Origin of the sequence: Bifidobacterium sp. B4079 (assembly GCF_026537385.1) — a bacterium.
In the GTDB taxonomy this organism is placed as follows: Bacteria; Actinomycetota; Actinomycetes; order Actinomycetales; family Bifidobacteriaceae; genus Bombiscardovia; species Bombiscardovia asteroides_I.
Genome location: NZ_JAFNMH010000001.1, coordinates 57,672 through 288,357, shown reverse-complemented (window position 1 = coordinate 288,357; position 230,686 = coordinate 57,672). Strand labels below are relative to the sequence as shown.

The window sequence follows — 230,686 nt, the reverse complement described above, 5'->3', positions numbered from 1 at the left end:
ACCCGGTATCTCCACCGGGCCTCGGTGGGCTGGCCCCCGGGGCGCACAGGCCAGGGCCCCTGAACCAGATGATCTGGTCGACAAATTGTTATCAACGAATGGAGAAACATGATTCAAGACATGGTGGCTGCGCCGGACCAGGTGCTTCAGGGATTGGATACCATCAGTGGATCCATTTCGGTGGTCGGGTCCATGAATGCGGACTATACGGTTACCACCGACCGCCTGCCTAAACCTGGTGAAACCATCAACGGAGGCCCCCTGCAAATCCTCCCCGGCGGCAAGTCCGCCAACCAGGCGGCCGCAGCCGCGCGGATCGGGGCCCACGTTCAACTCTTCGGCGCCGTCGGATCCGACCCCAACGCCGATTTCCTTCTGGGTCAACTTGGTAACGCTGGGGTCGACGTCTCCCAGGTGATGACCGTACCCGGCCCGAGCGGAACCACGGTCATCACCGTGGACGCCCATGGGGAGAACACCATCGTTTACTCCCCCGGGTCCAATGCCAGGGTTGACGTGGACTACGCCCGTCGATCCCGGAAGGCGCTGACCTCGGCCAAGGTCTTGGGGCTCTGTCTGGAAAGCCCCATCGAAACCGTGACCGAGACCGCCAGGATGGCCCATGAGTCCGGCATGACCGTCCTCCTCAACGATTCCCCCTTCCGGGCCGACCTTCCTGCTGACCTGATAGCCTACTCCGATCTGATCCTGGTCAACGAACATGAGATGGCTCAGCTTCTGGGAATCGATGAGCCCGAGGATGGGGACTGGATCGGGGCCGACTGGGACCGCATCAACACCACCATGCAGGAATTCGGCTTCCGCAGGGCCATCGTGACCCTGGGCGGTGAGGGTTCCATGGTCCTCGATCAGGACGGGAATTACCGAATCCACGCAGTCAAGGTGGATGCCGTTGACACCACCGGATGCGGTGATGCCTTCATGGGGACCGTCCTCGCCGGACTCTCCTCGGGAATGGCCTTGGTTCATGCAGCCCAGCTGGCCTCCTATGTCTCGGCCTACGCGGCCACTGGACGGGGAGCGCAAGCCTCCTATGGGTCGGCCGAGCAGATCAGGTGCCGTTTCGCCTGATTATCCGCCATCCCACCCCTCCTTGCTACGTCTGGGCTGCATGAGGGTGACAGACGTGTTCAGTCCAGACATCAACCAGGGGCCGCCGGCATCGCAACCGGTGGCCCCTGGTTATGCTCATCGCTTCCCTAGTCTTCAGCGAGCGCCACGACCGGCGGCATTCGATTGGCCCTTCTGGCGGGAAGAACACTGGCCAGGACCGCGGCCAGAAAAGCAACCACAAGTATCACCGCGTCTGCGGACCAGGGAATCGGCAAGGCGACCCTCCCGTCGGAGGCAAAGACCTCATAGGACCCGATCCAACCAAAAAGAAGACCGAGGACCACACCGACCACGGTGGAGCCGAGGGCTATCAGTCCTGATTCAACGGCCAGCGACCACCTGATCTGCTTGCGGGTCATTCCGATGGCCCGCAAGGTGGCGGACTCTCGTCTGCGCTCCAGGACTGAGAGCGACAGGGTGTTGGTCACACCGATCAGTGCAATGACCACGGCTACGGCCAGCAGGGCCACCATGATCATGAGCAGGGTGTCGACTCTCTGGTCCCATTGCTGCTTTTCAGCCAGACCCCCCTGGACGGAAACCGCCGAATACCTAGCGAGGGCATCTTGGATCTCATCCATCAGCACAGAGACAGTCGGGGATCCTTTCGTCCTGGCCCAGATCTGGGTAGCATAAGGATGAAGGCCTTCCAGCGAAGCAGGGTCGGCCAGGCCGTAGAAGCGGCTCGCATCAATCCCTTTGAAGGAGGCATAGGCACCGGTAAAGGAACGTGCCGATGAAGGCTGCCGCTGTCCTTGTGAAGCTGAGCCCTCATCCGTGTCATTCTGAACCGGAGCAAGCATAGCCAGGCCCAGCTGCCCACCGTTGCGGAAACCCTTGCTGGCTTCCATCAGACTGGCCGGAAGCAGCACGGTTCCCTGTCCTTTCAGATCCCTGCCGACCTTGGTGTTCAAAACGCCATCAATCCTCCGGCCGTCCAGGGCGAAGATGGTCATTCCCGCGCCTTGTTCGCCACCGGATTCGATGGTGGCTGCATACTGCGGCACGAGTTCGGCATCAGCAACACCGTCAATATGACGGATGGCATCCAGTGCCTTGGCATCCAATCCATCGGCGCTGATCTGAACATCAACCGAATACTGCTGGTCAAGAATGCCGGCCATGGTTAGCTTGGCGCTGGCCGCACCTGTCGCCAGGGTGGAGACCAGGGTCACCCCTATCAGCAAGGCTGCCCCCGTCGCCGCCACCCGGGAACGATTCCGGGAGATATTAGCCACGGCAATAGCCGATGAAGGTCCAATCCGTGCCACTAGAGACCCTATTCCCCGCAGAAGCAAAGGGATCCAGCGGTTGGCACTGAGCAGAATGCCAATGGATGCCAGTACGATGCCAAGTACCGCTAGCCCTAGGACCGTCTCCGCACCGTCACCGGAAGCTTTGCTCGTATGCCCGGTTGCGTTCAGCCTGACCTGCCAGAGGGACCAGACCGTAATGATCGCACCGGTCAGGATCAGGACCAGGCTGACTATCAGGCGCGCTTTGCCAGCACCGACGTTCTTTAGCAGATCTGACGGTCGCAGAGCCTCTAGGGGGCTTACTTTGGTAGCCGCCCGCGAAGCCCCCAGCGATGCCAGGACCGTGACGATGGCGCCAAAGATCAGGGGCACCAGAATAACGGGAGGGGTCAGGCTCAATTGGAAATGAAGCGAATTCATATGGAACTTGGCTGCCTCCAGGAAAACCATGATTCCTATAGCCGCACCGATGCCAATCAGGGAGGACAGGATGCCGAGAACAGCCGATCGAATCAGCACGCTGCCCTGAATCTGACCCCTTTTGGCACCGACGATTCTCAGGAGGGCCAATTGACGACGTTGCCGGGCGACCATGACCTGGAAGGTGTTGGCGATGACTGTAGCGGCCACGAACATAGCCAGAATCCCAAAGGTCAGGAGGAAGGTGGTCATGAAGTTCTGCTGACCACCAAGAGCGTTCTTGAGGAGACCCTCTTCCAGGGTGCTTCGATCTTTCAGAGCATAGCCGGAGGGCATGGATTTGCGTAGGGAGGCCAGACTGCCGTTGAGTTCATCTCCCTGCCCACTCACGACCAGGTAAATGTTATTGGCAATCAGGTTTCCCATGCCGCCCAGGCCGGCATCGGCCATCAGGGCATCACTGGTCCTGGGCGTCAACACGATGGCACCGCCCCAGTTGTCATACATGCCGCCCTGGTCCGCGCTGATCCCCGACACGGTCATCGATCTCGATACCAGTTTGCCGGACACTCCGCCCGAATTGGAACTTCCATCAGTCTCCGAGCCAGGCAGTTCGTCAAGCATGCTGGCAGACAGATTCAGATTCACCCTGTCGCCGGGCGCGAGTTTGAGCCTTGAGGCGGTCGGCCTCGGCAGAACTACCTGGTCATCGGCCGCTGGCCAGGACCCTTGGGCCAATGCAACCGGCATCAGATCGGCATCGGCCGAAGGGATGGCCACCACCTCGTCGGCCTTGGTCGTAGCGACGCGGACGTCCACAAAGAAATTGGCGTCTGACCGCACGGCACGAACTCCTGGGACCGCTGCCAGTTCATTGGTTTTGAAGTCTTTCACCGTCATCTGACCCATCCGGTCATCGTCCTTGGGGATGATGGCGTAGTTGGCCTGGGCGGCATCGGATGAGACCATGCGCCGCATGGAGATGTCCATGGTGTTGCCGAAGAGGAAGGTCATGGCGATAAACAGCGTGCCGATGACAATGGCGATGCCAGCGGGGACCATCATGCCCAGGTCGCTCCGCATCATCTTTCTGGTGATCTGCCACATATCCGTGCCACCCCCTCAACTGTTAGCCACTGGGGCTGCCAGCTCGGCGGAAGCCCCCGTTGCCTCGGAGAGGAGGGTGTTCATGGCGTCCACAGTGGGCCTGTCCTGGTCGGCAACGATCCGCCCGTCAGCAAAGACCAAAGCCCTGTCGGCGAAGGAGGCGGCAAAGGCATCGTGGGTGACCATGATGACGGTCTGCCCCAGCTCTCGGACCGAGTCACGCAGGAAACTGAGCACCTCGGTCGAGGAAACCGTGTCCAGGTTTCCCGTGGGCTCGTCAGCGAAGACAATGGAAGGCTTGGCGATCAGGGCCCGGGCGATGGCCACCCGCTGCTGCTGGCCGCCCGAAAGCTCGCTGGGCCGGTGGCTCAGCCTCCCCTCCAGACCCAGAGTCCCGACCAGCAGATCCAACCAGGCAGTGTCCGGCTTGGCCCCGTCCAGGATCAGGGGCATAAGAATGTTCTGCCTGGCAGTGAACATAGGCAAAAGATTGAAGCTCTGGAAGATGAAACCCAGGCAGCGGCGCCTCAGGAGGGTCAGCTGATCGTCATCGAGTGCAGCCAGGTCAACCGCTCCCTGCCCCCCATCATGACGACCGGCCCTCCCCTCCTCTACCCCGGCGGCATCGGCACCGTTCAGGTAGACGTGCCCGGAGGTTACGGTATCCAAGCCTGCCAGCGCGTGCATCAGGGTGGATTTGCCCGATCCGGACGGGCCCATGATGGCCGTGAACCTACCCCGTTCGAACCCGACATCAACACCCCGCAAGGCATGCACCAGGCTCTCCCCGCTCCCATAATCCTTAGTCAGACCCAGAGCCTGAACGGCCATCTGGGCAGTCTGTGCTCGATCATTCCTACCGTCTGCCGATGGGGCGAATGCCGCTTGTGTCCGTGTGCCATGCATCATAGTCCAACCTCACCAGGAACAGGGACCATCCCTGTATTCCTGGTGCCAACGCTATCGGCTGCAAGGCGGCACCGTCATCATACGCAGGATTGAATCTCGACATGATCCGGGATTCCGCATCATCCCAAAGAATGAGCGAGCCATATATGCGGGGGGGGGGGGCTGATGGAACGCTGCAAGGTTCCGCCAGGCACCCTATGCCGGTCGAAACCGGCATAGTCCAAGTCCGGCACGGGCTTCACAGCGTAAACCGGCCCGGAACAAAAGCGCGCCGCCTACCCAGCCAGGCCGGATTTTCGCAATGCCTGGAAGGCGCCCTTGAGGTCATCCAGAATGTCCTCGATATTCTCCGTGCCAACGGAAAGCCTGATGGTGCCAGGGTGGATGGCCTGATCCTCCAGCTCCTCCGGCGTCTCCTGGGAGTGGGTGGTCGATGCCGGATGAATGGCCAGCGACTTCACGTCAGCCACGTTGGCCAGGAGGGAGAAGAGATGCAGGTTGTCGATGAAGACCCTGGCCGCATCCTTGCCGCCCTTCAGATCGAAAGTGAAGATGGAGCCAGCCCCATTGGGGAAGTAGCGCTTGTAGAGCTCGTGGTCGGGACGCCCCTCGATGGCCGGATGGCTGACCGACTCCACCTCCGGCACAGTCTGCAGGTAATCCACTACCTTCAAGGCATTCTCAACATGGCGCTCAACCCTCAGCGAGAGCGTCTCGGTCCCCTGCAGGAGCAGGAAAGCTGCAAAGGGGGAGATCACGGCGCCAGTGTCGCGCAGGAGGATGGCGCGAATGCGGGTGACGAAGGCAGAAGTACCCAAATCCTGGTAGAAACGCAGACCATGGTAGCTGGGATCAGGCTCGGTCAAGGTCGGGAACCTGCCAGGCACTGCCGCCCAGTCAAACCGGCCGCCTTCCACGACCACCCCACCCAGAGTGGTGCCATGGCCGCCGATGAACTTGGTGGCCGATTCCACGACGACATCCGCACCGTGCTCCAGCGGACGGAACAGGTAAGGAGTAGCGAAAGTGTTGTCGACGATCACCGGCAGGTTGTGGTCATGGGCGATCTTGGAGATGGCCTCGAAGTCAGGCAGGTCGGCGTTGGGGTTGCCGAATGTCTCAAAGAAGACCAGCTTGGTGTTCTCCTGGATGGCCGACTCGAAGTTGGACGGGTCCGAAGGATCCACGAAGGTGGTTTCGACGCCATCGCGGGGCAGGGTGTGTTTGAGTAGGTTAAAGGTGCCGCCGTAGATGTTTTTGGAGGACACGATATGGTCCCCGGCCTGGGTGATGTTCCTGAAAGCATACTCCACGGCTGCGGCTCCCGAGGCCACGGCCAAACCGGCAGTGCCGTTCTCCAGGGCGGCGATCCTGTCCTCAAAGACCCCCTGGGTGGAGTTGGTTAGACGGCCGTAGATGTTGCCCGGGTCCTTCAGCGCAAACCGGGCCTCGGCGTGGTCGAAGTCGTGGAAGACATAGCTGGTGGTGGCGTAGATCGGCACGGCCCGGGAATCGGTGGCGGGGTCGGCCTGCTCCTGGCCTACATGGAGCTGAAGCGTCTCGAAATGGTACTTGTGCGGGTTCTGGTCGGTCATGTAGATTCCTATCTGTTAGTGACGTACATTCTCGTCCAAGTTCTTGATGCGACCATAAGCGGCACAAGCCCACCTGTTCAAGCCAGAATAGACTTTTCGATATCGCCCTTTTTTATAACAGCTTCCAAAAGGTTGAAAGCGGGCCTTTTGCATCTCGACATTCCACACGCGACGGTACTCGTTCAGCCCGTCCGCTGTAGAGTCAAGTAAGCGACGGAGAAGACTTCGCTGCGAACAGCCTCAGCAGGCATGAAGGAGTTCAAGAGATGGCCGGACAGACAGACGATCAGAACAGACTCTACCAGCGCGAAAACAAGTACATTCCCCGTATCGCCGCCGTGCATGACATGTGCGGGTATGGCAAGTGCTCGCTGACGGCCGCCATTCCCATTCTTTCGGCAGCCGGATGCGATGTCTGCCCGGTGCCCACGGCCTTGTTCAGCGCGCACACCATGTTCAAGGACTACACCTTCCATGACACCACCGAGATGCTGCCGGGATACCTGGATGCCTGGCAGAAGGAAGGCGTCGACCTGGACGGGATCTACAGCGGATTCCTCGGCAGCGCCGAACAGGTTGACATTATTCAGCGTATGTATAGGCAATATCCCAAGGCCCTGCGGCTGGTCGACCCGGTCATGGGCGACGGCGGATCCATGTATCCCACCTACACCGAAGAGATGTGCCGGGCCGTGACCCATCTTGTCGAGGGGGCCGACCTGCTCATGCCCAACCTGACCGAGGTCAGCCTGCTGACCGGCATCGACTACGAAGGCCAGGACCTTGACGACGCCCAGGTTGGTGAGCGTTTGTGCCGTCTGCTGGACATGGGCGCGAAAAACGTCATTATCAAAGGCATCGACCGTAAGGACGGCAAGCTGCGCAACTTCGTGGCCTCTGCAGATCATGGCGGAGTCAGCGAGCGCACCGAGCTGGTCCACGACAAGCTGCCCTTCATGATTCACGGAACCGGCGACGCCTTCGCCTCCAGCCTCTGCGGGGCGCTCTTTGCGGGACAGGGCCTGGCCGATGCCGCCCGAATCGCCGGCGAATTCGTCCGCTCTGCCATGCAGCACACACGCAATCAGCCCGACTATCAGCAGCGCGGGGTCAGCTTTGAGCTGGATCTGGGGCAGATGACCGCTCTGATGCAGAAGCAGTAAGCCCAAGGTCGGTGTAAATGGCCTAAGAGTCTCGGCATTTGTCAAGAGCGGAGGATCAAGGTGGATGAATGGAACCCAAACCGCCTCGATCGCCGCATTCTTGCCCGCCAAACATGTGGTCGACATGGTGACAAATCAGTCATAGGGATAAGTTGAGCACCCCAGACCGGAAGGTATTGCCAGCAAATTCGCCGGCGGTGCCTTCCGGTCTCCGCTATTTCTTTGTCTCTGGTTCATTTAGCTGGCTGCTGTCCTGCCCTCCTTCGCTTATTTGCTTTTCTTCGTGTCATTCGTTTCTGTTTCAGTTCTTCTTACCTCTGCCGCCTCTGCCTGATGCGGAGATGAATGCAGTAGATACAGGGTCAGCATCGTGGGTCCACTCATTCATCCACTTCCGTGCGTGCGCAGGTTCGTTCGACCACATGCCTGGTTCGACTAGTCGCCGACTTCCTCCCAGTGGTCTCCTAGAAACATGGACACACAAGCACTGACTAGACCAAGCAATCTCCGCACAGTTCCCAGCGACAAGGGTGACAGAACTGAAGCCCACGTTATGGTCACAGACCCATTGACCATACAGCCTATAAGCGCTCTGCCCGATTCCATAAGGTCCTCCGACAATCCAGAAAACATACGGCCTGGGAGAACGAGGTTAAGTACGAGCAACGATGAATCCATCGACATAGAGCTGGCAGATATTGAACGACAGATCAGAGTCAGTGGCATAAACAGCCGAGAGCTCGGACGTTTGGGCGAGGACTACGCCTGCCAGTGGCTGTGGCAACGAAACTGGAAAATTCTAGCCCGCAATTGGAGAAGCAGGTTCGGCGAGCTGGACATCATCGCCCTGGATCCCGAGGCGACTCTGGTCTTTGTAGAGGTCAAGACCAGGCGCACCGGTCGGTTCGGATCCCCAGAACAGGCTGTCGGTCCACGCAAGCAGACCCACCTGCGTCGCGCAGCAGTCCAATGGCTGATCAGCCACGACCGAGATCCCAGCGCACGGCATCGCGGCACACGTTTCGATGTCATCAGCCTGTCAGTCAAGTCCGGCACTAGCAGAAGAATGCATTCCGAGGATCCCTATCCCCCGGCTTCCTGTCAGGCATCCGCCGAGGCCACCAGAGGATCAAATCATTCGGGAAGTGGCGGGTGGAATCCAGGATCAGTCTTCCTCAGACACACCAGGGAGGCCTTCTGATGCGACTTGGATCCGCTGAATCCGTGGGACTGATAGGCCTCAAGGCCTTTCTCATCCACGTGCAGTCCTTCATCTCCCCAGGTCTGCCCTATTTCTCCATTATCGGTCTGCCGGATGCCTCCTTGTCAGAGTCACGGGAACGGGTCAAATCCGCTTGCTCGGCCTGCGGATTCCGATGGCCGCAAACCAGGGTCACCGTCAACATGTCCCCTGCTTCAAAGCCCAAACATGGCTCCTCACACGATCTGGCCATCGCGACCAGCGTTCTGGAAGCTGGCGGAGCGCTGCCGATGGAAGGCCTGGACCAAACGGTCATCCTGGGCGAGCTCAACCTGGACGGCACGATTCTGCCCATTAACGGTCTGCTGCCTATTCTGACACAGGCCAGAGCTCAAGGAATCACGCGATTCTTCGTCCCCGCAGACAACCTTGACGAGGCCCGTCTGGTTCCCGATATTGAGGTCGTGGGACTGCGCCACCTGGGCCAGCTCATCCAGGCCCTGGGCGGGCGAAGCAGGATTACCATCCCCGAAGCAGACACTCTCGAGGACTCTGACAAACCAACCGCCATAGCGAGTGCGCATGCCAGTAACTCAGATCATGAAGTCAACTCCCCCGCCAACGCCGACCACTCTCCGCCCAAGCCCGACATGGCTGACGTGATCGGCCAGGAAGAGACCAAATGGGCCATGATGGTGGCCGCAGCCGGCGGTCATCACATGCTCATGGTCGGCCCCCCGGGAACCGGCAAGAGCATGCTTGCAGAACGGCTACCCAGCATCATGCCCGCCCTGGATGCCGTCCAACAGCTGGAGGTGGCCTCCATCCGATCCCTGTGCGGCACGCTGAGCCAGTATGGGATCACCGATGTGCCGCCTTTCGAGGCCCCTCATCATACGATCTCCATGGCAGCCATGGTTGGAGGCGGCGCCGGACTGGCCACCCCAGGCGCCATCACCCGCGCCCATCGCGGAGTCCTCTTCATGGACGAGGCACCGGAGTTCTCTGCAAGGGTGATCCAATCTCTGCGCGAGCCCCTGGAGATTGGGCGAATCTTTCTGTCCCGGGCCAAGGGCAGTACAACCTTCCCGGCTCGGTTCCAGCTGGTCATGGCCGCCAACCCCTGCCCCTGCGGATACGGTTACGGCACGGGCGAGCGCTGCACCTGCACGCCCCGGGAACGCCTCCGCTACTGGAACAGGCTGTCAGGGCCCATCATGGATCGTATCGACATCCAGACCACAGTCCCTCCTGTGACCGACCCGGGTTTCGATGACCACCGTCCACGCCAGCACAGCGCTCAGATTCGCCAGCGTGTGACCCGCGCCCGGCAGGCAGCAAAAGAGCGTTTCCACAAGGAAGGCTGGGCCTGCAACGCCCAAATCAGCGGCGAATGGCTGCGCCAGAACACATCAGCCAAGGCCCGTTCGGTCGTGGATCAAGCCCTGTGCAAGCAGCGGATCAGCCTGCGAGGGGCCGACCGGACCATGCGCCTGGCGTGGACTCTGGCGGACCTGGACGGGCGGTCCAGCCCCGGTGCCGACGATGTGACCACCAGCATCCTGCTCAGGACAAGGGCTGTCTGAGATGCCCCAACCCTTGATGAAGAACATGCCTGACGGCCAACCGCAACCGATGACCATGGTCAAAAGCGACTGGCTTGCCAGAGCTGCGCTGACCCTGGCAACAGATGGCCCCGATGCCTTCATGATCGCCTGTCTGTTGGGCTCGGACCAGGCGGCCGACCTGTGCCGAAACCTGATCGAGTTGGGAGCGCCGAACCAGTCGGACTGCGACGACTCTCATGATGCTGCTCGCGTCAGTCTGGACGAACGGTTTCTGAAGGGGACGGCTCGATGGGGACGACAAACGAGCCCTGAGGACCTCACCCGGTTCCACAAGATCAGCAACTCCTGGCGAAGACGCCTGACCCCCTTGCTGGCCATGGACACCGACCAGGTGCGGACCATGATGACTGGTGGAGGTCAATTCTGGGTGATGACCCCAGGCGACCCCTGCTGGCCTGGCCAGGTGGATGACCTGGCACGCCGCTCCGATTGGGCCCCTCCCCTCTGCCTGTGGGGACGAGGCAATCCTGAAGCATTGATCTGCTGTGACCTTCCCTTGGCCGTGGTCGGGTCCAGAGCCTGCGACGAGTATGGCCGGTCCATCGCCCATCAAATCGCCAGAAAGGCTGCCAGCGAAGGCCACTTGGTTATCTCAGGCGGAGCCATGGGCACGGATGCCGCCGCCCACTGGGGAGCCCTGGCTGCTGCCGGCGGACGCACAGTAGCCGTTTTTGCCGGAGGCTTGCTGCATATGGGACCCAAACGCAACAGCCGTCTGTTCCAGAACATTGAGGCAGATGGCGGCGCGTTGATCAGCGAGCTGCCGCCTGGCACCATTCCCGAAGCGCGTCGGTTCCTGCTGCGCAACCGGATCATCGCCGCGCTGGCCTCCGACATTGTGGTAGCACAGGCCCGTCACCGATCCGGGGCTCTGAACACAGCCAACTGGGGCGTGGAATTAGGCCGTCGCGTACTGGCTGCACCCGGCAGAATCGACCAGCCGGAAAACACTGGCTGCAATCGGCTCATCCATGAGGGCAAGGCGGAGCTGCTCCTGTCGGCATCCGACATCCAAGACATCTGCCATCCCGCCCATGCGCCTATCCTCCCTGACAAGTCTGTCCAACAAGGAACTGGCGTTTCGGTCAGAACCATCGAAAATCATGAGCACCAAGCAGGTAGACAGCCCACACAGCACATACTGCGGCTTGACTCCGATCATCCGATCCAAACCATCCACGGCAGTCAACCGTTCCCGATCACACTCAGACAACCCCGGATAGACAGAGGTGGGCTTTCGGCCCGCTCTCAGCGCAAAGAGCCTTCAACCCCGCCATCAGATCCAGGTAGGGACCGTGAAAGTGAAAAAACCGACGACAATTGTCTAACCAAGGAAGAGGCAACCGTGCTGAAAACTATCCGAACCTGTCAGCGTCGGAAAGGCCCGCCAATGACTGGACAGCTTCTCGCTGAGCTGGCCAATCAAAGACATGAGCTCTCAGTCAGGCATCTGATGCAACTGCTGGGGTCCCTGGAGATTCGTGGTCTGATCAATCTGCAGGGCGGATGCGTCGTAGCAGAAGACCCGAAGAATCAGACCTTCCAGCGACAGCGATCCAGATCAACCACCCAGCCGTCTGCACCAGCCGATTCATCGCTACTGGGAGGAACAAAATGAACACCCTCATCCTCTAGCAGCTGACGCTGACGTTCCGGACCGCCAAAGGCGAATCCCGGGGCCAGAGAACCATCGCGGAAGACCACGCGATGACAGGGAATCACACCAGGTTCGGGATTGTCATGAAGTGCATAACCCACGAACCTGGCATTGCGCGGATGGCCAGTCAGGGAGGCGACCTGGCCATAGGTGGCCACCTTGCCGTAGGGGATCCGCCTAACGACCTGATAAACCTGCTGAGAGAAAGGAAGCTCGGTCATAAGATCTATTCTGCCCGCGCAAGCAGACATGGACTGGAAGGGACGCCACTATCAACGGGTCGTGACAGTATCAATGGTATGAATCCACAGAAGGTAAGAAACCGCTATGATGCCGTCATCGTCGGAGCCGGAGCAGCCGGGTTGTCAACGGCTCTGGGACTGTACAGAGCTCTTGAGAACGACGGAAACAGGAACGACTCGTCTCCAAAGATCCTGGTCGTCTCCAAGCTGCAGCCCCTGCGCTCTCACACTGGCTCAGCAGAGGGCGGCATCGCTGCCAGTCTCGGCAACCAAGAAAAAGACGACTGGCATTGGCACTACTATGACACCATCAAGGGCAGCGACTGGCTGGCTGACCAGGATACTGTGCGGATTCTGGCCGAGCAGGCCCCGGGTATCGTCATCGAGCTGGAGCATGACGGTGTGGCCTTCTCGAGGACTGAAGACGGGCACATCGCCCAGAGGAAGTTCGGCGGCCATACCGCTGATTATGGCGGCCATCCAGTCAGGAGAGCAGCCTATGCAGCCGACCGCATCGGCCACCAGATCCTGCACGCCCTCTGGCAGCAGTGCCTGCGTCAGGGAGTCGAGTTCGCCGAGGAATGGTACGTGACCGATCTGGTTGTTGATCCGTCCACTGATGAGGAACCCGGCGGCCATGCCCAAGGACTGATTGTCCTTGACACCCACGCCGGCAAGCTGCAGGCCATCCAAGCCGATAATATCGTCCTGTGCACGGGCGGGGCCGGCCGACTCTTCCATACGACCTCCAACTCCTGGGATCTGACCGGCGATGGCATGGCGCTGGCTCTTCAGGCCGGTCTGCAACTGGAGGATGTGGAGTTCATCCAATTCCATCCCACCGGCCTGGGACACACTGGCATCCTGCTGTCGGAGGCTTCCCGCGCAGAAGGCGGCGTGCTCAGGAACAGCCAGGGACGGGCCTTCATGCAGCACTACGCGCCGGGACACGGCGACCTGGCCGCCAGAGATGTGGTCAGCCGTTCCATCATGGCCGAGATCGATGCAGGGCGGGGAGTGGCTGATCCATCGGACCCGGACGGGCCTCATGATTGTGTTTGGCTGGATATGACCAGCATTGACAGCCAGCGCATGACCGCCCTGCTCCCCCAGGTAACCGAGACCATTCATCGATACGCCCATCTGGATCCCACTGTGGACTTGGTTCCAGTCAGACCCACAGCCCACTACACCATGGGCGGCATTCCCATCACGGATCGTGGCCGCGTCTATCGCTGGCAAGATGGACACCGTCGAATCATCGGCGGGCTGTTCGCCGCCGGGGAGTGCTCCTGTGTCAGCGTTCACGGGGCCAACCGACTGGGAGGCAACTCCCTGCTGGATGCCTGCCTCTTCGGTACCAGAACAGGACAGACCATCGCTGCCGCCATGTCTAATGCCAACGAGTCAAGCGATATGACCGACACATCTTCGCTCGTACAAGCCCTGCAAAGGCGTCAGGCCTTCATTGACAAGTTGCTGGCTGGCGCAGCCGAGCCCTCGGAACCAGCATTGACCGACAACCAAGGCAAGGAATCCGACCCCGGTGACAAGGCCGGCCTGGACAACCCTTACGCACTGATGGGCCGACTGGGACGGCTGATGGAGGAGGCCGTTGCCGTCCGATGCGATCGGAGCAGCATTGAAAAAGGTTTGCGCGGCCTGGATCAACTGAATGCCGATGCCAAACAGCTGCATGCGCACAGTGGCACAGCAGTGCTCAACCAGGAGGTGACTGCCATCATGGAGGTGGGCAACCTGCTGACCTTGGCTCGGGCCGTCCTGAACGCCAGTCTGCAGCGTCAGGAATCCCGTGGCGCGCTGTACCGGAGCGATTATCCGCAGCGCAACGACGAACACTATCTGGCTCACACTATGATCGATGCCAAGGAAGATGTCTCCTGGCAGCCTGTTCATATCGTCGACATGCCTCCCAGGGGCCGCAGCTACTGATGGACCCTGATTATGGACTCTGGGCCCAATCTGTTCAGACAGACATCGGGCCGACACCTATCCAGGTCAGTCAGCGATTAGGATGGAATTCGCGCATATCAGTGGGCATCGGGCCGTATCCCAAGCAAGGACAGGAGCAACTGTGACATCACAGTCCACGGAATCAGACGGATCCAAGGCATCCGCATTGGACAGCGATCCCCGTCCGGTAACTTTCCGAATAGCCCGGTTTACCCCACGACCTCAATCAGAGCGTCCGGCGCGAATCAATCCCTTTGCCAAAAGCAATCCTTTCGCCGCAGCGGGCAGTCGACGGGCTCGAGGTCGCCGTTGGACGCAGGAGTACACAATTCGCATTGCCCCACAGCGTACCGTTCTGGATGCCCTTCTGCAGATCAAACGAGAGGCGGATCCTACGCTGAACTTCCGGTACTCCTGTGGGCATGGCATGTGCGGGTCGGATGCCGTGCTCATCAACGGACGTCCGGACCTGCTCTGCGCAGCCACCATCGCCGACTGCCTGTCTGCATCCAAGACCATGCTGAACGCATACGCCTCACCCGGCGTGGCTGCTGGAAATCCACAGATCCAACAGCCTCCAGTCTTCCGTCGCACTGGTACGGCAGCCGCCGTAACTGGCGTATCCTCGTCGGCTGCGCATTCGAATTCGGACACAGAACCCAGCGCTACAAATCATTCGGAAGCCTCAGGCCCTACAGACCCCTCAGTCCCTATAGAGGCTACAGGCCTTACAAAAACTCCAGACTATGCAGAAACCTCAGTTGTAGAGATTCGTCCGCTTCCCGGCTTTACCCCACTCAGAGACCTGATAGTGGACACCGATGCCATGTTTGAACAGATTCGACGTTTCAAGCCTTATCTGCTCCATGATGATCCCTCTGCCGATAGCGGCCAGAATCATCAAGAATCTGATCAACGACAAACCCATGATTCTCAGCTAGACCCGTTAGCCAAGGCAAAAGCAGCCAACGCAGAACCAGCGTCTGAATACAAGCAAACTCCGGAAGAGCTGGCCCGGTATGAGCTGCTCAGCACCTGCATCGCCTGCGGACTCTGCCAGGGCGCCTGCCCTATTTATGCGGGCGGTGAGGCCTTCGCCGGCCCGGCGGCCATGATCGCAGCGGCTCGATTCATCAACGATTCCCGCGACGGTCATCGGCAGGAACGTCTTGAGGCCATTGACCAAGTGGACGGGATCCAGGCATGCCAGTCCATACGAGCCTGCACCCGACCTTGCCCCAGAGGCATCGACGTGGGCGAAGAGATGTGGAAGCTGGTCGAAGCTGTCAAGGAGTAGCCAGCCTCATGCCCACAGAAGGCGGCAAGAGCTGGCGACAGGCTTGTGCCCTCTAGTCGTTACCATGGTTAGCATGGACAAAACCTCGTACAACAACATCGCCAGAGGATGGGAATTCGCCGAGGCAAGCGCTCTGAACGTCGAATCCGACAAGTTGCAGACCTTGCGAGACAAGGCTTCGGAGGCCGGATTCGCCCAGTGTTCCCGGTCTCAAGGCGCCTTTCTGCAGTTCTTGGCCGGCCGAAACGCTCCGGCATCCATCATCCTGGTGGGCAACGGCTCCGTGGTTGAAGCCCTGCGCCTGATGACGGGCCTGCACGGGCATGGCCAGTTCACCGCCGTCGACTCCACGGCCCAGGGCACTTCCCTGGTCAAAAAAATATTCTCGGGCATGGAGAAAGCCCACCCAGGCATGAGGCTGCGGGCGGTCAACGCGGCTGCCAGGACCTACTTCCCCAGGCTCAACCCCAGCGACTACGACCTTATCGTCGTCTCAGGCAATGGGGACAATTATCAGCAGGTCATGGACCAGGCTCCGCGCCTGCTCAAGGAACGGGGACAGCTGATTTTCACTGATGCCTTCGACCTGCTGGAGGACCCCGACAAGGGCGGTGTGCTCAACCCGGCCAACAGGTCCGCCAAAACGACCGCCTTACGGACCATCATGGAGGCCATGAGCAAAGACAATGCTTGGGAATCCTGCCTGCTGCCCATCGGCACGGGCATGATCATGGCCACCCGCGCCCGCTGACTACTACCCGACTGCTTATTCAGACACGGTGACGAAGGATGGCCTGGACAGCCTCATCAGGATCATCAGTGCGGATGACCAGATCAGGGTCCAGCTCAGAAATCATCCCCCTCTGCTTCAGAGTGTCCGAGATCCAGTCGAAGAGTCCCCGCCAATAGGCCCTGTCGAAGAGGACGATGGGCATACTGGGCGCCTTATGGGTTTGGACCAGGGTCAGCACCTCGAACATTTCGTCCAGGGTGCCGAACCCGCCAGGACAGACGATGATGCCCGAGGAGTATTTCATGAACATCATCTTGCGTACGAAGAAGTAGCGGAAGGTGATGCCCAGATTCACCCAGCGGTTCAGCCCCTGCTCCATAGGCAATTCGATGCCCAGGCCGACGGACTTGCCGCCAACCTCCGCCGCGCCCTTGTTGGCCGCTTCCATGATGCCAGGCCCTCCCCCGGTAATGACCGCCATACCGGCCTTGGCCAGGTCGCCGCCCATCTTTCGTGCAGCAGCATAAGCGGGATCATCCCTGCCGGTCCGGGCTGATCCAAAGATCGCAGCCGCCGGCCCCAGCTCAGCCAGCGCGCCGAACCCATCGATGAACTCAGCCTGGATGCGCAGCACCCGCCAGGGATCCATATGCAACCAGTCCGTATCACCGCCCGATGAGAGCAAACCAGCGTTGGCGTCCGCCTCAGGAATCATGGGCCCGCGCATGATTACCGGACCGCTGTGGTAAGTCCTGCCCAGGTCCGGGCCCTCATCGTCATTGTGATTGTCAACCATATCCGCCATATACGCATTCCTTCATCGGGCCCCAATACCATGGACCCGTTCAATCCTCTTCCGGCTCTCATGATAGCGTCCCCGCCGTCCAGCCATCGGCCAGGCTAGCATGAATAGGGTGTGCAAAGCGCACACACATGAACAAGGGAGTTGACAATGGCACGACTGGACGGCAAGGTGGCCATCATTACCGGAGGAGCCAAGGGTTTTGGCCTGTCCACTGCACAGCTTTTCGTGCAAGAGGGAGCCAAGGTGGTCATCACCGATCTGGATGAGCAAGGTGGTCAGCTGGCCATAGACACCATAGGCAGGGACAACGCAGCTTTTGTCGCTCAAGACGTTGCCAAGGAGAATAGCTGGGGTCCTGTATTCAGCACTGCACGCAACCAGTTTGGCGAAGCCGATATTCTGGTCAACAATGCAGGCATTCTCTTCTTTGATGATGCAGAGCACATTGAAATGGACGAGTGGCATAAAATTCTATCGGTGGATTTGGACGGGGTCATGCTAGGCGTCAAATATGCCATAGCGTGCATGAAGGAGCACGGCGGCTCCATTATTAATATGTGTTCCATTGCGGGCTTGATCGGCATAGCCAATCTGTACGCTTACAACGCCGCCAAAGGAGCAGTGCGGCTGCTGACCAAGTCGGCTGCTCTCTATTGCGCTCAGCAGGGATACCCAATCCGAATAAACTCGATTCATCCCGGCTACGCCCACACCCCCATGGTTGACGCCTATCCGCAGATGCGCGACGACCTCGAAAAGCTGCACCCCATGGGTCGCTTGGGTTCAGCCAGGGAAATCGCCAACATGGCCCTCTATCTGGCCAGTGATGAGTCCTCCTTCTCTACCGGATCCGAATTCGTCGTTGATGGCGGCTACACAGCACAATGACACGAACACTAGGCTTCAGATCTGAGCCGCGGCCGCCCATGGCATTATGCAGCACTGGGCGGCCGTGGGACCCTCATCATGAAGCACGGTAACTACATCCATTTAGACTTTTAGAGGGAATTCTCTTCGGCCATATGATATTGATTACCTGCCAAGCATGAGCGCCACTGGCAGTCTTGAAACACCATCGACAAGAACTGGGAGCAGCAGGACGCTATTTTTTTCACCGAGTTCTTGCAGCGGAGCTCCCTGTCACTGAGGCATCGAGCAATCCGCCACGCCCAAGGCACCTCGTATTGCTGAGATACTTGCCACCGCCATCGCCAAGGGACGCTGGCGGCCTGCAACGAGCATCACCCTGGCAGATATGCATCAACACTTCTCTTTTCCCTGGACTACTGCGAGAGGAACAGCGCAAAAATTGCACCCTATGCAGCCTGTTGATGTTGCAAACCAGATAGGGTCGTGGCCAATAACCTTGATCAATGGAATTGATCAGACATCCAAAGTCATGCGTTGGAAACCACAAGCCTCTCATCGCAAGGAACAGCTGCTTTACTAACCGAGCTGCGCTTGGCAGGCGAACCGATAGCTCCCAAGGATGCCGGTTGCAATCTGACGGTCTGCGTTATCTACAGCAGAATGAACGGGATGCGCCAAGAGTCGGGGCGTTTCACTCTTGAAAGCTCCGAAGGCCTATCATGTTTCTGCTTCTTCAGTGGCGGCATCGCGTAACCACCTGGGGCAACAAGATGACGGCAGTCCTCTCCATAGCAGCGAAAATGAGCGACAACACCATATGGCAGGGATCCAAGAACGCAAAAACTTACAACCTTCTTCAAGAATCTCTCCACCTTCCCTCAGTCTCACATGGAAAACCAGCCGTGAAGTTCGGCATACGCACGCCCAGCACCAAACGGAGCAACGAGGGGCCGAATGTGGACTGGTACATAGGGCCATAGAGATGTTCACGCACGTGAACAGCAGGCATATCCGAGCCAATCCGAGCGTCTGGCTTTGGTTGGCCTGGCCCGGCAGTGGCCTGGCCTGGGGACTATACACGGCCACTGGAAAGACAGCCTGATTATGGGCTCAAACAGGAGCGCCATCGGCACGCTAGCAGAGTGAAGCACACGGTTCACGATCCTGCTGCACCTGCCCAATGGCCATGACGCGAACCAGATACAGGAATCCACCGTCGCCAAGGTGCGGACCCTGCCCAAACTCCTGCTCAACACCCTGGTCTGGGGCCAAGGGGCCGAGATGGCCCCGAATGGGAAGATCGCCATGGGCAGGCCGGACATGTGGGTCGGCTTCTGCGACTCCCACAGCCCCTGGCAGTACAGCACCAATGAGAACACCAACGGGCTACCAAGCCAGTACCCCCTCCCCCAAAACGAAGCAGCCTGTCCGGCTACGCAAGGCCGACCTGGACACCATGGACGAGGAGCTTGGGCGACAGACCCAGCGAGACAACCCTCGAACTGCTCACCACCAACCAACATGAACCCAGGCAACCACACAAACGTTGCAACCACCAATAGAACCCGAACTTCCAACAATCACTATGCGCAAGGTGGCGATGTTGGGAATATATACGCAGAGAGGACCGAAGCTTAGTTGGCTTCGACCCTCTCTGGATGCATTGTCTCACGGGACTCCTAAGGCCAAGAGCTCAGCGGAAGTGGACTGGCTATTGTAGAAGTCAGCGTAAAAACCGGCCCGCTTGTGCGGTTCGTCGTGGGCACCGCGCTCGATAATCTGACCGTGTTCCATGAACATACTAAGGTCGGTATCGCGAATCGTAAAGAGCCGGTGAACAATCACGACGAAGGTGCAAGTCCTCGCTCAAGCATCCATGACATTCGGAATCAGCTCCCCAGTGCGGGTATCGATGGAAGAAGTAGCCTGGTCTAGAATCAGGACGGGATGCGGCGGTGGGAGCAAATCCCTGGCAGTCAGCGCGATGGACCTAAATCTAAAATCAAATCCGTAGAAGCGCATAAGAAGATTGACCATCGCACTATTGTCAGCACCAATGTCCCCATCAGAGACGCCTTCCGTCTCAACTGAACCCGCGACAGCGAAGTCCTTAATCATTTTGCAAACATCTTACATATAGGAGAAGCTTACATTAGATAAGGCTACCTTTTGTAAAACAGAGGAATCAAGTACAATGAACTAACACAATAAGACTATGTTTCGTTATTCCTACAGCCCTCTTGCATTGCTTGTTCAAGTGGTAAGTATTTAAAAAGATTGGAGCATCGTGAGACACGTGAAATGTAATGTAATTGTATTCGGTACAGCAGTTATTTTTGTAGCTTTAAGTCCTTTTACAGCAAACGCAACCGAACCACCTCCAAATCAAAGCTACGACGAAAAAGCGATAAGTAGTTTGACAACTAAATCGGAATTGCCTGTAGAACCACTGAGATCCACTAGTGGAACGTATGAGGCTGAAGCCGGACTGGTTGCTGTTTCTATACCCAAGGATCCACAAAAGCCTGTTGTCATATCTAAACAAAATGAATCTAGCGCAGCTTTCATCAAGACCTCAACAAGTAGTATAGATATGAAGCAGTATGTTGAAAACAGCACCGTCGTTAATCAAGGCATGAATATGTCTATTGGATCGCAGGCTATAGATGGCGGAATACAACAAATTGCTTATATAAAAAAAAAGATGTTGATTCTCACATACTTTCAGTAAATTACGCTACACAAGGTTCAACACATTTAGCATATGCTAGGGATGCTAAGGGAAGAACTGACGGTAGTGTAGCCCTATTCAAAGACACCGCCGAAAATGAACCATCACTATTTATGCCTTTTCCATCTGTCAAGGATACAAATGGGAAGTCACTAAGTTCTCATTACAAAATTGAAGGGCGTAATCTGGTTCAAGTAATTGACAGGACAGCTGACATTCAATTTCCAATTGTTTCAACATACGCTTCTATAGTAACTTTCTTTAGTTCAAATAACTGGATATACCGGTCTCCGATGTGGTCTTTATCCTCAGTTCCTAATGGATGGTTCCGAGTTGCAGGCGGTTTAAACGGCGTTGCGGAAGAAATCGTCAATCGGCAAGCCTGGAATGCCATTTATGCGCAGCACCATGCCAATAGCCACTGGAGGGACAGAAATGTGAATGGTATGTTCAACCAGTATGAATGCCATTTCCATTGTGCTTTTTGGAAATCAGCTTTCAATCTCGAACCCAATAGGCCTAATCCTGGTTTTAATACTTATTTAACAAAAATGTGTAATCCGTAGCATTTTGCCGGCGTTTGCGCTGGAGGGTTATTTGATGTCCCTCTACCGTACCTATTATCTGGCCTTTGCCACGTTTTACTAGCTGGCTTTAGCTTATGCCCATGGAGGGAGATACCTATGAAAGTGCTTGCGATTAGCATGAATGCTCTAAGCCTGCTTGGCCTAGCTCTCACAGTCTATATGCAAATGAAAGCCGGAATCTATAGCGACGAGCATGCTGACCTTTACACCCAGTTCAATCAATCACAGTCGAGTCTTTTGTGGATTTGTATCTTGCTTTTCTTCATTCTTCTCATACTTTCACTCTCAACGCTGATCTACTTCTCAGGGCAAGCAAAAAGAAAGGCCCTTCGATGAAGAGAAGTCGGCTTTGCCGTATTGCCCTCGGACCAGACTATAAGACAGAAGAATATAAGCTTTTATGTCTGCTCACTAACCGACGAAGAGTCACACTGGAGCCCCCGTCCATCGGCTGCATTTAGCAGGTTCTAGGGATTGTGGCAACACTTGTCTGACTGGGTAAAAAACACACGGGCGAGCCCTGGCGCAACATACGCCCCGGGATCCACAGGCGCGAGAAACCGAATGTGGTTTGGTACCGTAGGGCCCATAGAGATATACCCACGCATGTGGATGGCGGGTATCTGAGCCAGGCCGAGCGCCTGGCTCAGGCTGGCCTGGCAAAAGGTCTGTTCTTGCGGGTTGTACCCGACCACTGGAAAGGCGGCCCGATTATGGGCTCAAACAACAGGAGCGTCATCGACACCACGGCGGAGCACAGCACACGATTCATAATCCTGCTGCACCTGCCCGCAGGCCTTATGCACACCGCGCAGCCCGTCAGTGACGAACACGCCGGCTGCTCGTTATGGAAAAAGAGGGCCATGTAACCCGCTTGCTCTCCGGCGGAACCTCTGCTAGCACATCGGGTTCGGGCCATATGTTTTAGCTACAGTCGATGTTTGTGAAAGGCCCTTGTACCGTGAGCTACGTTCCACTGGACCCTGTTCAATCTGGTCCACGTAACCCGATCAAACAGAGCAGGCAAGCCATAATTACCGATCCGTCCGTTAATAACTCATAGATACAACTACTGTCACAAAGCCAAACCCGCATCATAAACAACAAATTCAGCTTCTATGAGCCAAATAAACGCCATCTGAGTCTTGACACCCTACATATATACAAACTACCTATCGGAATATTCTCACCTCGAAAATCATACAGAACTTGTCAGATTCGGATATTCTGACTGATCACTTCCGCCACTTCGCCGGTGCGGTTAGGCCATAGGTCATAGGTCATAGGTCATAGGTCAGTATGGGTGTCCAGAGTCTCTGCGATCAAGGCGTGGCCCAAAACGGCCTACAGGGTCTTCACGTCCGCACCGGCCTTGATGGCCAGGGAGGCGTAAGTGTGACGCAGAGAGCGGATGACCGCCCTCGATATCCCGATGCCCTCATCCTGCAAGGCCGGGGTCCACACCCGGTTCCTCCAGTTCGCGGTGTTCTGCCTTCATCCCCATGGTCCGCGCAGTAGAAACTCCTTCGGGCTATCTCCTTAAGCAGTGTTTTGACCCTGGGCAGCAACTGACTGGGTATCGGCACGAACATGGTTCCGTTGCCCTTCGACAGGGTCTCACCGTAAGATAGTTGACATCGACCAACTGAGCGCACAGGACACTAATCCGGTTCCGGCTCAGATCCACGTCCCCGCACCGCAGGGCCAGGGCCTCGCCGATGGGCAGCCCGTGTCCGCGAGCAGGTAAACGACTATGGTGTTGGCCACGTCCATCTGCTCCGCGATGGTTTTGATCTCCTGCGGGGCCAAGTATATCCGCCGTTGGACGACTCGGTTGTACAGCACTTTGGCCTTGTCCACGGCCATGGGGTTAATCTCCAGCCATCGGTTCTCCACCGCCGCATCCAGGAGCCCAGAACATTCCTGCCCGCAGAGCGGATCGAGGACGCTGACAGTAGGAAGCCGGAGTCCCATTTGCCGGCATAGGGCGCCGTCCCCTCCGCCAGTTCGACATACCAGTGCCGGATCCTCACGGTGGTGATGTCCTTCAGCGCGTCCTCCCTCCGTTTGGGCAGGACCCAGTAGCGCAGCTCAAGCCGGTACCGTCCTTCGGCCGAGCCCTTGACCGTACCCGTCAGCCCCTGCTGCCACAGGTCAGCCACCCCGCTCAACGGCCTGCAGGAGTCCCTGGGGTCCGTGTACCGGTTCGAGCGTATCCCATCCTCAATCTCGGCCATGAACGCCTCGGCGTCGGCCCGGTAGCGGAAGAGCCTACACCGGCCCGTGCCGTCAATCTTCCAGCGCACCTCCCAGCGCGCTCCTTTGCTGGAGTCCTTCGACCTGAAGTCATCGGGCACCTACGCCTTCCCCAGCTCGCCGGCATACATCGCCAATGATCGCTTCACTTTCCCGCAATGCCCGCCCGCCGTCGTGATCTGGGCGGACTTCAACCACTTGTCCTGTATCCATGCTGCTGGCACCGGCCGAGGCGGCCGAAATCCTGGCGCGATCCGGTCAGCACCCTGAAACGCATGGAGGACGCAGAAAACTAGGCTTCCGTATGTGCATATAGGGCGCCTAGTCAAATACCGGCCCGAGGATATGACAGCCTTATCAGCCACAACACGGTACAGCCGAATTGAGATTGAGAAGGAGACCGTGCACATATGATGCACCCGAAATGTGTCCGATTCCGAAAACAAGAATGGTCCCGAGGCCGTAAAGCCTTGGAACCATTGCCTTCTTGTGCGCCAGACAGGATTCGAACCTGCAACCTGCTGATCCGTAGTCAGCTGCTCTAATCCGTTGGGCTACTGGCGCATGTCATCTTGACGAGGAACTCGTTTTGACAACTCATTTATATTACCGCAATTGTGGATTCTGTCCAGTCTGGTGTGTCGCACGGGAAGCGGGAAGCCACAGGCTTTAGACCGACCGTGACCAAGAGAGCCAGAGCAGATATTCCACGTTGCCATGAGCTCCGGTTATGGGAGATGGCATGGTAGCGCGGACAACGAATCCTTGCTCACGTGCACAGGCCAAGACGCGATCCAACGCCTCTTGTCTGCGGTCCTCGTCCGTCACAATGCCATGATGACCCAGCAGACTACGTCCGACCTCGAACTGGGGCTTGACCAGCAACAAGCAGTTGGCAGCAGGCGCCAGCAACCCAGGCAGGACAGGAACGACGTAGGTCAGCGAAATAAATGACACATCGGAAACAACATATTCAGGGCGATACGGCAGGTCCCCCGGACGGACTTCGCGTATGTTGACACCGCTCATGTCAATCACCCTAGGATCAGCGGCAATCCGTTCCAGCAACTGTCCGTGGCCCACATCAAGGGCGATAACACGTCTCGCACCATGTCTGAGCAGAACGTCAGTGAAACCGCCTGTAGAAGCGCCGATATCGAGACAGAGCCTGTCTCGCGGACCGGGCATCCCCTGCGCCGCAAAAGTCGTCAGGGCACCCTCCAGCTTCAGCGCACCACGGGAAGCATAGTCATCGCCCGGGTCCAGAAGAATCACATCACCTGGCTGGACGCCTTGAGAAGGCCTTGATGCCAGATGATCGTTGACTGTAACCCGGCCCTGGCGAATGAGCGCCTGGGCCCTGGCACGCGAATCCGTGAGTCCCTGTGCAGGTAGGACGCGGTCAAGCCGGTCGCGGGTGCGAACAACGGTTCTACGGCGACCGGCCCCAGGGCTGACGACCGCGTCCTCATCGTTCATTTGCCCTCCTGATTCAGGTCCTGCTGAAGCCCGGCCAGCACCTTGCCGAGCATCTCGACCTGCTGGGCATCGTCCAGATCGTCCAATTTCGCCAAATAGGGGAAACGCTCCAAGAGAGGGGCCATGGCTTGCTTATCCAGCGGCTCTCCGGGTGCTGACGCAGTCGGATTCTCGTCTTCTGTCTGTGAGGACCGTCCAGAATGCTCAGACTCTACAGGCTGCCCGGTCTGGCTGGACTGCTCAGGTAGCACGCAGCGATTGGATCCTTGGGATGATCCACTCGCTCCGCGCTGTCCGGACCCGGCCTCTTCTGACATAGCTGCTATGCCCCTATGACGAAGGCAGGCAGATCCAGCGAATCCATGTCTCCGCCACGATCCTGATACTCCCAGAGTGCGCAGGCGCAGGATCGCACGGCATCCAAGTCAGACAGGGGGTCGCTCCCGTCCTCAAGAGCTCGCAGAGTGACATGCCCGTCATCATCCACCTTTGCGGTTTGGTCGCCGCAGTGCCAGGTCTGGTCAGCCTCCTTTTCAGGCTGCGGTTGCGGCGCGGCCAGGCTGCGCAGGTCTTCAGCCAGATAGGTCGGCCGCCACTGGGCCGGTGCAGTCAGAATGGCGGGTGTCCGGGCCACGCCCGTCAAGACAACCATAGAGTCATATCCGCCCCGGTTGGCTGCCTCAATGTCGGTATCCAAACGATCGCCCACAGGCAGGCATTGATCAACGCCCAAAATTTTTTCCTGGCTGTCGGCCAACAGCTGCCGTGCCTCGTCGTACATGGCCGATTCCGGCTTGCCGGCTGAGTCCTCCGGCTGCTTGCCAGTAGCCAGGATCACGGGTTGAAGCATGGCTCCATTGCCAGGCGCCATGCCTCCTTCGCGGGGCAGAGTCTGATCCTTGTTAGTAGTGAAGTACCGTGCACCGTTTTCGATGGCAAAAGCGGCCTGGGCCAGGTCCTGCCAGCTCAGTTCGGGATACCAAGCCTGGATGACGGCCTCTGGCTGGTCTGTGGCCTTGTCGACGGGCACCATCCCGTTGATGTGGATCTGATCGCGTAGATGATCGGATCCGATGACCAGCACCTTGGCGCCCTTCTGCAGGTGTCGGCGCAGCATTCGTGCGGCGACTACGGCGGAAGTAATCACCTGTCCATCATCCAAGGTCAGACCGAACCCGCGCAGCTGATCGGCCACCACATGAGGGAACCGGGATGCGTTGTTGGTGGTGTAAGCCATGCGCATGCCCAGCAATTGAGCGCGATCGATGCCCTCGGGCGCATGTTCGACAGGGTCAGCGCCCCGGTAGACCACCCCGTCCAGGTCCAGCAGAGCCAGGCGGTAGGTCTTTGCCGGAGCGTCATCAGTTCCTTTGAGGAAGATGGTCACGATTCAGCCCTGTCTTCTTCAGACATACCGGACTCATTGACCTGCTCATCCTTGGCCTGTTCATTTTGATCATTGATAGCGTCTGTCTCGGATCCTGCACTCGGGACAGCCGTCTCACCGTCGTCGGCAGTCGATTCATCGGCAACAGCCATGTCAGCTTCGCTACTGTTCTGGTCGATTTGAGAACCATCATCCGAAGTTTCTGCATCAAGGCGAGAAGACTCCCCCCTGGATTGCTCCACAGCATCCGACGATTCCTGCATTCCGGATTCCTGCATTTCAGATGAACTAGCAGTGTCGGATATATCGGCTGAATCAGTCGAGTCGGTTGAGCCATCTGCGTCACTTATGCCAGCTGAGTCAGCTGAATCGTTCAAAGCTACTGATTCGTGGGATTCCTTAGCCATGCTGTCATCAGCACCCTGATCGGATGCATCAGTGGCATCAGACTCAGCATATTCAGTCTCACCCTCATCCGAGTCATCCTCACCGCCGTCCGGGTCGATGGAGAGATCCTCCATCATGGCCGGATCCAGGTGCTCCAGGTCATAGTCAATCAGGATTTCCTCGGACTGTCCATCCTTTTGCCCATCCTCGCCTTCATCCTCGTCGGCATACTCAGCTTCCAGCCGATCCAGCAAGGGTTCCAGCTCCAAAGCCTCCTGGCCACGACCAGCCTGGTCAAGAAAGTTCTGTTCGGCTTGGACGGCACGCATCCGATAGTCGCCGCTGAGCCCACGGGCCTTGACCAGGGCCTGAACCGTCTCGATGGCCTTGTCCCACAGGCCCAAATCGCCCAGGGCTCCGGCATAGACCAAGAACATCTCCGCCTTGGACTCGCCCTGCAGCTGGCTGCCCTCGTCGGAGGTAGCCTCCTCAATGGCCTTGCGGGGATTGCCCAGACCACGTTCACAGTCGGCGATGAAGGGCAAGTAATCCGGGTAGCCGTTCATACGGTGCGCAGTGCGGAACTCCTTGAGGGCCAGTTTGTAGTCGCCCTGACGGTAGGCCACCAAGGCCAGCGTCTCCCGGGCAAGATCAATCCGCGAGGCCTGCCGAGCAGCCCACTTGGCGTGAGCCAGGGCCCCCTGGGGATCGGTCTCCTCCAGTGCGTAGGCGGCCAGGATGTGCAGACCGATGTTCTCCGCGTGTTCCTTGCTCAGCCCACGCAGGCGCAGGCGATCATCCTTGGAGAGCATGGACCATTCCAGGCCCTTGGGCATCTTGGGCTCGCCAGGCCGACGATCCGTGTAGGGGTTCTGCGAGGGATAGGAGATGGTCCCGTCAGAATTGCGGCGACCGCGGTCATAGCCATTCTGACGGTCACGCTGATAGGCCCCGCGGCGGTCGTCATAGCGATGGTCATCACGAGGGCGATCATCACGACCATGCTGGCCCTGGTACCTGTCGCCATGGGAACGGTCGCTCCGATAACCGCCTTGACGATGATCATCGCGGGAACGGTTACCATAGGCGCGGTTGCCGTAGGGACGGTCCCCATGCGAACGGTCCTGACGCGGGCGGTCATCACGGGAACGGTTCTTCCATGGGCGATCACCGCCAGACCGCTCATCCTGCCGACGGTCAAACCTCCGGTCATCACCCCAATGGCCATCGCCGCGGAAGCCCCGGCCACGATCACGATCGCGACCGTGCCGCTGGTAGCCGCGACCGGAACGGCGATCGCCATACCCCGACCGACCACGGTCGTTATCATGGCCATGATGCCCGTATCCGCCATTCCCGTTGGTATGGAAATCACGACGTGGACGATTACCATCCTGCCGACGGCTGTGGCGGTCATCACGCCTGTCGAAATGGCGATCTTGGTCGGAATCCCTGCGGAAGCCGCCGTGACCATCCTGACGATCATGCCTGTATTCACGATGGTCACGCTCGAACCGGTCGTGCCCGCGCCCACGGAAGGACCGCTGACCATTCCTATTCTCGGAACGACGCTCTTCGCCACCCTCGCTGTCATGGCTGTGGAAGTTGCCGGAACGGTAACCTCCCGAACGATAGCCTCCGGAGCGGTATCCGCCCGAGTGCGACCCGCCCTTGTGGAAACCCGAAGAGCGGCGGCCGCCCGACCGGAAGCCGCCTGGGCGCGAACCGCCCCGACCCCGTCCGCGATCGCCCCGGGAATGATTGTGTTCTTCTGCCATCAGTGTCCTTAATTCCTGCGTTCCTACTTGCCGGCCCGAAGCTCAAGCGCGCCCAGGGCCTTCTTTCCTCTGCGAACCAGGGCGAAGCGCCCATGCAGAAAGTCCTTGTTCTCCAAAACTTGATCCGGATCCTCGACCCGCTGGTTATTCAGGTAGAAGCCGCCCGAGGCCACGGTCTTACGCGCCTCGGAGACCGAGCGGAAGAGCCCGGCCGCAACCCCTGCCTCAACCAGACGCTGGCCCTCGCTGGCTTCGGGCAGGGCACGTCCGCCATGACCATCATCGACCTTGAGACCGTCCAGCGCGGAATCCAGCACATCCTCGTCCAGCTCCTCCAGGGTCTTGCCACGACCGAACAGGGCGCCCGAGGCATCAATGGCCCCTTGGGCGGCATGCTCGCCGTGCACATAGGCGGTCACCTGCCAGGCCAGGACCTTCTGGGCCTCGCGAGCACCCGGATCCTGAACTGTCCGCTCTTCCAGACGTTCGATCTCGGCCTTGGGCAGGAAGGTGAAGGTCTTCAGCAGCTTGACCACCTGGTCGTCAGGCTGGTTGAACCAGAACTGGTAGAAGCGGTAGGGGCTGAACATGGTGGAATCCAGCCAGACCGCGTTGCCCTCGGACTTGCCGAACTTCTTGCCCTGGGAGTCAGTGATCAATGGGCTGGTCATGACATTGACGGATGCATTGCGCACCTTGCGAATCAGGTCCAGACCGCTGGTCAGGTTCCCCCACTGGTCGCTGCCGCCCAGCTGCAGACTGCATCCGTAGCGGTCGAAGAGCTCCAGGAAGTCGTTGCCCTGAAGCACCTGGTAGCTGAACTCGGTAAAGGAGATGCCCTCGTCAGAGTCCAGACGGCGGGCCACTGTGTCCTTGGCCAGCATGGTGCCCATGCGGAAGTTCTTGCCCACGTCACGCAGAAAGTCGATGGTGCTCATGGACCCGGTCCACTCGTAGTTATTGACGAACCGGACCGGATTGTCTCCCTCGGTATCCAGGAAACGCCCGATCTGGCCACGCAGACGCTCGGTCCACTCGGCCACGGTCTGCTTGGGATTCAGAGTGCGCTCACCCGACTGCCGAGGGTCGCCAATAAGCCCGGTGGCCCCGCCCACAACGGCTATGGGATGCAGACCGGCCGCCTGCAGGTGACGCATGTTGAGCAGCTGGACCAGATTGCCCACGTGCAGTGAGGGAGCAGTGGGGTCAAACCCGCAATAATAGGTCACCGAGGGGTCGGCCAGCACCTTCCTGAGCTCGGACTCGTCCGTGCACTGGGCAATGAGACCGCGCCACTTGAGTTCGTCGAAAAGCGAGTCGAAACCCGCCTGCCTGAAATCGGTGACTTGCGACATGAGAGGCTACTCCCTATCGGATATTTAGATGAATGTACGCTAAACCCCACTATTCTTGCAGCAGATACCGACACGGCAGGACCCTGGACCGCCGTAGACAAGACCGTACCAAGATGGAATTCCCCGGGAATGAAGCCGGACTGATTATTCATTTCGAACCAGCCGCTGTTGATTGACTACTGACTGCTAAACCAGCAGAAACCCCTCAGCGTAATCGCTGCGTTCAGGTCAGGAATGCGCAGTCACGGACAACTGATCAATTAAGTCTTGGGGAATGTGGCCGACTACGCAGGCAGCCATGCGTCTGTACCCCTGCACCCCTGGATGAAAGTGATCAATGCCCCAGAAGTCGGATCGGTCGGTGCCGACGTCGTCGCGGGTGGCATCCACGAAGGGTACCGAGGCCTCTTGACAGACCTGACGGCTGATCTGCGTCTGCCGGGCTATCCGACGCTCCACCTCGGCCCTGAGCGCCCGGCCCAGGGCAGGATCCCGATAAAGTTGACCGGAGCTCAGGACCAGCACCTGGCGACCCTTGTTTTTGGCTAGCTCAATGCTGGCAGCCAAGTCATCCCGCCACTGCTCACCGGTGCGGTTGGCCATGATGTCGTTGGAACCTGCACACAGGACCAGCAGATCAGGATGTTCCTGCAGAGCAGGCAGGAACCGGTAGCGCACCCTGCGGATGGTGGCCCCCAGCCGACCCAGAGTCGACCAGGATATCGGACGTCCCAGCCGGGTGGCCAGACAGGCGGCTATGTCAGGGACGAAGCCCTGGCTCTGGTCCTGCACTCCACAGCCAACTGCCATGGAGTCGCCCACCACCAGCATGGACAATGGATCCAAGTCGCGTCCTTGCTCCGGAGGCGAGCACAGCCCCTGGCGGGAACCGGGCGGCTCCTTGGCCAGAGTGATGTGCTGCTTGGCCCACCAAGCCTGGACCAGTGCCACCGGATTCATGATCGCCGCCGCCTTTCGCTCTTTGCCGTCCCCCCCCCCTGAGGAATTGCCGTTGGACATTCTAGCGCAGCCACCGGTCTGGCAGAGACCAGAGAGCTCACCTGGGGGGACGGTAGGCAGGCCCGTCAGACTGCGAGTCAGCGAAGGTCTTCAGCCCCTTCAGCGCACGTGCAGCCTGGTCCATCTGCTCCTTTACCCTCTCTGGTGCGGTGCCTCCCTGTCCCTGGCGAGCACGCACGGCCCCATCAGCGGTCAGGACGGAGCGAACCTCTGGAGCCCGGTCAACGGGCACCCAGTCAGCGAATACCCTGACAAAATCGTCATTTTCCAGGTCAGCCAGCTCGCATCCGCGCCCCTCGGCCAGCTTGACGCAAGCCCCGGAGAGTTCGTGGGCATGCCTGAAAGGCACCCCTTGCCGGACCAGCCACTCGGCCAGGTCGGTGGCCAGGGCGAAGCCTGTAGGGGCCTGCTCCTCTAGGCGATCCCTGTTGAAGGTCAGGGTGGCGACCATGCCGGCAAAGGCGGGCAGCAGGACCTCCAGAGTGTCCACCTGGTCGAAGACCGCCTCCTTGTCCTCTTGCAGGTCGCGTGCATAGGCGGTCGGCAACCCCTTGAGGGTGGTCAACAGGCCAGCCAGATCCCCGACAAGTCGACCGGCCTTGCCACGAGCCAGCTCGGCCACATCAGGATTCTTCTTCTGAGGCATGATGGAGGAACCGGTCGAATAGCCGTCGTCCAAGCGGACGAAGGCGAACTCCTGGGTGTTCCAGATGATGATCTCTTCGGCCAGCCTGGACAGATCCACGCCGATCATGGCTGCGACAAAGGCAAACTCGGCCACCGCATCCCTGGCGGCAGTCCCGTCGATGGAGTTGGCACAGACACGGCTAAAGCCCAGATCCCGGGCAACTGGCAGAGGATCCAACCCCAGGGTGGTGCCGGCGAGCGCGCCAGAACCATATGGACTGGCATCGGCACGTTGGTCCCAGTCCCTCAGGCGTTCCAGGTCACGGATCAGAGGCCAGACATGGGCCATGAGCTGGTGGGCCAGCAGGACGGGCTGGGCGTGCTGCATGTGTGTGCGGCCAGGCATGACCGTGGTCCCCGCCCCCCGAGCCTGCTCCATCAGAGCCTGGGCCGTGCTGAGCAGGTCCTTGGCCAACACCCGGGCATGACGTCGCAGCCAGATCCGAATCAGGGTGGCGATCTGATCGTTGCGCGAGCGCCCGGCCCGCAGCTTGCCGCCCAGCTGGTCCCCTGCTATGTCGATCAGGCCACGCTCCAGAGCCGTGGCCTCGTCCTCATCGCCGGGTTCAGGGACGAAGGCGCCGGAATCCACCTGGTCCTGGAGCTCATCCAGGGCCTGCTCCATGTGTGCCAGCTCGCTATCATCCAGCAGTCCTGCACGGTTGAGGGCCCGGGCGTGGGCCCGGGATCCAGCCAAGTCGTCGTCGGCCAGCCGCCAGTCGAACTGGGTGGAGCGGCTGAGCTCGACCAGGGCTGGCGAGGGCCCACCGCTGAAGCGCCCGCCCCAGAGGGCCATAGGCTTATCGCCGGTGCTCACTGCTCTTGCCTGTCCTGTGCAATGCCGTTGCCGAAACGCATATCGCGTGCAGCTGCCACCTTGTCGGCCAGGCCATAGATGGCAATGAACCCGTTGGAGGCGTTCTGGTCGAAGCTGTCGCCGGACTCGTAGGTGGCCAGGCTGTAGTCGTAGAGGGAGCTGTCGGAGTGCCGACCAGTGACCACGGCCCGTCCCCCGTGCATGACCATGCGGATGCGGCCGGAGACATAGCGCTGAGTCTCCTCGATGAATGCGTTCAGGGAGCGGACGGCCGGCGAGTACCATTGGGCATCGTAAACCAGCTCGCCCCAGCGCTTGTCAATGTCGCGCTTGATCCGGTGCTGTTCGCGCTCCAGGCAGCAATTCTCCAGCTCCTGGTGGGCGGTGATCAAGGCCACGGCCCCCGGAGCCTCATAGAGCTCACGGGACTTGATGCCCACCAGCCTGTCCTCAATCAGATCCACACGTCCGATCCCCTGGGCGCCGGCTCGGCGGTTCATCTCCTCGATGGCCTCCAGAGGGGTGACAGCCCTGCCGTCGATGCGCACGGGAATGCCCTGCTGGAAGTCGATGGTCACCTCATCCTCGACCGGCGGGAAGGCCGGGTCATCGGTGTAGGAGTAGACATCTTTGGTAGGCCCGTTCCAGGGATCCTCCAGGTAGCCGGTCTCGATGGCCCGTCCCCAAACATTCTGGTCGATGGAATAGGGGCTCTCCTCGGTCTGCTCGATGGGCAGGCGATGCTCCTTGGCGTAGGCGATCTCCACATCGCGCATCAATCCCAGGTCGCGGACGGGGCTGATGGCCTTCAGCGAAGGGTCAATGGACATAATGGAAACCTCGAAACGGACCTGGTCGTTGCCCTTGCCGGTGCAGCCGTGGGCTATGGTGTCGGCACCGTACTGGTGGGCCGCCTGGACCAGATGCTTGGTGATCAGCGGCCTGGAGATGGCCGAGACCAGCGGATAGACGCCCTCGTACATGGCATTGGCCTTGAGCGCCAGCATGCAATAGTCCCTGGCAAACTCGTCCCGGGCATCCACCACGACGGACTCAACGGCCCCGCAGTCCAGGGCCCGCTGGCGGATGGTCTGCAGACGCTCACCGCCCTGGCCCACATCCAGGGAGACGGCCACCACATCCTTGCCGGTGCGCTCCTTGAGGTAGGGAATGGACACCGAAGTGTCCAAGCCGCCTGAGTAGGCCAGCACGATGCGATTGTTTTCGGTCATGGCGATCCTCTTTCCTTGTATTTTCACACTTGCAGATAGTCAGTTCGTGCCATCTGCGATCATCGCGCCCTGGCATCTTCCTGGCCAGAGACAATGGTCATAAGCCAGTCGGCCCGGGATGATGCCGCCTCATCGTCCGCGGCGATGATCAGAATCGTGTCGTCCCCGGCTATGGTGCCCAGGATGCCCTTGATGGGCTGGCGGTCCAGGGCGGAAGCCGCATACTGGGCGGCACCGGCCGGGGTTCTGACCACGAGCAGATTCCGGGCCCGGGCCACCGAGGTGATCAGCCCGGTCAGAATCTTGGCCAGGTAGGCATCGGTCTTGTTCTCCCCCTCAACCTCAGGCCCCTCGGCGGCAGCGGCCTCCATGGCCTGCTGATCGGTGGTGGCGGGAATCCAGTAGGCCATGCTCCCGTCTGCATACCGCAGCTTGGTTGCATGCAGGTCGTCCAAGTCACGGCTCAGCGTGGCCTGGGTCACCTCAATGCCCTGTTCAGCCAAGAGGGCCGACAGCTGCTGCTGGGAATTGACCCGATGTCGGTTCAGGGCCTGACGGATGGCATCCAACCGGGCCACCTTGGTCGTCGGACGCATCAGCACACCCCCTGCAGGAGGGATTCGTCGCCCCGGGAGCGGGCCACCAGCCAGGTCATCAGTGCCTTCTGGGCATGCAACCGGTTTTCTGCTTCGTCCCTGACCACGGACTGGAGGCCATCAATGACCTCGGCCGTCACCTCCCGGCCCCTGTAGGCGGGCAGGCAGTGCTGGAAGAGGGCATCCGGGCGGGCATGGGCCATGAGTTGGGCGTTGACCTGATATGGCAGGAAGGGATGGGAGCGAATATCGTACTGGTCCTCCTCGCCCATGGAGACCCAGGTGTCGGTAAAGACGCAGTCAGCATCTTCCACGGCCTGAACCGGATCCGTAGTGATCAGAATTGATCCTCCGTTTTCAGCGGCCAGAGTCCGCGCCTGGTCCACCAGACCCGGATCGGGCAGGAAGCCGTAAGGGCCGGCTATCCGCACGTTCATGCCGGCCACTGCTCCGCCCAGCAGATAGGAGTTCGCCATGTTGTTGGCGGCGTCGCCCAGGTAGGCGATGGTCTTACCAGCCAGGGCGTCGACCCCGCCCCGGTGCTGAGCCAGGGTCAGGAAGTCAGCCAGGACCTGGCAGGGATGGAAGGAATCGGTCAGCGCGTTGATGACGGGCACAGTGGCATGGGCAGCCATGGTCTCCACCCGATCCTGGCCAAAGGTGCGCCAGACTATGGTGGATGTCATTCGCGTCATCACGTCGGCTGTATCCGCAACGGGCTCGCCACGGCCAAGCTGCGAGCTAGAGCTGTCGATGACCATGGGATAGCCCCCCAGCTGGGCCACGCCTACGCAGAAGCTGGTTCTGGTGCGCGTGCTGGGCTTGTCGAAGATGACGGCCACGGCTTGAGGCCCCTGGAAAGGCCTGGACAAATAGGGATTGGCCCTGAAAGCCATGCCCAGTCGAAGCACCTCCAGCTGCTCCTCGTGGTTGAGGTCGTCGTCACGCAACATGTGCCGCAAACCGCTGTTCATCTGTGTCTCCCCTTATGGCGTCATCGCGAATGTCTCTAAATCACCGATCATTTTGCGGCGAATCCATGTCCCCGAGACGGGTCGGGATCTTAGAGAGAATGCCGACAGCCAGGTCGATCTGATCGGCCTGGATGATCAGAGGCGGCGCCAGACGCAGGGCATCAGGGGCTACGGGATTGACTATCAGCCCGTGGTCCAGGCACCAGGCGGCCACCTTGCTGGCGCATGGAGAACTCAGCTGGACGGCATCCAGCAGACCTCTGCCTCTGACCTGGGTGAAGAGGGGGTTGCCGCAGGCGGCTATGCCGTCGCGCAGCCTCTCCCCCATTTGCTCTGCCCGTTCCAGCAGACTCTCCTGCTGGATGGTCTCCAGAGTGGTCAGCGCCAGGGCCGATCCCAAGGGATTGCCACCGAAGGTGGAACCGTGCGTGCCAGGGGTCAGCAGACCAGAAGGCCCAGAGCCGAAGGTAATCATCCCGCCCATGGGGAAGCCGCCGGCCACCCCCTTGGCGAAGGTGAGCACATCGGGGCAGGCGCCGCCGGACAGGCTCTGATCCTGGAAGGCGAACCAGTGGCCGGTTCTGCCCATGCCGGTCTGCACCTCGTCCAGAATCATCAGTGCACCATGCCGACTGCAGAGCTCACGCACTTTTTGCACATAGTCGGGCTCCAGCGGCAACACGCCAGCTTCACCCTGGATGAGCTCCAGAATGACGGCGGCCACTGGCTGGTCGGAGGCCTCCTCTCCAGAGAAGGCCTCTTCCAGGGCTTCGTGGTCGCCGGACGGCAGGAAGGCCATCCCCGGCACCAGGGGCTGGAAGGGCTCACGGATGGCAGGCTTCCAAGTCAGGCTCAGCGAGCCCATGCTGCGACCGTGAAAACTGTGCGTCAGAGCCAGGATCCGCCCGGGATGGCCGCCCATGCGGGTGCCATGCAACCGGGCCAGCTTGATGGCCGCCTCATTGGCCTCGGTTCCAGAGTTGCAGAAGAAGACGCGTGAACCATGCGGAGCCTGGGCCAGCTCCAGCAGCCGCTCGGCCAGCTGAATCTGAGGCCGGGAGGCGAAGAAGTTACTGATGTGGGCCATCCTGCCGGCCTGCTCGGCCAGGGCCTTGTTCCAGGCAGGATGGGCATAGCCCAGGGCGTTGACCGCGATCCCTGCCAGCATGTCCAGATAACGATTGCCGTCTATGTCCCATATCCATGCGCCTTGGCCGTGGTCCATGACCCTGCTGGGCCTTCCAAAGACCTGCATGTGGACATGGTCATAGCGATCGGCCCATTGGCGACTCTGGGGACCCTCAACCGTCTCGGCTGGCTCCGTGATGTTGGCGCAATGTTGATCAGCCTTATTCATGGCTCCTCCTCATGACCATTTCATGGCCCGGCACAACGACGGTGCCGATCCCGTTTTGGGTGAAGATTTCGGTGAGCATGGAGTGCGGCTGTCGCCCATCGATGATGTGGGCCTGGCTGACCCCGGCGCGCACAGCCTGCAGGCAGGCCTCCATTTTGGGACGCATCCCTGCCTTCATATCTCCAAGCAGACCGTCCAAACGATCCACGCCAATGCTGGAGACCAGGGAATCGGTCTGAGGCCAGTTGGCATAGAGTCCCTCTACATCTGTGAGGATGACCAGCTTTCTGGCGCCCAAGGCCGCAGCCAGGGCAGAGGCGGCCGCGTCGGCATTCACGTTGAGCACCTGGGTGGCATCCTGCTCGTCCGGGGCCACCGAAGAGACCACAGGAATCCGCCCGGTATCAATCAAATCCTCGACGGCCGAAGCATCCACAGCCACAACTTCGCCCACCAGGCCCAAGTCCACCGGGTGGCCGTCTACCATACCGGTACGACGGGCAGCGCTGAACAGGCCTGCATCCTCTCCTGACAGACCAACGGCCATGGGACCATGAGCATTGATGGCACCGACCAAATCCCTGCCCACCTGACCAGTCAGGACCATACGGACCACCTTCATGATTTCCGGCGTGGTCACCCGAAGACCACCGCGGAATACCGAGGGGATGCCCAGGGCCTGAAGCATGTCAGAGATCTGGGGGCCTCCCCCATGGACAACCACCGGGTGCATGCCAACCTGCCGCAGGAAGACCATGTCCTGAGCAAAGCACTGGCGCAGGTGGTCATCAACCATGGCATGGCCGCCGTATTTGACCACGATCCGCTGACCTGCGAATTCCTCCAGCCAGGGCAGGGCCTCGATCAGCACTTGGGCTTTGCTGACATCGTCCAAGAACCGTTCCGCTTCTGCCTCCTGCTCGCCGTCTGCCATCCTTTTCCCTTTCCTCATTGCCGCTTCTGCCTCCGGTGCCTCACGCTCGTGCGCACACGCCGGATCAGGTGTGGTAGTCGGCGTTGATGGTCACATATTCGTGGGTCAAATCATCAGTCCAAACCGCGGCCTGGCGATCGCCTTGGCCAAGATCAATATCGATATGGACCTCAGAAACATGCAGGTCGACCAGGGAGGGGTCCTGGCCGGGACGGCCTCCTTGGCAGACTTTGACTCCATTGAAGCTGACATCCACACGGTCCGGGTCATAGGCCGCCGTCGAAGCCGGCACAGTGCCCAGGGATGCCACCACGCGACCCCAGTTGGGATCCTCGCCAGCCACGGCACACTTGAGCAGAGTGGAGCCGGAGACAGCCCGTGCACAGGCCAGGGCCGCGTCCTCGCTCTCGGCGCCGTCCACCTGGATACGGATACGGTGGCGGCTGCCCTCGCCGTCGGCCACAATGCGGCGGGACAGCTCACCGCAGGCTTGGCTGAGCAACTCCTGAAACTGATTGGGATCAGGCCGAACGCCAGAAGCGCCTGAGGCCATGAGCAGGACCGTGTCATTGGTGGACATGCAACCGTCCACATCAATCCGGTTGAAGCTGAGCCGGCAGGCTTCAGACAAAGCGCGGAGGGCCTGTTCAGGCTCCACAATGGCATCTGTGGTGATCAGACAGATCATGGTGGCCAGCTGCGGGGCGATCATCCCTGAGCCCTTGACCATGCCGCCCAGCCGCCAGCCGGACCCGTCCAGGGCCACGGTCTTGGTACAGGTGTCGGTGGTCAATATGGCCTTGGCTGCCGCTTCGCCAGCCTCCTGGCTGGTCGACAGCTCCTGGGCCGCCTGGTCGATGCCGGCCAGTATGGGATCCAGGTGCAGCAGGTGGCCGATAATCCCTGTGGAACAGACGGCAACCTGTTCGGCTGGCAGGCCCAGATTCTCGCCTGTTCGCTCAGCCATGGCCTTGGCCTGGTCCAGGCCCTCGGAACCCGTGCAGGCGTTGGCATTGCCCGAGTTGATGACCACGGCTCCTGCCCGACCCTCTTCCAAAATCTTGCTGGTCCAGATGACCGGAGCGGCCCGGAAACGGTTGGGGGTGAAGACGCCTACAGCAGTGTCCATGGGCCCCTTGTTGACAACCAAGGCCAAGTTGCGGCGGCGTGAGCCTCCCGGACGATGGGCGATGGCGGTGCCTGTCTGGAAGCCCGCAGCGTAGGTGATGCTCATGGTGCCACTCCTATGGTTGTCAGACCGGTTTCCTCGGGCAGCCCCAAGGCCAGGTTGACGGCCTGAAGGGACTGGCCGGCGGTGCCCCGGGTCAGGTTGTCGATGGCTGCGAAAGCATAGAGACGGTCGGCGCGCTCATCTGTGAGAACCTGGATCTGGGCCAGGTTCGAACCGTACACGTCAGCCGTGGAGGGGAGCCTGCCTTGGGGCAGCAGATCAACGAACGGCTCCTTGGCGTAGATCTTTTCCCAGACGGCACGAATGCCCTCCGTGCCTAAGGCACGTCCACGCGCATTCAGCTTGGCCGAAACCACGGCAAGGATCCCGCGTGACATGGGAACCAGGATGGGGGTCAGCCCCAAGCGAATCGGTTGATGATCTCCAACCAGATCCGGATTGGAAGCTTCAGCCTTGCGCAGGTTCTGCAGGATCTCGGGGATGTGCCGGTGGGTGCCGCCGACCGAATAGGGATGGGCTGAGTTGATGGCCTGGGCTGCGAGCAAGTCCATCCTGCTGCTGGAGCGACCGGCACCCGAGTAGGCCACAGCAAGGTCGGCCACCAGGTCATCGGTCTGCACCAATCCGGCGGCCAGGGCCGGCTGGAAAGCCAGGGTGACTGCGGTTACGTTGCAACCCGGACCAGCTATGCGGCGGGCATGCTTGAGCAGTTCACGCTGACGAACGCCTTCAGCCGTCATCAGCTCCGGCATTCCGTAGGTCCAGGGAGAGAAAAAGTGTCCGCCGTAGTAGTCCTGCCAGTCGGCTGGATCGTCCAGCCGATGGTCGGCACCTAAATCGACCAGCATGGATTTCGGATCCAGCTGCTCTGCCAGAGGACCAGAGGCGCCATGGGGCAGAGCCAGCACCACCAGATCATGACCAGCCAGGGTCTTGGGATCCGTGGCCTGGATCTTTAGCGAGGCCAGCGAATTCGGAAGATTGGGCGAGAACTCCCCCAGCAGTCGACCCGCTGAACCGCGCCCAGTGACCGTGCATACCCGGAAGGCGGGGTGAGCGGCCATGAGTCGGATCATTTCCGAACCGGCATACCCGGAGGCTCCCACCACGGCCACTGTATATTGGTGCATGAACGCTCCTTCCACCGGGCACTATCATAAATAGTCATGCGATAAAATGCATAATTATGCAATCCGGCGTGTCGTTATGCTTTCCTCCGCGCAAAGGGGTCGTAACCGGACTCACGGTTGCGGATGTATTCCATCTGGGCGCTGACCTTGTCCGCAGCCTCGGGCCCGCAAGTGTCTTCAACATAGTCCAAGGCCATATCGATGCCAGCCGAGATGCCCGAAGAGGTGCGGAACTTTCCATCGACCACCCAACGGGCCTCTTTGATCCAATCCACTCTCTCACCCGTGCCGACTACCCAGTCAAAAGCCAGATCGTTGGAAGTAGTCCGTCGGCCATCCAGAGCCCCGGCAGCAGCCAGCAGAGCCGAACCCGTGCAGACCGTCAGCACCTGTGAAGACTGCGCAGCCAGCCTCCGCAGACTGCTTAGCCAGCGGCCATCCCCAACCAGGGCGCGCGTACCGGATCCGCCGGGTATAAGCAGAACCCCCCTGGGATCGATCTCCTCTGGCCCCAGGGCCTCGACCCTGGCGCCGCCCTCGCTGACTGTCGCGCCAGGGCCATCCAGGGAAAATATCCGCACGCCGACAGCATCTGTATGGGTGAAAACATCAAAGGGCCCGAAGACATCCAATGGTTCGAATCCATCGAATACAACAACATTGACATCCCGTACCATTCGAATGAATCTCTCCCCACTGGCAGGCATGAATACTCATTGACGCCAATGCTCACTTCCAAGAAGTGGCATCACCGCTTCAACCAATGGTACCGCCAGGCCTATAACCGTCAGGTCCTTCCTGGCGCTCTTTCACAGCTTCTTGCTCATAGCCCGCAGGTCATGAACCTGCACAAGTGCCGAAACATCTGCCGACGCTGGCGACACCCGTACCTTGAGAGTTCAGGCGCTGACGCCGTCTCCGCCAGAGCCGCCGCCACCCGTTGAGGGCGACGGCATCATCTGCTGGTAGAAGTCATTCAGGGAAATGCCGTTGGCCAACAGCCAGATCCAGGCCAGGGTGAAGAGCAGATTGATGATCAGGGCAGCCATGGCCAGCCCATAGCCCTTCATATGCAGGCGACGCGTCCGATACATGGAAATGCCGCCGAGCAGAGCTGGAATCACAGGCATGGGGAGGAACAGCGCCATGAAGAAGGCAATGATGGCGCAGGGATCCCAGTGGCCATAGACCGGATTTTGGGAGGGATCGTTCAAATCGGGCATACCCTGGGCAGGCCATCTTGGCGTGCCGGGACGGGCCTGAGAACTCCCAGGATTCCCGCTGCGTCCGGGGGCCTGCTGCCCCATAGGTCTGTTGGCGGGGTTGCCTCGGAACGAATCTGATTCCTTGGCCTTGGGTTCAGGGTCTGGGCGACCGTATACATACGGATTCCATCCTGGATAACGATCGGCGCGCGCGCCGTACAAGGGCTGGTCGCCCCCTTCATGATCCTGGCGATCAGGTCCACCGGCTGTGCCCTGTCCTTGAGAATCCGTCATATCCCTCGGTCCCCTTGATGCCGGGTCAGGCGCGCAGTACGGCGCCCAGACCCGCAGTCTTGTCAACGATGGCCTGGCGCAGGGATTCGCTGTCCTCGGACGTCAAAGTACGGTCCGGGGCGCGGAAAGTGACTGCGAAGGCCAGCGATTTCGCATGCTCACCGATCTGATCTCCAGTGAAAACGTCGAACAGCTCGATGGATTCAAGACTAGACCCAGCCGCTTCTCTGATGGCGGAAGTCAGGTCGGCGGCCGAGACCGTGTCCGGCACGGTGAAAGCCAGATCCTGACGGACCGGCGGGAAGGTCGAGACCGGCTTGGCCTGCAGGGGAGTGTAATCCAGATGGTCCAGCACCATGTCCAGACTCAGCTCGAAGGCGGCCGAGTGGACAGGGAAGCCCAGAGCCTGATCGACCCGAGGATGCAGCTCACCCACCATGCCAACAAGCGAGCCGTCGTTAAGGACCAGCCTGGCGGTACGTCCCGGATGCCACTGGCCGGGTACCTGCCCGGCCGGGGGCTGATCCAGGCGATAATGTGCCCCCAGCCTGTCCAGGACCCGACGAGCCGATTCGACTGCATCTGTCCAGTCCACATCCCTGCTGTCCTTGAGCCAGCCGTCCTCCTGGGCACGGCCGGTCAGCAGGGCCGCCACATGCAACCGCTGTTCCGGCAGACCCTGGTCCAGGCGGGCCAGATCCTCGTCGCTGGGCCGCACGCCGCCCGGAAGGGTGGGCACCGCAGGAGCCTCGGGGTCGCGGCGGAAGACATAGCCGATCTCGAAGAGGCGCACATCCGTGTTGCCGCGTCGCAGGTTGCGCTCCACGGTGTTGGCCAGCGGCAGCAGTAGGCTCTGCCTTAGATAGGGCCTGTCAGCGGCCATGGGGTTGGCCAGCTCCACGCTGTTGACATGGGCCCCGTCAAGGTCCATGCCGAAGGCCTTGAAATCATTGTCGCCGACGAACGGGTAGTCCAGAACCTCGGTCAGCCCATATTCGGCCAGGGTGTCGGCCACCCAACGGCGACGCTGCTGGCGATCGGTCAGGCCAACCGCCCCGGACACCTTGGGTGATGGCACGGTGACAGGGATGCGGTCGTAGCCCACCAAGCGGGCCACTTCCTCGACCAGATCGCAGCTCTCGCCCAGGTCGGGCCTCCAGGTTGGCGGAGTCACCGACAGCCGGTCTTGAGGATCGCCCTGGACCGTGCAGCCAATGTCGCGCAGAATGGCCACGATGCGTTGGGGCTCCACCTCCAGACCGGTCAGACGGGCCACCTCGCTGACGGCAAAGTCGATGACCGGCATGGGCTTGGTCTGGTCCATATCCAGCGGAGCATCCAGATCCCGGCCACCGGCAAGGCGATGCAACAGGTCGGCAGCCATGGCTGCAGCGGCCGGCTGCATCTGCGGATCAACCCCGCGCTCAAAGCGCTTGGAGGCCTCCGAAGGCAGCTTGTGGCGACGGGCGGTTCGGGCAATGGTCACTTGGTCGAAGTGGGCGGACTCGATCAGGATGTTCCGTGTCTTATCCGTCACCTCCCCATATAGACCGCCCATGACTCCGGCCAATCCCAGGATGCGGGATCCTTCTTGTCCCTCGGGCGAGTCGGTGATGAGCAGATCTTCGATGCTGAGCTCGCGGTCCTTGCCATCCAGAGTGGTCAGGTGCTCACCCTGCCTGGCCCTGCGGACGACGATGGGCCCACTGAGCTTATCCAGGTCGTAGGCGTGCAGAGGCTGGCCCAGATCCAACATGACGTAGTTGGTGATGTCCACCGGCAAGCTGATGGAACGCGTGCCGGCTCGAACCAGCCGACGGCGCATCCAACTGGGAGTCGCCGCCTTGGGGTCGCATCCGGTCAGGGCACGCAGATAATACCGGTCGCAACCGGGCTGACCATGAATGGGGTTGTCATCCTCAATACGCACGGCCAGTGGAGCCTGATCCTCCTGGGCTGCGGGGGCCGGCACGGTCTTGTTAAGCTCGATCACCGGATCCGTGTACTCAGCGCCCGTAGAGTGGTGGTATTCCCGGGCAACTCCCCGATAGGAGAAGGCGTAACCCCGGTCGGGGGTGATATTAATTTCCAGGACAGGCCTGTTCATATGCAACAGGGCCATGGCATCGTCCCCTGGCTTGAGCTGCTCGTACTGCTCGGGGGTGAACCCGTAGTTTCGCAGCAGGATGATGCCCTGATGGTCCGAACCCAGCCCCAGCTCGCGCTCTGAAGCGCACATGCCGTCAGAGATATGGCCATAGGTCTTGCGCGGTTCGATGTGGAAGTCTCCAGGCAGGACAGCCCCCGGCAGGGTCACCACCACCTTCTCGCCCGCAGCCATGTTGGGTGCCCCGCAAACGATGCCCCGGGGCACCTTGCGGCCATGTTCATCCACGGCGTTGTACTGCTCGCCTACATCCACATGGCACCAGTTGATGGTCTTGCCGTTCTTCTGAGGCTCAGGCTCGGCATCCACCACATAGCCGACCACGATGGGGCCGGTCACCGTAGACTGGTGGATGTCCTCTTCCTCCAGACCGACCCGGACCAGGTCCTTGGCCAGCTGTTCATAGGTCAGATCCTCAGGGACCTGCACATGCTCCTTGAGCCAGTCGATATCTACCATTGGCATCTGACGGTCACTCCCCCATCTCGAACTGCTGGCTGAACCGCACGTCGCCTTCGACCAGGTCGTGCATGTCATTGATGTCGTGACGCAGGAGCAGGGTACGCTCCATGCCCACACCGAAGGCGAAGCCTGAGTAGCGCTGCGGGTCCAAGCCGGCCGACCTCAGAACGTTGGGGTTGACCATGCCGCAGCCTCCCCATTCGATCCATCCGGGGCCACCCTTCTTGTCTGGGAACCAGAGGTCCATCTCGGCGCTGGGCTCGGTGAAGGGGAAGTATGAGGGCCGCAGTCTGGTCCGGGCCTCGGGACCGAACATGGCCACAGCGAGCTTGTCCAGGGTCCCCTTGAGGTCGGCCATGGTCAAATGCTCGTCGACGGCGATGGCCTCACACTGGTGGAAAACCGGGGTGTGGGTGGCATCCAGCTCGTCGGTGCGAAAGACCCTGCCCGTGCAGGCCACGTAGAGCGGCACACCACGGGTTATCAAAGAGCGGGCCTGATCGGGTGAGGTATGGGTGCGCATGACCATGTTGGACCCGACGAAACCGGCGGCATCCCTGGCCTGGCTGCCCTGGACGTAGAAGGTGTCCTGCATCTGACGGGCAGGATGGTCCGGGCCGAAGTTGAGGGCATCGAAGTTGTACCACTCGGCTTCCAACTCGGGACCCTGGGCGATGCTCCAACCCATGGAGACGAAGAAATCCTCTACATCCTCCATGAGCTTGGACAGTGGATGCCGAGCGCCCTGGGGACGGCGGTTGACCGGCAGGGTCATATCCACCTGCTCGGCAGCCAGGCGGCGGGACTCCTCCTCCTGGCGCAGCTGCCTCTCCTTGAGCCCGTAGGCACGGCCGAAATCAGCCTTGAGCTTGCCCACCAGGCGGCCAGCGGTTTTCTTCTGACCTGCCGGCAGGGATCCGATGAGCCGGCCGGCCCCGGCCAGGGCTGAACCTGTCCCCGCATACCTGGCCTTAATCGCCTGAAGCCCCTCCAGATCGGAGGCCTCGCGAATCCTGCCGATGCCCTCGTTGACCTCGTCGGTCATCGCCGCGGGGTCGAATTCTACCTGTGCCACCATGGACCTTTCCACTGTTGCCAATGCCGTGTCCGGGCCGCAAATCAGCGGAAATCCCGGTCGTTGACGCCTTCACATTCTTTCAATACGACTCGACATGGCCATGGCATAGAGCAGCACCGCCGCCGAGGTAGCCAGATTGAGCGATTCAGCCCGCCCATATATAGGGATGCGGACGATCTGATCCATGGCCTGCAGCAGCTCATTGGGCAACCCGCGCGCCTCATTTCCGAAGAGCAGGGCCATGGGCTGACCCGCCGAGTCTGACTTGGCCATGGTGCCGCCCGCCATCAATTCAGTGAGGGAGCGGACGGGTTTGTCCGGTGTGCCATAGACATCGGCCGCCACCATGGCCCGGCCCTGCCGTCTGCACAGGGCCAGGAAGTCATCGGTGCCCATGGTCATCAGGGGTATGTGAAAGGCCGATCCGGCTGTGGATCGAATGACCTTGGGATTGGTAGTTTCTACGCACTGGTCCACAAGGATGACCGCCCTGCAACCGGCAGCATCGGCGGTGCGGATGACGGTTCCAGCGTTGCCTGGATCACGAATCTGCCAGAAGGCTGCCACCAGGTCGGGCCCCTCCCCCGTCCGGCTCAGGGAATTGTCAAGGTCCGTCGGCTGGGCCAGGAATCCGTCCGTGCGCGCCTGGGCCAGAATTCCCTGGGTATTGCCGCTGATGGCACGCATGACCCGAGCGGAGACGAAGTGTCCGTAGCAGTCGGGCAGCTCCCTGGCCTGCTCCAGGATGGCGCCTACGGTCTCGTTGAGCGGCCGCGGATGACCGCCCTGAGCTGCAGGAGAGGACTCATCCGCCTGAATATAGAGGTCAGTCAGCAGGTCGGGACGCCAGCGAATCGCCTCGCGCACGCTCTGCGGCCCCTCTATCAGGAAGCGGCTATGACGCTGCCGGGCACGCCGATCCTGCAGTTCAGCCAAGCGGCGAATTCGTTGGGCACGGGGATTGTCAAGAAGGGAGTCATCAAAGGGCATGGGCACAACTCTAGCCCTGGCCAGTGAAAGCACGGCAGTCGGAGCCTGATGGGCCTATGTCTGTGGGAAAGTTCACTGAAAGAAAAGCCCTTACCCCTTGTGCTCGCCGGACAAGGGGCTAGGGTGAAAGAACCGGTCGGGTCGGCCACGTCCGTCGTTGGTATGGCGCAGACCGACCATCGCCCATCTGGCTTGGCCAGAATCATTGTGAGGAGACGATATGCCCGTATACACACTTCCCGATCTGCCCTACGACTACTCGGCGCTGGAGCCGTACGTGTCCGGCAAGATCATGGAGCTGCACCATGACAAGCACCATCAGGCTTATGTGAACGGTGCCAACAAGGCCCTGGAGCAGATCCACGACGCGGCCGAGTCCGGCGACGTTGCTCAGTCCAACCTGCTGGAGAAGAACCTGGCCTTCAACCTGGCCGGACACAAGAACCACTCCATCTTCTGGAAGAACATGGCCCCGGCAGATGGCCAGGAGCCCACTGGCGAGCTCAAGGCCGCCATCGAGGACCAGTTCGGGTCCTTCCAGGGCTTCCAGACCTACTTCGAGTCCATGTGCGCAGGCATCCAGGGCTCCGGCTGGGCCGTCCTGGCCTGGGATACCCTGGGCGAGCGCCTGGTCACCCTGCAGATGTACGACCACCAGGGCAACCTGCCCGTCACCATCTTCCCGTTGGTCCTGCTGGACCTCTGGGAGCACGCCTACTATTTGGAGTACCTGAACGACCGGGCCAGCTATGTCAAGGCTTGGTGGCACATCGTCAATTGGGAGGACGCCTCCAAGCGCTTCGACGAGGTGCGCAACATCAACACAACACTGGCCAGGTAAGAGGCCGGCGCTTCCAACCACAGGCGGACCCCGGTCCTTTCCTCTCTGCGGGAGGTGGAAGGACCCGGGGTCCCTCCATATCTGGGTCTGCTGCGTAAAAACCCTGATGGTCAGTTGCCGAAGAAGGCAATGGAGCCGGTCAGCGCAGCCACGGTCAAGGAAATGGCAGGCACAGCCAAGCAGATAAGCAGGAAGCCCACATCACATGGTCTGACCCGGGAGACCCGGGCATGGGTGCGTGGTGTGCTGCCGCCGAAGCCCCTGGCCTCCATGGCCGTGGCCAAGGTCGTCGAACGCCTGATGGACAGGACCAGCAGTGCGAAGGCTTGTGGCATAAAGGCCTTGAAGCGGTTCTCATCGCCCAGTCCACGGCTGCGGCGCGAGGCGGTCAGAGCCGACCAATCATCTTTGAGAACAGTGAAGAGCCGCATGCCGGCCAGCCCCCCGTAGACGAAGCGATCAGGCAAGTGGAGCACCTGGCTAAAGGCATCTGCCAGGTCGGTGGCGTCTATTCCCAGTACGGTGATGATGGCGGGGATCCCGATGGCCAGGATTCGCAGAGCAGTGGCCAGGGCCAAGTCAAGCGAGCGCTGAGTAATGTGGATCATCCCCCACTGCCAGAAGGTGGCGCCGCCGCTCTTGCCATAGAGGATGATCGCCAGGGCCGAACCTGGCGCCCCCAGGAAGATGGGCCAGGTGGATCTGACCACACGCAGGGGCGTGAAGCCTGCAGTACCCAGCAGCAGGAACTCCAGGATCAGGGCCGTCGTGGCCGAGACCGGGTCCAGGCTGATCAGCAGGGGCAGAGCCGCCAGAAAGGCCCCCATCAGACGGAAGGCAGGATTGATGGAGGCTATGTATGGCGACCGGCTGGCCGGCTTGACCGGTTCGTCCCGATGATCCATGGGCGTGACGGTCAACTTGGCCGCAATGGTCTTCTGATAAGTCTGCGATGATCCCACTGCAGGCCAGACGGCCTTCTGGGCTCCCGGAGGCATCATCTCCACAAGGCGGGCATCCAGGGCCTGAACCAGTTCCCGGTCGTGGGTGACTAGGATGATGCAGGCTCCCTGGTCGCGCATGTCTGCAATCAGCTGAGCCATGCTGACCCAGGTGTTCCTGTCCTGACCGAAGGTGGGCTCGTCAAGAATCAGCACCTGGGGTGCAGCGGCAAGGGCTGAGGCCACAGTGAGCCGCCGCTTTTCGCCGCCCGAGAGCGTGTAAGGGTTGGCACGCGCGTACTGCCTCAGCCTGAATCGGCCCAACAGTTCCTGGGCGCGGGCCTGAGCCCCGTCCTCGCTCATGCCGGTGCGGAGGGGGGCCAGTTTGACCTCATCCAGTACCGTGCCCCGGGCGAACTGATGTTCGGGATTCTGAAAAACATAGGCGATACGCGCCGCCAGCTGGGATGAGGTCCATCGAATGGGCTCGGGCTCAGCAGGCATCTGCCCCTGGGGTCCCCGAAGCAGGCGATCCTGGGCAAGGACCGAACCGGCCACCGGCTTCAGCAGGCCAGCCAGGGTCATGGCCAGCGTGGACTTGCCGGCCCCGTTGGCCCCGACCAGGGCGGTGATCTGTCCGGCCCTGAATTCCAGATCGATATGCTCGGCCACTGCCTTCCCCTGACGGCCCACCGCCAGATCCTGGGCGGTCAGTAGGACGGGATGGCCATCCTGGCCGGGGCCAGATTGCCCTGACCGGGTCCGGACCCGTCCAAGTTCGGGGAGCGAATCCCTGGCGCTCCTGTAGGCTTCGGGAACCCAGATGCCCAGGGAGGCCAGGTCCAGCCCAGGATCAGTGAAGACCTCCTGGGGGCTGCCGTCTGCCATGATCACAGTCTTGCGATAGACCGCAGCACCCGATCCGACGGTATTGTCTTCAACTTCGCCCAGCCCAAGCACGATGATCCGGTCGATCATATCCATCCAAGGCCCTGCCCGGTGCTCGACCAGAACCATGGTGGAGCCTTGCCGGTCCAGGACCCTCCTGACGGCATCGACAATCTGCTCGACACCGACCGGATCCAGGTTGGCCGTGGGCTCGTCCAACAGGAGCAGCCCAGGCTGCATGGCCAGAGCACCCGCCAGGGCCAGACGCTGCATCTGCCCTCCGCTCAGATGCATGGTGGACCGGGTCAGCTGCAGGTCAGCCAAACCCACCTCGGCCATGGCCTTTCGCACCCGTGGCCAAATCTCCTCGCGGGGCAGCCCCATGTTCTCAGGTCCGAAGGCCACATTGTCGCCCAGCCGCTGAAAGATGGCCTGAGCATCCGGATCCTGCAGGACCAGGCCCACACGCCCCCGGCTGGAGACAGCGGGATTGCCGTCAATCAGGACCTGGCCCTGGGTCACTCCGCCCTCATCGTCCTCAACCTGGTCCTGGCCGCTCTGCGGGACATGATCGCCCAGCAACCCGGCCACACCCTCGAGGATGGTCGATTTGCCAATGCCGGAAGCTCCCAGCAGCAGCACGCGCTGACCTGCAGGAATGCTCAGGGACAGATCCCTGACGGCGAAGTGGTTACGGTAGGCATGCCGATAACCCCAGCCGCGCAGTTCCAAAGCTGCTGGTCGGTAGGGATTGTCCTGGATGCTCTGGTCCACGCCCGGACCTCTACTTCCCGGCCGCGCGGATATCGCGGCCGGAGGCGAAGCGGTCCAGGGCCCCGGTTGCGGCGATGGCCTTGTAGAGGTACCAGACCAGCACTCCGGCGATCAGCGCGCCGGAAATCAGGGTGGCTATCAGATAAATCACCCCATAGGGGCCGGTCAGGTTGATGGCCTGCAGGTGCGTGCAGAAGGAGTACAGCCAGCAGCCGAAACCAGCGGCAGCGCCCGACAGTGCCACCGTGGACATGTTCCAACGCCGGTAACGCAGCAGCATGAAGACCAGCTCAGCCATGAAGCCCTGAAGCAGACCGATCAGTATGGTCTCCACAGGCACCCAAAGGCTGCCCAGCAGCGACTCCAGGATGGCGGCGACCAGCTCGGCATAGACGGCTGCACCTGGCTTGCGTACGATGACCGATGCCAAGGGCCCGGCGAATAGGTAGAGGCCGTTGAGAATACCGCCCAGACCAGGCACAACCCCGTCCAGGAAGGACCAGGGAATGGTAGTCACCATGGCGACCACCCAGTAGATGACGGCGGAAGCCACCCCGATGACCGAGGCAACAGCGATATCCACCACCCTCCACCGTCTGGAGGGGATCCGGACTTGGGAGGGAGTCCCGTCAGACTCCGGCTCCGGTCCGGAAACAGTATTGTTCATGAAATGACCATCAGTCATGATCTTGTGCCTTTCCTCGGGGCGCCCCCTATGAGCGCCATCCCGTTCAGGCACGGGTCCAGTGACATCCGTGCGCCGGCATTACCCGGTAAACGTTCGTCCGGTTGAGGCTGAGCCTCCTCTCAGCCGCACGCCCTTGAGCATACGGCCCCCGTGTCACTTGGCATTCTAGAACATACGATGGTCAAGGGAATCCAGCAGGAGGGCCTCGGTGATGATGTTGTCGACCAGCCCCTGCAGGGAAATGGACTCGTTCGGACTGTGCGCGTTGGACTGGGGATCCTCAGGGCCGGTCACCAGGACCTGGGCCTCAGGGAAGAGCCGCTTGAGCTCGGGGATGAAGGGGATGGATCCGCCCTCGCCCTTGTTGACCGGGTCACGCCCGAAGGCCTGCCGCATGGACTCCTCAGCCTGCCGAACCACCGGGCTGTCGGCATCCATGGCCCATCCCATGCCCATGTCGCTGGGGGCGACCTCTACCCTGGCCCCATGAGGGGCATGAGCAATCAAAAAATCGGCCAGGGCCTGCGCGGCCTGCTCAGGCCGCTGGGTGGGCGCGGTACGCAGCGAAATGCGGAAGCGGGTCTTGTCGGCCAACACGTTGAAGGAGCCTTTTACTGGATGGGCATCGAAGCCGATCACCGCCGCCGCCGGCTTGGTCCAGAGCCTGGAGGCCAGGGAGTCGGTTCCGGCCAGTCGGTAGGAGTCCACAACACCGGCATCCGCACGCAGCTGGGCCTGGTCCAGGTCACGCTGCAGACCGCCGATGGGCTGTCCGCCCTCCAGGCCGGGCACCGCCAGCTGACCCTGGTCGTCATACATGGAGGCAATCAGCATGGCAGCCAGGGTATTGGCATCTAGGATAGGCCCGCCGAACTGCCCGGAGTGGACTGGATGCTCCAGAACTGTGACCGTGACATCCAGGTCTGCATTCCCCCGCAGAGATGTGGTCAGGCTTGGAGTGTCTGCCGACCAGTTGCCCGAATCGGCCACGATGATCAGATCCGAGGCGAAGTCATCCCGATGAGCCTGGAGGAACGGAATAAAGCTGCGCGAGCCCATCTCCTCCTCCCCCTCGATGAAGACCTTGACATTGACGCGCAGGTCCTTGTCCAAGGCATGCAGAGCACCCGAGTGGATGGCAATGCCACCGCCGTCGTCGGCTGATCCGCGTCCGTAGAGCCGCCCCTCCTTTTCCACGCCGGTAAAGGGGTCAGTGGACCACTGGGAGGAATCGGGCACCGGCTGCACATCATGATGGGCATAGAGCAGGACGGTCGGGGCCTTATCGTCCACCTGCCGGGATCCGATGACCTCAAAGGCGCCCGGAGTCCCGTCAGGGTTGGTGGCCTGAACTACGCGGGCATCCACACCCACCTGCCTAAGCTGTCCGGCCACATAGTCGGCCGAGCGCCGCATGTGATCCCCGGTGATTCCCTTGGCTGAAACCGAAGCCAAAGCGATCTTGCCCTTGAGCAGATCGACGATCCGGCTCCTATCGTCTTGCACACGGGTACGGATCGTCTCCAGGCCCAGTTCCGCCATCACTACCTCCTATAATTGCTTGTGAATCAGTGCTTGCGAGTCTAGGCGTCACCGTAACCTGTTCGCATGACATGGAACCCCTTCTCACGCAAGGATCGACGGGACAAAGAGGCGGAGGCGGACCAGACGGCCTCCGCTGAAGAGGTACGGGGCAAGGGACGCCCTACACCCAAGCGCAAGCAGGCCGAGGCCAGGAACCTGCGCCCGCTGGTCCCCAAGGACCGCAAGGCCTCGCGCAAGGCTGCCAAGGCCCGGATCCGAGCCCGTGAGGATGCTCAGTACGAGGCCATGAGGACCGGCGATATCAACCACATGCCCAAATCGGAGCGCCTGCCTTGGAGAATCTACATCCGCGACTATGTGGATGCCCGCTTCAATCTGCTGGAATGGATCTTCCCGGCCATCATTCTTATGTTCGTGGCCACCCTGATGGGCATGTTCGTGGGTCCGCAGCATTATGCTGCCTTCACCATGGTGGTGACCGTCCTTCTCTATGGCTACCTGATCGTGGCCCTGATCGACACCTGGCTGATGTGGCGCAAGCTCAAGGGCCTGCTGATCGGCAAGTTCGGCGAACGCTCGGTGGCCAAGGGTTCACGATCGGCCTCCTACGCCTGGCAACGGGCCATGATGGTCCGGCGCTGGCGGGTTCCCAAGCCTAAGCAGAGCAAGCGGGGGCACTGGCCCGACTGACGAGCAATCGTCCTTGCCCGCCGGCCGGCGGGTCGGTTAACCCGCCCGGTGCCCCTAGGGTTCCGGGCGGTCTCCGTATTCACTCCGCATTATGCCAATGGTCTTCATTCTCCCAGCCGGTACGGCTAGCATGTGTTGTTATGCAGCAATCGATCAACCAACCCGCTACAAAGTCTCTTGACCCATGGGATGCCGACAGCCGCCAGTACGACACCATCATCATCGGATCCGGCCCAGGCGGCTATGCCACGGCCCTTCGCACGGCAGAGCTGGGCGGACGTGTGGCCTTGGTTGAGCAGGACCCTGTTGTTGGCGGCGTCTGCCTGAACCGCGGATGCATCCCTACCAAGGCCCTGCTGACAGCCACCCAGGTTCTGGAACAGGCTAGCCTTGGGGCAGCCATGGGGATCAATATCGAGTCGGCCAACATCGATTATCAGAAGCTTCAGGACTATCAGGACCGGATGGTCGATGCCATGACCGGCGGTCTGTCAAACCTGCTCAAGCAGCGTGGCATCACCGTGGTGCACGGCCACGGCACCATTGTCGGTGACGGCCTGGTGGAGGTGGCCGCTGCTGACGGCAATCGAACCCGTCTGACTACCTGCGACACGATCCTGGCCACTGGGTCTCATGCCAGAGCCCTGGAAGAACTCCCTTTCGATGATCTTGTCATCGACACCGACCGGGCTCTAGCACTCAAGCCCTTCCCCCACCGGGCGCTGATTATCGGTTCAGGTGCGGTGGCCCTGGAATTCGCCACTATCTGGAACCAAGCCGGCTGCCAGGTGACCCTGATGATCAGACATGACCGGGTGCTCTCCCACTGGGGTCGGCGAACAGGCCAGATCATGACTCGGGAGCTGGAGCGTCAGGGGATTCAGATCATCACCCATGCCCGCTGCTCGGGAGGGCACCGTCTGCCCGCAGACGGGGGCATTCAGGTCGACTACCAGCCGTCCGACGACAAGGGCCATGCGGGAGCGATCGAGACTGATCTGGTACTGGTGGCCATCGGCAGAGATCCCAATACCAACCCCAAGCATATGAAAGAGCTGGGCATCGACCTGGACGAGCATGGCCAGGTTCTGACTGACTCCCAGGGGCGCACCAGCCGTGACCGTGTCTGGGCCCTGGGTGACATCACCCCAGGTCACCATCTGGCCCACAGGGCCTTCCAGCAGGGCATAACCCTGGCCGATGCCGCCTCTGGCCTGGATCCTGAACCCGTCAACGAGGCCACCATTCCCCGCGTGGTCTTCTCCTCCCCCCAGGCAGCAGCTGTGGGCTTCAGCCGCCAGGAGGCCGAGGAGGATCCATCGCTGAACCAGGTCAAGGAGACCATCTACCCCATGATGGCCAACTCGCGCATGCGCATGAGCGGCCTGCAGGGCACCCTCAGCCTGATCACAGCCTGCCAAGCCACTGATCTGGAGAAGCAGATGGTGGTCGGTCTGGAGGTGGTCTCCCCCCAGGCATCCGAGAACATCGCTGAAGCCCAGCAGCTGGTGGGCAACCAGATCCCCTTGCACCGGGCGGCCGGGCTCATTCACCCACATCCCACGTTCTCCGAAGCCATTGGAGAGGCCCTGCTTAAGGCTGATGGCAGACCTCTGAATATGCGGTAGGCATGCGGTAGACTGGTCAACCAGCGAACGTTTCCAAGTGAGGATGGCATGGCTACAGAGGACACCAAGGGCAAAAAAGCAAAAAAGAAGACCAGCACGATCAGCCAGATCGTCAAGATCTACCGATTCACTTACGAAGAGGACAAGGCCCTTCCCTGGCTGCTGGCCGCGGCCATTCTGGTGCCCACACTGATAGCAGTGGTGATCTGCCTGCTGGTTCACTTTGGCTGGCTGTCCTGGATTCTTACCGTGCTCCTGGGCATCATGGTCGGCCTGCTTCTGGCCACCATGACCCTGACAAGGCGCTCTGACCGGGTAGGCTACGCTAAGATGGAGGGCCGTCCTGGCGCTGCCGCCGCCGTGCTGAGCAGCATCTCCAAGGCAGGCTTCTCCTTCCCCCAGGAACCCGTCTGGATTGATGCCAAGACCAAGGATGCCGTCTGGAGGGGCACCGGCCGCACCGGGGTCTATCTGATAGCCGAGGGCGACTACAACCGCGTCAACAAGGCCATGAACCGCGAGGAGGAGAAGATCCGCCGCATCACCCGCGGGTCCGCCATCCCGATCTACCGGATCAGCGTGGGTCACGGCCCCGACCAGGTTCCGCTGAACAAGCTCCAGCGCACCGTGGTCAAAAAGAAGATCAAGCTGACCGCCACCGAGCTGGAGACCCTGAACGACAGGCTGGTCACCCTGCAAAAGCGGCAGAATGCACTGGGAATGCCCAAGGGCATTGATCCGACCAAGATACGCGTCAGTCGCAAGGCCATGCGTGGGCGCTGACTGTTGCGAAGGTCCCGGCATCTCCTCCAAGGAGGCGCTGGGACCTTCGCATGAAACACCCCTGTAACCTCAACGGCGCATTGCCGAAAAACCGGTCCCCTAGACTGGATGTTACGGTTTTCAGGAAAGGAGCAGTTCAGTGAAAGAACTGAAATCAAAGGCCGATTGCGAAGCTCTGATCAACCAGGAGGGCGTGGAATATGTCTCAGTCAGGTTCACGGACCTGATCGGGGTACAACAGCACTTCACCGTGCCCGCCAGTGAATTCCTGAAAGACGCTTTCACTGACGGCATGGCCTTCGACGGCTCCTCCGTCCAAGGATTCCAAGCCATCAACGAATCCGATATGAAGCTGATTCCAGACCCTGAAACAGCCTATCTGGATCCATTCCGCCGCCACCGCACTTTGAACGTGGCATTCTCCATCGTGGACCCGGTGACCGACGAGCCATACTCGCGCGACCCCCGGCAGATCGCCTCCAAGGCTGAGGCCTATCTTCGCTCCACCGGCATCGCCGACACGGCATCCTTTGCTCCTGAGGCTGAGTTCTTCATCTTCGACAAGGTCCGCTTCGAGAACAGCATGCAGCGCTCCTTCTACGAGGTCGACTCCATCGAGGCCCCTTGGAACTCGGGCGTGGATGTCGAGGAAGACGGCTCCGACAACATCGGTTTCAAGAACCGGGTCAAGAGGGGCTACTTCCCCGTGCCGCCCATCGATCACTACCAGGATCTGCGCGACGACATGGTGGCCAACCTGCAGAAGGTGGGCCTGATCCTGGAACGCTCCCATCACGAGGTGGGCGGCGCCGGCCAGCAGGAGATCAACTATCGCTTCAACACCCTGCTGCACGCTGGCGACGACCTGATGAAGTACAAGTACGTGGTTCACGAAACCGCTGCCCTGGCCGGCAAGGCGGCCACCTTCATGCCCAAGCCCATCGCCGGTGACAACGGGACTGGCATGCACTGCCATCAGTCCCTCTGGAAGGATGGCAAGCCCCTCTTCTATGACGAGAATGGCTATGGCGGACTCTCCGACATCGCCCGCTGGTACGTGGGCGGCCTGATCGAGCATGCCTCGTCCGTTCTGGCCTTCACCAACCCCTCCACCAACTCCTACAAGCGGCTGGTGCCCGGCTACGAGGCCCCGGTCAACCTGGTCTACTCGGCGCGAAACCGTTCGGCGGCCATCCGCATCCCTCTGGCCGGCACCTCGCCGGCTGCCAAGCGGATCGAGTTCCGCGCCCCCGACCCCTCCTGCAACCCCTTCCTGGCCTTCTCGGCCCAGCTGATGGCAGGGCTGGACGGCATCCTCAACCACACCGAGCCTCCGGCCCCGATCGACAAGGACCTCTATGAGCTGCCTCCGGAGGAGCATGCCCAGATCAAGCAGGTACCCGGCTCCCTGGAGGAGGCGCTGAATGCCTTGGAGGAGGACCATGACTTCCTCAGCGAGGGCGATGTCTTCACCGACGACCTGATCCAGACCTGGCTGGACTTGAAGCGCGGCGAGTTGGACCAGACCCGTCTGGCCCCCACCCCTCTGGAGTACGAGCTCTACTTCCACATCTGAGTTCTCATGCCGACTAAGGCTGGCTGACCAGCCAGGTCGCATAGGGCCTGATCCTTCCTGCTGAAAGGTCAGGCCTGTTTGTATTATCACGACCATCGGCATCCGCCAATTGATGGCAACACGCCAGCTCCGGCCCTCCGGCAGCGGTCAGGCCAGAATGAAAGGCAGGTATGAAAAACGGATCCGATGGAGGTGTAGACCGATGCGCTGGCTGCGTGAGTTCATGGAGTTGCCCGTATATCTGCGAGCCATGCTCATCGTGGACCTCATGTGCAACTTCGGCATCGGCCTGGTCATGCCCATCGAGCTGCTCTTTGCCACCCATTCCCTGGGCGCCACCATGAGCGAGGCCGCCCTCCTGGTAACTATCAGCTCGGTGGGATCCCTTATTTCCAATCCCATCATCGGATGGGTCTCTGATCGCCGCTCCTCCTGGCTGGCCATGCATACGGCCATGATCTTTTCGGTCATCGGCCCCCTGATCTTCACCGTGGCCCACGACTACCGGGCAGCAGTGGCGGGAGCCTTCGTCTCGGGCCTGGGGATGGGTATGCAGACCTCCTGGGCAAGCATTCTGACGCAGATCTCCACCCGGGAGCAACACCGGATCGTCTACGGAATAAACCAAGCCGAGCTCAACCTGGGCATCGGCCTTGGAGCGGCCGTGGGCGGACTGCTGGCCGCCGGCGGCCAGGACTTCCTTTACCGCATTGGCTTCGGCGGCAGGGCTCTGGGATTCGTCCTGCTCAGCCTGTCCCTGTTGGTCATCGAACGCCACTGGCAGCTGCGTCGGCTGACGGCTGAACTCAAGGCCAAGGCAGAGCGGGAGGCCGTCCAGGAATCCGCAGGGGCCACGGGCGCTCTGCAGGCTAAGCAGTCGGACAACAAAGAAAGCATGGCCATCAACGGCACCTTCGGAGGGCGAACCAGCTCACTGACCAGGGTGCTGGCCTCCATGGCCCTGCTGACCCTAGGCACCTTCTTCATGGACCTTTTCGGCTACTCTCAGTTTGACGCCGGTCTGGTCACCACCCTGATTTCGGATCCGCACATCCCCCGCTGGTCCCTTTCGGTGGTGGACGTGGTCAACACTTTCTCAGTGGTCATCATGAATATCGTGCTGCTGCCCCGGCTCAAGAACGCCAACCACGTGCGCCTGCTGCGCACCGTGCCGGTCTTCTGGGCTGCGGCCTGGGTGATCATCGTCCTTGGCCTGCGCCTGGATTCCACCCCCGGCGCCCTGAGCATAGCCTCCCTGGGCATCACCATTTTCGGACTGGGCGAGGTCATGATGGGCATCTCCCAGCCGGTGGTGGCCGCCGAGCTGGCCGGGCCATCATTTAGCGGACGCATGTTCGGCCTGCTCAACACAGCTGCCTCCCTGGGCTACATCGTAGGACCCATGTTCGCCTCCTACATCCTGGCCGGACATGAGGTCATCCCCTTCCTGGCCATGTGTGCCATTGGCCTGGTCGTGCTGGCAGTGCCCTGGTTCCTGGCCATCCCATCGCGGCAGATCACCAGCCAGAAGAGCCCGGCCGCCATCTAATCTCAGGCAAGGCACGACGCCGGGCAAAACTTCGGAAGGGGCAGATTCGAAAGGCGTCCAAGAAGGCAGATCCGCAGTTGCCAGTCCTCATTTAAAGTCAGTCTTCGCCGGCAGCCCGACGGGCATCGCCAGGCTCCGAACCCGCCATCAAGGTCTTGGCCAGGTCCACAAACCGTTTGGTCAGCGGAGAGTCATCCAGGGATCCATCCGGTCTGAGTACAGCCGGTCGCCCGGACTCTCCAGACTCGCGCAGGTCGGTCTGCAGGGGCAGCTGCTCCAGCAGGGGCACCTGATATCCCAGGTCACGGGTCAGCTGGTCGGCCACACGCTGGCCGCCTCCCTGACCGAAGATGCGAAGCCGTTCGCCATTGTGCTCGTACCAGGACATGTTTTCGATCACACCCTGGACTTTAGTGGGCAGCTGCAGGGCCACCAGACCTGAGCGAACAGCCACCTGCGAGGCCGATGGCTGGGGGGTGGTGACCACGATCAGCCGGCTGTTGGGCAGGGCCTGGGCCACGGACAGGGCCATGTCTCCGGTGCCTGGGGCCAGATCCAGCAGAAGCACATCGGGGTCGCCCCACCAGACATCAGAGAGGAACTGTTCCAGCGAGCGCTGCAGGCGCGGACCCCTCCAGAGGATGGCCCGGTCCGACCCGGCGAACATGCCGATGGAGATCAGCTTGACCCCCCAGGCGGTGACCGGCATCAACATGCCATGCAGATTGGTAGGCCGATTGCGCACGCCGAAGAGCCCAGGCAGGGAGAATCCGTAGATGTCCGCGTCAATGGCGGCCGTGTCATAGCCCAGGGCAGCCAAGGTGGCAGCAAGATTGACGGTCACCGAGGACTTGCCCACGCCGCCCTTGCCCGAGGCGATGGCAAAGATGCGGGTGCCCACGCCAGGCTTGGAAAAGGGATTGCTGCGCCGGGCCGCCTTGAGGTCGGCTACCAGGTTGTCCAGCTTCTCCCGGCTCATCGAGGAGACATCGATATGCGGGCGCAGCCGGGCTCGCGGATATGAGGTCACGGTTCCATTGATCTGGTTGGTAATAGTGGTCGACAATGGGCATCCCTTGATGGTCAGCTCCACCCGCACGGTCACCTCGTAGTCGGCTTGGGCATCCCTGGCTGGCTCGACAATGATGTCGGTGATCATGCCCAGATCAGTAATGGATCGGCCCAGTTCCGGATCAATGACCCGACTGAGCCGCTCATAGACCTCCCCCTTGATTCTTCGAGGCAGTTCCTCTAGATTCCGGGTCCTTTCCTTGCCATGCTCTGCTTGTTCCATGCCGTCACCATATCGCGCCCAGCCATCCGCTGCCAGGGCGCGGCTGGTCGGATATTGCGAATGTCACAATCAGCCTTGTGCTGGGTTGGGATCGCCGGTATCAAGCAAGCGATGGAAGCCCGCCTCGTCCAGGATCGGCAGGCCCAGACTCTCAGCCTTGTCGGCCTTGGAGCCCGGGTTGGCACCCACAACCACATAGGTGGTCCTTTTACTGACGGATCCGGAGGCCTTGCCGCCGCGCTCCACGATGGCCTCCTTGGCAGAGTCCCTGGAGAAGTCCTCCAGGCTGCCGGTGACCACCACGGTCATGCCTTTCAGGGTCTGCGGCTTGGTGCTGCGTTCGACGTGAGCACCCACCCCGGCGGCCTGCCAGGAATCCAGGATGCGCCCGCGCCAGTCGTTGGGCTGTCGGGCGCCCTGGAACCAGTCGTGGATGGAGTGCGCGATCTCGGGGCCCACGCCGTCCAGCTCGGACAAGTCCTCCACGCTGGCCTCCTCCACCGCCTCGAGAGACGGGAAGCGGGTGGCTATGGCCCGGGCCGAGGTCGGTCCCAGGTGCCGGATGGATAGGGCCACCAGAACCCTCCACAGGTCGGCATGCCTGGCCTTGTCGATCTCTTCGAGCATCTGCAGGGTGTTCCTGGAGGGTTGGGCATCAGCACTGCCCAGTGCAGCCTCCTGAGCCTGGGTCTCATGGCTGTTCATGGCCCGTTCGCCGTGGCCTGCCTGATCGCCCTTGGGCAGGTTGTAGAAGGCAGGCACACGGTACCACAGGCCGCTGCCGCCAGTCCGGCGCTTGATCGCAGCTCGTCCCTGCCGACCTTCGACTTCCGCCTGCTCCATCAGGGGGACCTCGCGCCAGACATAAACCTGGCGCAGATCCTCCGCCTTCAGGTCGAAGAGGCCTGCCTCGCTGGTCAGGACAGAATCCTGCCGAGGCGGAAGCTTCAGATCCGGATCCGGCTGGTAGGGGGCTGCCTGGCCGCCTTGGTCAACCAGAACCTCACGCAGGCCAGGAGCATAGACCTCAACGGAATCGGGCCGGTTCTCATCGGGATTGGTCAAGGCTATGGCGCTCTGCTCCCCCAGATGTTCGATATCCAGGGCTTTGCGCGAAGCCATGTGGATGATCCGCTCGGTCAGCTGGGCCGGGCAGGACTCCACATTGGGGCAGCGGATGTCCACATCGCCCTCCTTGGCCGGAGCCAGACGGGCGCCACAGCTGGGGCAGATCTCGGGCATGACGAAGGGTCTCAGGTCCTTCTCGCGCCCCTTCCTGGCCTCGACGACCGGTCCGACCAGCTCGGGAATCACATCGCCCGCCTTGCGGACCACGACCGTGTCCCCGATCAGAATGCCCTTGCGCTTGACCTCGGAAGCGTTGTGGAGGGTGGTCCTGGAGACCGTGGAACCGGCCACGGTGACCGGGGTGAGAACCGCCACCGGGGTAATCCGCCCGGTTCGGCCCACCTGGACGGTGATGTCCAGAAGCCGGGTATTGACCTCCTCCGGAGGGTACTTGTAGGCCACGGCCCAGCGGGGGGCACGGGAGGTGGCGCCCAGCCTGCGCTGAAGATCCCGGTCCTGCAGCTTGACCACGATGCCGTCCAAGGCGTGCTCGATGTCGTTGCGGTGCTGGCCGTAATAGTCGATCATGTCCAGGATCTGGTCGAAGGACGTGACGACCCGGTTGTGGGGGGAGACCGGAATCCCCCACTGCTTATAGAGGTCGTAGGCCTGGGACTGGTCGATGACCTCGTCATGAGTCCCCTTGGGATGGGCTGGCCCCCACCTCAGAGAGCCAAGGCCATGGGCGTAGAAGCTCAGACGGCGGCTGGCAGTGATGCGCGGATCCTTCTGCCTCAGGGATCCGGCGGCGGCGTTGCGGGGGTTGGCGAAGGGCGCCTTGCCCTCCTGCTCCTGTTGCTCGTTCAAGGCGTTGAAGTCGTCGAACCGCATGAAGACCTCGCCGCGGACCTCCACGAATTCGGGGATGTCGCGGGCCGGCCCGGACAGGTTCTGCGGAATGCTCGAAATGGTCCTGACGTTGAGGGTAATGTCCTCACCGGTCACCCCGTCCCCCCTGGTCAGGCCCTGCTCCAGGACCCCGTTGCGGTAGAGGAGGTTGAGGGCCAGGCCGTCGATCTTGACCTCGCTGGTCATGGGCAGGGCCTCGTCCTGCGGCCAGTCGAGCTCGCTGCGCAGCCCGTCATACCACTGGCGTAGCTCGGCGACGCTGAAGACGTCATCCAGGCTGAGCATCTGGGAGGGGTGGCGGACGGAGGCGAAGTCGTTGGAGAAAGTCCCTCCGACCCGGTGCGTCGGCGACTGGGGAGTGTCCAGGCTGGGGAAGCGGGACTCCAGCTCCTGCAGGCAGCGCATCCTGGCGTCATAGGCCGCGTCGGAGGAGACCGGCGCATTGTCTATATAGTAGGCGACCTGGTCGGACTCCACCCAGGCGGCCAGCCTGGACCAGAGGCGCTGGGCCTGCTGGGCTCCCAAGGATTCAAAGTCCAGCTCCCCCAGTCGCATGGCATCAGCATCGTCTGGTTGAAGAGAGGCTATCCATCGGTCAGTGCCCGGCCTGGGCCTGGAATCGGCATTCCCGCCCTCGTCACTGGATTGCTGGATATCTTCCCGAGCTGTTTTGTCATGCATTGAGCGACCTCATGAACTGTGCCTGTACCACATCAACACCTTCATTATCGTCGTCGTTCATCCTTGCGGCCGCCATTGACAATGTTCGGGCCGGGACGAAGAGCCCGCCGTCCACACAGATGCGTGCTGCCTGGCGAACTATCGAAGCCACCTCGGTGTGAGGCCAGACCGGCAGACCGTGTTCAGCCAGCACCCGGCGTGCCTGCCTGTGATCTTCGGGCAGGACCACGCATTGGGAGCGGGCCCTGGCCTGCAGCTCAGACAGTTCGTTCTTGAGGGCTGGTATCCGGTCGGGACTGATGTGCTCGCTCATCAGGTAGGCCGCTGCAGCTACGTCGAATTCGTCGCGCATCCATGAGGCATAAGCAAGGCGGTAGTAGGCGAAGGAGGCATCGTCCCGGTCCAGGGCCACCCGCAAGGCGTTCAGTGTGGCAGCCCGGGCCGAATCCCAGTCCTCGCGGTTGGCCAGCATGACCGCCAGCTTCAGGTGGGAGAGCGGGTAGGCGGGCGCATAGGCCACCATGGCGTTCAGATGCTTGAGGGCTGCCTGGTCCTCCTTGAGCTGTGCCAGCAAGTCGGCTATTTCCAGGTGGGCGTAGAAGAGGTTGTCAGGGATGAGCAGGGTCCGCTCCCCCGGTGTAGCGAAGAGGCGGTTATAGACCACCCGCTCGGCATAGGAATTGAAGTAGCGGGGCACCTGGCCCTCGGCCGCAAAGACGGCATCCAGATGGGCGATAGCGTCTTGCTCAACCTGTATGCCCTGGGCTGCGCCGCCGGAGAAGAGCAGATCGCGGGCCCTGACGCGCACCTTGTCCAGCTGGGAGGACAAGGAGAAGTCAAAGTCGGGAACAGGGGTGCCGTCGATCATGGCGCTGGCGACCTGTGGGGCCAGCTGTTCCAGCTCCGGGTCGCCAATACTCTGGATGATGCTTGTAGCCTCCTGGGCCTTGGCTGCTGATGTCATGGTCCGGTTTGAAGCCAGCTGGTGGAAGCCGCCTACAGCCCTCTGCAGCAGGTCGGCCCGTTGGATTGAAAGGTCCACGGCCTTATGCGCGCCCAGGGCTTTGGCGGACTTGTCGGCAAAGGTCACCTCGGAAAACTCGGGCTCCTCCTGGCTGCCATGCGGGCTGAAGCGGTCATCGCGCATGTCGAAGACAGCCTCAGTGGGCTTGAGCCCGCCTTGAGAATCCACCTGCATGGCCGCATCGAAGAAGCGGTAGATGGCACATGGATCCTTCAGACCCTGCGAACGGATGCGGGAGAGGAAGAGTTCCCTGCTGAAGACCACCGAGACCAGGTTTCGAATGGTCGGATTGCTCTGCAAGGCGCTGAGCGGATTCTGGGATCCGTCGTCAGTCTGATCAGCAGAGGCGTCTTCGCCCGAGACATCGTCGTTCGTTGTATCATCGGCGGTCGACTCATCCGAATCGGACCCATTGGCTGATGACGGCGCTGCAAAGGCGGCAGAGTCAAGGTCCACGCCCTGCATAAGATCCTTGAACTCTCGGTCCACGGATTCCTTTTCGCCCTGATCCTCGGCCTTGTCCTCTTCACTTCCCTCTTGTTGCTCAGGAGCCATCCGGGAGGCAATGGGCTTGGCGGGATCGCCATGCACATCGCCATCCTTGGGATCAGCCTTGGACCCAGTGGGGGCCACCTCGCCGGAACGCATGCGCTCAAAAGCCTCCAGGGCCTGTCCCATCATGGTCCTGATGGCCGAGTTTTGCTGGTCGACTGCCTCTTCCAGACCGATGGAGTCAATCTGAAGGCTGACCTCGCGCACGGACGGATCCACCCCAAAGGCCAGGGCAGCCATCATCAGCCCGACGCGCAGGTTGTAGTCAGCGCTCATGGCGGAACGCTCACCGTCGTTCAGATCCCGCCAGGCCCTTGACTGGTCCTCATAACGGCTGGAGGGCATCATGGTGCGTCCTGCCGCGGTGAAGGCCAGGGCCACCTGTCCTTGGGCGAGGTTTGACCTGAACTCTACATCGAAACGGAAGGGCAGCCGGAGGGATCGCACCAGCATGGACAGCGTCTGCCGGTAAACCCACTCGGATCGCACCGGCTCCTGGCCCTGGCCGTCCGCTCGCACCGGCAGAGCCTGGGGAGCTTGTTGTCGGACCATGACGGCGGTGGCCGCAGCCTTATCAACCATGGCGTTGATAGCAGTCCGCCCGTCGTCCTCCAGGGGGTCGAAACGAATAGGATAGTCCCCCGGGCGCATCAGGGCGACAATGGCAGGATCATCCAAAAGGGCCTGGTCCAGCCGGGTTGCCTGGACACGGTTGACCGAGTCCTCAGTGGGCAGCGTTCCCAGCCGGGCATTGCGCTCCAGCCAGGCGCTGACAGCGGCAAACCTGTTGAGATTACCCTCGATGCGCAGGGCCGCCAGAGCGGCAGTGAACTCCAGACCGTTGTCCCAGCTCAGGAAGTAAGCCCCTGAATAAGAGGAGGCATACAGATGCAGGGGCTCGGCCCCATGAACGGCCTCAAGACCCGAGACGGGCGAGAGTGCCCCAGCCTCACGCATCAGGTCGGCGAACAGATCCTCCAAGCCGGAGACCCGCTGCCCGTGGGAGCGCGCCTGGATCATGTCGCCCACGCTGCGTCGGATGGCTCCCATGGGCGCCTCCCGGTTGAGCCGGTAGAAGATGTTACCCGAGCCGAACCCAGTGAAGGTTCCCTGGATGCGCGGCAGCAGGCAGGCGGCGAAGAAGGCAATGGCTACGGCATCCCGGTACTCCAGGTCCTGGCGCATCTCAGGAGGCAGGAGTGGACGCAGCTGCTCAAGTGAATAGCGGCCATCGGCTCGCAGCCAGGAGGCCAGCCAACGCATGTGGCCAGCATCGTCTCTGCCTGCTACAGCACCCTGCAGGGCGCGGACCGGCCCCGAATCCTGACCTGGATCACGGCCCAGCCGACGACCGTCGGCCAGGGTCACCTCCTCTTCCCGGCCCAGCAAGAAGGCAGGCTCCATGTTCTGCAAGTCCATCCGGCTCTGCTCGCCGATGAAAACCCGGCCATGATCGTCGGACAGAGCGATCTGAGCAAAGTGACGACGATCGGTGAAGACTCCCAGCGCGAAGCCGCGGCCGGGCGCATCTGGCCACTGGACCCAGCCCAGCGTCAGTCCCTCGGGCACGCCCTGCAAGCGGGGGAAGAGCCGACGCTTGACAGCGACACCTAAAATACGGCTGTGGGAGGCCAGAAAATCGCGCATCTGACGATCATCAGGATGACGCCCCGTCCGGTTGATCAGATTGACCATGTCGGCCGCCGAAGAATTCAGGGGATGATCTCCGCGACCCCCTGTGGTCGGCCGAGAGGAGCCTGCCAGTCCCTCCAGTGCGGAAAGAATGGAACGGCCCAGGCCGGACAGATCCCCGAACCCTCGGGACTTCTTCGCGTTCTTGGACATACTTTCGATTGTCCCAATCCAGCCCGACATGTCGCCGTTAGAATAAAACCGTGATGATTCTGCCAGTCCTGCGACGCCCCACCCCGGCCAAGGGCACGACCATCCGCCTCCTGGCAGCACTTGTCGTTGTGCTTGTCCTCGAACTGGGAGCATTCAACCTGGCTCATTGGCAGTCGCTGGCGGCTTCCTCCTCAAACTCTTCGGCAAGGACTACGGACAGCACTCAGTCCCGACCGGACCGGCTGGGACCAGGGCTGTCCACACTGCCGGGCGGAAGACTAAAGGTCACCGATCCATCCAGGGCCTGGATGGACGTCCCTGTCGCCGATGGACAGGCATCCTTCGTTCAGGCCCATCTGGCAGAAGACATCAAGGGTCCATCCCTGTCGCAGATCCATGTACGTCTTGACCTGCGCCTGGCCGGCGACAGGGGTTGGATCCAGGGCACCCGAGGACTGATCTGCCCCGGTCAGACCCGCAGCCACTATCTGCGCGTCAGAGGGAATCCCAGCGGCGCCCGGATCCAGGCCATGCGCCTATGGATACAGGAGCCCATCGGGTCCAGGCTGCAGCTGAGCGGAATGACCCCGGCAAAGGTGGTCCCCCTGGACCTCAACCCGGCGCGGATACTGATGCTGGCCTGTTTTGCGGCGCTGATCCTGGGCTACCTGCCCGGCTCGGTCCTCTGGCGGACCCGGCTGGATACAAGCTCAGCGAGTCAGCATCTGGCCCTGGCCATGATTCTGGCTCCGCTGGCAGCCTGGTCCTGCTGGAACATCCAGCACGATCTGTCCACCTTCACTCCCATGGCCTATCACCAGCCGAACGCCTACGTATACGACTTCAACCAGTACGACCACGTAGCCCAGGCCCTGCTGCATGGACGCCCCTGGCTGGATCTGGGCCAGGCGCCAGGTCTGGCCCAGGCAGCCAACCCCTTCGACATAGCCACCCGTAACGCGCTGCTGGCCCAGGACCAGCAACCCATATATTGGGACTACGTCTACCGGGGCGGCCACTGGTATTCCTACTTCGGTGTCCTGCCAGTGCTGCTGCTCTTCCTGCCCTACCGAGTGATAACCAGCCTGGTGCATCCAGGCGGCTATGCCCTGCCCACCAGTTCGGCTGCGGCCCTGCTGGTCGCGACGGCCACCGTCATGACGGCCCTAGCTACCATCCGCCTGCTGGCCCGCTGGTTCCCACGGGTCAATCTGGCCGTGGTCGGCATGGCCCTTATAACCATGCTGGGAGGATCCGGCATGGTCTACCTCTGGTGCCGCCGCAACTTCTATACGATCCCTTTCGATGCCTCCCTGCTGGCGGTCATGACCGGGCTCTGGCTCTGGATGGGGGCCAGACGGGTTCAGCGACAGGCTGCAAACGCCGGTGAGCGTTCGGGGCGTGGATCAACACGGATGTGGACCGTGGAGGACGGGGACCAACCCTGGCATCTGTCCAAATCTCGGCTCTTTCTGGGATCGCTGTCAGTGGCCGCCACCCTGGGCTGTCGGCCCACCTTCCTCGCTGCCGGCCTGCTGGCGCTGCCCCTGTTTGTCAAGGAGATAAGGGCAGTCGTCAAGGCCCTGTTCACGCGTGGACGCCATCCGGCTGGCATGTCCCGGAGGCGGGCACTGTCCCTGCTGGCCTGCTGCCTCTTGCCGGTCCTCCTGGTCGCCGCCCCTCTGCTCTGGTACAACCGTTGGCGCTTCGGGTCCCTGCTGGATTTCGGCAACCGGTATCAGATGACCGTCCTGGACCTGACCAACTACCATCCCGGCATCCAGGGCCTGCTTCAGATCTTTGGCTACTACCTGCTGCAGCCTTTGACCACCCTGCCGGTCTTCCCCTACTTGCAATTCTCCCCCGCTCCCATGCGGGTCTGGCACTTCACCGAGCCTGGCCTGGGCGGGCTCCTGGTCACCACCCCGTCACTCGCGCTGGCCCTTGCTCTTCTTGCTCTGCCCCGGGTGCGAAAAGAGCTACAGCGTCGGGGATGGATGCCCGCCTTGGTCTTGGCCCTGGCTCTGGCAGCCCTGGTCATGGCTGCAGACTCCTATCTGGGTGGATTTTCGGTGCGCTACACCATTGATTTCGCCTGGTTGGTCTGCCTGGTCGCTGTTGTGGCCATGGCCGCCGCATCCTCGACATATGAAGACGGCCGCCCCGCAGCGGAAGCGGCCGTCATGAGCCTGCTGACACTGGGGTGCCTGGCTGGTCTGGTCCTGGCCTTGGTCAACGCCATAGTCCTGCTGGAGCACTTCGACCCCAGTCAGGCCATGAACGTAGCCGTCTGGTTCCTAGCACCCTGAGCCCAGCCGACCACGGTATCAGGAGTCCAGACCCTGCTGCTTGAGGGCCTGGTGATACCGGTCGACCATGTCGGCCACGATGCCATTGCCATCACCGCCCGACAGGGTGATCACCGAGGCCAGGGGCATGGTGTCAAAGAGCTGGGCCGTATTGGGATCGTCGGGCAGAGGTATGCCATCCTGCTCGATACGATCGCGCAGGATGGGCCCGCCGATCGAATTCTCGCGCCACTCCGCCATGGTCGATTCAGCATTCAACGGAATAAAGCGGCCGTCGCCATCCACCTGCAGGTCCTGCTCCGCAACCAGATCGCGACTGGAGGTGCCCACTTGGATGCGGTAAGTGCCCGCCTCCACATGCCAGCCATCCATGACCGTTGACCAGTAGGCGAAGTCGCGCTCAGTCAGGTCCATGCTCACTCGGCTGGACTGTCCGGCTTTCAGGAAGACCTTGGTGAAGGCCTTGAGCTCATGGCTGGGCCGATTCACCCGGCTGGAGCAGGGGGCCACATAGACCTGCACGGTCTGAGCGCCATCCGCCTGCGAGGTGTTGGTCACGGTCACCTCCACCCGAGCCGAGTTGGCTCCGGTCTTGGTCACCGCAATCCGTTCCAGTGCAAAGTCGGCATAGGACAGCCCGAATCCGAAGGGGAAGGCCACCGGTCGCTGGAAAGTATCGTAGTAGCGGTACCCCACGTAGACGCCCTCGCCATAGCGGGAGTGACCCTCCTCGCCAGGGAAGGAGGTAATGGTGGGGTTGTCCTCCAGCCGGACCGGAATGGTTTCAGGCAGATGACCCGAGGGGTTAGCGGCACCGGTCAGCACATCCACCACGGCGCGTCCGCCCTCCTGGCCCAGCAACCAGGTTTCCAGCAGACCCTTGGTATTGTCCATCCAATCGGCAACCGTCACCACTGCTCCGTTGGAAAGGACGGCAACCACCCGGTCGTTGACCTCGGACACGGCCCTGAGCAGAGCCACTTGCTTGTCGGGAAGATCCATACTGGTGCGGTCGAAGCCCTCGGACTCGGCGTATTCAGGCAATCCCAGGAAGAGCACCACGGTGTCGGCTCCGCGCGCTACCTCAAGCGCCTGCTGGGTCAGAGCAGGATCCTGTTCCTTCTCGTCCAACGTGAACCCGGGAGCAAAGTCCACATTTATGCCAGCCTCTTTGAAGCCACCCAGGACCGAGGAGACCTCGGTGGGTGTGATGTGCGAGGAGCCTCCGCCCTGGTAGCGCGGAGTCCGGGCGAACTCACCGATGACGGCGATCTTCTCCTTCGGGTCAAGGGGCAGGATCCGGTCCTCGTTGCGCAAGAGGACGATGGACTCCTGGGCCGCTCGACGAGCCATGTTGTTGTGTTCCTGGACGTCGTAGCGATAATCCTGTCGGGACATGGCCGGACGGGCCTTTTCGATCAGGTCCAGGACCCCCTGGGCCATGCGGTCCAGCTGTTCCTTGTCCAGCTTGCCAACCTGTACGGCCTGGACTACCTGGTCGTCAGTGCGGGAAGGCGGCATCTCCAGGTTGAGCCCGGCCTGCAAGGCATTGACCCTGTTGTGGACGGCACCCCAGTCGGACATGACCATGCCCTGGTAGCCCCACTCACCGCGCAGAACGTCCGTCAGCAGCCAGCGGTTCTCTGAGCTGAAGACCCCGTTGAGCTTGTTGTAGGCGCACATGATGGTCCATGGCTTGGCATTCCTGACCACATATTCGAAGGCCGACAGATAGATCTCGCGCAGGGTGCGCATGTCCACGTCAGAGCTGACCCTGAGCCGGTCTGTTTCCTGGTTGTTGGCTGCAAAGTGCTTCAGAGAGGTTCCCACCCCCTTGGACTGGACCCCTTCGACCAAACCTGCGGCTTCATGCCCGGCCAGCACAGGATCCTCCGAGTAAAACTCGAAATTACGACCGCCCAGCGGGCTGCGCTTGATATTGATACCGGGTCCCAGGATTACGGCCACCTTCTCCTGGACGCACTCCTCGCCCATGGCCTGGCCCACCTGGTAGGTCAGATCAGGGTTCCAGGAGGAGGCCAGTCCCGCTGTCGGGGGGAAGCAGGTGGCCGGGACCGATCCGTAGACGTCGGAGCCAGTGGCCTTGCGCAGGCCATAGGGACCGTCGGTGATCATATAGCCTTCATAGCCCTTGTCGGTCAGTCCCTGCAGGTGCCAGGAGTCGGATCCCGAGGTCAGCGAGGCCTCCTCTTGCAGTTCCAAATCCTTGGCTTTGGTACGCGATTCTTCTGTCATGTCTTTTTTCCTTTCGGGTTTGATCGGCCGGGCCGCTGCTCAGCACAGGTCCGGATTACAGGTTTTCAGACTCACTTGACCTTGCGAATCATCATGATGAATACGGTTCCCACCAGCAGGCAGGCGATGGCGACCGGGAAGATCATCCTGTAGCCGTCGAAGAGTCCAATGACCAGCGTGGTGCACCCGGGAGCGATCACCTGACCGATCGTATTGGCCAGGTTGAGGATGCCCAGATCCTTGCCTGCCTCCTTGGCGTTCGGCAGCACATCGACGTTCAGCGCCTGATCGACTGACATGTAGCAGCCATTACCGATTCCAGCCAGGGCGGCATAAATGTACATACCCGTTGCAGTTGGCATCAGGAATGGGAAGAGTATGCCGATAGCGAGAATCAGACAGCTAGTGGCTACAATCACCTTTCTCCTGTGTAGAAAGTCCGAAAGCGGGCCCGAAACCACGGAAGCCAGGATGGTGGTCACCACCGAGATCAGGGCCATGATCTTGAGTGTGGATGCGGCCTGGGCATCGCTCAGGTGACAGTACTTTTGCAGTATGTAGAGCTGGTAGCCCTGGATCATGAAGCATCCGACGACGAAAGTGAACCTGCCCAGAAGCGCCAGGTAGAAGTCGCGGCAATTTTTGGTGGGCGGTATGAAGGACCGGCCGACATCTGCCCAGGTTCGTTCCACGACCGTGTTGGCAGCCGACTTCTCCCGGGGCCAGATCAACACAGTGAGGATACCAGAGAAGAGGAAGATGATCATGGCGACTACAAGGCCTGTATGGATGCTGGCTATGAAGGAGCTGCCGATGATGGTTCCCAGCTGCTGGCCGATGACCTGGCTGGCGCCATAGAGTGCCGAATAGGTTCCCCTGGTCGACTCAGGAATCCTGTCTGAAAGGACTGCCACGGCCGGGGCTATCAGGCAGTTGATGCCCACCTGCACAATGCACCAGCCGAGGATGATCATGGCGAGTGTATGGGACTGGATAACCAGCAGAAAACCAAGGGCGCCGATAATTCCGCCCAACACGATCCAAGGGGTGCGCTTGCCGACTCGGAACCTCGACATGTCTGAGAGAGCACCGAAAACAACGTTGGCCACTAAGGCGAACACGCAGCCGATCGAATTCATTGTCCCCAGAGCCGCTTCAGCGCTGACCCCATGCAGGGAATTGAAAATCTGCGGCAGGAGGACCCCGGATCCCATGGTAAAGGGCGCAGCCCAGAGCAGGGATACCAGGACGAAGCCAATGGCAAAGCGGACCTTCTCCGCATTGTTGAGCCTTCTGCCCGTGTCCGGAGCCAGGCTCGCGTCAATGCCCCGGTCCGCTGCGGCGCCTCCGGTCTCATCTGCGGAGGCCATGGCCTTGATGTCTTCCCCGACTCGAGCGCCAACCCCCTCAGCTGGATTTCTCCTCTGACCCTTATTTCCGTTCCCCATTATCGTCTTTCCTTCCTGTGCAACCCTGCAGTCAGTAGCTCATCATTGAGCCTAACCAATCTCCCCCTTCCATGATGAATGGTCACTTAGAACTTATTATCGGAGCAAACCAGCCAGCAAACGGGCCACAGTCACAGTATTTTTTCAATCGCTGACACGACTGAGTCAGCATTCCGCTGGAATTCCGAGACTTCAGGCAGGAGCGACAGGGCCAGATACCCATTCCCTGGCATGTCGAAAAAGTATCCAGGCTGGCCAGTCAGCCCGTAGGACCCGATCAAGCGAAGGATCAGCTCCTCCTCGTCGATGACCTGAGGGAAGCGAAGAAGAACGTTCCAGCCAGCCTCAGGCCTGAGCAGAGAGAGGCAGGACTCCTTTAGAACCAGTGTCTGTCTCAGGATTTCGAGGTTGCCCCTGACACGTTCACCCACTCGGCTGGTCTGGCCAGAAATATCCGAGAGCATGGCCTCCATATCCCTGGTGATCAGAAGACTCATGGGCAGGTAATCATCCGCAATCAGATCAAGATGGCGCTTGGCCTCGGCAACCTGGTCGGCCGGCCCGGAAACCTGGATCCAGCCCACCTTGGCATGGGGAGCTGCCAGGCTCTTCGAGAATCCGTCCAAGGCGAAGGTCAGCACCCGATCCTCACCAGCCAGCCGGGCACGACCCGGCAAGGGGTCCAGAGGGTAATCGAAGAAGACCTCATCCGCTATGATGGCCACCCCCTGCCGCTGGCAGAGTTCCAGCAGCGACCGGCGTTCTTCCGGATGAATGTAGGAACCCGTGGGATTGTTGGGGTTGATAAGGACCAAAGCGCGGATACAATCGCTCTCAGGTCCTTCCAGAGCCTGTCTGACCGTGGCCAGGTCAAGGACCCATGATCCGTCGTAGGCCAGGCGGTATGGAATTGTCCGGACACATTCCAGACCGGCGATGGATTCGATCAGGGGATATCCAGGCCTGGGCTCCAGAATGGCATCACCCGGATCGCAGAGAAGCTTCATCAGCCAGGAATAAGCCTGGGATGTCGAGGAGAGCAGGTAGAGGTCATCAGGATCGACCGCCGCACCGTCCACGCTCTGATTCGCTTCCTGACGCCTGGTCAGAAACTCAGCCAGGGCCTGGCGGGCCACACGAGGTCCTCTCGGTTCGGCCTCATAGACTTGGGGCAGGAACGACGGGGCCAGTCCGAAGCGGGTGGGGTTGGAATCATTCAGCCTGCCCAGCTTGAGCCCTTGGGAGCGTGCTCCTGACTCGGCCAGAGCAATGCGATTGGGGCGGTCAGACCCTGTACGGTGAGAAAAATGCACGATTCTTCAGCTCCTCATGCGATCCAGCAGTGGCCGGAACGCCCCAAACAGGTTGGTCGCAGAAAAGCCCTGCTTCACCCCAGACGCTTTTGCCGAAGGTCAGCCAGATAGGCGGCGCCGACAATGCCAGCCTGATTGCGCAGCTTGGCAGCCACGATGGGAGTCTTGATGTCAATGTGAGGCAGGAACTTCTCGCTCATCCGACTGACACCGCCGCCGACGACGAAGAAATCGGGATTGAAGTAGTGCTCAAGCAGTCGGTAGTATTTGGTCAGACGGTTGGCCCACTTCTTATAGCTCAGCTTCTTGCGGTCGCGCACCGAAGAGGCCGCGTACTTCTCTGCGTCCTTGCCGTCCAGCGTCAGGTGGCCCAACTCGCTGTTGGGGATCAGAACACCGTTGTAGATCAGAGCCGTGCCGATGCCGGTACCCAGCGTAGTGGCGATGACCAGACCCCTCTGTCCCTTGGCCGCCCCGTACTGTACCTCGGCAAGGCCGGCCGCATCTGCGTCGTTGACAACGCTGACGGGCCTGCCGCAGGCCTTGGAAAGGACCTCCTGAACATTGGTTCCCACCCAGGCTTGATCCAGGTTGGCCATGAAATCAAGCGGCTTGTCAGGCTTAACAGGTGCCGGAAAAGCGATGCCCACAGGTACGTCCGAGGAAACTTCGAAGCGGTCCAGGAGCTCTTTGACCACGACTCCTACAGCCTCCGGCGTCGAGTGCTCCGGGGTCAGAATTTTCTTGCGCGGCTCTGCAAAATCGCCGATCGTCAGGTCAACAGGGGCAGCCTTGATGCCGGATCCACCAATATCCACTCCAAAAGCCTGCGCTGTTTCAATCATTGCTGCTCCTTAGCTGATCAAAGATGAGGGTCCGAACCGGCACGGTAGCGATTGTACCCCAAGCCATGTCTCTGCAACCCTCGGCAGCGGCACAAGCCGGACCAAGCGCAGACCATTCCGCCGGCCTTGTGCAACTACATGCAGTGAAAAGAATTGGGTGGAATAATGAGGTTATGACCGAACATACACAGCTTATTGACGCAGTCAACGTGCGAATCACCACCAGAGAATACGATCCCAAGCCCATCGATCCCGAACTAGCCAGGCAGCTGGGCAGCACTCTGAACGCTCTGAACATGCTGAGCGGCCTGGACATGCAGCTGGTTCTGGGCAAACCCGACGCCTTCGCGGCCGACAACGCTTCCGGCCACCTGGCCAATGTGGCCAACTACCTTGCCCTAGTCGGACCCAAAGATGATCAGAAGAGCCTGGAAAAAGCCGGCTTTTATGGCGAGCGCATAGTTCTTGCCGCCACCTTATACGGACTGGGGACAGGATGGGTGTCGGGCAGCTGGGACCGCCAGGCGGCCGAGCGCCACTGCCGGATCACCCCCGGCCAGTCGCTCTATCTAGTGGTCACCATCGGCTATCCGGCCGACCAGGTCGGCTACGGCAACCAGGACTTCGACAAGCTTTGCCGACGTCAGAGCGAGCATCGAACCTCCAAGAGCTACGAGGAGCTGACTTCATCCATGAGCGCGCAGGATCGCCAAGATGCTCCGGAATGGTTCAAGGCCGGCGTGGCTGCCGCCGCCAAGGCTCCTTCAGCCATGAATGGGCAGCCAGTGCTATTCGCTTGGGACAAGGGCTCAGGCGATGCGATCGCCACATTGGACCCCTCGGTCGCCTATGGTTCCGCCGTTGATCTGGGCATAGCCAAAATGAACTTTCAGATCGGAGCCGGAGGCGGCACATGGACCTGGGGCGACAAAGGCCGCTTTATCAGGTCCTGACCATGGCTGTACCCCGTGATCAGGCAAGGGGGCCGTGTAGGGTGATGACCTATGGACAATGGAGCATCATCACAGTCAGCCACTGAACCGAGCACTGAAGCAGGTTCGACCACCCTTTACCTGACCCGACACGGCAGAACAACGGCCAATGTCATGCACCTGATGCAGGGCTGGTCCGATTTCCCCCTGACCAGGCAAGGCCGCGAGGATGTGCGCCAGTTCGGTCGGGGTCTGCGGCCCATTCGTTTCCGGGCAGCCTGGAGCGGCAATCTGAGCAGACAATATGAAACGGCCCGTCTGGCCCTCGACATATCCGGCAATGGGGACCTGCGCGTGGGCGTTGACCCTGACCTGCGCGAGGATAATTTCGGCAGTTTCGAGGGTCGGGACGAGCGTACCACTCTGGACCAGGTCTGCGCCGCCATGGGTTTCAAGGACTTCGCTACGGCCAAGGCGGCCTACGGCAGGAACATCTCCGTCCATATGCAGGACACCTTCCACCGGCTGGATGCCCAGGACGTCCTGTCTGCAGGACTGGAGGAACAGGATCGAGCTGAGGCCACGGCCCAGGTCCGCAGCAGAATGATCGCGGTGCTGACGCGCATCGCCCAGTCCGCAATCGAAGAGGGCGGCGGACCTGTCCTGGTGGTCTCCTCGGGCATGTGCCTGCAACAGTTCCTGGTGGCCATCGACGACCACTGCCCCATTCCCGGCATGGACAACACGGCAGTCACCAAGGTGATTTATGGGCATGACGGATTCCGCCTGGCGGGCCCGGTCGGCTCCATGGAGTACTTCCAGGCAGGAAGTCAAGAAAAGTAGCAGTCAGAGCTATTCAGTCGCGTTGTATTTCCCCGGTTGGTTGGCTCTTGAGGGATTCCATGGGCCTCCAGTCGGGATCATGCAGTATCTGGCGCGAATCCATCCATCCCTTCAGGATGGCAGGAATACCGGTCATGATGTGGCTGCGATCAACAGCCAGAAGGCGGATGATTTCCTTGAAAGCTGTAGCCAGCGTCCCTAGAGCAAAGGGCAGAGGCCGATAATCTCCATGAACCATGAAATACCTAGCCATGAAACCCCTGTTCCGCATGATGTGGTAACGGTTCATATCCGACGTGGAATTAAGCTGGCGCACTCCGGCGATGTTCCAATTGGCGATGTTGCGAGTCCGACGCATGACCACGTCGGAAACCACCACCGGCTGCGTGACCTTGGAAGCCAGGTATCCGTAAATAGTGTCATCCCAGTAGATGAAGAATCGCGGATCAGGCAGACCAATTTGCTCTACAACCTGCCGGGAGAAGAATCCGCCTTCAAAACACATGGTGTTCATAGGCCGACATCCTGATGGTCCAAAATCCCCTGGGGCGATCGGATCCGGAATGCCCAAGGCAGTCAGAAAATGATACTGCCAATAGAAGGGGCCGCCGTCGTAATCCAAGCGGGAACCCTGCACAACCTGATAACGATCGGTCCATTTAGCCAGCAGGTCGAGTCCTTCAGGTTCCACGGCAACGTCATCATCCATGACCCAAAACCATTTGGCGCCAAGCTCGTACGCCTTCCTTACACCGGCGGAGAAGCCTCCCGCGCCGCCGCCATTGTGGTCCTGCGGCAGATAAACTACACGATCCTGATTGCCGGAGCCGTCGATGATGGTCCTGCCCCAACGTCCTGTCACACGTTCAGAGAACTGCTCAACCATGGTTCGCGTTTCTGCCGAATTCTCGTTATCCACCACCACAATCCGCCATGGGGCCTGGGTGAGTTGGATAATTGAGTCGAACAGGCCTGCCAGTAATTCCTGACGCTTATAAGTTACGACGACCATGGCCGCCTTATTCAAGGTCTTTCCCATGCTCCTCATTCTGACACTGCCCCGCAACTTTGTATCTGGGTCATTATCGCCTTGTTCCTTTTCCCACAAGCTGCAGATGGTCGCCCATCCTTATCATGCTCCAGCGACCTCGCAGCATCGTGAACTATCGACAGCTTCATATTCGTTGTGCAGGCTGCAATAGCTGCATGGACTGCGGTTTTATTTCTTTCTTGGCTTGTCTGGAAATGCACCAGCGGCGAGAGGGAATTGACCATTCCAAAGAGCACAGCTATATTGAAATCATCAGTTTCAGGGAAGGTGAAAGTCCTTACTGGCGGTATCCGGCTGAATACCGGGAGCCCGCGACCCGTGCAAGCGGTGGATATCGGTCGAAGTCCGAAGCCAACGGTTACAGTCCGGATGGAAGAAACGAGGCCCTCTATGAGCATGCCCAATTCTCATACACACACCGTTGCAAACAAGGACACGCGGTTCAATGATATCCACTCCACAGGAGCGGGCGGTTCAGGACGCTGGTCTACCAAGCGGATCGCAGTCTACGCGCTCTTCGTAGCCCTGGCCATGGTTCTGAGCTTCTTCTCCTTCCCGATCTTTCCTGCGGCCCCCTGGCTCAAATACGACCCCTCGGGCATCGTCGTCCTGGTGTGTGGCTTCGCCTTCGGACCAGCGGCTGCCGCCATCATCTCCATCCTGGGATTCGTTCCTCACCTGTTCACCAACCCCTTCGGCGCTCTGATCTCGATGATCGTGGCCCTGGCCCTGAGCGTGCCGGCAGCCTTGATCTACCGCAGGTTGCACAGCCGTAAGGGAGCGGTCATCGGGATCGTCTCCGGCGCTATTCTGGGTGTGATCGCAGCCATCCTGTGCAACGTGGTAATCACACCCTTCTACGCACACATGTCCATGGCCAAGGTGGTCGCCATGATCGTGCCGATCCTCCTGCCCTTCAACCTGATGAAGTTCGCCATCCACGGCGTGGTCACCTTCCTGCTCTACAAGCCCATCTCCACACTGATCAACAAGTAGACCACGGCGGTTCGGAACGTCATGGCGGCATCCATGGACCAATCCCCAGTCCCGGATTCAGCGGATTCGAAGGCGACCGTCGCCCGGCTCAGCCAGGTCTCTTTCTCCTATGACGGAGGCCGGACCTGGGCCTTGGACCACCTGTCCATGGAAGTGCGTGCAGGCGAACATCTGTGCATCCTGGGAGCAAATGGTTCCGGCAAATCCACACTGGGAAGCATCCTCTCGGGTGCGACGGCACCTGACCACGGCCAGGTCGAGCTTATGGGCCGATCCGTCTGCTCCGATACGCCGGGTCAGGGCCGACAGATCGATACTGAGGCCTACCGACAGGCACGGCGGAGCATCGGCATGGTCTTTCAGAACCCCGAAGACCAGATCGTAACCACCGTTGCCCAGGACGATGTGGCTTTTGGACCCGAAAATCTGGGCATGCCCCGCCAAAAGATGCTTTCCTGCGTCCCAGCGGCCCTGAAGCAGGTAGATCTGCAGACGCGGATGAATGATAATCCCATCCGCATGTCTGGCGGGCAGCAGCAACGACTGGCCCTGGCCGGCAGCCTGGCCATGAATCCAGGCATGATGGTGCTGGACGAACCTGGCGCCATGCTCGACGCGGCCGGTCGACAGGAGATCCAATCAATTCTGCGTCGGCTGACGGCCCAGGGCACAGCTGTCGTCCACATCACCCACCTGCTCGAGCAGGCCAGGCATGCTGATCGGGTCCTCGTGCTTGACCATGGGCACATCCTGGCTTCAGGAAACCCGGTCCGGATCCTGGAAGGACAAAACCTGCCTGTCCTTGCCCGCGAAGATGCCCAGCAGGCAGGCAGCGAACCGGATCGGAATACATCAAGCCAGAGCGCGACGATACATGCGGATACGAAATCTATGGTCGGCGATCAGGCTGATACTATGGTCAAACTCTCGGGCGTCTCCTACAGCTTTCCCGATGCCGACGACCAAGCGCTCAGCCATGTGAGTCTGGAGTTGGCGGCAGGACAGACCCTGGCCATCATCGGGCGCAACGGATCCGGCAAGTCCACACTGGCCAGGCTCATCTGCGCCCTGGCCACTCCCGACAGCGGGTCCATCCAGGTGGCCGGCCTGCCCCTGGCCGGACCCGACCGGCCCAAGGCCAGGCATCTGCGGCGCCAGAATCTGAAGCTGCTGCGCCAACGAGTCGGCTATGTCATGCAATACCCCGAACATCAGCTTTTTGCGGATTCTGTTGCCCAGGACATCGCCTATGGTCCACACAACCTGGGCTACGGGCCCGAACAGGTGCAGCATCGGGTGGATGAAGCCATGAAGCTCCTGGGCATCAGTGATCTGGCCGACCGCTCCCCCTTCGACCTCTCGGGGGGCCAGCGGCGCCTGGTGGCCATCGCCGGAGTCGTGGCCTGCAGCCCGCAACTGCTGGTTTTGGACGAGGCCACTGCCAGTCTCGACCCCCAGGCCTGCGCACGCATCATGACACTGCTTCGAGTGCTCCATCGGCGCGGTGTCACCATCGTCATGAGCACGCACGCCGATCGTGAGACCCTGGGCCTGGCCGACCAGACCCTGCTCCTGGAGCATGGAGAAACACTGGCCTATGGGCCTGCTGCTGAAGTCGTGAAGCGCTATCATCAACTGCTGGCAACAGAAGCAGCGGAGAAGGAAACCAATCGCACTCAGACCGACCAGAAACCCCTGTCCTTGCTGGCAAGACTTGACCCGCGAGCCAAGCTGTCAACCTTCCTCCTAGCCATGTTCACCGCCTTCGCTATCTCCACGCCAAGGCAGCTTGTTCTGGCGCTGGTGGTCACTGTGGGTCTCTTTGCCGCCGCCCGGGCCCCACTGCGTTCCATCATGAACTCGGTCAAAGGCTTTCTGGCCCTCATGCTTCTGCTGGCTCTGTTCAATCTTTTGGTCACGCAAACCGGCCGGAAATTGGCTGCCTGGGGCCCATTCGTGCTGACCACTGGCGGCATCTGGGTGGCCGTACTCTATGCCTGCCGCTTTATGCTGATTATCTTTCTGGGAGCGCTCCTAGTGGAGACCACCACGCCGACGCAGATGACCGATGCCTGTGAATCCCTGCTGAGCCCACTGTCAAAGCTGGGCATACACACCAATGAGATTGCTCTGGTCCTTTCATTGGCCCTGCGTTTCATCCCCACCTTGGGACGTGAAGTTCAGGCCATCGTTGAGGCCCAGGCCGCCCGCGGCGGATCCATCGAGTCCGGCTCGCTCTCTCAACGCCTGCATGCAGCCATAGCCATCACAGTCCCCGTCTTCGCCGGAGCCCTGCGCCACGCTGATAACCTGAGCCGGGCATTGGACGCCCGGTGCTATGAGGGCAGCCGTCAAGAACGCACCCACTACCGATTGCTGCGACTGGGCAGGATGGACATCCTGTTCATCGCTCTTATGTCCCTCTACCTTCTGGCCCTGCTGCTGCATCCCCTGTTCTGAGAGTCAGGGCCGCGTCAAGCACTTAGTCCATGCCTGGCTTAAGTGCTCCATCCCGCAACCATCTGAGTCCTCGACTACTTAAGCAAACGAGCCGTTGTGAATGGAAGGCTGACCTGGGAACGCTGGGGTCAGTCGCTGTCAACTTCATCGCTGCCTCGAAGCTGATATAAGAAAACGATCGAGCCCTTCGACGGACTCGTAAGGCAAGGCGAATGCGGAGCTCACTCTGCCAACAGACACTATATATTTCAAGCGATGCTTCAAGAACGATATTGCAGAGATCAGCACCGATCCTCGGCAGCATCAAATAAGTGGGGCTGGAGCACTATCCAAGTGCTCCAGCCCCACTTCAGTCAGCCGCGTCAGGCATTAACCATGTATCTCAGTCACCAGCAGGCGAACTCTGGCCAGACTGCTCAGGACCCTGGCCATCCTGGCTCTGGCCGTCAGCCTCGCCTACTGGCGGAACATCAGCCTCGGAAGAACCGACCGAAGCTCCAACTAGTTCGGGCTTCTGGTCCTGTCCATCAGCGGAGCTGGCCGCATGCCTGGGTCCCTCAAAGGGCTTGCCGGTGAAGGTGAACTCGCCCAGGATGCCCTCGCCTTCGGCGTCAACCTGAACGGACTCATTGTCTGTAAGCTCACCCATGAGGATCTTCTCGGAGACGGCATCCTCAATGTCCCGCTGGATGACGCGGCGCAGAGGCCGGGCACCCAGAAGCGGATCGAAGCCCTTTTCGGCCAACAGGTCCTTGGCCTTGTCGGTCAGGTCCAGGGACATGTGACGCTCGAAGAGACGATCGTTGAGCTGGGTGATGTCCAGATCAACGATCTGACGAACCTGGGGTTCAGTCAGCTGCTGGAAGACGATGATGTCATCCAGGCGGTTCAGGAACTCGGGCCTGAACTGCTGCTTGAGCTCGCTGGTCACCTGGTCCTTCATCCGCTGATAGGAGGTCTCGGTGTTGCCGCTCACGTTGAAGCCGGTGTTGGCCGCCTTGGCGATGTCGCGGGTTCCCAGGTTGGTGGTCAGGATAATGATGGTGTTCTTGAAGTCCACCATACGACCCTGTCCATCAGTCAGATGACCGTCGTCCAGCACCTGCAGAAGGGTGTTGAAGATGTCCGGATGAGCCTTTTCGATCTCATCGAAAAGGACCACGGAGAACGGCTTGCGCCTGACCTTCTCAGTCAGCTCACCGCCCTCTTCGTATCCCACGTACCCTGGAGGTGCGCCGAAGAGACGAGAAGTGGAGTACTTCTCCGAGAACTCGGACATATCCACCCGGATCAGGGCATCCTCATCATCAAAGAGGAACTGGGCCAGTGCCTTGGCCAGCTCGGTCTTGCCCACGCCGGTGGGGCCAGCGAAGATGAAGGAACCTGCGGGACGCTTGGGATCCTTGAGACCCACTCGGGTGCGACGGATGGAGCGGGACAGGGCGGAGACAGCCTCATCCTGGCCGATAATCCGCTTGTGCAGCTCCTTCTCCATACCCAGGAGCTTCTTGGACTCGGCCTGAGTCAGCTTGAAGACCGGGATGCCGGTGGTCGAGGAGACCACCTCGGCGATTACATCCTCGTCGACAACCATCTTGACGTCGGACTCGCCCTCGTGCCAGGCCTGCTCCTTCTCCTTGCGCTCGGCCTCCAGCTTCTCCTGGCTGTCGCGCAGCTGAGCGGCCTTCTCGAAGTCTTGGTCCTTGATGGCCTGGTCCTTCTGAGCGGAGATACGATCCACCTTGGCGTCCAGCTCCTTGAGCTCCGGCGGTGCAGTCAGCCGCTTGATGCGCAGACGAGCGCCGGCCTCATCGATCAGGTCGATAGCCTTGTCAGGTAGGTTCCTGTCCTGAATATAGCGCGCAGAGAGCTCGGCCGCCGACTGCAGAGCCTTGTCAGTGATAGTGACGTGGTGATGATGCTCATAGCGGCCGCGCAGGCCCTTGAGGATCTCGATGGTCTGGGCGATAGTGGGCTCAGAAACCTGGATCGGCTGGAAACGCCGCTCCAGGGCTGCATCCTTTTCGATGTACTTGCGATACTCGTCGGTAGTGGTTGCTCCGATGGTCTGCAGTTCGCCGCGGGCCAGCAGAGGCTTGAGCATGTCAGAGGCTCCCAGAGCACCGTCAGCCGAACCTGCGCCGACGATGGTATGGATCTCATCAATGAAGAGAATGATGTCGCCACGGGTCTTGATCTCCTTGAGCACCTTCTTCAGGCGCTCCTCGAAGTCGCCCCGGTAGCGTGAACCGGCCACCATGGAGCCCAGATCCAGCGAGTAGACCTGCTTGCCCTTGAGGGTCTCGGGCACATCGCCTTCGTGGATCTTCTGCGCCAGACCCTCGACCACGGCGGTCTTACCTACACCGGGCTCTCCAATCAGCACAGGGTTGTTCTTGGTCCTCCTGGACAGAACGACCATGACCCGCTCAATCTCATTGGCTCGGCCGATGACCGGGTCCAGCTTGCCTTCAGCGGCTTCCTGGGTCAGGTTCCTGCCGAACTGGTCCAGGATGGCTGAACCGGTCTGTCCGCTCTTGTTGGAAACGCCACCGGCGTTGGCCAGATCGCCCTTGCCGGCATCGCCCCCCTCGTGGCTGCCGCGAATCATGTCAATAGTGGCGGTCCGCAGATCGCCCAGGTCCACGCCCATCTTGATCAGCACCTGGGTGCCGACACCTTCACCCTCGCGGATGAGTCCTAGCAGAATGTGCTCAGTGCCAATGTAAGAGTGTCCCAGCTGAAGCGCCTCACGCAACGACAGCTCCAGGACCTGACGGGCGTGCGGCGTAAATGGGATGTGCCCATTGGGAACCGCATTGCCCTTACCGATCATCTCCTCTACCTGTTTGCGGGTGGCATCCAGTTCCACGCCCTTGGAGGCCAGGGCCTTGGCGGCGACACCGTCACCTTCCCTGATCAGGCCCAGGAGGAGGTGCTCGGTGCCGATGTAATTGTGCTGCAGAGTGCGGGCCTCTTCCTGCGCCAGCACAATCACCCGCCGCGCACGGTCGGTAAACCGTTCGAACATACTTGTCCTTCCCTTTGATCCGTAATTCACTCTACAGATTTACGGTGACGTTTATTCTCGGCCCACCGGGGATTGCGCTCTGAACGCAACGAGGCCTTGGAATCAGTCCTCTGAGCCGTCTTCCGACTGCATCTGCTCCATGAGCTCCACCTCAGGGCGCTCCTCGCGAGGCTTCTGCCTGACCACATCAATATGAAGATCGTCATAGGCCGGCTGGGACTGGACCCAGAGATGGGACTCCTCCTGGGGCTCGATCTCGGAATGCTCCCCGCAGCCATGATCCAGGGAGACCACACGCCCATCGTCCGGGCTCCAGCGATTGGCACAGACGCCGAACATGGACCCCAGATCACCTGCCAGGGGAATCATGAAGCCGCAGGTCTCGCAGGCCTTGCCCTTGGCCGTTCGGGTCGACAGGGACTTGGGACCGTGCTGCCCCTCGTACCAGCGCTTGGCAGTGGCGGACCTGGCTTCGACGGTCATCAAGTGCCGACGAGTCAGAGCGAAGCGGTCGACGGCCTCGTCCAGGTCGTCGGAAGATGTCTGCGCACCGAAGGAAACCTGACCATCCGGTTCCTGCTCGCGAACGTCTTTTTCGTCACCTGAGCGGTCTGCCAGGCGGAAGACCGCACCGTCAGCATCAACCGGGGCGGATGCTTTCTGACCCTCTTCATTGTCCTCTGGGGTCTGCTGCACTTCAGAATTCTGAGGCTTAGCCTGCGCAGGCTTGTAGCCGGCCGTCAGTCTGGGGTCGTCGGGGTCGGTTCCCATGGCATCGGTCACGCTCAGATCCGAGGGCAGCAGGCGATCCTTCCAGGGAACCCAAGCCGGGGGCTGCAGGGCCGCATCGGTGGGCACCAGAGACGATTCATCCACAGTCCACGTACCGGCATCCTCATCACGGTAAAGGGTGACCGACCACTGCCAGCCCTCGTAGCCCTTGATAGCCGAGGCGAACCGGTAGTCCCAGACTCCATCCCCGATCAGGGTGCGGTCGACCAGCCCACCAACCTCATCGCTGTCGGCAGCCACGCTTAGAGCTACCCGCCTGGCCAGTTCCTCAGGATCCAGGTCCTCTTGAACCATCTATCACACCTTCATCATCAGTGGGACCGGATCAACCGATCCTCGTCGGATTCTTCTCGCCGTCCACTCAGTCCGGCACGTCAAAGTCATCGGCCACAGCCCTCAGGAGGGTAGCCAGCTTGGCGGATTCGGCCCGACCTGGATAGTGGTGCCGACGCAGGCCATTGCCAGCCGAATCCAGCAGCTTGATCAGATCCTCCACGATGGCAGCCATATCGTCCGGATCAGGTCGCTTGGCACGCAGAATGGAGGGGGTCGGCCCCACCAGCTTCAGATCCAGGGCCTGGGGGCCCTTGCGTCCCTCAGCCACCGAGAACTCCACCCGGGATCCTTTGCGTATGGTGGATACCCCAGCAGGCAGGGCTGACGATGGCAGGAAGACATCCCCACCCTGTTCATCCGTGATGAACCCGAACCCCCGCTTGGCGTCATACCACCGTACTCTCCCGCTGGGCATGCTCTGCCACTTCCTTACGTTGCTTCTTGAACAGGTATATACGAAATCAGTCTACCTGACCTGGACAGTCAGGACGACCCATCTTGTCATAGGCGTACGGGACGGTTGGCGGCAGGATTAGCCTGATCCTCAACGCCCCCCTGATCCCGCCTGACGCCCTGGGGTATGACGATGGTGAAGGTCAAGCCGCCCCCCGGGGTCTGCGAGGCGCAGATGAACCCCTGATGGGCCTTGACAATGGATTGCACAATGGCCAGACCCAACCCCGTGCCGCCCTTCTCCCGAGCCCTGGATGGGTCGGCAGTATAGAAGCGCTCGAAGAGCCTGGACCTGGATTCCTCCGGGACGCCCGGCCCGTGGTCGACCACGCGAATGACGGCATAGTCGGTGCCCACATGGCTGTTCTCTGCCACCTGGATCGCCTCAGTCAGTCGTCCCAGAGAGGATTCAGCGGCCTCCAACCTTGTCAGATCCGCTGGAGCGATGGTCGCCTTGACCAGGCCCAATCCCACTCGAACCGGCGAATCAGATGGGGTGTAGCGGTGGATATTGCCCACGATATTGGTAATCACCTGACGCAGACGACTAGGATCGCCAGTCACCTGCACCGGGGGCAAGGGGCCCTCCTGAATGTCCAGGCTGACAGATGGACCCAGGTGCCCGCCCACGGTGATTTTCTCCTTGCTGCGCCCTTTGAGGCCTGGCAGACCCTTGTTGGCTGCGACCGGGGCCTCCTGGGGGGCTGGCTGATCCTCGGTATGCAGGCATACCTTTCCTGTAGCCATTTGCCTGCCGGGGTCCAGTGCATGCAGGTCGTCCACCCCGTCTCGCACCAGTCCAGTCAAATCGACCGCCAGGGTCGGGTCGATTCCCCTGCCCTCATCCAGGCGGGCAAGCGAAAGCAGATCCGTGACCAGGACCGTCATCCTGGTGGAAGAGTCCTCGATGTGCTGAATGGACTTGTCAGCCCGCTCCAAAGCCCCTGGACAGTCGCGCTGCATCCTGTAAAGCTCTGCGTAGCCGTGGATGGCGGCCAGTGGGGTGCGCAGCTCATGGCTGGCATCTGAAACGAACTGTTTCATCTTCTCAGTGGTCTGGCGCTGCTCGTCGAAGGAATGCTCGATTCGCGTCAGCATGGCATTCAGGGATGCTGCCAGGGAACCCACCTCGGTATTCTCCGGGAAGCTGGGAATGCGTTGGGAAAGGTCGCCAGCCGCTATTTTTGCAGCAGTCTTCTCGATGCGTTTGAGGGGAACCAGGGTGGACTGGATCAGCAGGACCGAGATGACGCCGCCCAGAAGGACCACCACGACGGAGATGATCATGCAGAAAGCCGTCAGATCATGCACAGCTTCGTCCTGGTCACTCATGGACAGGCCGATGAAGAGCACGCCGCTGATTTCAGAATCGTCCAGTTCGTTATGCAGCTTCCACTGCATGGCCACCACCCGCCAAGGGGCCCGCGCTCGCTTCATGGTGTCCCGGTCGGGCGAGGCCTGCTGAGGGACGCGCACATAGGCCGGCACCGTGGTCGGCTGGCCCATGGGTATCGAGCCCATGCCGCCGTCGGCTGGCAGCCGTGGGCGGGAGATGACCCCGTTGACCTGCATGGGATTCAGATCGTCCGAAATGATGTGCAGATCGTTGTCTCGTATCTGCAGGAAGTAATCGGTTGGGCCCAGGCCGTTCTTGCTCAGATCCTCCTGGCGGAGAAGGGTGGCGTTGCGAATGCCCAGGTTGGCCTGGCGGATCAATTGCGAGTCTGTGCGTTTCATCAGATAGTCGTCGGCCATCTGGCAGATGGCTACAGAAACGCCCACCGTGCCCACGATGAGCAGGATGAGCATGCTGGCCACAAGTTTGGTGCTTAGGGGGATGGCAGCCAGAGGCGACCTAGGCATGGAGCGACCCCTCGGTTTGCTGGAGCCGGATGCCTTGCCGGAGCCCGAACCCATGAAGACCTTGGACCTGTCAGCCGCCCTCGGGTCGGGAGCGGCCGATGGTTCTGCCTTGAGGGTCGGATCCTGGGGACTAGTCGCCATCGCCGCCATCCGATGCATTCTGCCTGGGTGCCCGAATCATGTAGCCGATGCCCCGCTTGGTCTCGATCAGCGGGGTGACCTTGCGCTCACCACCGTGTCCGTCACTGACGGTGATGCCATCCACCTTCTTGCGCAGGTAGGAGATGTAGGATTCAACAATGGCCGCATCGCCGCCCCAGTCGTACTGCCAGACATGGTCCAGGATCTGGGCCTTGCTGAGCACACGACCCTCGTTGTCCATCAGGTAGCGCAGCAGCTTGTATTCGGTCGGACTCAGGTCGATGGGTCGGCCGGCCCTGGTGACGTCGTGGGAATCCTCGTTGATCTCCAGATCGCCCACGCGAATGATCGGATCGTCCTCCTGGTGCTCGCGGGTCCTGCGCAGTATGGCCTTGATCCTGGCCACAACCTCCTCCAGGCTAAAAGGCTTGGTCACGTAATCGTCGCCGCCCACAGTCAGCCCCATGACCTTGTCCTGAGTGTCATCCCTGGCGGTCAGGAAGAGCACCGGCGCATCGATTCCCTCCTGACGGATGCGTGAGGTGACCGTGAACCCATCGATGTCAGGCAGCATGACATCCAGGACAATCAGATCTGGCTGGATGCGCTCAATGACCTGAATGGCCTCGGAGCCGGATGCTGCGGTCTCGACAGCAAATCCCGCGAAGTGCAGGGATGCCACCAGCAGATCCCTGATGGACGGTTCGTCGTCAACCACGACCAGTTGTGCTTGCGTCGGTTTGCTCATGGCTTCAGCTTGCCGCCTCATTCTGGGTATTGTCTGAAAGTTCCCTGACCGTCTTTGCCGGTTTTGGCCCTTTCTTCGCTGAGCCGGACTTGCGATGATGAGCCCCAGTTCGGCTGCTGCGACGCCACCAGATCGCCACGGCCACGACCAGAATGACCAGGACCACAGCCGTCACCGAAAGAGCGACGATCATGATTCGGTGATGCCGTTGGTTTTGCTTCAGGGTCTCTACCTGAGTCATCATAGCCTTGGCCGAGCCTACCCAGTCAGGATTCCGGCCCTTGGTGACCGGCTCCAGAGCAGCCTGCGAGAGCTGATCCACACTGGATTGATCCCTGAGCCAGGCCTGCGAGTTGCTGGAGACCGCCACGACCAATTTGCCGTCCTGAGAGGCCACGGCCAGCATAACGGTGTCGTGGGCGGGCTTCATCGATTCGAGCACTCGGGATGCCCATGTCTCCGGCTTAACGCCCGCATAGAAATGCGGCAGGTAGAGCAGTCGGACCGATACTCCAGTTTGCTGTGCAGTCTCCTCGATTGCATCCTTGACGGAGCCTACATCAGAACCCAGCAGATTCTGCGGATCGGTGATCGTGTCGGTCATGGTCCCGGCCCCTGTCTGAGGTTCATCGGCAAAAGCCCTGGTCGGTCCAAGGATTCCGACCGTCAAAACCATCAAGAGCAGGAGGGCCAGAACCCGCTTCACGGCCGGAAGACTGAACGGACCCGCCTTGTGGAGGGGAGCTCGTTCGACCACATGGGTCTGCGCGCGGGGCGACTGCATGAACACTGTCATAGTGTCCACAGTAGCGGTTGACGGCGTCGGACTCCCCCACCATCACCGCCATTCACGGAAAGGACAACCATGACACGGTTCCAAGTTGATTCGGATCAGATACAGACAGCCTCCGGCGCAGTCAGCGGCTCGATAGGGGCCATCAGAGATGCCGTGGCGGGAATGTACACCAATCTGGACAATCTCCAAAGCGTCTGGCAGGGCTCGGCAGCCAGCCAATTCGCCACGGTGGCCCAGCAGTGGCGCGCCTCGCAGGCCCAGATGGAGCAGGCGCTTGAAGGAATCCAGGCAGCCCTGACCCAGGCCTCGGCGCTCTACGCGGACACTGAGGCCCAGGCCACCCGCCTCTTCGCCGGAGCCTGAATGCCTGGCTGAGATACATGCAGGCAGCTCGATGCTGTTCGACCAAGGCATATTCATTGCTTACCGAGTCCAGAGCCGACGATCATATGGAAAGGCCGAATATAACAGAGACAGGGGCCTGCGCACCATTATCCGGTGCGCAGGCCCCTGTCTCTGGCGATCACCCGGTTCAGCCAAAAGTCCGGCCGAACCTCAAGGGATCAGTAGCCCATATCACCCTGAGGCTGAGCGGCAGCAGGTGCCGGAGGCTCAGGCTTGTTGGCCACGACAGCCTCGGTGGTCAGGAAGAGCCCAGCGATGGAGGCAGCGTTCTGCAGGGCAGAACGGGTGACCTTGACGGGATCGGCCACGCCGGCCTCCAGCAGGTCCTGGTACTCGTTGTTGGCTGCGTTGAAGCCCTGGCCTGTAGGCAGTGAACGAACCTTGTTGATGACCACGTCACCGGAGACGCCACTGTTCTCGGCAATCTGCTTGATGGGGGCCTCAATGGCGCGGAAGACAATGGAGGCGCCGGTGGATTCGTCGCCGTCCAGCTTGACATCCTTCTCGGCCTTGGCAGCAGCCTGAACCAGGGCCACGCCACCTCCAGGCAGCAGACCCTCTTCGATGGCGGCCTTAGCGTTACGGACAGCATCCTCGATGCGGTGCTTGCGCTCCTTTGCCTCGACCTCGGTGGCTGCGCCGACCTTGATGACGGCCACGCCGCCGGCCAGCTTGGCCAGCCGCTCCTGCAGCTTCTCACGGTCGTAGTCAGAATCGGTGTTCTCAATCTCGGTACGAATCTGGCCCACGCGGGCGGATACCTCGTCCTTGGAACCGCCACCGGAGACGATGGTGGTCTCATCCTTGGAGACGATGACCTTCTTGGCAGTGCCCAGCACGCTCATGTCGATGGAGTCCAGCTTGAGGCCGAGCTCATCGGAGACAACCTGTGCGCCGGTCAGAATGGCCATATCCTGCAGCATGGCCTTGCGGCGATCGCCGAAACCGGGAGCCTTGACGGCGCAGGAGTTGAAGGTGCCGCGGATCTTGTTGAGGATCAGAGTGGGCAGCGCCTCGCCGTCCACATCCTCGGCCACGATCAGCAGGGGCTTGCCGGTCTTCATGACCAGCTCGGCGATGTGGACCACGTCCTGCTGGCTGGAGACCTTGCCCGAGGTCAGCAGAATGTAAGGATCATCCAGAACAGCGGTCTGGTCATCATTGTTGGTGACGAAGTAGGGAGCGATGTAGCCCTTGTCGAAACGCATGCCTTCGGTGAACTCCAGGTCCAGTCCAAAGCGGTTGTTGTCCTCGACGGTGACCACGCCGTCCTGGCCGACCTTGTCCAGAGCCTCGGCGATCTCATTGCCGATCTCGGGGTCGCCTGCAGAGATGGTGGCGGTGGCGGCAATCTGGTCCTTGGTCTCGACTTCCTTGGACTGAGCCACGAGCTCCTTGACGATGGCGTCGGCAGCCTTCTCGATGCCGCGGCGCAGGGCGATGGGGTTGGACCCGGCAGCCACGTTCTTCAGACCCTCATGCACCAGGGCCTGGGCCAGCACGGTGGCGGTGGTGGTGCCGTCTCCGGCGACGTCATCAGTCTTCTTAGCGACTTCCTTGACCAGCTCGGCGCCGATGCGTTCGTAAGGATCCTCCAGATCGATCTCCTTGGCGATGGAGACGCCATCATTGGTGATGGTCGGCGCGCCATAGGACTTGTCCAGCACGACATTGCGACCCTTGGGGCCCAGCGTGACCTTAACTGTGTCGGCCAGCTTGTCCAAGCCGGCAAGCATGCCCTGACGAGCTTCCTCGTCATACTCGATAATTTTTGCCATTGTTGCTTCCTCCGTCATGGCTTGAGGTTTCATGACCCACCGTCAGCGTGGAACGGAACCCGACCGTCAGCTGTCGCGTTATCACTCCCACACCTCGAGTGCTAATTCAGCAGATTAGCACTCGATGGGGCCGAGTGCCAACCCACGGGGAAAATACGCTGCAGGCTGTACGTCATATTTGCCCTGGCATATCGGTTGCGCCGACAGATAATCCACACCCTGCACGGTCCTGGCTCAGTATCTGGGTATAGGCGACGTGCCAAAAAAGCCATAAAAAAGGACCCCGGAATGACCGGGGTCCACCATGACGAATACAGAAGACGACAATCAGAGTTTGGTGACCTTGGTTGCCTGCAGACCCTTGGGGCCCTGCTCCACCTGATATTCGACCTTATCTCCCTCATCAAGGGTCTTAAAGCCATCGGACTGAATGGCCGAGTAGTGCACGAACACGTCCTCGCCGCCATCGTCGGGATTGATGAATCCGTAACCCTTGCCAGCGCTGAAGAATTTCACAGTGCCTTGTGCCATAACTAACTTCCTTAACATAGGTGCCGCGTCACAACAGATACGAGACTGACCGCATCTGCCTGGTCGGCAAGGTCAGTTTAGGCCTACTTATGGGGCAATTGCAAAACGCCGAGCCGAAATTCGCGATGTTTTGCCGTCATATTGCTTCCGCTGCCCGGTTGCCGAACCTCACTGCATGAGGATGGCTTCCACCGGAGTGGAGGCCACAGAGGACTGCTCCACCTGGGTGATGCCCATCAGCCTGGCAACCTCCTGAGCGGTGGCCTTGTCGGCCTCGTCACGGTAGCGGACCATGCTTACGCCAGGCAGGGAACCCTGGGGGTTGGACGCTGTGACCGCAGTATAACCGGCATTGACCAAAACTTGGCGCTTCTTGCCGGCATAGCCGGTGACCCTGGTTCCATTGATGACGGTGACCCGCGTGCCCCGGTTGACCACAGGAGCCGGGCTGCTGCTGGAAGCGCTTGCTGAAGGCGACTGGGAGGAAGGCTCGGAAGTTTGTTCCTGTGAGGCTTGATCGGTAGCGGTAGTGTTGCTTGAAGCCGAAGAGGAGGCTGAACGCTTCGGCAGATGGCTGCTGATGACCCTGGAGGCTTCAGTGTGCGTCTGCTGCCAGGGCAGGGAGCCGCTGACCGCAGCCCATACACCTAGACCGCACAGCACTGCCAAGACAACTACCAGCAGGTAGGGCAGAGCCCTGACCGACAGGGAACGAGGCCCGCGATGCACGCCGACCGGCCCCTTGGGAGGGTTGTCGAACGCATCATGAACCTGAGGGCGCGCCTGCGTCCCATTGTCGCGCGTGCTAGCCATGAACTCTCCTCTGCTCCACAGGATCCTGAACCATTATAAGTAATGCGTCACCGGGTCAACAATCAACTGACCATTCGACGTCCTCCGCCAACCTGGAATAACCAAGGCAGTCCTGACCAGCCCATATTGCCAAGCGATATAGTGACCTTATGAACAGCAGCCAGCCAATTGCCACAACCTCCCCTGAGCCGACGAACCGAACCGGTACCAACCCTCCGACCATAGCAGGAGGCCAGGGCCGAACCCAGCGCAAACCTTTGAGCGCTCTGGTGGACCCCGGCTGGGCCCGTGCTCTGGCACCCGTCGAGCCCAACATTCACCGAATGGGCGACTTCCTCAGATCCGAGCTGGCCCAGGGTCACCGCTATCTGCCTGCCAGCAAGAACATTCTGCGCGCCTTCACCATCCCCTTCGACTCCATCAAGGTCCTGATCGTGGGCCAGGATCCCTATCCGACTCCCGGCCATCCGGTGGGCCTGAGCTTCTGCGTGGACCCTGCAGTCAGCCCCATCCCCGGCTCCCTGCGCAATATCTACGCCGAGCTGAGCACCGACCTGGGCCTTCCCACGCCCTCCAACGGTGATCTGACACCTTGGACCAGGCGAGGGGTCATGCTGCTCAACCGCTGCCTGACTGTGCGGGTAGGCAAGCCGGCCAGCCACCGGAACAAGGGCTGGGAGGAGATAACCGACGCCGCCATACGAGCTCTGAACGACAGACGCGACCAGGAGGGCAAGGTTCGGCCCCTGGTGGCTATTCTTTGGGGAAGACAGGCGCAGAGCCTCGAGCCCCTGTTGACCAACGCTGCCATCATCAAATCCCCGCATCCCAGCCCCTTGTCGGCCCGGTACGGCTTCTTCGGCTCCCGTCCATTCTCCAAGGCCAACCAAGCGCTGGAGGCCATGGGCGCCGAGCCGGTGGACTGGTCGCTGACCTGAGCCCTGCTGGCTGAATCGTCAGGAAATGCCGTTACCATGTCTGCTATGGCATTATTCCCACCTCGACCCAGTCAGTCCCCATCTGTTCAACCCAGTCAGGATCGGCAGGTTCCTCCAATCAGCCAGGACGACCTGCAACGTTGCCGTCAGTTGGCCGACCGGATCCGGACCCGCTTTTCAAGGACTCTGGTAGGCCAGGAGAAACTGCGCGAGGCCCTGATCCTGACGCTGGTGGCCTCGGGACACATCCTGATCGAATCTGTGCCCGGCCTGGCCAAGACCACTGCCGCCCAGACCCTGGCCACCTCGGTCTCCGGCAGCTTCAAGCGGATCCAGTGCACGCCCGATCTGATGCCCTCGGATCTGGTAGGCACCCAGGTCTACGACTTCTCCACACAGCGCTTTTCAACACAGCTGGGCCCCATCCACGCCAACTTCGTCCTCCTGGACGAGATCAACCGCTCCAACGCCAAGACGCAGTCAGCCATGCTGGAGGCCATGGCCGAGGGTGCCACCACAATCGGCGGCGAGCGCATAGCCCTGCCCCGGCCCTTCATGGTGATCGCCACCCAGAACCCCATTGAGGAGGAGGGCACATACAACCTGCCCGAGGCCCAGATGGACCGGTTCATGCTCAAGGCCGTCATGACCTATCCTGATGCCGACCAGGAGACACGAATGCTGCAGATGCTGACCAGCCGCGGCACCGACATGCCCGGCAAGGACGATCAGGATGCGCTGACCATCCCCGATGTGGACTTCCTGAGGCAGAAGGCCCGGCAGGTTCACGTGGCGCAGCCCATCATGCGATATGCGGTCGATCTGGCAGCCACCAGCAGGGGGGCTGGATCGCGACCCATCCAAGGGCTGGCAGAGCAGGTCAGGCTGGGAGCCAGTCCGCGCGCCTCCATCGCCCTGGTGCGCATCGGCCAGGCCAGAGCCCTGCTGACAGGCAGGGATTACGTCATTCCCGAGGATTTGAAGGCCTGGGCCCATTCGGTGCTCCGCCATCGGATCCTGCTGACCTTCGAGGCCCAGGCCGACGGCGTCAGCAGCGACGACATCATTGACCAGATCGTCGATACGGTGCCGGTGCCATGAGCCGTCGACGCTCGGATCAGGACCCAGTCCGCAGGCGGATCGAGTCCTTGGACACCAGCCTGCGGCTTCCCACGGTGCGCAGGGCCCTGGGTCTGCTGGAGGGCGAGCACTCCTCTGGCCGTCGCGGCGGCGGGGACGAGCGAGCCGACCTACGCGCCTACGAGTTCGGCGACGAAACCCGCATGATCGACTGGCACGCCAGCGCTCGGATGGGCCGCCCCATGGTGGTGGAGCGCGAGCGGCTGGCCACCAGCAGGGTCTGGCTGCTGCTGGATGTCGGCCGCGAGATGTCGGGAACATGCCCTGACGGAGAGCAGGCCATCCAGGTGGCGGCCAACGCCCTGTGCATGTTCGCCTCCCTCTGCCTGCGCCGCAGCGATGAAGTGGATCTGGTCCTGGTCGATTCTTCCGCCATCCGCCGCATACCCTGCCAGGGCAGCTTCGCCCGATTCGAGCAGACCCTGGACCAGGCTCTGGAGTCACCGCTGGATCAGCCGCGCAACCTTGAAGCCCTGCTGGGCTACGCCGCCGGCATCCGGGACCGGCAGGCCATGCTGGTCATCGCCACCGACCAGTCGGCATTGAACGTTGACCTGATGCCGACCATCCGACGGTTGGCCGCCACCCACCCCTTGAACCTCATCGGAGTGGAGACCATGAATCCCCTGCGCCAGAAGCCGGCTATGGGCTCGGTAACTGATGCGCCCAGCGGACGGAAGGTCCCGGCCTTCCTGCGCACTGTGAACGGAACGCGGGCTGTGGACCTGCACAGACGCTACCAGATCGAGGTCTTCAGCCGGGAACTGTCCAGAGTCGGAGCCTCGCTGATCCGGGCCGACTCCAGCACAGCCATGTTCAACAGGTTCATCCACCTGCTTTCAGCCGGACGACCAGGCATCCCCATGCGACGGACGGTGATGGCGGCATGAGTGCTGTCGTCCTGATTCGCCTTGCATTCGGCCATAGTCGGATCAAGGTCATGCCCGCCATGACCCAGCCCACCTGGCTGCTGGCCCTGACGACGACCGCCATCATACTGACCCTGGCCCTGGCTGCTGCGGCCCTTCTCCTGCCCAAGTTCCGCCGTCAGCAGGAAGAGCGCCCAGCCCAAGCGGGCTCCGACTCCCGCGAAGTATGGCTTCAGCAAATCGATCGGGTGGTGGCCCAGCACGACAACGGCCATCTGGACCGCGACCAGGCCATGACGGCACTGGCCGCCATCGCTCGTGGATTTGCCTCTCGCTCCTGGAACAGCGACATGAAGTCCAAGACTTTGGCCGAAATCCAGGCCCAGCCCCGTACGCCGAATACACGGAAGGGCCTGGACCTGCTTCGACAGACCATAGACGCCCTCTACCCGCCTGAATTCGCCCTTCCCCGGGACAGCGCGGGAACCGACGCCACAGTGGCTCAGGCAGCCGACTGGGTACGGGATTTGATTGGACGGTGGCCGCGATGAGCATAGGCAATCTGTCCTGGAGGTGGCCCTGGCTGCCGGTTCTGGCGCTGGTTCTGGCCCTGGCATTCGGCCTGCTGGCCTACCGTAAGACCCGTCATGGCAAGTCGGATCATGAACCGGCAGCCCTGGTCTGGACCTTGAACAGCGACTTGGACACCGAGGAGGGCCATGAGGCCCTGCGACGCTGGCGGCGATTGAACCGTTGCGCCGCAATCCTGCTCTCTCTGGCTCTGCTGTTGGCTCTGAGCCTGGCCGCAAGGCCTGCCCGTGTCGATCGGACATTGGAGCAGGGGCATAACCGCGATATTGTCCTATGTCTGGATGTATCCGGTTCTACCCTGCCATACGATCGGCAGGTAATCGCCTCCTACCTTGACTTGGTCCGCAACTTCCGGGGCGAGCGCATGGCCCTGAGCATCTTTAACTCCACCTCGCGTACCGTCTTCCCCCTGACCGACGACTACGACATGATCACCGCAGAACTGAGCAAGGCGCGGCGGATCCTGGACGGGGTGCAGTCCCAGGACCGCATCGATGCCATGAGCGGACGGCAGTACCAGGACATCAGCGACTGGCTGGAGGGCACGCAGAACCGCCGGGACACCACTTCACTCATCGGCGACGGGCTGGTGGGCTGCGCTGCGCTCCTTCCGCAATTCGCTCCCAAGGACCAGAGCGGACGTGCGATGGTCGGCCAACGGTCCAGCTCACTAGTCCTGGCCACCGATAACGTGGTCTCCGGCAAACCCACGTACACCTTGGAGGAGGCGCTTAAGCTCACTTCGGCCGCAGGCATCGCAGTGGACGGGCTCTATTCGGGACCGGACCAGGGCACCGAGGATGAGAGCACCCGGCAGATGCATCGGCTGATCGAAGCCCATGGCGGTATCTTCCTGCGACGTCAGGATGGGAATTCCATCAATGCACTGGTCCGCCGGATAGAGCATCGCCACGGAGCCGACCCCCACCAGCAGGAGCAGTCCAGCCTGGTGGATGCACCCGGCTGGTGGACCCTGGCCCTGGCTCTAGCGCTGTCGGGATATCTGCTCCTGGCCTGGAGGCTGAAGCGATGAACATAATCAAGCCCCTGACCTTTGAGCCTGCCCTGGGCTGGGTTGTCGGCGGCCTTCTGGCCGGTCTGCTGCTGCTCCTGGCCCTTGCGCTGGTCATCCATGGACTGCGCAAGGACCAGGATACGGATGCCGATCACTGGGCCCTGACACGACGCACTGCCATGGTCCTGCTCCTGGCCCTCATGGTCCTGACCCCCAGCACGGTTAGCAAGACCACCAACAAAGCGGTCAACGCCACTGATGTCTTCATTGCGGTTGACGTGACCGGATCCATGGCGGTCAAGGATGCCGGATATGGCGATCAGGAAGGAATGAGCCGGCTGGAAGTGGCTCGGGCGGCCGTCCACGACCTGACTCGCATCTATCCCGATGCCTCCTTCTCGGCCTTGAGCTTCGGCGCCTCGACCAGCGTCGATCTGCCCCTGACACCCGACGTGCGGGCTGTGGATAGCTGGGCCAGGGGGCTGGCTGCAGAGCCCACATCCCGATCCTCCGGCTCCAGCCTGGATGCTCCGCTGGATCGCCTGAGCCTGGTTTTGAAGCAGACCAGGGATCGGCATCCCGATGACCGAATTCTGCTCTACCTGATCAGCGACGGCGAACAGACCGGACCTGATGAACGGCGATCCTTCAGCGTTCTCAGGGAGGGATTGGACGATGCCTTTGTGCTGGGAACCGGCTCAGCCAAGGGCGGCATGGTGCCTGTGAGCTCCGATGCAGGCGGAAGCGATGCCGACGGCTGGGTGACGGACCCCAAGACCGGGCAGCCAGGCATCTCCGCCATGGACCCGAAAACCCTCAAGGCCATGGCGGACGAGATGAGCGGCCACTACCAGGCCCTGGCCAAGGGAGCCACGGTACGCGAAGGGGCTGCTGCTGCGGCTTCCAAGCGCTACCGGGTGACCAAGGTCGACCAGGTCCGCCAGCATGTCACCCCGCTGGTCTGGCCGCTGGCTCTGGTGGAGCTGGTCCTGATCCTGATTGAAACGGGGCTCTGGATCCGCACTTCGAGGAGGCTGCTATGAGAAGGAAGTTCCAGCAGGGAGCAAGAAGCGGACGTCGCTTGCGAGTGCGTTTGATCTTGGCTGGCTTAGCCTTGGTTGCAGCCTTGGCAGGAGTTTGGGGCCTGATCAACGTCAGGGCCATCGCCATCTACAACGAGGGCACGCACACGTTGAGCGCCAACGTCCGACAGGCTCAAAACCCCCAGGCCGATCCGGCATCCATCAAGGCTTTGCAGGACCAGGCCGAGCATCTCTTCGCCCAGGTCGAACGGCCGGGGCCTCTGATTCTGCCACAGACCAGGCAGGCTGCCCAGGCCAACCGCGCCGCCAACGCTGCGCTGACCAGCCGCACGGAGCGTCTGTTCAAGAAGCAGAAGGCCGATAAGGCCCGGGACGGGCAGAACGGATCAGGCAAGGGCTCCTCCTCAGGGCTGACCAAGCGGCAGGAGGCCGAGGTGGAGGATCTGCTCAAACGCAGCCAACAGCAGAGCGAACCGTCCACCTCACCCACGCCAACGGGCAAGGCGAGCGACAACAAGGGTCAGGGGCGGAACGTCAAACCCTGGTGACCAGCCACACAGCCTTTCGTATGAGTCATCCAAACGAATTGTTTTCCAGCAGATCAATTCCCGCGCAGACGAGCGTCTCCCGGCTATCAGACCGGCAGAATTAGCGGCAGATCAGTCCACAGCAGGATGAATCGGACCTCATTCGACCACATGGCCCTTTGGGGGTCATTTCAGGATGATTACCATGTTGTAGTAGAGACATGTCTAGGTCATCCTCATCACTGCCCGTCCTGAGTCCTTTCCTGGACCAGCCATCCTATCTGGCTGATCCAGAGGCGGCCCAAACCTGCCCTTGTCATGGACGGGCAGCCTGCTGTCGTGCCATGCTGTCCGACATGGCACGACAGTCGCGAACCACTCTGGTCCATCTGAGTGAATTAGCCGACCAGGCTCTGAGGATCGACTGGCAAGGGCGGGCCGCTGAAGCCTATCGGGCCCAGGTGCGGGCCATGGATGCTCTCTGCCAGGATCAGCGTATCCAGGCAGGGCGCACCCTGAATCTGATCGATCAAGAGAGCCGACCATGAAGCGGACGATCACCGCTGCTCCCGATGCCAATGGCTATACGCGCACCGAGCTGGATCATCTGCTCGGCATGGCGGACCGGCTCAACCAGGCAGGTGGCGCTCTGGCCACCATGCAGTCCCAATGGGTTTTGACCAATCAGGCTATCCGCAGAGCCATGCCGGGACTGCCGGCCCTTCCTTGCGCCCGGGCTGCCGTGCCGCCGCCGGGCCACGCCCATCTGCCACTGGATCTGATGGTGTCCTTCTGCAGTGACCAGGCCCAGGACTGCGAAGACCTACGCACCCGCCTTCAGTCCGTAGCTGACAGGCTGACCAAGGCCTACGGGCTGTACTCGCAGGCTGAATCATTTATGGACCGGCTGATGAACTCCCTGATGTCCAAGGCCTTGACCGTCTTTCAGCGCATTGCCCCGTTCATGCTGGGATCCATCGGTTTGGGCCTGGGAATAGCCAAATTGACCGATCACCTGGACGCATCGCAATTCCAGGAATTGCTGGAAACCACTGCCAGCATCCAACAGCCCCTGCTGACCGCGGTCGCATCCAGCCTGTCCTCGGACCATCGCGATCCCATTGGCGGATTGGTCACCGGCCCCGGCCTGCTGATGCCTTTGATACTCGCTCATTTCCAGGGAGACCGAATCGCGATGGAACCTGTTCATCCGCAGAGCAAAGGACTGGGCGAGGCCCATGACATCGCCGGTGCTCTACACAACCTGGAGACTTTGGGATCCTGCCGGGACGGCATTCCATACGCCACAGTCGCCGTACAGCGTTATCGAAAGGCCGGCGGCAAAGACCACTGGCTGGTCTACATACCCGGCACCAGCTCCCATCTGGACTCCCCCATCGGATGGGCCCAGAACATCCAGCTCATGAGCGACAAGGCTTCAGTGCGCGACAGGGCGGCTTCTCTACGCTTAGTAGACCAAGCCATGCGGGATGCGGGAGTGCGTCCGGACGATCCGGTCAGCCTGGTGGGCCATTCCCAGGGTGGCATCGTGGCCGCCACCATGGCTTCGGATCTTTCGGACCGCTACAGTTTCGATCACATCGTGACCGTCGGCTCGCCCATCGCCCATCGCAAAATAGAGCCTGACACCTGGGTCACCAGCGTGGAGATGCGCGAAGAGCTGGTCTCCAGCCTTGATGGAGCCGACAACCCCTCCCGACCCAATCAGCTGACAGTCAGGGGAAAAGCGGGTGGACCTCCCCCTCCAGACGGGACACAGACCGGCCGGGCAGTGACCACCGCTGGACCCGGCAAGGAATCCACCCACGGTATGGCCTACCAGCAGGCGGCCTGGGCTGATGCCCGAGATCAGAACTCACCAGCAGTACGACGACAGGACGACCACTTCACCCATGCCATCGAGGGCGATCTGCAGGAGACCCTCTACTATCGCGGCAGGCTACGGCGATGAGCGGGACACGCGGGCCCCCAGGAGCGCCCATGCCGGTTCCCGCTGGTTGACCCGGTCGTCTAGGCTGGAGGCATGAACCTGAGCCGAATCACCCCAGTCATCCCCCTTAATCCCTTGGACGGACGTTACCGCAGACAGACCGTCGATCTGGTGGACTATCTGAGCGAACCTGCCTTGAACCGCGAGCGCATGCGGGTCGAGGTCGAATGGATGATCATGCTGGCAAACGGCTACCAGGGCAACGGCCAGCACCCGGTCTTGCCAGGCGTAGAACCTCTGACCGAGGTGGAACAGGCCTATCTACGAGCCATACCCGAGGATTTCGATGCCGACGGCATCACCGAACTGGCAGGCATCGAAGCGCAGACCCACCACGATGTCAAAGCCGTGGAATACTACATCGACCGCCGTCTGGAGACTGCAGCCACAGCACTTGGCTCCGAGTCCCAACTTCCAAGGCTGATGCCCATGGTCCACTTCGCCTGCACCAGCGAGGACATCAACAACCTAGCCTATGCCCGCTGCATCCGAGGCGGGGTCGAGCAGGTCTGGCTCCCCAAGGCCACCCGGATCGAGGAGCATCTGGCAACCATGGCGGAGCATTACCGGGATCTGCCCATGCTCGCCCTGACCCACGGCCAGCCGGCCACACCCACAACCCTGGGCAAGGAGATGGCGGTCTACGTCCACCGATTGCACCGGCAGCTGGACCGCATCCACAATCAGGACTACATGGGCAAGATGAATGGCGCCACTGGAACCTTTGGCGCCCATCTGGCCGCCCTGCCGCAGGTGGACTGGATTGATCTGACCCGGACCTTCGTCGTGCAACGGATGGGTCTGGTCTGGAACCCACTGACGACCCAGATCGAGTCACACGACTGGCAGGCCGAGCTCTTCAGCAACATCGCCCACCTAGGCCGGATCCTGCACAACCTGGCCGTGGATATTTGGATGTACATCTCCCGCGGCGTCTTCGCCCAAGAGCCCGTCAAAGGCGCGACAGGGTCCAGCACCATGCCCCACAAGGTCAACCCCATACGATTCGAGAACGCCGAAGCCAATCTGGAGATCTCAGGAGCCCTGCTGGACACCCTGGCCACCACCCTGACCGAAACCCGCTGGCAGCGGGACCTGACTGACTCCACCACCCAGCGCAACATTGGTTCGGCTCTGGGCTACAGCCTGCTGGCTCTGGACAACCTGGACGGCGGCCTGCAGACCATCCACCCCGACAAGGCACTGATGGCCCGCGAGCTGGACAGCAACTGGGAGGTCCTGGGCGAGCCCATACAGACGGCCATGCGGACCGCTGGACTGGCTGGACGCTCAGGCATGGATCATCCCTATGAGCAGGTCAAGGAGCTGATGCGGGGCAAGAGGATCGGCCGGGAGGATGTCGGACACTTCATCGATGGCCTCGACCTGGACCAGGACACGGCCAGTCGGCTCAAGGCCTTGACGCCGGCGACCTACACCGGCGCAGCCGAAACCTTGGTGGACTTCGATCGCGACTGACCATGACCCCGTCCCAGTCGACCATTACCCCCGAGGACACTGATTCCGCCGATCCCGTTAAGCCAGATAAGGTCGTCATCAGGGATACCCCGCCACAACGAGTCCACGACGCCGAGGACCTGCTTCGAGCCCTGGCGGCTCTGATCCTAGGGATCCTGGTCACCCTGGCAGCTGTCTATCTGAAGGGCATAGCAGCCGGGGTCGAGTCGGACATGCGTCAGGCCGGAAATGCCATGGACTGGCTCATGGACGTACCTACCGCCTTCCTTCAGCAGGCAGTGACCGTGACCGTGGTCCTGGCCGTGATTGTCCACCTGCTAATCAACAGAGAATGGATCCAGGCCATCACCGCCCCCCTAGCCATGTTCTTAGGGTTCGGGTTGGTCATGCTGACCTCCAACCTGATTCTGAAGGCGGGTAACCCGACCTTGATTGCCTCATTCAGCTCCCAGAACGCCATAGGGTCGCCCGTCCTTCTGCCCGACTTCTATGCCGGTCTGGCTGCCTTCCTGAGCGCAGCAGGACCCCGTCGCTTGCGCAGCTCGGTTAAATGGGGATGGAACGCTCTCTACATTGTGGCCGTCATCATGGTCGCCATATCCTCCAATTCGGCCAGCGGGGTTCTGGTCTCGCTGATCCTGGGACGGATCATGGGCATGGTTGTTCGATACCTGGCGGGCACGCAGAACAAGGGCGCCTGGGGACAGGGAGTGGTACAGGCCATAGCCTCCATCGGCATCCACGCCGCCAGCCTGGAACGTCAGGATCCGACTCTGGACGCCGATGGCCAGCCCCTGCCCGCCCTCGCCGACGACCTCATCGAGGCATCCCGCATCTACAGGGCCCGCGACAGGGATGGCCACACTTACACGGTGTCGGTCATGGACGGCCAGTTACACACTGTGGGCTATCTGATGCAGCTCTGGCAGTGGATCAAACTGTCCGGAGTGTCCATGCGCAGAGACAGGTCAGTCAGAAACTCCATGCAACATCACATGGCCATGTTGGCTGAATTGCGGGATCTCGGGCTGACTGCCCTGCACCCCTATGGCTTGGCGGAGAGCGCGGAATCCTCAATTCTGGTCTTGGAGGATGACGTCCACCTTCGGTCCCCGGAACCTGGGAGTCTGAACACGGACAGGGCCAAGCAGCTGATGGACTACCTTCGCCAGGCCAACGAGCGCGGCTTCACGCATCGCCGCATCCGCCCGGAGACCCTAGCCGTAGACCAGTCAGGCTCCCTGGTCATCGCCGGTTGGGAGAACGGCGACAGCGCCAGTTCCCAGGCCAACATCGCCCTGGACCGAATCCAGCTTCTCGCCCTTATTGCCACGATGATTGGTGTAGATCAGGCCATCGAGGCCGCCCGTGCCTCCTGGGGTGTCCAGACTCTGGCTGGACTGTCGCCCTTCTGCCAGATGGTAGCCATTCCCTCACAAACCCAGGCCCTGGCTGGTTGGGATCGGCAGATTCTAACCGACTTGCGCAAACAGCTGCGGGTCATGGCTCCACCTGAGTCGGTGGCAGAGACTGGCCAGGTGACCCTTTCCCGATTCAGTCTGCGCAGCTTCATGGCCCTTGCCCTTTTGGTGGTGGCTGTGGCGGTCATCATCACCCAGTTCAACCTGCCCCAGGTCATCAGCGCCGTCCGCAACGCCAACCCTTGGATGGCCGGACTCTCCTTCCTGCTGGGGTCGCTGTCCTGGGTGGGCTGCGCCATCACCCTGGGGGTCTTCATCGACCCGTCCAAGCGCGACTTCAAGGGCATTTTCCTATCCCAGGTCGCATCCTCGTTCACCTCGGTCTCTATGCCCGCCGGGGTGGGGCCGGCCTTCGTCAACCTGCAGTTCCTACGGCGGGACGGTTATGACAACACCATGGCCACAGCCATCATGAGCGCCGTTGTTGCCGTCCAGTTCGCGACCACTTTCTGCCTGCTGATCGTCATTGGCCTGTTCACCGGACGCAACACCCTATCCGGGATGATCCCCACCAACACCCTGGTCATCGTCATCGGAACGGTGGCCATTGTCGCAGCCCTGATCATGGCCGTGCCTTACACACGGCGACTGGTTATGGAACGGCTGATGCCCATCGTGACCTCCTACGCGCACCACCTTGTAGAGATTCTGACCCAGCCCAGGCAACTGGTGGTGGCCGTGCTTGGGGCTGTGCTGCAGTCAGCCGCCCTGGGCATGAGTTTCTGGGCCGCCCTAATGGCCTTCGGTTGTCGAACCAACGTCTTCGAGACCACCTTCGTCTTCCTCCTGGCCAACACTCTAGGCTCTGCTGTCCCCACCCCCGGTGGCCTGGGGGCCATAGAGGCGGTGCTTTTCTCTGCCTTCCGCCTGGCTGGCGTTCCCTCGGGCGTGGCCATCTCAGCGACTCTGGTCTTCCGGGTGGCCACCTACTGGCTGCGCATTCCTCTGGGAGCCCTCGCAATGCACTGGCTGAGCAACCACAACCGCATCTGAAGAGCCCTTTGGGCAGCCCCAATCCCGAGAACCTCAAAAAACGCTTGATGAAATGTCGGAAACCCCCGGAAAATGCGGTGTTTGAGCCAAATCTGCGGTAATATCATTCATTGACCGTTGGGTTTTCCCAAAATCAAGCAATGGGAGGCCCCCGAAAGAAGGATGTTCTATGGCATACAACAAGTCTGATCTCGTTTCGAAGATTGCGCAGAAGTCCAACCTGACCAAGGCTCAGGCGGAAGCTGCTGTCAACGCCTTCCAGGATGTCTTCGTCGAGGCCATGAAGTCCGGTGAGGGTCTGAAGCTGACCGGTCTGTTCTCGGCCGAGCGTGTCAAGCGTGCCGCCCGCACCGGACGCAACCCCCGCACCGGTGAGACTATCAAGATTCCGGCCAGCTATGGCGTGCGCATCTCAGCCGGCTCGCTGCTGAAGAAGGCCGTCACCAACAAGAAGTGAAACCAGCCTTTTTACAAGAGCCCCTGCATCCATCTACGGATGCCGGGGCTCTTCTTTTTATAGTGCGATCTTACGGATGATCAGCAGTGCAAACCGGTCTTAGGCACTTGGCTTTGTGACACCACTCAGAAAGTCCATCAGAGATTGGTATCGGGGTGGGCCCAAATGGTCGAAGGGGTCAGGCAGGGTCACCTCGACCCGGTGAGAACCGCCCAGGACCAGGTGGCTCCAGTCGCATAACCATGTGCGCGTTCCCCGGTCCGCCACACGGACAAAGTCGCCACGCAGACGGGCCCTGGTATCCTCTGGAGCTTGGTCCATAGCGCGCTGCACCTCGGAGTCGTCGACCGGCGAGCGCATGAGCCCATGCCTGACCAGACCGGGGAAGGATCTCCCCACGCTCAGGTCGTGATAGTCCAGGTCCAGCGCCTCTTCCAGATCCCGTCCGGCGCCTCGTTGGCTCAGGCCCTGGAGAAGGCGCAGCTTGGCAGCCCAGTCCACCCAGTCAGCCAGATCCTGCCAACGCCCAGCATCCAGAGCATCCAAGGCCGCCCTCCAAAGCTGCAGGACACGCAAAGCCTGTGACCGGTCGATGCCTATATCCTCCTGCTGGTCGATTAAGGCCTCGCATGCCAGCCAATAGGCATTTTGCAGGCCCAGAGCGCTGATGCCGCCAGCCTTCATGGAATCCTGCAGTTCCAGGGTGACCCGGCCGGTCCGATCTCGGCTGACGGCTCGGACGGCTGCACCGGGATCAGCCAGGGCCCAGTCAGCCAGGTCTGGCCGTCGGCCCTGGCGGCAGGCTTGCTCAATCAGGTTCAGGACCAGGTGGGTGCTGGTCATCTTGAACCAAGTGGCCAGCGGCGACCGGTTGGTATCGCCTACAATTACATGCAGACGCCGCCATCGTTCGGGATCAGCCAGAGGCTCGTCACGGGTGTTGACCATGGGACGGGCACGGGTGGTGGCCGAGGAGACCGCCTCATCCAGAAAATCGGCCCGCTGGCTGAGCTGGAACCCATCGGGACTCAGACGACCTGCCCCGGTGATCAGCTGCCGGGTGACCAAGAAGGGGACCAGGCAGGCGCCAACCATGTCCAAGGGGACTCGCCGGTCAAGCAGATAGTTTTCATGACAGCCGAAGGCATGCCCCTGGGCATCCACATTGTTGGCAAAGACGTGAACCTTCACGGGTCTGTCCAGATTCCCCGCCAAGAACCTCCCGGCGCGATCCGCAAGGGCGATCATGATCTGCTCCCCGGCCAGCACCTGTGTCAGGGCTGTCAGCGGGTCACGGGCTTCCGCAGTGGCATACTCCGGGTGGGAGCCCACATCCAGGTAGAGTCGGGCGCCATTGGACAGATAGATGTTGGTTGACCCATGCCTCTCAATGAGAGGGCGGAACATAGCCATGGCCACCCTGCCGGCGGCGTAGGGGGCACTGGCGCCGGTCAGGCTCAGTCCATACTCGGTCTCGATGCCGAATATTCTGTGAAAGTCCGAGTCAGCCCCCTGCCCTTCCGCCATGGATCACTGGCCGCCCTTCTGGACGAAGCCCCGCACATACTCCTTGGCGTTGGTCTCCAAGGTGGTCTCGATGTCATCCAGGACGGCATCCAGATCGGACCCTGCCATCTGGTTCTGCTCTCGTGCTCCAGTCTGCGGCAGATCCTCTTCCTGCTCCTGCTGCCGCCCAGCTGCCACGCGCCGTCCCTGCTGGTGGGATGCCTCAGCCATGTTCGCTCTCCTTCCCGGCGCGGATCAGCGCCCGCTCAGATACGTGTTCAAATCCTTGGCGATGAGTCCGTTGGTGGCCACCACGTCGTTGCTGCCCTCCCAGCGCACGTGTCCGCCGTCCCAGCGCCAGAGGGTGCCCTTGGCCTCCCGGACCACGACAGCCGCCGCAGAGACGGCAGGGATGTCCCAGGAGTGCAGGGCCGGTTCGAAGTAGGCGTCGTAGCTGCCGTCCGCCACCCGGCACAGGTCCAGCGAGACCGGACCGACGCGCTTGATGTCGGCAGGCTTGCCAGCCATGCGCGAGACGATCTGCAGGACCTTTTCGGACTCGTTGGGGAAGTAGGACATGCCGAAGCTGATCACTGATCCGGTCAGGGTGGCCATCGTGGAAGGTATGATCTTCTCTCGCTTGTCACCCACGATGGTCCGTCGGACCCTGATGGCACCCTGGCCTTTGGCGGCCAGATAGGTCAGGCCCAGGACCGGGGCATGCACGATGCCCAGGACAGGTGAAGCGTGGCCCTTCTCGTCCACGGCGAACAAGGAGATGGTCAGCGTCCATTCGGCCATGTTGCGCACATAGTTGACCGGACCGTCAATGTGGCCCAGGCACCAGTAGCGGCCGCCCGGACGACGGTTGCCGGCCTCCTCCTCCCAGAAGCCATCCATGGGGTCCAAGGCAGCGATCTTGGTCCGGCAATAGCGGATCAGGCGCGTGTCAATGCCCGGCGAGAACTGGGTACCCTGGCCGATGGTTGAGGTGGAGCGGGGATCGTGGGGATTGATCTGGTCCTGAAGGGCATGACGGCCGGCCTCCACAGCAATGGTGGCGACCTGCATGGCCAAATCGCGCAATTCCATACTTCTCTTCTCTTTTCAAACGGGTGGTCAAGGCATTGCGACCGTGGCCCACCGGTGGTCATTTGGTCGGATATCGGACTGTTTCTGCGCTATCAGCAGTATATGCCGCGGCCATCCCGGCAGGAAGACCGTGTGTGACTCAGCGGATCGGACAGATCCACAACTTTGGTCTCGGACTCTCCCTCCGGTCCCTGCCCCTCAAGAATGACACGACTCCAGGAAACAGCCCTGACCGCATCAGGACAACGGTGAAGCAGCTGGGAACGGCACCAGGCCCGAGTCTGCTCCGGCCCTTGGTCCATAGCCCTGACAACCTGGTCCGAGTTGGCCAGCCGCAGAACGGATCCACTGAGTCGCCAGGGCAGGTCGCGGCCAGGATCCACCCGTGCCCAGGCCAGATCCAGGGCCGCCAGACGGGGATCCGACCAGTCGGATATGAACCGTCGACGGCGCAGACGCTCCAAGAGCTGCCACTTGAGAAGCCATTCCAACCTGCCTGCCTGGTCATGCATGGCCAGACGGGCATCGTTGTCGCCCGAACGCACCAGAGCCAGATCCTCGAGCACCTGATCCCAGAGGTTTAGAACCCGGTCGTCGGCACAACCTGGCCGGTCGGCATCCCGTCTGGCCTGTCTGGTCGCATCCAGCAGTGCCTTTTGAATGGTCAGTGCATCGGCAAATCCTCCGTTTGCCAGGGCCAGAGGCTTGGTCAGAGTTACATCACGGGAAACCGTGTGCAGGGCCGACACCGGATCATCCAGCGTCCAGCGATCCAGCAGTTCATCGACCAGACTGGTCGAATCGCCCTCGGACTCCAAGAGCGTCAGCAGCAGATCGGTCGACCCCAGTTTGAGGACCAAGGGCGTATCCAACCGGTTGGCATCGCCCACAATCACATGGAGGCGGCGGCTGCCTGGCCCAGCATGGGACTCGTCCCGGGTATTGATAATAGGCCGCCCGAAGGTGGTCTGCAGTCCGATCCGGCTGGTCAGATAGTCAGCGCGCTGGCTGAGCTGGAAGCCGGCCTGCTCGCTCCTAGGCCCCAGACCCACTCTGCCCGAACCGGTATAGATCTGCCGGGTGACGAAATGAATGGTCATCAGGGCCGCCACCCTGGCGAAGGGCACCGCCCTGTCCATCAGATAGTTCTCATGGGATCCCCAGGCGGCACCCTTGCCATCCACATTGTTTTTATAGAGAGCCAGGCCTCCGGCCCTTTCTGCGGCCTGGGCCATCATCCGATCGCCCGCGCGATCCTGGACCAGTGCATCGAAGGCATTCGCCGTTTCCGCCGAGGCATACTCAGGATGGGCATGATCCACATAAATCCGAGCGCCATTGGGAGCTGCAACGTCGATCAGTCGGGCGCCAGGCGCATCGGTGAGCATGCTCGGAACGGCAGCGGAACGCGGCAGCCGACCTCCCCTTGCATCATTAACCGGGTCCTCACCCCCGTAGTCCCAGCGGATGTGCGCCAAGTCCGGCCGGGCAGCGGCCCTTACCAGGCGCAGGGCCAAAGTACGTGGATCAGCGCCGGGATCCTGTGGATCGGCAACGGCGTACTCCGTCTCGGTGCCCATAACCCGCCCGGCACTCATGACCGCTTCCTTGGCCCGTCTACAGGGTAAACCTCCTGGACCTGCCCTGGGCGGAGTCCGGCCAGATCGGCCCAGCGGTCCGGGTCCTGGCCGCGGAGCTCCTCCAGAGTGTCCTCATACTGCCCACGGACGGCCCTCATGCAGAGCCCGCGGCCAAGCCCCACCTGTCGACCCTGTTCGATGGAGGCCTTGACCGCCATGGTCTTGACCCGATCAACCAGGTTATGCAGCATGGCGCCGGAGACTACAGACTCCAGGTAGAGGGGCTGCCAGCGGCCCGTGGCATCCACGATCTTGCCCAGCAGGTGGTCATCATCCCGAGCGAAGAGTCCGTCGACCAGTATCTGAATCAGCTTCTCCGGCCCGGCGTCCTCCTCCATGGGCATGTCGGAGCCCAGATACTTGCCCAGGATGGCGGCCGACCTGATCCTGTCGGGCCGGTCGATGCGGATCTTGACATCCAGCCGACCAGGACGCAGAACCGCCGGGTCGATCATGTCAATGCGGTTGGAGGCACCGATAACCATGACCTGATCCAGGGACTCGACACCGTCCAGCTCGGTCAGGAACTGAGGGACGATGGTGGTTTCAACATCTGACGAGATGCCCGATCCTCGGGTTCGCAACAGGGAATCCATCTCGTCGATGAAGACCACCACCGGTCCACCCTGGCCTGCCAGGCTGCGGGCCCTGGCGAACAGGCGGCGGACCAGCCGCTCCGACTCGCCCACGAACTTGTTGAGCACCTCGGGGCCCTTGACCGACAGGAAGACCCCGTGGCCGTCGCTCTCCTGGGCCAGGGCACGGGCCAGGGCCTTGGCGATCATGGTCTTGCCATTGCCGGGCGGCCCGTAGAGCAGGACGCCCTTGGGGGCTTGAAGCCCGTAGCGGCGCATCAGATCGGCATGCTGGAAGGGCAGCTGGACTGCATCCCGGATGCGCTCGATCTGCCTGTCTAAACCGCCAATATCCGAGAAGTCCACATCAGGAGTTTCTTCCAAGAGCATGTCGGCCTGGTCCGACTCAGGCAGGACAGCCAGGGCCATTGAACAGCTTTCGTCCATGAGCAAGGCGCTGCCCGCCTCGATGGGCTGGTCCTGCAGAGAACCCGCACGAGCAGCGACGCTGGTCTGTCCGGAGGGGTCTTCCACCAGCAGGGCACCGGATCCCAAGGTCTCCCGCAGCGTACGGACCTGTCCGGTCACCGGCTGATCGCCCACACGCACCACCACCATATCGGCGTTGAGCAGAACCTCCTGGCCGGCCCGGATCCGCTCAGCGTGGATGTCTGGCGCCAGAGGCACCACCATCCGCCTGGAACCGTTCAGGATCAGCAGACGAGCCTGCTGCACCCCCTGGCTGTCATAGGCGACGGAATCCACACCCAAGGCCAGAGCGACGGTCAAGGGCGGTTGACCCAGCTGAGCCAACTGGCTCTTGGCCTTGGATAGTTCCTTGGCAGCCCTGGTCAGCGCCGCAGCCAAGGCCCGGTTGCGCCGATCCCCGGCCCGGTCCTGGTCATTTGCATCGTCTGATTGCTCAACATCATCGGACTGCATGGCTCCCTTTTCCCTCCTTCGTTCACCTCCAGAATCCGCGCATGGCCTGGACAGCCAGCGGGCGGAGGGGCTCAGCTGCAGCGGGCGCCGTCTTGCAACCGAGCGCCACGGGCCCAGTCCATAGCCTTCATGGCGCGCTTGCCAGCAGCCTTGACCATCTGCAGTTCCAAAGGCAGGGTCTTGGTGCCTACCCAGAGGTGACGACGGTCCATGGCCAGCCGACCCGGCTCCAGATGCGAGGGAAGACCGGGCTCATCTCCTCGGGCTGGCGCCGCCCTGAGCACGGTCAGCCCTGTCTGCTTATCCTGCTGGTCATCGCCCTGCCGATACAGACACCAAGCTCCCGGTTCCGGACTGCAGGCCCGGACCTGACGGTCCAAGGCAAAAACGGGCACATCGAAACGCATGTGGGCATCCTGGTGGGTGATCTTGGCGGCCACCTGGTAAGCGCCCTGCATCTGCTCCTTGGGTCGAATCCGACCTTCCGCAAGGGCCTCCAGGCTGGCAGCCAACAGGCGGGATCCATCCTCAGCCAGGCGATCCAGCAGCTCGCCCGAGGTTTCGTGCGGCCCGATCTCGACCGTGGACTGGGCCAGGATAGGGCCTTCATCCATGCCGGCCGTCAGCCGGAAGACCGTGGCGCCGGTAATGGTATCCCCGGCCCAGATGGCTCGTTGCACTGGAGCCGCACCCCGCCACTGCGGCAGCAGGGAAAAGTGCAGGTTGTACCAGCCACCCTCAAAGGCGTCCAGGACCGGCTGACGCAGAATCCGCCCGTAGGCCACTACAGCTGCGCAGCTGGCTCCTGTATCCTGCAGCCGCGCTGGAAAATCCGGATCGGATGGGTTGTTCTCAAGAACGGGAATCCCCAGCTTCAGAGCCTCAGCCTTGACTGGACTGGGCTGCAGATGCCTTCCGCGCCCCTGGGGAGCGTCGGGTCTGGTGAGCACGGCAGCAACCCGGAAATGCTCCTGATCGGCCATCAGCAATCTCAGAGATGGCAGGGCGACTTGAGGCGTGCCCGCAAACAGCAATGTCATGACCATATCGGCAATCTCCTTTTCATCCGACGGCTGTGGACCTCTGCACTTTCACTGCACCTGAGGGATATTCACCCCTGCATTGATCAGGGCGGTGCGCAGTCCGTAGGGGTCGCTGAATCGCAGGCTGCGGATGCCGGCCTTGTTGGCGCCGACTACATTCATACCTTTGTCATCCACAAAGAGGGTCCTGCCAGCCCGGATTCCGAACCGATCCAGGGCATAACGGTAAATGGCCGGGTCTGGCTTGCGCATATGGACGGGTCCGGAGACCACCACTCCGTCCAACCTATGCAGGAAGGAGTCGCCGTCCCAGGCGTAATGGAAGAGCTCAGCACCCCAGTTGGTCAACCCCCAGACGCCCAAGCCTGCCGCCTTCAGGTCCTCCACCAGCATGCGGGCACCAGGCACCGGGCCGGTCAGCGAATCGACAAAGTGGTCACAGTAGTAGGCGAACATAGCGTCCCAAGGGGACCCGCAGTTGTCGGCTACCCAGTCACGGGCCTGGGCGCAGGTGGCTCCACCGTCCATCATGTTGTTGGCCCGGTAGAAGCCGGAACGGCTGTCATCCAGCATGGCCTCAATGCTCCTGCGTCCGTATCGGGCCACCATGGCCATCTCGGGCTTCCAGCCGATCAGGACGTTGCCGAAGTCGAAGATGACCTGCTCGATGGGCTGACCCTGAACCTGTGCCGCCGCTTGCTCGGCCTGGATCACATCTGCCTCAACCCGGATCTCCCCTGGCCATCCCTTCATGACTCTCCGCCTTTCCTGAATCCGTCCATATGCGTCTCTGCCTGCGCCCCCTCATGAAACCACGCTGCATAGACCCCGTGCATAGACAGCGGAGCGGCAATCAGGTCAGGTCCTTGGGATCCATCCGGAAACGCAGCTCTCCTCGCCCGCGACCGGCCACGTACCTGGCCTGAGCCTGCTTGAGATCGTCAGCCAGCTTGTCCCGCCGGCTGGTGGGCACCCGAACCAAGGCTCGGACTCTATCCTGGGTTCCCTCCAAATAGCCAGCCTTTAATGTGGAGGGCGCGGGTATGGGCACAGGCCCAAGCAGGGCAGGAACAGGCTCGGTACCAGCATCTGTCGCAGCTTCCTGACCCGGCGTAATTCCGACGGCGTCCAGCATCCAAGTGACAGCCTCCCTTTCGCCCCAGATTGCAGCCATGCCGACCGCAGGTGGCATGGCTGTCAGCCGACGGTCCTGCAGATCGGCGGCGGCCAGCACCGGCCCCTGCCAGGTCATCAGCGCCTGGGCCAGCTGGGGATCGCACTCCCCCAGCAAGAGCACCTGACCTCCTTGGGCCCGGGAGCGACAGAAGGAGGCCACACGCATCCAGGCTCCCAGGGTGTCCATGCGCGCATCGACACCAGGGGCATACAGACTGGTCCAGGCGTCCAGAATGGCCACGGCACGGTATCCTCGCGACAGCCGGGGCAGATCCGAATCGCTGGTGTCCTTATTGTCGTCATCCACGCTCGAAGCGACCACCCTGGGCTCGGCACCTGGGGTGGCGATGACAAGACTGGGACGATCCTGTACACGCTCGACCACACCTCGGGGCTGGCTGGGCGAAGAGATGACGATGGGCACATTTCTGAAGAGCATGCGCAGCTCCTGGGCCGTCCCAGCGGCGCCTACCCTGACCACCTGAAGCCGTGAACCCCCACAATCCGGGCAAGACCAGTCCGTAGCTGCAGCCCCGCACCAGGCGCATCGTGGCGCGCCAGGCCGCCTTGCCCGCAGGGGCCCGGTGCAGCGCGGGCAACGAGCCTGATGGTGGCAACGAGCGCAACTCAGACTTTCGAAGATGCCGTCCTGCGGGATGGACAGCAGAACCGGACCACGCTCCAAAGCTTTGTTTATAACAGCGACGGCGGTATGAGGAACCCGAGCTCCCATGGTCGGGTCGGCCAGATGGCTCAGCTCCTCCCGGTTCAGCCAGCGGATCCAGGGCAGCAGGGCCGTCACCGCAGACCGGCCTATCGTCAAGGCGGTGCCTGGACCAGTCACACCAGAATCCGCCTCGGTGGACTCGGGCAGACTCTCCCAGTGGGAACGCACGCTTCTGGCACGGGCCATGGCCAGGAAGACGCCGCCGTGGGCACGCGCCCGCAACCTCAGCACTCCGCGGGCGTTGGCATAGGGCATCATCCCGTCGGCATACTGATAGCTGGCATCATCCATCAGGGCGAAGAGGGCAGGACCTTCCACCGGGGCGTACATGGCAGCCCGCAGCCCGATGGCGCAGCGGACCTGACCAGAGGCCAGCGCAAGGTAGGCTCTGTAGCGCTCGGCAGGAGCCATGCCGCTGTCCAGAACGGCGAAATCACCAGACCAGCCGCGGGCCTCCTGTTGGCCAGGACCTGCAACGACAGAAGGGCCAAAAGGATGCAACCCCAACTGCTGGAGGACTGCCGACAGGTGCGCCACCTGACGGGCGCCCGGCAGCACCATAACCGCTGCCCGTCCGGCCAGCAGGGCTTCTATCAGCACCCTGGCAGCCAGCAGTGCGGCCTGGTCCATACCGGGCAGAATGTCAGTCAGATAGGCAGCGAAAGCATCCTCTTCCAGCGACTGATCCAGTTTCTCCAACCCCTGGTAACCCGGATCAAGCCCCTGCTTCAGCTTCTGCTGCCGCTGGGCCAGCCTAGCCACCCAGACGGGGTCAGACGCCAAACGAGGCTGACCGGGAACCAGTTGCTGCTCCTTGTCGATGCGGGCTACGCGAGGGGGCAGGGCCAGCCGCAGAATGTTGGCCTCAGTGCCCCCATAAGCTCTGGCGATAGCAGTGATGTCCGCGCGCAGGGAAGATGAAATCAGGCTATGATCCAGCACCACCCGTTCCAGGTAGCGCAAGGAGGCACGGGGAACCTGGCTGTCTGCCACGCGCTCCCAGATGATGCCGTTGACCCTGCGCGCCCCGAACCGGACGCGAACCAGACATCCCAGCTGTGCATGATCGTCCTGGTCGACATCCACCAAGTAATCGAAGGTCCCGCCCAGGTGAGTCGCCTGCACGTCCAGCACCACCCGTGCCACAGGGAGTTCATCGGCCGGTCGGCGCGGAGGTTTCTTCCGACTGCTGCTCGACCGACGGCGCGGAGCAAGACCGTCCAGGGCGGGCTGACTGACGTCCTGCGAATCCATGGCTCCTCCCCTCGTTTTCACCATTGAGAGAGCCACGGCGGATTCCCCAGTCAATGACCCGGGAAACCCGCCGTGGCTCTTGATGAACAGCTACTACCTGGTCATGCCGATGGCGGCCTTGAGCTCGCCAACCTTGTCCACCTGCTCCCAAGTGAAATCGGGATCCTCCCGACCGAAGTGCCCATAGGCCGCGGTCTTGGCGTAAATGGGCCTCAACAGATCCAGCTCATCGATGATAGCTGCAGGCCGCAGATCGAAGACCACGCGCACAGCCTCCTGGATCTGCTCCCGGCTGACCCCCTGCTCGGTGCCATAGGTCTCCACGTTGACGCTGACCGGTTCGGCCACGCCAATGGCATAAGCCACCTGGACCTCGACCTTGTGCGCCAGTCCGGCGGCCACGATGTTCTTGGCTACCCAGCGCGCAGCGTAGGCCGCGGACCGGTCGACCTTGCTGGGATCCTTGCCAGAGAAAGCACCGCCTCCATGATGTGCCGCACCTCCGTAGGTGTCCACAATGATCTTGCGACCGGTCAGTCCTGCGTCAGCCGCAGGACCGCCAAGGACAAAGGAACCGGTCGGATTGACCAGCACACGGTAGCCCTGGTGCTCCACAGCCTGACCGCAGACACGATCCAGCACGGGCGTGATGACATGCTCCGTCAACTGCTCCTGCAGCCAGTCATGCCCAACCTCTGGATCGTGCTGGGTGGAGATGAGGACCGTATCCACCCGGCGGGGCCGGTCATCTTGATCGTATTCGATGGTGACCTGGGTCTTCCCATCGGGCCGCAGGTGGGGGATGATCCCCTCCTTGCGCACCTGAGCCAGCCGGAAGGCCAGCTGGTGGGACAGATAAATGGGCAGGGGCATGAGTGAATCAGTCTCATCGCAGGCGTACCCGAACATGACCCCCTGGTCGCCGGCCCCCTGGGACTGGTAACGCTCCTCGCGGGTGGCGGCGCTCTCCTGGCTGGCCGACAGCCGTTCCACACCCTGGTTGATTTCCTTGCTCTGCTCGCTCAGGGCAACAGTCACGCCGCAGGAATCCGCGTCCAGTCCAATTTCAGACGATGTGTAGCCGATCCTCCGCAGCACCGACCGGACCTGGGACTGGATGTCCGTGTAGCCCTGGGACGACACCTCTCCGAAAACGAAGAAGAGTCCAGTGGCCGCCGAGGTCTCCACAGCCACATGCGAGTGCGGATCCTGGGCGATCAGATCGTCCAGGATGGCATCGGAAATCTGGTCGCAAACCTTGTCTGGATGCCCCTCGGTCACCGATTCAGCCGAAATCAGCCGTCGCTCTGTCATTTCATTCACCTTTGTCTAGAAACCGTCACCGCTCGGGGACCTTGCACCGGGAGTCGAAGACTCAGTTGCCTTCGCTCAGATCGTCCTCGCCCAGGGTCTCCTCAAGCAGGCCCTCGTTGATTTCACGGAAGGCTATGGACAGAGGCTTCTCCTGGTTCTGGTACTCGACCAGCGGGCCGACGTTCTGCAGCAGGCCCTCATTGAGTTGCGTGAAATAGGAATTGATCTGACGGGCCCGCTTGGCTGCGAATATAGAGAGCGCATACTTCGAATCGGCGTGCTTCATGAGGTCGTCGATGGGAGGATTCGCAAATCCCTGCGGATGGGGCTCGGTACCGAATGCCATAAGATGTTTCTCCAATTCAACTGGATGAACCATTCATTCAATCTGTATAATTTTACCGCCCGGGCTCGATTTTATCCTGGGATGCTTCTCTGCCGGGAAAAGCAGTGCAAACAAGCCGGAAATTCCAACATGTGGTCATGTTCAAACCGTTGATGCCCGTGATCACTTGAATAAAACTATGCAGATGCGATCAGCCAAGTTGATGAAGGAACGAGAGTTCGCAGGCGCCCGTGCTCTCTATCGTGCCGCTGGCGTCAAGGGCGAAGACTTCGGTAAGCCCATCGTGGCCATCGCCAATTCCTTCTCTGAATTCGTACCCGGCCACGTCCATCTGAATAAGGTGGGGCGCCTGGTCTCCAAGGCTGTCAAGGAAGCGGGCGGTATCCCCCGCGAGTTCAACACCATCGCCGTAGACGACGGCATCGCCATGGGCCATACGGGCATGCTCTATTCCCTGCCCAGCCGTGACCTGATAGCGGACGCTGTGGAGTACTCGGTCAACGCCCACTGCGCTGATGCCCTGATCTGCATGTCCAACTGTGACAAGATCACCCCCGGCATGCTCATGGCAGCCCTGCGTCTGAACATTCCCACGGTCTTCGTCTCCGGCGGCCCCATGGAGGCTGGGCGTACAGTCATGCCCGATGGAACAGTCCATGAAAGCACCGATCTGATCGACGTCATGTATGCTTCGGCGGACGACAACATCGACGATGCAAGTCTGCTGGCACTGGAGAAGACGGTCTGCCCCACCTGCGGATCCTGCGCCGGCATGTTCACCGCCAACTCCATGAACTGCCTGACTGAGGCCATGGGGCTGGCCCTGCCCGGCAACGGCACCACCCTGGCCTCGCACACAGCTCGGAAGATGCTCTTCGAGCGAGCCGGCAAGCTGGTCGTCAAGATTGCCGACCGGTACTACCGGGATGACGACGACGCGGTCCTGCCACGGTCCATCGCCACCAAGAAGGCCTTCGAAAACGCCATGACCATGGATGTGGCCATGGGCGGGTCAACCAACACCGTCCTGCATATCCTTGCTGCCGCGCAGTCGGCGGATGTGGGTTTCACCCTGGACGACATCGAGCGCATCTCCCACACGGTTCCCTGCATCTGCAAGGCTTCTCCCTCCGGAGACTGGGAGATATCCGACGTCCACCGGGCCGGTGGCATCTGCGGCATCCTGGGCGAGCTGGACCGCGGCGGGGTCCTTCACCAGGATACGCATTCCATCGATTACCCGGACCTTGAGTCCAAGCTCAACGACTGGGACATCATGCGCCCCACCTGCTTGGACCAGGCCAAGGAGCTCTACCACGCAGCGCCCGGGCGCATCACCTCCCCCGAGCCCTTCAACCAGTCCAAGGAGTGGGAGGACCTGGACACCGACCGTGTCAACGGCGCCATCCACGACCTGGATCATCCTGCTGTCTCCGAAGGCGGCCTGGCCATACTTCGCGGCAATCTGGCCCCCGATGGCTGCGTTGTCAAGACCGCAGGCGTGCCCAAGGAAATCTGGAACTTCCGCGGACCGGCCCTGGTGGTCGAATCGCAGGAGCAGGCCGTGGAGGTCATCCTCAACGGCACTCTGCACAAGGGTCAGGCCCTGGTCATCCGTTACGAGGGACCCAAGGGTGGCCCTGGCATGCAGGAGATGCTCTACCCTACTTCATTCGTCAAGGGCAAGGGCATCGGCAAGGACGTGGCCCTGCTGACCGACGGCCGCTATTCAGGCGGCTCATCGGGCCTGGCAATCGGCCATATCGCTCCTGAAGCAGCCAACAAGGGCCCCATCGCTCTGATACGCAACGGCGACATGATCCGCATCGACATCCCCAACCGGCGTGTAGACGTTGAACTGAGCGATCAGGAACTCGCCCGGCGACGCGCAGAACTGGAGGCCGGCGAGGGATACATGGCTCACAGGGACCGCAAGGTCTCTCTGGCGCTGAAGGCCTACGCCGCCTTCGCCCGCTCGGCAGACAAGGGCGCCACCCGCGACCCGGATCTGATCAACCGACTGTCGGGTCTGGACCGATAGAGGCTGAGCCCAGCAGCAAGACTGACCATAACGCCCGGTCATCGAATCACCAATCGATGGCCGGGCATTCATTATAAAGAGATGCATCACTCAGACGAGTACGGTCGTCTTGGTAGGCACAGTTTCCGAAACTTCGGATGAAGACGGTTCCGCCTCCACAGTTTCTTCTAGATTGTCGACTCGGAATTTAAGCACCATAGTCAGGAGGAAGGCCACGAGCATACCTGCCAGGCAGGCGCCCGAGTAGACAACGAACCCATGACCGAAGAATATGGGCAAGGCAGCCAGACTGGGAAAGGCGAAAGCCGTGGCCTGTACGCCGGAAAGTCCTGCGATGACGCCGCCTATGCCCCCGCCGACGCAGACGGCCAAGAGTGGCCTCTTTCTGGGCAGATTGACTCCAAACATAGACGGTTCCGTGATACCGAATAGGGCCGAAACCGTAGCTGACAGACAGGTGGATTTGAATGCCTTGTCATGGCTCTTGAACATCACGGCCAGCGCAGCTCCTGCCTGCGCGAAGACCGCCGGACCCATCATGGCTAGAACGGTATCATGACCGCTGACGGCAATGTTGTTCATGGCTATGAGAATCAGACTCCAGTGGAATCCGAAAATGACCATGGGCTGGACAGTGGCCCCCAGCAAAAGTCCAGCAATGACCGGTGAGAGTGCGTACACCCATTCATAGCCAGCTGCCAGTCCGTCACCAATGATCTTGCCTATGGGACCAAAGGCAAAGAGGGTGAGGAACCCTATGACCAAGATGCAGACCAGAGGCGTCAGGAATCCCCTAATCACTTCGGGCAACACCCTATCCAGCCATCGTTCCAAATAGACCAAGACGCCAACGGCCAGAATGATGGGTATCACGCTGGAGGCATACTTGACACCCAGGATCGGAATGCCGAGAAACCTGATGGTCTTGCCGACCTCCTGTACCGCAACCAGATTGGGATAGAGCAGCATGCCGGCGATAACCACAGCGATGAATGGATCAGCACCGAACTTCTTGGCTGACGTGTAGGCCAAGAGCATGGGCAGGAAGGTAAACAAACTGGAGGCCATGGCATCCAGCACAAGATAGGTCTGGTCGCTGGTGCTCAGCACATGGGTCGTCGTCAGAATGACGAGGACACCTTTCATGATGCCGACGGTCGACAGCAGATTGACTATTGGAAGAAAGATGCCCGATATTCCATCAATGACGATATCAAAAAGTTCTTTGGCGGACCGCCCTTTCATAATACGCCGCCGAAATCGTTGACCAGAGCCGGCTCAGTGCTCTCCATCACTTCTCCGTTGGCACTCATCTGGGGATTCTTTCCGAAGTACTCCACTTCGTCGGCATCCTCCAGATAGCATTGGAGCGCTCCTACCAGATTCGCATCATTCTGGAATTTGCAGGCTGCCACCTCGGCACGTGAGACGTGATAGGGACAGGTGGCATAGAGTCGGTCCAGATTGCTTCGGATGGCTTCTATTAGAGCCGGCTGGGCCGATATACCACCGCCAATGGCAAAACGTTGAGGATCGCAAATGTTCTGAATGTTGTATATCTGTACCGCCACATCGTGCGCATAGGAATCAAGGCATTCCAAGGCCGTCTGGTCTTGCTCGTCGACCGCCTTGAAGAAGGCGACACCGTCTACATCCGAAAGATCAAGGTTCTTGCGCTCGGCATAGGTCTTGCACAAACCGGTGGCACTGCATTGGTTTCCCCACACGCCATCCTGGGTCGGTGGATCCTGGGAAGAAGTCATAATATAGCTGACCTCCCCGGCGGAAAAATGGCGTCCGGGGTAGAGCTGGTGATTGACGATGAAGCCACCACCGATCATTGTGCCGAGAATAATGACGAAGCCATCCTGCACATCCTGCAGGCTGCCGACTCGGGATTCGGCCATGGCTGCGCATTTGGCATCGTTCTGAATGACGATGCGCACAGGACAATTGCGGAAGAGAGCGTGCCTTATATAGAAGTCGTCGTTGTATCTCAAGGCACCGCCCATGGCGCAGTAGCCTTTTTTGCTGTCGATAATTCCGGGCATGGATATGGCGATCCCCTGCACACCCGGCTCTTGTTCGAACAACTGGGTCAGAGCCCCAATCAGTTCGTCACGCCCACGCTGAGGCGTAGGCATGGAGTTACGAGAAACGATTGAGGTGTCTTCCAGCATGTAGGCATATTTTATGGTGGTGCCACCAATGTCTACGGTAAGAATTTTCATGATGCATCCTTGCATAACGAACTTCGCATATCAGACAAGTACTTCGTATCATCCTCGCCCCGGTTATCCAACCATTCAGGAGGAGAATACTCAGACGGGGGCATGAATACCGCTAATGCCATGCCCCAGAAGAAAATGACCGCTCCACTCGGTCATCGCTAGCAGTCGGCCATGGTCCTTCCGGCACCAACCAAGCCTTGGAAGTCAGCGTTGAAGACTTCTACTGCAGCTGAGATCGCTTGGTTCTTCACGAGGCCATCGATTATGGACGAGCTAAGCGTAGCCGCTCCGATGCCGTACTGGGCCAGCTCCAGAACCTGCTGCGAATTCTTGAAGCTGGCGGCTAGGACCTCACAGTCAAGATCATTAGCACGGAAAATGTCATGAATGGTCTTGGCGGCCTGAACGCCGTTGTAGCCCATGTTGTCAATCCTGTTGATGTATGGGGCTGCATAGGAGGCTCCGGCCTTGGCGGCCAGAAAACCTTGCAGAGGCGTGTAAATAGCCGTCGCAGTCACCTTCACACCTTCGGCTACAAGGGTCTTCATAGCTTTGAATCCCTGGGGTACGCTGGGAACCTTGGGGAAGGTGTTGGGCCCGAGCTCTTCGACGATCCTGTGCGCATCAGCCACCATGCCGGCACTGTCGGTAGCGACCACCTGTGCATGCAGTTCCAAATCCGAACCAATGATGGAGCGTATCTCTTTCAGAACCTCGAAGGGAAGTCTGCCCGCTTTGGCCAGAATGCTGGGATTGGTGGTGACCCCGTCAATAGGGTAGATGTCAATCAGCCTTCTGATGGCTTGCGTATCGGCATCATCGATGATCAGTTTCATACTAGTGTCCTTCACTTATCTAGATGGACTTTGTTTATGTAGGGCCTGCCGGGAATGACTTCCCGGCAGGCTAAATGGTGTTCAGAACGTCTGCTCAGTCCGCTCGATGATGTCGTCCTGTGTAGCCTTGGATAGCACCGTAAAGAAGGCGCTGTATCCGGCTACCCTGACAATCAAGTCCCTGTGCTTGTCAGGGTGAGCCTGAGCATCCAGCAGGGTGTCGCGGGAGACCACGTTGTACTGCACGTGGTAACCGTGCAACTGGTCGAAGAAGGCGCGGGTGACCTGGGAGAGCTTTACCCGGTTCTCCGGCTTGGCCAGCACCTGCGGCGTCATCTTCTGGTTGAGCAGGACCCCGCCAGTAATGTCCTCAGTCGGCAGCTTGGACACTGATTTAAAGACAGCCGTAGGACCATGCTTGTCTGCCAAGTGAGAGGGACTGCAGCCTTCGGCCAATGGCTCGCCGTTCTTGCGGCCATCGGGGGTGGCCAGAGTCCCTGCACCCTGGGGAACGTTGGCTGAGATGGAGCTTGTGCCGGCGCTGTAGGTGCCGCCGATGGGACCACGGCCGTACCGTGTGTTGTGGTACTTCTTCATTTCGTCGATATACACGTCGTAGGCCTTGCGGATCAGGCTGTCGACGTAGTCGTCGTCGTTGCCGTACTTGGGAGCCCTCTGCATGAGTCGGCGAATACGCTCATTCTCCTCGCCTTCCCAGTTCTCCTGCATGGCCTGCCAAAGCCTGGCAGGTGTGACCTTGTGCTCCTCGAAGACCATCTTCTTCACGGCAGCCAAGGAATCGGCCAGGTTGGCTATACCCACCTGCAGGTCGGAGATGAAGTCATAGTGCGCTCCGCCCTCCTTCATATTCAGTCCACGCTCGATGCAATCATCGGTCAACGCGGAGCAGAGAATATCAGCGGTGTCATGTTCGAGAACCATGTCGCAGGTGGCGTCAATGATGACACACTGCCTGCACATCTCGCGAATGACCTTGTCCCAGCAGGCTTCGACCTGATCGAAACTGGTGAAGTTTTTAAAGTGACCGACCCCTTCGACTAGCTTGGTGCCGCTAGCCGGGTCCACGCCGTCATTCATGGCGATCAGCAGAGCCTTGGGGAAGTTGAGGAAGCTCATACCCGTGCATCGGTATCCCCACTTACCAGGAACAGCGGTCTCTACGCATCCTATGGCCGAATACTCGTAAGCATCCTCGCGGCTAACACCCTTGTCGATGAAGCTAGGGATGATGATCTCATCATCGTTGAAGGCCGGCATGCCGAAACCGCAACGAACCACCTCAATGCACTCTGACATGAAGTCATCGGGCAGGTTCTCGTGATAACGAACCGTGAGGTTGGGCTGTGTCAGATGGCTCTGAGCAACGGACTTGAGAATGAGCCAGCTCATGGGATTGGTGGCATCCTGGGGCTGACCGTTCACCAGCTTCTGGCCGCCCACTGTTACATTCTGATACAGGGGTGAACCAGCAGAGAATTGCGTGTGGCTCCATGGACGGATCTTGTTGATGGTGTAGGTCTTCAGCCAAAGGTTGGTCATCAGTTCGACAGCCTGGGGCTCATCAATGAGCCCGGCCTTCAGATCCTTCTCATAGAAGGGATCCAGGTATTGATCCATGCGCCCATAGGAGAGCGAGTGACCGTTGGATTCGATCTGCAGGGCCAGATGCACCAGCCAGACCGACTGAACGGCTTCACGCAGATTCCTGGCGGGCTCATAGGGCACGTGCTCCAAGGCTTCCGCCATTCCACGCAGCTCCTCGGCACGCTTGTCATTGCCCTCGTCAGCTGCCTGCCTGGCCTGCTTCAGCGCCAGCTCAGCGTAGCGGTGAGCAAAAGTCTTCATGGCGTCAATCACGATGATGATGGCCCTGTAGAAGTAGCTCTTGTGAATGTTCCGGTAATCGGTCAGATCGAGCTCATCCAGCTTTTCCTGAGCCCGACGGCTGAAGTCCTTGAGGCCATGGCTGAGAACGACAGCGTAGTTGACGGCGCAGTGTGCATCGCCAGAGGTGATGTTGCCCTCAGACTTGATGATTCCCAAATCATAAAAGAGCTTGGAGTGAGGAGGGAAGGCTGCCAGTCCACGATCCTGAAGCGTGTTATGCTCCCAGAAGGGTGCAATGGAACGCAGCCTCTCCTTGTTTTCTTCGGTGATGGTGAAGACGTCGCCGTCACGCTTGTCGAATTGGTCCAGCTCATCAATGACCCAGCCCATAGCATATTCGGGATAGATGGGTGCAGCTCGGTTGGCCGAGGCCTGATTGCCAGCAATGAGAGTTTCCGGCTCGATGTAAATAGACATCGATTCCAAAACCCGCTTGAGCATGATGGCTCTCTTTATGGCCAGCGGCTGATCCTGACATTTTTTATATACCTCAGTGGTGATCATCGCACGCTCGACGTCGACCTTCGGGGTCACCGAGAGGAGCTGATCACGGAAGGACTCCATCCGGGGTGTCAGCTTGCCGAAATGTTCTTCGTTCATTTTTCTTCCTTCCAGAACACCGCGATTCGGGTCTTTCTGTAAACCGCTAGATCCACACCACAGTGTGCTCCAAATCACATTTCACTAGAAAACTATCATACGTTAGTAATAAATGCAATTTTGAAACGTATATTTCTTTTATTCGTAAGAGACAAATAGATCATATGATACACAGGTATGGTTTGCACATTGATAATGGACACTGATGAATCTCATTCGGTCTTCGCTGCGCGACTCACAGCGAAGACCGTCAATCAGCCACTCGCGCAGGAAAGAAAGAAAAAGGTGAGCGGTGCAGTAGATGCCCAAGAAGGGCACTCAATACATGGTTTATACCGTCTCAGTAGATTCTCGTGTCAGACTGTCTCCAGATCGATGCCATGATCCAACAGCTGTTTCGATGCTTCTGCGGTAATGTTGTTATCGGTGATAACCATGGTGCTTTTTTGAGGAAGATTCAGCGAGACCGTGCTGCCATGGCCAAACTTCTCGCTCTCCGTAAGAATCACAATGCGCATGGCGTGCATGGCCATGTCACGGACAGCCTGAGCCCGCATCTGATCACGGTTGGCGAACCCGGTATCAGGGTCAAACCCATCAGCCCCGATGAACATCACATCCACCTGTATGCCAGTAAGACACAAGGGAACCATGGGACCCACCAGAACTTGGGCGCTGTGCTGATAGATACCGCCAATCAGAATAATCTGGCAGTTGCCGGCATCACCGGTATAGTGAGCCACGAAGGCACTGTTAGTGATGATGGTCAGGTCCTTTTTGGTACGCGCCAGCTCAACCGCCAGCAGAGCGCAGCAGCTGCCATTCTCCACGATGACCGTGCCGCCGTCAGGCACACAGGCGACAGCCCTACGCGCAATCCTCAGCTTCTACTCATAGTGACGAGCCAAGCGACCTTCGACATTGTCTGTGCTTTTGATGGCAGCATACCCATGCTCTCTGGTGATGAGACCACGACTCTCCAGCTCGTTCAAATATTTACGTACGGTCACCTGAGAGACGCCCATACCCTTGGCGATCTCGCTGACCTCCATTCGCTCTCTGTCGATGAGCATCTCAAGGATGCCGTTGGCACGATTGTCCACCTGAACCCGTCCTTAGTCGAGAGGTCACCCGCCCCGTCATGAACATTCTAGAATGCCGAGAGCCGTCGTGAAAGTCAAGCGAGCTTCAGAAGAAGGCGTGCACACCTTCCTGCTCATAGACCTGTCGGTAGTCTTCCAGATCTTCCTGATGAGTGTTGGGTACATTACTGTACTTGTAATCGTCGCGCTGCAGAAGATCATATTTGGACTCACCGAAATTATGGAAAGGCAGAAGCTGAACCCTATCCGCGCCCAGCTTCAGCAGGCGCAACGCCATCTGCCGGGCATCATTCATCTTATCGTTATAGTCAGGAATCACCGGGGTTCGAACCAGGACATCCTTGCCGCTATGCAGGGCGTAACTGGTGTTGCGCTCAATCAGACTCAGACCAACCCCAGTCCCCTCCTTATGAACCTGTTCGTCCCAATGTTTCATATCGATGAAGACGTGATCCAGGTGATCCAGGGCGCTTCTGAAGACTGATTCCGGTACATGTCCTGTGGTTTCGATGTTGGTGTCAATGCCCCGATCCTGCAAGGCCGACAGCAGGGCCACACAGAAGTGCCCCCACACCAAGGGTTCGCCGCCTGAAAGCGTTACCCCTCCACCGCTCTGACGATAGAAAGGCAGATCTTTCATACACTGATCGACAACTTCATCCAGATCGCGCGTCCTCCCAACCAGACTCAGTCCCTTGCACTCGCGTGTGGCCTCCAGAGCAGCGGAATCGTCATATCGCAGTGCATGCACGTCCACAGCTCTGCTCCGGTCGGTCTTGACGAATCCCGGGGACGCAGGCAGAGCATTGCAAGCAAAACACCCCGAACACGATTTGGGATCCCACTCGAATTGAGGCGTGCGGATCTGGCTCTCCGGGTTGGAGCACCAGCCGCACCTCATAGGACAACCCTTGAGGAAGACCACCGTACGGATGCCGGGCCCGTCATTCAAACTGAACTGCTGGATGTTAAATACAGTGGCGGATACCATGGTCGCCTCCATTGCGCAAGACCCGAACAACTATTCTTTCTTCTGAAGCAATCATACATTACATATGAAAGCAATACAAGTCATATTGATTCGCGGAAGAGACCTAATATTTAAAATTCGTATTCCTTGGCGATTACCTCCCAGAGCGCCTGGGCTGCTTTATCCACGCTGTCGTTGACTATGACCTGGTCGAACTGATCCTCGGAGGCCAGCTCCACCTTGGCGGTCTCCAGCCTGCGGGCACGCTGCTCTTCATTTTCGGTTCCCCTCATGTTCAGCCTGGTGACCAGGTCATGAAATGAGGGCGGCGCCAAGAAGACGTAGAACACTTCCAGGCCCAGCTCCCCCGCCCGTTGGCGGACACGGTGCGCCCCCTGCAGGTCGATCTCCAGAATCGTGGGCACCCCTGCTGCCAGATGGTCCAGGACCGGCTGCAACGGGGTGCCATAGTGGGACATGCCATGGACCAGGGCGGTTTCCAGAAAGTCCCCGGCGGCCTCCCTGCGGGCAAATTCCTGCTCATCCATGAACCAGTAAGTGACGCCGTCCTTCTCGCCCGGACGCGGCGCCCGGGTGGTGGCCGAGACGGAGACCCAGACCTCTGGGTGGGCATGACGCAGGGCCGCCTCCACAGTGCCCTTGCCTACGGCCGTGGGCCCTGTGAGCACGATCAGCCGGCCGCCAGTCTTCCCCGCCCCTCCGGTCTGCGCTTCCGAAGAGTCCTGTATCGACATGTCGGCACCGTTGATTGCTGACACGGCCACTTCCTTTCCTAAAGATCATCCTCCGGCATATCTGGACCGGAACATGGGTTAATCATATAGCCAGTACCTACCTGGCCTTCTCCAGCTCCAGCAGTCGGGCCGCGTGCTCCTGAATGCTCATGACCTCGTAGTCGTCTTTTTTGACCACGTCAATTGCCATCAGGGCGGCTGAGAATTCGGTGATGGTGGTGAACTGCGGCAGATCGGCAGCTATGGCGGCCACCCGGATCAGATAGCCGTCAGAACGGGAACCCCTGGAGCTGGGCGTGTTGAGAATCATGTCGATGGCCCCATCCTCAATAAGCTGAACAGGATTCCGGCCCATGTGCCTGACCCCATCCGAATCCGTGAAAGCCCGACGCTGCTCTTCGCCATCGCTAATCTTGTCGACAACGGCCACGTCGAAGCCGTACCGACGCAGGACGGAGGCTGTGCCACGAGTGGCACAGATGCTGAAGCCCTGCTCCAGCAGACGGGCCGCCAGCATGGGCAGCTGGCGCTTGTCCTCGTCATTGACCGACAGGAAGGCGACCCCACCGGTGGGCAATCCTCCTTGGTAGGCGGCCAGCTGGCTCTTGGCAAAAGCGTGGGGGAAGTCCCGATCGAAGCCCATGACCTCTCCGGTGGAACGCATCTCCGGGCCCAGCAGAATGTCCACAGTCCGGCCCACCGGAGTGCGGAAGCGCTTAAAGGGCAGGACGGACTCCTTGACCGCCACGGGCTGTCCGACACGGACCATGCCGCCGTCACCGACAGGCAGCAGCAGACCACTGGCCCGTTGTTGATCGATGGATTCCCCCACCATGATCCGCGCTGCAGCCTTGGCCAGTGCCGTACCCGTGGCCTTGGAGGCAAAGGGAACAGTCCGGGAGGCGCGGGGATTGGCCTCGATCACGTAGAGGGTGTTGGACATGAAGGCATATTGAACGTTGATCAGCCCCTGGACCCTGCAACCCTGGGCTATGGCCAGGGTGGCCTGGCGCAACCGATGGATCTGGTCGTCAGAGAGCGTGGAGGGCGGCAGGGTGCAGGCGGCATCGCCGGAGTGGACCCCGGCCTCCTCCACATGCTCCATGATCCCGCCGACGTAAAGCTCCTGCCCGTCATAGAGGGCATCCACGTCGATCTCTATGGCATCCTGAAGGAACTTGTCAATCAGCAGAGGCGAGGGCAGCCGTCCAGAGACCACCGTATCGGCCTTGGCCTCCTCCAGGGCCCGGTCCACGTAGGTGCCCAGCTGGTCATCGTCATAGACGATCTCCATGCCTCGGCCGCCCAGCACGTAGGAGGGCCTGACCAGAACCGGGTAGCCGATGGCATAGGCTGCCTCCTTGGCCTCATCGAGGGAAAGAGCGGTGCCGTACCGCGGTGCGTTCAAATGCTCCTTGGCGAGCACCTGGCCGAAAAGTTCACGGTTCTCGGCCAGGTCGATGGACTCGGGACTGGTTCCCAGGATGGGCACCCCGGCCGCCTTGAGCCTGGCCGCCAGGGACAGGGGCGTCTGACCGCCCAGCTGAACAATGACACCCTTGACCGGCCCCATGGCCTTCTCGGCCCGGTAGATCTCCAGAACGTCCTCGAAGGTCAGCGGTTCGAAATAGAGCCTGTCCGACATGTCGTAATCGGTGGAGACCGTCTCAGGGTTGCAGTTGACCATGATGGTGTCATAGTCCTTGCCCAGCTCCTGGACGGCATGCACGCAGGTGTAGTCGAACTCGACACCCTGGCCGATCCGGTTGGGTCCCGAGCCCAGGATGATGACCGCCTCGCGTTGACGGGGGCGCAGCTCGGACTCATCGGCGTAGCAGGAGTAGTAGTAGGGGGTGGCCGCATCGAACTCGGCTGCGCAAGTATCCACAGTCTTATAAACCGGGTGAAGACCGAAGGCCCAGCGCAGTTCTCTGACGACCGCCTCACCCTGGTCGCCCATGCCGCGCAGATGGGCGATTTGTAGGTCGCTTAGTCCTGATTGCTTGGCTCGGCGCAGCAGGTCCTCGTCCAGGACCTCGAACTGGCGCACCTGAAGGGCCAGCTCGTTGATCATGCTGATCTGCTCCAGGAACCAGGGGTCGATCCTGGTAGCCTGGTGGACCTGCTCCACGGTGGCTCCGGCCCAGAAAGCCCGTTGGATCTGCAGGTAGCGGTGCTCGGTGGGAGTGTGCATGGCCTTCAGCAGCTGGTCGGCCTCAGCCTGGTCGGGCCGGGGGCCATCCCAGGAGAAGGTCATGTGCCGCTTGTCGACGGAGCGCATAGCCTTGCCCAGGGATTCGCGGAAGTTGCCGGCCAGGGCCATGGCCTCGCCCACGGACTTCATCGAGGTGGTCAGGGTCGTGTCCGCCCCGGGGAACTTCTCGAAGGTGAAGCGCGGAATCTTGGTGACCACGTAGTCGATGGTCGGTTCGAAGGATGCGGGGGTTGAGCGGGTGATGTCGTTCTCGATTTCATCCAAGGTGTATCCCAGGGCCAGCTTGACCGCAATCTTGGCGATGGGAAAGCCTGTGGCCTTGGAAGCCAGAGCCGAGGACCGCGAAACACGCGGATTCATTTCGATGACGATGATCCGGCCGTTCTCGGGGTTGACGGCGAACTGGATATTGCAACCGCCCGTGTCCACCCCCACGCCGCGGATGATGGCGATGCCGATGTCGCGCATGCGCTGATACTCCCGGTCGGTCAGGGTGAAGACCGGAGCCACGGTGATGGAGTCGCCGGTGTGCACGCCGACCGGGTCCACATTCTCGATAGGGCAGACCACAACCACATTGTCCAAGCGGTCGCGCATGAGCTCCAGCTCATACTCCTTCCAACCCTCGATGCCCTCCTCCAGAAGAATCTCGTCGGTGGGCGAATAGTGGATGCCAGCACCGGCGATCCGCCGCAGCTCCTCGCGATCATGGGCGATGCCCGAGCCCAGGCCACCCATGGTGAAGGAAGGACGAACCACTAGGGGGTAGCCCAGTTCGGCAGCTACTGCCTCGGCCTCATCCAGGCTGTGAGCGATGCGGGACTTGGCCGACTCAGCGCCAGCCTGGTCCACTACCTGCTTGAAGAGCTCGCGGTCCTCTCCCCTGTCGATGGCCTCCAGCGAAGCGCCGATGAGCTCCACCCCGTAGCGCTCCAGCACGCCAGCCTTGCCCAGCTCCACGGCAGCGTTCAGAGCGGTCTGGCCGCCCAAGGTGGGCAATAGAGCATCCGGCCGCTCTTTGGCAATGATCCGCTCCAGGAAAGGCAGAGCGATGGGCTCGATGTAGGTGGCATCGGCCATCTCCGGGTCCGTCATGATGGTGGCGGGATTGGAGTTGACCAGGATGACGCGAATCCCCTCCTCGCGCAGCACCCGGCAGGCCTGGGTCCCCGAATAGTCGAATTCAGCTGCCTGTCCGATGACAATAGGCCCCGAGCCGATGACCATGACCGAATGGATGTCCTGTCGCTTAGGCATGCGCCTTCCCCTCCTTGGCGTCCTGCATCAAAGTGACGAACCTGTCAAACAGATAGGAGGCATCGTGCGGACCAGCCGCCGCCTCCGGATGGTATTGAACGGAGAAGGCCGGAATATCCAGACACTCCAGACCCTCGACCACTTCGTCGTTGAGATCGACATGAGAGACCCGGACACGACCATATCGGCCCTCACCATAGGGCGAGGGCACAGGGTCCCCCTTGGGAGCCTTGACTGCGAATCCGTGATTGTGGGCGGTGATCTCAACCTTGCCAGTGCTCAAATCCATTACCGGCTGATTGATGCCGCGATGGCCGAATTTGAGTTTGTAGGTTTCGAAGCCCAGGGCACGGCCCAGAAGCTGGTTGCCCAGGCAGATACCAAAGAAGGGCAGCTTTGCATCAAGCACCTGGCGCAGGAGGGCCACCTCCTGGTCGGCCGTAGAGGGGTCGCCGGGACCGTTGGAGAAAAAAACACCATCTGGATTGAGCGAGCGAATAGACTCCAAAGTGGTGCCCACGGGCAGCAGGTGGACCCGGCATCCGCGCTCGGCCAGCCGATGAGGAGTCATGGCCTTGATGCCCAAATCGACAGCAGCCACCGTGCAAAGCGGCTCTCTATCCAGGTATTTGCCACAGGGCTCCACCGTGTAAGCATGGTTGGTGCTAACCTCGCCGGTCAGGTGGGAGCCACCCATGGTCGGCGCCTGTCTGACTTGATCCAAGAGACTCTGAATGCTGGCATCGTCCAGGGCCGATCCAGAAAAAACACCGGCCCGCATGACGCCCGCTGAACGCAGGTGCCGCACGAGCCGGCGAGTGTCTATGCCGCTGATCCCGACGATGCCTTGATCTATCATCTCCCCTTGGAGACCGCCTGTAGCCCGCCAATTGCTAAAAGCAGGACTGGGTTCCCGGACCACATATCCGGCCACCCATATGCGTGACGACTCGCCGTCCTCCCCGTTGACACCGGTATTGCCGATGTGCGGAAATGTCTGGACCACAATCTGTCTATCATAGCTGGGATCGGTCAGGGTCTCCTGGTATCCGGTCATCCCTGTGGCGAATACGACCTCACCGATAGTGCTGCCCAGTGCCCCGAAGGCCTTTCCCTCATACACCTGGCCGTCCTCCAGCAGAAGGATGGCGGAATCGGAAAAACGACGATTGGAGATGGTGGCGTTGGTGTCCTTCAGGTTCACCGAACCCCCTTGTTTGCTGTGAATATTCGCACCCATATTAATGACCCCCATGGATCATGCCGAACGGATTGTTCAGAGAATGGTTGAGCAAAGCTTGCCGCAAGCCCAGCTGATCTCCCGGCTTGAATATGGCAAAAGGCCGACCCGATGCCCTTACAGCCAGCTGACATCGGTCGGCCTTTATCCGGATCATTGCTCAGTCGCCTGACGGGCGATCCGCATCCGGTGTCAGTTCTTCTGGCAGGGTCAGTTTGAGCTGGTCCAAGCTGGGGACCGACTGGTCGACCGCATGGTCAAGAACCTGGTTGGAATCACCTCTTTCCGGTGTAGCTGTTGCCGACTCCGACTCGTTGCCAGCATGGTCATCCTCAGAGGAGACCGGCTCGGTGGATGCGACCCCTGCTTTTGCCTTACCAGATTTATCATCCGAAGAATCCGCATCAGCCTCAGCATCAGCCAGGGCAGCGATCCGATCGGCTTGATCACGACGAGACTGATGCTCATCCTTCTCCTGCTCCAGGGCGCTCAGAAGCCCATGGATGAAGGAGGGGGCGTCAGCATCCGAGAGGGTCTTGGCCAGGGACAGGGCCTCATCGATGGCCACCTTGTCGGGAACGTCAGGGTTGTAGAGTATCTCCCAGGCGGCAATACGCAGAATGTTGCGGTCGATGGCGTGCATGCGGCTCAGCGGCCACCGGGTGGAATGGGTCTGCAGGGCCTCATCAATATCCCGACGATGCCCTGCCACACCCTCAACGAGGGTCACAGCATAGGCGGGCAGAGGTGTCTGCGCCCCCGGCCGAACCTTGCGCTCCTCCAGCAGGGAGAGGAAATCCTGGCTCTTCTCATCGGCCTCATACAGGGTGTTCAAGGCCCGCTTGCGGGCTGTAGAACGTGCCATGGATACGTGGTTTCCAGACTTGCTCAGTTCTCGCGGCCCAGGTAGGAACCGTCGCGGGTGTCCACCTTGACCTTCTCGCCCTCACCCACGAAGAGGGGCACCTGAATCTCTGCTCCGGTCTCCACAGTAGCGGGCTTGGTGCCGGCGTTGGAGCGGTTGCCCTGGACGCCGGGCTCGGTTGCGGTCACAGTCAGCACCACGGATGCAGGCAGTTCTACGGACAGCGGGTTGCCATCATGGAAGCTGATGATGCAGTCGGTGCCCTCAAGCAGGAAGCGCTCCTGATCGCCGATCAGGGTTTCGGGGATGTTGACTTGTTCGTAGGTGTTCATATCCATGAAGACGAAGGAGTCGCCATCCCGGTAGGAATACTGCATGGTCCTATTGTCGACGGTCTCGAAGTCCATCTTCATGCCCGCGTTGAAGGTGCGGTCCACGATCTTGCCCGAAAGGACGTCCTTGATGGTCGTGCGCACAAAGGCCGGCCCTTTGCCTGGCTTGACGTGCTGGAACTTAATGACGGTCCAAAGCTTGCCGTCCAGGTTGATGACCGATCCGTTCTTGATGTCGTTGGAAGTCTGTGCCATCTTGATACCACCTCATTCTTATGAACGTTCCTTCGGAGGGCTCCTGGCCATCTGCCGAAAGCACCGGGCCACACAGGATCCAGCCCGCTCGCGATAAATCCTCGCCTATTATGCCACGGCGCATGAACACCGGGGCTGGCCCGGCGGCGAGGCCTGCCGGATATGGGCGGGGCCCGGAATCACAGAAAGGATTCCGGGCCCCGTCATCGGATTGTGTCGATAAGCGACAGGCAATCCTACTCGATGACCTTGGTGACTCGGCCTGAGCCAACCGTGTGGCCGCCTTCACGAACAGCGAAGGTCAGGCCCTCTTCCATGGCGACGGGCTGGATCAGTTCGACAGAGAAGGTGGCGTGATCGCCGGGCTGAACCATCTCCACGCCTTCGGGCAGGGTGATGACGCCGGTGACGTCGGTGGTCCGGAAGTAGAACTGCGGACGGTAGTTGGAGAAGAACGGCGAGTGGCGTCCACCCTCGTCCTTGGTCAGCACGTAGACCTCGCCCTCGAACTTGTGGTGAGGGGTCACGGTGCCGGGAGCAGCCACAACCTGGCCGCGCTCAACGTCCTCACGGCCGATGCCGCGCAGCAGCAGGCCGGTGTTGTCGCCAGCCTCAGCCTCGTCCATCTGCTTGTGGAAGGTCTCGATGGAGGTGACGGTGGTGGACTGGGTCTCACGCAGACCGACGATCTCCACGTTGGTGTTCACGGGCAGCTTGCCACGCTCGACACGGCCGGTCACCACGGTGCCACGGCCGGAGATGGTGAAGACATCCTCAATGGGCATCAGGAAGGGCTTGTCCAGGTCGTGGACCGGGGTGGGGATGTAGTCGTCGACGGCATCCATGAGGTCCTTGATGGTCTGAACCCACTTGTCATGGTCAGGGGCATCGTCATGCAGGGCGCCATAGGCGGAGGTGCGGATGACAGGGCAGTCGCGATCGAAGCCGTTCTCGTCCAGCAGATCGCGGACTTCTTCCTCGACCAGCTCGATCAGCTCTTCGTCGTCGACCATGTCGCACTTGTTCAGGGCGACCAGGATCTTCGGCACGCCGACCTGGCGGGCCAGCAGCACGTGCTCGCGAGTCTGGGCCATGGGGCCGTCAGTGGCGGCGACCACCAGGATGGCGCCATCCATCTGAGCAGCGCCGGTGATCATGTTCTTGACGAAGTCGGCGTGTCCGGGGCAGTCCACGTGGGCGTAATGGCGCTTGGCAGTCTGGTACTCGATATGCGCGATGTTGATGGTGATGCCGCGCTCCTTCTCCTCAGGAGCAGCATCAATCTGAGCGAAATCGTACTCGGGGTTGACGTCCGGGTACTCCTCGTGCAGCACCTTGGAGATGGCCGCGGTCAGGGTGGTCTTGCCGTGATCGACGTGGCCGATGGTGCCAATGTTAACGTGCGGCTTGTTCCGCTCGTACTTTTCCTTTGCCATTGTGTTTTGTCCTCCTGGACGTCTCGTAGGTTGCCTGCACGAACCACGCACAGAGCACTCGCTACATATTACTGGGTTATCGGGTTCTTTGCCACTTTTGCCCTCCGCCCAGTCAGCGCTACAAGAGTGTAGCGCCGACTTGTGACAGAAGAGCCTTTTTGCGGCGGACCGCAGTAGCGGCGGACCGGACCGGCATTACTCGCCCCGCTGGGCCTTGATGATCTCGTCGCTGACGGCCTTGGGAACCTCAGCGTAGGAGTCCATCTGCATGGTGAACATGGCGCGCCCCTGGGTCTTGGACCTGAGGTCGCCAATATAGCCGAACATCTCCGACAGGGGCACCTTGGCGTCGATGACCTTGACACCGGTGGCGTCGGTCATGGACTGGATGGAGCCACGCCGGGAGTTGATGTCGCCCATGACGTCGCCCATGTACTCCTCGGGAGTACGGACCTCCACAGCCATAATAGGCTCGAGGATGACGGGCTTGGCCTTGGGAGCAGCCTCCTTGAAGCACATGGAGCCTGCAATCTTGAAGGCCATCTCCGAAGAGTCGACCTCGTGGATCTGGCCGTCGGTCAGGGTCGCCTTAACGCCCACGACCGGGAAGCCTGCCAGCACGCCGGACTCCATGGCCTCCTGCACACCAGCATCGACCGAGGGGATGAACTCCTTGGTGATGTGGCCGCCGGTGACCTTGTTCTCGAAGATGTAGGATTCGCCCTCAGAAGTATCCAAGGGCTCGAAGTTCATGAGCACCTTGGCGAACTGGCCGGAACCGCCGGTCTGCTTCTTGTGGGTGTATTCCTGGTTCATGACGGGCTTGCGGATGGTCTCGCGGTAGGCCACCTGGGGCTTGCCCACGTTGCACTCCACATGGAACTCGCGACGCATGCGGTCCACCAGGATGTCCAGCTGGAGCTCGCCCATGCCGGAGATCAGGGTCTGGCCGGACTCTTCGTCGGTCTTGACCTGGAAGGTGGGATCCTCCTCGGAGAGCTTCTGCAGGGCGATGCCCATCTTCTCCTGGTCGGCCTTGGTCTTAGGCTCCACGGCCACCTCGATCACAGGATCGGGGAAGGTCATGGATTCCAGCACCAGCGGCGCCTTTTCGTCGCACAGGGTATCACCAGTGGTGACGTTCTTGAGCCCGACGAAGGCGTAGATGTTGCCGGCGATGGCCTCATCGACCGGATTCTCCTTGTTGGAGTGCATCTGGAAGAGCTTGCCGACGCGCTCCTTCTTGTCCTTGGTGGAGTCCAGGACCGTCTCGCCCTGAGCCACCTTGCCGGAGTAGACGCGCACATAGATCAGCTTGCCGTAGAAGGGGTGGGTGGCCACCTTGAATGCAAGGGCTGAGAAAGGTTCGTCCACGGTGGGCTTGCGATCGATCTCGACGGACTCGTCGCCGATCTTGTAGCCCTTGATGGCCGGCACGTCCTCGGGGCTGGGCAGGTAGTCCACGACCGCGTCCAACATGGGCTGCACGCCCTTGTCCTTGAAAGCGGATCCGCAGAAGACCGGGAAGGCTGACTGCTCGATGGTCATCTTGCGCACAGCGGTGCGGATCTCCTGCTGGGAGATCTCTTCGCCGCCCAAGTACTTCTCAAGCAGGTCCTCGTCCGACTCGGCCACGGCCTCGAGTAGCTCGGTGTGGTACTGCTCGGCCTTGTCCTTGAGATCATCGGGGATGTCGATGGTCTCATACTTGGCGCCTAGGTCGGCCTCGTCCTTCCAGTAGTAGGCCACCATGCGAACCAGGTCGACCACGCCGTGGAAGTCGCTCTCAGCGCCGATGGGCAACTGCATGACCAGCGGCTTGACGCCCAACTTGTCCTTGATGGTGTCCACCGAGTAGTAGAAGTCGGCGCCCAGCTTGTCCATCTTGTTGATGAAGCAGATGCGGGGCACGCCATACTTGTCAGCCTGACGCCAGACGGTCTCGGACTGGGGCTCCACGCCCTCCTTGCCGTCGAACACCGCCACAGCTCCATCGAGCACGCGCAGGGAGCGCTCCACCTCGGCGGTGAAGTCCACGTGGCCGGGAGTGTCGATGATGTTGATCTGGTAGCGGTCCTCAGGATCGTGAGACTGACGGTTCCAGAAGGCCGTGATGGCGGCGGAGGTAATCGTGATGCCACGTTCCTTCTCCTGATCCATCCAGTCCATAGTGGAGGCGCCATCGTGGGTCTCGCCGATCTTGTAATTGACGCCGGTGTAGTAGAGGATACGCTCGGTCGTCGTTGTCTTGCCGGCATCGATGTGGGCCATGATGCCGATGTTGCGGACCTTGGTCAGGTCCGTGAGCACGTCTTGTGCCATAATTCCTTGTTCTCGCTCTCTTGGGATTACCAGCGATAGTGGGCGAACGCCTTGTTGGCCTCGGCCATCTTGTGGGTGTCCTCGCGGCGCTTGACCGCGGCACCCAGGCCGTTGGAGGCATCAAGGATCTCGTTGGCCAGCCGCTCCGACATGGTCTTCTCACGACGGGCGCGGCTGTAATCGGTCAGCCACCGCAACGAGAGCGTATTGGCGCGGTTCGGCTTGACCTCGACGGGGACCTGGTAGGTGGCGCCGCCGACACGACGGCTGCGGACCTCCAGGCTGGGACGAATGTTGTCCAAGGCGCGCTTGAGCACGGCCACAGGCTCCTGGTCGGTCTTCTCCTTGACCTGCTCCAGAGCGGTGTAGACGATGTTCTCGGCGATGGACTTTTTGCCGTCCAGCAGGATCTTGTTGATCAGCTGGGCCACCACGGTGGAACCGTAGATGGGATCGGGCAGGAGCTGGTGCTTTTTAGCTGGTCCTTTGCGTGACATGTGTTACTTGGCCTTCTTTGCTCCGTACAGGGAACGGCCCTGCTTGCGATCCTTGACTCCCTGGGTATCCAACGCACCGCGCACGATGTGGTAGCGCACGCCGGGCAGATCCTTGACACGTCCGCCGCGCACCAGCACGATGGAGTGCTCCTGCAGGTTGTGGCCCTCGCCGGGGATGTAGGCGGAAACCTCAATGCCGGAGCTCAGACGGACACGGGCAACCTTCCGCAGAGCCGAATTCGGCTTCTTGGGGGTGGTGGTGTAGACACGGGTGCATACGCCGCGACGCAGCGGGCTGCCCTTAAGCGCCAAAGTCTTCGACTTGCGAGGCTTGGCCTTGCGCCCTTTGCGGACGAGCTGTTCAATTGTTGGCAACTGACTCTCTCCGATTCCTTCGATGAACTTGTCTTCGTTTGCACTGCGAGACCGCCGCACCGCAGCCGCAGTCGCTCCCAAAAGGAGAGATTAGCCACTGTCCACCGGCCCGATGGCCCCTGATCCTCCTGCTGGGCATTGCTGCCTGCACTCTTCGGATCCGGGGATACCCCGACGAGCCCACCTGTAACATAAGGCGTGCTGTCGGCACACACGATGAAAAGTATATCATCGGGGCAGACATGTCCATGTCTTGCACTTGGAAGTATGCTCTAGGCTGTGCTCGCTGCAATGCCGCACTGAAACCGTTAATGGGAGATCCTTGCACATGCCTTATATTTACAGATACCTACAATGAGGTACCCGTCTATGGCAGATTCCTACTATACACATATAGGTATCGGAAAAACACATCTGGATCGGTAAATATAGTCACCAGAAACATCAATGCCAGCGTCCGGAAATGCTCTGACATTTGTGAATGGTCAGCGTCTACTTATCTTCCTTGTCAAGAGCCTGGCGGACGTAGTCACGCAGGATCAGGGCATGGTTGACGGCTGGGTCCTTGGCTGCATAAACCAGTGTTGTCCGATCATGTTCACGCGCGATGCTCAGCAGATCCTCCAGGGCGGGATTGTCATCCAGCTCAATGCAGTAGCGGCGTGCAAAGTCCTCGAAGCGGTCCGGATCATGGTGCCACCAGCGCCGCAGATCCGGACTGGGCGCAACATCCTTGAGCCAGCCGGACAGGGCTGCCCGCTCCTTGCTGACGCCGCGCGGCCAGAGCCTGTCGACCAGGATGCGGACCCCGTCCTCGTCAGCGGCCTGCTCGTATACGCGTTTAATATCCACCTGACCCATCATCCGCCTCCTGAAACCAGGGACCCGTATGATCCCCATGACTCCTTCGACCATGATATTGACTGAGTCTGCATTACGGAAGAGGCGGCGACAGCCATACCGGGGCGTAGGCTGATAAGTATGCTTACAGACGCAGAAAGGGTCAAGGCAGCCGGATCAAACGGCAGCAGACCGAGCCCTCGAGCCTGCAAATCAGCAAAACCGACCGGATCAGGGTCCAAGGGTCGACAGTGGCGTCGTTTATGGATACCCGACCAGATAGGCGGCTGGGCCATGGCCTTGATGCCGGGCCTGGCTGGGCTGCTGGTCGGAGGCCCAACCTGGAGGAGCCTGCTGCTCATGGTCGCTTGGGCTTTCTGCTACTGCTTTGAGTTCACGGGCTCGCGGTGGATGGTTTCGCACCGAGCTGCCAGATTCGCGCCACCGGCTTTGGGGTACGCTCTGCTCACGGCTGTGACCGGGCTGATCCTGTTGGTCGGCACCCCTGGGCTCCTGCGATGGGCCCCGTTCTACCTGGTGCTGGGCGTGCTGAACTTTGCCGCCGCCTGGATGCGCACGGAGCGCTCTTGGTGGAACGATGCCGTAGCCGTGATTGCAGCCTGCATGCTCTGTCTGATCGTCGTTTCCTTAGGGTCACGATTCCAGAAGCCGGAATCGGGTCTGACAGGTGCCAACGCCAGCTACTCTGGATGCCAACCGAATCCTGCAGTGAACTGCTTTGCCAGCGGATTCCTGCCAAGCGCCTCCCTGCCATCGATCGGAGTGGTCAGTGCAGCGGTCTTCGCTGTGACCCAGTTCGGGTCGGTCATCTTCGTCAAAACCATGATCCGCGAGCGTGGCAAGACCTGGTGCTACCTGCTTTCGCTGACTTGGAACCTGGCCCTCTGCCTGATCGGGGTCGCCATGGTGCACACCGCAGGATGGTGGCCTCTGCTGACCGGCCTGGTTTTGCTGGTGCGTGCGGCCCTGCTGCCTGCCATCTCCCGTCGGCGCCGCATTCCCATTTTGTATGTGGGCCTGGTTGAATGTGCAACCAGTCTGCTGGTCTTCATTCTGGTGGTCGCTCAGGCTGATGTGATGACCGCGTCTCTGACTAGTCTGCTTGGCGCATGATCGCAGGTTCGTCCACACATGTCACCCACGTCACCCACGGGTTCGGGCCTGTCTGGAATGACCAGTCCCGTGTGCTGATCCTTGGATCCATACCCAGCCCAAGTTCTCGCGAGGCTGGCTTCTACTACATGTTTCCGCGCAACCGCTTCTGGCCTGTACTGGCCGCACTCTTCGACCAGCCTGTTCCGGAGCCCGATCCGGCTGTCCGCGCTCGGTTCGCCCTCAATCACCGCATAGCGCTCTGGGATGTCGTTCAGGAATGCGACATCTGCGGCGCCTCCGATGCCTCCATCACCGGGGTGGTGCCGACCGACATCGCCGATCTGCTGGATGGTGCGCCGATCGGCACCATTTTCACTACAGGACGCAAGGCCGGTCAGCTTTACCGTCGCTACTGCCTGCAGAATCTGGAAGAGAAAGGGCATCGACCGACGATGATCAATCTGCCGTCCACCAGCCCTGCCAACGCCGCTATGAGTCTGGCTGATCTGATCAAGGCCTACCAGCCGGTAAGAAAAGCGCTCGACAACGAAGAGCCTAAAAGGCAAGACAATCGCATCGACTATGTCAAATAAACAAGTACCGACTATAGAAGCCCGAGATGTTAGGAATCTACCCAAGGATGAATTCGTCGTCCCTGGTCCAGAACGTGACGGCCTGGTGGAGGCTATTCTGGACGGGCGCAAAACTGCTACGACCAGTCTTATGGCAGAGTTCATCCATGATCATGAACCACTTCCCTCCTCCGGCCGACGAACAGTTTTAGTAGACTCAGATGAGCAACCGGTTGCCGTCCTCAGATATGCCTCGGTGAGCGTGACCCGACTGGGCGTGGTCGCGCTGCAGCATGTTCTGAACGAAGGAGAAGGCCATAAAAGTCTGGCGGAGTGGCGAGAGTCTCATGAGTCCTTCTGGACCTCAGAGAACATGCGACAGGCACTGGATGATCCCGACTTCGCCGCCGACGACAAGACCCTGGTGGTGCTGGAAACTTTTTACGTAGAGGCCGCGGTCGTGAATTGAATATGCATGAAATATGCCAAGACAAAACCTGGCTTTTATCGCATGGGTCACACCTCACCGGCGTGCCATGTCGTGCCATCGTGTATAGTTTCATCTGTTGCATTGATCCGCATCGCGGGTCGATTCACCATGGTGGCTATAGCTCAGTTGGTAGAGCACCTGATTGTGGTTCAGGAGGTCGCGCGTTCGAGCCGCGTTAGCCACCCCACCACAAACCCCTACTTTCCGACTGGTAAGTAGTAGTTTTATCATATGAGCAAAAATACTTTTCGAGGCATTTGTCCGGACCATTTGTATTTTATATATCAAAATTACATTGCTGTATATTGACTTTTAATTAGTATATACGATTTTCGGCCTGACTCTTTGCGGAACAAACCCGAACCTTTTCCTAAACATCCCTATAGTAAAAACTATATTAACTAAAAAATACCCCACGCTTCTGTATGAACTTTCAGAGGAACATCCAGCTATCACACAAGTGATGCTAAAAGGTTAAAAAGAGTGTCAACAATTAATTCTAGTCACTAGCTACAATCAAATCCTAAGCTTGGCTGATTACAAGTCAGCCATTCACCTAATTTCTATTACATTTGTTAAGATCAAGCCGTAGGCAGTAAGCACACAGATATTTGGCTGCGCGGTTATTCACCAAACTAGTAGCTTGTAAATATGATAGATAGCTCGCACATCAGTTTTTGCGTACATCTAAAATATCCATATTCACAGTTGTAGTGCAGCACTAAAAACAGTCAAACTGGCTAAGACAAAAGCATCTCGACTAGAGATAACTTCTTTCTCAAACTATACACAACAATACAGGTTGGGATAGAATCCTAGATATTTCCAGCCAAAGACAGCCTACCTTGATGCATTTTTAACAATAGAACATTATCATGATAGCTGACTGACAACCATCTTCATAGATGCTATGAGCTGTCTACATTTTAGCATAGACCCGCGCCGGTAACGTTCAAACGACGCGCGAGAGAGAAAGAAAGAGGATTCATCCCTTTATTATTCCCAACTCCAAAGTACATGAAGTTACCTTATATTGCCTGCCAATCTCCGATATAGTTAAAATAAAGTAGATAGTTGTTCATAATATCGATCGCGTTATAAAACTGGGGCAAACTTGTAGTTGTGTAAACCGACGGCAAGGAGGTTTAATGGTTGCTTATGCATTTAAAGATCCAGAAAGGACCCAGTCAATTACCGCAAAAGAGGCCTTAACTGCGAATCATCAGACCCGTTATTATTGCCCGAACCCTGCGTGCCGCGCAGAACTTTATATATGCCAGCGCAACGGCAATCATGACGGTTACTTTTCGGCCAATCGAAAAGGTCGTGGACATGATCAGCAATGCCCTTATAGTTCGTTCTACAATTTCGATTCTAAAGAATATAATGAAGCTGCATTTACATTTGATAAAGCGATCGAACAGATGCAGCGCGTATTGCTTCCCAGCGCAACGACACTGTTACCTACAGACCGGCATATTGTGAAGTTAGATAATCGATCAACGCAAAAAACTCCAAGGACCTTGAACGAAATATACAGTATGTGCAAGCAACTCCCGCCTTGTGAAACATATAACGGCTACTTAATAGGGGATATGCTTTTCGATAACCGCAGCGCGAAGATGCACATAAATGGGCCTTGTGGCCCCATGCTGGTTGAGGTCTTTAGGGACAAACATAGCCTTTTTTACTTCCCGACAGCACTAGAATTTCGCTTCAGAACGGCTTCTAATGATAGGTTACTTATATCTGTACCAGACCGGGGTGTTTTTACTCAACTTAAAAAATCAATTTTTAATAATAAAAATAGCATATTAGTACTCGCCGGCGTATGGACGTTTAACCGAACCAGTCAAAAATCGTCATCAAGAACGTCATGTTTAGTATTGCAGAGTAAAAAACAGTATATGTTTATAAATCATTGAATACAAGCATGCTAATTTGAACGAACACCCCTTCATTAAACAATTTTGAAAATTGCTATGAAAGAAGCAAAGAGCTATTCAGATTACCAACTACCTATCCGTGCTTGGTTGCTCTCGATAACTATTATTTACATAGTAATAGTTAATCTTGATGTCTACATCAGATTTAATCGATAAGGATTTGACGAACTAGAGAATGCAATTAGCCCAGAAAACGACTAATGAATAAACTGTAATAAGACAATATACTGACAATATTGTTATCCTTTGGAGAAATGCTACGGGTAGTATGCCACAACTTACGGAGCGCCGTAGAACGATGTAGGCAATATTATCTAAAGTGGGTCTTACTGTTTAAAAACAGCTAAGAACGAACAGCAACATTATCCTAAACCACAGCTCAATTCTTAAGACGGCGAGTTCTCCATTCGAAATTGGCGAAAAATGGAATAATCTGAAAATAGTAAACGCCGAAATCCTAACTGTCCTCTCTGATCCTCTGTATCGATAAGACCCACGGTGACTGCTATATCCGGTCTTATAAGACTGCAGCGAAAACCAGCGCAGAGGCTATATTCTCTGATAAAAATAGTACATAGTCTTTGATTTATAAACATAAATTAGCAAAAGTTATTCACAGTGCGGACGTGTGGCCTCCTCAGGCGTATCCACATCAAGAATGAGCGGCCCTCCCGTATCCATGGCCCTGATGTCATGCATATCGTCATCATCAAGACTGAAATCTGCAATATTGTGGTTCTCGCGAATCCGTTCCTCATGCACGGACTTCGGGATGGCGCATATCCCCTGCTGGGTCAGCCAGCGCAATACCACCTGGGCCGGGGTCTTGCCATAACGCTGGCCAATACGCCTGAGGACAGGATTGTCGAAAATGTCCTGACGGCCTTCAGCCAGAGGCGCCCAGGCCATTGGGGCAACCCCTTGCTCAGACATGACCTTTCGGAGTGCAATCTGCTGGGTGAAAGGATGCAGCTCAATCTGGTTGACCATGGGCGCAATTCGGCTGGAAAGAATCAAATCAATCAGCCGGTCAGGCAGGAAATTGCAGACCCCGATGGCACGGACCCGGCCTTGCTCGTACAGGTCTTCCATAGCCCTCCAAGACCCCTGATAATCGCCATAGGGCATATGGATGAGGTACAGATCCAGGTAGTCGGTCTGCAGGTTCATCAACGTCTTTTCAAAGGACTGCATCGTCCCCTCGTAACCATTTTGCTGAATCCAGACCTTTGAGGAGAGGCTCACTTCCTCTCGAGGAATGGCTGCTTCACTCAGAGCATCCCCTACTGCTCTCTCGTTGCCATAGCAAGCAGCAGTATCGATAAGGCGGTAGCCGTCATCGAGGGCCGACGCCACCCCACGTTTGCATTCACTCAAATCATCTATCTGGTAGATTCCGTATCCTAATATGGCCAGTTCGAAGCCATTGCTCAACTGCAGTTTTTGCATACTCTATCCCCTCCATGGTGATGTCCTCCTGCAATCTAACAAAGCATGGGAAGACAGTACAATACCTGCTGCATATGGCTACCCATTCATCTTCTGCATGAGTGGCGCACCAAACCTTCAGCCCCCCTGCCAGTGGTGCTACAGTATCTTGCGGAAGCTTCCCTTCCCCGGACGAGACGCGCCGTACCCGGATTGACGACGACGCTCATCAGGTCACTCGCGGAAGGATGTGGTTGGTTTGCTCACACTGGTTCAACTTATTGGATTTTTGTTGCTACTCATGGCCTTTGCTTCGAGGCAACTGCTAAGCCTGTCCAGCAGCAGTCGGGTCAACCTTGCTCTAAACCTTGTCGGCGCAAGCTTGCTGGCCGTCGATGCCCTGGCTAACCGGCAGTGGGCCTTTTTTGCCCTCGAATGCGGATGGGCCCTGGTTGCGCTATACGCCATCATTCGTTCCCACTTAAAAAGCAAGTCACTCACAACCAAGGATTGCAGCTCAGCGACAAGGCAGGGGCGGGGCATCTGCATCCAGCCCATAGAGGCGAACCTGGCCGTTTGCAAGGTTGCTGATTATACAGAGGTAGATCTGAACTCACCTTACGTTTTTACAGGACGAACCGACCAAGAGGCTTCATTGGTCTGTCCAGCCGAGATGGTTCCCAGCCAGACTCTGGAACGCAGCGACGGATGGCGGGCCTTACGCATTCAAGGCATTCTTGATTTTTCGCTAATCGGCATCCTGGCGCCGATTGCCACCATCCTGGCAGACAGGGGCATAGGCATTTTCGCTGTCTCGACCTACAACACGGACTATGTCCTTACCAAGGCCGAGGACTTCCCTGCCGCCCTGGATGCCCTTGACAAGTCAGGATATACAATCATCTGACTGATCACAGCAATAGCAGCGCTGTCCAAGAGTCAAAAGTTCAGATCATGACCGCCGATGCAGACCATGAATAAACAAACACCCTCCGTCGTTGAATTTATTGCAACGAATCCAGCGCTTTTGCAGGCCCCCTTCGTCTAACTCTCTGTGCTTCACCTGCACTTGGTCAATATCGAAATGATGCCGATCTAGCGCCGGTCAATGTCACTTTTACGAGAAAAGGACACATACACTGGCCTCAACGGAGGTTGCTTCCTGAAAATAGGCAGGCTGCCAGATGACCTGCCACAAGTGACGCGGAAGCACAAGCCTGGAGGATCAGATGAGCAACAATCGAAACGAACATGCAAATAAGAACCAAGGCAGGCATGAGGGCAACTCCTCACGGAGCGACAGCACACGTGAAAGTTCTCAGCAAACATCCATGAACGACAAGAACCGCATGCCAAAACCATTGGAAACTGCTAATGCCGGAAAAGAAAGCCAAACAGCAAATGCGCCCGAGGCGAAGCATGCATCAGAGCAAACAGGCGAGAAGGAAGGCAGGAACCCGTCCAACAAGGATTCTGATCATGGCGGACCTAAAACACTACATAAGCAGGAACAGACCCTAACCCCCGAGCGTGCACAGTCCGGACACGTAGACAGAGAGCATGATGGCCCCTCTCATGGCGACGAGCCGAGCCAAACCAATAAGACTTCCGAGAAGCCATCTCAGCTGACTAAGGAAAGCAAGCCAGCCAAACCGCCCAAGGCGAAAAACCATGATTCCTTCTATCTAGGCCTGGCCTCGGCAGTCTTGGTCGCAGCTCTGGGCCTCAGCCTGAGCACCATGCCGATCTTCTTCTCGTTGCCTCTTGCTGCCGTCTTATTCGGAATTGGCATCTGGCTCCTCTCCTATGCCAGCTTCAAGTCTCCCGGCAAGCCAGAGGAAGAGGGAACGGAGGCTGACAAGCATACCAGGACGGTCGTTGTGGCGACGGTCCTTCTGGTTCTACAGACCTTCATCATGGATGTGTTCATCTTCACCCGCATGGGAACGATCAACAAGCATCAGAACGCCATCGTCATAGCTTGGATCATCGCCAGCATGATTGAAACTCTGGCTGCCTTCGCCCTTATCTACCATCACGATCCATTGCATTCCAAATCCAAGGAACCGATTGCCGATGGGAACCACGACAAAGGGGCATGAGACAATAACGGAATTACTACAGTATCCACCTGAGTCCTATCCTCAACTTGGATACTGTGAACAATCGAAATGTGAGAGAATCTCAGAACAAGAGCCTATAAAGAAAACTGTCCGATAAAGGCAATCGGATCAAATCAGATCAACCATTCTAGAGAAGGGAATATCAGCCTTGGAGCAGGGCGCAGAACGAGACTGCTCCGCGGCTGATGTTCCCGCAGTCTGCTCCCTGATACGCCAAATTTCAGCATATGATGTCAAAGGTGACAAGATGGCCGGTTGTAGGCTCCAGTCGGGCAATCTGCCATATTCGATCGTCTGGAAATCGACTAGAATAAAGACGGATAGTTGCCCAACAGTAACGGACGAAACCTATATTCTATATCGAAATTATTCACACATCGTTGTGGAAGAAAAGGAAGGGTATGAGCGGACCAGAACAATCTCAGATAACTTTCGGGGTCCTGAATGAAACCAGCCATGATGAGTCGCGCGTGGCCTTGACGCCAGACATCGTGACCCGTCTGGCGAGGCAGGGCATCACCTGTCTGATGGAGTCATGCGCTGGAGTCCGAGCCGGCTTCAGGGACCAGGATTATCAGCGAGCAGGGGTTGCAGTCACCGACAGGAATACAGTCCTGTCCAAATCCCAAGTCCTGGGATTTGTCAACAGGCCAGACACATCCTTGCTGAGCCGGATACAAAACAAGACCTGGATCATCGGCATGCTGGGATCTTTCTCAGATCAGGATTACATCAAAGCCCTGGACGAGGCCGGACTGACGGGTATCGCCATGGAACGACTCCCCCGTCAGCTCAGCTCCGCTCAGTCCATGGATGAAATGACCTCGCAGAACTCAGTCATGGGATACAAGGCAGCTCTGGTGGCTGCCGATGCCTACGGATCCTTCTTCCCCATGATGACCACTGCAGCAGGAACCATCCGGCCAGCCAAGGTTCTGGTTCTGGGCGCCGGCATTGCAGGACTGCAAGCCATCGGAACCGCCAAACGTCTGGGAGCCGTAGTCACCGCCTACGATGTCAGACCCGCCTCCAGGCAGGAGGTGGAATCCCTAGGAGCCAAGTTCCTTGACCTGGGACTGGATTTCTCCAAAGGTCAGGGCGAGGGCGGCTATGCGCGCCAGCTGAACAGCCAGGAGCAGGCTCAGCAGCAGGCAGCGGTGGATGCCAAGGCGGCAGGTTTCGATGTGGTCATCACCACAGCCAAAGTCCCAGGAGGGAAGCCGCCCAGGCTCCTGAGTGCCAAGGGAGTAGCCAATCTACACCCCGGAGCCGTGGTGGTGGACTGCGCAGCCAGCGATCTTGGCGGCAACGTTGAGGGGTCGCAGGTAGGAACCACGACCACGCATGAGGGAGTCATCATGATAGGTGCGCCATACTTGGTCAGCGGTGTGGCCACGACGGCCTCCAGCCTTCTGGCCAGGAATGTGGCGGACGTGTTGGTTCATTTTGTCCGCAATGGAGCGCTGAGCATCAAGGCAGATGATGGAATAGATCAGGCGCTGGTCGTAACAGGAACAGCAGAGTCTGGCGCGCGCGGAAGCACAGACGCGGCAAGCAGTGAGAAGAAAGGCCATCAGCAATGAATTCCTTGGTCATAGCAATTACACTCTTTATCTTGGCTCTGCTGATCGGCGTTGAAGTGATCGGCAAGGTTCCGGCCACCCTTCATACGCCTCTGATGTCCGGAGCAAACTCAATCCATGGCATTGTGATCGTCGGCGTGGTCATCATTGCAGCGGAGGCGCACTCCCCGCTTTCCTACGTCCTCATTTTCCTGGCGGCCATACTTGGTGCCATGAATGTGGTGGGCGGCTATGTAGTGACGGACAGAATGCTGGAGATGTTCAAATCATCGAAATCCGACAAGGGAAAGAACAAAGACGACCAGAACCACCAGGCTTCGGCCGTCCCGGTAGCGAATGCTGAGGACGGGGGAGCCGACAAGTGAACACCCTCGACATCATCACCTGGTTCGTCTACCTCCTCTCCTCGGTCATGTTCGTCATGGGGCTGCACTGCATGAACTCCCCCAAAACGGCCCGCACAGGCAATAGGATTTCTGCAGCAGGCATGATCATCGCCGTAGCCATGGCCTTCATCCACCTGTTCGCCACCGATTTCGCCTCCTCCCTGGCCATCGTTCTGCTCGTGCTCGGCATCCTGATCGGGTCCGCAGCAGGGGTCTACTCGGCCAGGAAGGTCAAAATGACGGACATGCCTCAGCTGGTTTCCGTCTTCAACACGGTCGGCGGCGGCGCAGCAGCCCTGGTCGCCTTGAACGACATACTCACTTCCGAAGGTACCCCGACTCTGGTGGTGCTGATCACCGCCGGGCTCGGTGTGGTCATCGGTTCCGTCACCTTCACCGGTTCCCTGATAGCTGCCGGCAAGCTTCAGGGCGTCAGCCTGATCAAAAACCTGAAGCTGCCGGCCAAGGCTGTCTGGAATGTGCTCTTCGCCCTGCTGACGGTGCTCTGCCTGGTCATGCTCTGCCTGAATCCAGACAATCGAACCCCATGGGCCCTCCTCACGGCCATATTCGCCCTATGCTACGGACTGGTCTTCGTCATCCCCATCGGCGGCGCTGACATGCCCGTGGTCATTTCTGTTCTGAACGCCTGCACTGGCACAGCTGTGGCCATGAACGGCCTGGCCATCGACAACGTCGCCTTGATCGTGGCTGGCGCACTGGTCGGTGCCGCTGGAGCGACCCTGTCCGTCCTGATGGCACAGGCCATGAACAGGCCTCTCCTGAGCGTTCTAGCTGGAGGGTTTGGCGGTTCCTCTGTCAGCGCCAGCCAGGATCAGGGTGCCCAGGGGACTATGAAGGAGACCACACCCGACGATGTGGCTGTCCAGCTGGTCTACGCAGACAAGGTCATCTTTGTCCCCGGCTTTGGTCTGGCTCAGGCTCAAGCCCAACGCGAACTGGCCGACTTGGGCGAGCTGCTCAAGGGTCATGGCGTGGAGGTCTCTTACGCCATCCATCCGGTGGCTGGCCGCATGCCCGGACATATGAATGTCCTCTTGGCCGAGGCCAACGTCCCCTATGAGGAATTGATCGACCTCGACGACATCAATCCCCAGTTCCCATCAGCCAACGTCGCCTTGGTGGTTGGCGCCAATGACGTGACCAACCCCGCGGCCCGCCGACCAGGGACTGCAGTATCCGGCATGCCCATCCTGGACGTTGACAAGGCCCAGCATGTTGTCGTTCTCAAACGAGGTCGCGGCAAGGGCTATGCAGGCATCGAAAACGAGCTCTACTTCAATCCGAATACGCAGATGCTCTTCAACGATGCCAAGGTCAGCCTTCAGACGATCATTGCATCGGTCAAGGAACTTATCGCCTGAGCATCTGCTGGACGACCTGTCGCATATGCTGTAGTCAGAACCATGGCTCCAGATCGGCTTGGCTGATCCGGGGCCGATTATCGTCGAACAGGAAGGACCCACATGCTGTCATTCGTCAACGACTATTCCGAGGGCGCCCACCCCGCAGTCCTGCAACGGCTAATCGACACCAACATGGAGCACCTTCCCGGCTACGGCAAGGATCGGTACTGCTTTTCCGCCGTACAGAAGATCGCTCAAGCCTGTGACTGTCCCCAGGCCCAGGTTTATTTCATGGCCGGAGGGACTCAGACCAATCAGGTCGTCACCTCCTGCCTGCTGAAGTCCTACCAGGGGGTGGTCGCTGCGGATACTGGCCATGTCAACGTCCACGAGGCCGGTGCCATTGAAGCCATAGGCCACAAGGTCCTCACCATCCCCAGCAAACAGGGCAAAATTCGCGCAGGCGATCTTAACGCCTTCCTTGATGGCTTCTACGCCGACGGAAACCATGAGCAGATGGTCTTCCCCGGCATGGTTTACATCTCCCATCCCACCGAGTATGGGACCCTCTACACCCGCCAGGAGCTGGAAGATCTCTCGCAGACCTGTCGGAAATACAAGATCCCGCTCTACCTGGACGGGGCCAGGCTGGGATATGGACTAGTGGCTCCAGGAACCGATGTCGATCTGGCGGACATAGCCCGTCTTTGCGATGTCTTCTACATCGGAGGAACCAAGGTGGGCGCGCTCTGCGGCGAAGCGGTGATCTTCCCCAGGGGGAATGCTCCCGAACATTTTAGTACCATGATCAAAAGAAGGGGGGCCCTTCTGGCCAAGGGAAGGCTCCTAGGAGTGCAGTTCGACGCTCTTTTCACCGATGACCTCTACCTGCACATCAGTCGAAGCGCCATCCAGACAGCAGCGATGATCAAAGAAGCCCTGCGCAAGAAGGGGTATCAGATTGTTATGGATTCCCCAACCAACCAAACCTTCATCTGTCTGGACAATGAGCGCATGGAGGAGCTGTCCAAGCAGGTCGCCTTCGACTTCTGGGAACGCAGCGATGCAACCCACACCGTGATCCGACTGGCCACCTCCTGGGCGACGACAGTCGAGGACACCCAGGCTCTGATCAATCTGCTGTAAAAGCCGCTCAAGCTAAACCAAAGCAAACCAAGGCCATCCCGCCACCCCTTCCCTGCCGGTCATCCTTAGGGGGGAATACTCATATATACGTGAACTTTTTCATCCGCTCTGCAGACACGACCAATCCCACATTGTTGGACATATCACACTCTTTCGGGATGAGTGAAAGCTGGCGTTCAGCAGGATTTTTATTGCAACGATGCTGATGCGCACACTCCCCGCCCTGAGCATAGGAACGGAAATGCTTCAATGATGAAAGGGAGCTTATGAAAGCCATTATTTTCAAACAATTCAACACCTTCCCCACCCGCAAGGAAGTGCCGGAGCCGACCCCTGGGAGCGGCGGGGTTCTGCTCAAGGTTGCTGGGGCAGGTTGCTGCCATTCCGATGTATCCGTCGTCCAGGACTGCACGCCGGAAACCTGGAGCCGCACCAAACCGCCGATTATTCTGTGGCATGAGACCACCGGCTGGGTCGAAAAGGCGGTCCCCCGATGTCACGGGCTTTAAGAAGGGTGATCCGGATGCGGCCACTACCCTGAGTGCTTGGCCGGCCAAGAGAACTAATGCTCCAGCTCCGTAACCAATAAATCCCTGGCCTTGGGTCTGGGTCGCGACGGCGGCATGGCAGAATACATGACCGTCCTGGCCCGCAACCTGGTGCCGCTGGGCAATACGGATCTAATTGGCCCCCCCTAGCTAACGCTGCCCTGACCCCCTACCACGATCCGGGCTGCCATGCCTCATCTGAACGGCGGCGGAAAGCACGCTCTGGTCATTGGCCTGGGCGGACCGGCACAGATCGCCATTCAGATTCTTCACGCTTTGCCAACATGTATCGCAACAGCCAGATTGAGGCTGAGCTCGAAACCTATGCGCTGGACAACCCCCTCAATGCCCACCACAAGCTGGTCGACAACAAGCTCTCTGCCAGGGCTGTTGTAGTCCCGCACACCAAGACCTGATCTTCCCTAGCGCGTAGGTGAGAAAGCTGATCGCCTGTCGGTCGGATTCAAGCATGGTCAGATTTGTGTCCTGACACCATTTTCCGCCTGCCTGCACTTGATGGCCTGTCATGGTCTTTTCACAAGGACCATGACAGGCCATAGCATCCAACCGAGGGGATCAAACCCGCATTGTTTACAGTTCGTTCGATTGCGGAGCATCACTCAACAGCAAGTGGATCGAGAAAATACCGTTGGCGGATTCCAGCCTTATTGAACCGCCGAGCGAATCCACCAGGGAATCAACGATGCTCAGACCCAGACCTGTGCTTCTGATCTTGGTCCGTGATTGGTCCTCGGTCTGGAACCGTTCCATCAGCCTGTCTACATCGACGGCTCCGTCCCTGGTTTTGTTGCCGAAGTCCAGATGAATCCGCCCATCCTCGCCCTGGTGCAGGTCCACCCAGGCTGATTCCTCCGCATACTTGAGCCAGTTGCCAATCAGATTCTGGATTACCCGACTCATCATGGTCTGGTCCGTCGTTATTTCCACACCAGCTTGGATCCTGGGCTCCACCGTGACCGACTGTGCGGTCAAAGAATCGAAGGCGTTGAAGAGCTCCTGCTGAACCAGGGCCGACAGGTTCACCCTACTCAAATCCAGACTCACGCTCTTCTCTTGAATCAGATTGAAATCCATCAGGTAATGCAGATAGTGATCCACCGACTGCAGGTTGTTGAGAATCTTGTCCAGCTGCTCCTGGTCATCCGATTCCTCTTTGAGCAGTTGGGCGTATCCCCTAGCCACGGTCAGAGGGGTCTTGATGTCATGGGTCAGATTGGTCAGCATCTGTCGGACCTGTTTATTCTGCTCAGCCTGGGTGATCTGCAGCCGCTTGTTTTTGTTCAGAATGACGTTGATCCTATTCGCCAGAGTGCGGATGAGTCCGATATTGGCCCCAGTGGTTACCAAGGCATTGGAGTCCGCATGGTTGATGAAATCCAGATCACTGCTGATTCGTTTGAGGTCGACAATCAGCAGTATCAGTTTAATCGCCAATGCTAGGGCGACAAGACCCAGAACAAGTGCAACCACCTTCACGGATTCACCTCCGATGACCCCTTATTCGTCGTCCCGCTTTCCACCCAAATTCAGACCAGGCGAACGCCGATACCCCAGACCGACACGATGTAGCGCTGGCTTCCGGCGTATCTGTTCAGGCTGGTCCGCAAGGTGCTCAGGTGCACATTGAGAGTATTATCAGCATTGATGTATGGCTGGTTCCAAACCTGCCTGAAGAGGTCCTCTTTCTCGAAAACCCGATGCGGATGGTCCATCAGAAGCTCAAGGATGGCGAATTCTTTGCGAGCCAGATCGACCCTGTGCCCATCAACGCTGACCGTGTGCTCCATCCGGTCCAGCTCGATCCCCTCGAAACAAATCCTGGCGTCAGATTCACCTGCTGTATCCGCATCCGCTTTCAGTGCCACGGATTGGCGCAGCTGAACCCGGACGCGAGCGCGAAGCTCGTCGATGTCGAAAGGCTTGGTCACATAATCATTGGCGCCCTGCTCCAAGAGGCTGACGGTCCTGGTCTTATCCTGGATGGCCGTAAGGATGATGACCGGCACCGAAGACATGCGCCGAATGGCCTTGAGGACGCTGTCCCCGGTGATTACGGGGAGCATCAGATCCAGAAGGATCAGGTCGGGTTCCTCCTGCTGGAAGCGAGCTAAGGCCTGGGCGCCTGTGGTCGCCTGGACGATCCGATAGGTCTCGCCCAGCACATCCTTGAGCAGGGACTGGATGTCCTCCTGATCCTCCACGACCAGAATCGTCGGCATGCTTTCTTCCTTTCACGGGTCACACTCATGTTACTGAAGCCGTCTCACAATGCCAGTCTCGTCCAATCGGATTTATGTAATTCTTAATGATTTCTTTGCCAAGCACTTAAGAAAGGCATTTTAGATTCTCTAATAGCGACACAGAGAAAGGAACTCCATGGACGATACCATTCTGGATATTAGCCATGTCAGCAAACGGTTCGGCCGCTTCCAGGCACTAGAGGATCTCAGCCTTTCCATAAACAGGGGTGAGATCTACGGGTTGATCGGCGAGAACGGTGCTGGCAAAACCACCCTGATGCGTCTGATAACTGGACTCTCCCCCATGCAGAAGGGAACCATAAGGCTGATGGGGCGCACAATTGGCAAGAACAGGCGCATTCTGAGCAGAATAGGCTCAATCATTGAGGCTCCGGCCGCCTTCAAAAAACTGACCGTCAGCCAGAACATGAAACTGACAGCCATCCAGCACGGGCTGGCCGACGACAAGGCCATCTCCCAGGCCATCGACTTCGTTGGTCTGGGCGAGAAGGCCAAGACTCGGGCCGCTCACCTCTCTCTTGGTCAGCGTCAGCGCCTTGGGTTGGCCATGGCCATCCTCACCCGGCCCGATTTCCTGATCCTGGACGAGCCCATCAACGGCCTGGATCCGGCAGGAATCATCGAATTCAGGACACTTCTGGGAAAGCTCAATAAGGAGCGCCAGACGACCATTCTCATCTCCAGCCACATTCTGAGCGAACTCTACCTGGTCTCCTCCCGGTTCGGGTTCATCAGCCACGGCCGCCTGATCAAGGAGGTAGACAAGGACGAACTGGATCGGATCAATCAGAATGGACTGTTGATCGACGTGGACCAGAGCTCCAAAGCCGCCACGATCATGGATCGCCAGGGAATCGGCCCCTTTCAAGTCCTTGACGACCATCAGATTCTGATCAGGCAAGGGAATCTGGAACCGGGCCCCATCAACAGTCTTCTTGTTCAGAAAGGCATCCTGGTCAATCAAATCAGCCAGCAGAAGGGATCGTTAGAGGGATATTTCGCAGATCTGCTGAATAAGGACCCTCAAGAGTCGAGGAGGCAACAATGATTAACCAGATCAGGGCCGACTTTTATAGGCAGCGACACTCCATCGGCATGCTGCTTCTGCTGATTGCCACTGTGGCCCTCGGCATCGGGACCACCTGGAGCAAGAACACCGTGGGCATCAGCACGGGCGGGGAAGAATACGCTCATAAACTTTCGGAAATCCAAGGCCAGAGCTGGACCATCAGGACAGGCCTGCAAGCTGGTGTCGCCTCCGCCACGTCCCTGATCTACTTTTATATCGCAGTCTTCGTTATCGTCATTGGTTCGGAGTACAGCCAGCACACCCTGAAGAACACATTGACCTCGGGCATCTCGCGCATGCAATTCATCTTAGGCAAGTACGCGACCATCCTGATTGACATCATCCTCATGACCCTGTGCTACTTCATCGCCAACCTGCTGACCGGACTGGCCCTTGGAAGGAAGCCCGGAGTCGGCTGGGGCATCTTGTACAAGGATGTGGCCGTCATGACCCTATCGGTCAGCTTCTGCATCTCCGTCATCATCAGCCTGGGCATCGTCCTGTTGATCCTTACCCAATCCATAGTCATTCCAGCGGTAGTGATCGTGATATGGCCCGTGCTAATCGGCCTCATAGAGTTCACAGCGAAATGGAAATGGCTGCGATACTTCGACTTCGTCGGGTTCGGCCAACAGATTGTTCTGGCCACTCTGAAGGCAGATCAGGTTTGGATCTATGCCGGCGTATCCGTGGGCGTGGTCCTGGTGGCCATCGTCGGGTCGGCTCTGATCATATCCAAGAAGGAGATCTAAGCCAGATCAGGCTTGGCGACCTGCATGACCATCTTGGCAAAGGCTCTGACGGAAGCATCCAGGGAATAATGCTCTTTGGCATGTTCGGCGTAGCGTCTGGACCAGACCGCAAGTGCATCAGGATGGTCTATCCACCAGTCAACTTGCGCAGCCAGTGCCTGGGCCTTGCCGACCGGGAAGAGCGAGTGCTCAACCAGAGCGAAATGGCCGGCGGCGCTCAGGTCGGATTGTGCTATTACCGGGACTGCACCGCAGGCCATCCCCTCTAGGACGCTGACCGATTCCAGGTCCGCAATGGAGGGATGGACCAGTAGATCGGCCTGTCTGAGCAGATCAGGCATGGTCGTGTTGTGATGGAATCCAATCGAGACCTGCGTGCCGTTCAGCTGCCTGGCGGCCTCCGCCTTCAGGCGGCGCTCCATGGGACCTGTGCCAGCTATGGTCAGGCTGATTCTGCGTCTGTTCCTGCACAGGGCCAGAGCACGGATCAGAGTCAGATGGTCCTTTTCCCGGGCCAGCCTGCCAGAGGCCACGACTTGGATCAGCCGGTCGGGTCGCTGCCGCTCGTATCGGCCCCGCTCATATCGGTCACCGGGGTTGAACCTGGGCTGGTAGCCGTTGGATATGACATGCAGGTGGGCCTTGTACCCATGCGAGCGCAAGAGGTCAGCCGTCAGCTGGGTAGGAACGTGGATGTGCCTGACGTGATCGTAGAGCCAGAATCGAAAGAGCCGGTAGATGGCCGCATCCACCCCGGGCAGGTAGCGCAATGGACCAGCTGAATAGGTGATGTTCTCAGGCTGAATGTGAAACCCGGCAGTCACCGGTATGCCCATGGACCTGGCCTGTGCCAGGGCGGCACGGCCGAAGGCGAAGGGTTCGTAAATATGGACCAGATCCACACCGGCAAAGGCCCTTCGGAACAGTTCCGGATCAGCACGAGCGAAGCTCATCTGCTGTCTGGCCGCCACATGAGAGACTAGAGGAATTCGATGCACCCGCGCCGGATAGTCGGTCGAGCCTACCCCCACCAGACGGACCTGGTGCCCCAGCGCTTCCAGACCCTGGGCGTATTGGATGGCGGAGTTGGAGGTCCCATTGCCCCTGTTGCCGAAGGAATCCAGGACCAGGGCCAGCGTCAGGCGATCATGATCCCTCATCAACGTTCCCTCCGCTGTTCAACTGTTGCAGACTTGGGTCGGACCAGGACAGGGCGACCACCCGATTGTACCCACTATTAGTAGGAGAAGGCCGGGACGGCCGCCCCACGGTAGTAGCGGTTGATGGCATCAGCCACATAGCGACTATGGTAGGCGGAGACCAGAGCCTTGTAGTCGGGGTCATTTTTGTCAGCCTGTCTGGCCACGATGATGTTGACATAGGGATGATTGGCTGGCGATTTGAGATCGCCGGGCACCTGGTAGATGGCATCCTGGATCTTCATGCCAGCATCCAGGATGAAATTGGTGTTGGTGATTCCCGCCGCATAGTCGGGCAGGACCTTGACGATCCCCGGTGGATCGACCTGATCCAGGACCAGCCCGCGCGGGTTGTCTACGATATCTTCGGGAACCGGCGTGGTGGCCTTGGGGTCTCGCAGACCGATCAGCCCGGCGCTGGCAAGCACCTTCAGGGAGCGGCCCAAGTCGATAGGATCGCTGGGTATTGCCAAACGGTCACCATAGCCTATCTGGTCAACGCTCCGGTACTTCTTTGAGTAGAGGTTGAGGGGTGAGATGTAGGTGTCGCCAATGGCTGCGAACCGGTACCCGTGCTGCTTGGACTCCTGCTCCAGAAAGGCATAGTGCTGGAAGGCATTCAGGTCAATCTCCCCGTTGGACAGTGCCTGATTGGCGTAACGCCCATATTGAAAGGCGCGGAGCTTGATTTTTATGCCGGCCCGGCACTGGTCCAGTTGGTGCTGAACGGCCTTCCAGATCTCCTCATCAGCATCGCCCACCAGGCCGATGCTGATCTCCCGCTGGCCGCGATCGGGCTGGTTGACCCTGACATAGGCCACTCCCATCAGGACGGCGACCACCAGGATGACGACCGAGACAGCTGCCAGCTCTCGCTTGGCCCTGGTTCTTCTGGTGCTCATATCCGTCCTCCTTCATTTGTTGAACCTATCGCATCAGGAAACCTTGAAAGCCGGCAGGCAGGCGCCCTTGTAGACATGGACGATGGTGTCGGCCACGGGCTTGGAATGGTAGGCTCGCACCACTGCGGCGTAGGTGGGGTTATTCCGCTGATCCTTGGTGGTGACGATAATGTTGACGTAAGGCTTGTTGGCCGGGTTCTGGAGATCGTAGGGAACCTCGTGGATGGCATCATGCACACTGCGACCTGCATCGACCACGAAGTTGGCGTTGGTGACCCCGCCCGCATAGTCGGGCAGCAGGTTGAGGATGCCAGCCGGATCCACCTGCTCGATGCGCAGATGCTTGGGGTTGTCCACTACGTCCTCGGGCAACGGGTTGGTGGCCTTGGGGTCGCGCAGACCGATCAGCTTGGCGTCGGCCAGGACCTTCAAGGCCCGGCCCATATTGGTGGCGTTGTTGGGAATGGCCACCCGGTCGCCGTCTTGGAACTGCGAAGGCTTGGCATAGCGCTGCGAGTAGAGGTTCATGGGCGAGATGTAGGTATTGCCAAGCACAGCCAGCTGGTAGTGGTTGGTTTTCACATCGTCCTCCAGGTAGGCGTAATGCTGGGCGGCGTTGAAGTCCACCTCGCGGTTGGCTGTGGCCTGGTTGACATAGATGGCGTCCTGGAAAGGCTTGAGCTCGATCCTGATGCGTTCGCCCCGCCGATCCAGCTCTGCCTGGACAGCCTTCCAAATCTGATCGTCCGAACTGCCAATGACGCCGACCTTGACGACCTTGACATCGGCACCCACCTGGTTCAGACGGACATCGGTACCGACCACCAGCGCCAGCAGGAGGACGATGACCAGGCTGAGCGCCGCCAGCTGGACCTTGGCTCGGTTCTTTTTGCCGACGCGATTACGACCGACCACAATAATCTGACCTTTCCCGGGTTGCTCAGTGTTCGACGACCTCGGCCAGAAGCCGGCCGAACAGTTCGATCAGGGCGATGAAGATGACCAGCACAATGATGGTGGCGATGGTCACGTCGTTCATGGACCGCTGGTAGCCCAGACGGATGGCGAAGTCGCCCAACCCGCCACCGCCCACAATGCCCACGGTGGCAGTCTCGCCCACCAGGCTGACGATGGTAATGGTGGTCACCCGGATGATAGAGGGGATGCCCTCACGCAGGTAGACGTGCCAGATGATCTGCCAGGTGGTCATGCCCATGGACTCCGCCGCCTCGACATACCCAGGGTCCAAACCGGCCAGGGCCGACTCGATCTGCCGGGAGAAGAAAGGCGTGATGCCCACGACCAGCGGGAAAATTGCCCCTTTAGGCCCGATGGCCGTACCCATGAGCATTCTGGTCACCGGCACCAGGGCGGCCGCCAGAATAATGAAGGGAATGGAGCGGAAGAGGTCAATCAGCTTGTCCAGAATGGTGAACACCAGGCCGTTGTGACGGATGCCATCACGCCGGCTGATGATCAGCCCCACCCCGATGACCAGAGCCAGCAGGAAGGAGATCACCCCTGAGACGCCGACCATGACCAAGGTCTGAACCATGCTGCTGAAGAACTCAGGCAATCGGCTCATGACGTTGGGGAACCAGGTGGTGAGCAGGGACGTCATGATTTGAGGACCTCGATTCCGATGTTGCGCGAGCGCAGGTATCCCATGGCCCGACGGATATTTTCCGGTTCGCCGCCCATCCTGACCACCAGACCCCCCAGGGGTGCTCCCTCCACCACATCGATGTCGCCGAAGATGATGTTGACGTCCAGGTTGTAGCGACGGCTGATGGTGGAGACCAAAGCCTCGGAGACCTCCTTGGAGACATAGGACATGCGCATGAGGATCTGCCCGGGCTCCAGGGCCACCAGGGGCGAATCGGCGGCCATCAGATCCTTGACCTTTTCCAGGTTGGATGTGGTGGCCACGAAAGACTTGGTCAGCTGGGCCTTGGGATCTGCAAAGACGTCGAAGACCCGGCCCTGCTCCACAATGACGCCCTGATCGATGACTGCCACCCGGTTGCAGATCTGCCGGATAACCGACATCTCGTGGGTGATCATGACCACGGTGATGCCCAGCTGGTCGTGCAGATCACGGAGCAGCTGAAGAATGGAGCGCGTGGTGGTCGGATCCAGTGCGCTGGTGGCCTCATCGCTGAGCAGGATATCCGGCTCGTTGGCCAGTGCTCGGGCGATGGCCACGCGCTGCTGCTGGCCACCGGAGAGTTCGGCGGGATAGTGGTCGGCCAGCTCAGTCAGCCCTACCAATTCCAGAAGCTCGGACACCCGGGCCCGTCGAGATGCACGGTCGCGGCTGCTCCCCCGCAGAGGAAGGCCCACATTATCGGCCACCGTCCTGGATGGCATCAGGTTGAAGTGCTGGAAGATCATGCCCGTACGACGCCTCAAGTCCCTGAGCTCGGCCGGAGCCAGATACTTGACCTCGCGACCCCGGACCTTGACGCTGCCCGAGTCATAATCCTCCAGCCCGTTGATGCAGCGGACCAGGGTGGACTTGCCAGCCCCGCTCAGTCCGATGATGCCAAAAATATCTCCAGTCTCGACAGTCAGATCGATGTCGGCCAGTGCCGTCTTGTCTTCGTCGTCGTCGCTGTGATAGGTCTTGGTCAGGTGCTCCATCCGCACCGCCGGTATCCGCTCGCTCACGTTCCCGCCTTCCCTGGTCGACTGCCTGACATGGTAATCGTCCCGGCGGCCAGTGGACAAGAAGGCCTCTATAGATGTCGTTTATAGGCATGTATCGATAGTCGGTGACAGAATATGAGTATGCGCGCATCCGGTCAGCAGCGGATTATCAACACTATCGATCCAGGGAAGCGGTCGTTCGGCTCTCCTCTGGGGCCAAGACCCACACGAGTCCTTCTCCTAGGGGCCGGCGAACTCGGCCGCGAGATCGCCATGAGCCTGATGCGACTGGGGGCCTGGGTAGGTGCGGCGGACTCCTACCCTGGCGCACCGGCCACCCAGGTGGCCCATGTCGGCTACCAGGTGAGGATGAGTGACCCCCAGGCTCTTGAGGACCTGATCGAAATGGTCAAGCCCGATCTGATCGTGCCAGAAGTCGAGGCCATCGCCACTGACCGTCTGGCCGGCGCCGCAGCCCGTGGCATCCAGGTAGTGCCTGCCGCACCCCTGGCGGCCATGTGCATGGACCGCAGGGCCCTGCGCGTCTTCGCCCACGAGCAGGTAGGTCTGCCCACTACCCCCTATCAGTTCGCCAGCTCCCTCGAAGAGCTGGCCAGGGCGGCGGACCAGGTGGGCTACCCCTGCATGGTCAAACCTCTGATGAGCTCCTCCGGACACGGACAGACCCTGGTGCGAAGCAGGGAAGGTTTGTCTCAAGCCTGGAATTCGGCACTGACCCAGGGCCGGGCAGCCATCAGGCATCAGGGCGAGGCCGAGATCATTGTGGAGGCTCTGGCCCCCCTAGCGCATGAGCTGACCGTTCTGACCGTGGCTTCCTCCGCCGGCGTGGCCACCTGCACGCCCATCGGCCAGCGGCAGGAGAACGGCGACTACCGGCTCTCCTGGCAACCGGCGGAGCTGAATCCTGACATCTTGCAGCAGGCCCGGAGCATGGCCACCAGGCTGGTTCATGCCATGACCTCCCTGGCATGTCAAAGCGGGGAGACCGGGTGGGGGGTCTACGGAGTGGAGATTTTCGTTCTGCGCGATGGCTCGCTGCTCTTCAACGAGGTGGCCCCGCGCCCCCATGACACCGGCATGGTGACTATGATCTCCCAACGCCTGACCGAGTTCGACCTTCACGCCCGGGCCATCCTGGGCATTCCCGTCCATCAGGAGGATCTGGCCCTGAGTCTGCAGGAGGGCGCCTACGCGGTCAGCCGACCCATCCTGGTCAGGGGCCAGGGACCTGTCAGTTTCCAAGGTCTGCCGCAGGCCCTGGACCACCCAGGCACCGATCTGCGCATCTTCTCCAAACCAGAAGTGCTTGGTCTGCGCCGCATGGGCGTGGCCCTGGCCCAGGGTCCTGACCTGCAGACTGCCCAAGAACGGGCCGAAGCCGTGGCCGGCGATCTGAAACCTCAGGTGGGCTCGGAGATGTAACTCGGGCTTGCTATGGTGGTCATGTCCCAAGAAGTGCAGATGTTTCCAATTCGCAACAAACTCGAGGAAGGCGAACCGTGGAAAAGTTGGGGATGCGCTATCAAGGCAAGGCCAAAAAACTGTACGAAACGGATGATCCGAACATGCTCTGGGTTGAGTACACCGATCAGGCCACGGCGGGGAACGGAGCCAAGAAGGCCAATATCGAAGGCAAGGCCAGACTGAACAACAGGATCACCACGGTGATATTCTCCCTGCTGGCACGCCGGGGCATCCCCAGCCACTTCGTACGCAGCATCTCGGATACCGAACAACTCAATCGCCGGCTGGACATGTTCCCCTTGGAGGTCGTCATGCGCAACCGGGCCGCAGGCTCTTTCGCCCAGCGGTACGGGGTTGCGGAAGGCACCGCCTTGAAGCAGCCGGTGCTGGAGTTCTTCTACAAGTCCGATCCCCTGGATGATCCATTTATCAACCGGGATGACATTCTGGCCCTGGGGCTGGCTACCGAGCAGGACCTGGACATCGTCGCCGCAAAGACCAGGGAGATCAACGGGGCGCTGACCGACATCTTCCACGCCATCAACGTAGAGCTGGTGGATTTCAAGATCGAAATGGGCAAGACCGAATCGGGCATCATCCTTCTCGGCGACGAGATCACCCCCGACACCTGTCGGCTCTGGGCAATCGGCAATAATCAGAACGGCCAGGTCACCCACCTGGACAAGGACATCTTCCGCAGGGACCTGGGCAGCATCATTCCTGCTTATCAAACCATTTTGGATGGGCTGACCGAATTGGAGGAGCGCGAAAGCCAATCGAACGGCTGAATCGATCGACCCGGAAGCGAGCTTATCGCCTCCGGGTTTTTCATTGGTCCCTAACCAATCCATCACGAAAGGATCCATCGTGCTCTTCCGTGTCTATACCGAGAAAAAACTGGGCTTCGACCAGGCCGCCGAGAGGCTTGCCGAGCAGCTTCGCACCCTGCCGGGCGTGCAAGGGCTGACCGGCCTGCGCGTGATCAACCGTTACGATCTGGAGGGAATTGACGAAGACCTCTTCAAGCGCTGCCTGCCCACGGTCTTCGCCCAGCCCCAGACCGATCTGGTGACCACCCGGCTGAAGCAGGCCCTGCGCATGAAGGGCTACGCGGACATGCCGCCGCTGGACTCCTCTATGCTCTTCGCCGTAGCTCCCCTGCCCGGTCAGTTCGATCAGCGAGCCGACTCTGCAGCCCAGTGTGTTCAGCTGGTCGGCCAGGGCGCCCGCCCCCTGGTGGCCACGGCCACCGTCTACCTGCTCCAGGGCGATTTGAATGCCGAGCAGATCGAGGCCATCCGCAATTACCTGGTCAACCCGGTCGACTCGCGGTTGGTAGGTCTGGAGCAGCCCAAGACCCTGGCCATGCCGGATGAGGATCCGGATCCAGTGCCCGCATTGGACGGGTTCCGCGATCTGGATGATCCTGAACTTGAAGCGCTGATTGACAAGCTGGACCTGGCCATGGATCTGCCGGACGCCCGCTTCTGCCGGGACCACTACCGCCAAGAAAAGCGCGACCCCACCCTGACCGAGCTCAAGGTGATAGACACCTACTGGTCGGACCACTGCCGGCACACCACCTTCAATACCAGGCTGGAGCGGATCGAGGCGGACAACCCACGAGTACGGACCACGCTGGAACGATATCGGATAATCCGAGGAGAGCTGGGCCGTCAGAACCGACCTGAATGCCTGATGGACATGGCCACCATCGGAGCCAAGTACCTGCAGAAGCATGGCATCCTGAGCGACGTGGACCAGTCCGAAGAGGTCAACGCCTGCACTATCCGGACCAAGGTCGACGTGGATGGCCAGGATCAAGATTGGCTCTTCCTCTTCAAAAACGAGACCCATAACCATCCCACCGAGATCGAGCCCTTCGGCGGTGCCGCCACCTGCATCGGCGGAGCCATCCGTGATCCCCTGTCCGGAAGAGGCTACGTCTATCAGGCCATGAGAGTCAGTGGGGCGGCGGATCCTCGTCAGCCCCTGAATCAAACCCTGCCGGGCAAGCTGCCTCAGAGCCGGATCGTCCGTCAGGCTGCCGATGGCTACTCCTCCTATGGCAACCAGATAGGGCTGGCCACCGGGCAGGTTCGAGAAATCTATCACCCAGGCTATGCGGCCAAGCGGATGGAGGTGGGCGCTGTGGTGGCCGCCACCCCGGCCGACCACGTGATCCGTCGTCGGCCCGCACCCGGTGATCTGATCATTCTGGTGGGCGGCAGGACCGGCCGTGATGGGATCGGCGGCGCCACCGGAGCTTCCAAGTCCCAGAATGAAAAGAGCCTGGAACGTTGCGGAGCCGAGGTGCAGAAGGGAGATGCACCTGAGGAACGCAAACTCCAGCGCCTTTTCCGCCGCCCGGAGGCAGCCAGGCTGATTGAGCGCTGCAACGACTTTGGAGCCGGCGGTGTAGCCGTGGCCGTGGGCGAGCTGGCGGACGGGCTGAATGTGGACCTGGACCGGGTGCCGCTCAAGTACCAGGGGTTGGACGGGACCGAAATCGCCATTTCCGAGAGCCAGGAGCGCATGGCCGTGGCCCTGGCTGCAGAAGACGCGCCCGCCTTCATCAACTGCGCCCGGCAGGAGGACCTCGAGGCCACCGTCATCGCCGAAGTCACCGAGGAACCCCGGCTGCGGATGACCTGGCGATCAGAGACCATCGTGGACATCCCCCGGTCCTTCCTGGCCTCCAACGGCGCCCCTCATACGGCCGATGCCCAGGTGGCGGTTCCAGCTCCCTACCATGCCCCCTTTGAGGTCCAGGGCAGCCTGGACGCGCGCATGAGGTCCCTCCTTGCTGACATCAATGTCTGCTCCCAGCAGGGTTTGGCCGAGCAGTTCGACTCCACAATCGGCGCAGGCACCGTTCTCATGCCCTTCGGCGGAGCCCGACAGCTGACACCGGCCCAGGCCATGGTGGCCAAGCTGCCGGTGGATGGGCACACCACCACCGTCTCGGCCATGGCCTGGGGATTCAACCCCTGGATCAGCAGCCAGGACCCTTACACCGGTGCCTACCTGGCCGTGGTCGAGAGCCTGGGCAAGCTGGTGGCCTCTGGCTTCAGCCGTTCCCGGTCCCACCTGAGCCTGCAGGAGTACTACCCCAAGCCCGGCGACGACCCCCGGCGCTGGGGTCTGCCGGCAGCCGGCGTCCTGGGAGCTCTCCAGGCCCAGCTGGATCTTTCCGTGGGTGCCATAGGCGGCAAGGACTCCATGTCCGGCAGCTTCGAGGGCCTGGATGTGCCGCCCACCCTGATCAGCTTTGCTGTAGCCCTGGGACGAGCCAAGGATGCGGTCTCCCCCGAATTCAAGGCAACGGACCGTCAGATCTATCTCTTGGCGCCCGACTACCAGGAGGACGGATTGCTGCCCGATCCGGAGAGCCTGCGGACCGTCATGGACCAGGCGGAGGCGCTGATCAGCCAGGACCTGGTGGATGCCGCAGCCACTCCGGGCTACGGTTGCATCGCCCAGTCCCTGATGGAGATGTGCCTAGGCAACAGAATCGGGCTGGACCTGGCGTCAGACACTGCTTTATCGGCGCTCTTCCGCCCCGCCTATGGAAGCTTCATTCTGGAGGCCTCTGGTCCGGAGCCCCTGTTCATTCAGAATTCCCGCCTGCATTTGCACCTGCTAGGGCACACCTGCGAGGACTATCGCCTTCGCTGCGGCAGCGAGGATCTGGACCTGTCCGAGCTTGAGGAGATCCGTGCCGAAGGTTTGGAAACCATCTTCCCATACCGCGGCCAAGGCGATCCGGTGCCAACCATCGGCCGCAACGACCGTGAGCCCGGCAGGCCTGCAGCGCGCAGGACCAAGGGAACTTCCAAGACCGCCCGACCCAGGGTGGTCATGCCCGTCTTCCCCGGCACCAACTGCGAGTTCGACTCTGCGCGGGCCTTCCGGGATGCTGGAGCCCAGGTGGATACCGTGGTCATCCGCAACCTGAACGCCGAGGACGTAGCCGAGAGCTCCCGCCGCCTGGCCCAGGCCATCCGCAACAGCCAGATACTGATGCTGCCCGGAGGCTTCTCCGGCGGCGACGAACCCGACGGTTCGGCCAAACTGGTGGCATGCTTCCTGCGCTCGAACCAGGTTGCCGATGCCCTCCAGGAGCTTTTGCAGGACCGGGACGGGCTGATTCTGGGCGTCTGCAACGGATTCCAGGCGCTGATCAAGCTGGGCATGGTCCCCTATGGAAAAATCGTCACCGGCTCGCCTGAGGATCCCACCCTGGCTGTCAACGCCATCGGCCGTCATCAGAGCCGTCTGGTCCACACCCGGATCAGCTCCACACGCTCCCCCTGGCTGAGCGCCTGCCGGGTGGGCGATGTCCACACCATGCCCGTCAGCCACGGCGAAGGTCGATTCGTAGCCGAGCCTGGCCTCCTGCGCGCCCTGATCGACCGAGGACAGGTGGCCGCCCAGTATGTAGATGAGCAGGGCCGCCCCTCCATGGATCCGCTGGTCAACCCCAATGGATCCGACATGGCCGTCGAGGCCATCACCAGTCCGGACGGCCGGGTGCTAGGCAAGATGGGCCACACGGAACGCAGCGGCCCCGACCTGTATCTCAACGTGCCCGAAAACCGCACGCAGCCACTCTTCCAGTCGGGAGTGGACTACTTTGCCGCCTAGGGGAAAGGACATGGACCATGTCGTTGGAGCTTGAAGGCATCCACGAGGAGTGTGGGATTTTCGGGGTCTGGGGACACCCCGATGCCGCCCGGCTGACCTACTTCGGCCTGCACGCCCTGCAGCACCGCGGCCAGGAGGGTGCCGGCATCGTTTCCAACGACCAGGGGCACCTGATCGGAAGACGGGGCCTGGGCCTGCTCACTCAGATATTTCCGGACGAGTCCAGCCTGACGCCGCTGACCGGGGACAAGGCCATCGGCCATGTCCGCTACGCCACGACTGGTTCAGGATCCATCGAGAACATCCAGCCCTTCGTCTTCCGCTTCCATGACGGGGATATAGCACTGGCTCACAACGGCAACCTGACCAACTGCAACAGCCTCAAGGCGCAACTAGAGGATCAGGGGGCCATCTTCCATTCCAACTCCGACACCGAGGTGCTCATGCACCTGATCCGCCGCAGCCCCGAAAAGGACTTCATGGCGGCGCTCAAGCAGGCTCTGCGCCAAGTCCATGGCGGCTTCGCCTACCTGCTCATGACCGAGGACGCCATGATCGGAGCCATGGATCCCAACGGCTTCCGCCCCCTCTCCCTGGGCCGGCTGCCGGGAGGGGCCTACGTCCTGGCCTCCGAGACCTGCGCCCTGGACCTGGTCGGCGCCAGGCTGGTGCGGGACATCGGCCCCGGCGAAATCGTCCGTGTGGATGGTTCGGGCTACAGCATCGAACGCTATACCGATCAGACCTGCCTGTCCATCTGCTCCATGGAGTTCATCTACTTCGCCAGACCTGACTCCAATATTTATGGGGTCAACGTCCACTCGGCCCGCAAGAGGATGGGGGCCAGACTGGCCCGCGAGGCCCCGGTGGACGCCGACATGGTCATCGGGGTGCCCAACTCCTCCCTGTCCGCAGCCTCCGGCTATGCCGAGGCGGCCGGACTGCCCAACGAGATGGGGCTGATCAAGAACCAGTATGTGGCACGCACCTTCATCCAGCCCAGCCAGACCATGCGCGAACAGGGCGTCAGAATGAAGCTGGCCGCTGTGCGCGGCGTCGTAGCCGGCAAGCGGGTGGTGGTCATCGACGATTCCATCGTCCGGGGCACAACCTCGCGCAGAATCGTCCGCCTGCTCCGGGAGGCCGGGGCGAGCGAGGTGCATATGCGCATCGCCTCCCCGCCCCTGCGCTACCCCTGCTACTACGGCATTGACATCCAACGGACGTCCGAACTGATCGCCGCCAAGAGGTCCGTGGAGCAAATCAGGGAAGCCATTGAGGCCGATTCCCTGGCCTACCTGAGTCTGGACGGTCTGGTGGATTCCATCGGCCTGGGGCGTGATGCACCCTACCAGGGGCTCTGCGTGGCCTACTTCAACGGAGACTATCCCACGCGGCTTGACGACTACGAGCAGGGCTTCCTGGCCTCGTTGACCCAGGAGGACCGGGCCCGGCTGGAAGCGCCCAAGGGATCCTACGGGCTCGACATGCCCGCAAGGTCTAGGCAGGAAGCCAACCAATGAACACCAGCGAAGAGCAGGACAGACCGAGCAGAGAAAGGGGCATGCATGCCGAAGGCATATGAGCAGGCTGGAGTATCGGTTGAGGCCGGATACCAGCTGATTGACAGAATCCGCTCGTACACGGCCAGGACCCATAGGCCGGGCGCCGGTGACATTGGCGGCTTCGGCGGCGACTTCGACCTGTCTGCGCTCAATTACCGCCACCCGGTCCTGGTCTCAGGCACTGACGGCGTAGGCACCAAGCTGATAGTGGCCCGGGAAGCCGGCCGCCATGACACCATCGGCCAGGACTGCGTGGCCATGTGCGTCAATGACATCATCGCCCAGGGGGCCGAGCCTCTGATCTTTCTGGATTACATCGCCTGCGGACACAATGACCCGGCTCTGCTGGAGCAGGTGGTCAAGGGCGTGGCCGACGGCTGCGTCCAAGCCGGGGCCGCCCTGGTAGGCGGGGAGACCGCTGAGATGCCCGACATGTACCAGCCTGACGAGTACGACCTGGCCGGATTCACCGTGGGTGTGGTCGAACGGGAGTCCCTGGTTGACGGTTCGACCATCAAAGAGGGCGACCAGCTGATCGGCCTGCCCTCCTCGGGCGTCCACTCCAACGGATTCTCCCTGATTCGTCAGGTCTTACTGGACCAGGGGGGCATGAAGCTGGAGGATCGTCCCTATCAGCTTGGCGGAAGGTCCCTGGGAGAAGAACTGCTGACGCCCACCCGCATCTATGTCAAGGCCCTACGCCCGCTCTTCGCCTCCGGCCTGCTCAGAGGCGCGGCACACATCACCGGAGGCGGCTTCGTGGAGAAGGTGCCCCGGATTCTGCCAGAGGGTCTGGCCGCCAGCTTCAACCTTGAGGCCTGGAAGGTGCCGCCCATCTTCACGATGATTGAAGAAATGGGCAGGGTCGACCATTTGGAGATGTACAACATCTTCAACATGGGCATTGGGATGGTTCTGGTCGTTTCCCCTGATCAGCTGGACCAGGCACGCACAATCTTGGACGAGGAGCAGGAGCCCTACACCCTGATCGGACAGGTGACGGGCGCTCAAGACGGCCAGCAGGTCATCCTTAACGAAAACGGCCGTCAGCAATAGCGAGAGGAGCCCATCATGGCGGACAAGGTACTGGTCATCGGGTCAGGAGCCAGGGAACACGTTATCGCCACCACTCTGTTGTCCGGGGCAGGAGTGGATCGGGTCTGGTGCGCCCCGGGCAATCCGGGCATGGAGCCGGACGGCATCAGCCTGTTGCAAGAGGATTCCTCGCAACCTGAAAAACTGGTCGCTGCTATACACGAGCTGGGAATCGACTGGGTCTTCATTGGACCCGAGGCTCCTCTGACGGCTGGATTGGTTGACGAACTGCAGGCTGCCGGCATCCCCGCCTTTGGACCCGGCAAGGCTGCGGCCCGAATCGAAGGATCCAAGGGCTTTGCCAAGGACCTGATGCGCAGGCATGGAATCCCGACCGCTGATTATGCAGTCTTCCATGACCTTGAGTCGGCCAGGACCTATGTGCGCTCGCACGGCGCACCAGTGGTCATCAAGGCTGACGGGCTGGCATCCGGCAAGGGGGTGACGGTGGCGGCCGATCTTGACCAGGCCATGCAGGCCCTGGATGCCATCTTCATCGATCATAAGTTCGGACAGGCCGGAGCCCAGGTGGTCATCGAGAATCAGCTGGTGGGTCAGGAGTGCTCGCTCATGTGTTTCGTCCGGGGTGATCAGTTCTGGCCCATGCCACTGTCTCAGGACCACAAGCCCGCATATGACGGGGATCGGGGTCCCAACACCGGCGGCATGGGGGCCTACTCCCCTCTTCCGCAGTTCGGCCCGGAACTGACCCAAAAGGCCCTGGATACCATCGTCGCGCCCACCGTCCGTGCACTGGCGCAGGAAGGCAGTCCATTCACCGGTGTTCTGTACACGGGATTGATGGTCACTGACAAGGGCCCTGAAGTCATCGAATTCAATGCGCGACTGGGGGACCCGGAAACCGAAGTAGTGCTGCCTGCCTTGACCAGCGACCTGGGCACAGCCATCCGCACACTGCTGGAGGGCGGGGAGCCGCAATTCACCTGGGATGACTCCCACAACCGCTTAGGGGTGGTCCTGGCAGCACAGGGCTATCCCGGCAATCCCAAGACCGGGGTGCCCGTGCCCTTGATCGCTCCGGAGCAGAACCTCAGAGCCTACTACGCCGGAGTGTCTGGCTCGGCTTCAACCGGTCTGACATCCTCCTCGGGAAGGGCCGCCCTGGTCGTAGCCCAAGGCGACGACTTGGCCCAGGCAACCCGTCGGGTCTATGAACGTCTGGACGGCTTGTCGATGCCAGGCCTCTTCTATCGGCACGACATCGGCCACCGCGGCCTGGAAGCCTAATTGGCCGAGCTGGTAGAGTTCTCGCTGTCCTTATCCTGGCTTTGCTCCTTGGCCTGCTTGGCCTGACGATCCATTTCAGCCTTCTGCCGGGCGGCATCCGAACGGCGGGTGGGAGTGGCGTTGAAGCCGGTTCCCTGCAGGTAGCGTTTGCCTGCCATGATGTCGTACTGGATCAGTTTGTAGTCATTCAGGAGCTGCCGGGTGGCCCGGTCGAAGTCACGGGCGTTCATGGGCTGGCCCTGGGCATCCAGATAGTTGGTCTGCCCCGCAGGGATCCTGTTCCAGTCCTGGATCTGGTTGGCCACCGGAGGCTCAATGGCGCTGATCTTTTCGTGGAGCTCGGTCAGGAAGGCCGTGAAGGGCGAGACCTTGGCACCCATGTGCTCGGCCGCCTGGGCCTGGAAGAAGTTGGGCGAAGAATAGGCGCTGTTGCTGACCTGCGATCCCGAGGAGTCCGAGGCCTTGTTGGACCAGATGAAGTAGTCGGTCAGATGCAGGGCCAGGGAGTTGCGCTCGTCCCAGCTGGCCGTGCCATAGATGCCGGGCAGGTGGTCCCCGTAGAAGACCACGGTTACCGGCTTGCTCTGGGAATCCAGACTGTTCAGGTAATCAGCAGTGGCCTGATCGGTCAGACTGACCCCCTTGGCATAGGTGCGAATGGATTGCATCTCATCGTCGCCAAGAGGCATGTTGGGGTCGGAGGAGCTGACCGAGAAGCTGTTGTCGTCATACCAGTCGTTGTAGGGCATATGGTTCTGCATGGTGATGACCTCGACGAACTGGTTGCCCTTCTCGTCGCCCATCTGCTCCAGGGCGGAGTCGTAAGCGGAGCGATCACTCACATACTGGCTGCGGTCGATGCGGTCCTGGTGGGCTATCTGATCCGGGCCTGTCAGCGAGTAAAAGTGCGAGAAGCCGAACTTCTTGTAGTTCTCGGCCCTGGAGTACATAGAGGACTCATAGGGGTGGAAGGCCAGGGACTTGGATGGCGACCCCCAGGCCTGATTGACCGTGGGTATCCAATTCAGATGAGGGATGACCTGCTGGTAGGGGGAGGTCAGCGAGGGATCAAAGTTGGCCATGGACAGACCGGTCATGGCCTGGAACTCCAGATTGGCCGTACCCCCGCCGTAGCCGGAGGAGAGCATGAGCCCGCTGGTGGTACCCTCCTTGATGGATCTGATATGGGGCATGGGATCCTGGTTGAGCGCAACGCCCGGCACCCGCGTGGGATCCGAGAATGACTCGGAGAGAATGTAGACCAGGCTCGACTCATTCATATAGGATTTGCGGTCACGGTTGATGCGGTCCGCCGAAAGCTGGTAACGGTGTGCCAGAGACTGCATGGTGGCACGGCTGTAGCCAGCTGGCTGGTCCATGACCTTGGGTCGCAGCTGCCGGGAAAAGGACACGAAGACTCCGTTGCGCTGGGCATCATAGACCGAGTCCCACATGGAGGGCTTGTCGCCCATGAACTGCGAGAAGCGGTAGGCGAGGCTGCCGTAAGTGCCCACAGTGGACATGAAGAGCGCCACCACTAGGACGGGGACCAGGACACCTGCCGTACGCAGTCCAGCGCCTAGAGGCTTGTTGCCTGTGGCTATCGGGCGGCCACGACGGGCATCCATCCGTGTCGCCACCCAGCAGATCAATCCGAGAACAATCAAGGCAACGACCCCCAGCCCGATCATGATCAGGGACCGGGCCGGCAGGAAGGAGACTAGGTTGGCCGCATCGGCATGAAGGAAATCCAGATCAGAGGGCAGGACGGCCTCGTAGCGGGCGCGCACCTTGAAACGCTCGATGGTTGCAATGACCGCGCAGATGGCCAGGATCAACCCTGATGCCACCCAGAAGCGATTGGTCAAATAAGCCAGAGCCAGGTAGACCAGGCCTACAGCCAGCATATTGAGCAACAGGACGAACCGACGCTGGGTCCACATGGCCGAGATGAAGCCCCAGAAGCCGATCAGCGGGTTGGACAGCTCTACGCGAGAGCTGTTCAGGGAGACCCCCCACTGCAGGATGCCCACTGACAGGAAGTCAATCAGGATGAAGGCTAGGAGGTAGACCCACCCACGCACCTGAAGACGTCCGGTCATGTTCTGCATCCAGAATGTCCACCGGCCGGGCTGACGCTTACGATCCTTCACCGCTTGCTCCTGACTTTGGCGACTGGGCCCTGTGGGCCTTTACCGATACCTGTGCCATTGTTCCCATCAAGGACGACAAGGCCCGTGAAAACACCCCTTAGCGAACATGAAGAGCGAGCAGGCCATCAGGCCTTGGCGCCCGGCACCTGCTGGACCAGGGCGCTGATCCAGTCCTCCAGGTTCCCGTACTTCTCGGGGCGCTGCTCACTGACCTCGAAGACCGGCACATGCGCCTTCCGGGCCTCAGCGGCCAGCTCCTTGGAGGTTCGATTGACTTCCTGAACGTTGAGCACCAGCATGTCCAACTGCCCGGATGTCAGCAGATGGCGGAAGGCCACCAAGTCCTCGGGCGAGGGCTCGCTCTCGTTGGCGGCCGCCCGCAGGTACCCCTCGGGTGTCAGATCCTCCATGCCCAGATCATGACAGAGATAGTAGGCAGCCGATTCCGTGGCCGCATAGTGACGACCTTGGGTCTGCTTGCGCGCATCCGCAATCAGATCGTCCAGCCGGGTCTGCCGACCCTGCCAGTCCTGGTAGGCCTTGTCAAAATTGGCTTCGCGGCCTGGGCGTAACTGCCGGTATGCCTCATGCACGGCCTTGGCGGCTGCTCTCCTGCCCTGGGAGGAGAACCAGAGGTGGGGGTTGTCGCCAGTCTTGCGCCCCGATGCCTTGGATACGTCGACCAACTTGGCCCGTCCGGTTTCAGCGGCCTTGGCCGCCCAGTCATCGATGCCGGCCCCGTTGACTATGACCAGATCGGCACGGCTGATTCGGGCGATGTCGGCCGTTGTCGGCTCATAGTCATGGGCATCAGTAGAGGTGTTGCTCAGAATGGTGTCCACCCGGGCCTGGTCGCCGCCCAGGTCCTCGGCCAGGGACTGCCACTGATTGATGCTGGCCACCACCTGCAGAGGGCCGGATCCAGAAGCGGATGGGGTCGGTTCGCTTCTTCCGCAGCCTGTAAGACTGGTCAGCAGGGTCAGTCCGGCCAGGAGGGCGACGACCAGGGTGCGGGTCCGGCGAAGGCGTGGGCTGCTGGCATGCATGGATGAGGGTTCCTTCCTGGCGACGGTCTGCGGCCTCTTAACGACCCTAGAACCGTTACTGAGATTGATTATCAATAAATCTACCATAGAACAACCAATGGCCAGAAAGGTCGCCTATACAAATGGCAGCCACCCGCCTGGACAATCCCTATACTGAACTGCGGATACGTTTTATCTGGAAGGAATTGCATGGGTACATGGCTGGCAAAGATCCATCTGACCCAAGGATGGTTGCCCGTGACGCTGTTCACCCTGACGGCCCTGGCCCTGGTTCTGCTGGTGTTGACCGGACTGACCCATGGACGCTGGCGGACCCTGTTGAAACAGATCGCCATAGCAGTTGGCATAGGAGCCCTGGGATTGCTGGCCACATGGCTGGTCTCCGACGTCTTCATGCTCTTCGGAGTTTCCCTGGGCTGGATGGTCATCATCACCGTAGCCTTGGGCTTCCTGGCTGTGGGGTTCGCCGTATGCATCCTCATTACTGCACATGGATGGCGACGGCTTTTGGCAGCCCTGAGCGTCCTGCTCTGTCTGCTGTCCACCGGGTTGCGGGTGGATATCATCTATGGGGAGTTCACCACACTGGGATCCCTGTTCAGCGTCACCCTTTATCCTGACTATGGGAGCCACCAGGCAGCTAGACCGGCCATGAGTGTGGCCCAGTGGCGCGCCCGGGCCTCCCGGGGCGATCTGCCGGCCTATCCCCGCACCGGCCGCTCCTACAGCGTGCACATTCCCAATGACAGCTCCCGCTTCCTGGCCCGACCGGCCGATATTTACCTGCCGCCCGCTGCGTTGAGCAAAAAGCCTCCGGCCCTGCCTGTCTTCGTCCTACTGGCCGGCCAGCCTGGCAGCCCCGACCGGCTCTTCACCGCCGGATCCATCCCTGCCATGATGGATGTTTACGCCGCCAAACATGATGGACTGGCTCCAGTAGTGGTCTCTCCGGACCAGAACGGTTCCTCCTTCCACAACAGCCTGTGCGTAGATTCACCTGTCTATGGAAAGGCTGAAACCTATTTGAGCCGTGACGTGCCCGCCTGGATCCGGGCCAACCTGCCGGTCGACAGCAAACCCCAATTCTGGGCCATCGGAGGATTTTCCCAGGGCGGAACCTGTTCCACTCAGCTGGGAGCCCGGCATCCCAACATCTACGGGAACATGCTCCCAGCCGACGGGGAGCTGGAGCCGACCCAGGGTCGACAGGACCAGATGATCCACGACTACTTCGGCGGCGACCGAAAACGCTTCCTGGCACAGGTTCCTGCCAAAGCCATCATGGAGCGGGCGCCATCGAACCAGCGGCTATTCACTGCCGCTGGTTCCAACGACAAGGAGTCCCAACACAATATGATGGTCATCGCCAAGGCCGCCGACCAGGCAGGCATGAGTGTGGAGGCCGTCGTAACCCAAGGGTCGGGCCATGACTGGCACACGGTCAAGACCGCCTGGAAGCCCGGACTGGAATGGCTGGGCGAATCCATGGGTCTTGGACCAATGTCCCAACCAGTCCAGGACTTTCCGGATATTGTTGAGATGAACATCAGCTGAAGCGCCGATACAGCAGATCAATAAAGATCATCAGCAGAAAGAGCCGCCGCAATCATGCAGACAACGAATAAGGGATCCAGACTGATGGAACCTTCAGCCAAGAGCGTCTTGCTGACAGACTTGGCACGATGGGCCAGACGCCACGCCCTTGCACTGGCCTTCAGCTTCGGACTGATCCTGCTCAATCTGATCAGCTGGCTGCTGATCTGGCTGCTGCACATCCCTGGCAGAAACCGTCTAGGCATGCCTCTGTCCGATCTGATCATCCAAGAAGCGCACCGGCCCTTCCATGGACATGGCCAATTCCCTCTCCTGGTCCAGTTCGCACGCCTGTTGGTATCCCTTGTCATCACTCCTGGTCCCCTGGAACTCGTGATAGATGTGGCCTTGGTCCTGGTCATGCTGTGCATCGCCGAGACCCGGCTGGGACGCAGACGCACCGTGTTGGCCGCAGTCATCAGCGCCATAGGCGGCACGACGATCGGGTTGATTATCTGCACGCTGATCAATGCTCTCCAGGATCATTGGACCTGGTTCATCCGTGTGCCCATGTCGCTCAGCCCCATCATCCTGGTGGTCGGTGCCCTGATGGCCTCCATACCCTTCAGCGACTTTCTCTGGCGCCGCAGGATTGCCACCATCGGTTACACCGCCCTGATCCTGGTCGTGCTCTACACCGGCAACCCTGGCTACTACTGCGCCCTGGCGGCAGCCCTGATCGGGCATTTGACCGGACACCTCTGGCACGGACCGGTCAAGGATGCCAATCCGCATGGCCACAGCGGCTCCTACGAGACCCGCCACTTGCTGGGAGCCGTCTCCACAGTCCTGGCACTTGGCCCCCTGGTCACAGTCTCCTCTCGAATCCGCGCAGGCTTCTTCACCCCCTTAGGCACGTTCCTGGGCTCAAACAGAGGTGGAAGCGCCACACTGTCCCGTTGCCTTGCTGAAAACAACCAGGCCAGCTGCTATGCCCAGTACGGTCTGGTGGCCGGCCATGGCCCCAGTGGCGTCTCGTCCCTGATCATGCCCACCCTGGTCCTGCTGGTAGTGGCCTGGGGAATCTATCACGGCCGCCGAGTCGCAGCGGTCACCGGTCTGGTCTTGAATGCCCTGACCATCGTCCTGGCCCTGCTCTATTTCCTGGTTTTCCCACTGACAATCAGCGAAGGCCTGCCCCAGGCCATCCGTCACGGCGCCCTGCCCTCACTGCTGATCATCACCCTGCCACCGCTTATTTTCAGCTGGTTCCTGGTGCGCAACCTGGACATCTTCCTGGTGCGGACCAAGACTTCCCGTCTGCAACTGGGCTGGGCGGCCATCGTTCTGGCCTTCCTGGCCACCGCCATGGGTTATATGGCTTTCACCGCCATCAGTCCCGGCTCCTTCAGCCCCTGGCCCACCACGGGCAGAGCACTCTCCCAGCTGCCTGAGCTCTACCTGCCCAATGGAGTAGCTTCACGCTTCCTTCCGACCCTGGTGCCGCGCACCCCCACAGGCAGAATAGTCAGCCACGGGATAGGACTGATCTTCTGGCTGGTGGTCCTGGTGGTTCTGCTCTCCTGGATGCGCAGCTCGGTCATCCAGAACGGCAGCGAACGCCAGGAGGCTGACAGGCTGGTCGAGTACGGCGGCGAAAGCATGTCCTTCATGACCACCTGGGAGGGCAACAGCTACTGGTTCTCCCCTAGCGGCCGCTCTGGCATCGCCTACCGGCTTTTGCACGGCATAGCCCTGACCACCACTGGCCCATTCGGAGACCCTGACGAGTATGCGGATGATCTGGACGAATTCACACGCTTCTGCAACACCCACTCCTGGTCACCGGTCTTCTACAGCGTTCACAAGCCACAGCGCGATCTGCTTGTCTCCCGCGGCTGGTCCACCCTGACAGTCGGCTCGGAGATGGTGGTCACGCCCAGCCTTTGGCAGACCAAGGGCAGGAAGTGGCAGGATATTCGCACAGCCATCAACAAGGCCAGGCGCGACAAGATCACTGATGTGCTGACCACATTCAACGATGCCTCCTGGGATGTTCAGTCGCAGATCGTGGACATCTCCGAACAGTGGGCTGAGCTCAAGGCGCTGCCTGAGATGAAGTTCACCCTAGGTGGCCTGGATGAGCTGAGGGACCCGCGCATGGCCGTCCTCTACGCCGTGGACGGCCAGGGCAAGGTGTTGGCCGTGACCAGCTGGATGCCCACCTACCGCCAGGGCCAGGTGATCGGCTGGACCCTGGACTTCATGCGGCACCGGACCGATAGCCCCAATGGAATCATGGAGTTCCTGATAGCGCGAATGGCTGAACGTCTGCGCGACCAAGGCACAGCGGAATTCATGAGCCTATCGGCCGCTCCCCTGGCCGGCATGGACAGCACCGAAGACGATGATCAGGGCGAAGATCGGACCGCCTTCCTGCAGCACGCTCTTCATCTGGTGGCCGACCTGATGGAACCAGCCTATGGCTTCCGCTCGCTCTTCTTCTTCAAGAAGAAGTTCCAGCCCAGCGAGCACCCGGTCTATATCTGCTATCCCGATCCGGCTCAGCTCGCTCAGATCGGTCTGGCTGTAGTTCAGGCCTATCTGCCCAATCTCAAGGCTTCGCAGGCCTGGGATGCCATCAAGTCCATCATGCCCAAGGGCCGGGAGAATCACTGACGTCTGTCTGACCGGAACGGCCCCGACAGCTGCTGCACAGCCCGTAGACCTCCAGGGTGTGCGAGGAGACTGTAAAGCCGTATTCAGCCGCCATGGCCTTCAGCCAGCCATCGTCGGGCGGGCTGATTTCGATGGTCCTGCCGCAGCGTTCACAGACCAAATGGTGATGGTGCTTCCGCTGGGCCAAGCAGACTCGGTAGAGGCGGATGCCTCCATGCTCAATGCAGTCCAGGCTGCCGGACATATGCAGGAAACCCAGCTGACGATAGACCGTGGCCAAGCCGATTCGCTGGCCCGAATCGCGCAGAAGCCTGTGCAGCTCCTTGGCTGAGACGAAGTCGTTCTGGGCCTGAAGAACCTTCCAGATGGCGTTCTTCTGCCGCGTCCGGCGACCGACGGATGAGCCAGCGTTCATGATGAGACACACTCCTTGGGCTCCACCAAGCCTACATCCGGATTGCCGGGACAGATGTGAGGATTCGGTTCATTCCAGGTCGGACCAGCAGCCTGTGGCCTCCAGGTGGTGGGCTGTCTGCTCCGGATCGTCGGTCAGCACCGTCAGGTGCCCCATCTTGCGGTCAGTGCGCACTTCGGCCTTGCCGTAATCATGCAGGAACCATTCGGGGTGCTCACCCAGCAGCCCCCTTACTGGAGCCACATGCTGACCCAGAACGTTGACCATGACAGCCGGGCTGAGCAGGCGAGGATTGGGCAGGGGCCATCCGGCGATGCCCCGGACGTGGGCATCGAACTGGTCCATGGAGCATGCCTCAATGGTGTAATGACCGGAGTTATGGGGCCGTGGGGCCAACTCGTTGACCACCAGACCGCCGTCAGGCATCACGAAGAGTTCAAGGGCCAAAGTCCCCGATAGCTCGAAGCCGTCGGCGAGAGTCAAGGCCATGTCACGCGCCCGATTGGCCACCTCAGGCTCGACCTGGGCCGGCGCCAGAGTCATGTGCAGGATGTTGTGACGGTGCTCGTTACGCACCATGGGGAAGGTCACGTAATCCTTTCCGTTGCCTGAGACCAGTATGGAGGCCTCGAAGGCGAAGTCCACGAACCCCTCCAGCACGGAAGGCGGAAAATCTCGGCCCTTCATCCGCGCTTTCAGGGCCTGCAAATCCTCCTTTGTCTGCAGAACTGCCTGGCCATGGCCGTCATACCCACCAGTGCGAGTCTTGAGCACAGCGGGTATTCCCAGTTCTTTCAAGGCCGCGTCCAGCTGGTCAAGACTGTCAATCTGCCTCCAAGGGGCTGTATCGATACCATGGCGGTTGATGAAGGTCTTCTCGTGGACGCGGTCCTGGGTGACCCTGAGCAGATCGGTCCCCTGGGGAATGGCCACATGGTCCCTCACCTGATCCAGTGCGTCAGCATCCACATTCTCGAATTCGTAGGTGAGTACATCGCTGCGTTCGGCAAGCCGCTTGAGGGCATCAAGGTCGCCATAGTCGGCCGTCTCCTGAAAATCGGCTACTTGGGCCGCTGGAGCATCGGGCGTGGGATCCAGCACACCGATGCGGAATCCATGGTAGCGGGCGCTCAGGGCCATCATCCGTCCCAGCTGGCCGCCGCCCACGATTCCGATGACGGACCCCGGCTCCAAATGATCGATTTTCCCCCTGGTCTCCTCAGACAAGCTTGGCATTGGATGCCTCCACGGATCGGGCCAGCTCGGCACGGTAGTCGTCCAGGGCCTGAGCCAGTTCGGAATCGTTGATGGAGAGGATCGAAGCCGCCAGCAGGCCGGCATTGGTAGCCCCGGATGCCCCTATGGCCGTGGTTGCTACAGGAATTCCGGCAGGCATCTGCACGATGGACAGGAGTGAATCAACCCCGCTCAGTGCATGGGACTTTACTGGCACCCCGATGACCGGCAGTGTGGTCTGGGCCGCCACCATCCCAGGCAGATGGGCTGCTCCTCCGGCCCCGGCGATGATGACCCTTAAGCCCTGACTCCGGGCCTGATGCGCGAACTCCGCCATGCGCCCAGGTGTGCGATGGGCGGAGATAACCTCCTTGGTATAGACGATAGCGAACCGGTCAAGCACCTGACAGGCTTCCTTCATCGTCTCCCAGTCGCTTGATGATCCCATGATCACCGCCACGCATGCCCCTTCATGTGTATTGTCAGCCATCGGCCCTCCAATGTTCATGCATATTCGATACTACGCAAGGCCGGGGAGAAGCCGGCCAATCGTGACGGTCCTATGGATGTAAAGGCCGGGCCTGGTGAACATCGAGTTCTCAGAGGCTTCGGGCAGCCGACTTAGACCTAGAATCATCTGATTATTACCGAAACAGACAGGAGGGCTATGGGCAAGCTTCTGGACAGCATCGACTCCCCAAAGGATCTGAAGGTCCTCTCCCTGGAAGAGCTGAATCGTCTTGCCGATGAAATCCGTCAGCTGCTGATCCGCTACTGTCGGCGCCATGGCGGCCACCTGGGTTCCAACCTGGCCACCATCGAGCCCATCATCGCCCTGCACTATGTCTTCAATATGCCTCATGATCATCTGATCTTTGACGTCTCTCACCAGGCCTACACCCACAAGATTCTGACCGGTCGGCGGCAGGCCTACACGAACCCCGAGCATCAGAAGGATTTGTCCGGATTCACCTCGCCCAAAGAGAGCCCCTACGACGACTTCATGCTGGGGCACACCGGCACCTCTATAGGCCTGGCCTGCGGGATGGCCGCCCAGCGGGATGCGACCGGCGGCAGGGCCAACATCATCGCTTTCATCGGCGACGGCTCCCTGAGCAGCGGGCCAGCCTTCGAAGGGCTGGACTGGGCGGCTGAGCAGGGCGGCAACCTGATTATAGTGGTCAATGACAATGAGATGTCCATCGCCGAAAACCATGGGGGACTCTACAAGAGCCTGGCGGCCCTGCGTGCCAGCGGGGGGCGAAGCTCGGACAATCCCTTCCGAGCCCTGGGGCTGGACTACCGCTACCTTAAGGAAGGCAACCGGATCAAGGATCTGATCGAGGTGTTCCGCCAGGTCAAGGATGCCGATCATCCGGTGGTGGTCCATATCCACACCCGCAAAGGCCTTGGGCTGGGGCAGGGCAGCCAAGGGCAGATCGGCCTGGCTTCCATGAATGAGAGCATTGGCGAAAAAGCCCACATGACTCCCCTGCCTGATTTGCCTGCCGAGGGACCGGTCGAGGCCAACCATTGGCAGGATGGCTTGGACTCCCTGGGCCGTCTGCCCAACTCACGAAAAACCTATGGAAGAATGGCCATGCAGGCTTTGGAGGCCAGGTTCCCGAAGGAGCCGGGCCTGGTGGTCATCTCACCCGCAACGCCGCTGTCCAACGGCATCGATCCCGACTTCCGCCAGCGTGCCGGTAACCATTACCGGGACGTGGGCATCGCCGAATCACACGCGGTGGCCTATGCCGCCGGCATCGCCAAGGCCGGAGGTACGCCTGTCGTCGCCACCTCGGCCACTTTCTTCCAGAGGGCCTACGACCAGATCGAACAGGAGATGGCCTTGAATGGCAGCGCGGTGACACTGCTGGTTTTCTCCACCGGTGTAGCCAGAACCGATGCCACGCATTCAGGCGTGACCGACATGGTCATGATGCGAGGCATCCCAGGACTGACCTGTCTGGCTCCAACCAGCGGGGCCGAGTTCCTGAACATGCTGGCCTGGGCCACTGGCCCGGCTCGACAGCCGGCGGTCATCAGGGTGCCCGGCGAGCGCACGCTGGCAACGGAACGGGCAGGCAAGCCAATAGCGGCGGCAACCTTCGATCCCATGACCGGAGACCGGCCATGGGATCGTTATCGTATCCTGCGGCAAGGCAGGACAGTGGCCCTGCTGGCTCTCGGCGACGCCCTGCCCCTGGGGCGTGACCTGGCTGATTCTTTGGAAGAATCCCTAGGGCTGCAGCCCACACTGGTGGACCCACATCGCTATGACCGCTTGGATGAGCAGACCCTAGATGCCCTGGCCGACACCCACTCCCTGGTGGTCACCATCGAGGACGGTCAGTTGGACGGCGGCTGGGGCCAAGCTGTCGCTGCCTACTACGGGCCTAGTCAGGTTCGTACCCTGGCCTTCGGAGCGGCTAAGGAATTCAACGACCGGGTTCCCAAGGCCACCCTGTTGGAAAGGTATGGCATGACCGTTCCTGCAATGGCTCAAGCCATATCGAATGCCCTTGTCGACCAGGCTTCATAGATCTGACCCGCCGGTGGATCCAGGCGGGTACAATTGAAAGGGCTTGGCCCCGTAGCTCAGCTGGATAGAGCAACTGACTTCTAATCTGTAGGTCGAGAGTTCGAATCTCTCCGGGGTCACCAGCAATAGCCTTACTCCTTATTGAGGAGTAAGGCTATTCTATTAACTTGATTCAGCAGCAGAAAACCCTCATGTGTGACCCATAATTGGCAAAACAAGAATCAGCGGCGAGTCTTATATCTGCGCTCCAGGTCCCTTACTGTCTTCTCTGTGGCTCCATAACGGATAGCGGCCATGTCGGTCCTGATCTGCTGGTGGAGACCTGCGAGCCGCTTCCTCTCCTGCGGGCTGATGCCTGGCTGCCTCTCCTGGTCGATGATCTGGTCAAGCCGCTGGTGCAGGAGGATGGTCAAGCGCATTCGGCGATCCTCCGGGGCCGGCACATAGCCGGGGTGGTTGTCGGACATCTGGGAGACATCATCGGGACTGCACATGCCCTCGGATGACAGAGGCCTGCGCGCCTCCAGGATGGATCCCCCCGCCACCGTGTCCCACGCCTGCCGGAGCCATGCGCACACCAATCACACCCGCACCACGTCCGAGCCCAACCCCCAAGAACCGCTCATGCGGACACGGCGCTCAGTGGGGGGGGGGGGGGGGGAGCCCCGAACACGAGGGATCCAGGAATCAGGCGTCCCTCATATCCCACTGGTAGACCGTCGCCTCGGGGCGCGGGCCCATGTCCATCAGCTGCTGCGAGGTGTACATCGAACCCTTCGCGGACCCGTTCAACGCCACCCACCGGGAGGAAGCCACAACCTGCGACGATTCCGGCACACGGCTGCCCGCAGCGGGCACATCAGGCAGGCCGGAATTCGCCATCCAGTGGTAGGCATCACGCGGCAGCACCAGCGTATGAAGCGACGTTGCCCCCGCGAACATGTCCTCAGAATGGACATGCGTGTAAGGAGGATTCTCCTCCGGGAAGGCGCTGCTTAATGCCGAAAGGTCAAGAAAGGACAGGGATGAAGCCCCGTCGAACATATGCTCCAACCTCGTCTCACGAGAATAGTCTGTAAAGAAAAACATCGACTTTTGACCGTTGAATATGAAGTCGGTCAGGGACTTATCCCCCGCGAACATGTAATCCGCACACCTGAGTTCATCAAAGCTGGTATGGCTCATATTCACCGATACCAGGGCGGGATCATTGGCGAACATGTGCCCGATATACTTCACGGCGGAGTATTCACTATAGCTCATGTCCACGCTCACCAGCGAGGGGTCATCGGCGAACATGTACACCATGGAATCAAAACCGCTGTCGTAGGCGGCGATGTGATCGAGGTTGATGTATTTCAGGCTCCCGCAATCCCTGAACATATAAGCCGTCCCATGATTGCTGTACATGGTCCAGCCGCTCGTGTCCAGGTTGTCCAGCATGGCATCATGCTCGAACATGCGATTGGAATAAGAGAGAGGTTTCGTGTTCCAATGGCTGACATCCAGATACCGCAACGACGTGTCCCCCTTGAACATCCCAGATGCATTAGTCAGGCTTCCCACATCCCACCGGCCGACATCCAGGAAGGTCAGCATCGAGTCGTTCTCGAACATCCCAGACGTCGCATTTACAGCATCCTCGTCGTACTGCATATCGACCGGATCATCACCATAACCGCCATAGCCCGTTACTACGAGCTGGCTCGTATTCCAGTTGCCCACGTCCAGGCTCCTGAGCGACCGGCAGTTCTTGAACATCGCTGCCGCGTAAGTCACGTTGCTCATGTCCCAGTCGCCCACGTCGACGCTCTGCAAAGCCACGTCATCCTCGAACATCTGATACGTCGACGTGACCTTGCTGACATCAAGGTTGCCGCCGCCCTCGATCCTCAACAGCGAGGGAAGCCCAGCGAACAGCGAACTGCCATATGCGGCCGCCACGCCAGGGTCGATGCGGATCACGGACAGGCCCGACCCCTTGTCCGGCAGCATGTCAGCAACCGAATCCCCGGAGTACCAATCGCCCGGGGGTAAAGTCTGGCCTATGGTTCCGGCGTGCACGGTCAGCACCCGTTGACCGTTCTCCACCCGGTACTCCCAGGGGCTGGACCCCCACACGCCCGACGCCACCAGCCCGTCAGGCTCCGCCGACCGAGCAGCCGCAGGCGCCACAGGCTCCACCACCGGCCTGGCCGCCTTCGCAGCCGCAGCCAGCCGGGCCGGATCCTTCCTCGCCTTGGCCTCACGGACAGCACGGGCAGCCGCAGGCGGCAACGAGCCGCCGCCCCCATCCGCACGAGCCGGCGCCACCGGACCCAACGCCGCCAGCATCCCCACACAAGCCACAGCACCCACAGCAAAAGCCGGGAACCTTGTCAACAATCCCCTTCGAACACCAGACATATCCACCCCCACTAACAATCGACCCGCAGACACCGCGGCATCACATCGTTTTCACAATACCACCACAAGCCAGCCATACACGGACACCACACCGGGAATAATAAAAACGCCCCCATCCCAGTCTCCCGAAACAAGGGCGTCTTGCTGCATGTGAATGGTGCCTACTTGCCTGCCAGTCGTACGGGGTTGTAGGCGACGCCGAACCCGGCTGTGACGGCTCCCGCAGCCGTACTGATGAACCCGCCGATCCCGGGGCGGCCGAAGCACATGAAACCCAGCCCCACCACCGAGGCAAGAAGGCCAAGCACATAAACCCAAGTGCGCACCGCGTCAGAAAAGACCGGCGTATAGCCGGATTGGCCCAACGCATGCTCCGGCACAGGATCATCTGTCATGACTGTCCTCCTTTCAGAAGATTCCTTGGTTGAGCCGAGCCTGGAGGGCCCTGACGGTCGCAGGGCCGAAACTGCCGTCCTGCGCCACCCCCAGATGCGCCTGGATGGCGCGAATGGTGGCAGGCCCGAGCAGCCCGTCCCGGGCCAGCCCCAGCCTGGCCTGCACCGCACGGATCAGCTGGCTCCCATACCCCCCATACGTGCAGGAGACAAGGCTCGGCCAGGCATAAGCGCGCCCGTCAGGCTTCACCTGGCCGGAAACCACCCCGTCCACCCGGGTGCCCATGACCTGCTGCCACCGTCTGACCGTGGCCGGCCCGCAAGAGCCGTCCACCGCAATCCGGGGCACAACAGGATCCGGAGCCGGCCCAGGCTTGCCCGCAGGCAAGACGCGCGCCAAACGATCAATGCGCGCCAGGTCATACGCGCCAGGACAGGCCGCGTCGCATTGGGTTACACCCTGATATGCCAACAGCAGCGCCAATGGCTACCCTAACGCGGATCAGTCTCGGCAGACTTCAAACGCCTCAGGAGGACCACAGAATCCCTGTGGCCAAACCGCGTATACGCCTCAATCCAACGGCGCCAGCGGACCGGCCCAAATTCAGCCTTGGCAACTTCTGGCCCAGTATGTCAGCGGGCCGGGCATGTCTAACAAATCGAAGTCATGGCGGCCATCCTGACTTCTTCCTAGGCGGCTTCGGCATACACAACTGTCATCTGGGCAAGAAACGGACGTGGGGTTGCGCAGCTGCTGATCACCATCTTCGTTCTCTTCATCGGCCCTCTCACCTCTTCAATCTGGGCCATCGCTAAAGGTGCGCAGATTCTTGGCTCACATCCAGGCTCGCCTTGCCGCATGGACCGCAAAGGGCTCCAGCTGCAGGATTGAAAACGACAGACAATCAGCAGAGCACGGCGCAGATGTCGCTTGATTGCGTCATGACACCCGCAGGATGCCATGCGCGCCTTTTTCGGCCAGACTCATGACGTGGTTGACTATGGAGTAGTCGCCGGGCTGATCGACCTTGAGCTCTACAAAGCCGCCTTGAGCAGGCAGCAGGGGCAGGACCTGCGCTCCGGCCGATGAAGGACCGGCGGAATTCGCACCTGCGCTTCCGCCAATCAGGTAGCGGCCCTCAGTCCAGACCGTATCGAACTGGGTTCCCACGATATGGAAGGACAGCGGCTGGTTGGGGCCGGCATCCAGAACCCAGATGCGGACCCTTTGCCCCTTCTCCAGCTTGAGAGGGTGGGCGTCATATTGAAAGGCCCGACCGTTGAAAGTCATGATATCCGGGTTCATGGCCGCAACCTTTTCAGCATCGGCAGTCCCTCCATCGGACCCCAGATAGATCTCGGACTGGACCAGAACATATTCAGCAGCCACTGGCGGCAGGGTGCCGTCATCCACGACCAGGACCCCGTACATGCCGTTGGCTATATGGTTTGACATGGGGTCGCTGTTGCAGTGATACATCCAGATGCCAGCCCGACCAGCAGTGAAGGTGTACAGGAGCTCCTTGCCTGGCTCTATGTTGCGCATCATGGTCTGGGGAACGGCCGGGCCTGCATGAAAGTCAATGGAATGGCTCATGCTTCCCTTGTTTCTGATGGTTACTTCAAAGGTGTCTCCCACCCGGCCTCTGAGCACTGGACCTTGAGCCAGGGGCCGCGAACCCTTATCGCGTGGATCACTCGCATCGTCGAAGCTCCAGACCGTCCGCTCAATCCCTGCTGCCACCTGCTCCTTGCGCTCCTTGACGTCCAGCGCGTACTTTCTGATTCCAGCCTTCCCCTGATTGTCCAGCGGCGGAAGGGCGGCGTGGGCAGGGTCGCTCTTCTCTGCCTGCGACTTGAGCTTGGCGGCTGATGGGACATGGCTTAGGACTGCCTTCCCTGCGGAGGACTGACCTTGCTCGGCAACAGCTCCACCTTTTGTTCTGATCTTGAGCTCCATGCCCATCTGGCGGTGTCCTGCCAACGAGCACCAGCCCAGTGTGTCGCCCCCCAGGACCCCCACGTCGACCGAGGCGCTCTGGCCTACCGGAACTGACCCTGTGCTCTTGCCATTGGCAAAAACCAAGTCGTGCCGCTGATCTCCGGTGTTTTGAAAATCCACAACCAGCCGGTCGCCTGCCTTGACGGTGATGACATCCGGCACAAAAGCCATCCCCTTTACCTTGATTGAGGCTCTGCTGGTGTGACCCGTCGGCGGGACGCTCTTTGATGATCCCCCCTGGGCGACTACGGCGCTAGGTGCTGCCCCGACCGAGACGGCCAGCGTCGGCCGCAGGGCCATCAAAGCCACGGCGGCCACGAGGATCAGCACAGTAGCCGAGGTGGCAATCAGGTCCACCCTCAGTGCCAGGGTCCCCATCCGTTCGTTTTGCGAGCCCTCGGGCTGGCGCCGACGGTAGCGCTTGGATGCCAGGACCTGCTTGCCACGGGCAGCCAGGTACACCACAATCAGCATCATGGAGAGGATTCCCAGCACATTCAGCAAGTTCCCCGCCTTCCATAAGGGCGTGTAGAGCCGGATGGCTCCGAGGAGCCTGATCAGCAAACCAACCTGCATAAGCGCCCAGACACCCCAAAGGAGCGGATGGAAGGGCAGAGGCCTGCGGATGACCGAAGGAACAATCATGCAGACATGGGCGATGACCATGGTCATAATGAATCCCACAGCCAGCGCGTGCAGTGCCATGTCGCCCCAGTAAGTGCCGGAATCCACGGGTGCCGCCATCCAGATGAGGGCAGCCAGAAGTCCCCAGGCGTAGGCCGACAGCATGCAGGTGCCCATGAATCCTGGCAGGCCGCCGTGACGGAAGGTGCCCTTGGCCACATCATGACTGGCCATGACCAGGAGGAGCAGGCTCAGCGACAGCCCCAGAAGCGGATAGCCGACCGAAGGCGCCATGGCTTGAACCGGCAGGACCATGACGGTTAACAAACATAGACCCAGAATCCCCGATTCAAGACGGATATCCGAAAAGACCGCCCTGGCCAGCTCCACCCGCTCACCGACGATGGTCAGAACCAGAAAGAAGAGCCAGGTTGGAGCCAGAACCGAGGCGTCCAATCCTGCAACCCATCCAAAAGCTCCGACCAGCCCCACCAGGGATCCGAGAACCTGTATGAGCACCTCTGCGGAAGGCTGTCGATGCCAGATGGCCAAGTACATGGCTGTCAGAATCAACATGGATAAAGTCCATGGAATGCCGCCAAAAAGCTCCACCCTGACCCATGCCGGGGCAGCAGCGCGGCTTGATACTGTCAGCGACAGCAGGCAGAGCAGAGACCCCAGCAAGCCCAAGGCGGGAGCAAGAAATCCCCAGGAGGGCTTCTTGGATCCACCGCTGCGATAGGCCACCGCCCTCTCCAGACCAATGGCAGCGCCCAAAAACCCGTAGACCATGAGCCCGCCATGCAGATCTGCCAGGGGCACCCTGTCTGAGGGATGGATCAGATCCGCGCGGATCAGCGCTGCAACAAGGCCAAGCAGTGCAGCCAGGCCAGCGCCGATAAGGAGGACCATCCTGGATCTGGGCAAGGCCGTTCCGCCACCGGACTTGCGCATCTTCTGGTCGTTCTGCATTGGTCTGTCCGCCTTGTCCCAGGTTGATAATTAATTTGATAGTTATACAATTTAATCTATGAGTCAGGAAATTCAAGCCCGTAAACAATGGGACCAAGCCGGCAAGCGCAGAACCGGAGAGAAGATCCGCTCTGCAATCTTGGATTACCTGCATACGGCTGTCGAACATACTGGTACAGGTCTAACTGCACACCAGATCGGAGAAGCCTTCGGCATCCATCCGACGACCGCTCGTTTCCATCTTGAACATCTGGTCGAACAGGGCGAGGCGGTCCGCCAAAGAAACGGCAATGATGGTCAACCAGCCAGTCGAGGCAGACCAGCTGTCATCTACTCCCCCACATCCACCAACCACGCCCAGGAGGGTATGATCTCTTCGCTCTGCACGGCTCTGGAAACCACCTGCCCCGATATTGGCAGCAGGGGCAGGGCTGCACTGAAAGCAGGTCAGGTCTGGGGCCGTACTCTGGTCAGACGAAGCAGGGGAAATACAGAAAAGGGCGTGTCATCAAGCATGACTCAGGCCCTGTCGAGCACTCTGGCCACCCTGGGTTTTGCTCCGGCTACGGCAGAGCCGGGTTCAGCCAGCCTGTATCTGACCTCATGCCCCTTCTTGGACAGCGTCAACGCCCATCCCATTATCTGCACAATCCATCTGGGCATGGTCCAAGGAATCATGGAGGGCAGCTGCAAGGCGGCCAAGGTTAAAAAAGCCAGTGTGTCGCTGAAACCTCTGTCCTCGCCAAAGGGATGCTTCCTGAAAGTAGCGAAAGCGGACAGCCAATCAAAAAGGAGAGCAAAGCAATGACCTACGTAATCGCCCAGCCCTGCGTGGACGTCAAAGACAAGGCCTGCGTGGATGAGTGCCCGGTGGATTGCATCTACGAGGGCCCTAGGAATCTATACATCAATCCCAACGAATGCATCGACTGCGGTGCCTGTGAGCCAGTCTGCCCTGTGGAAGCGATCTTCTACGAAGAAGACCTGCCGGAGGAATGGACTTGGTTCAAGGATGCCTCTGAAGACTTCTTTGCCCAGGTCGGCGATGCAGGCGGCGCCCAGGCCCAGGGACCCTACGATCACGACCATCCAAAGGTCGCCGCGCTGCCACACCAGGATAATTTCGTCTGCATTCAGCCGGAATCACGCAGCCAGCGCGCGGTCTGGGTCCGCAAGGACCAAACGGAATGAAGGCCCGTTCAAGCCAAGACGATCACCTGGTCTTCCCTGACTTTTTGGACCGCCCTGTGGAGGAGGCAGCCCGGATGCTTCTGGGCTGCTTTATCATTCGCGATTATGAGTCGGAAGGTGAGCAGGCCAGGGTTCGGATCGTGGAAACCGAAGCCTACGATCAAAATGATCCGGCCAGCCACGCCTACCACGGGCGAACGGCCCGCAACGCTGCCCTCTTCGGCCCCAGCGGGCATATGTATGTCTACTTCACTTATGGAATGCACTATTGCATGAATATCTCCTGTCAGGAGGACGGGTTCGGCGCTGGGGTGCTGATTCGAGCCTGTCAGCCAACGCAGGGTCTGGACCTTCTGCGCAGCCATAGGCACGGCCGTCACTCGGACCGGGATTTGGCCAACGGGCCCGCCAAGCTCTGCCAGGCCTTGGACATCGACAAGCGCAACTATGGCCATGATCTCAGAAAACCACCCATCCGCCTGGCAATGGCGGGACTGGACCAGGACGAGACCATCACGGCAACACCGCGGATAGGCATATCGCACGCCAAAAAGACTCTACGGAGATTCGTCATCACCGGCAATCCCTACCTGTCGCGATGAGCGGGCGAAAACCTGCACTTCTGGCTTATACAGCCTAGAGGATAACTTATCGCTTGATGAAGCGGGACTCGACACAGCTCTGGAAGCGAACAAGCGAGAGCATGACAGCAGCCAACAGGGCAATGATCAGCATGCCTATGAAACTGCCTGTCACCGGATCCAGTCCAAACATTTTCGAGAAAGTCTTGAAGGCCCAGGTAGATGCCGTAAAACCGAGGCTGGTGGTGGCTGAAAAGACCCCCATAACCAGCGGATAGCGTCTGTCCGGAGTGAGGTTGGACAGGAGGAAGGGGCAGGTGGCCATATTGATTGCACTGCCCGACCCAATCAGAAATGCTGATAGACAGACTATCGGGAAGGAGCGGGTGGTCAGGAAGAGCAGGGCGCCCAGGACCATCAGAAGGAAGGCGAACGGAATGGTCCATTGTCGGCAAACCCGCTTGATGCCGTTGATGCTAAGACCAATCACGACCGAGGAACCCGTGTTGAACATCAGGGCCACCCCGGCTGCACTGGTGCCGCCCAAACTGTACTTGGCTATGTAAACCGCGAGTTTGTTGTACAAGACCGCGACCAGGAAAATGCTCAGAAAACCGATAAGAATGCAGGAAAGAGTGGCCCACCAGCATTGCACGCCCTTTTGTGAGGACGATGCCTCAGATCCTACCGCCTGTTCTGAATCCTCCTCGACGGCACCGACCCCGGGAACCATGAAGATGACCAAGACCAGGGCAGGCAGGGCTAGAAAATAGAGCCAATAGTTGTGCAGCCACCCTCCCTTGGCCAGAACACCGCCCAGGGCAAGGACCAGCATGGAAGAGCCATCCTGAACAGCCAAGACCAGCCCCATCAGCGCCGCCAACCGCTTCCCACGGAAGAACCTAGCCGACAGGCTGGGCAGGACAGTGGTGGCGATGCCCACGCCGAACCCGACGACCAAAGCGAACAAGAGCAGCTGGCCTACACTGCTGTGCACAAAAAGGGGCATCAAGCCGCCCAGCGCGACACACAGACAGCTGATGCAGCCAGCTGTTCTGAAACTCATTCTGGTCAAGAGGTGACCGAATAAAAGGGCGGAAACTATAGCAGCCGAAGAGCCGATAGAAACCACAGACTCAACGGTGGAAGGATCAGTGCGAGGAAAGGATGCCTGGATGGCCGCCACGGAGGGAGAAATGATGGAGTCAAACCGCGACATGATGGCCAAGGCCATGATTCCAACCAGAATTCCAAGATTCTGCCTGGACAATATCCCTGTGTCATTGGACTTAGACGCGCACGGGTCCGGTTCCACCGTCGCTGCCTCCCTCTCAATGTCAGCGGCACCATTCCTGGTTGATGGGGGTAGTCTACTCCAGCAGCAGGGCCATGCCAAGCAACACGACGAGGAAGAGCAGATTAAAAACGGTGTAGATTTTCAGGTACTCGCCTTTCTTGCCCGGATACTGCTTGACTACGGCCTTGTAGGAAATCAGCGAGGCCATCGAAGCGACCAAGGTTCCGAGCCCGCCCAGGTTGGTGCCAAGAATGATCGGGTGCCAGGCTGTCGAAAAACCTGAGACCAGAAGGGCTGTGGGCACATTGCTGATGACCTGGCTGCACAGGACCGAGGTAATCAGAGGATGGATATTGACCAGGCCGCTGACCAGGTTATAAAACTGGGGAATCCTCCTCGCATTGCCGATGAAAACGAAGAAAGCCACGAAAGTCAGCAGGAGTCCCCAATCTACATGCAGAAAGACCCCCCTATCGCAGATCAAGAAGGTCACCGCTACCACCAGGACCATAACCCATTGGGATATCAGTTTGGCCACGCCCAGCAGGCAGACAAGAAAGAGAAGGAGGTAGATGGCGATGCGCCAGCCGCTGGACTGCTGCATCTCTTTCACCTGAGGCTGTATCTCATCCTCCCTGGGCGCTAGTACGCTGCGGCGAATCTCCTGCGGATCCATGCCCTCGAACTTGTTAAGATGCCGATTCCTGAAGGCAAACCAGCAGCACAGGAAGAGCATCAGGGCAGCGACCAGGGCATAAGGCACCATAAGGAAGAGGAACTCACCAGTAGGCATCTCGGAGCGGGCCTTGAGATATAAGTTGTGGGCGTTGCCGATGGGCGTTAGCATGCTGCCCACATTGGCGCCCAACGTCATCAGGGTGACGATCAGCAGAGCATGGCTTTCCAAACCAGCCATGATGAGAACAGCAATGGCGAAGGGCACAAAGGTAACCAGGGCTACATCGTTCGTGATGAACATGCTGGAGAAGAAAGGCAGGGAAACCAGGACCAAAGCCAGGCCCCGCACCGAGCGGACACGACTCAGCAGGCCGGCGCCAATGGCATGGAAGACCCCGATACGCTGGAAGCCGCAGACCACCATCATCAGAGAACCCAGCTGGGTGAGGGTATTGACGTGGATGTAGCCCAGATACTGCCTGTCGGGAGGAATGAGGATGCAGGATATGAGAGCGATGACTGCCGCGACGACCAGAACGGTCTCGTTTTTCAGCAGCCCGATCACCCGATGTTGCATGGTCACCTCCGGCGAACGAATTCCTCACTTAGTTTACGCGCCTGACAGAGGCTTACAGGACCCCTCATGGCGCTATTTTCCGCTGCTGTGCCCACGGTCGGAAGACTCGCGAGCTACTGGCCGCTAGCCTGTTTGGCCCCGACTTTTGACCTTTGTCGGATAGGCATAGAGTCAGATGCTCATGAAACATGAATAGGGGTCCCGCGAATAGGTTGCATTCGCAGAACCCCTATCAGATGGCAATATTACTAGTCATCCATTCGTTCCGGATCTGGAATCAGGTAGGACAGGGCCAGGGCAATCAGCACCAGCACGCCGCCGCCGACCATGGCGGCAACATATCCATTGCGGGCTCCCCCGGACGCCGCCAGACCGTTCATGAATGCGTAAAGGACTGCATAGCTCAGGCCTGAGCCCAGGTTGAAAGCTCCGGCGTTGAGTCCCGGCAAATACCCGGTATTGTCCGCAGGAGACAGGACCACGCCCAACCCGTTGAGCATGATGTTGGCCGTCCCCGCATAGGAGACACCCAGGATTAGGGAAAGCACCACCAGACTCCAGATGCTGGGGACCAGACAGACGTAAATGCCGAAGACCAGTCCCAGCACGCTGACCAACTGACCCACCCTCAGAACCCTGAGGTAGCCGAAGCGCGATGCCAACATCCCGGCGACCGGGCCAAAGACCAGACCGACCAGGGCATAGGGGGTCAACGTCGCGAAGGAGACGATGCTGGCCTTCAAACCGACGCCGACCTCCCCATCCTGAGCCAGGGCCGGAACGATCCCGTTCATAATGGCGAAGACACCGACCATGGTGGTGAGAGTCGTCAGCAGAAGGCCCCAGGTGCGCCGTTGCCTCAAATAGGTGGTGGTGACCATGGGTGCCGACGTGGTGCTCTCAACTTTCCAGAAGATCATGAAGAAGACCGCAGCAACCAGAATCTCGACAACCACTAGGATCCAGCGCGCCTGGGCCAGCTTCTCGACCTCATTGATAGCCAGATATGCGGCCAGGAAGGCAATGCACAGGAAGACCACGCCGGTCCAGTCCATGCGGGGACGATTTTCTGCATAGCTCTCGCGGGCGAATAGGGTCACCAGGAGTACGGCGATCACGGCAATGGCCACCATAAACCAGAAGACCGATCGGAAGCCGAAAGTGCCAGCCAGCCAACCGCCTAGGATGGCATCCACGCCGCCGATGCCGCCATTGACCGCCGTGAGAACAGCCATGAGTTTGGCGTAGCGGGCTTCATCGGTCACCTCGGCGTGCAGCATGATCAGGGTCATGGGCACGACCGGACCGGCCACTCCCTGAATGACACGACCAATCATGAGCACCGTCACATTGGGCGCCAGAGCGGAGACCACGCATCCCAGCGCCGTCAGGCTCAACATGCCCAGCAACACCTTCTTGCGGCCGGCCAGATCGCCCAACCGAGGCAGGAAGAGGGAGAAGACCGCACAGGAGGTGAAGAACACCGTCTGGGTCAGACCGATGCTGGAGCTGCTGGCGTTGAGCTCGGTCCCCATGGTTGTCAGGGCCGGCGAGAGCATGGAGGCGTTGAGCTGGAAAGCGAAGACAGCGGCCATAAGGGCCGTCATCAGAGCGACGATTGAAGAACCTGAGCCGCCAGCGGTCGTGGCAGCAGGCTTGTCGGTCTGGGATGCAGCTGTGTTCGAAGTCTTCATCGATCTCATCCAATCGCAGTGATGGCCTTGACCACCAGGTCCCAGAATCCCTGGAAGTCCAGCTTGACAGCCACCTGGGTGTGGCAGTCTTCGGCAGAGGGCTCCGGGCCGCGCAGGTCGGCCACGGTCATCCCGCAAGTCAGATCCCCGCGCAGCTCCACATCAACCGGGCAACGACGGGTGCTCACAATAGAGGGGTCGATCAGATAGGCCACAGTGCAGGGATCATGCACCGGCGGATCCACGAAGTCCTGATTGTCCTGGTAGGACTTGCGGAAGAAGTCCATCAGCCCGCTGACGAAGTGGGCCAGATTGGTGCCGATGCCCTCGATGCGCTGCTGAACTTCCGGGGTACACAAGGCCTGATGGGTCAGATCCAGCCCTACCATGGTGACAGGCCAAGGCTCGTTGAAGACGATATGAGCGGCCTCGGGATCCACCTTGATGTTGAATTCAGCGACAGCGCTCCAATTGCCCACATGGCAGCCGCCGCCCATGAGCACAACCTCTTGGACGCGATCGACGATGCGGGGTTCCTTGCGGACAGCCATGGCGATGTTGGTCAGAGGTCCAGTGGGAACCAGAGTCACTGTGCCCGGCTCCTCGCGCATGATAGTCTCAATGATCCAATCGACTGCATGGCCAGGATCCAGGGGCCGGGTAGGTTCAGGCAGCTCGACGCCGTCCAGACCGGTCTGGCCATGGATGGAGGCGGCCACCTCCTGAGGACGCACCAACGGTCTATCGCATCCGGCATGGACCGGCACCTGGCGCGCATGAGCCTTTTCCAGCACAGCCCTCGCATTGTAGGTAACCTTGTCCAGACTCTGGTTGCCGCCAACCGTAGTCACTCCGATCAGATCGATCCGCGGATCGCCTACTGCCAGAAGGATAGCCACCGCATCGTCATGACCGGGATCACAGTCCAGGATGATCTTGCGCGTCGTCATATACTCGCCTGCACCTTTCTCATAAATATGCCCTGGGCCATAGCCCAAAACATAATACCGCTGATTGGCATTCAATCGATGCAGGCGCGTTAAGCTGGTCAGCCCCGGACCTGGGCGAACCCACCCACTGCCCAGGCCAGTCGATCCCGAAGCTCGGAATCCACTGCGAATAGCCCCAATCCGTGCACCCCTCGTTTGAGCAACACATTGAACTCATGCCGAAGATTGTCCACAGGATCCATATCCGGCTCCGACCGCTGATTAGTCGCCAATGTGTTGCAACTAAGCTTCGGTTCGAATTTGACCTTTCCATTCCTGTAGGTGACCGAGGGTCCGAGGATGACCCCCGCGTAGTTGAGGTCAAAACCCTGAATGGTGAATATGGAGCCCACCTCATTGATGGTGAAGGGCAACTCGGCCCATGCAATCCGATGATTTGCAGCAGAGTTTCCCTGAGCCTCATATAGTTCGTAATTCCAAGGCATTGCGAATTCGCCATCCCCGTCTTGACCGTCTTCGGCCCACACCCACTGGCCTGAGTCCTCTTGGCGTAATACAACCTGCCAGTGACGAGAGGAATCCTGTGGATCCGGGTGTTTCTTGCTGCTATAAGGCCAGTCATAGGTGGATAAGAGTCGGCAAAGGCCCAAAGAGCCCTTAACTCTTTGTTCCTGGTCCTTTTGACGAATGAACTTCCTCAAATCCTTTGGCGAATCAAAAACCTTGATCTCGTAAGGATGCTCCCAAGGATCCGGATGCAGTGGACCAATCACGCCATCCTTGGCTGTCATCCGATCCAACCATGCGCATGTTGCAGGGTCAGCCTGAATGCGCATCTGTCGACCCAAATGTACATGACTGACCTGGAAGGTATCCTCGCGTACATACTGACCATCCCGTGACTTTTCACGGATGAGCACGGGCCGGGAGAATGACTTGTCCTGTTCAGAACCCGTCAATCCCAGAAGCCGACTTTCCTGAGCATCGACGAACTGGGACCCACGCAACACTTGTTCCGGGTCGAAGACCACGATGGCTACTTTTGCCCGCCGCAAAATGTCGTAGAGCTGGTTGCTTCCGGAGTAGCTCTGCGATCCTTGTGTCAACAATAGGTGCGCCTCGTCAATCAGCACCACATCTGCCTGGGCGTCGACGCTATTCATGGGGTTCGCTGCCCTGCCTGTGGACCGGCCATTTCGATTGGTGTGCTTGCTGAACCGATTGATGAACTGGACAGCACCAACCACGCACTGGCCGCGTTTCTTTTGCAGTCCCAGCTTCAGAGCCATTTGGTTGTAGACATTAGCCTGTTCGGTCTGGTTGACAATGATGTAGGAACGCTGCCTGGCATTTGCCGAACGAGTATCGCCCTTTCCGCCCAAGTCACCATAGATGCCATAACTGGCACATATTTGATAAAAGAGATGGCTGAGCAAAACGGTCTTCCCTGTCCCTGACATGCCTTGAACGACAATAACTTGGGTATGGCCTTCATTGTTGATCTGAACCGGGCCTATCGATTCTGTCATCGAGTGGAAGCCCTCGTTACGGTTTTGAATAATGACCGACTCCAATACATGCAGAACAGCCTCTTCTGCTCGCCGTTGTTCGTCGGTGAGTTTGCGGAAAGGCGAAGCCTTAAACAGGGCAGAGTCCAGAATCGCCTTTTCTTCCGGGAACAGATCGGGCTCCATTTCATGCAGAGTCCGCCAAGCCTTGGAAAAGATGCTGTCGAATTCATCGCTGGTGTAATACCTGTCCTGAGCGTTAGTTCTACGGTTCATGACCAGCTTGACCGCGTCGACGCTCTGCATATACCCCATCAGCCGATTTTCCATATCCAGGGTCAGAGACTTATTAAAGTGGCGATCACCAATGATGTACTGGCAGACCCTGTCCTGATGATCGTGCATGAATCGCACTAAGCGTTCCCAATCCGTCCGAGTCCGTGGATCCAGCTCAATATGCTGCCTAGTTCGAGAACGGATGTCGTTGGTTTCTCCGACGTAAACCACATAAGGGGGCCCACCGCCTTGCTTTTTGCTGCTATCTCTTTCGTCGGCAGAGACGATATACACAGTGGGATAGCGTAGGAACAGCTCCTCAAGCAGCTTCCCCTCCAAATTACTGCCCTGACTGCCAACAGCTTTCGCCTGCTTGTACTCTGCAATGGCCTTGGAAAAATCCTCATCTCTATAATTGCCATAGGGCAGAGTCAACACCACAGGCTTCGGCGCACTTAACGAATCCATGGTTTTCACTATGTCACAAACCCACACCAATATGATGGCAGGATAGCCGGCTGATAGGCTCGAAATCATGATCAGCAAGGAAACAGAAACAGCAGTGATGGATTTTGTGCACGAGCGCGACTGGGATCAATTTCACACGCCCGCAAACCTAGCCAAATCCATCTGCATCGAAGCTGCCGAGCTCCTGGAATGCTATCAATGGGGGGATGATCCCAGGGACGGAGATGAAGGCCACGTGACCGACGAACTGGCTGACGTGCTCACCTATTGCATCCAGCTGGCGGATCGACTGGATCTGGACATGGACCGAATCATCATGGACAAACTGCAAAGGACGGCCGACAGATATCCGGTGGCCACTTCGCGCGGTTCCAGCCGAAAATACCGGCCCCTGCAGTAGGCGGATCGATTCAGCAAGTCTGCGTAGCCGGCGACCCCGATCGTCCGAGTCGCTCGACAATCAGAGCAGACAAATCATCCAAGGTTACTCCAACATAGCTATTCAAGGAAGCGAACTGGGGGCCTGATGAGGTGTCGACCGGGTTGGTGCCGGTATAGGCCACAGTAGTAGCTCCTGAGGCCACAGCCGAGGTGATGCCGGTCAGGGTATCCTCGAAAGCCAGGCAGAAGGCCATCAAATCAGGGCTGTTGATGCCCACCAGACTGGCCGCATGCAGATAGGGAGCAGGATCGGGCTTCTGCGCCAGCCCATCATCCCCGCAGACATAGTCGGCAAAAGCTCCCTCGGGTGCCTTAGCGACCACAGCCTGAGCCATGCGGCGTGGCGAAGTAGTGACCAGAATCGAGGGGATGCCGGCCTCAACCAGGTCTGTCAGGATGGCACGAACCCCTTCAATCCATGGCATGTGACGCTCCTCCATGGCGATTACTCCATCAATCAGCAGATCTGGGATCTGATCCTCAGGAAGGTCAAGACCACGCTCCCGCATCACCCTTGCCACTTTGGTCAGAGGCTTGCCGGAAACCTGCCACCCCATGTCGGCATTCCAGTCTCCTCCATGCTCACGCACTAGATCGACCTCCGCCTGATGCCAGTAAGGCTCTGAATCGATCAGGGTTCCGTCCATGTCCCAGAAGACTGCAAGCGGCCGGCTTCCCACAGCAGACCGGGCTTTATTATCCTTTTGATGCTCCATGTTCATGCATTCACCCTATCGGCATGGCTTGTCTTGAGAATGGCGCTGCTGCACATTACTTAGCATGAAGATCCGGCCATGGATCAGGCAGCAGCTCATCCAGACTCACATTGAGCACTTGAGCAACTGCCATTATGTTGATCAAACTGGGATTGGCTGGACTCCCGGGTCGCGACTGACCATGCTCCAACTGCTGATATGCGAACCGGGAAAGGTTGGCATTATAGGCGACGAACTCTTGACTGTAGCGCAAAGCCGTCCTTCTGCGTTGTATGTTCATGCCCATTATTACGGCGTATTCCGCCCATCCACTCGGTACTTGAGAATGTGCCACAGAGCCAAAATAGGTACAAGAAACAGGTTGTCATGCCTTACCGGTAATACTATATCAGTAAGGCATCACCGGTTATCTGACGGGGAACGATTACTGTGCTCTGTCTTGCACCAAACTAGGTCACTCGTAGGCGTTGCTGGTTTCAGCACCTACATACGCGATGAACAACGAGGATCATCAATGCAAGCAACAATCCTGGAAGACTACGCGAACAGCACAAAAAGGACGAATCTATGAAAAAAAAACCGCACTCATCCATAATTCAGCCATCGGCCTGACCATTTCCCTCATTCTCTGTCTGACGTGTGGACTTATGTCCAATCTGGCTCAAACCGATGGGGGGCACGTTACCAAGGAGACGCTGCAAATTGAATCGCCGTCAGGCCACCGATTGAGCATGGACATGCTCCAGCCGAAAACAGCTTCCCCCAAGCACCCGGCACCTGCCATTGTCTTTGCTCACGGCGGCAACACCAACAAGGAGAAAAGCGATGACTTCCAGATTGAGTGGGCCCGCAGAGGTTTCGTCGTGGTATCTTTCGACCTCTATGGCCATGGCGAATCTGAAATCCTCAATGACCAGGAATGGCTGGTGAACGGGCGCGGACTGTATGACACAGTGGAGTACCTCACCTCTCTCCCCTTTGTCGATGCTGATCGGATAGGGGTTTCAGGGCATTCAAGAGGCGGGAACACCATACACGAATCCATCCTGATCGATAACAAGCGCCGGCATCCACTGATCAAGACCGTGCTCTATGTCAGCCGAGACCCGGTCTATAGGGACAACGAGACGGCTGCTTTCGGATATGTGCCCGGCAAGACCAACGTCGTCGAAGCAGCCAGGAAGAACACCAACGGCAAGTATTTCAACTACTACCGTGAGCGCACCGTAGGAGTACTCGCCGGCAAATACGACGACTATTCTTTCAAGGAAAAAGATACGTCAACTGGCAAAATCAAGCCCAACCCACAGTACCTCAAATCAAATAACGCATGATCCTTCCTCAACTTCGGCATCACACCCACCGATCAGACCCCTGCAGGAATCAGCGGCCGGTGGTACCACAAGCAGATCAATGGCCATCAAGCTTCGCACATCATATACATGGAGAATGGGACGCATGGAACGGTGCTCTTCCTATCCCAACCCTGCACTGACGCTGTTCAATTCATGGTGCAGGCTTTCAACATGAAAACAGGCCTTGCCGACGGCGACCATATCTATCCTGTTAAAATGATCGGAGGGCTTCTTGGACTGATTGGCCTCATGCTCTTCATGGTCTATGGAACACTCTGTCTAGTCAGAACCAACCTCTTCAAAAAGGCCGGATCAGAGGAACCGGCACGCATGCGTCAAGCTGATGCCAATAAGGGAGGTTCAGTATGGCTTTGGGTCTGCCTGCTGTCAGCCACTGCCTTCTCAGTTACCAGTGCCTTGACATTGTTCGGGCTGAAAGTCGACAAGCATATCGGCAACTACTTTCGGCAAGGCATGCCCTTGTTCTACGGTGTTTGGGGCTGTCTGAATGCCGTATTCATGATTGGACTGACGATTCTGTGGTACCGCATGTATGCGCGAAGGAGGGGCATTAAAGTCTCGGATCTTGATCTGCCCATCAGTGGAGGAAGACTTTGGCAGACAATAAAGCTTGCACTGACAGTGAGTCTTCTGGCTATATTGCTGATCTTCACCTGCAAGTTCCTCTTCAACTCCGATTTCCGGTTCTGGTACTGGGCCGCCAGACCATTCACCGCCGACAAGATTCCTGAAATGCTCAAGCTACTGCCCTTCTTCCTTGTAGCCTACGGAACCACATCGGTCTTCATCAATAGCCTGAATTACTCCACCTCATTCGGGAGGAGCCCAGCAGCCAACATAGGTCTGCTGGCATTCTTCGACATGCTGCCGGCCCTGCTTATAGCAGTAACTGGATATGGGTATTTCTTCGCCACTGGAGTCAACGGTCTTTTTGGCAACAGCACACAGATACCGGACTGGATGCTGACACCCTTGGTTCCACTGGCCGTCATGCCTCTGGTGACCCGGGCGATCTACCGTCACACCAGAAATCCCTATCTGGGCGGCATCATTACCGCAATCATCGTCACGATAATGACCTGCATCAACTCGCAGATATCCTTCCCCGCCTGACAGGGAACCATTTAGCCCAAATCCTCCCCGTCCCTGTCCGGGAAAATCGACAAGGACGGGAAGATAGATTTAGCCGGCCGCCGGTTCACTCGGCGTTGCCGAAGACCTGGTTGCGCAATTCGTTGCGCTGGGTCTCGTACTGGGTGAGCTGACCAAGAAGGTTGAACTTCTCCTGACCGTCGGGCAACTGATTCATCCGGTGCCTGGCCGAAGCGATCAAACGCATGTAGGTGGCGTCCAACAGTCTTGCCAGCAGCTCGGAGGCGTACTGACGCTCCTCCGGGCTAGGCTGCTTCAGCTGGACATCCGTGTCCGCATCTTCGGAGCCCGCGCCCTGATCGTCCCCCTTATTGCCTTTCTCGGAACCTGGGCCTGAGCCTCGCTGCTTATCCTCCTGCTTATCCAAATTCAGCGGCAAGGGCATGACGGCTAGCTCATTGATGGCCGACTCCAGCATGGGCCCGCCCGCCTTGGTTAGATTATGCATCCACAGTCCCTGTGGCGTCTTCCTGTCGGGCAGTCCTCCGGCGGCCTGCACAGCCCGATAGAGCGAGCGGAAAATCGGAACCTCGAAACTGTCCGGACTGAGCTGGCCGAAGGCATCCGACCCGACCGCCCTGGGAATCTGAATGAGCACGCCCATGAACTGCTGCTCGCAGATGAAGACAGAATCATCGATGTGGTGGTAGCCCTGTCGAAGGGCATCCTCGCGCTGTATACTGCGGCGTCGCATGGCATCGTCACTGCCATGGCCCGCACGACCCTCCGATTCACCTGCACCACGGTGAGAAGTGCGGACCGCATAGGCATCCTGGTCCTTCACATGCAGCTTGCGACGTGCCCTGTTGACCTCCTGACGCAGCAGATCCAGATCCACGCCGATTCTTCTGGCGGTCTTGCGGGTATAGGCCCCCACCAGAGAGCGATCCCTGATCTGGGCCAGAATGGGCGCTACGGCCTTGACCGCCCCCATCTGCCCGGTGGTGTACTGGGTGTCGAACATGGCCACGGCAGTGTCGATGACAAAGTCGTACAGCGGTCGGGCATGCTCAACCAAGGATCGCACAGCCTCATCGCCGTACTGGATGCGCAGATCGCATGGATCCAGATTCTCCCGAGCCACCGCCACGAAGGTCTGCGTCAGAAAGCTCCCGTCAAGGCCGAAGGCATGCAGGGCGGCCTTCTGCCCGGCCGCATCCCCATCGAAGGTGAAGACCACTCGGGATCCCTGGACCGGCCCCACCAGCTGGATGGCCCCCAGGGCATCGTCGGAGATGAGCCGGCGGACGATCTTGGCATGGTCCTCGCCGAAGGCAGTGCCGCAGGTGGCTACAGCCGTATCGACGCCGGCAAGGTGGCAGGCCATGACGTCGGTGTAGCCTTCCACAATGACCACCTGCCGCTTTTTGACAATGGCGTCCTTGGCCAGATCGATGCCGTAGAGCACCTGGTTCTTGCGGTAGAGCTGGGTGTCCGGCGTGTTGATGTACTTGGCGCTGATGCCGTCGTCCTCGTAGAGCTTGCGAGCGCCGAAGCCCAAGGTGCGTCCCGTGGAATCCCTGATGGGCCAGGTGACCCTGCCCCGGAAGTAGTCGTAAACCCCACGTTGCCCCTGTCTGGCCAGCCCGGCGTCCAGCATTTCCTGCTGGGTGAAACCCTTGGTGGACAGATGGCGAACCAGGTTGTCCCATCCGCGTGGGGCGTACCCGCAGCCGAAGCGTGCGCTGTCAGCCTGGGAAAAGGTCCTGCCCGCCAAGAGCTTGCGCCCCGCCAGCGCCTCCTTGCTCATGATCTGCGAGACGAAGAAACGCTGAGCCTCCTCGTTGGCCTCCAGCAACCGGGAACGTTTGGACCCGCGACGCGTGTCCTGGCGGGAGTTTTCGTAATGCAGCTCGATCTGGTACTTGTCTGCCAGGATTTCGACGGCATCGCCGAACTCGACGTTCTCCTCCTGTTCCACGTAGGTGAAGACATCGCCGCCCAGGCCGCAGCCGAAGCAGTGCCAGACCCCCATGGAGGGACGCACTGAAAAGGAAGGGGACTTCTCGTCGTGGAAGGGGCACAAGCCCATGTAGGTGCCGGAACCGGAAGGCTTCAGGGTCACACTTTCAGATACGATCTCATACAGATCGGCCTTGGCCCTGACCTTCTCGATGTCTTCCTTCTTAATCATTCCGGACATGACATCCAGCCTACCGGCCCAGGGGGATGTGTCGCGCCTGGCATAAATGCCGCAGGCCTATGGGCAGACCAGGGAATGCAGGGCCAGCGCCGAACCGTCGGTCAGGGAGGCCACCTGGTCGATGGCCACCCGCAGACGCTCCGCATCCGAACCTGCCTGGCGCCAATCCTCCAGGAAGACATCCTCCAGGGCATCAGAAGGGGCTGGCGAATCGGCCATCATCACCTCAACCAGGTCGGTCACGATTTTCAGCTGCTCTGCGTGGAAGGGCTCCTTCTCGCGGGGAGCCATGACGAAGTAGACGGCAATCCCTTTCAAGGCCACAATCTCATAGGAGGTCCGGGAAGGAATGACCAGTCCCGCCGAGTACCTGGTCAGCGGACCATGGCCGTGGCGGCTTCGAGTGGCCGCCTCCACGGAGTCGGCAAAGCGGCCAATCAGATAGCTGGTGGTGTTCTTTAAAGTAGCCAGGGCCCGGCGTGAACCATCGAAGCCTGTCGGCAGCATGCCACGGACGGTCTCCAGGGCTCGGACCAACTGGTCGGCATCCCAGCGGTCGCCATACCAGGATTGGGCGGCCCGAACCACGCCATCGATGATTCGAGGCTCAGCCAGTCGTTCAGGTAGGAAGGAACCAACCACGATGGCATCCTCCACGTCGTGGACGCTGTAAGCGATGTCATCAGCCAGATCCATGACCTGGCATTCCATAGGCGTGCTGGCCCGCGGCGCCCCTTGCTTGAGCCAATGGAAGACCTCCTGATCGTCCGGATAGACGCAGAACTTGGCGGTCCTCTCCCCCTTAGGATGAGCCGAGGCCTCAGCCAGGGTCCAGGGGTATTTGACCGCAGCATCCAGAGCAGCCCTGGTCAGGTTAACCCCTGCTGAACGTCCGTCCGAGTGGAAGACCTTGGGCTCCAGTCTGGTCAGCAGACGGAGGGTCTGCGCATTGCCCTCAAATCCCCCTATATCCGAGGCCAGTGAGGACAGGGCACGTTCGCCGTTGTGGCCGAAGGGCGGATGACCCAGGTCATGGGCCAGACAGGCACAGTCCACCACGTCGGGGTCACAGCCCAGCATGGTCCCAATCTGCCGTCCGATCTGAGCCACCTCCAGGGTGTGGGTCAACCGCGTGCGGGCAAAGTCATCAGTGCCAGCGACCAGGATCTGCGTCTTGGCCCCCAACCGACGCAACGCCGAAGAATGGACCAGGCGCGCCCGATCACGTTCGAAGGGAGTCCTGCCGCTGGTCTTTGGAGGCTCTGGAGCCCACCGTTCCTGATCACGGGCGGAGTAGCCCTCGGCCAGCAGGCGGGATCCGCCCTCCTCGTCAGTGCCCATCAGGCGCGCCCGCTCAGTTCAGTCCAGATCGTCCACGACCACCACTTCAGTGGGCACATTGCCCGCCGTGGCCTTGGAATAGGGGCAAAGCTCCTGGGTGCGCTCCACCAGGCGGGTGGCCAGATCACGATCGACGCCGGGCAGGCAAACCTCGATCAGAGCCTTGATGCCAAAGGACTCGCCCTGGTCACCGAGGGAGATATGGGTGCGCACCCTGCTTTGGGCCAGCTTGGTGGCCGGCACGCGCAACTCCTTGCCGGCCAGTCCCATGGCTCCCTGGAAGCAGGCGCCCCAGCCGATGGCGAAGAGCTGCTCGGGGTTGGTGCCCTGGCCCTTGCCCCCCATGGCCTTGGGTGTGTCCAGGTCCAAGGAGAGATCGGGCTCGTGGCTGTCCGCATGGCCCTCACGGCCACCGGTGATGTCAGCTACAGCTGTGTACGATATATTGCTTGGTTCATTTCCTGTATATGTAGCCATAACCTCATCTCACCACTAATAATGCCCCTTGACAAGGCTCCAAGCCTATGTTCGACCTGTGATTGTGGTCTCAAAGTACAGATTCAGGGGCGATCAGGTGCAGGTCGGCAGGGTCGATCACCTCATGCACACCCAGATAGAGCCGCGGAATCCGGCTACGCAGGCAGGTGAAAATCTCATAGCTGATGGTGTCGGCGGCCCGGGCCCAGTCATCAGCGGTTGGCTCAGCCTGATCCTCCCCCCGACCTGGCCCGAAGAGAACAACGGTATCGCCCTCGTTCACTCCCAATTCGGAAGCCATGCCCCTGAGATCAAGAACGCACTGGTCCATACAGACCCTGCCAGCGACGCGAACCAACTTGGGTCCTTGACGAGTCATCAAACGGACGGGGCCGCCCAAGTGCTCCCGGCCCATAGCGCCCTCACGGTCGAAGCCCGAGGCAGACCGGTGAATTCCGTCGCCATATCCCAGAGGCAAGATGGCCGTGCTTGTCGGCTTCTCCGTCAAATAAGTGCGTCCGTAGGAGACGCCGTGGCCGGCCGGCATATCCTTGACGGTGCCCAGCTGAGCCTGGAGGGTCATTGCCGGGCGTAGGCCATAATCAGTCGAAACCCCCATGGAGGGATCCGGCTCGTATCCGTACAGGCCGATGCCAGGACGGGTCAGGTCATAACGTATCCCAGGACGGGTGAGTGTGGCGGCGGTGTTGGCCAGATGCCGGATTGCGGGCTTCATGCCGGCGGCCGCCATCCTGTCAGAGAACTCCTCAAAGAGGGCGATCTGCTCGCCAGTGGACGACACGAACTCGTCCACGGCAGGCATGTCGGCCACTGCCAGATGGCTGAAAAGCCCCACAGGCTCCAACAGACCCTGGGCGGCCAGGGTGGAGAGCTCGTGCAGGGCATCCCCGAAGGCTTCAGGAGTAAAGCCGTTGCGTCCGAAGCCGGTGTCCACCTTGATGTGGACACGGGCAGGCCTGCCAACCTGATCTGCAGCCTTAGCCACCATGTCCATGGTCTTCAGGGAACCGACGCCCAGGTCGATGGCAGCCTGAATCAGCTGACCGAAGGGGGCGCGGTCCCCGTTGAACATCCAGGACAGAATCCGGCAACGATCGGAGCCTATGCCTGCACGACGCAGACGCAGGGCCTCGCTGGGCTGGGCCGTGCCCAGCCAGGTGGCCCCGCCGGCCAAGGCCGCCAGGGCGGCGGGGATGAGCCCATGGCCGTAGGCATCGGCCTTGACCACGCCCATGACTGCAGCACCGGGGTTCGTGGAATGAACCAGTTTCACCAGGGTGACCATATTGGCCTTCAAGGTCCGCAAGTCCACGATGATCTGCCCAGGATAGGCCCGAAGAGCTTGCTCGTAATGTCTCTGGCCCTCGGGCCCGGAGAACCGCCATGCCGGTGCTGCATTCAAAGTCATGGCTCCATTGTGCGACGGCGCTGCGACGGTCTCAGACAGTGACCAAGCGCTTGGCCTCCCTTTCGCGCTCAGCCAGGTCAAGGGGGCGGCCGTGCCACTGATAGGCCACCCGCACGTTCTCGATCTCCTTGTTCTCAGGCATGATGATGTTGCCGCAGCGGGTGAAACCATGGGTCTCCAGGATGTGCTGCATGACATAGTTCTTCAGTCCCGTATCAGCCCGGATGTTCTCGTATCGGCGCATGCTCCAGTCAAGCAGGTCCCCGGCCGCGTGGCGCCCCAGTCCTGAGGCGGCCACCCGATGGATGGTGGTATAGGGGCGGTCGTCCAGCCAACTGCCATCGATGACCCGATAATCCGGCTCCGGATCATGGAAGAGGGCAAAGACGCCGACGATGCGCTCGTGGCTGCCCTTGTGCTCGTCCAGCTCAGGTTCAGGGTAGACGGGATCCTCAGGCATCTGATCCATGCCAGCTGCATCGTCAACCAAGAGCATGGTGTGGCCCCCGGCGATATCTTCGCGGATGCGTTCGGGCAGGGGGTACTTGTCCCCCCACTGACGGGGGTTGCCGGTCTCGGCCATCCGCTTCCTGGCGTAGGCGTAGACAGGCATGATCGCCTCAAAGTCGTCCATGGTGGCATGACGGATCCAACGTGCAGTTTCCATCGCGTACCTGCTCACTGTGGCTACCTCTTTCTCGACCGATGCGGGAGGGGCCAGGCCCGCCCCCGCGATTGCCGAAGTACGAGTGTATCCATCAGGAAGCTGCTACGAAGTGAGTACGCATTGAGCGAATCAGGGAATAGTTTGGGCTATTGCGCGCCTCTCATAAAAATCGGACCCTTTCTTTATCAGCTCCTTAACCAGACTTTCATGCTTCCCGTCTCCCGATTGGCCCAAGCATAGTAAGGAATCAACTTCATGTTTACAGATCGCTCATGCTTATCCGACAGGGGGATATAGAGAGGATCATCAGGGCTATCCTCGGAATCAAGCATGGCTGGTACGGTCAGCATGTCGACGCCGCCAAGCAGATCCTGGTGGAATTCAGATGTCACTTTCTGAGGATCAACAAGGACCCGGTACTGCCAAAGCTTCCCCGGGTTATCAGTCGACTCTGCGCAATAGACCAGAGGGCCCCGCATAAGCGCAACAGATCCGGCATCCGACGAAACCCGCGAGTTGGCTCTCATGAGCTTAACGGCCATATCCATTTCCAGGTGAACATGGCTCTTTTGGCCTGGAGCCAGATCCACATAAATGAATCCGCGCTCAAGCTCCGTCGATTCTTCGAATCCGTCATGGGTCATCTTGTACGAATCTGCCGTCCAACTGGGCACTCTGATCCCGAAACGAACTGGTCCGGAAGCATCCGCAGACAGTTCCAAGTCGTAGTCGACAAGTCCACTCCATGGGTAATTCGTGGACTCCACAACTTCAAGGCCATTGTCAAAGCCGGCCTGATTGGCGATGAACTGATGGCTGAGCACCGTGAAGTCATCAGGTCTTGCATAAATATATCTATCCACGGAGGCGATCAGTCTGGCGATGTTGGCGGGACAGCAGGCGCAGCCAAACCAGTCCACTCTATGTGCCAGAACGTGATGACGATCCGGATTGTCTATGCCCTCGGGATCGACTTGGAGGGGATTGACATAGAAGTACTGACGTCCATCCAGACTGATGCCTGCCAAGGCACCGTTGAAAAGCTCACGCTCGAGTATGTCGCCATATTCGCCATCGGCATCCAGCGCAAGCATTCTCTCGGCCAGCATGGTAGCTCCGACCGACGCACAAGTTTCCCCGTACATAGTGTCATTAGGCAGATCGTAATCGTAGGTGAGGGACTCACCGACGTGAGTGGATCCGACATTCCCGGTGATATACATGCGTTTGTCGACCAAGTTGCGCCACAGTCGGCGTACCGTGCGTTCCAAGTCTGCATCTTGGGTAATGGCAGCCAGGTGAGCCATGCCCGTACATAGATACATCAACCTCACTGCATGGCCATGAGCTGTTTGTTGCTGACGAACCGGGCGATCAGCCTGAAAGTACTCCAGAGGATAATCGGCCATATCCGGCGCAATTTGCTCACCTGGCGCGCTCTCTTGTTGCTTGGCGTAGAAACGTGGATCCTGCCCACGAATATTGATGAGATAGGCAGCCAATTGCTTATACCGCTCTTCACCAGTAGCCTCAAAGAGCTTGCAAAGGGCAAGCTCGATTTCAGGATGACCATCGGCTCCGTGGATTTTCCCCTCTTCGGGTCCAATATGCGAATCAATGCAATCAGCCATCCGACGAGCTATATCCAAGGCCTGCCTATTGCCGGTGACTTGGTAATACGCCAGTCCCGCTTCTATGTAGTGACCCATGCTGTAGGTTTCATGGGATTGCTGCAACTGCGAGAAGGGCCTGCGATCCGCCCAAGGACCCGTCCCGATCTGAAATGGTGTGACCAGGTACCCGTCTGGAGTCTGAGCCCTGGAAATAAGGTCCACGGTTCTGTCACAGACCGCTTGCAGGTGGGAATTTGGATGATACTCCAGCACATAGGCGGCTTCCTCCAGCCACTTGTAGAGATCGGAATCCTGAAAGACCATACCTTTGAATTCTCCAGCCTGCTCACCAGCGGCAATGCGCAGATTGCTGACAGCATGACTAAGTGGGTCAGAACCCTGATTGCCGGCTGGATCATCAGGCACATTTACATTGGCTTGATCATTGAGAACCTGCCACTGATAGGGCAAAACCACACGTGCAATCTGCTCCCGCCGATGTTGCCAAAAAGTTGATGTAATCCTAACTTGTGGTTCACTAGGCAGTGGCTTCCAGCGCAACTGTGTTTTTCTCATTCGTTCTCCTTCTGTCCACAATCGTCAACGCGGACCGTCAGCCCTTGACTGCGCCTGCCATGAATCCCTTGACGTAATACTTCTGAAGCGCCAGGAAGAGGATCGCTGCAGGCAGAAGCAAAACAACCACGCCGGCCTCTGTAGCTCCATAATCAATAACGCCCATGGTCTGCTGACGCATGTTGACCAAGGCCAAAGGCAGGGGGGCGTGCGAGGACCCGACAAGGTAGAGGGGAATCATGAAATTATTCCATGCTTCAAGGAAGGCCAGCAGCCCCACGGTCACCATGGAAGGTTTGACTACGGGCATCAGGATCTTGACCAGTGCCTGCAGGCTATTGCATCCGTCTACCATGGCGGCCTCCTCCATATCCTTGGGAATGGCATCAAAAGCTATCCGCATAATGAAGGTGCTCATGGGAAGTTGGAAAAGAGTCAGGACAAGGCCGACGCCAACCAGGGAATCGTTCAGACCGATGTCCTTGTACCAAACCATAAGCGGTATCAGCAGGGATGCATACGGCACCATGAGAATGGACAGCGTTACCATAAATCCCAGATCATGCCCTGGATATTCAAATCTGGAGAAGGAGTACCCAGCCATAGTGCAGACAATTACGGAAAGCACCACCGTAACCAGAGTGATTACCACCGAATTGGCCAAGTAGGTAGGCAACCCGTCCTGGTAGTGCAACAAGGTCAGATAATTGCCCGGTCCCCAGCCGTCCGTCTGGGCAGATCCTGTCTGCGGACTGAAGGAGCAGATGACCACCCATATCAGGGGAGCAATGAAGACCAGGGCCAACAGGGCCTGAAGAATCCTGCTTATGCAGCGTTTCCACAAGGGCGTAGTCATGATTCCCCTCACTTGGTATTGTCGCGCAGACCGCGCATTTGAATGGAATTGATGACGACCAGGGCCAGCAGCACAATCAGGGAGAGCGCTGCAGCCATGCCTAGGTCCTTCTTGGAGTCGAAGGCAAAGTTGTAAATGAGCTCGACTACGGTCATGGTCGCATTGTTCGGCCCACCCTTGGTCAGAATGAAAAACTGATCGAAAGCGAGAATGGACCCGGTTACACAGTAGACCAAGCACATAATGATGGTCGGCCGCATCAAAGGAAGGGTGATTGACTTGAAAATCCGCCAAGTACCCGCCCCATCCATGCGTGCAGCTTCGTAAAGATCACCCGGAATGGATTGCAGACCTATCATCATGAGCAGCATGTAGTACCCCGAGAACCGCCAGACAATGACAATAATGGTGGCCCAAAGGGCACTCTGCCCGGTGGCCAGCACAGAACCATTGGCATGCATGAGTCCCAGATGAGCCAGGATTTTCGTGACCGGTCCCACCTGAGGCGAATACAGGGCATAGAAGAGCAACGATGCTGAAGCCAGTCCAGTGGCGCTAGGCAGCAGGAAGCAGGTCCTAAGCACGTTGTTCCATGCACTGGACTCTTGCACAAGCAAGGCCAATCCCAGTCCGAGGACCAGGAGAATAACGGTTACTATGACGGTGTACTCCAACGTGAACCCGATGGCATGGCCAAGCAGCTCATTGTGCAGAACCTTGATGAAATTCGTCGGAAAATTCCAACCCCGGTTACCGCCCATCAAGGTCCAGCGAGAACCTGCCATGACGATCAGCAGGACGATGGGAACGACGAAAAGGACGATAATGAACAGCCAATCCGGGAGAGCATAAATCATCCCTCGGCGCATTCTTCTTCCGCCTACCATGCTTCGTCTTCGTGTTACTGCTTGCCCACTGCTGCCTGACATATTGCACCCCTTCGTTGGTCATACCGATCGTCGGCGATCGTCAGAGAGGCTCCTCCGCAACCTTTCTGACGAAACCGATGGATCCTTATTTACGGCCATTCACTCCTTGGACAGGACCTTGCTGACCGCCTGATTGTCGGCTTGCAAATTACCCTTGCCCCAGACGGCATTCTGTATCAGTAACTGCCAGGGCGACCCGGCGGCATTGAAGGCCTCGTTGAAGGCCGGAGACTTTGGGGTCTGACCATGGCCGTCGACAATGACAGAATTGATGGTCTGTACCCGCGGATCAGCATCGGTATAAGCGGTCTTCAGGGTACGGATGTTCGATGCGGTGTCACCCTTGTCAGCAAACACCTGCTTCTGGCTATCCGCTTGCATCAGCCAGGAAAGGAAGTTCCAAGCCTGAGCGACATGCTTGCTGTCCTTGGAGATTCCCATGGCATCCCCGCCAAGGAAAGTGGCGGTCTTGCCCTCCTCAGTGCCGGGTATAGGAGCCACGCCAACCTTGAATCCGCCCTTCTTCTCCGCTTCAATGACTGCGGTCACCGAAGTGTTGGGGTAGGGCATCACACCGACCTTTCCATTGGCGAATGGGGCTGTCCAAGTAGCGCCCGTCTCCTCCTTGGAGCCTGCTCCTAGGCCATTGGAGGTCTCAGCAAGCTGATGGTAAGCGTCCAGAGTGGCCTTCATAGAGGGGTTGTCCAGAGAAGCCTTGCTACCGTCGTCGTTCATCACTTCATGACCATCAGCCCACGAGGACGGGAAAAGATCAAATGCCAGCGCCCCGCCTGACTGACCAGCCAGATATGATCCTGAGACCCCGTCCTTGTTCAAACCGGCAATCTTCTTGGCCTGACTTGTGAATTCCTCTATGCTGGCTGGGCCTTTCTCCGGGTCCAGACCGGCCTGCTGGTAAAGGTCTTTGTTCCAGACCATGATCGAAACATCGGTGATGAAGGGCAGCGTGTATTTCTTGCCATCCACTGTTCCAGCCTTGATATGGCCCTGTTGAAGATCAGCCTTATTCGACAGGGCATCGATCTGCTTGGTGATGTCCTTGAAGATGCCCTCAGAAGCCCAATAGGGAATGCGGACTACATCACCCGCCAGAATATCCGGCAGCGAACCAGTCTGGGAGGCTCCGCCTACCTTGCCTTCCATATCGTCGTTGGGGATAATCTCCAACTTGACCTTGTTCTTGTGGGACTTGTTGTACACAGCGACCACGTTTTTTGCCTGCCGCTCCAGTGGCGATCTGGTCCACAAGGTGATTTGCTCCCCATCGTCCGTCCCCTTGGCCGGTATCTTGTCGGAAACCGCGCCGGGCTGCGATCCTCCTCCACATGCGGCCAATGGCAGGAGCATGGCGACAGCGGCTATGGCTGTCGTCGTACGTACGATGCTCTTCATCGAGATCATATCTGCTTCTTTCTCTACGTTCCCGCTCATCGTTGAGAGCTGGCTGCGGAAACTCCGCTTAGCATTCGACGAGTCTCATTTGAATCCAACCGAATGATCCACGCCAAAAGCCCTTTCATCATATGTGATATCAGCGAAAATGCAAAATCGCTTTCTCACAGTGTTGCAAACCTATTGATTATTCATAGATGAAGTATTTTCCTCTACTTTTTGTCGTCTATGCGAAAATGAAGGTTTTGAGTTTTCGCAACTGCCGAAATCCTCGCAAGACCGCACTAGCATATGGATTAACACACGATGCAATCAACTGCTCGGAAAATTCACGAACTGGAGTCGGACATGGAGAAGACAACACGGACTGTCAGGCTGTCGGATGTGGCACGAATGGCCCAGGTGTCGCTATCGACGGCTTCTAAAGCGCTTCATGACCAGCCCAGGGTGAGTCCAGCGACCAGAAAAAAGGTTCGGGCAGCGGCAGAACGTCTGCACTACAGTCCAAACAAGATGGCTCAATCGCTGGCCAGCGGCAAGAGCGGCATCATCGGTCTGGTCACCTCAGACCTGACCGGCCGTTTTTCAACCCCTATCCTGATTGGGGCCGAAAACGAGTTGCGCGCTGGCTCCGTATCTGTTTTGCTGGCGAACGCCCGAGGTGATGAAGCCTTGGAACGCAGCCATGTTGAAAAACTACTCTCGTTGAATGTGGACGGCCTGCTCATCGTGCAGAGGGAAACCAATCCCCGTTCCAGCCTGGGAAACGTAGGTGTCCCTTTGGTCTATGCATATGGACCGTCAACCAATCCCAATGATGCTTCTGTCACCTGCGACAATGTCGATGCCGGACGAATCGCAGTCAATTCGCTCATCTCCTGCGGACGCAACAAAATAGCCATCATTGGAGGCGACGAAACTTTTACAGCAGCCACAGATCGGACCAAGGGATCACTTGAGGCGCTGGCAGAATTCGGCCTTGAACCTGCTGGGCCAATCCGATACGGCCGTTGGAATGAGAATTGGGGACGCGCGGCTACCAGACTATTGCTTGACCAAGGCGTCGATTTTGATGCAGTCGTCTGTCAAAGTGACCAACTGGCAAGGGGCTGCATCGATGCACTGAAGCAGCAGGGGCTGTCGATTCCTGATGACGTGGCGGTGGTAGGCCACGACAACTGGGATGTGCTGGTCAACGCCTCCAGGCCTTCATTGACTAGCATCGACAACAACACCGAGCTGATTGGCCGCATTGCCGCTCGGCAGCTCATGGATGCCATCAAAGGACAGCCGCACCATGGGATTGACTATGTACCCTGCCGTCTGATTCAACGCGAGTCAACGGTACCCATGGATTAAAGCAAGATAGAGGCCCAGGCTGAGCTTTCATCTTCAGCCTGGGCCTCTTAGTCAGCGCTCAGACCAGCTTGCGCTCGTAAGGATCGGAGCTGATGCCAGCGGCCACAATGTCGCGGCTCCACTGCTTGGCCGAGAAGAGCGAATGGTCGCGGTAGTTGCCGCAGGAGGTGATCTCGGTGCCGGGCACGTCATCCCAGGTGGCCTTTTCGGCGATGAACTCCAAGGACTCCTTCAGAGCCTTGGCCACATCCTCGGTCGAATGACGGCCCCAGGCAAGCAGATGGAAGCCCGTACGGCAACCGAAGGGCGAGCAGTCGATGTAGCCGGGAATGCGCTCGCGCAGGAGCACGGCGATGGTGTGCTCAATGGTGTGCAGCCCGGCAGTTGGAATGGCGTTCTGGTTGGGCTGGACCAGGCGCAGATCATAGTTAGAGATGATGTCTCCCTGCGGGCCTTTCTCTTCGTCGATCAGACGAACGTAGGGCGCCTTGACCTTGGTGTGGTCCAGTTGGAAGCTCTCTACGATAGGTTTGTCAGCCATTGTAATTTCCTTTCCTGTCGGGCGCCCATACGAAAGGCAGCCGCGGTGAAGTCATGCATACCTCATGGTAGGCCGACCCGCCTATCAGACCCTGCCGTGCCCATGGCCATATTCACCCTCTTCCGGCCGAGAACTCGGAAATGACCCTCATGAACTGGGACCCATATTGCTCCAGTTTGTGCTGTCCCACCCCGTTGACGGTCAGGAAGGTCGCATCGTCGACGGGTCGAAGGCGGCACATATCGCGCAGCGCCTTGTCGGAGAAGACGATGTAGGGCGGCTTGCCGATCTCGCGGGCTATGCTGGTCCGCAGATCGCGCAGCTTCTGGAAGAGTTCCTCATCCTCTGGGCTGGCATCGCTTGCGCCGGCCTGATCGAGACCGTCATCGCCAACTGTCGAAGAAGACCCGCCGCCGAAGACCTTGCCTGAAATACTCGGGCGTTCCGTCCGCTTGATTTCGTAATGGAAGTCCGGTCTGACCGTCTGTACAGCCTTGGGTCCGAAGTGGACCATGGGCAGCCGCCCTTCGGTGATATGCAGATACCCGTCCGAGGCCATCTGGTTAAGCACGTCGCGAATTCGCGCCTCTGGAACCTGGGCCAGAGCGCCATAGCTGGGGCACCGATCCAGCCTTCGCTGAAGAAGGTCCTGCGAGCGCGAACCCCGGAGGATCTGAGCGATCTTGCCGGAGCCGAATCGCTGGTTCACATCATGCACGCACCTGCTGATGGCACGGGCCACATCGCTGACGTCGATGGTCGTGAAGGTGCTCAGACAGTTGGAACAGTTCTGGCAGCCGACGCTGCCCGTGTCGGGATGCCCTGCTGTGACGGATTTGCCCTTGTCGGCCTCGGCGGGCGAAAGACCTGCAGCAGCCTGGTCCACCTCCTCGCCGAAGTACCGCAGCATGTACTGGTGAAGGCAGCCGGTGGTTCGACAGTAGCCGATCATGACATTGAGCAGACGCCGGTGTTCGGCCCTGACCGCTTCAGTCTGTTCACCGGTCAGTCTGTCGTTGCCATTGTCCATGTCCAAGAGCCGCCTGCGGGTGACGATGTCGCTCTCGTTCCACAGCAGCGAGCATCGGGCGGGCTCGCCGTCGCGTCCCGCCCTGCCGGCCTCCTGGTAGTAGGCCTCGATACTCTCAGGCATATTGTGATGAACGACATAGCGCACGTTGGACTTGTCGATGCCCATGCCGAAAGCATTGGTGGCCACGACCACCTGCACCTTGTCGTCAACGAAGTCCCGTTGTGCCTGCACCCTGTCCTGGGTATCCATGCCAGCGTGGTAGCTGACAGCGCTGACACCGGCCTTGGTCAGATCATCGGCAAGGGCTTCGGTCTCCTTGCGGGTGGCGCAGTAGACGATGCCCGAATCGTCCTGATGCTTCAGGGCGTACTGAACCACCCAGCGATTCTTGTATTTGCTCTCCAGCTTGATCACGTCGAAGAAGAGGTTTGGCCTGTCGAATCCTGTCACCGCTACATAGGGGTCGTTCAAGCCCAGCATGTATACGATGTCGCGCCGAACCTTCTCGGTCGCCGTAGCAGTGAAGGCTGCCACCGTGGGCCGGTTAGGCAGGGATCTGATGAAATCGCCGATGCCCAGGTAGGCAGGGCGAAAGTCCTGACCCCACTGGGATACGCAGTGGGCCTCATCCACAGCCAGCAGGGAGATCCTCGTACGCTGGGCGAATTCCCTGAATCTGGGGGCATCCAGCCGCTCGGGAGCCACATAGAGGATCTTGCTGCGTCCCTGGGCAGCTTCCGCCAGGGCCAGGGACTGCTCATCCATAGCTTGGGTGGAATTGACGAACGAGGCCTGGATGCCGGCATCCTCCAGCCCGTCCACCTGGTCCTTCATCAGGGAAACCAAGGGGGAGATGACGATGGTCAACCCGTCCAGCAGGGTGGCAGGAATCTGATAGCAGATGGACTTGCCAGCCCCGGTCGGCATCACACCCAGGCAGTCCTGCCCATCCAGAATCGCCTTGACCAGATCTTCCTGACCCGGGCGAAAAGACTCATATCCGAAATACCGCTTCAGCGCCTGCCCTGCATCCTGGATGTCCACCATGATTCCCCAGTCTATTGCCACGGCAGGAGTCAAGCAGTGGGCGAACGACCATGTGGTCAATCGTGGGACATAGACGGAAACCTACAGGGTCGCGGCTGCCAGCAACTGTCTGGTATAGGACTGCTTGGGATGATTGAGGATTGCTTCCACCGGCCCCTCCTCCACCGCCTTTCCCTGGCTGAGCACCATGACCCTGTCTGCGATGTGCTGGACCACACCCAGATCATGGGAGATGATGATCATGGACATGCCATTTGACGGATCACTCTGCTGTTTGGACTGGGCCATGATGGATTGAAGGGTATGGAGAATCCCGACGCGTGCTGAGACATCGATGGCGCTCATGGGCTCATCGGCCAGGAGTATCCGGGGCTTCACGATCAGAGCCCGGGCTATGGCCGCCCGCTGGGCCTGGCCTCCGGACAGATCCGAAGGATAAGCCGTCATGATCCTGCCGGGGTCAAGCTGAACCTCCGACAAGACCTTGGCCACCTGATCAGCAGGGCCCGTCCTGTTCTGACGACGATGCCATAGGTGTCCACCCCCCCTGCGCCTGGCAGCCAGAAGAGGTTCGGCGACCGATCGGCCGATGGTCCACCGGGGGTCGAGAGAGGCGAAGGGATTCTGAAAGACCAGAGCAGAGTCTCGCGCAAGCGACTTGGCGGCCGGGGAACCGTGGAGAACCGATCTGCCCAAATATGCCACCTGCCCGGCATCAGCCCTCAACTGACCCAGGAGCAGACGGGAAAGCGTGGTTTTCCCTGAACCTGACTCCCCTATGATCGCCAGGCACTCCCCCGGCAGGAGGGAGACATCGATTCCGTCAACCGCAGCCTTTCGAACCATGCCGCTGCCGTTGGAGGCATAGGCCTTGGTCAGGCCCCTCCCGATCAGGATCGGATCGGCATGTGCACCGTCAGTCGCCATCATGCTTGTCTCCATCTGCGCTCAGCGTCAACTCTCTGGCCGCTCTCACCAAGGTCCTGCCCTGTGGACTGGATGGGCTGCGCAGAATGTTGCGAGTCTGCCCGCTTTCCACCACTCGGCCTGCGTCAAGTATGTAGCAGTAATCAGCAACCCGAGCCAGTACGGAGAAGTCATGGGTGATGAACAGCAAGGAGGCCCCGCTCTGGTCAACCAAGGAGACCAACAGATCCACGACCTGCCGCTGGGTGATGGCATCCAGGGCCGTGGTCGGCTCGTCCGCCAGGATCAGTCTGGGCTTGGTGACTAGGGCTGCAGCTATAGCCGCCCGCTGCTGCTGGCCTCCGGACAGCTCATGCGGATAGGAGCCAGCCAGTTCCACATCCAACCCGACCTGTTCCAATATTTCCATGACCCGTCTACGCCTTTCCTGGGCGCTCAGGCGGTAGTGGCGGCGAAGAGGGAGCTCCACCTGGCTGTAGACCTTCTTGACAGGGTTCAGGGCCATGGAAGGATTCTGAAAGATCATGCCCATCCGGGAACCGCGCAGGTCCGCCAGAGACTGGTCATCAGAGCCGAGAATCTGGAGCCCGTCCACCAGAATGGATCCAGACAGGGAGGCCATCAGTGGTGCTGTGCCCAGAACGCTGCGGGCGATCATCGACTTTCCGGAGCCTGAGGAGCCGATCAGGCCGACCCGTTGGCCGTCCCCCACCTTGAGGTCCACCTGGTCGAGAATGGTGCGGCCATTGATGGACAGACTCAGGCCGTCAATACTCAGCGACATGGCTGACCTCCCTCGCCGGCATGGATCTCACTTTCGATATGATGATCGGAGTCATCTGATTGCGCAGACGTTTCCTGGCGCTTCTCAGACCGGAGAGCGGACCAACCCGCGGCAGCCACGGCGGCCCTGAGACAGGGGTTGGAAACCGGATCAATGGCATCGCGCAGGGCATCACCGAACAGGTTCAGCGCCACCACCACCATGGTGACCACCAAGCCGGGCCAGAGCACGGTCAGCGGAAAGACATTAATGAACTTGACCGAGGCGGCCAGCGAATGACCCCAGGAGGGCAGGCCAGAGGGAACACCCATCCCCAGATAGGTCAACCCTGCCTCAGCTAGAACGGAGGTCCCCGCCGACATGGAGAGCTGCACACACAGGACCGGAATGATATTGGGCACCAGGTGGGTACAGAAGATTCTGAAGGACCCAACTCCACTGTGCCGGGCGGATTGCACGTAGTCCGACTCTTCCGCCAGGAGCGCCTGGGGCCGCACGATCCGGGCCAGGTTGAGTCCGTAGCCGAAACCACAGGCCACGACAACCACGGCAATGCTGGGTCCCAGGGGGACGGCCAGGACCAGAGCCAGCAGGACTGTGGGCAAGGAAATCAGGGCATCGATCAGCACCACGACCGTCTGCGATACTACAGAACGTCGAGAGACCATGGCCATGACCAGAAGGAGCCCCAATACGCCTGACAGGATGACCGTCAGAAGGCAGATGGCCAGGTTGGTGGCCGACCCCGCCATCAGCCAGGAGAGAATGTCTGCTCCGGTGCCGTCCGTTCCCAACAGATGGTCGCGGCTGGGAGCCTGCCAGATCCGGTACCCGTCAGTGTCCCAAATAGGAACCGGGGTCCAGAACCTGGAGACCAGGGAGACCAGGATCCAAATGGCCAGAACAATCAGCGAGTATCGCCCAGAGGGCTTGCGCCACATGCTGGCCAGTGCCAAACGCGTCCGCCCGAAAAATCCCAGTCGGCCGGGGAAAGCGGCCCTCGATCCCAGGCGGGGCCTGTCTGTATGCCCCCAGCCCATCAGTCAGCCACCTCCTTCCTGACCGCACCTCGAAAACGCGGATCGATCAGTCTATGGATAACGTCCACCAGCAGTCCCAGGAAGAGGAAGAAGGCCGCCAGAAGAAGCAGCTCGGACTGAACGGCCGGAAGATCCCGGTTGCCCACATCGGTGATCAGCATGGAGCCAAGCCCCGGCAGGGCGAACAGGTTCTCGCTGACCATGACCCCGGTGATCATCTCGGCCATGGTCAGCCCCACCACCGAGACCAACTGGGGAGAAGCCAGCCGCAGACCGATGCGCAGGGCGGCCTGGGTTCGGGTCATCCCGCAGGCCATGCCCATGTCCACATACCTCGAAGAGAGCATGTCGCCCAGAAGGGAACGAGTGTACCGCATGATGCCGGCGCCCACGATGATGCCGGTGGACAGGGCAGGCAGAATCAATGACGACAGGGCCTGCCCCGGACGAGCCCAGCCGAGAGCAGGAAAGCCCTGGGAGGGCAGCAGACCGATCAGGCCACTTCCCCTGGCGAAGAGCATGATCAACAGCAGTCCTGACCAGAGGGCCGGTACGGATCCGCCCACGATGGCTGCCATGTGGCTGAAAGACTGCATCCGTGGCGAGCGAGCCAGAGCGGCGGCGCAACCCAGGGGGACGCCCAGCAGCAGGGCCACGCCCAGCCCCAAAAGAATCAGAGGGAAGGTGATCTGGGCTCGTATGCCCACCTGGGAGGCAATGGAACGGTTGGTCAGAGTGGACTTGCCTAGGTCCCCTTTCAGAAAGTCGCTGATCCAATCCAGATACTGCCGTGAGTAGGAGCGGTCCAGGCCCATCTGCCGACGCAGCCTGTCGACACGCTCAGGTGGGGCATCCAGTCCGGCCATGACCGCGGCCACGTCACCGGGCAGGATGCGTAGGGCCAGGAAGATCAGCAGGGAGATGCCCATCAGCGCCAAGACGAAGAGCACCAGGCGCCGCATCAGGAATCTGACCATGGTCATCCCCGCCTATAAATCACGTCGGACAGGGGCATGAGGGACTGGTTCAGATCGACCGGGAAGCCCTCCAACCCCGTCCTCCAGGCCGTGGTCACCCGGTAGTTGAAGAGCCAGTCCGCCGCCGCATCGCTGCTGACAATCCGGGCGGCCTGGGCCAAGAGTCTGTCGGAGTCATCGGCGGAGGTCGTGGCCATGGCCTTCTGGTAGAGCTCCTGGACCTGACGATTGTCGTAGTTGTAGTAGTAGCCGGGGTTGGCCCACTGATGGAAGTCGTGGCTCTCGCCATGATCCACCAGGGACAGGTCGTAGTCCTTGTTGGCATGCACGTCCTGCAGCCAAACTGAAAACTCCACCACCCGCACATCCAGGTCGATGCCCACCTGACGCAGTTGCGAGCGCAGCTGATCGCCCAATTCGCTGCCGTAGGTGTTGGCATATGTCAGCCGCAGCTTAAGCGGGTGGTCGGGACCATACCCGGTCTGGGCCAGAAGCCTCCGCGCCTGCTCCGGATCGTGGGGGTAGAGCCCGGTCAGATCCCGATAGCCTGGATCCAGGGAGGGTATTGGACCGCCCAAGCCCCTGTCCGATCCGCCCCGGGATGCGATCAGCTGCCGATGATCAATGGCATGGCGGATGGCCTGACGCACCCGTGGATCGGATGTGGCGGCACCCTTGCCGTTCATGGCCAAGACGTACTTGTCGGTGTCGTCGCCCGCCTTGACCTGGAAGTCGGGATTGTTGCGGAATGGGCTGGCCAGGTTCTCGGTGACTGGAGCCAGCACCTGCACATCCCCGCTGCGCAGGGCGTTGACGGCGGCGTTGTCGTCATTGAGGTAGCGGATAACGATGGTTGGCGTCTTAGGCTTGTCGCTGCCCCAGTAATGCGGATCGGCCTTGAGGGTGACCGAATCGTTTGGACGGAAGTTTTCCAGGAGGTATGGACCGGAGCCCACGGCCTGGGTCTTCATGTCGTAATGGGCTCGCCGGTCAAAGACCAGACCAGCCCTGCCACTCAGCTGCCAGAGTAGATCCTGGTAGGGTCTGGACAGCGTCAGACGGACAGTCAGCGGATTCGTGGCATCAACGCTCTGGAAACCCTCCAGCATCTCGCTGCCCTGATAATGACCTGTCATGAGCCCGCGTATGGAGTCGACCACGTCCTGGGCCCGAAGAGCATGGCCATTGGAGAAGCGGATGCCCTCATGCAGATGGAAGGTGTAGATCAGCCCGCTTTCAGAGACATTCCAGGTCCTGGCCAGACCCGGGCGCACCCGGTTCCGGGAATCCCGTGACACCAGGCCCTGATAGACGTTGCCGATCAGAAGCTGATCCAGCGCCGTGCCCGACTGGCTGCGAATGTCCAGATTGGTGGGGGCCAGCTTGAGTCCAACCGTGACCGTTTCCGCCACGGTTCCGCCCTCGGCCTGACCAGCGGCTCCACGATGCCCGGTCCACAGGGAGAGGGCCAAGGCCAGGGCCAGCAGGAGACTGAGCAACTTCCAAGGCAGGCTGTTGCCACCTGACCTCATGGGCCTGATCCTGGCATTGAGTTCGGGATCAGTGCTGGGGCCTGACTCCTGTACCGCGCCTGTATCTGTTGCGGTCACACTGCTATGGGCATGCGCGCCGTCTCGATCTGCATTCATTGACGAATCCTTATGCTGCGGTTGACCGCCATTCTGGTCGATCACCGCCCACCAGCATACTCCCCGAAGCCACCACCCAGGCTTATGCGCTTAGGATGGGCTCGGAAAGCGCCACGCGCCCGGACGACGGCAGGGAGGAAAAGACATGCTGCTGGCCATCGACATCGGCAACACCAACATCGAGGTCGGATTCATGGAGGGCGACCAGGTCGCCGCCTCCTACAGGCTGACCACAAGAATTGACCACACAGCCGATGAGTTCGGGCTTCTGCTGGGGCAGCTCATGGCCTTGGCCGGCTACAGGACTGCGGATGTGCAGGACGCCATTATTTCTTCAGTGGCTCCTGCGGTCATGCATGCCGTCAGATCCTGCCTGATCCGCTTCTTTTCCATTGACCCAATGGTGGTGGGCCCCGGGGTGAAGACGGGCATGAACATCCGTCTGGACGACCCGCGTTCCCTGGGCGCCGACTGCCTGGCTGACTGTGTGGGCGCCTTCCACCGCTACGGAGGGCCGGTATTGGTCATCGACTTCGGCACGGCCACCACCTTCAACTATGTGGATGAAAGGGGCGCCATTCGCTCGGGCCTGATCGTACCGGGCATCCGTTCCGGGGCCCAGGCCCTTGCCGGTCAGACCGCCCAGCTGCCCCAGGTGGAGATCACCCGCCCTCAGACCATCATGGCCACGGACACCAGGACGGCCATGCAGGCCGGGCTCTACTACAACTTCCTTGGCGGTCTGGAGCGGATCATCCGCCAGTACCGCAGCGAGATAGGCCGGGACTTCCATGTGGTGGCCACGGGCGGCATGGGTCGTACATTCTCAGAGGACACTGACCTGATCGAGGACTACGATCCCGAGCTGATCTTCGCCGGTATGTACAGGATTCACCAGCTCAATGCCGATGGCCGACTACACGCTGCACAAGCGCGCCATTGACCTGCAGACTGGCCTGCTTGCCATCCCCGGCGATGCTGATCAGCGAGCCCACTAGAACCCGGCCTTCCAGCTGAACCCGCACCGGATGCCTGGTCCGATTGAACAGAAAGACGAAGCGCGTCCGATCATCCCTGCTGACTCGCTCAATTCTCAACAGATCGGCATCGCCTTGGGCCGACCTCATGTCAGCGACATCCAAGGCCTTCAACAGGGCAGGAAGGACCTTGGCCAGATTCTGGGCGTCCAGACGGCAGCCCAGGTAGGCGGCCTTGCCATGACCCCAGTCATGGACGGTCATGGCCGGCATGCCATCCAACCCCGTCCAGGGATCTGCCCGGTAGCTTGCCAGGACCTTGGTGCCCTTGTCCAGGCTGCCGATGACATCGGCCCAGTCGTGTGCGGTAACCCCGTCGGTCAGGTCCAGATGGTCCATCAGACCGGACGTGCCGGGAGCCATGGGCGCGAATTCCTCGACCGACAGACCCAACAGGTCCCGAAGCGGCCCCGGGTACCCGCCGGTCCAGACGCGGTCCTGCCCATCAGCGATACCGCTGCCCCATGTAACGATCAGCCGCCCTCCACTACGTACGTACTTGTGCAGCCGTTTGGAAAGATCGGCGTCAATCAGATAGAGGGCTGGCAGGACCACGAGCGGATACTCCTCCCAGGTGGCCCTGACCGGCAGGACATCAGGCCGGATGGCGTTGTCCAGGAACGCCCGGTACCAGACCGGAGGCTCCTGGCCATGCTCGACCCGGTCGCTGGGGGATGCCGCATGGGAGCTGGCCCATTGGCTTGCGTAGTCGAAGACCAGGGCCACCGGGGCCTTGACCAGCCTGCTGCCGGCCAGACCGGCCTGCGAGAGCCCCTGCAGGTCCCCTCCCAGCTGGCAGACGTCGTGGAAGACAGCCGTGCCCTCGCCTGCATGAGGCAACATGGCCGAGTGGAACTTTTCCGCACCGACCCGGGACTGCCTCCACTGGAAGTAGCAGATGGCATCAGCACCGAGTGCCAGGTGAGCCAAGGAGTCACGCTCCAGTTGTCCGGGCTCCTTGCGGGGGTTGACCGGCCGCCAGTTGACCGCCGATGTGGACTGCTCCATAAGCCACCAGGGACGTCGGCGGGCGATGGCATCCACCAGGCTGGAGGAGTAGGCCAGCTCCTCCAGATGATCCCTGCCCGGCGTCGCATAGTGATCGTTGGACACAAAGTCCACCTGGCCGCCCCAGTCATCGTAGTCCAGAGCGAATCCGCCGGCGCTGACCATGAAGTTGGTGGTCAGAGGAATGTCCGGGGTGATCTCAGCCAAGGTGTCACGCTCGGCCATGTAGAAATCCTTGAGAGCATCGGAGCTGAAGCGCTCGAAGTCCAGCATGCGTCCCGGATTCTGGAAATTCCCCTGGCCGATGAAACGCGGCGGCAGAATCTGCGAGAAGTCGCTCAGCCTCTGTGACCAGAAATCCGTGCCCCAGGCGCGGTTGACGGCCTCAATGTCCTTGTAACGGCTACGGCACCAACGCTGGAAGGCCCGCATGGCATCGTCGGAATAGTCGAAGCGATTATGGCAGCCATACTCATTGCCCACATGCCAGGCCACCAGATAGGGGTTGTCCCGATAGTGCTCGGCCATGGCTCGGCAGAGTTTCAAGGCGTAGGAACGGAAGACCGGCGAGGTAGGCCGCCAGTGCTGCCGAGCCCCAGGCCAAACCGTGTCGCCACGCTCGTCCCTGAGCAGAACCTCAGGATGGGCCTGGGTCAGCCACAGCGGCGGCGAAGCCGTGGCCGAGGCCAAGTTGACTCCGATGCCGGCCCGACCAAGCTTGTCAATGATCCGATCCAGCCAGTCAAAGTCGAACACACCCTGGGTGGGCTCTATGCGCGACCAGGAGAAGACCGCCAAGGCCACCACGTTGACCCCTGCCTTGGTCATCAGCCTAATGTCCTCATCCCATATATCCTCGGGCCACTGGTCGGGGTTGTAGTCGCATCCGTACCAGAGGGACTGCTGACCCTTGAGATGCTTGGGCCATCGATAGGCCCGCCTTGTCGGTTTGCTCATGGGTAGAACCTCCTGGTCCGTCTCGATTCTCGGACGGGGATGCCTGCCGCGTCCACGTCGTCCCGCGGCTCCGGGATCCCCTGACCATTATGTCCCACTAGGCTGACTGTTCTGACTCCTCATCAAGCATCCAAAGGAATAGAAGAGTTGAAAGCGCGATTAACCCCGGTGAAGGGGTCCGTGAATTCCAGGCGACGGGCCACCAATTGCAGCGGTCTGGAGAAGTCGTCATAGGCCCGGGTCTCGATTCTGGGGTAGAGATCGTCACCCACTATAGGCAGCCCCAGAGCATTCATGTGCACACGAAGCTGGTGGGTCTTGCCGGTTTCCGGGTAGAGGGTGTAGGTGGCCAAACATCCATGGCCCGCTGTCAGCTCGACCCGAGTAACGGCATTGACAGGCCCGCGCTCCTCCCAGGCCTGGAGAACCCCACGGCGCTTGATCACCCTGGAGCGGCGCTCTAGCGGAAAAATACAGGGTGGATTCAGGTATCGCACGGTACCAGTCTGCGGACGCGCTATAGGTCGTACCTGTGCCAGGCACTGGTAGACCTTGTGCACGCGATGCTTCTGGAAGAGCATCTGATAGGCCCGCCTGGCAGCAGGATCGCGTACCAGGACCAGCACGCCCGCAGTGGCCCTATCAAGCCTGTGGGCAGGGATGATGTCGGGCTCCCCGTAGAGTCGTCGCACTTTGATCAACACGGTGCCGGCATACCACATCCCCCTGGGCATGGTAGCCAGAAAGTGAGGCTTGTCGACCACGATGATGCGCCGGTCTTCATAGATGACTCTGGGTTCGAAGGGGATCTGCGGCTCCTCCAAGACCATCCTGTGCCCCCGCTGCCCGGACCCGACGACCACGGACAGCCTCTATTCCACCGTGACTGACTTGGCTAGATTGCGGGGCTTATCCACATCCAGACCCTTGAGTCGGGCCATGTCCAGGGCGAACAGTTGCAGGGGAACCACATCCACCAAGGGGCTGAGCAGGGTCGGACAGGGCGGCCGCCAAAAGACCACGTCAGCATAGCGGTCGGCATCCGGATCGCCCTCTTCGGCCACAACGATGGTGAAGGCACCCCGTGCCTTGACCTCCTCGATGGCCGAGATGACCTTGTCATGCAGCACATTGCGACCCCGGGCGCTGGGGACGATGACCACCACCGGCTCACCCGGCTCCACCAGGGCGATAGGCCCGTGCTTAAGCTCGCCGGCGGCAAACCCCTCGGTGAAGATGTAGGCGATTTCCTTGAGCTTGAGCGCCCCCTCCAGGGCCACCGGATAGCCCACATGCCGCCCCAAAAAGAGGAAGGAGCGAGCCTTGGACATGCGCTGAGCCGTCTGCCTGATGACCTCGGCCTGTCCGTCCAGCACTTTCTGGATCTTGGCTGGCATGGCCTTAAGATTGTCGATGGTCTGGTGAATCTCGTCTCGATACATGGTTCCCTTGACCTGGGCCAAGTAGAGCCCCAGCAAGTAGGCCGCCACGATCTGGGCCAGGAAGGCCTTGGTGGAGGCCACAGCCACTTCGGGGCCAGCGTGCGTGTAGAGCACGGCATCGGACTCCCTGGGGATGGTGGACCCCTGGGTGTTGCAAATGGCCAGAACCCGTGAACCCTGCTCCCGTGCATGCCGAAGCGCCATCAGCGTGTCCATGGTCTCCCCGGACTGTGAAATGGCCACGACCAGGGTGCGCGGGGTCAGAATGGGATCACGGTAGCGGAACTCATGGGCCAGCTCTACCTCCACCGGAATGCGGACCCAGTGCTCGATGGCATACTTGGCCACCAGTCCAGCATAGGAGGCCGTCCCGCAGGCCACGACGATGATCTTGTCGATCTGGCGGAAAACCTCCTCATCGATGTGGACCTCGTCCAAATCCAGGCCGCCCGACTCGTCGTACCGGCCCAGCAGAGTGTTGGAGACCGCTGCAGGGTCCTCGTGGATCTCCTTGTCCATGAAGGAATCCCATCCGCCCTTTTCGGCGGCTGAGGCATCCCAGTCGATGGTGTAACGGCGGGGATGCTCCACCGGGTGCCCTTGGAAGTCGGTGACCTTGACCTGGTCGGCGCTGATGCAGACGGCCTGATCCTGACCCAGCTCCATGGCCTGGCGGGTATAGGCCACAAAGGCGGCCACATCGGAGCCCAGGTAATTCTCTCCGTCTCCCAGACCGACCACCAGCGGCGAATCGTGCCGGATGCCCACCACCAGATCGGGCTGCCTCGAATCCACTGCCAAAATGGTGAAGGCTCCCTTGAGCATGCGGGCCAGCCGCCTGATGGCCTCGAAGATATCGGGCTGGCCGGTGGCATCGATAATCTCCTGGGCAATCTTGCCCAGGAGCTTGGCCGCTACCTCGGTGTCCGTGGAGGATACGAAAGTGTATCCCTCGGTCTCCAGGTCCAGCCGCAGCCTTGAGGCGTTCTCGATGATCCCGTTGTGAATCAGCGCGACCTTGCCGTCACGGCTGATGTGGGGATGGGCGTTGACATCGGTAGGTTCGCCATTGGTGGCCCAACGGGTGTGGCCGATGCCCACAGTGGCCTCAGGCATGGGCTTGGCCTTCAAATCGGCGACCAGATTACCCAAGCGCCCGGCCTTCTTGCGCACGGCTACCTGCGTCATCCGCGGGGCAGCCAGGGCTACTCCGGCCGAGTCATAACCTCGGTACTCCAAGCGTTCCAGACCCTTGAGACAGACTTCCAAGGGCCTGCCGCAGGCCGTCCGTACTGATCCCGCGTAACCGACGATTCCACACATGGGCCCCAGTCTAGCCACGGGAGTTCAGCCGCCGCGCGCCCAGAAAGCTTCTTGCCGGAATTTCTACAACCCGGCAGAGCCCGAGCCTAAAGCACGGTATGCAGGAATTCGGCGAACCTCTCCGTGCGTGGATGGTCGATGATGTCAGGGCCTCCCTGCTCCACCACGACTCCCTGGTCCATGAAGACGATCTGCTCGGCGACCTCGCGGGCGAAGCCCATCTCATGGGTGACCACCACCATGGTCATGCCCTGTTGGGCAACCTGCCTCATGACTCCTAAAACATCTCCCACCAGCTCCGGATCCAGGGCTGAGGTGGGCTCGTCGAAGAGCATGATGTCAGGATGCATGGCCAGGGCTCTCGCGATGGCCACACGCTGCTGCTGGCCACCGGAGAGCTGGGCGGGATAGTAGTCCATCCTGTCCTCAAGCCCTACACGTTCCAGCTGGGCCTGAGCCTCTTGGCGGGCATTGGCCTTGGGAACCCGGCCCACATGGACCGGCGCCTCCATGACGTTCTCCAAGGCTGTCATATGGGGAAAGAGATTGAAGCGCTGAAAGACCATGCCAATCTTGGAACGCTGTCTGGCAATGGCCTTGTCATCCAAGGTCTGCAGCACAGGGCCCTTGCCGGTATCGATCTTCCGGTATCCAGTCAGCTCGCCGTCCACATAGATTTCTCCAGCTGTGCGGGTCTCCAGCTGGTTGATCAGCCGCAGCAGTGTTGACTTGCCTGAGCCGGAAGGCCCCAGGACGGCCGTTACCGTGCCGGGCATGACCTCCAGGTTGATTCCCCGCAGCACATGCTGATCGCCGAATACCTTGTGCACATTCCTGATGACGATGGCCGGATCCTCGCCGCCTTGACCATCTTTCTTGGTCTGCCTGTCCTCGCCCATGATTCTCCTCCTGCACTCAGGCGTTTAGCCCGGCCATCATGACCTTGTTGACCTTGTCAGCATCCTGACGGGTCTGAAGGTCCTTGCCATCCTTGCCGTCCTTGGTCCCCGACCCGGTCAGGGGCCGCGAATCGAAGCCCTTGCCGTAGTGCTTCTCCAGCTGGGCCTGGATGACCATCAGGACGGAGGTGATGACCAGGTACCAGATGCAGGCCACGATCAGGAGCGGGATGGTCTTGTAGATGCGGTTGGCGATGGCATTGGTGGCGAACTGGAGCTCCAAGGTGAAAGGCACGGCAAGAGCCAGAGATGTTGTCTTGAGCATGCCGATAGTCTCATTGCCGGTAGGCGGCACGATGATGCGCATGGCCTGAGGCAGCACGATCCGCCGCATGATCATGGAGGGTGGCATGCCCAGGGCCTTGGCGGCCTCCTCCTGGCCTGGGTCCACAGCCTCGATGCCGGCACGAACGATTTCAGAAAGGTAGGCAGCCTCGTTAAGTCCCAGGCCCAGAACCGTGGCCACGGTGGCATTGAGCACAGTCTTGGTGTCGACGCTCCAGAACTCGGGCCCGAAGGGGATGCCGATGGCCAGCTTTGGTATCAGCACGGAAAGCAGGCCCCAGAAGACCAGCTGTGTATATACAGGGGTGCCGCGGAAGAACCAGATGAAGAACCAGCTGACCCACCGCAGAACCGGATTTGAAGACTTGCGCATGACAGCCAGGATGATGGCCAGGATTGTGGCCAGGACCATGGCGTAGACGGTCAGCAAGAGGGTCCACTTGATGCCGTCCAGGACGTGCTCATTGAAGAGGTACTTCCAGACAGTGGGCCAATCAAAGTTGGGGTTGGTCACCATGCCGTGGATCAGCATGGCCACGAAGATGGCCACGATGACGGCAGCCACAATCGGCCCCGGCTTGCGCACCGGCCTGGCATGTATTCTGCCGGGGATCTGAATCTGGTCCGTCCCCTTCTTGGTATGCATCTCCTGCTTCCTTCCACAACGCTGTACTGTTCAGGCCTGATCTATTGGCCGAACCGCCCGCTTAGGCGCGGGTCGCCCGATATGACACGACCCGCGCCCGGCCTTGCTCAGTCAGAGACCGCAGGGTTGATCTCAGCCTTTTCGACCGCACCGCTCTGGACGCCCCAGTTCTTGAGAATCTTGGCGTAGACGCCGTCGTCAATCAGCTTCTGAAGAGCCGCCTGCGTGGCCTCGGCCATGCCGCTGCCCTTCTTGAGAGCGGCACCTTGCAGGACGATATCAGCATCCTTGCCGAGCTTCTCCAGCCGTCCATCGGTCTGCTTTATGGCATACCCGGTCACTTGGGAGTCTGCGTAGAGGACGTCGATCTTGCCGTTGACCACTGCCGTGGCAGCGTCGGTCTGCTGCTTGTAGGACTGCACATCCACCGGCTTCTTGCCCTTGGCCTTGCACTCGGCCGAGATCTTGTCGGCTGCCTGCTGCTCTTCGATGGTCCCGGTCTGCACGCCGACCTTGACGCCGCAGATGTCGTCAGGATTGATCCTGGAGGGGTTGCCCTTCTTGACGGCAAAGGCCGTGCCCGCCTTGAAAGTGGTGACGAAGTCTACCGACTGCATCCGCTCTTTGGTGATGGTGAAGCTGGAGATGCCCGCGTCATACTTGTTGCCGATGGCCGGAATGATGGCGTCGAAGGAGGCGCTGACCATCTCCCCATCGAGCCCCATGACCTTGGCAATCGCGTTCGACAGGTCCACATCATAGCCAATGGGAGTCTTTCCATCCTCATTCATGAACTCGCCAGGCGCATATGAGGTCTCCATACCAACGGTCAGCTTGCCGTCCTTGGAAACCGACTCGGGCACCTTGGCCGCGATGGCCGGATCCTTCTTGATTCCGCTGACATCAAAAGCCGCTGGATGGGAGCTGGTGGTGGCCTTGCCCGAAGCACTGCTGGTGTCCGCCTCGTCGGTGGTTCCACAGGCTCCGATGGAAACCAGCAGGGTGATACTCAGAGCCGCCGCCAACACCGCCTTGATCTTGCCCATGTCTTCTCCTCTTCCGGACCGCCCCGAAGCGACCCCTCATTGCTCCTGATTGACATGCACTATTATGCACACATTTGTATTTTTATGCATGCAGATGAAGATTAAAGGTAGCCTACAGACTGCTTACCCGGGTATTTTTGGCTCAATAGCAGGCCAAAGACGCTATTGAACACTGCTGATTGCCCTCAGCTCCGGGCGTGTCGATACTGCATAGAGCATGAAGACTTCAACAGGCGGCTGTCGGCTTGCAGGAGAATTAGAAACATATCTGAGAGTTCAGCCACGCCGGTTGCGGTAGCGCATGGCCCTTTGGGCCTCGCGGCGGTCCTGCTCCTCCCGTAGAGACTGGCGCTTGTCATACTCGCGCTTTCCTCGGGCCACAGCAATCTCGACCTTGACCTTGCCATCCTTGAAATAAAGACTCAAAGGAACGATGGTGTAGCCCTTGGCCTGAATCCGCCGCTCCAAGCGAAGGATCTGCTGGGCGTGGAGGAGCAGCTTGCGCTTACGCTTGGGGGCATGGTTGTTCCAGGTGCCATTGAGGTATTCAGGGATATTGGCGTTCTCCAGCCAGACCTCGTGCCGCCGGTCAATGCTGACGAATGACTCCGCTAGGGAGGCACGCCCCTCGCGCAGAGACTTGACCTCAGTCCCGGTCAGCGCGATGCCGGCCTCGTACCGATCCTCAATCTGGTAATCATGACGGGCCCTGCGGTTCTGGGCGATCATCGACGTGCCGGTTTCCTTAGCCATAATATCCTCCTCCTGATCGCGCCAAGGAGGCTATCTGGCACTCCGGACAGCGATAATACCGTTCCAAGCGGCGAACCCGGCCCACACAAGCATCAGTAATGGATGTATTGGTAGTTGCCGGCCCCATAGACCGTTTCATAGGTAGGGAAGGAGGCGAAGCCGGTGCCCCCTTCGGAGATGA

General features: G+C 59.9%; 188 protein-coding genes, 3 tRNA genes, 6 pseudogenes and 3 riboswitches (2 of these 200 only partly in view). Of the genes and pseudogenes, 73 read left to right on the top strand and 124 right to left on the bottom strand.

All coding sequences use genetic code 11. The features are described from left to right. Together J3T95_RS01225 and J3T95_RS01220 are read left to right on the top strand one after the other, a co-directional pair. A protein-coding gene (locus tag J3T95_RS01225) for a LacI family DNA-binding transcriptional regulator (RefSeq protein ID WP_267450124.1) crosses the window boundary here: on the top strand, nt 1–63 show its final stretch. It extends 999 nt beyond the left edge of the window; only the last 63 of its 1,062 coding nucleotides appear in the window; the start codon falls outside the window, past its left edge; its stop codon occupies nt 61–63. Nucleotides 64–108: 45 nt separating this feature from the next. Then, on the top strand, nt 109–1,092 hold the full coding sequence (locus J3T95_RS01220) for a ribokinase (RefSeq protein ID WP_416378725.1): 984 nt from the start codon (nt 109–111) through the stop codon (nt 1,090–1,092). A gap of 128 nt (nt 1,093–1,220) precedes the next feature. On the opposite strand, the gene J3T95_RS01215 is transcribed toward J3T95_RS01220, so the two are convergent. The 3 genes from J3T95_RS01215 to J3T95_RS01205 form a co-directional block, all read right to left on the bottom strand. Then, complete coding sequence (locus tag J3T95_RS01215; RefSeq protein ID WP_267450123.1) at nt 1,221–3,917, bottom strand: ABC transporter permease; 2,697 nt, start codon at nt 3,915–3,917, stop codon at nt 1,221–1,223. Nucleotides 3,918–3,932: 15 nt separating this feature from the next. Beyond that, entirely contained in the window at nt 3,933–4,748 is an 816-nt protein-coding gene (locus J3T95_RS01210) for an ABC transporter ATP-binding protein (protein WP_267450559.1), read from the bottom strand. A gap of 353 nt (nt 4,749–5,101) precedes the next feature. Then, the gene (locus tag J3T95_RS01205) at nt 5,102–6,421 is read right to left on the bottom strand and encodes an O-acetylhomoserine aminocarboxypropyltransferase/cysteine synthase family protein (protein ID WP_267450122.1); all 1,320 of its coding nucleotides are present in this window, start codon (nt 6,419–6,421) and stop codon (nt 5,102–5,104) included. Between the two features lie 266 nt (nt 6,422–6,687). On the opposite strand from J3T95_RS01205, the gene J3T95_RS01200 reads away from it, so the two are divergent. From J3T95_RS01200 to J3T95_RS01185, 4 genes are all read left to right on the top strand, one after another. Further along, nucleotides 6,688–7,584: a pyridoxamine kinase gene (locus tag J3T95_RS01200; protein WP_267450121.1), complete on the top strand. Its 897-nt coding sequence runs from the start codon at nt 6,688–6,690 to the stop codon at nt 7,582–7,584. 472 nt (nt 7,585–8,056) lie between these two features. After that, nucleotides 8,057–8,785 carry a YraN family protein gene (locus J3T95_RS01195; protein WP_324123897.1) on the top strand — a complete coding sequence of 243 codons (729 nt, stop codon included), beginning with the start codon at nt 8,057–8,059 and terminating at the stop codon, nt 8,783–8,785. Further along, complete coding sequence (locus J3T95_RS01190; protein ID WP_267450119.1) at nt 8,785–10,371, top strand: YifB family Mg chelatase-like AAA ATPase; 1,587 nt, start codon at nt 8,785–8,787, stop codon at nt 10,369–10,371. Before J3T95_RS01195 ends, J3T95_RS01190 begins: the two co-directional genes overlap by 1 nt. 1 nt (nt 10,372) lies before the next feature. After that, nucleotides 10,373–12,031, top strand: a complete 1,659-nt coding sequence (locus J3T95_RS01185) for a DNA-processing protein DprA (RefSeq protein WP_267450118.1) — start codon at nt 10,373–10,375, stop codon at nt 12,029–12,031. On the opposite strand, the gene J3T95_RS01180 is transcribed toward J3T95_RS01185, so the two are convergent. Next, the gene (locus J3T95_RS01180) at nt 11,947–12,291 is read right to left on the bottom strand and encodes an MGMT family protein (protein ID WP_267450117.1); all 345 of its coding nucleotides are present in this window, start codon (nt 12,289–12,291) and stop codon (nt 11,947–11,949) included. The two genes, J3T95_RS01185 and J3T95_RS01180, sit on opposite strands and share 85 nt — an antisense overlap. A 78-nt stretch (nt 12,292–12,369) precedes the next feature. Here J3T95_RS01180 and J3T95_RS01175 point away from each other — a divergent pair, with 78 nt between their 5' ends. From J3T95_RS01175 to J3T95_RS01165, 3 genes are all read left to right on the top strand, one after another. Then, a complete protein-coding gene (locus J3T95_RS01175; protein ID WP_267450116.1) occupies nt 12,370–14,265 on the top strand; it encodes an FAD-dependent oxidoreductase in 1,896 nt (631 codons plus the stop codon). 82 nt (nt 14,266–14,347) lie between these two features. Beyond that, complete coding sequence (locus J3T95_RS01170; protein ID WP_416378724.1) at nt 14,348–15,583, top strand: succinate dehydrogenase/fumarate reductase iron-sulfur subunit; 1,236 nt, start codon at nt 14,348–14,350, stop codon at nt 15,581–15,583. 73 nt (nt 15,584–15,656) lie between these two features. Beyond that, nucleotides 15,657–16,334 carry an O-methyltransferase gene (locus J3T95_RS01165; RefSeq protein ID WP_267450115.1) on the top strand — a complete coding sequence of 226 codons (678 nt, stop codon included), beginning with the start codon at nt 15,657–15,659 and terminating at the stop codon, nt 16,332–16,334. Between the two features lie 19 nt (nt 16,335–16,353). Here J3T95_RS01165 and J3T95_RS01160 read toward each other — a convergent pair whose 3' ends face one another. Next, complete coding sequence (locus J3T95_RS01160; protein ID WP_267450114.1) at nt 16,354–17,121, bottom strand: TIGR00730 family Rossman fold protein; 768 nt, start codon at nt 17,119–17,121, stop codon at nt 16,354–16,356. 147 nt (nt 17,122–17,268) lie between these two features. Here J3T95_RS01160 and J3T95_RS01155 point away from each other — a divergent pair, with 147 nt between their 5' ends. Next, nucleotides 17,269–18,009: a glucose 1-dehydrogenase gene (locus J3T95_RS01155; protein WP_267450113.1), complete on the top strand. Its 741-nt coding sequence runs from the start codon at nt 17,269–17,271 to the stop codon at nt 18,007–18,009. Between the two features lie 1,848 nt (nt 18,010–19,857). On the opposite strand, the gene J3T95_RS01150 is transcribed toward J3T95_RS01155, so the two are convergent. After that, complete coding sequence (locus J3T95_RS01150) at nt 19,858–20,109, bottom strand: hypothetical protein (RefSeq protein ID WP_267450112.1); 252 nt, start codon at nt 20,107–20,109, stop codon at nt 19,858–19,860. 169 nt (nt 20,110–20,278) lie between these two features. Here J3T95_RS01150 and J3T95_RS01145 point away from each other — a divergent pair, with 169 nt between their 5' ends. The 4 genes and pseudogenes from J3T95_RS01145 to J3T95_RS09275 all read left to right on the top strand — a co-directional run. Next, complete coding sequence (locus J3T95_RS01145) at nt 20,279–20,722, top strand: hypothetical protein (RefSeq protein ID WP_267450111.1); 444 nt, start codon at nt 20,279–20,281, stop codon at nt 20,720–20,722. A 113-nt stretch (nt 20,723–20,835) separates the two neighbouring features. Further along, nucleotides 20,836–21,288, top strand: coding sequence for a DUF2599 domain-containing protein (locus J3T95_RS09170; RefSeq protein ID WP_416378723.1), 453 nt, complete (start codon nt 20,836–20,838; stop codon nt 21,286–21,288). 117 nt (nt 21,289–21,405) lie between these two features. Beyond that, on the top strand, nt 21,406–21,645 hold the full coding sequence (locus J3T95_RS01140; protein ID WP_267450110.1) for a hypothetical protein: 240 nt from the start codon (nt 21,406–21,408) through the stop codon (nt 21,643–21,645). A gap of 341 nt (nt 21,646–21,986) precedes the next feature. Beyond that, nucleotides 21,987–22,130: pseudogene (locus J3T95_RS09275) on the top strand (IS30 family transposase); the annotation flags it as partial. 856 nt (nt 22,131–22,986) lie between these two features. Here the strand turns inward: J3T95_RS09275 and J3T95_RS01130 are convergent. From J3T95_RS01130 to J3T95_RS01030, 21 genes are all read right to left on the bottom strand, one after another. After that, nucleotides 22,987–23,283 (bottom strand): hypothetical protein, encoded by a 297-nt coding sequence (locus tag J3T95_RS01130; RefSeq protein WP_267450109.1) that lies wholly within the window; start codon nt 23,281–23,283, stop codon nt 22,987–22,989. 772 nt (nt 23,284–24,055) lie between these two features. Next, nucleotides 24,056–24,129: transfer RNA gene (locus J3T95_RS01125), tRNA-Arg, on the bottom strand. A 105-nt stretch (nt 24,130–24,234) separates the two neighbouring features. Then, the gene (locus J3T95_RS01120; RefSeq protein ID WP_267450108.1) at nt 24,235–25,044 is read right to left on the bottom strand and encodes a TlyA family RNA methyltransferase; all 810 of its coding nucleotides are present in this window, start codon (nt 25,042–25,044) and stop codon (nt 24,235–24,237) included. Next, the gene (locus J3T95_RS01115; protein ID WP_267450107.1) at nt 25,041–25,361 is read right to left on the bottom strand and encodes a hypothetical protein; all 321 of its coding nucleotides are present in this window, start codon (nt 25,359–25,361) and stop codon (nt 25,041–25,043) included. The genes J3T95_RS01120 and J3T95_RS01115 overlap by 4 nt, the downstream gene beginning before the upstream one ends. A 5-nt stretch (nt 25,362–25,366) precedes the next feature. Continuing rightward, a complete protein-coding gene (locus J3T95_RS01110) occupies nt 25,367–26,431 on the bottom strand; it encodes an HAD-IIA family hydrolase (protein ID WP_267450106.1) in 1,065 nt (354 codons plus the stop codon). Continuing rightward, nucleotides 26,428–28,596 carry a helicase gene (locus J3T95_RS01105; protein WP_267450105.1) on the bottom strand — a complete coding sequence of 723 codons (2,169 nt, stop codon included), beginning with the start codon at nt 28,594–28,596 and terminating at the stop codon, nt 26,428–26,430. Before J3T95_RS01105 ends, J3T95_RS01110 begins: the two co-directional genes overlap by 4 nt. A gap of 23 nt (nt 28,597–28,619) precedes the next feature. Continuing rightward, the gene (tyrS, locus tag J3T95_RS01100) at nt 28,620–29,951 is read right to left on the bottom strand and encodes a tyrosine--tRNA ligase (protein WP_267450104.1); all 1,332 of its coding nucleotides are present in this window, start codon (nt 29,949–29,951) and stop codon (nt 28,620–28,622) included. Between the two features lie 228 nt (nt 29,952–30,179). Further along, nucleotides 30,180–30,911, bottom strand: a complete 732-nt coding sequence (locus J3T95_RS01095) for an SGNH/GDSL hydrolase family protein (protein ID WP_267450103.1) — start codon at nt 30,909–30,911, stop codon at nt 30,180–30,182. A 97-nt stretch (nt 30,912–31,008) separates the two neighbouring features. Beyond that, on the bottom strand, nt 31,009–32,454 hold the full coding sequence (argH, locus tag J3T95_RS01090; RefSeq protein WP_267450557.1) for an argininosuccinate lyase: 1,446 nt from the start codon (nt 32,452–32,454) through the stop codon (nt 31,009–31,011). 17 nt (nt 32,455–32,471) lie between these two features. Beyond that, entirely contained in the window at nt 32,472–33,707 is a 1,236-nt protein-coding gene (locus J3T95_RS01085) for an argininosuccinate synthase (protein ID WP_267450102.1), read from the bottom strand. 59 nt (nt 33,708–33,766) lie between these two features. After that, nucleotides 33,767–34,303, bottom strand: coding sequence for an arginine repressor (locus J3T95_RS01080; protein ID WP_198200161.1), 537 nt, complete (start codon nt 34,301–34,303; stop codon nt 33,767–33,769). After that, on the bottom strand, nt 34,303–35,277 hold the full coding sequence (argF, locus tag J3T95_RS01075) for an ornithine carbamoyltransferase (RefSeq protein WP_267450101.1): 975 nt from the start codon (nt 35,275–35,277) through the stop codon (nt 34,303–34,305). Before argF ends, J3T95_RS01080 begins: the two co-directional genes overlap by 1 nt. Nucleotides 35,278–35,317: 40 nt before the next feature. Beyond that, nucleotides 35,318–36,634 (bottom strand): acetylornithine transaminase, encoded by a 1,317-nt coding sequence (locus J3T95_RS01070; protein WP_267450100.1) that lies wholly within the window; start codon nt 36,632–36,634, stop codon nt 35,318–35,320. Continuing rightward, nucleotides 36,627–37,568: an acetylglutamate kinase gene (gene argB, locus J3T95_RS01065; RefSeq protein ID WP_267450099.1), complete on the bottom strand. Its 942-nt coding sequence runs from the start codon at nt 37,566–37,568 to the stop codon at nt 36,627–36,629. The genes J3T95_RS01070 and argB overlap by 8 nt, the downstream gene beginning before the upstream one ends. Before the next feature lie 64 nt (nt 37,569–37,632). Beyond that, nucleotides 37,633–38,802, bottom strand: a complete 1,170-nt coding sequence (gene argJ, locus J3T95_RS01060; RefSeq protein WP_267450098.1) for a bifunctional glutamate N-acetyltransferase/amino-acid acetyltransferase ArgJ — start codon at nt 38,800–38,802, stop codon at nt 37,633–37,635. Continuing rightward, complete coding sequence (argC, locus tag J3T95_RS01055; protein ID WP_267450097.1) at nt 38,799–39,890, bottom strand: N-acetyl-gamma-glutamyl-phosphate reductase; 1,092 nt, start codon at nt 39,888–39,890, stop codon at nt 38,799–38,801. The genes argJ and argC overlap by 4 nt, the downstream gene beginning before the upstream one ends. Before the next feature lie 74 nt (nt 39,891–39,964). Continuing rightward, a complete protein-coding gene (locus tag J3T95_RS01050) occupies nt 39,965–40,567 on the bottom strand; it encodes a DJ-1/PfpI family protein (protein WP_267450556.1) in 603 nt (200 codons plus the stop codon). 222 nt (nt 40,568–40,789) lie between these two features. Further along, nucleotides 40,790–41,389: a DUF4190 domain-containing protein gene (locus tag J3T95_RS01045; protein WP_267450096.1), complete on the bottom strand. Its 600-nt coding sequence runs from the start codon at nt 41,387–41,389 to the stop codon at nt 40,790–40,792. Between the two features lie 25 nt (nt 41,390–41,414). Continuing rightward, the gene (gene pheT / locus J3T95_RS01040) at nt 41,415–44,021 is read right to left on the bottom strand and encodes a phenylalanine--tRNA ligase subunit beta (RefSeq protein WP_267450095.1); all 2,607 of its coding nucleotides are present in this window, start codon (nt 44,019–44,021) and stop codon (nt 41,415–41,417) included. 7 nt (nt 44,022–44,028) lie between these two features. Then, complete coding sequence (pheS, locus tag J3T95_RS01035; protein WP_267450094.1) at nt 44,029–45,096, bottom strand: phenylalanine--tRNA ligase subunit alpha; 1,068 nt, start codon at nt 45,094–45,096, stop codon at nt 44,029–44,031. Nucleotides 45,097–45,165: 69 nt separating this feature from the next. Next, the gene (locus tag J3T95_RS01030) at nt 45,166–46,086 is read right to left on the bottom strand and encodes a TrmH family RNA methyltransferase (protein ID WP_267450093.1); all 921 of its coding nucleotides are present in this window, start codon (nt 46,084–46,086) and stop codon (nt 45,166–45,168) included. Between the two features lie 220 nt (nt 46,087–46,306). Between J3T95_RS01030 and J3T95_RS01025 the strand changes: the two genes are divergently transcribed. Then, complete coding sequence (locus tag J3T95_RS01025) at nt 46,307–46,927, top strand: superoxide dismutase (protein ID WP_220236033.1); 621 nt, start codon at nt 46,307–46,309, stop codon at nt 46,925–46,927. Nucleotides 46,928–47,037: 110 nt separating this feature from the next. Here the strand turns inward: J3T95_RS01025 and J3T95_RS09160 are convergent. The 5 genes and pseudogenes from J3T95_RS09160 to J3T95_RS01010 form a co-directional block, all read right to left on the bottom strand. Further along, nucleotides 47,038–47,766, bottom strand: a pseudogene (locus J3T95_RS09160) (energy-coupling factor transporter transmembrane component T family protein); the annotation flags it as partial. A gap of 306 nt (nt 47,767–48,072) precedes the next feature. Continuing rightward, nucleotides 48,073–48,756: pseudogene (locus tag J3T95_RS09155) on the bottom strand (energy-coupling factor ABC transporter ATP-binding protein); the annotation flags it as partial. 213 nt (nt 48,757–48,969) lie between these two features. Next, nucleotides 48,970–49,530: pseudogene (locus J3T95_RS09150) on the bottom strand (energy-coupling factor ABC transporter ATP-binding protein); the annotation flags it as partial. Nucleotides 49,531–49,540: 10 nt separating this feature from the next. After that, on the bottom strand, nt 49,541–50,215 hold the full coding sequence (locus J3T95_RS01015; RefSeq protein ID WP_267450091.1) for an ECF transporter S component: 675 nt from the start codon (nt 50,213–50,215) through the stop codon (nt 49,541–49,543). A 49-nt stretch (nt 50,216–50,264) separates the two neighbouring features. Beyond that, nucleotides 50,265–50,380: riboswitch (TPP riboswitch) on the bottom strand. Nucleotides 50,381–50,383: 3 nt separating this feature from the next. After that, nucleotides 50,384–51,760: a dipeptidase gene (locus tag J3T95_RS01010; RefSeq protein WP_220237432.1), complete on the bottom strand. Its 1,377-nt coding sequence runs from the start codon at nt 51,758–51,760 to the stop codon at nt 50,384–50,386. Between the two features lie 66 nt (nt 51,761–51,826). Between J3T95_RS01010 and J3T95_RS01005 the strand changes: the two genes are divergently transcribed. The 5 genes from J3T95_RS01005 to J3T95_RS00985 all read left to right on the top strand — a co-directional run bounded on the left by J3T95_RS01005 (nt 51,827) and on the right by J3T95_RS00985 (nt 57,989). Then, on the top strand, nt 51,827–52,453 hold the full coding sequence (locus tag J3T95_RS01005; RefSeq protein ID WP_267450090.1) for a DUF3043 domain-containing protein: 627 nt from the start codon (nt 51,827–51,829) through the stop codon (nt 52,451–52,453). 140 nt (nt 52,454–52,593) lie between these two features. Beyond that, complete coding sequence (locus J3T95_RS01000) at nt 52,594–54,081, top strand: dihydrolipoyl dehydrogenase family protein (RefSeq protein ID WP_267450089.1); 1,488 nt, start codon at nt 52,594–52,596, stop codon at nt 54,079–54,081. A gap of 48 nt (nt 54,082–54,129) precedes the next feature. Then, a complete protein-coding gene (locus J3T95_RS00995; RefSeq protein WP_220236037.1) occupies nt 54,130–54,864 on the top strand; it encodes a DUF4191 domain-containing protein in 735 nt (244 codons plus the stop codon). Nucleotides 54,865–55,003: 139 nt separating this feature from the next. After that, on the top strand, nt 55,004–56,440 hold the full coding sequence (gene glnA / locus J3T95_RS00990; RefSeq protein WP_220236038.1) for a type I glutamate--ammonia ligase: 1,437 nt from the start codon (nt 55,004–55,006) through the stop codon (nt 56,438–56,440). A gap of 202 nt (nt 56,441–56,642) precedes the next feature. Beyond that, nucleotides 56,643–57,989: an MFS transporter gene (locus tag J3T95_RS00985; protein WP_267450088.1), complete on the top strand. Its 1,347-nt coding sequence runs from the start codon at nt 56,643–56,645 to the stop codon at nt 57,987–57,989. Between the two features lie 97 nt (nt 57,990–58,086). On the opposite strand, the gene J3T95_RS00980 is transcribed toward J3T95_RS00985, so the two are convergent. From J3T95_RS00980 to J3T95_RS00970, 3 genes are all read right to left on the bottom strand, one after another. Then, nucleotides 58,087–59,283 carry an Mrp/NBP35 family ATP-binding protein gene (locus tag J3T95_RS00980; protein ID WP_267450087.1) on the bottom strand — a complete coding sequence of 399 codons (1,197 nt, stop codon included), beginning with the start codon at nt 59,281–59,283 and terminating at the stop codon, nt 58,087–58,089. Nucleotides 59,284–59,352: 69 nt separating this feature from the next. Then, nucleotides 59,353–61,941 carry an NAD-dependent DNA ligase LigA gene (ligA, locus tag J3T95_RS00975; RefSeq protein WP_267450086.1) on the bottom strand — a complete coding sequence of 863 codons (2,589 nt, stop codon included), beginning with the start codon at nt 61,939–61,941 and terminating at the stop codon, nt 59,353–59,355. Continuing rightward, the gene (locus tag J3T95_RS00970; protein ID WP_416378738.1) at nt 61,934–65,212 is read right to left on the bottom strand and encodes a tetratricopeptide repeat protein; all 3,279 of its coding nucleotides are present in this window, start codon (nt 65,210–65,212) and stop codon (nt 61,934–61,936) included. The genes ligA and J3T95_RS00970 overlap by 8 nt, the downstream gene beginning before the upstream one ends. A 203-nt stretch (nt 65,213–65,415) precedes the next feature. On the opposite strand from J3T95_RS00970, the gene J3T95_RS00965 reads away from it, so the two are divergent. After that, on the top strand, nt 65,416–67,671 hold the full coding sequence (locus J3T95_RS00965; protein WP_267450084.1) for a hypothetical protein: 2,256 nt from the start codon (nt 65,416–65,418) through the stop codon (nt 67,669–67,671). Between the two features lie 18 nt (nt 67,672–67,689). Here the strand turns inward: J3T95_RS00965 and J3T95_RS00960 are convergent, their stop codons facing one another. The 4 genes from J3T95_RS00960 to ppgK all read right to left on the bottom strand — a co-directional run bounded on the left by J3T95_RS00960 (nt 67,690) and on the right by ppgK (nt 73,533). After that, on the bottom strand, nt 67,690–69,927 hold the full coding sequence (locus J3T95_RS00960; protein WP_267450083.1) for a glycoside hydrolase family 3 C-terminal domain-containing protein: 2,238 nt from the start codon (nt 69,925–69,927) through the stop codon (nt 67,690–67,692). Nucleotides 69,928–69,998: 71 nt separating this feature from the next. Next, nucleotides 69,999–71,375 carry an MFS transporter gene (locus J3T95_RS00955; RefSeq protein ID WP_258561456.1) on the bottom strand — a complete coding sequence of 459 codons (1,377 nt, stop codon included), beginning with the start codon at nt 71,373–71,375 and terminating at the stop codon, nt 69,999–70,001. Nucleotides 71,376–71,506: 131 nt separating this feature from the next. Beyond that, on the bottom strand, nt 71,507–72,688 hold the full coding sequence (locus J3T95_RS00950) for a pyridoxal phosphate-dependent aminotransferase (RefSeq protein ID WP_267450082.1): 1,182 nt from the start codon (nt 72,686–72,688) through the stop codon (nt 71,507–71,509). A gap of 74 nt (nt 72,689–72,762) precedes the next feature. Continuing rightward, the gene (ppgK, locus tag J3T95_RS00945; RefSeq protein ID WP_220236045.1) at nt 72,763–73,533 is read right to left on the bottom strand and encodes a polyphosphate--glucose phosphotransferase; all 771 of its coding nucleotides are present in this window, start codon (nt 73,531–73,533) and stop codon (nt 72,763–72,765) included. A gap of 173 nt (nt 73,534–73,706) precedes the next feature. Here ppgK and J3T95_RS00940 point away from each other — a divergent pair, with 173 nt between their 5' ends. Together J3T95_RS00940 and J3T95_RS00935 are read left to right on the top strand one after the other, a co-directional pair. After that, nucleotides 73,707–74,486: a nitroreductase family protein gene (locus tag J3T95_RS00940; RefSeq protein WP_267450081.1), complete on the top strand. Its 780-nt coding sequence runs from the start codon at nt 73,707–73,709 to the stop codon at nt 74,484–74,486. A 51-nt stretch (nt 74,487–74,537) separates the two neighbouring features. Beyond that, a complete protein-coding gene (locus J3T95_RS00935; RefSeq protein ID WP_267450080.1) occupies nt 74,538–75,308 on the top strand; it encodes a histidine phosphatase family protein in 771 nt (256 codons plus the stop codon). Nucleotides 75,309–75,321: 13 nt separating this feature from the next. Here J3T95_RS00935 and J3T95_RS00930 read toward each other — a convergent pair whose 3' ends face one another. Then, the gene (locus J3T95_RS00930) at nt 75,322–76,356 is read right to left on the bottom strand and encodes a glycosyltransferase (RefSeq protein WP_267450079.1); all 1,035 of its coding nucleotides are present in this window, start codon (nt 76,354–76,356) and stop codon (nt 75,322–75,324) included. 253 nt (nt 76,357–76,609) lie between these two features. Beyond that, a riboswitch (FMN riboswitch) is annotated at nt 76,610–76,744 on the top strand. Nucleotides 76,745–76,749: 5 nt separating this feature from the next. Between J3T95_RS00930 and J3T95_RS00925 the strand changes: the two genes are divergently transcribed. Both J3T95_RS00925 and J3T95_RS00920 read left to right on the top strand, forming a co-directional pair. Beyond that, on the top strand, nt 76,750–77,355 hold the full coding sequence (locus J3T95_RS00925; RefSeq protein ID WP_267450078.1) for an ECF transporter S component: 606 nt from the start codon (nt 76,750–76,752) through the stop codon (nt 77,353–77,355). Nucleotides 77,356–77,388: 33 nt separating this feature from the next. Beyond that, on the top strand, nt 77,389–79,815 hold the full coding sequence (locus J3T95_RS00920) for an energy-coupling factor transporter ATPase (RefSeq protein ID WP_267450077.1): 2,427 nt from the start codon (nt 77,389–77,391) through the stop codon (nt 79,813–79,815). 382 nt (nt 79,816–80,197) lie between these two features. Here J3T95_RS00920 and J3T95_RS00915 read toward each other — a convergent pair whose 3' ends face one another. The 6 genes and pseudogenes from J3T95_RS00915 to J3T95_RS00890 form a co-directional block, all read right to left on the bottom strand. Continuing rightward, entirely contained in the window at nt 80,198–82,846 is a 2,649-nt protein-coding gene (locus tag J3T95_RS00915; protein ID WP_220236050.1) for an ATP-dependent Clp protease ATP-binding subunit, read from the bottom strand. Between the two features lie 132 nt (nt 82,847–82,978). After that, nucleotides 82,979–83,932 (bottom strand): annotated as a pseudogene (locus J3T95_RS00910) (DUF3027 domain-containing protein); the annotation flags it as partial. A 67-nt stretch (nt 83,933–83,999) separates the two neighbouring features. Then, the gene (locus tag J3T95_RS00905; RefSeq protein ID WP_015022102.1) at nt 84,000–84,389 is read right to left on the bottom strand and encodes a cold-shock protein; all 390 of its coding nucleotides are present in this window, start codon (nt 84,387–84,389) and stop codon (nt 84,000–84,002) included. A gap of 86 nt (nt 84,390–84,475) precedes the next feature. Continuing rightward, nucleotides 84,476–86,431 carry a sensor histidine kinase gene (locus tag J3T95_RS09140; protein WP_324123896.1) on the bottom strand — a complete coding sequence of 652 codons (1,956 nt, stop codon included), beginning with the start codon at nt 86,429–86,431 and terminating at the stop codon, nt 84,476–84,478. Then, the gene (locus J3T95_RS00895) at nt 86,421–87,179 is read right to left on the bottom strand and encodes a response regulator transcription factor (RefSeq protein ID WP_198177501.1); all 759 of its coding nucleotides are present in this window, start codon (nt 87,177–87,179) and stop codon (nt 86,421–86,423) included. Before J3T95_RS00895 ends, J3T95_RS09140 begins: the two co-directional genes overlap by 11 nt. 4 nt (nt 87,180–87,183) lie before the next feature. Beyond that, a complete protein-coding gene (locus J3T95_RS00890; RefSeq protein WP_267450075.1) occupies nt 87,184–87,975 on the bottom strand; it encodes a TPM domain-containing protein in 792 nt (263 codons plus the stop codon). Nucleotides 87,976–88,044: 69 nt separating this feature from the next. Between J3T95_RS00890 and J3T95_RS00885 the strand changes: the two genes are divergently transcribed. Continuing rightward, on the top strand, nt 88,045–88,338 hold the full coding sequence (locus J3T95_RS00885; RefSeq protein WP_015022106.1) for a WXG100 family type VII secretion target: 294 nt from the start codon (nt 88,045–88,047) through the stop codon (nt 88,336–88,338). A gap of 200 nt (nt 88,339–88,538) precedes the next feature. Here the strand turns inward: J3T95_RS00885 and groL are convergent, their stop codons facing one another. The 3 genes from groL to J3T95_RS00870 all read right to left on the bottom strand — a co-directional run bounded on the left by groL (nt 88,539) and on the right by J3T95_RS00870 (nt 91,502). Then, nucleotides 88,539–90,158, bottom strand: coding sequence for a chaperonin GroEL (groL, locus tag J3T95_RS00880; RefSeq protein ID WP_220236054.1), 1,620 nt, complete (start codon nt 90,156–90,158; stop codon nt 88,539–88,541). 327 nt (nt 90,159–90,485) lie between these two features. Beyond that, complete coding sequence (locus tag J3T95_RS00875) at nt 90,486–90,689, bottom strand: cold-shock protein (RefSeq protein ID WP_015022108.1); 204 nt, start codon at nt 90,687–90,689, stop codon at nt 90,486–90,488. Between the two features lie 168 nt (nt 90,690–90,857). Then, the gene (locus J3T95_RS00870; RefSeq protein WP_220236055.1) at nt 90,858–91,502 is read right to left on the bottom strand and encodes a LytR C-terminal domain-containing protein; all 645 of its coding nucleotides are present in this window, start codon (nt 91,500–91,502) and stop codon (nt 90,858–90,860) included. Between the two features lie 149 nt (nt 91,503–91,651). Here J3T95_RS00870 and J3T95_RS00865 point away from each other — a divergent pair, with 149 nt between their 5' ends. From J3T95_RS00865 to J3T95_RS00810, 12 genes are all read left to right on the top strand, one after another. Continuing rightward, entirely contained in the window at nt 91,652–92,440 is a 789-nt protein-coding gene (locus J3T95_RS00865; RefSeq protein ID WP_258561457.1) for a uracil-DNA glycosylase, read from the top strand. A gap of 45 nt (nt 92,441–92,485) precedes the next feature. Next, a complete protein-coding gene (locus tag J3T95_RS00860; RefSeq protein ID WP_416378721.1) occupies nt 92,486–93,541 on the top strand; it encodes an AAA family ATPase in 1,056 nt (351 codons plus the stop codon). Beyond that, complete coding sequence (locus tag J3T95_RS00855; RefSeq protein ID WP_267450073.1) at nt 93,538–94,470, top strand: DUF58 domain-containing protein; 933 nt, start codon at nt 93,538–93,540, stop codon at nt 94,468–94,470. The genes J3T95_RS00860 and J3T95_RS00855 overlap by 4 nt, the downstream gene beginning before the upstream one ends. Continuing rightward, the gene (locus J3T95_RS00850) at nt 94,467–95,000 is read left to right on the top strand and encodes a hypothetical protein (protein ID WP_220236058.1); all 534 of its coding nucleotides are present in this window, start codon (nt 94,467–94,469) and stop codon (nt 94,998–95,000) included. The genes J3T95_RS00855 and J3T95_RS00850 overlap by 4 nt, the downstream gene beginning before the upstream one ends. Continuing rightward, the gene (locus J3T95_RS00845; protein WP_220236059.1) at nt 94,997–96,073 is read left to right on the top strand and encodes a vWA domain-containing protein; all 1,077 of its coding nucleotides are present in this window, start codon (nt 94,997–94,999) and stop codon (nt 96,071–96,073) included. Before J3T95_RS00850 ends, J3T95_RS00845 begins: the two co-directional genes overlap by 4 nt. Then, complete coding sequence (locus J3T95_RS00840) at nt 96,070–97,098, top strand: vWA domain-containing protein (protein WP_416378720.1); 1,029 nt, start codon at nt 96,070–96,072, stop codon at nt 97,096–97,098. The genes J3T95_RS00845 and J3T95_RS00840 overlap by 4 nt, the downstream gene beginning before the upstream one ends. Next, on the top strand, nt 97,095–97,646 hold the full coding sequence (locus tag J3T95_RS00835; protein ID WP_267450072.1) for a DUF6466 family protein: 552 nt from the start codon (nt 97,095–97,097) through the stop codon (nt 97,644–97,646). The genes J3T95_RS00840 and J3T95_RS00835 overlap by 4 nt, the downstream gene beginning before the upstream one ends. Before the next feature lie 335 nt (nt 97,647–97,981). Continuing rightward, a complete protein-coding gene (locus tag J3T95_RS00830; RefSeq protein ID WP_267450071.1) occupies nt 97,982–98,173 on the top strand; it encodes a hypothetical protein in 192 nt (63 codons plus the stop codon). Then, complete coding sequence (locus J3T95_RS00825; RefSeq protein WP_267450070.1) at nt 98,170–99,597, top strand: PGAP1-like alpha/beta domain-containing protein; 1,428 nt, start codon at nt 98,170–98,172, stop codon at nt 99,595–99,597. The genes J3T95_RS00830 and J3T95_RS00825 overlap by 4 nt, the downstream gene beginning before the upstream one ends. A gap of 72 nt (nt 99,598–99,669) precedes the next feature. Beyond that, nucleotides 99,670–101,115 (top strand): adenylosuccinate lyase, encoded by a 1,446-nt coding sequence (purB, locus tag J3T95_RS00820; RefSeq protein ID WP_267450069.1) that lies wholly within the window; start codon nt 99,670–99,672, stop codon nt 101,113–101,115. 2 nt (nt 101,116–101,117) lie between these two features. Next, on the top strand, nt 101,118–103,589 hold the full coding sequence (locus tag J3T95_RS00815; RefSeq protein ID WP_267450068.1) for a lysylphosphatidylglycerol synthase transmembrane domain-containing protein: 2,472 nt from the start codon (nt 101,118–101,120) through the stop codon (nt 103,587–103,589). Nucleotides 103,590–103,758: 169 nt separating this feature from the next. Then, nucleotides 103,759–104,046 (top strand): HU family DNA-binding protein, encoded by a 288-nt coding sequence (locus J3T95_RS00810; protein ID WP_015022121.1) that lies wholly within the window; start codon nt 103,759–103,761, stop codon nt 104,044–104,046. A 99-nt stretch (nt 104,047–104,145) separates the two neighbouring features. Here the strand turns inward: J3T95_RS00810 and J3T95_RS00805 are convergent, their stop codons facing one another. From J3T95_RS00805 to rpoZ, 10 genes are all read right to left on the bottom strand, one after another. Further along, on the bottom strand, nt 104,146–105,573 hold the full coding sequence (locus tag J3T95_RS00805; RefSeq protein ID WP_267450067.1) for a proteasome accessory factor PafA2 family protein: 1,428 nt from the start codon (nt 105,571–105,573) through the stop codon (nt 104,146–104,148). Between the two features lie 3 nt (nt 105,574–105,576). Continuing rightward, nucleotides 105,577–105,783: a ubiquitin-like protein Pup gene (locus J3T95_RS00800; RefSeq protein ID WP_220236066.1), complete on the bottom strand. Its 207-nt coding sequence runs from the start codon at nt 105,781–105,783 to the stop codon at nt 105,577–105,579. A 24-nt stretch (nt 105,784–105,807) separates the two neighbouring features. Continuing rightward, a complete protein-coding gene (locus tag J3T95_RS00795) occupies nt 105,808–106,644 on the bottom strand; it encodes an inositol monophosphatase family protein (protein ID WP_267450066.1) in 837 nt (278 codons plus the stop codon). Nucleotides 106,645–106,736: 92 nt separating this feature from the next. Beyond that, a complete protein-coding gene (dop, locus tag J3T95_RS00790) occupies nt 106,737–108,242 on the bottom strand; it encodes a depupylase/deamidase Dop (RefSeq protein ID WP_267450065.1) in 1,506 nt (501 codons plus the stop codon). Then, nucleotides 108,239–109,801: a proteasome ATPase gene (gene arc, locus J3T95_RS00785; RefSeq protein ID WP_267450064.1), complete on the bottom strand. Its 1,563-nt coding sequence runs from the start codon at nt 109,799–109,801 to the stop codon at nt 108,239–108,241. Before arc ends, dop begins: the two co-directional genes overlap by 4 nt. Nucleotides 109,802–109,872: 71 nt before the next feature. Further along, entirely contained in the window at nt 109,873–110,847 is a 975-nt protein-coding gene (gene fmt / locus J3T95_RS00780; RefSeq protein ID WP_267450063.1) for a methionyl-tRNA formyltransferase, read from the bottom strand. Between the two features lie 45 nt (nt 110,848–110,892). After that, nucleotides 110,893–111,597 carry an HAD family hydrolase gene (locus tag J3T95_RS00775; RefSeq protein ID WP_267450062.1) on the bottom strand — a complete coding sequence of 235 codons (705 nt, stop codon included), beginning with the start codon at nt 111,595–111,597 and terminating at the stop codon, nt 110,893–110,895. Between the two features lie 100 nt (nt 111,598–111,697). Then, complete coding sequence (locus J3T95_RS00770) at nt 111,698–114,001, bottom strand: primosomal protein N' (RefSeq protein ID WP_267450061.1); 2,304 nt, start codon at nt 113,999–114,001, stop codon at nt 111,698–111,700. A gap of 93 nt (nt 114,002–114,094) precedes the next feature. Then, nucleotides 114,095–115,315, bottom strand: coding sequence for a methionine adenosyltransferase (gene metK, locus J3T95_RS00765; RefSeq protein WP_267450060.1), 1,221 nt, complete (start codon nt 115,313–115,315; stop codon nt 114,095–114,097). Nucleotides 115,316–115,376: 61 nt separating this feature from the next. Further along, nucleotides 115,377–115,661 carry a DNA-directed RNA polymerase subunit omega gene (gene rpoZ, locus J3T95_RS00760; protein WP_015022131.1) on the bottom strand — a complete coding sequence of 95 codons (285 nt, stop codon included), beginning with the start codon at nt 115,659–115,661 and terminating at the stop codon, nt 115,377–115,379. A gap of 178 nt (nt 115,662–115,839) precedes the next feature. Between rpoZ and ilvD the strand changes: the two genes are divergently transcribed. Continuing rightward, nucleotides 115,840–117,702, top strand: a complete 1,863-nt coding sequence (gene ilvD / locus J3T95_RS00755; RefSeq protein ID WP_267450059.1) for a dihydroxy-acid dehydratase — start codon at nt 115,840–115,842, stop codon at nt 117,700–117,702. Between the two features lie 90 nt (nt 117,703–117,792). On the opposite strand, the gene J3T95_RS00750 is transcribed toward ilvD, so the two are convergent. The 17 genes from J3T95_RS00750 to J3T95_RS00670 all read right to left on the bottom strand — a co-directional run bounded on the left by J3T95_RS00750 (nt 117,793) and on the right by J3T95_RS00670 (nt 137,799). Continuing rightward, the gene (locus J3T95_RS00750; RefSeq protein ID WP_267450058.1) at nt 117,793–118,947 is read right to left on the bottom strand and encodes a PTS transporter subunit EIIC; all 1,155 of its coding nucleotides are present in this window, start codon (nt 118,945–118,947) and stop codon (nt 117,793–117,795) included. Continuing rightward, on the bottom strand, nt 118,944–119,933 hold the full coding sequence (locus J3T95_RS00745) for an ROK family protein (RefSeq protein ID WP_220236076.1): 990 nt from the start codon (nt 119,931–119,933) through the stop codon (nt 118,944–118,946). Before J3T95_RS00745 ends, J3T95_RS00750 begins: the two co-directional genes overlap by 4 nt. 158 nt (nt 119,934–120,091) lie before the next feature. Continuing rightward, entirely contained in the window at nt 120,092–120,769 is a 678-nt protein-coding gene (locus J3T95_RS00740) for a transaldolase family protein (protein WP_267399662.1), read from the bottom strand. Between the two features lie 81 nt (nt 120,770–120,850). Continuing rightward, entirely contained in the window at nt 120,851–123,277 is a 2,427-nt protein-coding gene (locus J3T95_RS00735; RefSeq protein ID WP_267399661.1) for a glycyl radical protein, read from the bottom strand. Between the two features lie 356 nt (nt 123,278–123,633). Continuing rightward, on the bottom strand, nt 123,634–124,155 hold the full coding sequence (locus J3T95_RS00730; RefSeq protein WP_267450553.1) for a DeoR/GlpR family DNA-binding transcription regulator: 522 nt from the start codon (nt 124,153–124,155) through the stop codon (nt 123,634–123,636). A gap of 9 nt (nt 124,156–124,164) precedes the next feature. Then, nucleotides 124,165–124,380, bottom strand: coding sequence for a DeoR family transcriptional regulator (locus J3T95_RS00725; protein WP_267450057.1), 216 nt, complete (start codon nt 124,378–124,380; stop codon nt 124,165–124,167). 85 nt (nt 124,381–124,465) lie between these two features. Next, a complete protein-coding gene (locus tag J3T95_RS00720; RefSeq protein ID WP_220236080.1) occupies nt 124,466–125,371 on the bottom strand; it encodes a glycyl-radical enzyme activating protein in 906 nt (301 codons plus the stop codon). Nucleotides 125,372–125,481: 110 nt separating this feature from the next. After that, nucleotides 125,482–126,105 (bottom strand): guanylate kinase, encoded by a 624-nt coding sequence (gene gmk, locus J3T95_RS00715; protein ID WP_220237437.1) that lies wholly within the window; start codon nt 126,103–126,105, stop codon nt 125,482–125,484. Between the two features lie 97 nt (nt 126,106–126,202). Further along, nucleotides 126,203–129,577 carry a carbamoyl-phosphate synthase large subunit gene (carB, locus tag J3T95_RS00710; RefSeq protein ID WP_267450056.1) on the bottom strand — a complete coding sequence of 1,125 codons (3,375 nt, stop codon included), beginning with the start codon at nt 129,575–129,577 and terminating at the stop codon, nt 126,203–126,205. Further along, nucleotides 129,570–130,781 carry a glutamine-hydrolyzing carbamoyl-phosphate synthase small subunit gene (gene carA, locus J3T95_RS00705; RefSeq protein WP_267450055.1) on the bottom strand — a complete coding sequence of 404 codons (1,212 nt, stop codon included), beginning with the start codon at nt 130,779–130,781 and terminating at the stop codon, nt 129,570–129,572. Before carA ends, carB begins: the two co-directional genes overlap by 8 nt. 196 nt (nt 130,782–130,977) lie before the next feature. After that, nucleotides 130,978–131,682, bottom strand: coding sequence for a transcription antitermination factor NusB (gene nusB, locus J3T95_RS00700; RefSeq protein ID WP_267450054.1), 705 nt, complete (start codon nt 131,680–131,682; stop codon nt 130,978–130,980). 23 nt (nt 131,683–131,705) lie between these two features. Beyond that, nucleotides 131,706–132,269, bottom strand: coding sequence for an elongation factor P (gene efp / locus J3T95_RS00695; RefSeq protein WP_267444275.1), 564 nt, complete (start codon nt 132,267–132,269; stop codon nt 131,706–131,708). A gap of 236 nt (nt 132,270–132,505) precedes the next feature. Beyond that, complete coding sequence (tuf, locus tag J3T95_RS00690; RefSeq protein WP_220236084.1) at nt 132,506–133,705, bottom strand: elongation factor Tu; 1,200 nt, start codon at nt 133,703–133,705, stop codon at nt 132,506–132,508. 195 nt (nt 133,706–133,900) lie between these two features. Further along, the gene (gene fusA / locus J3T95_RS00685; RefSeq protein WP_045924656.1) at nt 133,901–136,027 is read right to left on the bottom strand and encodes an elongation factor G; all 2,127 of its coding nucleotides are present in this window, start codon (nt 136,025–136,027) and stop codon (nt 133,901–133,903) included. A gap of 26 nt (nt 136,028–136,053) precedes the next feature. Continuing rightward, nucleotides 136,054–136,524: a 30S ribosomal protein S7 gene (rpsG, locus tag J3T95_RS00680; protein WP_015022140.1), complete on the bottom strand. Its 471-nt coding sequence runs from the start codon at nt 136,522–136,524 to the stop codon at nt 136,054–136,056. A gap of 3 nt (nt 136,525–136,527) precedes the next feature. Further along, nucleotides 136,528–136,899: a 30S ribosomal protein S12 gene (gene rpsL / locus J3T95_RS00675; RefSeq protein ID WP_015022141.1), complete on the bottom strand. Its 372-nt coding sequence runs from the start codon at nt 136,897–136,899 to the stop codon at nt 136,528–136,530. Nucleotides 136,900–137,391: 492 nt separating this feature from the next. Next, nucleotides 137,392–137,799 (bottom strand): DUF488 domain-containing protein, encoded by a 408-nt coding sequence (locus tag J3T95_RS00670; protein ID WP_416378719.1) that lies wholly within the window; start codon nt 137,797–137,799, stop codon nt 137,392–137,394. 81 nt (nt 137,800–137,880) lie between these two features. Between J3T95_RS00670 and J3T95_RS00665 the strand changes: the two genes are divergently transcribed. The 5 genes from J3T95_RS00665 to J3T95_RS00645 all read left to right on the top strand — a co-directional run bounded on the left by J3T95_RS00665 (nt 137,881) and on the right by J3T95_RS00645 (nt 141,842). Then, nucleotides 137,881–138,873, top strand: coding sequence for a YwiC-like family protein (locus tag J3T95_RS00665; protein ID WP_267450053.1), 993 nt, complete (start codon nt 137,881–137,883; stop codon nt 138,871–138,873). Then, nucleotides 138,870–139,448 carry a DNA-deoxyinosine glycosylase gene (locus J3T95_RS00660; RefSeq protein WP_267450052.1) on the top strand — a complete coding sequence of 193 codons (579 nt, stop codon included), beginning with the start codon at nt 138,870–138,872 and terminating at the stop codon, nt 139,446–139,448. The genes J3T95_RS00665 and J3T95_RS00660 overlap by 4 nt, the downstream gene beginning before the upstream one ends. Beyond that, complete coding sequence (locus tag J3T95_RS00655; RefSeq protein WP_267450051.1) at nt 139,438–139,896, top strand: ASCH domain-containing protein; 459 nt, start codon at nt 139,438–139,440, stop codon at nt 139,894–139,896. Before J3T95_RS00660 ends, J3T95_RS00655 begins: the two co-directional genes overlap by 11 nt. Nucleotides 139,897–140,028: 132 nt before the next feature. After that, a tRNA-His gene (locus J3T95_RS00650) sits at nt 140,029–140,104 on the top strand. Between the two features lie 961 nt (nt 140,105–141,065). Then, nucleotides 141,066–141,842, top strand: coding sequence for a hypothetical protein (locus J3T95_RS00645; protein ID WP_267450050.1), 777 nt, complete (start codon nt 141,066–141,068; stop codon nt 141,840–141,842). A 630-nt stretch (nt 141,843–142,472) separates the two neighbouring features. Here the strand turns inward: J3T95_RS00645 and J3T95_RS00640 are convergent. Further along, the gene (locus J3T95_RS00640) at nt 142,473–143,312 is read right to left on the bottom strand and encodes an aldo/keto reductase (protein ID WP_267450049.1); all 840 of its coding nucleotides are present in this window, start codon (nt 143,310–143,312) and stop codon (nt 142,473–142,475) included. A gap of 147 nt (nt 143,313–143,459) precedes the next feature. Further along, a riboswitch (guanidine-III (ykkC-III) riboswitch) is annotated at nt 143,460–143,520 on the top strand. Between the two features lie 21 nt (nt 143,521–143,541). On the opposite strand from J3T95_RS00640, the pseudogene J3T95_RS09145 reads away from it, so the two are divergent. From J3T95_RS09145 to J3T95_RS00600, 9 genes and pseudogenes are all read left to right on the top strand, one after another. Continuing rightward, nucleotides 143,542–143,754, top strand: a pseudogene (locus tag J3T95_RS09145) (CBU_0592 family membrane protein); the annotation flags it as partial. A 192-nt stretch (nt 143,755–143,946) separates the two neighbouring features. After that, nucleotides 143,947–144,198, top strand: a complete 252-nt coding sequence (locus J3T95_RS00635) for an ACT domain-containing protein (protein WP_267430332.1) — start codon at nt 143,947–143,949, stop codon at nt 144,196–144,198. A 322-nt stretch (nt 144,199–144,520) separates the two neighbouring features. Further along, entirely contained in the window at nt 144,521–145,393 is an 873-nt protein-coding gene (locus tag J3T95_RS00630; RefSeq protein ID WP_267450048.1) for a hypothetical protein, read from the top strand. Between the two features lie 422 nt (nt 145,394–145,815). After that, complete coding sequence (locus J3T95_RS00625) at nt 145,816–146,997, top strand: NAD(P) transhydrogenase subunit alpha (RefSeq protein ID WP_267450047.1); 1,182 nt, start codon at nt 145,816–145,818, stop codon at nt 146,995–146,997. Then, the gene (locus J3T95_RS00620) at nt 146,994–147,362 is read left to right on the top strand and encodes an NAD(P) transhydrogenase subunit alpha (protein WP_267450046.1); all 369 of its coding nucleotides are present in this window, start codon (nt 146,994–146,996) and stop codon (nt 147,360–147,362) included. Before J3T95_RS00625 ends, J3T95_RS00620 begins: the two co-directional genes overlap by 4 nt. Then, a complete protein-coding gene (locus J3T95_RS00615) occupies nt 147,359–148,768 on the top strand; it encodes an NAD(P)(+) transhydrogenase (Re/Si-specific) subunit beta (RefSeq protein ID WP_267450045.1) in 1,410 nt (469 codons plus the stop codon). The genes J3T95_RS00620 and J3T95_RS00615 overlap by 4 nt, the downstream gene beginning before the upstream one ends. Before the next feature lie 102 nt (nt 148,769–148,870). Next, the gene (locus J3T95_RS00610) at nt 148,871–149,896 is read left to right on the top strand and encodes a threonine aldolase family protein (protein WP_267450044.1); all 1,026 of its coding nucleotides are present in this window, start codon (nt 148,871–148,873) and stop codon (nt 149,894–149,896) included. A gap of 266 nt (nt 149,897–150,162) precedes the next feature. Continuing rightward, entirely contained in the window at nt 150,163–150,405 is a 243-nt protein-coding gene (locus tag J3T95_RS00605; RefSeq protein WP_267450043.1) for an alcohol dehydrogenase catalytic domain-containing protein, read from the top strand. A 323-nt stretch (nt 150,406–150,728) separates the two neighbouring features. Then, a complete protein-coding gene (locus J3T95_RS00600; RefSeq protein WP_267450042.1) occupies nt 150,729–150,860 on the top strand; it encodes a hypothetical protein in 132 nt (43 codons plus the stop codon). A gap of 175 nt (nt 150,861–151,035) precedes the next feature. On the opposite strand, the gene J3T95_RS00595 is transcribed toward J3T95_RS00600, so the two are convergent. After that, nucleotides 151,036–151,935: a sensor histidine kinase gene (locus tag J3T95_RS00595; protein ID WP_267450041.1), complete on the bottom strand. Its 900-nt coding sequence runs from the start codon at nt 151,933–151,935 to the stop codon at nt 151,036–151,038. A 56-nt stretch (nt 151,936–151,991) separates the two neighbouring features. After that, a complete protein-coding gene (locus tag J3T95_RS00590) occupies nt 151,992–152,684 on the bottom strand; it encodes a response regulator transcription factor (RefSeq protein ID WP_267450040.1) in 693 nt (230 codons plus the stop codon). A 157-nt stretch (nt 152,685–152,841) separates the two neighbouring features. Between J3T95_RS00590 and J3T95_RS00585 the strand changes: the two genes are divergently transcribed. Further along, on the top strand, nt 152,842–153,774 hold the full coding sequence (locus tag J3T95_RS00585) for an ABC transporter ATP-binding protein (RefSeq protein WP_267450039.1): 933 nt from the start codon (nt 152,842–152,844) through the stop codon (nt 153,772–153,774). Further along, nucleotides 153,771–154,547 carry an ABC transporter permease gene (locus J3T95_RS00580; RefSeq protein WP_267450038.1) on the top strand — a complete coding sequence of 259 codons (777 nt, stop codon included), beginning with the start codon at nt 153,771–153,773 and terminating at the stop codon, nt 154,545–154,547. Before J3T95_RS00585 ends, J3T95_RS00580 begins: the two co-directional genes overlap by 4 nt. Here the strand turns inward: J3T95_RS00580 and J3T95_RS00575 are convergent. The 5 genes from J3T95_RS00575 to J3T95_RS00555 form a co-directional block, all read right to left on the bottom strand. Next, on the bottom strand, nt 154,544–155,707 hold the full coding sequence (locus tag J3T95_RS00575) for a glycosyltransferase (protein ID WP_267450037.1): 1,164 nt from the start codon (nt 155,705–155,707) through the stop codon (nt 154,544–154,546). The two genes, J3T95_RS00580 and J3T95_RS00575, sit on opposite strands and share 4 nt — an antisense overlap. Before the next feature lie 77 nt (nt 155,708–155,784). Further along, on the bottom strand, nt 155,785–156,648 hold the full coding sequence (locus J3T95_RS00570) for a MetQ/NlpA family ABC transporter substrate-binding protein (RefSeq protein ID WP_267450036.1): 864 nt from the start codon (nt 156,646–156,648) through the stop codon (nt 155,785–155,787). A 33-nt stretch (nt 156,649–156,681) separates the two neighbouring features. Continuing rightward, the gene (locus tag J3T95_RS00565; RefSeq protein WP_220236108.1) at nt 156,682–157,563 is read right to left on the bottom strand and encodes a MetQ/NlpA family ABC transporter substrate-binding protein; all 882 of its coding nucleotides are present in this window, start codon (nt 157,561–157,563) and stop codon (nt 156,682–156,684) included. Nucleotides 157,564–157,588: 25 nt separating this feature from the next. Next, complete coding sequence (locus tag J3T95_RS00560; RefSeq protein ID WP_144085182.1) at nt 157,589–158,269, bottom strand: methionine ABC transporter permease; 681 nt, start codon at nt 158,267–158,269, stop codon at nt 157,589–157,591. After that, the gene (locus tag J3T95_RS00555; protein WP_220236109.1) at nt 158,266–159,318 is read right to left on the bottom strand and encodes a methionine ABC transporter ATP-binding protein; all 1,053 of its coding nucleotides are present in this window, start codon (nt 159,316–159,318) and stop codon (nt 158,266–158,268) included. Before J3T95_RS00555 ends, J3T95_RS00560 begins: the two co-directional genes overlap by 4 nt. A gap of 114 nt (nt 159,319–159,432) precedes the next feature. Here J3T95_RS00555 and purT point away from each other — a divergent pair, with 114 nt between their 5' ends. The 6 genes from purT (at nt 159,433) to purD (ending at nt 169,337) form a co-directional block, all read left to right on the top strand. Then, complete coding sequence (purT, locus tag J3T95_RS00550) at nt 159,433–160,740, top strand: formate-dependent phosphoribosylglycinamide formyltransferase (RefSeq protein WP_416378718.1); 1,308 nt, start codon at nt 159,433–159,435, stop codon at nt 160,738–160,740. A gap of 77 nt (nt 160,741–160,817) precedes the next feature. Continuing rightward, entirely contained in the window at nt 160,818–161,570 is a 753-nt protein-coding gene (gene purC / locus J3T95_RS00545) for a phosphoribosylaminoimidazolesuccinocarboxamide synthase (RefSeq protein WP_220236111.1), read from the top strand. A gap of 79 nt (nt 161,571–161,649) precedes the next feature. Beyond that, entirely contained in the window at nt 161,650–165,429 is a 3,780-nt protein-coding gene (locus J3T95_RS00540) for a phosphoribosylformylglycinamidine synthase (RefSeq protein ID WP_267450035.1), read from the top strand. Between the two features lie 17 nt (nt 165,430–165,446). Continuing rightward, nucleotides 165,447–166,952 (top strand): amidophosphoribosyltransferase, encoded by a 1,506-nt coding sequence (purF, locus tag J3T95_RS00535; protein WP_267450034.1) that lies wholly within the window; start codon nt 165,447–165,449, stop codon nt 166,950–166,952. A gap of 45 nt (nt 166,953–166,997) precedes the next feature. Next, the gene (gene purM, locus J3T95_RS00530; RefSeq protein WP_267450033.1) at nt 166,998–168,050 is read left to right on the top strand and encodes a phosphoribosylformylglycinamidine cyclo-ligase; all 1,053 of its coding nucleotides are present in this window, start codon (nt 166,998–167,000) and stop codon (nt 168,048–168,050) included. A gap of 15 nt (nt 168,051–168,065) precedes the next feature. Further along, entirely contained in the window at nt 168,066–169,337 is a 1,272-nt protein-coding gene (gene purD, locus J3T95_RS00525; RefSeq protein WP_267450032.1) for a phosphoribosylamine--glycine ligase, read from the top strand. Here the strand turns inward: purD and J3T95_RS00520 are convergent. Continuing rightward, the gene (locus J3T95_RS00520) at nt 169,334–171,490 is read right to left on the bottom strand and encodes an LTA synthase family protein (protein WP_267450031.1); all 2,157 of its coding nucleotides are present in this window, start codon (nt 171,488–171,490) and stop codon (nt 169,334–169,336) included. The genes purD and J3T95_RS00520 overlap by 4 nt on opposite strands. Nucleotides 171,491–171,615: 125 nt before the next feature. After that, nucleotides 171,616–172,536, bottom strand: a complete 921-nt coding sequence (locus J3T95_RS00515; protein WP_267450030.1) for a metal ABC transporter solute-binding protein, Zn/Mn family — start codon at nt 172,534–172,536, stop codon at nt 171,616–171,618. Between the two features lie 189 nt (nt 172,537–172,725). On the opposite strand from J3T95_RS00515, the gene J3T95_RS00510 reads away from it, so the two are divergent. Both J3T95_RS00510 and J3T95_RS00505 read left to right on the top strand, forming a co-directional pair. Then, complete coding sequence (locus J3T95_RS00510) at nt 172,726–174,090, top strand: alpha/beta hydrolase (protein WP_267450029.1); 1,365 nt, start codon at nt 172,726–172,728, stop codon at nt 174,088–174,090. 54 nt (nt 174,091–174,144) lie between these two features. Further along, nucleotides 174,145–176,748, top strand: coding sequence for a bifunctional lysylphosphatidylglycerol flippase/synthetase MprF (locus J3T95_RS00505; protein ID WP_267450028.1), 2,604 nt, complete (start codon nt 174,145–174,147; stop codon nt 176,746–176,748). Here the strand turns inward: J3T95_RS00505 and J3T95_RS00500 are convergent. From J3T95_RS00500 to purE, 3 genes are all read right to left on the bottom strand, one after another. Next, nucleotides 176,720–177,163: a Fur family transcriptional regulator gene (locus J3T95_RS00500; protein WP_267450027.1), complete on the bottom strand. Its 444-nt coding sequence runs from the start codon at nt 177,161–177,163 to the stop codon at nt 176,720–176,722. The genes J3T95_RS00505 and J3T95_RS00500 overlap by 29 nt on opposite strands. 69 nt (nt 177,164–177,232) lie before the next feature. Beyond that, nucleotides 177,233–178,399 (bottom strand): 5-(carboxyamino)imidazole ribonucleotide synthase, encoded by a 1,167-nt coding sequence (purK, locus tag J3T95_RS00495; protein WP_267450026.1) that lies wholly within the window; start codon nt 178,397–178,399, stop codon nt 177,233–177,235. Continuing rightward, nucleotides 178,383–178,889 carry a 5-(carboxyamino)imidazole ribonucleotide mutase gene (gene purE, locus J3T95_RS00490; protein WP_267450025.1) on the bottom strand — a complete coding sequence of 169 codons (507 nt, stop codon included), beginning with the start codon at nt 178,887–178,889 and terminating at the stop codon, nt 178,383–178,385. The genes purK and purE overlap by 17 nt, the downstream gene beginning before the upstream one ends. A gap of 177 nt (nt 178,890–179,066) precedes the next feature. Here purE and J3T95_RS00485 point away from each other — a divergent pair, with 177 nt between their 5' ends. Both J3T95_RS00485 and J3T95_RS00480 read left to right on the top strand, forming a co-directional pair. Beyond that, a complete protein-coding gene (locus tag J3T95_RS00485) occupies nt 179,067–180,944 on the top strand; it encodes a 1-deoxy-D-xylulose-5-phosphate synthase (protein WP_267450024.1) in 1,878 nt (625 codons plus the stop codon). A 45-nt stretch (nt 180,945–180,989) separates the two neighbouring features. Continuing rightward, nucleotides 180,990–181,066, top strand: a tRNA-Arg gene (locus J3T95_RS00480). Between the two features lie 99 nt (nt 181,067–181,165). Here J3T95_RS00480 and J3T95_RS00475 read toward each other — a convergent pair. The 5 genes from J3T95_RS00475 to J3T95_RS00455 all read right to left on the bottom strand — a co-directional run bounded on the left by J3T95_RS00475 (nt 181,166) and on the right by J3T95_RS00455 (nt 187,343). Next, nucleotides 181,166–181,522 (bottom strand): hypothetical protein, encoded by a 357-nt coding sequence (locus J3T95_RS00475; RefSeq protein ID WP_267450023.1) that lies wholly within the window; start codon nt 181,520–181,522, stop codon nt 181,166–181,168. 109 nt (nt 181,523–181,631) lie between these two features. After that, nucleotides 181,632–183,131 (bottom strand): BspA family leucine-rich repeat surface protein, encoded by a 1,500-nt coding sequence (locus J3T95_RS00470; RefSeq protein WP_267450022.1) that lies wholly within the window; start codon nt 183,129–183,131, stop codon nt 181,632–181,634. Nucleotides 183,132–183,511: 380 nt separating this feature from the next. Continuing rightward, nucleotides 183,512–183,745, bottom strand: a complete 234-nt coding sequence (locus J3T95_RS00465) for a hypothetical protein (protein WP_267450021.1) — start codon at nt 183,743–183,745, stop codon at nt 183,512–183,514. Nucleotides 183,746–183,758: 13 nt separating this feature from the next. Continuing rightward, nucleotides 183,759–184,145, bottom strand: coding sequence for a peptidoglycan-binding domain-containing protein (locus J3T95_RS00460; RefSeq protein ID WP_267450020.1), 387 nt, complete (start codon nt 184,143–184,145; stop codon nt 183,759–183,761). Between the two features lie 540 nt (nt 184,146–184,685). Next, nucleotides 184,686–187,343 (bottom strand): multicopper oxidase domain-containing protein, encoded by a 2,658-nt coding sequence (locus tag J3T95_RS00455; RefSeq protein ID WP_267450019.1) that lies wholly within the window; start codon nt 187,341–187,343, stop codon nt 184,686–184,688. Nucleotides 187,344–187,401: 58 nt separating this feature from the next. Here J3T95_RS00455 and J3T95_RS00450 point away from each other — a divergent pair, with 58 nt between their 5' ends. The 3 genes from J3T95_RS00450 to J3T95_RS00440 are packed head-to-tail and all read left to right on the top strand — an operon-like array spanning nt 187,402 to nt 189,136. Next, nucleotides 187,402–188,151, top strand: coding sequence for a helix-turn-helix transcriptional regulator (locus tag J3T95_RS00450; protein ID WP_267450018.1), 750 nt, complete (start codon nt 187,402–187,404; stop codon nt 188,149–188,151). Continuing rightward, the gene (fdxA, locus tag J3T95_RS00445) at nt 188,148–188,534 is read left to right on the top strand and encodes a ferredoxin (RefSeq protein WP_220236127.1); all 387 of its coding nucleotides are present in this window, start codon (nt 188,148–188,150) and stop codon (nt 188,532–188,534) included. The genes J3T95_RS00450 and fdxA overlap by 4 nt, the downstream gene beginning before the upstream one ends. Continuing rightward, complete coding sequence (locus J3T95_RS00440) at nt 188,531–189,136, top strand: DNA-3-methyladenine glycosylase (RefSeq protein WP_267450017.1); 606 nt, start codon at nt 188,531–188,533, stop codon at nt 189,134–189,136. The genes fdxA and J3T95_RS00440 overlap by 4 nt, the downstream gene beginning before the upstream one ends. Nucleotides 189,137–189,182: 46 nt before the next feature. Here the strand turns inward: J3T95_RS00440 and J3T95_RS00435 are convergent, their stop codons facing one another. The 5 genes from J3T95_RS00435 to J3T95_RS00415 all read right to left on the bottom strand — a co-directional run bounded on the left by J3T95_RS00435 (nt 189,183) and on the right by J3T95_RS00415 (nt 196,563). After that, nucleotides 189,183–190,334: an MFS transporter gene (locus J3T95_RS00435; protein WP_267450551.1), complete on the bottom strand. Its 1,152-nt coding sequence runs from the start codon at nt 190,332–190,334 to the stop codon at nt 189,183–189,185. 151 nt (nt 190,335–190,485) lie between these two features. After that, nucleotides 190,486–191,667 (bottom strand): SLC13 family permease, encoded by a 1,182-nt coding sequence (locus tag J3T95_RS00430; RefSeq protein ID WP_220237441.1) that lies wholly within the window; start codon nt 191,665–191,667, stop codon nt 190,486–190,488. Nucleotides 191,668–191,915: 248 nt separating this feature from the next. Beyond that, nucleotides 191,916–193,361 carry a uridine transporter UriT gene (uriT, locus tag J3T95_RS00425; RefSeq protein WP_396019987.1) on the bottom strand — a complete coding sequence of 482 codons (1,446 nt, stop codon included), beginning with the start codon at nt 193,359–193,361 and terminating at the stop codon, nt 191,916–191,918. Nucleotides 193,362–193,366: 5 nt separating this feature from the next. Further along, nucleotides 193,367–194,311, bottom strand: coding sequence for a uridine-preferring nucleoside hydrolase UriH (gene uriH, locus J3T95_RS00420; protein WP_267450016.1), 945 nt, complete (start codon nt 194,309–194,311; stop codon nt 193,367–193,369). A gap of 98 nt (nt 194,312–194,409) precedes the next feature. Next, the gene (locus J3T95_RS00415) at nt 194,410–196,563 is read right to left on the bottom strand and encodes a DUF2075 domain-containing protein (RefSeq protein WP_267450015.1); all 2,154 of its coding nucleotides are present in this window, start codon (nt 196,561–196,563) and stop codon (nt 194,410–194,412) included. Nucleotides 196,564–196,630: 67 nt separating this feature from the next. On the opposite strand from J3T95_RS00415, the gene J3T95_RS00410 reads away from it, so the two are divergent. Further along, nucleotides 196,631–196,963, top strand: a complete 333-nt coding sequence (locus J3T95_RS00410) for a nucleotide pyrophosphohydrolase (RefSeq protein WP_198215887.1) — start codon at nt 196,631–196,633, stop codon at nt 196,961–196,963. A 10-nt stretch (nt 196,964–196,973) separates the two neighbouring features. Here the strand turns inward: J3T95_RS00410 and J3T95_RS00405 are convergent, their stop codons facing one another. Beyond that, a complete protein-coding gene (locus tag J3T95_RS00405; RefSeq protein ID WP_267450014.1) occupies nt 196,974–197,726 on the bottom strand; it encodes an HAD family hydrolase in 753 nt (250 codons plus the stop codon). 488 nt (nt 197,727–198,214) lie between these two features. Between J3T95_RS00405 and J3T95_RS00395 the strand changes: the two genes are divergently transcribed. Then, nucleotides 198,215–199,054 carry an alpha/beta hydrolase gene (locus J3T95_RS00395; RefSeq protein ID WP_267450013.1) on the top strand — a complete coding sequence of 280 codons (840 nt, stop codon included), beginning with the start codon at nt 198,215–198,217 and terminating at the stop codon, nt 199,052–199,054. A gap of 192 nt (nt 199,055–199,246) precedes the next feature. Further along, entirely contained in the window at nt 199,247–200,209 is a 963-nt protein-coding gene (locus tag J3T95_RS00390) for a hypothetical protein (protein ID WP_267450012.1), read from the top strand. A gap of 85 nt (nt 200,210–200,294) precedes the next feature. Here the strand turns inward: J3T95_RS00390 and dnaG are convergent, their stop codons facing one another. The 9 genes from dnaG to J3T95_RS00345 all read right to left on the bottom strand — a co-directional run bounded on the left by dnaG (nt 200,295) and on the right by J3T95_RS00345 (nt 211,701). Continuing rightward, entirely contained in the window at nt 200,295–202,391 is a 2,097-nt protein-coding gene (gene dnaG / locus J3T95_RS00385) for a DNA primase (protein WP_267450011.1), read from the bottom strand. A 57-nt stretch (nt 202,392–202,448) separates the two neighbouring features. Beyond that, a complete protein-coding gene (locus J3T95_RS00380; protein ID WP_267450010.1) occupies nt 202,449–203,732 on the bottom strand; it encodes a deoxyguanosinetriphosphate triphosphohydrolase in 1,284 nt (427 codons plus the stop codon). 18 nt (nt 203,733–203,750) lie between these two features. Then, complete coding sequence (locus J3T95_RS00375; protein WP_267450009.1) at nt 203,751–204,209, bottom strand: Ohr family peroxiredoxin; 459 nt, start codon at nt 204,207–204,209, stop codon at nt 203,751–203,753. A gap of 70 nt (nt 204,210–204,279) precedes the next feature. After that, on the bottom strand, nt 204,280–205,638 hold the full coding sequence (alr, locus tag J3T95_RS00370) for an alanine racemase (RefSeq protein ID WP_267450008.1): 1,359 nt from the start codon (nt 205,636–205,638) through the stop codon (nt 204,280–204,282). A gap of 31 nt (nt 205,639–205,669) precedes the next feature. Next, nucleotides 205,670–206,320 (bottom strand): N-acetyltransferase, encoded by a 651-nt coding sequence (locus J3T95_RS00365; RefSeq protein ID WP_267450007.1) that lies wholly within the window; start codon nt 206,318–206,320, stop codon nt 205,670–205,672. A gap of 170 nt (nt 206,321–206,490) precedes the next feature. Then, on the bottom strand, nt 206,491–208,494 hold the full coding sequence (locus J3T95_RS00360; RefSeq protein ID WP_267450006.1) for a glycoside hydrolase family 127 protein: 2,004 nt from the start codon (nt 208,492–208,494) through the stop codon (nt 206,491–206,493). Between the two features lie 37 nt (nt 208,495–208,531). Continuing rightward, on the bottom strand, nt 208,532–209,350 hold the full coding sequence (locus J3T95_RS00355; RefSeq protein WP_198182744.1) for a carbohydrate ABC transporter permease: 819 nt from the start codon (nt 209,348–209,350) through the stop codon (nt 208,532–208,534). Nucleotides 209,351–209,358: 8 nt separating this feature from the next. Continuing rightward, nucleotides 209,359–210,237: a carbohydrate ABC transporter permease gene (locus J3T95_RS00350; protein WP_324123844.1), complete on the bottom strand. Its 879-nt coding sequence runs from the start codon at nt 210,235–210,237 to the stop codon at nt 209,359–209,361. 141 nt (nt 210,238–210,378) lie between these two features. Next, entirely contained in the window at nt 210,379–211,701 is a 1,323-nt protein-coding gene (locus J3T95_RS00345) for an ABC transporter substrate-binding protein (protein WP_267450004.1), read from the bottom strand. A 339-nt stretch (nt 211,702–212,040) separates the two neighbouring features. Here J3T95_RS00345 and J3T95_RS00340 point away from each other — a divergent pair, with 339 nt between their 5' ends. Further along, complete coding sequence (locus tag J3T95_RS00340) at nt 212,041–213,051, top strand: LacI family DNA-binding transcriptional regulator (RefSeq protein ID WP_220236149.1); 1,011 nt, start codon at nt 212,041–212,043, stop codon at nt 213,049–213,051. A gap of 58 nt (nt 213,052–213,109) precedes the next feature. On the opposite strand, the gene J3T95_RS00335 is transcribed toward J3T95_RS00340, so the two are convergent. From J3T95_RS00335 to J3T95_RS00305, 7 genes are all read right to left on the bottom strand, one after another. Further along, the gene (locus tag J3T95_RS00335) at nt 213,110–213,592 is read right to left on the bottom strand and encodes an S-ribosylhomocysteine lyase (protein WP_029678668.1); all 483 of its coding nucleotides are present in this window, start codon (nt 213,590–213,592) and stop codon (nt 213,110–213,112) included. Between the two features lie 112 nt (nt 213,593–213,704). Further along, nucleotides 213,705–215,672, bottom strand: coding sequence for a RecQ family ATP-dependent DNA helicase (locus J3T95_RS00330; protein ID WP_267450003.1), 1,968 nt, complete (start codon nt 215,670–215,672; stop codon nt 213,705–213,707). 81 nt (nt 215,673–215,753) lie between these two features. Continuing rightward, nucleotides 215,754–216,602 carry an ATP-binding cassette domain-containing protein gene (locus J3T95_RS00325; protein WP_258561467.1) on the bottom strand — a complete coding sequence of 283 codons (849 nt, stop codon included), beginning with the start codon at nt 216,600–216,602 and terminating at the stop codon, nt 215,754–215,756. Beyond that, on the bottom strand, nt 216,589–217,383 hold the full coding sequence (locus J3T95_RS00320) for an ATP-binding cassette domain-containing protein (RefSeq protein WP_267450002.1): 795 nt from the start codon (nt 217,381–217,383) through the stop codon (nt 216,589–216,591). The genes J3T95_RS00325 and J3T95_RS00320 overlap by 14 nt, the downstream gene beginning before the upstream one ends. After that, nucleotides 217,374–218,423, bottom strand: a complete 1,050-nt coding sequence (locus tag J3T95_RS00315) for an ABC transporter permease (protein ID WP_416378717.1) — start codon at nt 218,421–218,423, stop codon at nt 217,374–217,376. The genes J3T95_RS00320 and J3T95_RS00315 overlap by 10 nt, the downstream gene beginning before the upstream one ends. Continuing rightward, the gene (locus J3T95_RS00310; protein ID WP_267450549.1) at nt 218,423–219,400 is read right to left on the bottom strand and encodes an ABC transporter permease; all 978 of its coding nucleotides are present in this window, start codon (nt 219,398–219,400) and stop codon (nt 218,423–218,425) included. The genes J3T95_RS00315 and J3T95_RS00310 overlap by 1 nt, the downstream gene beginning before the upstream one ends. Before the next feature lie 2 nt (nt 219,401–219,402). After that, entirely contained in the window at nt 219,403–221,049 is a 1,647-nt protein-coding gene (locus J3T95_RS00305) for an ABC transporter substrate-binding protein (RefSeq protein ID WP_267450001.1), read from the bottom strand. Nucleotides 221,050–221,194: 145 nt separating this feature from the next. Between J3T95_RS00305 and J3T95_RS00300 the strand changes: the two genes are divergently transcribed. Then, complete coding sequence (locus J3T95_RS00300) at nt 221,195–221,992, top strand: type III pantothenate kinase (protein ID WP_267450000.1); 798 nt, start codon at nt 221,195–221,197, stop codon at nt 221,990–221,992. On the opposite strand, the gene J3T95_RS00295 is transcribed toward J3T95_RS00300, so the two are convergent. From J3T95_RS00295 to J3T95_RS00260, 8 genes are all read right to left on the bottom strand, one after another. After that, on the bottom strand, nt 221,949–224,051 hold the full coding sequence (locus J3T95_RS00295; protein ID WP_267449999.1) for a beta-galactosidase: 2,103 nt from the start codon (nt 224,049–224,051) through the stop codon (nt 221,949–221,951). The genes J3T95_RS00300 and J3T95_RS00295 overlap by 44 nt on opposite strands. 122 nt (nt 224,052–224,173) lie before the next feature. Next, nucleotides 224,174–224,881, bottom strand: coding sequence for a pseudouridine synthase (locus J3T95_RS00290; RefSeq protein WP_267450548.1), 708 nt, complete (start codon nt 224,879–224,881; stop codon nt 224,174–224,176). Nucleotides 224,882–224,923: 42 nt separating this feature from the next. Then, nucleotides 224,924–226,816 carry a glutamine--fructose-6-phosphate transaminase (isomerizing) gene (gene glmS, locus J3T95_RS00285; protein ID WP_220236156.1) on the bottom strand — a complete coding sequence of 631 codons (1,893 nt, stop codon included), beginning with the start codon at nt 226,814–226,816 and terminating at the stop codon, nt 224,924–224,926. Nucleotides 226,817–226,902: 86 nt separating this feature from the next. Continuing rightward, on the bottom strand, nt 226,903–227,715 hold the full coding sequence (locus J3T95_RS00280) for an amino acid ABC transporter ATP-binding protein (protein ID WP_220236157.1): 813 nt from the start codon (nt 227,713–227,715) through the stop codon (nt 226,903–226,905). A 16-nt stretch (nt 227,716–227,731) separates the two neighbouring features. Further along, the gene (locus J3T95_RS00275; protein WP_267449998.1) at nt 227,732–228,706 is read right to left on the bottom strand and encodes an amino acid ABC transporter permease; all 975 of its coding nucleotides are present in this window, start codon (nt 228,704–228,706) and stop codon (nt 227,732–227,734) included. Nucleotides 228,707–228,813: 107 nt separating this feature from the next. Then, nucleotides 228,814–229,752, bottom strand: coding sequence for an ABC transporter substrate-binding protein (locus J3T95_RS00270; RefSeq protein WP_267449997.1), 939 nt, complete (start codon nt 229,750–229,752; stop codon nt 228,814–228,816). A 276-nt stretch (nt 229,753–230,028) separates the two neighbouring features. Then, nucleotides 230,029–230,505: an SsrA-binding protein SmpB gene (gene smpB, locus J3T95_RS00265; protein WP_220236160.1), complete on the bottom strand. Its 477-nt coding sequence runs from the start codon at nt 230,503–230,505 to the stop codon at nt 230,029–230,031. Nucleotides 230,506–230,597: 92 nt separating this feature from the next. Continuing rightward, on the bottom strand, nt 230,598–230,686 hold the 3' end of the coding sequence (locus J3T95_RS00260; protein WP_220236161.1) for a CHAP domain-containing protein. It continues 1,336 nt past the right edge of the window; only the last 89 of its 1,425 coding nucleotides appear in the window; the start codon falls outside the window, past its right edge; its stop codon occupies nt 230,598–230,600.

Excerpts from the sequence above, each read along its gene's own strand:
- J3T95_RS01175 (WP_267450116.1), top strand. The coding sequence starts at position 12,370 with ATGAATCCACAGAAGGTAAGAAACCGCTATGATGCCGTCATCGTCGGA.
- J3T95_RS00995 (WP_220236037.1), top strand. The coding sequence starts at position 54,130 with ATGGCTACAGAGGACACCAAGGGCAAAAAAGCAAAAAAGAAGACCAGC.
- uriT (WP_396019987.1), bottom strand. The coding sequence starts at position 193,361 with ATGAAGACTTCGAACACAGCTGCATCCCAGACCGACAAGCCTGCTGCC.
- J3T95_RS00935 (WP_267450080.1), top strand. The coding sequence starts at position 74,538 with ATGGACAATGGAGCATCATCACAGTCAGCCACTGAACCGAGCACTGAA.
- J3T95_RS00395 (WP_267450013.1), top strand. The coding sequence starts at position 198,215 with ATGAACAACGAGGATCATCAATGCAAGCAACAATCCTGGAAGACTACG.
- J3T95_RS00350 (WP_324123844.1), bottom strand. The coding sequence starts at position 210,237 with ATGGTAGGCGGAAGAAGAATGCGCCGAGGGATGATTTATGCTCTCCCG.
- J3T95_RS00570 (WP_267450036.1), bottom strand. The coding sequence starts at position 156,648 with ATGAGCACCAGAAGAACCAGGGCCAAGCGAGAGCTGGCAGCTGTCTCG.
- J3T95_RS00560 (WP_144085182.1), bottom strand. The coding sequence starts at position 158,269 with ATGACGTCCCTGCTCACCACCTGGTTCCCCAACGTCATGAGCCGATTG.
- J3T95_RS01140 (WP_267450110.1), top strand. The coding sequence starts at position 21,406 with ATGAAAGTGCTTGCGATTAGCATGAATGCTCTAAGCCTGCTTGGCCTA.
- J3T95_RS00740 (WP_267399662.1), bottom strand. The coding sequence starts at position 120,769 with ATGAAACTGATCATCGATGATGCCGATACGCAAGCCATCAGAAGGCTG.
- argC (WP_267450097.1), bottom strand. The coding sequence starts at position 39,890 with ATGCACCAATATACAGTGGCCGTGGTGGGAGCCTCCGGGTATGCCGGT.
- J3T95_RS01070 (WP_267450100.1), bottom strand. The coding sequence starts at position 36,634 with ATGAATAAGGCTGATCAACATTGCGCCAACATCACGGAGCCAGCCGAG.
- J3T95_RS00735 (WP_267399661.1), bottom strand. The coding sequence starts at position 123,277 with ATGAACGAAGAACATTTCGGCAAGCTGACACCCCGGATGGAGTCCTTC.
- J3T95_RS00875 (WP_015022108.1), bottom strand. The coding sequence starts at position 90,689 with ATGGCACAAGGCACTGTGAAATTCTTCAGCGCTGGCAAGGGTTACGGA.
- J3T95_RS00325 (WP_258561467.1), bottom strand. The coding sequence starts at position 216,602 with ATGATGGCGACTGACGGTGCACATGCCGATCCGATCCTGATCGGGAGG.
- arc (WP_267450064.1), bottom strand. The coding sequence starts at position 109,801 with ATGCAGTCCGATGATGTTGAGCAATCAGACGATGCAAATGACCAGGAC.
- J3T95_RS00320 (WP_267450002.1), bottom strand. The coding sequence starts at position 217,383 with ATGTCGCTGAGTATTGACGGCCTGAGTCTGTCCATCAATGGCCGCACC.
- J3T95_RS01170 (WP_416378724.1), top strand. The coding sequence starts at position 14,348 with ATGGAATTCGCGCATATCAGTGGGCATCGGGCCGTATCCCAAGCAAGG.
- J3T95_RS00645 (WP_267450050.1), top strand. The coding sequence starts at position 141,066 with ATGGTTGCTTATGCATTTAAAGATCCAGAAAGGACCCAGTCAATTACC.
- J3T95_RS00970 (WP_416378738.1), bottom strand. The coding sequence starts at position 65,212 with ATGGTCAATCTGATCAACCGGACGGGGCGTCATCCTGATGATCGTCAG.
- purK (WP_267450026.1), bottom strand. The coding sequence starts at position 178,399 with ATGCCAAGCTTGTCTGAGGAGACCAGGGGGAAAATCGATCATTTGGAG.
- tyrS (WP_267450104.1), bottom strand. The coding sequence starts at position 29,951 with ATGTCGCAAGTCACCGATTTCAGGCAGGCGGGTTTCGACTCGCTTTTC.
- J3T95_RS00600 (WP_267450042.1), top strand. The coding sequence starts at position 150,729 with ATGTATCGCAACAGCCAGATTGAGGCTGAGCTCGAAACCTATGCGCTG.
- J3T95_RS00885 (WP_015022106.1), top strand. The coding sequence starts at position 88,045 with ATGACACGGTTCCAAGTTGATTCGGATCAGATACAGACAGCCTCCGGC.
- J3T95_RS00270 (WP_267449997.1), bottom strand. The coding sequence starts at position 229,752 with ATGGGCAAGATCAAGGCGGTGTTGGCGGCGGCTCTGAGTATCACCCTG.
- J3T95_RS01045 (WP_267450096.1), bottom strand. The coding sequence starts at position 41,389 with ATGACGGATTCTCAAGGACAGGGCACAGCCGGTGGACCTGATCGCCAG.
- J3T95_RS00580 (WP_267450038.1), top strand. The coding sequence starts at position 153,771 with ATGATTAACCAGATCAGGGCCGACTTTTATAGGCAGCGACACTCCATC.
- J3T95_RS01010 (WP_220237432.1), bottom strand. The coding sequence starts at position 51,760 with ATGGCGGAACTGGGCCTGGAGACGATCCGTACCCGTGTGCAAGACGAT.
- J3T95_RS00300 (WP_267450000.1), top strand. The coding sequence starts at position 221,195 with ATGCTGCTGGCCATCGACATCGGCAACACCAACATCGAGGTCGGATTC.
- J3T95_RS01120 (WP_267450108.1), bottom strand. The coding sequence starts at position 25,044 with ATGAACGATGAGGACGCGGTCGTCAGCCCTGGGGCCGGTCGCCGTAGA.
- J3T95_RS00330 (WP_267450003.1), bottom strand. The coding sequence starts at position 215,672 with ATGGTGGACATCCAGGATGCAGGGCAGGCGCTGAAGCGGTATTTCGGA.
- J3T95_RS00295 (WP_267449999.1), bottom strand. The coding sequence starts at position 224,051 with ATGAGCAAACCGACAAGGCGGGCCTATCGATGGCCCAAGCATCTCAAG.
- J3T95_RS00620 (WP_267450046.1), top strand. The coding sequence starts at position 146,994 with ATGAATTCCTTGGTCATAGCAATTACACTCTTTATCTTGGCTCTGCTG.
- J3T95_RS00440 (WP_267450017.1), top strand. The coding sequence starts at position 188,531 with ATGAAGGCCCGTTCAAGCCAAGACGATCACCTGGTCTTCCCTGACTTT.
- purT (WP_416378718.1), top strand. The coding sequence starts at position 159,433 with ATGAGTATGCGCGCATCCGGTCAGCAGCGGATTATCAACACTATCGAT.
- J3T95_RS01080 (WP_198200161.1), bottom strand. The coding sequence starts at position 34,303 with ATGCGTCCGACGACCAAGGTGGCCCGGTTGGATGCCATCCGTCAGGCC.
- J3T95_RS00375 (WP_267450009.1), bottom strand. The coding sequence starts at position 204,209 with ATGGCTACATATACAGGAAATGAACCAAGCAATATATCGTACACAGCT.
- J3T95_RS00355 (WP_198182744.1), bottom strand. The coding sequence starts at position 209,350 with ATGACTACGCCCTTGTGGAAACGCTGCATAAGCAGGATTCTTCAGGCC.
- argH (WP_267450557.1), bottom strand. The coding sequence starts at position 32,454 with ATGGCCCTCTGGGGCGGGCGCTTCAGCGGTGGGCCCTCGCCAGCCCTG.
- J3T95_RS00925 (WP_267450078.1), top strand. The coding sequence starts at position 76,750 with ATGAGCATGCCCAATTCTCATACACACACCGTTGCAAACAAGGACACG.
- J3T95_RS00985 (WP_267450088.1), top strand. The coding sequence starts at position 56,643 with ATGCGCTGGCTGCGTGAGTTCATGGAGTTGCCCGTATATCTGCGAGCC.
- J3T95_RS00280 (WP_220236157.1), bottom strand. The coding sequence starts at position 227,715 with ATGGGCGAGGACAGGCAGACCAAGAAAGATGGTCAAGGCGGCGAGGAT.
- J3T95_RS00920 (WP_267450077.1), top strand. The coding sequence starts at position 77,389 with ATGGACCAATCCCCAGTCCCGGATTCAGCGGATTCGAAGGCGACCGTC.
- J3T95_RS01195 (WP_324123897.1), top strand. The coding sequence starts at position 8,057 with ATGGACACACAAGCACTGACTAGACCAAGCAATCTCCGCACAGTTCCC.
- J3T95_RS00840 (WP_416378720.1), top strand. The coding sequence starts at position 96,070 with ATGAACATAATCAAGCCCCTGACCTTTGAGCCTGCCCTGGGCTGGGTT.
- fdxA (WP_220236127.1), top strand. The coding sequence starts at position 188,148 with ATGACCTACGTAATCGCCCAGCCCTGCGTGGACGTCAAAGACAAGGCC.
- J3T95_RS00810 (WP_015022121.1), top strand. The coding sequence starts at position 103,759 with ATGGCATACAACAAGTCTGATCTCGTTTCGAAGATTGCGCAGAAGTCC.
- J3T95_RS00660 (WP_267450052.1), top strand. The coding sequence starts at position 138,870 with ATGATCGCAGGTTCGTCCACACATGTCACCCACGTCACCCACGGGTTC.
- J3T95_RS00500 (WP_267450027.1), bottom strand. The coding sequence starts at position 177,163 with ATGAACGCTGGCTCATCCGTCGGTCGCCGGACGCGGCAGAAGAACGCC.
- nusB (WP_267450054.1), bottom strand. The coding sequence starts at position 131,682 with ATGGCACGTTCTACAGCCCGCAAGCGGGCCTTGAACACCCTGTATGAG.
- J3T95_RS00845 (WP_220236059.1), top strand. The coding sequence starts at position 94,997 with ATGAGCATAGGCAATCTGTCCTGGAGGTGGCCCTGGCTGCCGGTTCTG.
- J3T95_RS00805 (WP_267450067.1), bottom strand. The coding sequence starts at position 105,573 with ATGGCGGAAGGGCAGGGGGCTGACTCGGACTTTCACAGAATATTCGGC.
- J3T95_RS00850 (WP_220236058.1), top strand. The coding sequence starts at position 94,467 with ATGAGTGCTGTCGTCCTGATTCGCCTTGCATTCGGCCATAGTCGGATC.
- efp (WP_267444275.1), bottom strand. The coding sequence starts at position 132,269 with ATGGCACAGACTTCCAACGACATCAAGAACGGATCGGTCATCAACCTG.
- J3T95_RS00670 (WP_416378719.1), bottom strand. The coding sequence starts at position 137,799 with ATGGGGATCATACGGGTCCCTGGTTTCAGGAGGCGGATGATGGGTCAG.
- J3T95_RS00795 (WP_267450066.1), bottom strand. The coding sequence starts at position 106,644 with ATGGAATTGCGCGATTTGGCCATGCAGGTCGCCACCATTGCTGTGGAG.
- J3T95_RS00860 (WP_416378721.1), top strand. The coding sequence starts at position 92,486 with ATGGCATTATTCCCACCTCGACCCAGTCAGTCCCCATCTGTTCAACCC.
- argF (WP_267450101.1), bottom strand. The coding sequence starts at position 35,277 with ATGAACAGCGGTTTGCGGCACATGTTGCGTGACGACGACCTCAACCAC.
- J3T95_RS01105 (WP_267450105.1), bottom strand. The coding sequence starts at position 28,596 with ATGGCAGAAGAACACAATCATTCCCGGGGCGATCGCGGACGGGGTCGG.
- J3T95_RS00575 (WP_267450037.1), bottom strand. The coding sequence starts at position 155,707 with ATGAGGGATCATGATCGCCTGACGCTGGCCCTGGTCCTGGATTCCTTC.
- J3T95_RS09170 (WP_416378723.1), top strand. The coding sequence starts at position 20,836 with ATGCCTTTTCCATCTGTCAAGGATACAAATGGGAAGTCACTAAGTTCT.
- metK (WP_267450060.1), bottom strand. The coding sequence starts at position 115,315 with ATGACAGAGCGACGGCTGATTTCGGCTGAATCGGTGACCGAGGGGCAT.
- glmS (WP_220236156.1), bottom strand. The coding sequence starts at position 226,816 with ATGTGTGGAATCGTCGGTTACGCGGGATCAGTACGGACGGCCTGCGGC.
- J3T95_RS00345 (WP_267450004.1), bottom strand. The coding sequence starts at position 211,701 with ATGATCTCGATGAAGAGCATCGTACGTACGACGACAGCCATAGCCGCT.
- J3T95_RS00335 (WP_029678668.1), bottom strand. The coding sequence starts at position 213,592 with ATGGCTGACAAACCTATCGTAGAGAGCTTCCAACTGGACCACACCAAG.
- J3T95_RS00830 (WP_267450071.1), top strand. The coding sequence starts at position 97,982 with ATGGCACGACAGTCGCGAACCACTCTGGTCCATCTGAGTGAATTAGCC.
- J3T95_RS00405 (WP_267450014.1), bottom strand. The coding sequence starts at position 197,726 with ATGAACATGGAGCATCAAAAGGATAATAAAGCCCGGTCTGCTGTGGGA.
- J3T95_RS00585 (WP_267450039.1), top strand. The coding sequence starts at position 152,842 with ATGGACGATACCATTCTGGATATTAGCCATGTCAGCAAACGGTTCGGC.
- pheS (WP_267450094.1), bottom strand. The coding sequence starts at position 45,096 with ATGGTGGCACAGGTAGAATTCGACCCCGCGGCGATGACCGACGAGGTC.
- J3T95_RS00865 (WP_258561457.1), top strand. The coding sequence starts at position 91,652 with ATGAACAGCAGCCAGCCAATTGCCACAACCTCCCCTGAGCCGACGAAC.
- J3T95_RS00505 (WP_267450028.1), top strand. The coding sequence starts at position 174,145 with ATGCAGACAACGAATAAGGGATCCAGACTGATGGAACCTTCAGCCAAG.
- J3T95_RS01000 (WP_267450089.1), top strand. The coding sequence starts at position 52,594 with ATGCAGCAATCGATCAACCAACCCGCTACAAAGTCTCTTGACCCATGG.
- J3T95_RS00465 (WP_267450021.1), bottom strand. The coding sequence starts at position 183,745 with ATGACAGATGATCCTGTGCCGGAGCATGCGTTGGGCCAATCCGGCTAT.
- J3T95_RS00315 (WP_416378717.1), bottom strand. The coding sequence starts at position 218,423 with ATGGGCTGGGGGCATACAGACAGGCCCCGCCTGGGATCGAGGGCCGCT.
- J3T95_RS00640 (WP_267450049.1), bottom strand. The coding sequence starts at position 143,312 with ATGCAAAAACTGCAGTTGAGCAATGGCTTCGAACTGGCCATATTAGGA.
- J3T95_RS01190 (WP_267450119.1), top strand. The coding sequence starts at position 8,785 with ATGCGACTTGGATCCGCTGAATCCGTGGGACTGATAGGCCTCAAGGCC.
- J3T95_RS00630 (WP_267450048.1), top strand. The coding sequence starts at position 144,521 with ATGAGCAACAATCGAAACGAACATGCAAATAAGAACCAAGGCAGGCAT.
- J3T95_RS01115 (WP_267450107.1), bottom strand. The coding sequence starts at position 25,361 with ATGTCAGAAGAGGCCGGGTCCGGACAGCGCGGAGCGAGTGGATCATCC.
- J3T95_RS00455 (WP_267450019.1), bottom strand. The coding sequence starts at position 187,343 with ATGCAGAACGACCAGAAGATGCGCAAGTCCGGTGGCGGAACGGCCTTG.
- J3T95_RS01165 (WP_267450115.1), top strand. The coding sequence starts at position 15,657 with ATGGACAAAACCTCGTACAACAACATCGCCAGAGGATGGGAATTCGCC.
- J3T95_RS01150 (WP_267450112.1), bottom strand. The coding sequence starts at position 20,109 with ATGATTAAGGACTTCGCTGTCGCGGGTTCAGTTGAGACGGAAGGCGTC.
- J3T95_RS00435 (WP_267450551.1), bottom strand. The coding sequence starts at position 190,334 with ATGTCGCGGTTTGACTCCATCATTTCTCCCTCCGTGGCGGCCATCCAG.
- uriH (WP_267450016.1), bottom strand. The coding sequence starts at position 194,311 with ATGACGACGCGCAAGATCATCCTGGACTGTGATCCCGGTCATGACGAT.
- J3T95_RS01220 (WP_416378725.1), top strand. The coding sequence starts at position 109 with ATGATTCAAGACATGGTGGCTGCGCCGGACCAGGTGCTTCAGGGATTG.
- J3T95_RS00930 (WP_267450079.1), bottom strand. The coding sequence starts at position 76,356 with ATGAGGAGCATGGGAAAGACCTTGAATAAGGCGGCCATGGTCGTCGTA.
- J3T95_RS00905 (WP_015022102.1), bottom strand. The coding sequence starts at position 84,389 with ATGCCCAGCGGGAGAGTACGGTGGTATGACGCCAAGCGGGGGTTCGGG.
- J3T95_RS01050 (WP_267450556.1), bottom strand. The coding sequence starts at position 40,567 with ATGGTACGGGATGTCAATGTTGTTGTATTCGATGGATTCGAACCATTG.
- purB (WP_267450069.1), top strand. The coding sequence starts at position 99,670 with ATGAACCTGAGCCGAATCACCCCAGTCATCCCCCTTAATCCCTTGGAC.
- J3T95_RS00890 (WP_267450075.1), bottom strand. The coding sequence starts at position 87,975 with ATGACAGTGTTCATGCAGTCGCCCCGCGCGCAGACCCATGTGGTCGAA.
- alr (WP_267450008.1), bottom strand. The coding sequence starts at position 205,638 with ATGACTTTGAATGCAGCACCGGCATGGCGGTTCTCCGGGCCCGAGGGC.
- argB (WP_267450099.1), bottom strand. The coding sequence starts at position 37,568 with ATGGCAGACGGCGAGCAGGAGGCAGAAGCGGAACGGTTCTTGGACGAT.
- J3T95_RS00360 (WP_267450006.1), bottom strand. The coding sequence starts at position 208,494 with ATGAGAAAAACACAGTTGCGCTGGAAGCCACTGCCTAGTGAACCACAA.
- J3T95_RS00410 (WP_198215887.1), top strand. The coding sequence starts at position 196,631 with ATGATCAGCAAGGAAACAGAAACAGCAGTGATGGATTTTGTGCACGAG.
- J3T95_RS01160 (WP_267450114.1), bottom strand. The coding sequence starts at position 17,121 with ATGGCGGATATGGTTGACAATCACAATGACGATGAGGGCCCGGACCTG.
- J3T95_RS00750 (WP_267450058.1), bottom strand. The coding sequence starts at position 118,947 with ATGAAAGGGCGGTCCGCCAAAGAACTTTTTGATATCGTCATTGATGGA.
- purM (WP_267450033.1), top strand. The coding sequence starts at position 166,998 with ATGCCGAAGGCATATGAGCAGGCTGGAGTATCGGTTGAGGCCGGATAC.
- carB (WP_267450056.1), bottom strand. The coding sequence starts at position 129,577 with ATGCCTAAGCGACAGGACATCCATTCGGTCATGGTCATCGGCTCGGGG.
- J3T95_RS00915 (WP_220236050.1), bottom strand. The coding sequence starts at position 82,846 with ATGTTCGAACGGTTTACCGACCGTGCGCGGCGGGTGATTGTGCTGGCG.
- J3T95_RS01130 (WP_267450109.1), bottom strand. The coding sequence starts at position 23,283 with ATGGGACTCCGGCTTCCTACTGTCAGCGTCCTCGATCCGCTCTGCGGG.
- J3T95_RS00430 (WP_220237441.1), bottom strand. The coding sequence starts at position 191,667 with ATGCAACATCGGGTGATCGGGCTGCTGAAAAACGAGACCGTTCTGGTC.
- ilvD (WP_267450059.1), top strand. The coding sequence starts at position 115,840 with ATGCAGATGCGATCAGCCAAGTTGATGAAGGAACGAGAGTTCGCAGGC.
- J3T95_RS01155 (WP_267450113.1), top strand. The coding sequence starts at position 17,269 with ATGGCACGACTGGACGGCAAGGTGGCCATCATTACCGGAGGAGCCAAG.
- J3T95_RS00380 (WP_267450010.1), bottom strand. The coding sequence starts at position 203,732 with ATGGGCACTGACGAGGAGGGCGGATCCCGCCTGCTGGCCGAGGGCTAC.
- J3T95_RS00655 (WP_267450051.1), top strand. The coding sequence starts at position 139,438 with ATGTCAAATAAACAAGTACCGACTATAGAAGCCCGAGATGTTAGGAAT.
- J3T95_RS00340 (WP_220236149.1), top strand. The coding sequence starts at position 212,041 with ATGGAGAAGACAACACGGACTGTCAGGCTGTCGGATGTGGCACGAATG.
- J3T95_RS01180 (WP_267450117.1), bottom strand. The coding sequence starts at position 12,291 with ATGACCGAGCTTCCTTTCTCTCAGCAGGTTTATCAGGTCGTTAGGCGG.
- J3T95_RS00310 (WP_267450549.1), bottom strand. The coding sequence starts at position 219,400 with ATGGTCAGATTCCTGATGCGGCGCCTGGTGCTCTTCGTCTTGGCGCTG.
- dop (WP_267450065.1), bottom strand. The coding sequence starts at position 108,242 with ATGAGTGCCGGGCGGGTTATGGGCACCGAGACGGAGTACGCCGTTGCC.
- smpB (WP_220236160.1), bottom strand. The coding sequence starts at position 230,505 with ATGGCTAAGGAAACCGGCACGTCGATGATCGCCCAGAACCGCAGGGCC.
- fmt (WP_267450063.1), bottom strand. The coding sequence starts at position 110,847 with ATGGTCATGACATTGCTGTTTGCGGGCACGCCTCAAGTCGCCCTGCCA.
- dnaG (WP_267450011.1), bottom strand. The coding sequence starts at position 202,391 with ATGTCCGGAATGATTAAGAAGGAAGACATCGAGAAGGTCAGGGCCAAG.
- purF (WP_267450034.1), top strand. The coding sequence starts at position 165,447 with ATGTCGTTGGAGCTTGAAGGCATCCACGAGGAGTGTGGGATTTTCGGG.
- J3T95_RS00290 (WP_267450548.1), bottom strand. The coding sequence starts at position 224,881 with ATGGTCTTGGAGGAGCCGCAGATCCCCTTCGAACCCAGAGTCATCTAT.
- J3T95_RS01205 (WP_267450122.1), bottom strand. The coding sequence starts at position 6,421 with ATGACCGACCAGAACCCGCACAAGTACCATTTCGAGACGCTTCAGCTC.
- J3T95_RS01215 (WP_267450123.1), bottom strand. The coding sequence starts at position 3,917 with ATGTGGCAGATCACCAGAAAGATGATGCGGAGCGACCTGGGCATGATG.
- J3T95_RS00485 (WP_267450024.1), top strand. The coding sequence starts at position 179,067 with ATGGGCAAGCTTCTGGACAGCATCGACTCCCCAAAGGATCTGAAGGTC.
- J3T95_RS00940 (WP_267450081.1), top strand. The coding sequence starts at position 73,707 with ATGACCGAACATACACAGCTTATTGACGCAGTCAACGTGCGAATCACC.
- J3T95_RS01005 (WP_267450090.1), top strand. The coding sequence starts at position 51,827 with ATGACATGGAACCCCTTCTCACGCAAGGATCGACGGGACAAAGAGGCG.
- J3T95_RS01085 (WP_267450102.1), bottom strand. The coding sequence starts at position 33,707 with ATGACCGAAAACAATCGCATCGTGCTGGCCTACTCAGGCGGCTTGGAC.
- fusA (WP_045924656.1), bottom strand. The coding sequence starts at position 136,027 with ATGGCACAAGACGTGCTCACGGACCTGACCAAGGTCCGCAACATCGGC.
- purE (WP_267450025.1), bottom strand. The coding sequence starts at position 178,889 with ATGGCTGACAATACACATGAAGGGGCATGCGTGGCGGTGATCATGGGA.
- J3T95_RS00515 (WP_267450030.1), bottom strand. The coding sequence starts at position 172,536 with ATGCATGCCAGCAGCCCACGCCTTCGCCGGACCCGCACCCTGGTCGTC.
- J3T95_RS00855 (WP_267450073.1), top strand. The coding sequence starts at position 93,538 with ATGAGCCGTCGACGCTCGGATCAGGACCCAGTCCGCAGGCGGATCGAG.
- J3T95_RS01030 (WP_267450093.1), bottom strand. The coding sequence starts at position 46,086 with ATGCCCTTTGATGACTCCCTTCTTGACAATCCCCGTGCCCAACGAATT.
- gmk (WP_220237437.1), bottom strand. The coding sequence starts at position 126,105 with ATGTCGATACAGGACTCTTCGGAAGCGCAGACCGGAGGGGCGGGGAAG.
- J3T95_RS00980 (WP_267450087.1), bottom strand. The coding sequence starts at position 59,283 with ATGGAACAAGCAGAGCATGGCAAGGAAAGGACCCGGAATCTAGAGGAA.
- J3T95_RS00870 (WP_220236055.1), bottom strand. The coding sequence starts at position 91,502 with ATGGCTAGCACGCGCGACAATGGGACGCAGGCGCGCCCTCAGGTTCAT.
- J3T95_RS00665 (WP_267450053.1), top strand. The coding sequence starts at position 137,881 with ATGCTTACAGACGCAGAAAGGGTCAAGGCAGCCGGATCAAACGGCAGC.
- rpsG (WP_015022140.1), bottom strand. The coding sequence starts at position 136,524 with ATGTCACGCAAAGGACCAGCTAAAAAGCACCAGCTCCTGCCCGATCCC.
- J3T95_RS01185 (WP_267450118.1), top strand. The coding sequence starts at position 10,373 with ATGCCCCAACCCTTGATGAAGAACATGCCTGACGGCCAACCGCAACCG.
- J3T95_RS00775 (WP_267450062.1), bottom strand. The coding sequence starts at position 111,597 with ATGAAGGGATGGCCAGGGGAGATCCGGGTTGAGGCAGATGTGATCCAG.
- J3T95_RS00450 (WP_267450018.1), top strand. The coding sequence starts at position 187,402 with ATGAGTCAGGAAATTCAAGCCCGTAAACAATGGGACCAAGCCGGCAAG.
- J3T95_RS00275 (WP_267449998.1), bottom strand. The coding sequence starts at position 228,706 with ATGCATACCAAGAAGGGGACGGACCAGATTCAGATCCCCGGCAGAATA.
- J3T95_RS00745 (WP_220236076.1), bottom strand. The coding sequence starts at position 119,933 with ATGAAAATTCTTACCGTAGACATTGGTGGCACCACCATAAAATATGCC.
- J3T95_RS09140 (WP_324123896.1), bottom strand. The coding sequence starts at position 86,431 with ATGGCGACTAGTCCCCAGGATCCGACCCTCAAGGCAGAACCATCGGCC.
- J3T95_RS00815 (WP_267450068.1), top strand. The coding sequence starts at position 101,118 with ATGACCCCGTCCCAGTCGACCATTACCCCCGAGGACACTGATTCCGCC.
- J3T95_RS00625 (WP_267450047.1), top strand. The coding sequence starts at position 145,816 with ATGAGCGGACCAGAACAATCTCAGATAACTTTCGGGGTCCTGAATGAA.
- J3T95_RS01095 (WP_267450103.1), bottom strand. The coding sequence starts at position 30,911 with ATGAATCCGGTGGCACTGGTCCAGGCTTGGTGGGCCAAGCAGCACATC.
- ligA (WP_267450086.1), bottom strand. The coding sequence starts at position 61,941 with ATGCATGACAAAACAGCTCGGGAAGATATCCAGCAATCCAGTGACGAG.
- J3T95_RS01210 (WP_267450559.1), bottom strand. The coding sequence starts at position 4,748 with ATGGCCGTTCAGGCTCTGGGTCTGACTAAGGATTATGGGAGCGGGGAG.
- J3T95_RS00305 (WP_267450001.1), bottom strand. The coding sequence starts at position 221,049 with ATGAATGCAGATCGAGACGGCGCGCATGCCCATAGCAGTGTGACCGCA.
- tuf (WP_220236084.1), bottom strand. The coding sequence starts at position 133,705 with ATGGCAAAGGAAAAGTACGAGCGGAACAAGCCGCACGTTAACATTGGC.
- rpoZ (WP_015022131.1), bottom strand. The coding sequence starts at position 115,661 with ATGGCATTCGGTACCGAGCCCCATCCGCAGGGATTTGCGAATCCTCCC.
- J3T95_RS00415 (WP_267450015.1), bottom strand. The coding sequence starts at position 196,563 with ATGGATTCGTTAAGTGCGCCGAAGCCTGTGGTGTTGACTCTGCCCTAT.
- argJ (WP_267450098.1), bottom strand. The coding sequence starts at position 38,802 with ATGAGCATCACCTACGCTGCGGGCTTCCAGACAGGCACCGCCATCGCC.
- groL (WP_220236054.1), bottom strand. The coding sequence starts at position 90,158 with ATGGCAAAAATTATCGAGTATGACGAGGAAGCTCGTCAGGGCATGCTT.
- purD (WP_267450032.1), top strand. The coding sequence starts at position 168,066 with ATGGCGGACAAGGTACTGGTCATCGGGTCAGGAGCCAGGGAACACGTT.
- J3T95_RS00965 (WP_267450084.1), top strand. The coding sequence starts at position 65,416 with ATGATTCTGCCAGTCCTGCGACGCCCCACCCCGGCCAAGGGCACGACC.
- J3T95_RS00960 (WP_267450083.1), bottom strand. The coding sequence starts at position 69,927 with ATGACAGAAGAATCGCGTACCAAAGCCAAGGATTTGGAACTGCAAGAG.
- J3T95_RS00390 (WP_267450012.1), top strand. The coding sequence starts at position 199,247 with ATGAAAACAGGCCTTGCCGACGGCGACCATATCTATCCTGTTAAAATG.
- J3T95_RS00605 (WP_267450043.1), top strand. The coding sequence starts at position 150,163 with ATGAAAGCCATTATTTTCAAACAATTCAACACCTTCCCCACCCGCAAG.
- J3T95_RS00590 (WP_267450040.1), bottom strand. The coding sequence starts at position 152,684 with ATGCCGACGATTCTGGTCGTGGAGGATCAGGAGGACATCCAGTCCCTG.
- J3T95_RS00720 (WP_220236080.1), bottom strand. The coding sequence starts at position 125,371 with ATGGTATCCGCCACTGTATTTAACATCCAGCAGTTCAGTTTGAATGAC.
- J3T95_RS00825 (WP_267450070.1), top strand. The coding sequence starts at position 98,170 with ATGAAGCGGACGATCACCGCTGCTCCCGATGCCAATGGCTATACGCGC.
- J3T95_RS01015 (WP_267450091.1), bottom strand. The coding sequence starts at position 50,215 with ATGACTGATGGTCATTTCATGAACAATACTGTTTCCGGACCGGAGCCG.
- J3T95_RS00955 (WP_258561456.1), bottom strand. The coding sequence starts at position 71,375 with ATGGGGAACGGAAATAAGGGTCAGAGGAGAAATCCAGCTGAGGGGGTT.
- J3T95_RS00800 (WP_220236066.1), bottom strand. The coding sequence starts at position 105,783 with ATGGCTGAGGCATCCCACCAGCAGGGACGGCGCGTGGCAGCTGGGCGG.
- pheT (WP_267450095.1), bottom strand. The coding sequence starts at position 44,021 with ATGCCAATGGTAGATATCGACTGGCTCAAGGAGCATGTGCAGGTCCCT.
- J3T95_RS00610 (WP_267450044.1), top strand. The coding sequence starts at position 148,871 with ATGCTGTCATTCGTCAACGACTATTCCGAGGGCGCCCACCCCGCAGTC.
- J3T95_RS00510 (WP_267450029.1), top strand. The coding sequence starts at position 172,726 with ATGGGTACATGGCTGGCAAAGATCCATCTGACCCAAGGATGGTTGCCC.
- ppgK (WP_220236045.1), bottom strand. The coding sequence starts at position 73,533 with ATGATTGAAACAGCGCAGGCTTTTGGAGTGGATATTGGTGGATCCGGC.
- J3T95_RS00770 (WP_267450061.1), bottom strand. The coding sequence starts at position 114,001 with ATGGATTCGCAGGACGTCAGTCAGCCCGCCCTGGACGGTCTTGCTCCG.
- J3T95_RS01200 (WP_267450121.1), top strand. The coding sequence starts at position 6,688 with ATGGCCGGACAGACAGACGATCAGAACAGACTCTACCAGCGCGAAAAC.
- J3T95_RS00835 (WP_267450072.1), top strand. The coding sequence starts at position 97,095 with ATGAGAAGGAAGTTCCAGCAGGGAGCAAGAAGCGGACGTCGCTTGCGA.
- J3T95_RS00895 (WP_198177501.1), bottom strand. The coding sequence starts at position 87,179 with ATGAGCAAACCGACGCAAGCACAACTGGTCGTGGTTGACGACGAACCG.
- J3T95_RS01025 (WP_220236033.1), top strand. The coding sequence starts at position 46,307 with ATGCCCGTATACACACTTCCCGATCTGCCCTACGACTACTCGGCGCTG.